The following is a 230,686-nucleotide window of genomic DNA, read 5'->3' on the forward strand; positions in this document are numbered from 1 at the left end:
TGAACCTGCGCAACGGTGATGTGAAAATCATCAAAAATGCGGGTGCTATTATTTCACAGCCCTTTGGAAGTGTAATGCGCAGTGTGCTAGTCGCCCTGTATGAGCTGGGAGCAGACGAAGTCGTCGTTGTAGGTCATTATGAGTGCGGCATGGCTGCATTAAATGCAGACCACATGGTCAATGAAATGCTCGATCGCGGAATTTCTCAGGAAGTGCTGAATACATTAGAAAATTCAGGAATTAAGCTAAATAAATGGTTAAAAGGTTTTGACAACATTGAAGAAGGGGTAAGAACTACCGTGAAGCTTATTAAAAATCACCCGCTTCTCCCTCCTAATGCCCCCGTTCACGGCATGGTTATTCATCCAGATACAGGAGCGTTAACACTTCTCGTTGATGGAAATGAACAGTAAATAGGATACGCTTCGGCAGAAGGTTACCAGGGTAGTTTAAGCTCGTACATACGAGCTTAAACTACCCTTTTTTATGAAAAAAAGCACATATACGTGGAGAATGACAAGAGTCAATTTTGGCTAACCTGTGAACGACCTGACTGAAAGTTGTCAAACCATACAGTTTCAGTGTACACTTTTCATGAAGCTGCAGAATAGCTGCCGCAGTGCTGTTACAACCGTTACTATGATGGATGAAGGAGATAAGATCTATGAATTTACTATCGTATGGTCTGTTGGGGCTTCTCGCAAGAGAGGAATCCTCCGGCTATGATCTGATGTTGCGTATCCAGCCTTTTTGGCAGGCCAAGCACAGTCAGATCTATCCGCTACTGGCCCGTATGGAGAGCAAGGAACTGCTAGCCTCCCGTTGGATTCAGCAGTCCGACAAGCCTGATAAGAAAATGTATACCATTACCGACAAGGGAATCCATATGCTTCAGCAATGGTCCCAGGAAGCGTTAGCTGCTCCGGTTACACGGGATGAATTAAGTCTTCGACTGTTCTGTCTTTGGTTAACGGACAAAAGTAGTGCCAATCGTATGCTGGAGGAACGCAAACGTCATTTTATTCAGAAAATCCAGCATCTTGAGGATATCCTGAACGATATTCCTGCAGAGAATTTACATTTTGGCAGTAAGAACTTTGGTGACTATATTTTAGTACAAAAAGGACTTTTGAATGCTAAAGCAGGTCTGGAATGGTGCCAAATGGTTCTGCGTATGCTGCTTGCCGGTGATGTCAGTGCTGACACTAATCCGTTTTCACTTAAGCCGCAAAGCTGAATGTTTTAGCCAATCCATGCATAGGATTTATGGGACGTTATTATTTATTTTTTTAAAAATTAAAATTCTTTGAAACCCTTTTCCATGCCATTCGTATTACTGGTAAGCGGTTGTTTGACCTATAAACAAATTTACTAAGGGGGATTATATTTACATGAAAAAAACATTCACTTTGAAAAATATGATGATGCTGATGATGGCTTTTACCCTACTCATTGCTATGATCGCACCATCTACAGCTGACGCAAGGCGAGGCGGCGGGTTTAAATCCGGACCTAAATCATACCAATCTACACCAAGCAAGGCGAATGACAGCAATGGAATTAATAAGTCAGATAGCGGAGCCAAGTCAGGGGCAACTGCTGGTAATACAAGCAGAACCGGTGGATTCCTTGGCGGTGGCGGCGGATTTCTGAAAGGTATGATGCTGGGCGGTTTGGCAGGTATGCTCTTCGGCGGATTGTTCGGCAACATGGGCGCATTGGGCAGCTTGCTTGGCCTTGCCGTTAACGTTCTGGCCATTTACGTCCTGATCATGATCGGAGTAGGTATCTACCGTGCTATTAAAAATCGTCGCAGACCAGATGATTCCCGTGGAGGACGTTACTAAGCTATGATTTTGAGTATGGATGAGATTGTCAACGCTATTTGCTTGCATATGGCTGAACGTAAAGGTGTCCAGCCCACGGATGTGACAGTAGAACTAAGCTGGGAAGAGGATACAGGTTATTCAGCAGAAGTCCATGTACAGGGCCGCAGTCAATATCTGGTGGAAGCCAATATGATTGAAGCCATTCTGAGATACCTATATTCCGAATACAATATTCGTGCCTATCGCGAACAAATCAGATTGGATCTGGATGAAGAAATTACTGCTATCATCCAAACTTGATTATATCGCATAGAACAGTCGTATAGAGTTATTATAAAACAAATGAACCGACCTTTGCTTGATGGCAAGGGTCGGTTTTTTATTGATCGTTTCTCTAATAGATCAAGGTGCTATAGTATTACATTTAGATGTGGACACCCCTTGTTATATGGATTCATTATCTCTATGAACAGCCTGTCTGCTAAATGATGGAACCGGAGATACCTGTACTTGCGGCACTCTTTCGAGTAAGCTACTACCGTACATTTCCCGAAACGGCTGCTCTTCCATATGAATATAGCCGATATAGCAGCCGCATTCTCTCATCCGGCACGGACGTTTGCCACTCAGACCCTCAAGACCATCCCTATATAAGTGTCCAAGCACCCGTCGATCCTGATAGCAGTGTTTTACTCTTCCGTCACCCTGGACATAAAATACATCTTCACCGGCGCGACATGCCCGTCCCTGACTGCTATAATCCTTTAAATTCCATTGAAAATAGGGGTCGATCGCAGTTAATTCAGTGACTTCAGCATCTGTATAATAATGGGGTCGATCCTTGTAGGCGTTGACCCACAAATAAACATCCCTTGGAAGTTGCGATCTTAAGGAACGAATAGCTGGGAAGGCTTGTCTTAACCCGACGGTACCGACACTATAGGAAATACCAAGTTCATATAGCTTCATAGCCTGCGATATAAAAACTTGCTCTTTCGTCTCTCCAGGGTGATATGTAGCCCACAGCGCAGCAGTCTCCGCGTTCAGTTCTTTCGTCCAATCCAGCTTCGTCGAGAGATTCGTCTGTACCGCCACTTTTTCCACATGCGCCATGTGGGAAAACTCAATCATGGTCTTGCGATACCAGGAATGAATCAAGGCTTCTCCATACGGATTAAAAAAAATAGAGAGACGATGCCCCAAAACGCCCTGTTCCCGTACCCAATCAGCAAAACGTTCCAACTGGACCCGATCCTTGTTCAACGTTTCCCGACTATCAACGTTTTTACTGAACGGGCAATAAGGGCAAGCATAGTTACACGAGGTCAACGAACCACGATAATATAAGGTCGCTCTCATGCGCCTACATATCCTTCCATACGCTCACGTACTGACGTGGAGATCATCCAGTCCCCAATCGCATCGGAATAGGCCATTCCTTCCTCTGTAAGTCGCAGCGTGCCCTCCTCGACGACAGCCATACCGGATTCCAGCAGCAACGACATTCCTGTAAAATCGTCCGACAGGGATACACCGAAGCGCTCTGCATAGGCTGATAGCTCCAAACCTTCCCGATGAAGAAGCGCCTTTAAGATAAAGCGTCGCTTACTCTCATCCACATTTAAAATAAAGCCGTAGTCAGCCAGATCATGACGTTCCGCAGCAACATAATCTGCGATAATGCTACGGGTAGCTGCTGCACTAACCCCATAACGGCTGGCATAGTGGACATTGCGTGTATAGGAGCGTGCACCACACCCCAGACCAGCCATACCTTCCTCCTGGCAACTGTAGGGCAAAAGCTCTTTGCTGGATATACCATCATTTTTTGCAAAACGGCGCATGGAGTATTGTACATATCCTGCTTGTTTGAGCCGTTCGCGCGCCACTTCATACAAGCTAAGGCGAATATCATGATCCAGCCCGGTATAGCCTGGCTTTAAAATCGTATTTTCTCGAATATATAACGGATAAAGAAATATTTCTCCTGGCGAGTAAGACAGGGCTTCCTCTAAAGAATACAGCCAGGTTTCCACCGTTTGACCAGGCAAGCCATAGATCAGATCTACGTTCAGCAAAGGAAAGTTGTATTCCACCAGCCGCTCAAGTGCTTCTCTAACAAGTTTGGGCTTCTGAGGTCGGTATATGGCGGCACTTTCTGATTCCACAAAGCTCTGAATTCCCATACTGACACGATCTGTCCCGCGGCGCTTGAGCACCTCCAACCTGTCTTCAGTCACAGTATCGGGAGAGGTCTCCACCGAAATAGAAGCTCGCTTAGGGTCCAGTCCCATAATATTTTCCGCAATGTCAAACAAGCGCTCCACCAAAGGAGCCTCCAGTAAGGTCGGTGTACCGCCGCCGATCGCAAAACGTGAAAAAGGTCGACGCCCCATAATGGGTGCCCATTGCTTGGCTTGTCTTTCTAGTGCATCCACATACTCCTTATGTACATCCAGACGCTTGTCCGGCAAAGTGAACAGGTTACAAAACCCACAGCGAGCCGCGCAAAATGGAATATGCATATACAAAAAATAGCTTTCTAACTCCTCCTTCTCCCACAACTCCTGTAATAAGAGTGGTGTATCAAACGGACGATAGGCCGTTTTATGCGGGTAAGAGTACAGATAGGAGCGGTAAGGAGCTTCACGGATTGTGCTTGCCCATTCAGCAGGAGTTTCAGGCCACTGAAACCTAGACGGTGCTAAGTTTGTGTCTATCTCCGGGGCTGGCGCATCCGCTGGATGCGAGTGATTCAGATTTATGGCTTTCATTTCTGCTCCTTCCTCACGCTGGATTGATTTCTTGATATTTTACCAGTGCAATCTATACTTCTATTTGCTCTATAAAATAAATTCGCGGTAAGGCACATTCCAGACTACCTCATGCGCCAGACGATGTCCTTCATAGCCGTCTTCCCCATAAGCTGTACCATGATCGGAAAAAACCATGCAAAACGTCTTGCCCCGATTTCGCAAAGCATCAAACAAACGTCCAAGTTCACCATCCACATACCGCAAGGCTGCCCGTTGAGACTCCACTGAATCTTTGGCTGCGCCCTTCACAAAATAATGATTAGGCCCATGGATCGCTGATACATTCAGAAATAAAAACAAGCGCTGTGACGGGTCTGCATTTTCCAACAGTTTCAGAGCATGATTCACCTGATTCTCCGTCGAACGGGGGTTGGTAACACCAAAGTTCATACGCCAGTAGCTTTCTTGGAAATATCCAGGCAGCACCTTGGCAAGCTTATTTTTCTTTGTGAAAAAAATAACGCCGCCGATACAGATGGTCCGATAACCTTCACCCTCTAGCCCGGACACAATATCCGGGGCATCGAACAGCCACGTATGTGAATGCGTACGCAATCCCGTATCCTTGGTGTGGAACAGACGAATATGTGAAGTCTTATCTGTATTCGCTGGAGTCGGCAAAAATCCGCCAAAAAAAGCATGATGTGCAGCATAGGTAAAGCTACCCGGTGTATGGCGCTTTTCCCACGACCCGGAGCCGCACAAATTCGGACAGTTCTCTTCTTCCAGCTTTGCTACGTCATAACGCAGAGTATCAAGCGTAATCATGACAATATCATGAGAGCCGACAATTTGATTCATATCAGTCATATCTGTCTTTCCTTTCCGTACCCACGCTCCTATTAGCGAGGTGCTGCATTTCCCATTCATACGGATTCCAACCCTGATGCTCAACCCGGTACAGCAAATCACCGAACGGATTAACATCCAACACATAGGGATGACCACCATGAGCCGGAACCAGCACATCCAGTCCAGCAACCATGGAGGCTGGAAAAACACTCATAGCGGCTTTCGCCGTAAGCTGGACCGATTCCACCGTATTCTGCGGTAATCCGGCTTCCTTCAGCGAGAGCCGCTCATTACGCAAATGCAAATTCGTAATAGGGCTGTGGCTCAAACGTAAAACCGCATGGCAAGCTTCTGATCCGCACACGAGTTGGCGCACATCATAAACACGCCCATTCAAGGTCGCTTTGGGAATCCAGCGCTCCACATGTACCCCTTCCAGGCATAGCCAGTTAAGGATAGCATGAATGTCCTGCTTATCCGTATAACGACGCAATCGTCCGGCATTATAATACACGCGCTGTCCGTGTATGATTTCCGTTCCAATCGTGGTCACTGCCAGTTCCGCGTGTGTGTGGGGATGTACCTGATAGGCCATGACACCAGAAGCACCGGACCCACAAAATATTTTCACAAATACGCGGTGAAACCCGCTCTCCTTCATTGCCGTGTGCAGATCGACAACATCACGAAATGCACCACCTGAAGATGCAAGCACTGGTGGAACCCTTATATCTGCCTTGCCTAAATCGGCGCTACAACGCCGTTTGTCGAACATCACGGCAACTTCCGCCGGGTCGTTCATCCAGTGTGACGAGGGCCAGAGCAGAGCCACTTCATCCCGTAGCCAGGCCAGCAGACGGCAATAGCCCCGGAACCATTGTGCCGGGTGCCAAATACGACCGTGCTGCTCCTGCAGACATCGCGCTTCTGCCGCCGATATACCTGTGCCTTGTGTCCATTCGGGCCATGGCAACAGAGAATCGTCTCCCTCACCATCCGAGGCACCCAGAGCAATCAACTCACGCTCTACCTCAAAGCTTTCGCCCGGTGCATCCAGACGAAGCAGCGGACCACTGTCCATCTGCCCCGCCAGTAACTGATCAATGCTCTCTTGCACAAAGGAACTGCCATTCACGCTATCTTGCGTAGCTCGTGCAGCTATTCGCAACATCAGCTCGCTCAGACCTTGTTTCTGCCGAATAGCTTCCAGCACATTCTTATAGGAAACCTCCAGAGCGGGCGGAAGCATTAATCTGCTTCTCGCCTCCTGCAGCCCAGTAGTTCGACGATTTCCCGGATTACCGAACAAGATAAACGGCTCGCTGACATTACAGTCTGACATCCTAACCATAGAGCCGCCTCACTTTAGATCAATTTAATTTTGAAAACAGTCCGTTTTAGAAATCCATTTGTACAAATTACTCAGTCAGTGATGGATAGCGCCAATCATCTTCCTCATCCGCTTCTTGTTGATCTTCCACGTTCACAGATAGACCTGAGCTTTTCCAACGTTGCATCATTTCACTAGACATATAATGATAGCTCAAATCCAGATGCTTCAGCCCTTTTATACTTTCACTAGCCAGTAGCGCTTCTGCACCTTTATCAGACAACGTACCTTGTGAGAGATCCAGCACTTCCAATTGTCCAATCACAGGGGCATTAGCTGCTGCAATAGCAATTTCATCCTGTATTTCACTATCTTTGAGTCCCAAGTATGTAAGTTTGGGAAAAGGATTGCTGTCTAAAAACGGCAAAACATCTTTCAGGCTACCGTCAAAGCCATAGTTCTCGACACCCAAATACAGTTCCAACTTGCGCAGTTCAGGCAGTTCAGCATTACGTATTTGCTCAAGAACGCTCACAGGCAGACCACCACAGATAATAACCAATTCTTGAAGATGGTTATGACGAAGCGGCTCCAAGCTCAGGTCCTGGCTACCTTTGATATGAAAGGACTCCAATGCTGGAAACGCTTCTAACAATGGGGACAGATTCGTCTGGTTAATCCAGGAAACCTCACACTCATCGTATTCCATATCACCAATAAACAGTTTGCGTATCTTAGGGAATTGATCTTTGAGTTTCACTAACACTGGGATAAAATCCTCTGGTGAACTTTCATAGGCGCCGCCCCAATCTCCAATGATGAGATCTGTAACTTGCGCGCTCTCCGGCTTGGCTGCCAGTTCCTCAATAGATTTAGCCATCGTTTGGCCATTCTCATAAGCTTCATAATCCACTACCAATTTCACTTCCATCTTACAATTCCTCCGATCGCTTGTCTGAGATCTCGTAAACTATCTATTTCCAATTTAGTCTATCCTATTCTACCAATGTTCGTCAAAAATAGTCCCATATCGACATTAATCCTATGTAAAATTTGCTGAATGAAATAAAAACAAGACAGCCCCCTAAGCAGGCTGTCTTTGCATATTCATAATAAACTTCTACTATTATATAGTACGTAAGTTTAGAGCCTAATTATTGGCTAATTGTAATCGGTGAGTTATCGGACAGCAATGCCAGATTATTCACGATCACATTCTCCTCATTGCTCAAGCCACTGGTAACGAGTGTTTGTGAACCTGCCGTCTGAACAGTCTTCACTTCCTTACGTTTCGCATGGTCTCCGTTTACAACATATACATATTCTTTACCTTGATCCTTTTGAACTGCCGCAGTAGGAACCACAATGCCCTCTTGTGCATTGGCAGCGACAAAGCTGATATCAGCCAACATGCCGGATTTCAGTTTCGTGTCTGGATTCGCTACTGAGATTTTTACAGGATAGCCTTTTCCACTTGCATCCAACGGGCTTACATTTTTAACTGTACCTGTTGTTACAATGTTGGAAGCTGCAACACGAACCTGTACCTTGTCACCTGCTTTTACATTGTTGATCTGTTCCGCTGGAACATAGATCAAAGTATTGACCGTACTCAGATTAGCGATGACCAGCGCAGGAGACTGAGCGGATACCATTTCGCCCACTTCTGCATTTTTCGTGCCCACAATACCATTGATCGGTGACGTTACAACAGTATCATCCAATGCGTCCTGAGCAATGTTCACATTCAGCTGAGCCTGCTTAAGAGATTGTTGGCTGGACTCGATAACCGCAGTATTTTGAGATACTTTGAGCTGATTTTGCGCATTACTGTAACCGCTATTTGCATTACTGTAGCTATTTTTTGCTGAATCATAGCTGTTGCGAGCTGTAGTTAGAGCCTTCTGCGCAGCTACCAGCTGATCTTGCGCGTTAGCCTGCGCATTTTGTGCATTATTGTAAGCCGCTTCCGCATTCACGACTGCTGTTTTGGCTTGTTCTAATTGAGCTTGAGTGCTCGCACCTGCATCAAATAGACTTTGTGTACGTGTTACATTCTTCTGTGCATCTGCCAAAGCTTGCTGCGTTTGTTTCACCGTATTGGCTGCCGAGGAGACACCATGTGTTGCTTGTTCTACGGCTGTAGTGGCTTGATTAATAGCTCCCTGTGCCTGATTGATTGCACTTTGGGATTGAATCACGCCACTCTTGGACTGCACTAAGCCCGAGTTTGCCTGAACCATCGTAGATTCGTGGGATGCTTGAGCGGTGCTTACTCCGGCTGCTGCCGCAGCTGCTGCGGCGCGGGCTTTCGCAACATTATTCCGCATGTCCTTATCATCAAGCTTGAACAGTACTTGACCCTTTTTAACCTCGGAGCCAATATCCACAGGCAGTTCAACCACTTTACCGCCCACTTTAGGCACGATGTTCACCGTCTCCGATGGTGTAACCGTTCCTGTATAAATATTCCCCTGTCCGATAATTCCCTGCTGTGCTTGGCTGATTTTAACCGGAACGACCATATCCTGAGCCGCCCCGCTATTACTGGAGCAGCCTGCCAGCACTGCGCCGCCGAGCACTAAAGCCGCTAATGTACTTTCTACTCTCAATATTTTCATGATAATTCCCTTTCTTTCTGTCCGTGGAAATAATGTAAGCCATCCAGTCGTATTTTATAATTCCTTGATTAAGCTTCCGGCTGTGTCTTTGCTTTCTTCCTCTGAATAAACAAAAAGATTAGTGGAATCGTGCAAAACAGCGGTATGGATGAAATGAGGAACGTATCCCCAATCCCTCTTGATGTGGCATCTAGTGTGATTAAACTACTTATGGATGACATCCATGAGCTGCCCAATGTCGCTTGTAGCGTATGAGCCGAGTCTGGTGTAATGGACTCCGAAATTTGCTGGGCATGAGCAGCCGAACGGCTTTGCATAATGGCGGTTAGCACTGCAATCGCCATAGATGCAGCTACAGTACGTACCAGATTGGATGCTGTAGATGCATTGGCTACCTTGCTCGGATGAACGGCATTCATACCGACCGTGGATAATGGCATCATGCAAATACCAATTCCCAGACCCCGTAATGCCATTACGGTTTCCAACCAGGCATGCGAAGTATCTGGCGTAAGCTGGTGAAGATGATAGGTCATAAAGCTGGTTAGCGTCAGGCCCACAAGCCCCAAAGGCACAATTCCGAACTTATCGAACAGCTTCCCGGCAATAGGCATCATAGCCGCCATAGCAATGGCCTGTGGAATGAGGATAATACCGGTATCAATCGGTGACACCCGCTGGATATTTTGCAAAAACAACGGTGTTAGGAACGTTCCTCCGTACATCCCCATCATGACCAGACTCGAGGCAATAACACTAATCGTATACTTTGAATTCTTGAATAATGAGATTTCAATTACAGCATTATCCTTGCCGCTTTCTACATAGATCAGAAAAACAAGTGCCCAGAAAGCAATAAACAGCAGGGATACAATTCCAAAAGAAGTCCAGCCATCACGCTGGCCGTTTGTCAATGCGTACAAGAGTGTTCCAGCACAAGTTGCGGCCAGCAAAAAGCCCGGTAGATCAAACGGCTTCGGCTCTACTTTAGGCGGCTCTTTGATTAGAAGAATAACCATTAAAATTGCAAATAAAGCAACCGGCACACTGACAATAAACAAGAACCGCCAGTTAAACCACTCAATCAAATATCCGCTAAGCGTAGGCCCTACAGCCGGCGCTGCCATTGCGGCGATCCCCCATATACCAAGGGACATACCGATTTGTTCACGCGGCATAATTTTGTAAATAATCGTCATACTCAGCGGCATAATAACACCACCGCCCAGACCAGCCAGCACCCGTGCTGCGATCAGGGAAGAATCACTCCATGCAAAAATACATATTCCCGTTCCCAGCGAAAATACGCTGAGCGCTAGAATCAAAAACTTTTTGTATCCGAGGCGCTGCTCCATATATCCGGTAATCGGTACGATTACACCAGATGCAAGCGTGTAACCTGTAATAACCCACTGAATACGTGTCGTCGTAGATCCTAAATCCGTCGTCAATCTAGGAATGGCGACATTGATCAGACTGTTGTTCAGAATGGCGACAAAGGCGCCTAAAACGATAGCGAAAAAGGCAAGCCAGCGTTCTTTGGAAGAATCTGTCGAAGGAGCAGCAGCAATTTCATTGGCAGCCACATGGACCCCTCCTTTTTAAGGTGTATGAATTTTTACTTCCACGTTCGTTCCAGGGATAAGCTTCATATCCTTCGGCTTGTTCACAGCAATCTCTACAGGCACACGCTGAGTCACCTTGTTAAAGTTACCACTTGTGTTGACTGCAGGAACGAGTGAGAACACGGCGTTGGAGGCTTCCCCCACTTTACGAACTTTACCCTGAATCACCTGGTCACCTGCTGCATCAAGCGTAATATCCACAAGCTGTCCTGGTTTAATACGGTTAATGTCAGTTTCTTCAATGTTCGTGGATACGTACAAGCTGTTCATATCCACCATAGTTGCAACAGCACTACCCGGAGATCCGATTTCATGCTCTTTCGAATAAATCTTAATGACGGTTCCATTGATCGGCGCGCGTAGTACGGACTTGCTGATCATACTCGCATCCAGCCCAGATACATCCTGCTCGGCAATCGGTTCATTACGCTGAACAACATCTCCTTCTTCCACATCAATGTGGCTTATTTCTCCGGAGATTTGCGGCATTACCTTATATTGATCTGCTTGAATGCGCGCATCGTCACTTTTAACAAAGTGTGTTGCTTGATACCAATAATAGTAGCCAATAGCTCCACCGCTCAGAACGAGCAGTACAATGAGGATTGGCAATACAGTTTTCTTACTCACTTCTTCCACCCCTGTTGTCCAAAAAATTTTTATTATTCAACGCTAATATTTTAAAATTGAAATATTAGGCCATTAAACCAAATGGAGAACGTAAATAAACACATGGCAACGTGCCATGCAAAAGACAGGACTTATTTTATGTACATAGGACAAGCTAATCCATGCTCCACAAACCGTCTTTTATATTTAAATATTTTCATATAACTATTGTACATTGAAATATTATAGATATATTTATCTATTCAGGCAACATAAATTTTCAGTTTTTTCATAATTTTTTTTCATAAAAAAGAACCTTGTTTCCAAGGCTCTTTCACGAAAAGGGATAGTTTACAATTAAAGGGTTACACAATAACGTTAAGAGAAAGGCGTAGGTACAGCTAACCGTTGTTTGCAGTTTTTCGCCTCCTGCCCTTCCTTCGTGTTCTTATTCATTCTGTTTCCCTGAGAAACTTGCTTCCCTATGCACCCTCCGCAACGGCAGCGTTCTGTCGTGCCATGTACATCCTCTTTGGAATCCCGTAATAGCCGTACGTAATCCAGAGATTGCTGTAAAGAAACAGGTCCCGGAATGAAACGGACCTTCTTGCCTTCCAGCAGGCAGTATACCTCAATAAGCTGAGGAAGAGCTCCAAATGCATAATAACAAAATACATTTGTCATATGTTGGAATGTACTAATAACGTTAGGATTATAGTCAACGATGTACTTTTGAATGAGCAGGGAATCTGTTTCTGCTGATAGTTGCCAAGCAGCCTGAACAATAAGTGAAATATTGACCTCTAACTCAGGCACGGACGTACAAAATTGTTCATACAGCATCACAGGCATCATCAAGTCATTATTTAAGCCACAAATTTTTGACAACTCACCTGACACTTTATTTTTGACATCCCAATAATGGAACAAAGATTCAAAGCTGTCTGACTGCTTGGGCCACCATTTCTCCAGCACATACTGGACAGGGACTTCCCGCCGTACCTTTACTTCCATTCCAAAGTATTCGTTGAGCGCATGCCCTACTGCATATTGAACCCGTTGCCGCCAATTCCAGCCCTCACGCCCTCTTTTCCTCTGTGATTGACGGATTGGCTGTGGAGTTCTCCACATCTCCTCCAGCTGATAGTCGTGCAGAAGAGGAAAGCCGCTTAAGCTATCGCTATTGCGCATACCTATCCCTCACTCTCTTCTCAGGACACTTCAATACCAGCCTGTGCAAATTGTCTTCCGTAAGCTCGGCAATTCTCCTTATCATCATCCAATGGATTGAATTCAATCTTCAGACTCTCTTGAATGACCGATGCGCCGCGTTCTTTGACTTTTTCCTCTACCAAGTCCACTGCACCACAGAATTGCGTATAGGATGTATCTCCACTACCAAATACTGCCGTCTTTTTACCAGACAGATCAAGTTCGTCTAGTTCCTCGTAAAAATCCAAAAATTCATCAGGAAGCTCACCATCTCCCCATGTATATACACCCAGCAGGAACCCGTCATATGCGAGCAGTTCTTGCGCGCTGCAATCATACGAAGCCTTCAACTCAGCCTCATGTCCTGCCTGACGGACGCCCTCGGCGATCAATTCCGCAATTTCCTCTGTATTACCGGTCAAACTGGCATAAGTAATCATGATTTTACCCAAGTTCATCCCTCACCTTTATTTGAAATATGGGATGCTTTCACTCCCTGTTACTCAAATAATATTTGATAATGATTCTCATTGTCAAATGTTAATTTCAAAAACTAGGTTTAATCTTGGGGAAATATACGCAAAACAGCCGCATGACATGCGGCTGCTGGCTGAAAACCTATGGATAAGCAAATTAATTAGAGGCCTGTTTAATGAAGTAGAATTTCAGCTGTGTTGATAAAAAAATATTATGTACGTACAATTCATTCCATTTTCATTATTATAATAAAAAACGGATGGTTGTACGTACAAGTGGGATTGGCTTCATTTTAATATGGAAGCGCTATAATTACAAGTATATCCGAGAAAAAATATTTTAGACCAAGTGACTACTTACTTATTTATGTAATCATTCGATTGTTGCTGTGGTTTGTTGTACAATAGACTCCATATGGGGATTTCTGTGCAGCTTGCTGCCTGAATCCTGAATTGACTGCTGAAGGATGGATTGTACATGTATGTAGCACAAGAATGGAAAGACTATGAAGTAATGGATACAGGCGGTGGTGAAAAACTAGAACGTTGGGGTGATATTGTCCTGCGTCGTCCCGATCCGCAAATCATATGGCCTTTGGCCCAGGAAACAGCCGAGTGGCGTAATGTTCATGGACATTACCACCGTAGTTCCTCCGGTGGTGGCAATTGGGACATGAAAAAACCTATCCCTGAGCGCTGGACCATTAGCTATGGACCGCTTAAATTCCACATTAAACCGACCAGCTTTAAGCATACTGGTCTTTTCCCAGAGCAAGCAGCAAACTGGAGCTGGATGATGGATAAAATCAAAGGTGCAGGCAGACCCATTTCTGTACTGAACCTGTTTGCATACACGGGAGGAGCCACTACTGCTGCTGCGTATGCTGGAGCCAGTGTGGTTCACGTGGATGCCGCCAAAGGCATGGTACAGTGGGCAAAGGAAAACGTTCAATTGTCCGGTCTGGCTGACCGTCCGGTACGTTTCATTACGGACGACGTATTCAAGTTCGTGCAACGAGAACAACGTCGGGGCAACCGTTATGATGCCATTATTATGGACCCTCCTTCTTACGGGCGCGGACCGAACGGAGAAACTTGGAAGCTTGAAGAAAGCTTATACCCGTTTCTCGAATCCTGCATGAGCATCATTTCAGATCAACCGCTGTTCATGCTCATTAACTCCTATACTACAGGTATTTCGCCTACTGTATTGCGCAACATGCTGAGCATGACAATGCAACAAAAGTACGGCGGCCAAATTAGCGCTGGTGAAATCGGATTGCCGATCACACGCTCGGGATTGAATTTGCCTTGTGGTATTCTCGGACGCTGGGAGGCTTAAATTCCTCTTATGACTCAAAATGAACTTACTTGGCATGAACATGCACAGTCGAACATCCCTGTCCTATATGAAGACAATCATGTTTTGGCGGTTGTAAAGCCTGTCAATGTTCCAACGCAAGAGGATGCCAGTGGTGATCCTGATCTGTTGTCTTTACTCAAGGAAGATTTAAAAATTAGACACAATAAGCCTGGTAACGTTTTTTTGGGTTTAGTTCACAGACTGGATCGGCCTGTAGGTGGAGCCATGATTTTTGCTAAGACGTCCAAAGCTGCTTCTCGCCTGTCAGAGTCGGTTCGAAGTCGTCATTTTCACAAACTGTATACAGCCGTTCTGAATGGCGTTCCTACGGCCCCGCAAGGCCGTCTGACCCATTACCTGCTAAAGGATAGTCGAACCAACACGGTTCAAACGGTTCGGCCTGGCACGGCTGGTGCGAAGGAAGCCATTTTGGAGTATCGCGTAATCGGACAAGCAGATGGACTCAGTCTCGTGCAGATTAAGTTGCACACCGGACGCTCACACCAAATTCGTGTGCAAATGCAGGCGATCGGCTGTCCCCTCTACGGTGACCAAAAATATGGGGGTCATCTGAGTCGGCCCGGTCAACAGCTGGCGCTTTGGTCCTTACTCGCTGGAGCACCGCATCCGGTTAGCAAGGACGATATGAGATTTCACTCGTTACCTCCTGTCCAATTTCCATGGAATGAATGGCCCAGGTCGCTTTACGAGAACATGATTACGACTGAAATTTGAACCGAAAAGCCCTGCTCCATCTGGATATCTACATCCTCAATCCCCATTTGCACAAAGAACCTGCAATGCATGTTTGTTCACATGCGTTACAGGTTCTTTTTTGTAGAAAATTAAATTAATGCGTCATCTTATCCTTTTATGACGAGGAAGCCACGGACTGCCCCTTCTTGCTGTTTACCAGCTGTTGACGGGGATGGGCGTTTTTTGCATTCGTATTTTTGATAAAAAACGCTAAAATCAGAGCGGCCACACTCAACACTGTTGCAATGATAAAAGCCGAGTTAATCCCATAAATTGTAGCTTGATTGCCTGCAGCCAGCATCCCTACTTTATCCGTCACGGTTAGTCCCTCAGATGTAACAATCGACGTCAAACGGTTGCTGCTTTGTGTGGACATCACCGTCACCAGAATTGCCGTCCCAATTGAGCCGGAAATCATACGCAGCGTGTTACTCATCGCCGTACCATGTGCATTCAATCGTTGCGGAAGCTGATTCAACCCGGCCGTTTGGATCGGCATCATCAGCAAAGACATCCCGAACATCCGCACCGTATAATTAATTAACAGTGTCATATAGGTGGTTGTTTCGGTCAACCGTGTAAATTCCCAAGTTGTTATAGCCATGATCAGCAAACCAATTACAGACAACCAACGCGCTCCGATTCGGTCAAAAATAGCCCCCGTTACAGGAGACATGAGCCCCATCAGAATCGCTCCCGGTAACATTAGCATTCCGGACTGGAGCGGTGTAAAACCCCGAATATTTTGCAAATAAATTGGAAGCAATATCATACCGGCGTACAAAGCCATCGTCACAATCACATTAATGATTGTCGTCAAGCTGTACACATCGTATTTAAAGATACGGAACTCCAGCATAGGCTCATCTGCCTTCAATTGGCGAACAATAAACAAAATAAGCGCAATTGTCCCAACGATAAGCGTAGACAGGACCGGAATACTTCCCCAACCTGATGTTCCTGCATCACTAAAGCCGTATAACAGTCCACCGAAACCGAGCGTAGACAAAATGATGCCGGGAATGTCCAGCTTTGGCTTGGACTGCTCCGTTACATTTTTTAGAAAAATAAATCCGATCACAATCGAAATTACTGAAATCGGCAGGATGATCCAGAACAATACCCGCCAGTCATAATGCTGTACTATATAACCGGATAAGGTTGGCCCAATGGCTGGAGCAAAACCCATAGCAATCCCCAGGGTTCCCATCGCCCGGCCACGACGCTCTATTGGGTAGATGTTCAAGATAACGACCATCATTAAGGGCATCATGATACCTGCCCCCGCGGCCTGAATAAGCCGACCGATCAGCAATATGCTGAAGCTCGGTGCTATAGCACATAACAGCGTGCCGATTGAAAAAATAGTCATCGCACTAATAAACAATTTACGAGTGGAGAAACGGGCAATCAAGAACGCGGTCACCGGGATTAATACCCCATTCACGAGCATAAAGCCCGTGCTAAGCCACTGAGCTATATTGGCATCTATATTCAGATCACTCATCATTTTCGGTAAAGCCACACTGATCAACGTCTGATTTAATATCGCTACTATCGCGCCAATCAACAGAGCGGCCACAATGGGTGCTCTGCGTACATTACCTGGTAGTGTCATTTGAGGACTGCTCAAGTTGATTCATTCCCTTCGGTGTTAATTTCATAATCATTTGTTTATGGATATCCAGGACCATCTCTAGATGCTCCTTCGGAATGTCCAGAATGGGCAAGACGCGCTCCATCCACATGTCGTCTACTTTTTGCATGATATCTTTCCCTTCCGGCGTAAGCGTCAGCACTAAGGATCTACGGTCATGCTCATGCCGTCCGCGAGCAATATATCCCGCCTTGGTCAAGCGGTCAACCACCCCACTCATAGAGCTGCTTCCCACATGCGCTATGCCTGCCAACTCGGATAACCCGATGTTGGGGCGTTTATTCAGAATTGCCAAAGCCATATGCTGAATGGCCGTCAGATCCAAATGCTGCTCCTCGTTCCAGAAGGCATAAAATATCGTTTTGTTAACCTCTCTTATTGATTGAATAATCCGGTACACCTCAAGTCTGTCTTCCTCTCTATCACTCACTGGAACCATCCTTCTTTCTATTACCCAATTCACAATCCATATGCATATACATAAATTAGAAACTATTTGCATGCGAAATGTTATTTATTTATAACTATTATTTTATCATCTCTTATGTAAATGTCAACATTCACCCAAATATCACCTATACTTCAACACAAAAAAGGCGCGGTATGAATACCACGATAGGTATTTACATCCGCGCACTCCTACTTACCTTAAAATGATAACCTGCTGCGTACAGCTACTTTTCATGTAGCCACCATTCTAGTTATTCTGCTCGCTCTATTGGTTCCTTTACTCCCTCATTCTCACTTGCCGATACTGAAGTCTTCGCCTTCGTTGTAATTTTCCCCAACAAATAAACCAGCAAATTTTGATTGTGCTGAGAAATTCGGTTTAGTGCAGAACCCAGAAAATCATCCCGTATTCGTATTCCACGCTCTACTTCTTCTCTCCCTTGATCCGAAATGACAATCCATACAATTCTACGGTCCTTTACATCTCTGAAACGGGTGACCAGTCGATTCCGCTCCATCCGATCCAGCAGCATCGTAACCGCGGCTGGTGTGGTGGCGAGATATGGAATTAGTTGAGACGGTTTCATACGGCCGTATTCGTTCAAAACCTCCAGCACCGTAAGTTGAGCTTCGGTTAATGATGGAGCCAGCTGCTGCTCCATATGAACCTTATAATCCTTAGCCATTCTGGACCAGATTTTCGCAAATTCGGTCGTTTGCATTTTGCCTCACTCCTTTAAATAACAGGGTCAGTAAAAGCATCAAAGTTACCGTATGGGCCACCGTCCGGATTGTATTTCATCACATTAAATTTTCGCCATTTAGCCCCGGTTTCCTGCCGTTTTTGAAGCATCAAATGAAAAGGGGAAGGAAGTCTCACCTGGGTTTTGAAGGCTGGTCAGAGTTCGACACCATGACGGCAAAAAGGTCCTCATTCGTGCCGGAATGGCACGAGAGGACCTCTCTTTTTCGAGCTAATAAGCGCTTGACTTTTCCTATTATTCTATAGACTGAGAAGCTTGCGGCTCACTACGCAGCAGCACATTCACAATTTCGTCCTTCTTCTCTACTGGAGCCAGCAGCTTGCCTGTATCCTTTCGGTCGGTCAAAGGAGCCTTTTCCGAAAGGAAGGACATCGTTTGTCCTTCTGCTGTGATTGCAAATAATTGAACAGCTTCACGGCAATAGAAGGCAGCCACGATTCGATTTCCATTCGAACGTACTCGTTTGCCTTCCTTGAACTCAAAGGTGGTGATACCTTTGCCGCCTCTTCCCTGTGTAGGATAGTCCAACAGAAGCGTACGCTTACCATAACCGGACTCGGTCAGCACCAACACTTCTCCTTCATCCTCTTCTACCCATAACGCCGCAATAATTTCATCGCCTTCCGCTAGCTGTATACCTTTGACACCAGCCGAGACGCGGCCCATCGCATTAACCTCTTGCTCCTTGAAGCGTATACTCATACCCGCGCAGGTAATCAGCATAATATCCCGGGTACCCTCGCTTAACGTTACCGATAATACCTCATCGTCCCCTGCTACTTTGCAGGCGGCTACGGCACTAGAACGTTTTGTAGCATATTCTTTCAATTCTGTACGCTTTACTTGGCCCTTCTTGGTTACAAATACCAGGCTTTTGCCGATTTCCTCAATGTTTTTGAGCGGAATAACACTTACGATACGATCTTCCTTCGATAACGGAATGACGTTGACAATTGGAGTGCCCGGCTCTTTCCACTTATACTCTGGCACCTGATGTACAGGCAATAAAAAGTATTGTCCGCGCTGAGTGAAGATGAGCAATACATCCAGCGTATTCACATCAAGTAATTGGGTAACGTAATCCCCTTCTTTAACACCGGAACTTGAACGTTCCCCGCCTGAACGAGTGAATGACAACATACTTGTACGTTTCACATAGCCATCTTTCGAGAGTGTCAGCAACACATCCTCTGCTCCTACCATGACTTCCAGGTTTACCTTAATCTCTTCTACCTCGCCCTGGATATCTGAACGACGGTCAATGCCGTACTTTTCGCGAATTTCCAACAGTTCCTTGCGAATCAGGCTGATCAGCTTACGGTCACTTTCCAGAATAGAACGATATTGCGCGATTTTTTTCTGGATGTCACCCAGTTCTTTTTCAAGCGTGGTGATTTCCAGATTGGTGAGACGGTACAACTGCAAAGTCAAAATAGAATCTGCCTGACGTTCGCTAAAACCAAACATCCATTGCAAATTATTTTGCGCGTCCTGGCGATTTTTGGAAGCTTTAATGGCTGCAATGACCTCATCCAGAATGTTCAGCGCCTTGACCAAACCTTCCAGCACATGGGCACGATCCTCTGCCTTTTCCAGTTCATACTGGATACGGTGAGTAACAACTTCGCGTTGATGAGCAATATACGCTTCCAAAATGGACTTTAGCCCAAGCTGATGTGGCGCTTTGTTCACAATGGCTACCATGTTGAAGTTATATGCCACCTGTAGATCGGTTTTTTTCAGTAAATATGCTAAAATCCCTTCCGCATCGGCTTCCTTCTTTAGCTCGACAACAATGCGCAAACCATTTCGTCCACTCTCGTCACGAACCTCGGCAATCCCTTCCACCTTTTTCTCCAAACGGATATTTTCCATGGCGGTAACGAGTCTTGATTTGACGATCTGGTATGGGATTTCGGTAATGACCAGTTGCTGCTTACCTCCGCGCAAGGACTGGATTTCCGTTTTGGAACGAATATAAATGCGTCCTTTTCCCGTGCGGTAAGCGTCCTTGATACCTTCGCCACCCATAATGAGTCCACCAGTCGGGAAATCAGGACCTTTAATAAAGGTCATAATCTCTTCCAACTCAATCTCCGGCTTTTCCATCACCGCAATGCTGGCATCAATAACTTCGCGTAAACTATGTGTAGGAATCTCTGTCGCAAATCCCGCCGAGATCCCACTGGAACCGTTCACCAATAAATTTGGATAACGAGACGGCAACACAACAGGCTCTTTGGCCGAGTTATCAAAATTGTCCTTGAACAAAACCGTACGCTTTTCAATATCGCGTAGCATTTCCATTGCGATCGGAGACAAGCGAGCCTCCGTGTAACGCATAGCTGCTGCCGGGTCATCATCCTGGGAACCCCAGTTACCGTGACCGTCCACCAGCACGTGACTCATTTTCCAGGGTTGTGCCATCCGTACCATGCCGTCGTAAATCGACGAGTCACCGTGGGGGTGGTAATTACCCATAACGTCCCCAACGGTTTTGGCCGATTTACGATATGCTTTATCCGGCGTATTGCCCGAATCGTACATTGCATAAAGAATACGACGTTGTACGGGTTTTAATCCGTCCCTTACATCGGGTATCGCCCGATCCTGAATAATATATTTGGAATATCGGCCAAAGCGGTCACCGACCACTTCCTCCAGAAAAGCTGGCAAAAACTGCTCCGATAAGCTCATGTTTACACCTCATTTGATAGCACTACTCTACGTATTCCGTGAAATCTACGTTTTCCACGATCCAGCGTTTGCGCGGGTCCACCTTATCCCCCATCAAAGTGGACACCCTACGTTCAGCCTTGGCTGCATCCTCTATCTGAACGCGTAACAAGGTGCGTGAATCAGGATTCATCGTTGTTTCCCATAACTGATCAGGGTTCATTTCCCCAAGTCCTTTATAGCGCTGAAGCTCAAAATTTCGTCCAAATTCTTTCAAATAATTATCAAGCTGCTCGTCAGTCCAAGCATAACGCACCGTTTCGAGCTTACCCGACTTTCGAGTTATTTTATACAATGGCGGTTGAGCAATAAATATGCGTCCTGCATCAATAAGCTCTTTCATGTACCGATAAAAGAACGTCAACAACAGCACTTGAATGTGCGCACCATCTGTATCTGCATCGGTCATAATGATGATTTTGGAATAATTGCTGTCTTCCAGCGAAAACTCTGTTCCTACCCCCGCACCAATAGCTGCTGTAATAGCACGGTACTCATCATTCTTCATAATATCCGCCAGTTTGGATTTCTCCGGATTCATCGGTTTACCCTTTAGCGGTAAGATGGCCTGAATTTTGGAATCCCGTCCCTGCTTGGCTGATCCTCCAGCCGAATCGCCTTCCACAATAAACAACTCATTACGTGTAAAATCCTTGGACTGCGCAGGCGACAGTTTACCATTCAAATTGGAACTTTCACTGCGCTTTTTACCGGAACGCATCTCATCCCGAGCTTTACGTGCAGCTTCACGCGCTCTGGATGCTTGAACTGCCTTCTTGATCAAAGTTTGTGCTATCTGCGGATTTTCTTCCAAAAAACGCTGCATCTGCTCAGATACGATGGCATCCACTGTACTCCGTGCCGAAGCGCTACCCAGCTGATCCTTTGTCTGACCGACAAATTCAACCTCAGCCATCTTGACACTGATTACAGCCATCATGCCCTCACGTAGATCGTTGCCCTCCAAGTTTTTATCCTTTTCTTTCAACATCACCGTTTTGCGCGCATAGTCGTTCATGACACGAGTGTAAGCGGTTTTGAATCCCGTTTCATGCGTACCTCCGCCACGTGTCGGAATGGAGTTAACGAACGAAGCAATCGTCTCTGTATAACCCGCATTGTACTGGATGGCAATCTCTACTTCAATGTCTTCTTTCTCGGCATTAAAGTGAATAACGTCATGCAGCACATCCTTGCCCTCATTCAGAAAAGCAACAAACTGACTTGCGCCACCCTCATAAAAATACTCATCTGACTTTCCGCTGCGTTCGTCTTTAAGTTGAATACGAAGGCCCGAATTTAGAAAAGCAATCTCCTGAAGGCGTTCAGCCAACGTATCGTAGTTAAAATGAATGCCTGCTTGAAAAACACGAATATCCGGTTTAAAAGTAATTTTCGAGCCCGTCTTGTTAGTATTGCCCAGCACTTCAAGGCCTGTGGTCGGTTCCCCGACATGCTCCACGCCCTTCTTGTCCTGCCAATATTCAAACCGCTGACGGTGAATCTTGCCGTCCCGGTAAATTTCTACTTCAAGCCATTCCGAAAGAGCGTTCGTTACAGATGCACCTACACCGTGCAGACCCCCGGACTTTTTATATCCCGAACCGCCAAACTTACCTCCGGCGTGCAAAATGGTGAATACAACCTGAGGCGTAGGAATTCCCGTTTTGTGCATTCCCGTAGGAATACCGCGCCCGTTGTCTGATACCGTAATGGAACCGTCCTTATGCATTGTAATATCAATGCGAGAGCAAAACTTGGCGAGATGTTCATCCACCGCGTTGTCTACAATTTCCCATACCAAATGATGCAGCCCCGAAGAACTGGTGCTCCCGATGTACATGCCCGGCCGTTTGCGAACTGCCACAAGCCCTTCGAGCACTTGAATGTCGTCCGCGCCATATTCTGAAGCTCCGCTTTGTGTGCCGGACACTCCCGCAGACAAGTCGATTTTGTCGACCATTCATGCTCCCCCTTTGTCTAATCGTAACCGTGTTTTGCCTTATTCTTGATGATTTTCACCAAAAATGCAAACAGATGTTTTCTTTTACCTTGTCCATTTTAATTCAATATATCCCGTTTCGTAAAGACGGCGAATGAAACAATCAATGCCGCAGTCCCCCAAATGCCCAGTACAGCTAAAGAAAAGGGTAAAGTCATTCCCTCAATCGGGGCGGGGCTTCCAGATAAATAATCGGTTAATTGGAGGTTAACCATAAATAAATATTTAGCACTCTGCCAAGACGAAGCCATGTTTGTCAAAATAGTGCCCGAAATGAGTGCAGCCATCATGACCACGATACTTGCCGCCGTACTTCGTACCAGGACAGATACCATAAAGGCTAACGAAGCTACCACAAGACTGACAAACCAGATTAATCCGGCTTGCAGCATCAGATAATGCCATTGTGGAATCGCATGTACAGCAGACAAATCCACCGTCGATCCAACAATTTGAAATCCGGTAAATACCGGAACATTAAAACCGCGAAAACCAAAAAACAAGCCTGATATCACATAGCTAATTACAAATACAGCCAAAATGATGAGCGAAACGAACATGTACAATGTCAGCAGCTTACTCAGCAGTATTTTCCACCGCCTGACTGGGCGGGTCAGTAACATTTTTATCGTGCCTGTCGTCCGTTCTCCTGAAACCAAGTCGGAGGCTATAGCCATAATCAACAATGGAACGAACAGATTTATGGAATTATCCATAAACTCTCTGGTAAAAGTGACACCACTCGGCTCATTCGGATTCACATCATTTTCCAAATAATATTGCATCTGCTGCACAAAGACCCGACGGTAGGTCTTCCATTCCTCGGGAACCCGGTCACTTCCCAGCGAGTTTTGATTATCGGTAATCGCCTGACGCAGTTCAAGCCGCCAATCATTGCCGAATTTTTCGCGATTGTTTTCTGCCACTTTCATCTGAGCGTACGTAAAAATCGGCACAAGCACAAGTAAAACTAGTAAAATGACATAAAATCGTTTCTTCTTGATAATTTTGAGTGTTTCATTTTGTACGAGCGGTAAAATGTTATTCAAGTATCTCACCTTCCGTCATTTTCAGGAATAGCTGCTCCAGTGTAGGGTTGATTTTGGTTACACCTTTTACGGAAATACCGGAAGCCGTCATTTGTGTCACCAGCTCCGCAATATGCTCTTCATCCATTTCTGTAAAAATTGCATCGGCTCCGCTACCTGCAACAATACTGTCATCAATTAATTCATCGGCGTTCGTAATCATTTGCACATGCGGAGAATTTTGCAATATGGCAAGACCCTGATCACGAGGCTCCAGTTGCCATACGGCCATATGTGAGTGCGTCTCAACCAGTTCTCGTACACCACCTACAGCTAGCACCTTTCCCCGACTTATAATTGCCACCCGATCACATAGCAGCTGGATTTCGCTAAGCAAATGACTGGAAACAAATACAGCCATGCCTTCTGCCGCTAGCAAACGGATAAAAGCTCTCATTTCCTTGATCCCCTTGGGGTCTAACCCGTTGGTCGGTTCATCCAAAATCAGCAATTTCGGTCTACCGAGCAAGGCTTGGGCTATACCAAGACGCTGGCGCATTCCGAGAGAATACGTACTTACTTTATCATGGATACGGCGATCGAGCCGAACCAGCTCAACGACTTCGCGGATACGCTGTTCGTCTACACCAGGCTGCATACGGGCAAAATGCTCTAAATTCTCCCAACCTGTCAGATAGCTGTACACCTCTGGATTTTCCACAATAGAACCAATATGCCGTAAAGCCTGCTCAGGGTCACGATTTACATTATGTCCACAGACAGTAATCGTCCCTTCCGTAGGCTTAATTAAATCGACCAGCATACGAATAGTCGTCGTTTTCCCAGCCCCATTAGGGCCGAGAAATCCGAAAATTTCACCCGCACGAACGTCGAATGTTACATCATGAATGATCATTTTGCGTTTGATACGTTTCTTAACGTGCTGAACAGAGAGAACTGTTTCGTTATTGCTTCTGTCTCTGCCTGTGCTGCCAACCTGATTGGCGGAATGGAAACTGGACACTGCATCCCTTGAGGTCGAATTTTCGGTTATTCCAGTCCCGTTCTTGTCAGCAGATTGGATGCTCATTAGTTGTTCCCTCCCTTTTTCACTTCAGCAGGTTGGCTGCTTGTAGACTGTTGTTCATTATCCACTTTATCGGCATCCTTCGTGTTTGCAACTGCAAACCCTTGCGCGATACGTTCAGCGATTGCCTGATAGCCCTGTCCGTTTGGATGAAAATGATCGGATGATAAATAGACGGGCAAATTTTGCTGGAATAAATCGAAAGTTGGAACCAGAGTCATATTGCTGTTTTGGTTGGTAATTGCCATGGCAGCCAGATTCCATTCTGTTACCACAAGATTACCGGGAATTTTCATTTCCTGCAGATCACTGAATGGATTATATAATCCGACATAGATAATTTTAGCATTCGGATTGATTTTCCCTACCTTTGTCAGCACTTTTTGCAGACGTTTGGCGGCATCAGGCACAGCTTTACGCAAACCACTGAGTGTAGGCGGCTCTTTGCCGGTTTGGGCAGCCTGAGCCCCCTGAAATAAATCATTTCCGCCAATCGAGACCATAATAACGTTAGCCTTTTTCAACACATAAGAAACACCAGGCTCATCCAGCTTGGTCAATAGTCCTTGAGTCGTCAGTCCATTAATCCCCAGATTATTTATGAGCTGAGCCTTATGGCCTTCCTGATTATTTAACAAGCTCACCGACCGACGCACAAAACCACTTCCGGAGTCATCCCCCGTGCCTTTGGCTAGCGAATCTCCAATGGCAGCTACCCGAAACTCTCCCGTCTGATTAGTAGCGGATGGCGCAGTTTGTGTCTGCGATGAACCGGAATGTACAGGTTGAGTGCTAACCATTGGCTCTGGAGCCGTGATACTTTGTACTGCTGTAATAAATCCGTACAATAATAGCAATGTGGCGGCAATGGAAACGGAACCGACAGACCGCCAAATCCATTTTGATGAATTCACTCGTGTTCCCTCCTGATAGCTTAGTGAAATAAACATAAAGCTTCTTATATCATTTTGCAAATAAACCGTTCGGAATAAAAGCGCAATAAATGCTTAGAGTCACATATAATTTCCCATGAACATGCAAAAAAAGGATGGCAAATGACCATCCTTATCTCTAATCAAACGAATCAAACTATTTGCTATCAGGGATGAAACTTTTGATCCATTGTCCAAAACTGCCCGGATTTCGACTTTGTATCAGTACCGTTCCTTCACCGCGAAAACGGCATACAAGCGCTTCTCCACTCGTTACGCTGGACAACCAGCCTTTCGATGCTTTTTCAATTTTATAATCCATATAATCCGGCCATGCCACCAGATGAGCATTATCAATAATACGCTCCTCTCCTGGCGCGATATAAATGGGATGAATGGCTCCATAAGAGGATAGGAATACCGTACCTCGACCACTGATTTCTACGATAAAAAAACCTTCACCGGAGAATAAACCTTTCATCAGGTTTTGCATTTTGGTGCTAACCTCAATGCCTTCTGTACAAGCTAGAAAACCGTCCTTTTGGACCATCAACCTATACGTGCCATCCAATTCCACCGCTTGTACATCACCTATACTGGCAGGGGCTAACAACACTTCAGCCGGCCCACGGGCTGCCCTCAGTTCTTGAAAAAAGAATTTTTCTCCGCTTAGCATTCTGCCTAAACCACGTAACAGTCCACCGTCTACCGTCCCCTTTATATCTACACTGGAAGACATGGAAACCATTGCTCCCATTTCCGCTTTGATCATTTCCCCGGGGTTCAACTGCACCTTGAGCATAGCAAAGGCACCTTCATGCACGATTTCGTAGCTCATTTGCTCACCTAGCTTTCCATAAATAGTCTGCTATCCATTCAACTTGCTGCTATCATACTATAAATACGTCCCTTATGTCTTTTCTGGTATAAAGCAAGGGTTATGCCTGTGGAGGAATAAGAGACACCAAAAGACCCGCTGAACGTGTCAGCGGGTCTCCAGATTAACGTCATGCCACTATCTTTTCATAACAGCGGCATGACGTTTCGAACGTATTTACTATCATCTTAGTTACGTGTGAACTCTTGTACCCAATATCCATTGTAGTAAGCCACACCGATTTGCGTATATTCTGCCTTCAAAATATTCTCACGATGTCCCTGACTGTTCATCCAAGCTTTCATTACTTCTTGTGGTGTTTGTTGTCCCATAGCAATATTCTCACCCGCATACGTATAAGTTACACCGAACTTTTTCATCATATCAAAGGGTGAACCGTAGGTCGGAGATGTATGGGAAAAGTAATTGTTCGTGCTCATGTCCTTCGCCTTGGCTAAGGCTACTTCTGTAAGCTTCGCATTAGATGTAAGGGGCTTCAGACCTTTTTGGCTGCGCTCGTTGTTTACAAGCTTTACAACCTCAGCTGCAAATTGGGACTTGCTGAGTTGTGCATCAGACCCTGCAGACTGACCCGCGCCTGAGTTTGTGTTTTGTTTTTGGGCCTGTTGCTTGTTACTAGACTGCGAAGCCTTTTGGCTACCTTGTTTGGTTGTTGTTTGCTTGCCGGATGAAGGATTTGCTGTTTTGTTTTTAGCCTTGTCCTTTTCAGATGCATCCTTAATTACGGTCTTTGTTATCGTAGTCGTCCCGTTGGACATATTGACGGTATATCCGTTATTTTGAAACCACTGTTGTAGTTGGGCAGTCAAATCGTCAGCTGGTGAAGCTGATGCCGGAACGATGAATCCTGCGGATAAAATGGCGCTTAGACTTCCCATCACAAGTGTTTTTTTCAACATATTCTTCATTTCGTCATCTCCTTGTTGTATAAATGCCTTGGTGTGAACGCGTCCGGTTACAACTTTGTAATCTTTACTCTAGCAGTATATCATGTTTTATAGCAGGATCAATGGTATAAAAGTTGGAAAAAAAATAGCCCCGCTCGGAATGAACCATGCGGAACTAAGTTAAAAGTAGTGAGGCTTTAAGTATTAAATTGTCTTGTTGTAGGCTGATTATCTAAGCTTTTTGCTGAAACGGTAGCCTTGCTTTTCAAAGCCGATTCGGTTGTAGAAAGCCCGGGCCTCTACTTGTTTGATGCGGTTATTCGCTCCAGTAATGAATAAATGATAGCATCCTTGCGCACGTCCCCACTCCTCACCACAAGCCACCAGGCGCTTGCCAATGCCCTCGCCGCGATACTCCCCGCTCACGACTAGCATGGTGATTTGTACGGCAGGATCAGGATAAGCCAAGCTTTGAGCCGTATGCATGCCGATTACTCCGACAACACGACCATCCATTTCTGCAACCATCATATTCGCTTGACTGTCCTCCCGCGTTGTTCCCATAACTTCTTTCATTACACCACAAGTCATCGGGTATCCGACTTCTCTTAGTAGTCCTGTTACGGCTTCGCAATCGCCAAGCTCTACGGAACGAATTGTCAGTACTGGAATCATCACATTGTTAGACATGATTTACCTCCACTTTCAGCATATTAGCAGCTTCTTCGGCCGTCTTCCGTGCTGTTTCCACATCTTCTGCAGCGCTAAGCGCTACAGCCATCCGGCGACCCGGCTTGGTTTCTGGCTTCCCGAACACTCGCACCTGTGTCCGGGGTAGCAATAATGCATCATGCAGACCGCTTATTACAAAATCCCGCGTAGCCACTTCTGCCTTCAAAGTAGCTGAAGCTCCTGGTGTAAGCAACGTGACAGATGGCACTGGGAATCCGAGGATGGCCCGCACGTGAAGTGCAAATTCCGACAAATCCTGCGTGATCATGGTCACCATACCTGTATCATGCGGACGAGGGGATACTTCACTGAATATGACGCCATCAGTCGTTAAAAATAGCTCTACGCCAAACAATCCGTAACCACCCAGTTCATCCGTAATCGTACGGGCAATGTCTTCCGCCTCCGAAAGTTGCTTGTCCGTCATGCCATGGGGCTGCCAGGATTCGACATAATCCCCATCTTTCTGAATATGGCCAATCGGTGGGCAAAAAGTCGTACCCGAAACCGATCTGACGGTCAATAAGGTGATTTCGCTCTCAAACGGGACAAAAGCTTCAACAATGACACGTGTAGTTTTGGCACGCGCGCCTTCCAGCGCCGTATTCCAGCAGGATTCTGCATCTTCGATTGCCCGGCATACAGACTGCCCTTTACCCGACGAACTCATCAAGGGCTTGACCACGCATGGCGTGCCCAGCTCATGAACCGCCGACCGCAACTGCTCAAAGTTATCTGCAAAACGATAGGCAGCAGTCGGAAGCTGTAATTTCTCGGCAGCCAGCCTGCGGATACCTTCCCGGTCCATCGTAAGACGGGCGGCACGGGCCGTTGGTACTACGTGAAATCCTTCTTGCTCTAATTCTTCCAAAGCACCCGTAGCAATAGCTTCGATTTCAGGTACAATTATGTCGGGCTTTTCCTCACGAATTAGTGCCTTCAACGCCTCAGCATCCTGCATATCCAGACAGTGAGAGCGATGGGCTACCTGCATTGCTGGAGCCAGTTCATAGCGATCAACAGCAATACATTCCACGCCAAGCCGCTGAGCTTCAATAATGACTTCTTTTCCCAATTCGCCGCTACCCAGCAGCAGCATCTTCTTAGCCTTGGCAGAAAAAGGAGCACCCCACATCTTGAACTCTTCCCCCTCTGACGAAAATTGCTCTGATCTCTTTTCATCTTTATTTTCAGGGTTTAGCTCCAAGAATGCAATAGTGCTCGGCATTTAAATTTACAAAAAACGCGATTTTTTGATCTTTTTTTTACAAAAATCTGAACTGTGCTTCCACCAGCCCCCGATATATTCCATGTTTTTTCATCAATTGTTCATGATTACCACTTTCTTGGATTTCCCCATGATCCAGTACAACGATATGATCAGCATTTCGAATGGTAGACAAACGGTGAGCGACCATAAAAGAAGTTCTGCCTTCCAGTAAAACCTGAAGAGCCTCCTGAATTTTCAGCTCCGTTTCTGTATCAATACTGGCTGTGGCCTCATCCAGAATAAGAATTCGCGGATTAGCCAGCAAGGCACGAGCAAAGGATAAGAGCTGTCGCTGGCCCATGGACAGCATTCCCCCCCGCTCCTCTACTTCTGTTTCATAGCCAGCTGGCAAGTGAACAATGAATTCATGAGCATTGACCGCCTTCGCAGCCGCTTCAATTTCCTCATCCGTTGCATCCAAACGGCCAAATCGGATATTATCGCGTATCGTCCCCGAAAAAATAAATGTATCCTGAAGCACGATGCTAATCTGGCTTCGCAAGCTCTCCACCGTGACATCACGCACATCTTGACCGTCAATCGTAAGCCTCCCTGACGTAATGTCATAAAAACGGCTGAGCAGATTAATAATTGTACTTTTACCTGAGCCGGTGTGACCCACAAGCGCTATAGATTGACCCGCTTCGACGGAAAGACTAATACCTTTAAGCGCCTGACGTCCCTTCTCATATTCAAAAATGACCTTTTCAAATTGGATGTCACCCCGAATGGGTGGCAAGGCTTTTGCTCCCGGTTTGTTTGCAATATTCGGCTGTTCATCCATAAACTCAAAAATTCGTTCTGACGAAGCCATCGCAACCAGTAACTGATTATACATTTGGCCCAGCCGATTAATCGGCTCCCAAAAGTTCCCAACATAGTTGGCAAACGCAACCAGCAGCCCCACTGTAAGCTGATCTGTCTGAATTAAATGCGCTCCAAACCAGAATAGCACAAGCGTACCAAATCCTCCGGTAATATCAATAAGTGGGCCAAAAACCTGATTCATGGCAGAAGCCTTATCCCACGATTTTTTGCTAGAGCTGTTCATGTCGTCGAAATAAGCCATGTTTTCCTGCTCCTGCGTATACGCTTGTGTCACACGAATCCCCTGAATAGACTCATTCAAATGAGAGTTGATACGCGAGTTCTTCATACGCACTTCTTGCCAAGCGCGACGGATGCGAACGCGCAGCTTGGTCGAGATCAAAAACATGATCGGAACGGTCACAATTACTGCCAAACCGAGCTTCCAGTTAATAAGCAGCAAAATGACAATAATTCCGATAAGCTGTACGCAGTCAATCAGGACATTCACTGCACCGTTCGTAAAAAGATCCTGTAGCGAGTTAATGTCATTCGTCACGCGCACTAATACAGAACCTGCCGGTCTCTTATCAAAAAAGTTAAAGGATAGCTTTTGAATATGCTTGAACAAATCTTCACGCAAATCGTAAATAACCCGTTGACCGATAATATTGGTGAATTTAATGCGGTACGTGCTGGCTGCCCATTGAATTAAATATAACAAGAGCACGGCACCCGTGATGAGCAGCAGTAACTTTACGCTGGGTAATGCAGGCCATGCGGGAGCAATTGCCTTATCAATGGCCAGACTGATCAAATAAGGAACCGTCAGTTTGGTAATGGTACCAAGAATCATCATGACCAGAAGGATCGGCAGAATCTGACGGGCATAGGGCTTCATGTATGCCAGCAAACGTTTGAATTCTGACCAGTTAAACGGTTTATCAATGACATCATCATCTTGATAGACAAAGCGCTCATTCGTCGGTTTTTTTAACGGTTTGGCTTTTTCTGCGGGTATATTCATGGTCTCACCTGCCCTTCGGATACACCGTCTGGAGCCTGAGCTATGTAATCGGCGTATTGAATATGATACACATCCTGATATGGACCTGGAGTAGCAATAAGCTGTTCATGTGTTCCACGCTGGACGATTCGTCCTTCCTCAAGCACCACAATTTCATTGGCATGGCGAAGCGAAGAGATTCGATGAGCGATTATAAATGTTGTTCGACCACGCATAACCTCTTGAAAACCGGTCTGTATTTCATGCTCTGTTTCCATATCGACCGCACTGGTAGCATCATCCAGTACCAGAATTTTCGGATTTTTGAGTAGTGCGCGCGCGATGGCGATCCGTTGTTTCTGCCCTCCGGACAGTCCCAATCCACGTTCTCCAACGACAGTGTCATATCCCAGCGGTAGTTCAGTTATGAATTCATGCGCCTGAGCCAGTTTGGAAACGCGTATGATGTCATCCATACTGACATGGCTTAAACCATATGAAATATTATTACGTATAGAGGACGAAAACAAAAACGTCTCCTGAAACACAGAAGAAATTTGAGCACGCAAATCACGAATCTTCAAGTGACGTATATCCTTGCCATCCAACTTGATACTTCCTGCATTCACATTATAAGCACGCATGAGTAATTGAATAATGGTAGACTTCCCTGACCCCGTTCCTCCTAAAATTCCAATGACTGATCCCGGCGGTGCGTCTAAATTGATGTCAACAACAGCAGGAAGCTTATTTCCGTAAGCAAAGGTAACATGTTCAAACGTAACATGTCCTTCCACCTGATCGGCATCGAGTGTAAGTGCTCCGGCTTCATCGGTTACATCTATGGACTGATTTAGCAGTTCCAGGACCCTTTCACCGGATGCTTTGGACTGCGTATAGTTATTGATATGAAAGCCAATGCTCCAGATGGGGCCGATAATATACCAAATTAAGCTAAAGAAAGCGACGAGCTGCCCCAAGGTCATTGACTTCTGAATGACCAGATACCCGCCCATGCCCAACAGAAGGACCACACTGACAGAAGCAATTAGTTCCATAGCAGGGAAGAACCGACTCCATAAGGAAGCAGCTTGAATTTGATTACTTTTGTATTGCTCATTACGTACTGAAAATTTCTCAACTTCATATGATTCGCGGGCAAAAGATTTGACGGTTCGCACACCTGTTATGTTTTCTTGGACTGCTGTCGTCAAGGCGCTAAGGGCAATCCGCATTTCCTGAAAGGTGGGATGAATCCGGGATTCAAACTTGAATGTGACGAAGAGTAGCAATGGCATGCTGATCATCGTAATGAGGGTGAGCTGCCAGTTAATATACAGCATCATCATAGAGCCGAATACGACCATCAATAGCACATTGAGGAGTTGGGCAAAACCAAATCCGATAAAGTTACGAATTGCCTCCAAATCACCAGTCAGTCGAGACATAAGATCTCCCGTTTTGGCCGTGTCATAATATCTAAAAGACAGAAATTGCAGCTTTTCGTAACAAGCATTGCGGAGGCGGTATGCCAGGTAGTTACCTAGCCGTCCACCAAAAAAACCATGTAAAAATTGCATGAACCCTTTGATGATGACTACTCCCAGCACAGTCAGAGCCAGCGCCGGAACTTTCCCGAAGTCACCTGGGATGATAGCGTTATCAATAAGCCTTTGGAGCAGGTTCGGATACACCAGTCCCAGAGCCGTCGCTATCGCAAGGCATAAAATAGAAAGAAACAGATAGTGTCTCCTCTCGCGAAAAAAAACTTGCAGTTGCCTGAGCACTTCCATGTCAATGTCCCTCCATTAGTTGCACGACGTTGTTATATGGCTTAGTGAAGTTTACCATTCGCATTCCAAGGCGGCAAAGAGGATAACGAGCCGTATTCAGGCAGGTTATCAATTGGTGGGTGATTAGACAAATTAAATCGCTTTCTTATTATTGAATGTGGCTATTTACTCAGTATTGCTTACTTTTTGGAGTATGCATAAAACACCGGGTTGTCCCACAACCCGGTGTCCTGATCTTTAATCATTGGTGAACATATTTATCTTTACTCCAAAGCCGCAATCTTGCCAGCAAGCTCTTCCCAAACCTGTGGCTGCTCACCGCCTATAAGGGCATGCTCCATGCCACGAGTCGTCTCCAGCATTTGCTCTCGAAGCTGAGCTTTCTGCCACAATTGTTCCTCCTGCATCAGCGTAACGTAAAAAGAAGACATTCGTTCACGTTGCTGATCCACAGCTTCCCCGATTCGCTCGCGTAATATCGGCTCCAGTTTGGTTTGTAGATTCGCTCGACCAGTTCCTTCAAAAAATAGCTTTGGATTTTTAAAGCTATTCCAATAATCCTTCCAATGAATGGACTCCTGCAGGGAAATTTCCTTCAGCTCGGGAACAGCCCATTTTCTCGATTCAGGAATTGTGCAATCTAGTCCTGGCAACTGATGGTTCATGTGTTCTACGCACTGTTGTATAGCCTTGTGCACCAAAGTTTGTCCCGTTTTTTCCAGCCGGAGTGTGGTTGCCAGTAATTCCTGAGACAGCTCCAGTTCGATTAAACGCATCAGCTCACGACCACAAGATGCAAAAGCCGAACGAAGATCACCTACTCCTTCACGCAGAACAGATGGATGAAACGCCTCTGCCATAAATTCTCCAGTCCGATAGGACAGCCTTTGACGTACATGATACAGCAGTTCATCGGTCTCGCCCGATAACACAGATGCACCGTTGCTATCAGTCAGGCCTAGGAGCGTATGCTCCAATTCCCCACGGATGCGAGTTAATCGCTCTAATCGTATCTCCCGTTCTTCCACGCTATAGCGGGCATCGGCTGCATGTTGCTCTATGCGGTTCCGCAGCCGGGCCAGTTCCTGCATAGCCGAAGCGATGGACAAACCTGCCAGCTCTTCGGCTGCAAATGCCGAGAAATCATCTTCAAATGCATCAAAACGTGAAGCTGAACGCAGCGAAGCCTCTCCCTGTTCGGTAGCTTCCAACGCCAGCATACTGGAAAGCGGATAAATACGTGGTTTTCGGATTCCATTCGCCTGTAGTTGTTCCTGTACATGCCGGGTAACAGAATGCAGTTCTTCTTCAGAAGAAGCCAGATCTGATGCATTAACAATAAAAAACGTCTGATCCAGTGCCATGGTCTCTTTAACTCGACCTAGTTGATTCAGGAACTGCCGGTCGCCTTGCGTAAACGCATGGTTATAATAGGTGACAAATACAAGAGCATCCGCATGCTTCATATAGTTGAAGGTCACGCCTGTGTGCCGTGCATTCACAGAATCCGCTCCTGGCGTATCCACTAGCACGATGCCCTGACGGGTCAGAGCACAATCATAATAAAGGTCAATATGCTCCACAAAGCATGATTTGTGCTCAGACGCGACAAAATCCCGATACTGCTCTAAATTCACCTGAAGCTGTTGTCCCAGCAAGCTTTCAGCTTCTTCCCATCCGGCTGCGGCAGCCTTTAAAAAACTATAATGAGGCCTGCCCGCAGGATGGATGCCTTCCGGAGATAAAGCATGAACGGCTTCTTGCCAGCCCGCTGCCCCTGGCTCTCCCAATCCTAATAACCGAAATGAGTATTTAAGATCTTGCCGCAACGCGTCCACTGATTTCATATGGACGTCAGCCGTGGCATGGCGCTCAGCACTTGCAGGCGCCATTATGCGGTTAATCGCCGCTGTCGTCGGATGCGGCGATACGGGCAACACAGCTTCACCCAACAAAGCGTTGGCAAAGCTGGATTTCCCAGCGCTGAACGCTCCGAACAGCGCCAGCGTAAACTGCCCGCCCTCCAGCGCAGCGGCGCGGGCATGTAAATCCCGTACCGCCGCTTGCATGGCAGGGTACGGACTTACGAGGGCAGCGGCAGCCTTCAATTGGGCCGCTGCTGCATCCAACCGCGTGCGGCGGCCTCCAGCGGCAGGCTGTGCTGCCGCCGTCCCTGCTAGCGGCTGTGCCGATGCGTTGCGCGGGCCAGCGATGCCTGGGCGCGCAACGCCCGTTGGCGCCGCAGCAGCGGCGGTATCGGACGCCGATGCAGGCGCGTCCGCACAGGGCAACCCGCTTGGCGCGGGAGCCTGCGGCAGCAAGCTGCGCAACAGGTTGGCGTACGAAGCCGAGGCCTGCACGCGAGTGCTGTAGCGGCTCGCCGCCTCCGCCTGCGCCAACAGCGCAGTGTGCTTCTCTGCGAGAGCCGCGCGGCGGGCTTTGGCTCGCACTGCTAGCTGGGCCAGCAGGCGGTCTAGCAGCGTCAGCGCCTTGCGGCGGCAATCGGCGGTCACAGCAGCGCGTAGGTCCTTGCAATAGTTTAACGTATACTCTGGCGACAACGCATTTTCCTTCACCGTCTGCTCTACCAGTTGCCGGTCTATCACAGGACGGATGCCATCCAGCTCCTGCTCCATCGCAGAGGTCCACAACCCCTGACCGTCACCCCAAGACCGCAGAAGCTCCCGTACATGAGGAAGCAATTGTCCCTCCACCTGATCAGTCAGCATTCCTGTCAGCCGTTCCAAACGGCTTTCCTTTTCTCGCTCAGTCTTTCCTCCTGCAAACCATAGTCCTGTTTTGAAGCCCGGCTTGCGGCTCTCTAAGTATTCGCCTGCGGCTTCACGTAGCTCCGCTGGCGTCAAATGTGCGTGTTCCAGTAGATGATCCAGCTCTTGACGCAGCCGTTTACGCTCCTGCTCCGGGAGCATCTTCCAGTGTTCGTCTTCTTGCTGCAAGGTTTTCTGCTCTATATCCAGCCGCAAAATGGCTTCTTCCCCACCCGCTTCTTTTAGCAGTGTGTTCAGTTCCTCTTCTTCAGCTGACTGCACAGTCTCTACATGTTGCTCTACCAAATGATGCATAGAGGACACTAAACTGTATGCCAAAAGCTCTGTTTTTCGCTCCAGCAATTTCGGAATCAGGTGCGTCAACTGTTTCCACTGGTTCCATGGATGATTCTGCTCCTTCAAGGAAGTAAAAAGGATGTCCGTATAATGAACTTGCCAGGCGTGAAAGCTAGTCTCCACCTCATTACGATAACGTGTAAATGAAAGCTCCCGCTCCCGGTGTTTATCGATTTGATTGATGATCAAATATAACGGCTTGCCCCAATCCGATAAACTTTTGGCAAAAGACAAATTATTTTCAGATTGGACATGGTTGTAATCCATTACATAAAAAACAATATCTGCCCAATGTAAAGCAGAATGTGTCGCCAGCGCATGTCCGTGGTCTGTGGAATCGACGCCGGGTGTATCCAGCAGCACTCCTCCGTTAGATAATATGGGAACATCCTCCCACACTTGAACCGATTCATAGGCTCCACCATTTTTACAATACTCAGCAAGCTCGGACAGGGAGGCTTCCATGCTTTCCGGCTCTGGATTTTCCGCTGTTTGGGCTGGATGAATGAGTGCTCTCGGACGTCCATAACGGATGGACACTACATTAGCGCTCGTAGGCACCGGTCCAGATGGCAGGACGGTTTTACCACACAGGCTGTTAATCAGGCTCGATTTACCCGCTGAAAAATGTCCACAAAAGGCAATGGTCAGCTCCTGCGCATATGCTTTTTCCAGCAGATCCCCTACCGCCTTCGCTCCCGCTTCATCCCCGGCTTTACGCAGTGTATTCTGTATCTGTTCTATCGTATCCAACCACTTTCCCGCATCCCCTGTAATCGTTTGCATCATAAGCTACGGTTCCACTCCTTATCACTTGTCTGCACCAAATAGCTATATTGTAGCATTCCTAAGCCATTGTGAGAATCATCACATCAAAAAAACTAAACAGCGCTCCCCGCCAGTACCTGGCTTTAGGGAACGCTGTTTTCGTACATGATAACAAAAAGTTCATTTTATTCTGTCCAAAACGGATCATTAGGAATAAGTATTTAGGCAACCGAATGCATTTATCAAAGCCCTCAAGGGACAACGACGAAGCAAGATATGTAAACAACGGGTGAGCCTGCTCATTACGTACATTCACCTTTTGGAACATGCGGAACGAGACACCATAATTCAGGGTACAAAATGTATGCACACTTCATTGGAAGAGGCTCTATCCACATCAGGATGGTCTGCAAGGTTCGTGTATATATGCGCCTTCGGGCTGGTTAAACCAGCCGAGCCGCCTATACCGGAACATGCAACGCATGTCGTCCGCTAATTGAACTTAATTGGCTGCAGTCTCAAGCACTGGCAGCAAAATTTCAAATACTTGACCATGCTGTAAAATCGTAATCCCACGGGATTTATCCTTCATTACGACCACTTCTGGCTTTTGTGACATACGCTCCAGATAATGCTCAGGTACATCACCGGAATGACTAACCGTGATTCCCTCAAGCTCGCGCTCTTCGTTTTCAGCAAATTCTGTTGTTACAATTTGCTCAAAAATATCAGAGAATGCTTCAAAATTGTCTGTATATACCGAAATGCACTTCATACTCTTCATCCTTTTCTACACATAAATGGTTAAACCCTCTTGTTACCTTTGTGGGTCTTTAAGCTCTACGTTCCTTATCTTTTCTGATAAGAGACGTTTTCATACGTTTCTTGCCTTCCCTGCATACATCAAGCAACGGACACACCTGACATTGAGGGTTTTGAGCTTTACAATGGTAGCGCCCGAAAAAAATGAGCCTGTGGTGGGTCAAAGACCATTCATCCCTAGGAACCCTCTTCATCAGCTTTTTTTCCACCTCAAGCACTGAATCATCCCACCCTGCAAAGCCGAGTCGTTTTGAAACGCGCTCTACATGCGTATCTACCGCAATAGCTGGTACATTAAAAGCAGTAGATACAACGACATTAGCCGTCTTGCGGCCAACACCGGGTAGCTTAACCAGTTGATCGTGCTCCGAAGGTATCTCTCCCCCGTACTGGTCTATTAAAATACGACAGAGGTTATGAATATGCTTGGCCTTGTTTCGGTACAAGCCGATTCTGCGAATATCCTGCTCCAGTTCCTCAAGAGGAACAGCTAGGTAATCCTCAGGTGACTTGTATTTTTGAAACAGGTCTGCCGTTACTTTATTGACCATCTGATCGGAGCATTGAGCAGACAATAACACGGCGATCGTTAATTCAAAAGCATTGTCATGGTTCAACTCACAATGGGCATCCGGAAACATCGTACCGATGGTGTCCAATATATGACGTGCGGTTGCTGCATTCACGGAAATCCTACCTCCTACCAAAAAAAACGTCTTGATACGGGATAGCCCGCATCAAGACGGTCACTCTAAATAATCATCCGGAAAGAAACGAATACTATTTGTGCATGACTGCCTGCATAGGCGAGAAATACACTCCTATATTATCATTATCTGTCACAGATTGCACGTGAAAAGTGTGCAAATTCCCAAGAAATTTTCATAGCGTCTGATCGGTTAGCGACTCATGGGATGATCCAAATCTACATGCCCCATTAAGGACTCTAGAGATTGACCATCTACGAGCAAATCCAGCGTTTTGACTTCCTTGAATTGGAACATCGTTTTCTTCAAGGCATCGATAGCCAATTCCTCACCGCCAGCTCCCAATCGAGCCTCGTCCGGCAGGGAAATATCAAAAGTCAATGCACCGTTATCCAATTTGATCTTATGCACGGAAATTTTCTCGGACCACAACGGGATTAGAGCAGAATCCCCACTCTTTTGCAGAGCTTCAAACGCTTTTTGCAACTTTTCCAGCTCGCTTGGATAGGTAATTTCCTTTTTCTGTTCTTTCAAGCCATTCTCTTGAGTATCCGTATAGTACACCGTAATCTGTTGTGTTTGTCGATCTCCTGAATTTTCCGTGTCCGTCTTGGTCTTTGTAGGCTCTGTTGACGGAGATGCAGGTGTTTGACTCGCCCCATTATTTTCAGCAGACTGAGCCGATGGATCAGGGGTCGTCTGTTCGGGTGTGCTATTTTGTGCATTAGAAGTTTGTGTTTCCTGAGATGGAGTCGCAGGAGCCGTTGTTTGCTTAGAGGCACACCCTGCACCTGCAATGGCAAACAGTGCCAGCAGACCTGCAATTACGATTTTCTTGTTCATATGTCCCCCTCCTTGCTTGACGTTGACAAGCGATTTGTTGAAGATTTATTTTACGTCGAGATACTCTGTGATTCCATCTGCAATCCCTTGAGCTACCCGGTTTTGAAAATCTTCATCAAACAGTGTGGCTTCCTCTTTTGCATTACTCAGATATCCTACTTCAAGCAATACGGCTGGCATAGTCGTTTCCCGAATTACATGGAAATTGCCATAACGAATGCCGCGGTCTGTTAGGCCCGTCGCAGGTGCAAAGTACTTGTGCATAACGTTGGCGAACGCTTTGCTTGCACTACGCTGGTAATACGTCTCTGTACCGTTGGAAGCTGAGCTACCGCTGCTGTTAGCATGAATGGACACGAACACGTTAGCATTAAGGTTTTCAGCTACTTTTACGCGCTGTTTAAGCTCCAAGAATGTATCATCACTGCGTGTCAGCACAACCTCAAGTTTGGGGTTCTGCTTTAATATGCTTTCTACTTTCAGAGCCATCGCTAAGTTGAAGGTCTTTTCATAGTTTTTTCTCGAAACACCAACTGCTCCAGAATCTTTTGCTCCATGACCAGCATCAATAACAACGACCTTTTTACCATTGCTGTTCGTTGGTGATGTCTGTGTGTCATCCGGCTGTGAGCCATCTGGTAACGTTGCGTCTGGCATGGTATTCACTGAATCTTTGGAAGCCAGATCGACGATAACACGATTCGAGCCATCATTATATGCGGTATAATTCATGGCATGTTTCAAATCAATAACAACGCGCACCGTTGAAGGTTCCTTTTGGAATAAAGCATAACGGATACCGGACACATCCGCTTCATTCTCAATGTCCAGCGAACCATTTAAGCTGCTATCCAGCTTTTGCTGGTCTCCGAAATTGTCAGCAAACGCAGTCGCTGGCAAATCCACCACTACCCGATCAGGGCCTGTCATCGTAAACGCTTTCGCCTTAACGGCACTGGCTGTTGTGATAGTTAAACGGTTTTGGCTGAAACTGATTCCCTGCACCTGTGTAACACCTGAGTTTGCATTATTCGTTGGTGCAGTTACACTTCCAGTACCTGTACTGTTATTTCCGGACTTGGGAGGTGTAAATTCCCCGTTTCCAGACCCGCTACTGCGGGTATATAATTTTACGGACTTGGAGCTGCTGTCCCATTTTACGTCCAGTCCCATTTGCTCGCCGATAAAACGAAGCGGTACAAGGGCATAATTGGAACGCAGCAGAGGCGAAGCATCCAGACTAATGTCGCTTCCATTGACAGTCGCCGTCTTACTTCCGATTATCATTCGGATCAAGGTACTGTCCTTCTCAATCGTTATGGTTCGCGCCTGCTGCTTCCATGTCACGTCATATCCCAAATTTTCAGAAATTACGCGTAGCGGGACCATTGTACTTCCGCCAATTACTTGTGCCTTAGCACCACTAGGGACACTTAACTGTTGATCGTCGAGATAGATTTGTGTTCCACTCGAAGCCGCATGTCCATAACCCGGAACCGCCCACATGAAGACAAATAATAACAACAAAAAACCAAATTTCTTCATTCGTCACCCTTCCATTCATAATTTTTTTGCCACATGCTCCGGTGCGGCGACCTGATATACGCGCTTATGTAATATCAGACAACCTTTTAGACGTTATCTCACACCAAAAGTTGCGAATATATTCCATCATAACAGAAATATACGTGCCAAAGAACTACTTTTGTCGAATTTTGACTAAAAATATAGATCATTTGCTTTCCGTCAAAAGTCACAGCCGAAAAAACTAAAAAAGCTACTTTTCACCCCCATGAATTTTCATTAATAAGGTGGAAAGTAGCTTTTATTGTAAACCTCACTTAGTTAAGTGGTTCCGTTGCTCCTGTGCCTGCTGTTCCGAGATACTCCTTCAACCCATCGACAATACCTTCAGCGATCTTCTCTTGTGTTTCTTCTGTGAACATGGCTGCTTCATTTGATAGATTACTAAGGTAGCCACACTCCAGCAATACTGCAGGCATTTGTGATTTTCTCGTCACCACATGGTTTGCCACTTTAATGCCGTTATCCTTGAACTCGGTTGCTGCTACAAGATGCTTGTGCATGATCGTGGCCAGGCTCAAACTTTCCTGACGTGCATAATAGGTTTCTGACCCATTAGCTTTTCCGTTATTAGAAGCTGGCATACTGTTACCATGAATGGAAACAAACACGCTAGCCTGCTGATTATTAGCGAGCTGTGGTCGTTCATCCAGCGTGGGATACGTATCTCCATTACGAGTCAATATGATTTGAATATCGGGATCATTTTGCAGAAGCTGCTCGACCTTTAACGCTACCGCCAATGCAAATTCCTTTTCATGTCGCCCAGTCACACTACCTGCCCCAGGATCCTTGCCACCATGTCCGGGATCAATTACGACGATTCGCCGTCCTTCGACATTCGTTGGTGTTACCACTGCTGAATTCACACTACGCTCACGCAATTGAAGGGTGATATCACCTAGGCCATTGGTTGAAAGATCGTAATCACGTGTCTGATTTAAAGCTATGACAATGCGTACGCCCCCATCTCGTCCATCTGCGGGAGCAAATCTAATTTCCTGCACATCCTCACTGTCACTATTCGTCAACGCCCGCGTGCCATCGGTGCGAATCGGGAACGGCTGAAGAAAATCAGTCGCCAGTGAAGTCCCGGGTAAATCTACAACAATACGATCATTCCCCGTCATTTTGGATACTTTAGGGGTAACATCTTTATTCAGAGAAATCTTTAACGTTTCACCCTCAAAAGTAATATTTTTTACAAGCAACGCATTTGCTGCGGTCCGTTCTGTATTTTGCTGCTTGGTTGGTGAAGCTGCAGCTTCAGTATGCTTATCTGCTTCAACTGGGTTTATTGTCGTCACTGTTGCTGAAGACGTTTTATTGGTGCTTGTTGTACTCCGTGTTGACGTTTGCGACGATGGTTGGGATTGTGACTGTTTATTTGCTTGTTGAGTTGCAGCCTTTTGACTGAGATTTACGGATTTACTTTTATTATTCCAATCTACTTTTAGTCCCATTTGCTCCCCAACAAAACGTAATGGAACCATGGTTGAGCTGCCCCGAAGCACAGGAGGTGCATCCAGACTAACTGTTTTTCCATTCACATCAGCCGATGTACGGCCTACATACATAGACATATCGGTACTATTTTTTTGAATTGAGATTTTATAGGATTGTGGTTCCCACTTGAATTGATATCCAAGCTGCTCCCCAACCACCCTTAGCGGTACCATGATTTTTCCATTGACCATTTCAGGCTTGGCATCTGCAGGCGCTTCCACCCTTTTGCCATCTAAAAACAAATCTGCTCCAGCCGCGTTCACATGAGGGGAGGACGGCCACAACCAAATCAAGATAGCCGCTAGTATCACCCAACCATATTTCTTCATCCTCATTCCCCTAACTTATATATGTATTTTTTGGTGTTTCTCACAGACACAGTCCTTCAACCATTTTACATTTACAATACCATGCTGAGTCGAACCGTCAACCCCTTATTTTCCAATTTATTTTTTGAGCATGATAAAAGCCCGCAGGCAAAAGGATTGCCAGTACGGGCTTTCTGTCTAACAAATGAGCAAGCTATATGGCTTCGTATTGAACCTAAACTGGGAATTATGATTATGCGCCTTGTTTCGCAGCGCGTCTTTGTTCATACGCCAGAATTTCAGATTCATGCTGGAGTGTCAGTCCAATATCGTCCAAGCCTTGCAGCAGGAACTGACGGCGATGTTCATCCAGATCGAATTCAATTTTCAGACCATAGTCGTCTGTGATTGTTTTTTCATTCAGGTCTACGTTCAGTTGGTAGTTATCATGCTGCGCCGTACGCTGGAACAATTCCTCTACTTGCTCTTCAGACAGCTTGATCGGCAATATACCGTTTTTAAAACAGTTATTATAGAAGATATCTGCATAAGACGGAGCAATTACGCAACGAAACCCATAGTCCATAATCGCCCACGGTGCATGCTCACGTGAGGAGCCACAGCCAAAGTTAGCGCGAGAGATCAGCACAGACGCCCCTGCATAACGAGGCTTGTTCGGTTCAAATTCAGGATTGATATTGCCTTCTTCATCAAACCGCCACTCGTAGAACAGAAACTGTCCAAAGCCCGTACGCTCAATTCGTTTCAAAAACTGCTTAGGAATAATAGCGTCTGTGTCCACGTTCACCCGATCCACAGGTGCTACAATTCCTTTTAATGTTGTGAAAGCTTCCATCGTAATTCCTCCCCCTGTATCCTAGCGGACTACTTCTTCCTGCTTGAATTTCCAATCCCGTACATCAACAAAATGCCCATGAATCGCCGCAGCGGCTGCCATTGCTGGAGATACCAGATGAGTCCGTCCTCCGCGTCCCTGACGACCTTCAAAGTTACGATTAGAAGTCGAAGCACAACGCTGTCCCGGTTGCAGTACGTCTGGATTCATCGCAAGACACATACTGCATCCTGCTTCACGCCACTCAAATCCTGCTTCTTTAAAAATGATGTCCAGTCCTTCTTCTTCAGCCTGAATTTTCACACGTCCCGAACCTGGTACGACGATGGCCGTTACTTTGTCAGAAACCTTGTAGCCTTTGGCAACCTCAGCGGCTGCACGCAAATCTTCAATCCGCCCATTAGTGCACGAGCCGATAAACACATAATCAATCGCAATATCCGTGATCGGAGTACCTGGCTTCAAATCCATATATTCAAGCGCTTTCTCAGCCGCTTTACGTTCGTTTTCGGTTGGCAGTTCTGCCGGAATCGGTACGGTTGAGGAAATATCTGTACCCATACCCGGGCTCGTTCCCCAGGTTACTTGAGGAATCAAAGCATCTACGTCAAACTCCAGCACAACATCAAACTCAGCGCCTTCATCTGTGACAAGCTCTTTCCACTCAGCAACCGCTTGCTCGAAAGCGTCTCCTTGTGCTACATGTTGACGTCCACGCAAGTAGTTGAAGGTGGTTTCGTCCGGTGCAATCATTCCTGCCCTGGCTCCGCCTTCTATGGACATGTTACACACAGTCATGCGCTCTTCCATGCTCAATTCGCGAATAGATTCACCTGTATACTCAATAACATAGCCTGTAGCGAAATCTGTACCGTATTTGGCGATGACACCCAAAATCATGTCTTTTGCTGTCACACCAGGTTTGCGGGTACCTACAAAGCGAACTTCCATCGTTTTGGCTTTGGCTTGCTGGAGACATTGTGTTGCCATTACGTGCTCTACCTCACTGGTTCCGATACCAAAAGCGAGTGCTCCGAACGCCCCATGTGTGGAAGTATGGCTATCACCACAAACAATCGTTTTGCCCGGATGAGTCAGACCAAGTTCAGGCCCCATAACGTGAACGACACCCTGATCCACCGTATCCAAATCATACAGTGTGACACCGAAATCACGGCAATTTTGAGTTAATGTATCAATTTGCTGCTTGGAAATCGGGTCCGTAATATTGTAACGGTCCTTAGTCGGTACGTTATGATCCATCGTTGCAAACGTAAGCTCTGGACGACGTACCTGACGGCCGCTAAGACGTAATCCCTCAAACGCCTGTGGCGATGTTACCTCATGTACGAGGTGAAGATCGATGTACAAAATACTCGGCTTACCTGCTTCCTGATAGATGACATGGTTATCCCAAATTTTCTCGAACATAGTCTTTTTACTCATCATTATTCACCCCTGTGTTTTTCGAACCTAGTGGAGAGAAGCTGAGCGGCTCTCTCTTGAATGTCAACAATATACCACGGGATGTCTGATTGGTCTAAGATATGATATCTATAGAAGTGATAGGTTAAGGCTATAAGAATAGATGAGGTGAATATAGGCGGTTCCTTGCACTGATTTCTATCAGCTCTTAATAGTAAAAACAGTCCACTTATTTCAGCCGCTCCGGCGTGGATCAGGCGTAGTTAAGGGGTTATTCCCCTACCCACTCCGGAAAAGCGGCTGAAGGTCATTCTGTTGTTTTCAAAACGTTGTTGTTTCACCAACTTCTTTAAGGTCGGGGACGGGTCGAACGGCGAACCTTATACATTCCTCAGGAGCTAATGTGGCTACTGGTGGAGCTTAAGAATCTTTATAAATGAATTAATTTCAAGATGATTACCAGCAAAATGAACAGTGCCAAGACAGCAGCTATCGACGTCCAAACTCTTCCGGTGATTCCCGCGTAGTCTCTTTTCATTTCCCCCACACGTAACGCCTCCTTTATTTTAGGGTACTATACTCCATAGGCTATGCGAGGTCTTGATTAAAGGAAGGGCTTCTTAACAAAAAATGCTTAGTCAATCCAGTACCAGCCTGTCTGCTCTCAACCAAGCGATAAAGTCATTGACCTCTTTCATGCTTAAGTCAAATTCCTTGTCCAAACCGGTAGTCATGGTCAATACCATGATTGCGCGATTACCTGAGAGTTGCTCAGGGTCAGTTTGACCTCCTCCTTGTGGAGTGACAGAGGCTCCATTATTTTACTGTATATATTTGGAAGTATATTCCTCGAAATGTGTCTAAACATAAACCTGCCAATCTATAAATACAATCTAAATATTTGCATATTTATCTAACTGATGACTTACCCAAGATCGATCCTACTCCCCTGTTATTACTTGGAATTATATTAAATCTTCTCAATACTATATTATGAGGCGTGGCGAAGTATCCACGCTGGATTGCTTATGAATTTGAAAGTCCTGTAGTTGTCAACAAATATGTGTTGGCTCCACGTAGATCTAGTTTAACCGAATCGCCAAAAGATTGGATGTTCGAAGGGTCGGACGGTGTTTCACGGGTCATTCTCGATACACAAAAAAATATTACTAACTGGAAAGAAAAAGAGAAAAAAGAATTTCATTTACCAATGAAACAAAATATAAAAAATACCGTTTGAACATCACTAGTAATACTGGTAATTCTCTATTTTCACTTGGAGCCTTCGAGATGTACAATAATTTGCCGGTAACACCAACACCAGATCCGTCTACAACACCTGGTTCGTCCGATACAGATAAGGCCTCTCAAGCAACTGGTGACCGCGCTATTCTTACTGTAACCATGGGTAATGGGTTTGATAAAGAATTCGATCTGAGTAAAAAAGAATTGAATGCTTTCACCGCTTGGTATGACGCAAAGGATACTGGTAGAGGTCCTTCATTCTTTGCCATTGATAAGCACAATAACAACAAGGGACCATTCAGCAACCGTAAAGACTACGTAATATTCAACAAAATCCTTACGTTGAAGTAAGTGAGTATTCAACTAAATAATAAACACCAAAGGACTCCATACTGGTTACATACCAGCGGAGTCCTTATTCACATCCACTCTAAATTCAAACTGATCAATGAAAAAAAGCTCTACCGAACAATTAAGGGGATTAATTCACTTGTTGGCTTGAACAAACGCATAATTAGCCCTCCTCACCAAACGGCTAGAAGGACAGTTGTATAGCTAGGATAACTTAGAGATTTCCAGGCTGTGAATCAGCTACCCCCCATGTTTCCCCATTAACTTTATAGTCGCTGCCTCTCCACTGAAGTATGTAGTCTCCAGAACGCAAACCGTCGCTGAAACCTTGGTCAGTAGATTTCCAAGTCACTGTGTCGTGAGGAGCGATTACTAATCCTTCAATATATAGTTTGTTTGAACCGCTGTGAGTTAAACTTACCTTTACTGGATGATCAGAGTGATTCTTCATACGAAGTTTAACATGACCCCATCCTTTAGGGACACTAAAGGATTCTTTTACAGTTGCGCTTCCCCCCGATCTTTGATTAATTATGGTGTTTTTGCTAGTTATACTTGGTGAAGCTGAAGCAGCACCTACCGTAGTTGCTATAGCTAAAGATAAAATCGAGAACAGAAATATTCTTTTCTTCATCCTTTTCCTCTCCTATTTTTTTGTTATGGTCTACCTTTAAGGCTACCGATTACAATTTGGTAGGTTCTTTAAGATCTACTCTAAATTCAAACTGCTTACGAAAGAAATACGACTCGTTAATCTTAATTGCATCAGGCGAAAACTTTTCCACTACTCCGCCGTAGTCAACGACCGTTATCAACTCATTGCTCAACGGCTGTACTACATATACTCTTACCTGGCCTAACGCATCTGCAAAAAGTTCTATATCCGACTTTGACACTCTATATGTATAGTTCATGCTGATCACTTCAGAAATAGTATTCGAGTAAATCGTGTGGTAATTCCTACACTGAAGAAAGCTCTGCCAACCATAAGGTTAGCAGAGCTTTTTCTTTAAAATCCTCCAATGGTAACGTTAGGCTGAATACTATGGTGGTGGTTAAAGGCTTGGTCCGGCATAGTAACAATAAACAAAAAGCTAGCCGCGATGACTAAAAGTACCATTTTTTTGAACATTGTTTTCCCACACCCTTTCAATAAAATTGAAATACTCAGCTTTAGTTTCAGGAACTGCATGGGCTTGAAAACGAACAAACAACCCCATACAGTTTATAAAGTAAGTTTCATTATTTATTATATGTGACTTTACCATTGCATTCATCAAATATTTAAAGCCATCAATGTACTTCCCTCGGTATAAATAATAAAAACCTAACTCGTAACCAAACCACGCGATATAATCCGGTATCACTTGTCGGGTATACATATCATCTGATGATGGTTGTTGTGAAAAAGTCGCAATTAGCGTTTCAAATCGTTTGAGTATATCGTCTACATCTATGCTAAACTGGTTTGCTGCGATTATAACATTCAGCAGTTTTGAAAGCTTTTCATTCTCGTTAGCGGCTGATGTTGTAGCAATATATTCAACATAATCGTTCAGCAGGCTTATTTCTCCTGACAACAGCTTATATACGTAAGTATTTCCTACCGCCCAGTGACTGAACAGGTTTACCCAGTGTTTTGTGTCCTCGTCATCCTCTTTAACCCAGTCTAAATCCGCATAGGCGTATGTATATTGTAGAGCTTGTTGATAATCGCCTTGAGCTTCACAAACACTAGCACACAACAGGTCAGCATAAGCAATGTATCCAAATAACGGCCCTCTTGTTCTCTTTTCATCATCTAGAAACTTTCGTTTTTCTTGGTGTTGTAAACTATACTGGATTTCCGCTTTAGCTCTCATTTGCCTTGCCATTTCGTCTACCTTGTCCCATTTACGTAATGACCTATATACGTTTGCCAAATCCTTCAATGCGTCAAGCTGGTCTATTTCATCCAAACGCTCGACATAAGGCTCAAACAGTATAGCTGCCTTCATATTCCGACTTTGATCATCTCCAATTTGAATCGTAAATATTCGATATTGACAGACTGCCAGACGTTCAGAATGTTGGTACTTCTCTGCTTCTGCTACGCTCTCATAGAGCAGCAGCGCCGCAGCATGGCGTCCTTGAGCGAATAGGGTTTCTGCAATGTCAAACAGTTTGGGCGAATAAAGTAGATTGTCCATGATGGCTCCTACCACTCGACGGATCGCATCCAACTTGTCCAACTCCGCACAACGATACAAAAATGGCTCGATTCGTCTCATATTCGGGGGCGTGTCGATGATGTAGTTTTCTATAAATAAGTCGTAAAAGTGGCCTTCCGGTAAACCCATCGCCTCAGTAATTAGATCAAGCTGGTTAACAGACATAGGCTTGTTTCCTGTCACAATGGCACTTAGCGCCCCCCTATTCATGCCTGCAACTTGCCCAAATTGCGATAGACTCAAACCTTCTTGTTTTAAATATCCGTCTAATTCTGCTCTAATCGTAGGTGTATGCTTCATGTCATATCCACCCTTCATACAGAAATTCCAAAACTTTTATATTATTGCATTCTATTGTTGTCCATAATTTAACAGTTGTCAATAACCTTTATTTCTTTTGCATTTTATTAAAGAACTTCGGCATAATCGGTGGCATGAAATGACGTAAAGAACACTCTCCGCAGCCTATACCCATCTTAAAAAATATTAAATATATTCATATCTGCCATAAAAAGGTTTACAATATTAGTAGATTCCTTTACGCTGGCTTTGTATTTACAAATTTTTCAAGGAGGTACTTTGTATGAAAGTAAAATTTCTTCCACAAGCTTTTCTGGCTGCAACGCTACTCATTTCTTTGGGAGTCGTCAGCCCGGCAATCTCTCATGCCGAAAAAGGAGATAAAATCCCTGACCGCATGTTAGCGGGTACCATCATCCAATATGATGAGAACAATAACATGGTTGTATTGGAAAAAGGAACTCCAGTACCTGAACAGCAAAAATCTAAAGCTGCTATTGCCCCACTTACTGCTGAACAACAGGCTGAGCTAGAAAAAGAAAAACAACAGGATAAAGAAATCGATGAAGCAACCAAATCACTGCCGGTATATCATATTGATAACCCTGACCCTCAGCCTGGTTTAAAAGTTATTTATGACGGCGAAGGTTACATCAAAGATATTATCTTGCCTGATCAAAAAGAAAATGCGATTACTACTAATAATGTTTCGCTTCAAGCATTACCACGCGGTACACGCAAACCACCTGGGGCATATACATATGGAAATCATGATAATGAAATTAAAATTAGCGGAACATCTGATGGCTATGTTCGAGGCACAGGGAGAGGAACAAACTTCACAGACACGTATGGAGAAAATTCCAATAGACTTCAAAGAGGTGACTGTGCAACAAAAGGAGCCATTGATAATCCCGAGTTTGGGACAAAAATTCGGGTAAGAAATTATGATAATGATATCGTAGCTAATTTTTATAAAGCTGATAATGGGAGTCTTCCAGATGCAGTCATTGATATTTGGAAAACGGGTGTAGAGGATCTAGGTTTAGAATGGCATTCGTACGTCTCATTTTCAGCAAGATATTCCTATGATTTTTAATATCTTTGCACCGAAAAAGGATAGGATCTCGCGTCCTATCCTTTCCCTTTTCGTTATCATATTCAGTTTGATTCATCACTTATTTCAGAAAGGATGTCTCGTTTGAGAACACGCCACTACAAATCCTTTAAGTTCTTTATACTTTTCCTGCTCGTGCCAGCTTTATTGTCATCCTGCTCCCCCTCTACTGCTCCACCCGCAGAATCTGCTGTACCCATAAAAACCCAATCAGGGGAAAAGACAGCTCTAGCCGGTCAGGGCCAATATCTATCCATGACTTATACAGAATATGTAAATGGGAAAAATGCAGATCAAGGCATGGTTATGCGTGTAATGACGTACGACTTGAGTAGTAAGAAAGTGACCAAGCTGGCCGACGTCCCCTATACCTCCCAGTACCCGCTTTCTGTGGTGTCCTTGCCTGATCACAAAATTTATTACTCTGCCGGTGTTGGTGATAAGGGAGACCAGTTATTTTCGTATGACTTGAATACCAAAAAAACGAACAGCTTACCGATAATTTGTTTGCCATCAATCGTATCGTACCAACTACTCCAGATGGCCCACTCGTTCTGGTTGCGGTCAAAAAAGGAGAACGTATACTTAAAACTATTTTCTACAATAAAACAACGCACGCCATGAAATTTATGCATGATGAAAACCAAGATAAAAACCATGAAGAACAAACTTGGTCTATAACCTATAATCCAGCCAAAAAAGCAATTTACAGTTCACATTATTCAGCTAAGGAGCAAGATGAACAAAGAGAAATCTCAAACCGAACACAGACCATTATGATCCCACCGGATAACAAGGTTACAGAAATCAATAGCGTCACTAAGCAAGAGCGTTCTGTTATTACACTAAAAAATCAAGAAATATCATCGATGTCCAGCAGTAATGATAAGCTGCTCCTCATAACCACTCGATTCATTAATGGTGGCAATCCAGAGTATAGTCTGATTGATATTGCAACAGGTAAACGCACCAAAATCAAGTTGCCTATTTTATCCCGCCAATTTGTCTATATGTCCCCCGACGGCAAGGGTGTCTACTATTTGGGTAGCGCCTCTGAGAAAAATGAGGAGGAAGGGCGCGGCGTATATTATTATGATTTCACATCGAAAATTCAAACCCCCATCTTTATACAAGAAGAGGGTTTCATCAATAACTTCATGCTGCTGAACAAGTAATTGCTCTGATTAGCAACATGCCAAAAAGCCGGAAAGAAGCAAGTTTACGCTATCTTTCGGGCTTTCCTTATCTGTTTAGTGTTTACTTTGTAACTATAGCCGTATTAGTCTTGCTCCGTAGCAGGCGCTTGTACTGATTCTGTTGGTTCTTGAATAGACTCAGTTGCTGTCTGAACCTGACCGGATGATACCTCTGCTGTAGCACGAGCCAAGAAATCATTAAGCTTTGCAGCAAGCCCCGATACAGCTTCCTTAGCTGCTGCCCGTGTTGCCTCCTCGTTTGTCTGTACGTCAGTAGCGAGTGCCACTTTTGTTTTGGCCTTATACTCCAGATATGCCTTCTCAATCGCGGATTTTAACTCTACTTGGGATACTACGATACCTTGACTGGAAAGAGTAAGTGAAGCATACTGCAAAGCCTCCTGAAGCTTACGTTCTCCTCCAGCTTCTTTAAATGCTGTTTGAGCAAAAGCAAAGCCCTCCCCAGCAATTTTATGGATTATTTCCCTCTGTGCCGCCGTAGTACGCGCTTCTAGCCACACATTAACCTTAGTTTTGAGTTTTGTTCAGACCTCCTAAAACAAACGCTGTAAGCACACCCACAGCGGCTGTGGAGATGGTATTTACGTAAGGTTGCACAGTTTCGATAATTGATTGCATGATTACTTTTCCCCTTTCGTTTTCAACGATGCGATTTTATTTTTTGAATCCCAGGACACTACTGCCCGTAAGCTTCTGCAATTGGCTTGAGTTGCACATAAGCCGTATCGTCTACAAGTTGGACAGTTTGCAGCTTGGCTCTGTTTAAATACGCTTCCTTACGGGTGTTGTCCCAGTGATAAGAAAAGCCCAATACATCTGCCAAAGACCGCAACGGTACATAAGTTCTGGAGCCATGTAGAAGTGCTCTCCCCGCTTCTTTGCCATTGACGCAGAATATGCCGGGTGTAACGGATTCTGTCTCTTGTGCAGGGACAACAGCGCTGAATCGCTTACACAGCTCGTCCGCTGTACCGTCAAACTCATTCATGTCCACGTTCCCTTTTATCCCAGCTACCTTGCCGCTGTCGCTGTATTGCCAAATATCCCAACGTTTCCATGTCACTGTGTCGCTTGGGACGCGAGTGTCACTATACCGGGCTATCCATAATGGGTAACCGCCCAATGAGGCGTTAAAATTGGCGGCAAAGGCACTACCCGTGTAAATGATTGGCTTTCGTCCTGTCAGGCGCTCCAATTCCAAAAGAAAGGCTAATGCTACAGCACTAATAAGTGTTTGGAGAGCTTGCCAGGATTGTTTTCGTAGTCCATCACCGCAGGAAGCTCCAGCGCTTTGGCACCTCCAACCTGATCCTACACATCAGCAAAATGCCGTGCATCCGCTTTCTCTGTGTCAACACTGGTGGCATCTAAAAAATGATAGGCCCCCAACAACACGCCTGCTTTCTTGGCTTTTTTTGCATTTGTAATGAATGTTGGGTCAACATAACTTGCCCCTGACTTGCTTTAATGTAGGCAAATGAAATACCGTCGGTTTAACCGCCTTCCAATCAATCTTTCCTTGATAACGGGATACGTCTATTCCTTGGGCATTACGGCTGTTTCGTCGTTGCATCCTCTTTCTCTCCTTCCTTACCACTTTTACTTTTTAAAACTTCTACGGCCTGTCGGATCACAGGCGGGATAGGAACGCCGAGTCTGCCACCATTCTCCAAAATGGACCGTAGCTCATTTTCCATATAAAAATAGGCGACCGCATCTCGGAATAGGTGCGAATCGCCTAAGACTCCATCAATTAGATGGGATACTGCTACCATTGCAAAAATAAATACCTTTCGAGCTATACCGATAAGACCAATCTTGCTTTTTAAACCTGGTCCGGTACCCTTCTTACCTTCTACGGCAGCGGCAAATAATCCGGTCACATAATCAATAATGACCAGAGCAAGTAACACCCCCAATACTCCCGACCACCCACCATAAAAATACGTCACAGCGCTGCTTCCTAAAGCAGTACAGAACTTAAAAACTCCCACTTATCCAACCTTCTTCCCCCGTCTCTCCGTTCAGGAAACTTTTCCTGAGCTATCATCATTTGCTTTTTGATTCTTTTCCTCTTGGGCCTGTATCTCTGCTAATGCATTTCCTACCGCAATATCCAAACCTATAAGAATTTCTTTCCGGCGTGCTGGCTGTGAAGCAATTACAGCAGAAATAACCTCAGTCAATTCTTGAACCGATCTGGTTAGATCCAGTTGTATATCCAATGTGGATTTTATCTTTGCCATGTATTTCGTCACCTCCTCAAGACGCAAAATAAGCCCCTGAATTATCAGAGGCTTTTCATACTTGTATCTTAAATTAATTTGCTGCTATAACGCTACGAGTTTTAAAGGGAAATATTGTTCAGTGAATATAAATTTGTAGACGGACAATACGTCATTAAGCTAACGGACAGTTTAACTTGATTGGTGATATTATGCTACTCTATAAATAAGCAAATAATTTAATCAAGAGGTGTAATAATGCGGTTTCATGAATTTTATATCGGACAAGTATTTAAAACCAAGTCTTTGAAATTAACTCAAGAGGATATTACCAGATTTGCAAGGGAGTTTGACCCGCAATATATGCATTTAGATGAAGAGAAAGCATTAAAAGGCAGGTTTAATGGAATTATCGCTTCAGGAATTCAAACATTAGCTGTTTCTTTTAAGCTTTGGGTTGAAACAGGGAGTTACGGTGATGAGGTTATTGCTGGAACTGCTATGAATAATATTAAATTTATTAAGCCAGTATATCCAGGCGACGAATTGTACACCATCGTTGAAGTGATTGGAGTAAAAGAGATGAGGAATGGAACAGGACTCGTTACTGTAATGCTGTCGACTTTCAACCACAAAGAGGAGCAAGTTTTTGAAGGCGATTTATCCGTTCTGGTTAAACAGTAAAGTTTTATAAAATCAATTATTAAAGGTTTGAAGAGGCCCATGCATTCTAGCACGGACCTCTTCTCTTTATTTATACATGGCTTGACTTGCGGCTTTATGTTCAGCCACACGTTGCAGTAATTTCTTCATTTGGCGACCTTTAAGTTGCCCTTCTACAACTGAATTTCGCATAGATTCTACATCTTGAACCCGCACTTTACCCCATGATGAAAGCGATTGTACAGTGCGATAAATTGCTTTGCTGCCACTTTATTATGGGTCTCGACTTGAAAACCAACGCTGTTCGTCGGGTGTTTGTAACAGACAATGACTTGGGCGATCTGCTTAGGATCTGTTGGTTTGTGTACAGACAACTTAGCGTTGGATTGATGATTTAGCGTACCCAGTATTCCTCTTAGCAACTAATCTTCCGGAATTCGCATAACCTGAAGATGATGTTCACGAATACCACTTCCAATCCCACACATATCATGGTAGTTGCAGAATCACGTACGATATCACCTATTTTGGATAACATATTTATATTTTCTGGTGTTCGACTAGCATTTTCGTTCAATGTAATAATGATAAATTCATCTACTGCTTTTGTATTAGAACTGTACAAGCAATGCGATAGAACGAGAAGCATCATACAAACCATAGAGGTAAAGCTGCTTCAAGAGGGGGCTAATCCATGTAAAATTTTGGTTCAGTGTAATGAATTTCACATCTTTCCGGGCCAACCTGTTCTACCATAGAAGAGTGATACGCCGTGCTGGGCAGACCACTTTGGTCGGGACGGTTACGTCTTGTTCTAAACTAGTTACACAGGCTGTCTGGCATGCGCGGCAAGTACGCCTTTATTTTGATTCGAAGCGGAGTGTCCAGATGTTGAATACCGAATTGGAATACCGTGAGCGCATCAGGAAGTTGGCCGTATGTATTGTCAAACACTACCGGGGAAAAGGACCGGACAACGTCAAGGTTTCACTGGATTCGCCGCTCCGGATTACGGTAGAAATTCGAGGTACATTGTCTAATCTGTCCGAAATCCTCGTTCATGAAGGGGCTGAGGACAAGGTCAGAGAATATTGGGACGTCCTTCGTCCCTATCTGGAAAAGGAGTTTATGAACGAAGCCGAAAAAACACTCGGCAGTCCCTTCACTTATACTTGGGAGGTCTGCCCCTCCGTCCATGGAGACGGACACATTATCATTACTCTAGAACTACAACACATACACCGGTTGGATTAGCGGGAAGGAGCCTTGTCTCCTCGCTCGCGGATAAGCCAGTACAGGATGCAGCGTAAAGCGGCATTTTTGTATTGGCTTTTTTTATGTTTCGAGTTTCATCTATTTCATATAAAAGAGGTGCTGCACTTATGGCAGACAAGGTATTGACCGTATGTCCCTACTGCGGGAGCGGTTGTCAGCTTCATTTGCTGGTGGAAAAAGGACAGGTAATTGGCGCAGAGCCGGCTGGTGGTCGTACGAATGAAGGAACGTTGTGTCTAAAAGGACACTACGGATGGGATTTTCTGAATGACCCGCAAATTCTGACTGCACGCTTGCGCAAGCCCATGATTCGCAAAAATGGAGTTATGGAGGAAGTGGAGTGGAAGGAAGCCATTCAATATACTGCCGAACGGCTGTCAGCAATTAAGGAAAAATACGGACCCGACTCCATTATGGGAACGGGCTCCGCACGTGGTCCGGGAAATGAGGCCAATTATGTCATGCAAAAGTTCATGCGGGCGGTCATTGGCACGAACAATATTGACCATTGCGCTCGTGTATGCCATGGCCCTTCTGTGGCAGGTTTGACTTACTCGCTCGGAGATGGAGCTATGTCCAACTCTATTCCTGAAATTGAACACTCTGATCTCATTTTCGTATTTGGATATAATGCACCCGAAACACATCCGATCGTCGCAAGACGCATTGTAGCTGCCAAGCAAAGAGGCGCCAAAATTATTGTATGCGATCCGCGCATGACCGAAACAGCTCGTATCTCGAATATGTGGCTACCCTTAAAGGGCGGTTCGAACATGGCTTTGGTGAACGCTTTTGGTCATGTACTTGTGCATGAAGGACTGTACGACAAACGATATGTGGAAGCAAACACAGAAGGCTTTGCCGAATATGTAGACAGCATTAAAAAATATACTCCCGAATATGCGGAAGGCATTACGGGGGTCAAGGCGGCCGATATCCGGGCGGCTATGAGGGAATATGCAAAGGCCCCTACCGCTACCATTTTGTACGGAATGGGCGTATGCCAATTTTCACAGGCCGTTGACGTAGTAAAGGGGCTCGCTTCCCTTGCACTGTTGACCGGAAATCTGGGCAAGCCGAATGTGGGTATCGGACCAGTACGGGGACAAAACAATGTACAGGGTTCCTGTGACATGGGTGCTTTACCGAATGTGTATCCTGGCTATCAGGATGTAACAGACACCACGGTTCGCAAAAAGTTTGAAAAAGCATGGGGTGTTGAGCTGCCCCGTAAAAAAGGATATCCACTTACGGAGGTACCACACCTCATCCTGAAGGAGAACAAGCTGAAAGCTTATTACATTTTCGGCGAAGACCCTGTACAAAGTGATCCGAACGCCGCCGAGTTGCGTGAAGCCCTAGACCAATTGGAATTTGTCGTGGTCCAGGATATTTTCATGAACAAAACAGCGCTGCATGCCGATGTCATCCTCCCTTCTACTGCTTGGGGCGAGCATGACGGTGTATATTCTTCGGCAGATCGGGGCTTTCAGCGCATCCGAAAGGCCGTCGAGCCACAGGGTGATGTAAAGCCAGACTGGGCTATTATTAGCGAGGTTGCTACCGCCATGGGCTACCCTATGTCCTATGCAAACACAGAGGAAATTTGGGATGAAATGCGTAGCCTCTGCCCATTATTCTCCGGTGCCAGCTACCAAAAAATGGAGCAGCAAGGCGGCGTGCAATGGCCCTGCCCTACTGAGGATCATCCAGGTACACCGTATTTGTATAAAGGAAATCAATTTTCGACACCTAGTGGCAAAGGCAGATTATTCGCCTGCGAATGGCGTCCGCCACAAGAACAACCGGATGCAAAATACCCGCTTGTCTTGTCTACAGTCCGTGAGGTAGGCCACTACTCCGTTCGTACCATGACTGGCAATTGCCGTGCGCTGCGCCAATTGTCTGATGAGCCTGGCTTTATTCAGATTAGCCCGGAAGACGGAGCAGATCTGAATATTCTGGATGGTGAAATTGTTGCCATATCCTCCCGCCGGGGACGCATCATGGCTCGGGCACAAATCAGTGACCGTGTGCAACAAGGTGCGACCTACATGACCTATCACTGGTGGGTTGGAGCATGCAACGAGCTGACCGCTGATTTTCTCGATCCGGTATCCAAAACCCCGGAATTAAAATACTGTGCCATCCGCCTGGAACGAATCGCCGACCAAGCTCAGGCCGAACGTGATGTACATGAATCGTACCAACAGATTCGCAAACAGATGAACGTCCAGGAAGCTGTTTTGGCTGATAAGGTGACAAGATGAGCGGCACAGGGAATATGATGCACCGTCCGACTGATACCCGGTCAGCTTCGATGAGTAGAATGGGAGCAGCCGGTAGAACAAGCGCTGTTGCTTCTTCTTTTGTAGTCGCAGACGCCGGGCAGTGCATCGGCTGCAAAGCCTGTGAACTGGCGTGCTTCGCCGTTCACAGTCAGGCTAACGGTATAGGAGCTTCGGTCGGAACCGTCAGCGTTCCTGTCGTACCCAAGGTGTATGTTGTTCGTACAGGGGATACGTATGTGCCGGTGCAATGCCGGCATTGCGAAAATGCCCCCTGCGCACATGCCTGTCCGGTGCAGGCCATTCGTCAGGAGGACGGAGTCGTCATGATAGATGAGGATCGATGTATCGGCTGTACTTCCTGTGTTTTGGCCTGCCCCTTCGGGGCAATTGAGGTGTCTCCGGTCTACCGGGCCGGACACCTTGTGACGCAGTCCGGCCTGACTCACCGGGCAAATCGAGTGGCCCTTCCCCGCACCGCGGCAAGCAAATGCGATCTGTGTGCGGAAACAGAGAACGGACAGCCTGCATGTGTAGATGCCTGCCCGAATCATGTCCTACGGCTGGCCAAAGGTATATCCGACTCGCCTCCAGAGCCTCGGCGGGAAGTCTTTTTCCCACGCCTGTAAGGTCAAAATCAGCCGCAGAAAGGTAGAAAAACATGTCAACCACTATAGACAAGATCTCTTCACCTCCTTGTATGAAGACGACTGATTGCACAGACCCTGTCATTCATATTGACCCGAAGCTCTGCACGGGATGCAGACGCTGTGCTGAGGTTTGTCCAGTAGATGCCATAGAGGGACTGCCTGGAGAACCGCAAACCATTAATGCAGACCGATGTGTTATTTGCGGTCAATGTGTACAAATATGCAGCGTATACGCATCTGACTGGGCAGGTTCATCTCCACAGGAAAGCGCCGCTAGACGGCTGGAGCGTATACAAGAACGCGATATGCCTGCCGACATCAGAGAGCCGCTATTCGCTGCCTATTATAGCTACAACTTGAATAAGGTAAGCGATATGATGACCAAACCTGGACAGTTTCGGATCGTCCAATGTGCTCCGGCCATTCGTGTTTCACTCGCGGAGGAATTCGGAATGCCATTCGGCACCTTGACGCCTGGGAAAATGGCTGCTGCTTTGCGCCGCCTTGGTTTCGACCGGGTATATGACACCAACTTTGGAGCTGACGTGACCATCATGGAGGAAGGCACGGAATTGATTCGTCGCGTGACCGAAGGCGGTCCTTTGCCTATGTTCACATCCTGCTGTCCAGCATGGGTCCGATTTGCCGAGATTGAATATCCCGATCTGCTAGACCATCTATCCAGCTGCAAATCTCCGATGCAAATGTTAGGAGCGCTTATCAAGTCTTATGGCGCACAACTGGACGAGGTGGAGCCTGCGAATATATACAGCGTGGCCATCATGCCATGCACCTGTAAACAATTTGAGTGCGATCGTCCTGAAATGGAATCAGACGGTTACCGTGATGTGGATGAGGTACTGACCACGCGTGAACTTGCATACTGGATCAAGCAGAGCGGAATTGATTTTGCAAACCTGCCTGATGAAGAATTCGATTCACCGTTAGGGCAATATTCCGGTGCAGGCTCCATTTTTGGAGTCACTGGAGGAGTCATGGAAGCTGCCATCCGTACAGGTTACGAGCTGCTGACGAATGAAAAACTGCCGAAGCTCCAACTCGATTTTGTACGTGGTGAGGAAGGCATTCGAGTAGCTGAGGTTCAGGTAGGCAAGCTACAGCTCAAGGTAGCGGTCGTCGCCGGGCTACAGCATGCCTATCAGCTATTGGATCGTGTCCAGGCGGGCGAATGTGATTATCATTTTATTGAGGTGATGGGCTGCCCTGCCGGATGTATCAGTGGAGGGGGACAACCCAAGATCATGTTAGAAAAGCAACGAATTGAAGCTTATCGGGCACGTAAATCCTCCATCTATGGACATGATGCTGCACGCCAGGTACGAAAATCGCATGAGAACCCTCACATCATTAAACTTTATGATGAATTTCTAGGTGAGCCGCTGGGTCATGTGTCGCATCATCTTCTGCACACGACCTTCCAACAACGGGGGCCCGGCAAGCAAAGCCGCAGTAGCACTATTTCTATCAAAGGGGATACGGATTACTCCATTCATTAATACGTTAAGTTTTTTATGCTGTATACATTATATTTGTCGTTAGTTAGAGAGGAGTCGAATTGTATGAACCGTTTTGTTTTAGCTGATCCCGACCAGTGTATCGGATGTCGTACCTGTGAAATCGCATGTGTCATCGCACATTCAGCGGAGAACCCTTTTATCTCACCAGATGATGAGTTTCATTTTCACCCTCGTCTGAAGGTTATTAAATCATTTGGAGTCACTGCACCCGTTCAGTGTCGTCACTGTGAGGATGCCCCATGCGCTAACGCTTGTCCGAACGGCTCCATTACGAACGCAGATGGCTGCATTCTCATTAACAGTGAAAGCTGCATTGGCTGTAAAACCTGCATGATCGCCTGCCCTTACGGCGCGATTACCATGGTACCCGAGTATCGAAACGGGCAGCCTGTCGTTCAAGACGGACTGTACACCAATATGTCAGGCCGTTTGCAACCCAAAGAACGCATGATTGCCAGCAAATGTGATTTGTGCGAAGGTGTGGACGGCGGCCCGGCCTGCATTGGTAAATGTCCAACACAAGCCCTCAAGCTGGTCGAGCCAGATCTGGTTCATGCTCGGGTTGAGGAAAAACGCGCTGCAAGTGCACGTCAGCTGCTGCATATGACACGCATTCCGGCAACAGGTCTATGACTGAAGGTTTCCCTCTACCTACAAATACGCGAACCGAGCGGGATGCGTTAGGAGAGATGGAAATTCCCGCAGACGCCTTTTACGGTATTCACACCGCACGCGCGATGAACAATTTTGCGGTCAGTGGCAGGCCTGTGAACCCAAACCTGATCCACGCTCTTGTGTTGGTAAAAAAAGTAGCCGCTCAAGTGAATGGAGAGCAGAAACGGCTTCCTGTCCAACGGGCCTCTGCCATTGTATATGCTTGTGATGAAATACTCGCCGGGAGACACCAACATATGTTTACCGTGGATGCTATGCAAGGCGGCGCAGGCACCAGTACCCATATGAATGTAAATGAGGTCATTGCTAATTTGGCCATCGTACAGCTAGGAGGCAGACCAGGGCAGTATGAAATTGTACATCCGCTGGATGATGTGAACTGCTGTCAGTCTACGAATGATGTCTATCCCACAGCGCTACGAATTGCAGCGATACGGCTGCTTCGGCCTTTATGTGACACAATGTCTTCGTTACAGGATGCTTTACAGCACAAAGAAACAGAATATGCCGACCTACTCAAGCTAGGCCGCACTCAGCTAATAGATGCCCTGCCCATGATGGCCGGGCAGGGCTTTGGTGCCTATGCAAAGGCTATAGCGCGCGACCGCTGGCGTCTCTATAAGGCCGAAGAGCGGCTGCGGGAAATCCCTATTGGAGGCACGGCGATTGGCACAGGTATGAACGCGCCCCGCGCTTACAGCTATCGGATGGTCGAAAAACTGGCGGATGAGACCGGCTTTGGACTGAGTCGCAGCGACCACCCGATGGATCCGATTCAAAATATGGATGTCTTTGTGGAGGTGTCCGGTCTACTCAAAGCAGCCGCCGTGAATCTGTACAAAATATCTGGCGATTTTCGCCTACTGGCCTCTGGTCCTTTCGGTGGTATTGGCGAATACACGCTGCCTCCAGTTCAGGCCGGATCCTCTATTATGCCTGGCAAGGTCAATCCGGTAATAGCTGAAATGGCAGGACTAACAGCCATGCGTGTGATAGCCGAAGATGCGGCTATCACTATGGCCGCTGCCTCGGGTCAGTTGGAGCTAAACGCATTCCTGCCGCTGATTGCCGAATCGTTGCTGGAATCGCTACATATTCTGAACAGAGCGGTTCGACTATTCGAAGAACGATGTGTGCGTGGCCTGATCGTGCGTGAAGAACGCTGTATTACAAATCTACGTAACTCAGCCGTGATGGCTTCTGCGCTGGTCGCGGAGCTTGGCTATGATGAGGCTGCCTCCATTGCATCGACGGCCATTGTGCAAGGTCGCGCACCAGAGGATATTGCAGAAGATCGCGGCCTACTGACCCGTTCGCGGATTGACCAATTATGCCATCCCTATACAGTAACCAAGCCCGGAATTCCGGGGCAGGAAGAAGGAACTCACCATGGGAATGAATGATACCCCTCGTAGCAACCGACCACATATCGTCCTGCTTGGTCGCCGTAACGCAGGCAAATCCAGCATTCTGAACACCCTGACTGGTCAGCCCGTCGCAGTGGTATCTCCTGTAGGAGGAACGACCACGGACCCCGTTTTCAAACCGATGGAGCTGCTCCCAGCGGGTCCCATTGTTTTGGTAGATACCGCCGGACTGGACGATGAGGGTGAGATCGGAGAGCTGCGCCGCAACAAAACGCTAGAAATACTTAATAGTACAGACCTGGCTCTTCTCGTTATCGACGCCACCGTTGGAGTCGGATCATTCGAGCATGAGCTACTCGAAAAGCTCCGTATCAAAAAGATTCCTGTTATTGGGGTATTGAATAAGATAGATACCCTTACAGAATCAGATAAAACGGCTACAAAACTGGCTACTGAACTGGATCTCACCCTGATTCCTTTCAGTGCATCTTTGCTCCGGGGAGACACGGAACTGAAAAAGGCTATCACGAATACACTCCCCCAAAACGAGGATCGTTTTCGTATCGTCGGTGACCTGTTGTCACCCGGCGATGTTGTTGTGCTGGTCGTTCCCATTGACAAAGCTGCACCAAAAGGCCGATTGATCCTGCCACAACAGCAAACAATCCGCGATACACTAGAGAGTGATGCCATCGCCGTAGTGACCAAAGAACATGAACTACGATTGACACTGGAGAGATTGGGACGCAAGCCTCGCTTGGTCATTACCGATTCACAGGTTTTTATGAAAGTAGCGGCTGACACGCCCAAAGATGTGCCTCTCACCTCTTTTTCCATCCTGTTTGCCCGTCATAAAGGCGATCTGGACGAACTGGTACGAGGTGCAAGAGCCATTGATCGCCTCAAAGATGGAGACCGTGTACTTATTGCCGAAGCCTGCACTCACCAATGCCAATCTGACGATATTGGTCGAGTGAAAATTCCCCGCTGGCTCCGCCAAACGATAGGCAAACGTCTCATCATCGAGCATGCATCCGGCTCCAGCTTCCCTGATGATCTGAGCGAATATGCACTGGTTATTCATTGCGGTGCATGCATGCTCAATCGGCGTACGATGCTTCATCGAATGTCGGAAACGAAAGCTGCCGGCGTGCCGATTGTGAACTATGGTGTTTTCATCGCTTATGTACAGGGGGTCTTTCCCCGTGCTATTGAATGCTTCCCATCTGCTATGCTGGCATGGGAGCAAGCTGTAGAGGCCGGCAGTTATTCCTAAAAGTCCTCATCTCGGTATTCATATTTTTTTCCAGACACACAAAAGCAGTCGCGCTGATTTCAACGCGACTGCTTTTTATTTTCAAGTTCATTATAAATCATGAGATTTCATAGCGTGAAATGATACTACGAATAATATAAATTGCTAAAAATACAAATCGCGTTCGCCTGCTTCCAGTCGTTCAAGTCTGTCAAGCGTCAAACGGCGCGTCGATTCACGTGGTATACGCTCCAGATTTTCTCGCAGAGCGGCAGCTCCCAGTTCACGTGCCTCCTCATCCCCATAATCCAGCAGATATTCTTGGAAGGTCAGCAGCGAATTCGGCTGGCATACATTATGAATTTGTCCTGATTTGGCAAGCTCCATGAAACGATCTCCAGTTCGCCCCTCACGGTAGCAAGCTGTGCAGTAGCTCGGCATATATCCGCCACGGCACAGACTTTTAATAATTTCCGATGGTGAGCGATGATCCCCCACCTCAAATTGAGGCTTATCATCAGTTTCCTGTTTTGCATATGCCCCTACGCCTGTAGCTGAACCTGCACTAATCTGCGACACGCCTAGACCAATGACGCGGTCCCTATATTCCGGCTCCTCGCGCGTGGACAGGATCATTCCAGCATAAGGGACAGCCAGTCGAAGAACGGATACAATTTTCATAAAATCCTCATCGTTGACCAGGTACGGATATCGCTCCAGATCTACATTTTCAGCCGGACGCAATCGTGGAACTGAAACCGTATGAGGGCCACAGCCAAAGGCTTCTTCCAAGTGCTCGGCATGTTTCAGCATCGCTACGGTCTCATAGCGAAAATCATACAGACCGTACAACACACCGATCCCCACATCATCTATACCCGCACGCATGGCTCTGTCCATTGCCGTAGTGTGCCAATCAAAGTCCCGCTTTGGTCCCTGCAGGTGGAATTTACGATAGCTTTCACGATGATACGTTTCCTGAAATAAAATATACGTTCCAATGCCCACCTCTGCCAGCTTCCGATAGTCCTCTTCGGTTGTGGATGCAATATTCACATTGATCCGCCGAATGCTGCCGTTATCCACCTTGACCTCATAGATCTGGCGCAGACAATCGACGATATAGTCAATGGGACAATGAACTGGGTCTTCTCCCGCTTCCAGCACGAGTCGCTTGTGTCCCAGTTCTTGAAGCACTCTAACCTCCTCCACCAATTCCTCCGGTGTCAGACGGCTACGAGTAAAGCTGTCATTGGTATGTTTATAACCACAATATTCGCAGTTATTCACGCAGTGGTTGCTTACATATAAAGGGGCGAACAACACAATCCGGTTGCCATAAATTTGCTCTTTGACTGCCCTCGAAGATTTGAACATCTCTTCCAATAATTCAGGATCATCCACATGTAAAAGAGCCGCCGCTTCACTCGCACTCAGTCCCCGGCAGGCTCTCCCCTTTTCTAAAATTTCTAAAATACGGTGTCGATCTGTTGCCTCTTGTTTCCCCTGCTCCACTGCTGCCATAATCTCTGCTTCATTAATAAAATCCGCCGATACTTTCTCCCGTACTCCACTCACGTATACCCATCTCCTTATTTATGGTTACTGCAATGTTTCCGTCATAGCCTCACAAAGTTTCCTATCTCATAAGTTGTCGTTGCACCCTCAAACTATCACCGCGCCCCATATCGACTTCAAATCCCGCTCCACGAATCCGCAGTTCCAGGCAATGACGACATTGGGCAGACTCATCTCCCAAACATATTTTATTCTCATAAATCGCATACTTAGGCCTCACCGCCAGTGGCGACAAATTGGGCATCACCACATTTGCCCCTGCCTGAAGCGCCTTCTCCCTGCCTTGGGGATGAATCGTTCCCATTGCCGTGGACGCCGGAATAAGTGCATCTGGAACAACCAGTCGGGATAACGAAATAATATCGAGAGCTTTTTCCATGCTCCCCTGACTGGCATCCCGAAGCGGCGTGTTGCTATGCGGTAAAAAAGGACCAATCCCGATCATATCTGGTGACAGGCTATGCAGATAGACCAAATCGTCTGCTAATTCACTATTTGTTTGTCCTGGTAACCCCACCATACATCCGGCCCCGATCTGAAAGCCGATTCGTTGCAAAGCCAGCAGACGGCTGCGCCTGCTTTCCATCGTCATCGTCGGATGCAGCTTGGCGTACAAACGGGGGGAAGCTGTCTCATGCCGCAGCAAAAAACGGTCCGCGCCCGCCTCGTATAATTGCTCATAAGTTTCATCATCTCGTTCACCGATGGACAGTGTGACTGCCACATCCGCGAAACGGCTTTTAATTTCTCGAATCAATTTCGTCAGCCGGGCTGCTGTAAACCAGTAATCTTCCCCACTTTGCAGCACAAAGGTCCGATAGCCGAGTTCATAGCCCTCCGCACAACAGGCCAGAATTTCTTCCGGCTGCAAACGGTAACGATCTGCCTGTTTATTCGAAGCACGCAGCCCACAGTACATGCAGTCCTGACGACATATACTGGAGAATTCAATTAATCCCCGTAAAAAAACACCTTTGCCATAGCGCTCCAATTTGGTGCGAGCTGCCAGGTGCCTCAGTTGAGCCCGTAGCGTCGGCTCATCATCCAAACGTGTCAGCAACTCCATCATTTCCGTATGCGTCCATTCCTTGCCGTCAGCCAGACGCAGTAATAATTCGTCCGTGACTCATCCCTTCTTCCCTCGTCCATCCGGACTTCGCATCATCAGCGGCTTGTACCGTACATGTATTATTCTAGCAATATCGAAGAAGATGTAACGTGACTAGTTTCACAAAAAATCCCATTTTATAAAAACCTTCTTCAACTTCCGCCTCAAAAAATACACATTTAGCTCAACACACAAAAAAGCTGTCTCTTCCTCTAATGGAAGAAACAGCCCTTGTCGATGATTCTGCATATTACTGAATCAAATCAATTGCCTGCTGGGGTACAAAATAATCAACACCGTTAAATACAACTACACCGTTGAGCGTGGTATTTTTACCATTCAGCATAGCAATATTTTTGTATACCGGAAGCTCCAGCTTGTTACTGCCTTTGGTCACTGTAATGACTTTCGTATCCGCAGTAAACTTGGCTCCTTTAGCTTCAAAAGCGGCTTTTGCAGGAACAAAAAGCTGCTTGCTGACTGTATCCAAGTCCAGTCCAAGTACACGTGTCATATACTTATTTACATCCGTATTGTCGATTACACCGGATGGACGGTCTCCGTTCGGCGCGTACGTGTACAACACGACATCGCCTCCTGTATGTCCGCCTGTAGTCCAGCCAATATTCGCACGTTTGCTAATGATCGGTCCGACAGCATAGTTCATGCTGCCTTCTTTGGCATCTTTAATGGTTTTCACTTCTTCGTCTGTCAAATCGGTGATGCCAAAATACGTGGAAAGCACCTCTTTAATATTGCTGCGATCTGCATTCAGCTTGGCTTCCAAGCCTTCACCCGTCAGCTTCGCTTTTTTCAGCGGGTCTATAAAAGCAGCTAAAGGCGTTTTGTCATAATTGCTAGTTGTATCGCTGCTACCAATCGTCAATCCACCGTTTCCGTGGTCTGTCACTGCTACGACGACAGTATTTTGGTTTTGTTTGGCGTAATCCACAGCCACTTTCACCGCATCGTCAAATGAAAGCACGTCACTAATAATTCCGGTTGGATCATTTGCATGGGCGGCCCAATCCACTTTACTGCCTTCTACCATTAAGAAGAAGCCTTTATCGTTTTTGGACAACACATCAATGGCTTTCGATGTCATTTCCGCCAGACTAGGTTCCTTGGATGCATCGCGATCCAGGTTATACGCAAGGGCTTCGGGAGAAAAGCTGCCCCAGAGCTTGCTGGAGGTCGATTTTTTCAACCCTTCAGGTGTCGTGACAAAGTCATAACCCTGGTCTTTAATTTGGGCTACCAAATCTTGGCCATCTTTACGCCCTGCTGCCTCCAAAAACTTGCCGCCTCCACCTAACACTACGTCAACCCCGTTGTAGGCTTGCTGCATGCTGAGTGCATCATAATTTTTACGATCAGGATAATGTGCGGTAAAATCAGCTGGTGTCGCATGCATAATCTCGGAAGTCGCAATAATTCCGGTCGATTTTCCTGCCAGCTTGGAAGCCTCAAGAATGGAAGCTACAGGTTTTTTGGCGTCACCCCCTGCAATGGGTTGTTGTCCAGGCATTGTCGCTTCATCAGGAAGGACACCTACATACCCAGTATGAGATTTATGTCCTGTGGCAAAAGCAGTACCCGCTGGAGCAGAATCGGCAATTGGAGCATCCGCAGAATGCGTACGCACCATGCCGCTTGCCATGCTGTCTAACGTTAAGGAGGATCCTTTGTACCATCTAGCCAGTGCAGTGGCGTCATTAGCCATACCGTCTGGAATCAAAATAATTACGTTTTTAATCGACGTGTCCTTTTCGACTGCCATCGCCGTCCCACCGCTTACTGCTAGCATCATCGTCGCTACGAGTGCAGCCACCGATTTTTTCGTATGTAGCCCCCAACATTTTAGCATTCATTTTCCTCCCAGATCTTTTTTGTACAACCAGAACTAAGATTAATTATGTTTTATCAGGAGAATGTTAAAGGAATTCATTATCTATATTAAAAGACGATATTTGTGACAAAACGCTTCATCTATATAATACTTGTGACACATGAGATTCGTCAGGACTGGGCATTTAATTTTATTATTGTATAATCAGTCTATGATGTAATAGGAAAAGTTTATAAGATAAGGAGCATGAAATTCGATGGAATTCAGACAGCTTCAGTACACCCTGCAAATTGCAGCGGAAAAAAACTTCTCACGCGCAGCAGAAAAACTGCATATTGCTCAGCCTTCTTTGAGCCAACAATTGTCCAAACTTGAAAAAGAACTTGGGGTACTTTTATTTCAACGCAACACCAGCACGGTGGAATTAACACATGCAGGAGCAAGCTTTGTAGAAAAGGCAAAAAAAATAGTTGATGCAGTCGAGCAGCTCCGGCAGGAAATGGACGATATTTCTCAGCTGCGAAAAGGGAAGGTCGTCGTTGGCAGTATGCCTATCACAGGCTCCCATTTGCTGCCGCATGTGCTGCCTGTATTCAAGAGAGCTCATCCAGACATTGAAATCGTGTTAGTCGAAGATTCATCCATGAATCTGGAGAAAAAAACGGCAAGTGGCGATACAGATCTCAGCCTGCTCTCTCTTCCCTTAGTAGAACCTACACTTTCTTATGTACCCATCGGTGAAGAATGGATTGATCTCGCTGTTCCTCCGGGTCATCCCCTAGCCCTGCGTAAAAATGGTACCCAGCCGCTGCCAGTGCATATGGAAGAACTGAAAGACGAGCCTTTTGTCGTCCTGAAAAAAGGGCAAGGCTTTCGCAAGCTGACGATGGATCTATGTCATCAAGCAGGCTTTGAACCCAATGTGGTGTTTGAAAGCACTAATATGGAGACCCTTCAATCGCTCGTAGCGACAGGTATGGGCGTGACACTCGTCCCACGTTTTATCGCACGGGCCGCCAGTAGCGAGTTTGTTCCAGCATTGCTGCCACTCGCCGAACCTACTCCCAGCCGTACCCTGGCCATTGCTTACCGGAACGGACGTTATTTGTCTAAAGCTGCCGAAGCTTTTATTGATACCTTCCGAGAAACGGTCGAGCAACTTTCTCAAAAGTAGCCTCGAACGTGAAAAGGACCGTCTTCCTCCCCAGCCCAAGCCAGAGAGGAAGACGGTCCTGGGGCTTCGCCCCTATACTTTCAATACTGCAATTAGATCACGGGTTCGATTACACTGTTGCGATGTTGCTTCCATCTGTCTTCAACGAACCACATTTCATGTTCATTTGAAATTCATGTCAGCCTCGCCTGATTACTCTACGCTTGCTCGGAAACTCCACTTTATCCATCCCGCATCACTTCTTTCCTTAAGGTCTCTAGTCTTGGTATCCAAGAATGTCCTACCTCAGTTCCAATGTGCTGTGTGATCCCAAAGTGTCTGTCCTCGCCTTGTTGTGATCAGGGTCTCCCTAGATGTGGTGGACTTTTGTCCTGATCATAGCCCATTTCATAGTTGTTTCCGACAACCTGTCTATTTAAGCCTCTCGGCCGTGACAGGCCATCCCTATTCGCCAGTTCGGATCTACTTTGATTATCCATCGTTATCAACCTCCTGGTGTCGGGATACTATTATAATACACCTATAGGCTGTATCTGAAACAGGTATCATAAAAAACTTTTTTATGATCGAGAAGAACCAAATGCTTGCTGTACCTCGGCTTCACTCACTTGTGTTTTAAAGACCAATTTCGAAGGATCTTGAGGTGAATAAATGACCTCTATAATGCTTCCTTGCTGCAGCTTGGATAGTTGGGAAGAAAAAACATCCTTTTGCGTGGTTACATTAAAGGTATCGCCGTTGCTTTTCGTTACACTCAGCGTAAATTGAAGCTTAATTTTATCGGATCCCGCTTCACCCATGGGTGTAACATCCAGCACCTTTGCATATGCCTGCTCACCGGTTTTGGCAATTTCCATCAGCTCGGGCGATACGCCCTGCTTGACCATTTGCTCATTCATTAACGCTTGCAAATCCATCTGCGACACCTGCCCTTTCAGGTCAAGTCCTACTTTCTTTTTGTCTTTCTCCGATATTACGAGTGGAATGATCGAGCCTGGCTGAAATTGAGCCATGGAAGTTAAAGGAATAATCGTCGTCAAAGCAGTATCATATTTGTCTTCTCCCTGTTTGGTTACGGTCAACCCAAGTTTTACCTGCGGCTGATTGTTTACATAAGTCCCTGTTTGCTGAACACTAGTAATGATCCCTACCCCAGGAGCACCCTTCTTGACTTTACCCCCTCCGAAAAACGCACCTATAATACCAGGTAGAAATATAAGCGCAAAGCCTGTATAAATTAACGGCCGATACCACGGAGCATCCATAATCAAAAATGGATCATTCCATAAGTAGTTAGCCAAGAATGGTGAGAAGCCTACACCAAACACTAGAAGTACCCCGATCATACTCAAAAATCCTTTCATCCTTCAAAACCCCTTTTCAATCATCTGTTTAAAATATATGTCAGCAAGATAGGGTGAAACACCTCATTCATTTTACGCTGTCACCAGACCCATATAGATCAGCTCTGATGGATTTTTCGGGTTGCTTCCCAGACCCACCGTATCTCCAGGCCGCGGGATTTGCAGCTTGGATACGAGCGTTTCCAACGTTTTTTGGTATCGATTGCCGTTAATTTCTGTCACATCTAGCACTAGCACTACGATCGGATCAAAATTCACGAGCTTCCCGGTATCTGTTACCGAAATAATAACCGCAGTCGCTGCCATCGCCAAACCACCGTTAGCCGCTGTTTGAGCTTGTCTTGCCGAATTTAGGCTTTGGTTGATCTGTTCCCGATGCTCTTTGGGTACTAGACCTTTCATAAATAAGCCTGACAGGCCTTTATTCATCAGTTGGTCTGCTTGTTCTATCGCATCCTGCTGTTTTTTCTTTTTACCGAAAAAGTTCATCATGTGATTGCACCTCGTATTTTGTATTGTCGTACCTTATGAATTCAGTATAGAAGACGGTTCCTGACATCACAATACGTTTTGGCACATACAAAAAAACCGGAAAAACAGGAGCTTCAACCTGTATTTTGTCGGTTTATTTTTGAACTTTGGCACGGTTCGCACAAAATTTTGCACACTTCCGAGTATTCTTTCGAACAATCTATCCGATAGTTTTGTGAAAAGCGAATGATTTCTGACTATTTTTTTCTTAAAAGATAGACCAGTTTACGATAATACGCAGATGATTCTTTATAACGACGACTGTCCTCGGACACCACAGCCAGCGTTTCATATAACTGTTCAAGCCGCGCTGGATGCTGAAGAGCTTCAAAATAAGGCAAGCATTGCAAGGCATGCATCCAAAAGGCGTCCTGATTTCCCTGAGCAAGCGCAAGCTGGCTTTCATAAAAATCAAGCCCCATTTGCTGATCTGTTGTCAGATTGGTTTGGCGAAGCTGATCCAAATGCTGTGAGAGAAGGCCCCAATTTTTCCGCACAAACGCAATCTCACAACGATATATCAGCGTAACGGGCAGCATCATCTGCTGCATTTCCTCCCGCTCCCGACTCACCAGCGCTTCAAAACGCCCTACTTCCTCCAATGCCTTGTCCAGCTCTCCAATCGATGTCAGCATAATAATCCGGTTGTTCAGGATGGTCGTGAGCATATCTGCCGCATTTTCCAAATAGACTAGATTGGCCTCAGCCATAGACAGCGTTAACAGTGCTTCCTGTACAGAACCCATGGCAAAACAATATCCGCTGTAAGCTACATACAGGCCCGTCAAACGGTGAAAAAGCCGATCATCATACACCCTTCGCATCGTCTGCTCGAATACCTGCTTCGCCTGATCAAATTGCTTAACCTGAATGCAGGCCTCCATCATAATGTTTTGCGCATTGAGCCAGTTTTCCGTCCCCTCTTCCACCAATCGGATTAACTGCGTAACGTTATTCAGCACATCATAATAATGATTTTTAGAGCGGAGATACTGGATTTTATAAAATAAAATTGCTTTTTTTAGCGGTGCGGGCAGCTCCACCTCATCCGAACGACCAAACTTCTCCAAATAAAAATTCAAATAGGTTTGATGTAAATATTCATAGGCCGTTGGGTCATTTAATTGCTGGTAATAAACGGCCTTCATCAAATAAGTCGTCATTTCCACTACCAGTGAATCGTTGCGATCCTCCAGCTGATCCACATAGCCTTCCGTGGCAGGATTAGCCAGCTTGGACAGCTCTGTAAAAATCTTATCCGCTGTAGCCAGCGTTTCCTCATCCTCTGCCGCTGCACGTAAGAGGTACGATGGGTTTACACCTAAACGCCCAGCAATTTGCTCAGCCAGATCCTCTGCTAACGGGTAACGGTCGGCCAGTATATTCGCAAAATGTGCAGGTGTCACCAGCCCGTCTACCAGCTCTTTACGGGACAGGTTTTTCTTTTTACACAAAAATTCAATGCGTTCCTTAAGCATGGAGTATTCCTTTCTACACTGATTATCGGTCATACAGTGAGGGACGCCGATCTTCAAACACCGGAATACGACCACGCACGTCCTGCACCAAGGCAGACTCAATCGTTCCTGTGAGAATCTCCTCCTGCTCTCCGCCCTCAGCAATGATTTCTCCCCATGGATCAATAATAAGCGAATGCCCGAAGAAATCAGTATCTCCGCTGCGACCTACCCGGTTACAAGCAATGACATACATTTGATTTTCTATAGCACGTGCGGTCAGCAAGGTGCGCCAGTGATGCAGCCGAGGATGAGGCCATTCTGCGGGTACGATCAACAAATTTGCGCCCGACAGGGCCAAACTGCGGGCTAGTTCAGGAAACCGGATATCATAGCAGATCGACGCACCTGCCTGAATCCCATCATCCAGTGCGAATAAAACCTTTTCTTCGCCAGGCTGCAAATATTTTTCTTCATCCATAAGTCGGAATAGATGAATTTTGGAATACGAAGCAACCTCTCTGCCTGTTCGGTCAAAAACGAGCATCGTATTATACACATGACCGTCGCTTTTTTTCTCTGCGATTGACCCTGCTACTACATTCACTTGATGGGTGGCGGCAAATGCTGCTATCCATGCCCGAGTCTCCGTCCCTTCTTCGTCCGCCAGCTCATGAATGCGCTCCAAGGCATAGCCTGTGTTCCACATTTCTGGCAGGACAATCAGATCCGGCTTCAGTTCGGCTTTCATCGCTTGTTCCATTAAAGCTCGGATATGACTGCGGTTTTCCGGGGGATTTCCTATCTCTATGTGAGCTTGTATGAGTGCAACACTGAACGGCTGAGCTTCCTGATACGTCAAAATCCTTCATCCTCCTTGTGTGCCGGAGCTTCTCGTGACCCATTGTCCGGTATTTTCTCCCATCATAGCCCGATCAGTCTGGATTACGCAACCATGCAAGCTTAATTCCCCCTATACAGCTCGGTAAAATCGTGATAGATTATTTCTTAAACTATTCCAAAAGGTCGTGTACATGGATGACTCATTTTTCTATTCCTTCTTCTGACGTCATGAAACAGTTACCCACTCAATTTTTTGCCACACTTGTACAAAATGTAAACCGTGAAATCGCGGCGGGGCATGATGTCATTAATCTCGGACAGGGGAACCCCGATACCCCCACTCCTTCTCATATTGTAAAAGCTTTGCAGGAATCAGCAGATAACCCGCTATATCATAAATATTCGCCATTTCGCGGTTATAGCTTTCTCAAGGAAGCCGTTGCCCAGCGCTATCAGGAGGATTACGGTGTAACGCTCAATCCTGAAAGTGAGGTCGCCATCCTGTTTGGCGGAAAAACGGGTTTGGTTCAGCTCCCACAAGTCCTACTCAATCCCGGTGATGTATGTCTCGTCCCTGATCCCGGTTATCCGGACTACTGGTCAGGTGTAGCCTTGGCTAAAGCGGAAATGTCTTTTCTGTCATTAAAGGAAGAGAATCGTTTTCTGCCCGACTATGAAGCCATTTCCGCGGAAGACCGCCGCCGCGCTAAGCTAATGTTCCTTAACTATCCGAATAATCCTACCTCGGCTACTGCTCCACTTTCCTTTTACGAGGATACGGTTGAATTCGCGCAACGTAACGGCATTGTGGTTGCCAGTGATTTTGCCTATGGCGCTATTGGATTTGATGGCGAACGTCCGGTAAGCTTCCTACAGGCTAAGGGTGCTAAAGACGTGGGGATTGAGTTCTATACCTTGTCCAAAACGTACAATATGGCGGGCTGGCGTGTTGGTTTCGCGCTCGGTAATGCCGAAATCATCTCGATGATTAACCTGCTGCAGGATCATATTTATGTAAGCTTGTTTGGCGGCATTCAGGCAGCCGCAGCAACAGCCTTGACGGCCTCGCAGAACTGCGTAAGCGAGCTGGTTGCCCGTTATGAATCGCGCCGTAACGCTTTTTATGATGCACTTGGGCAAATCGGCTGGAAGGCGACACGCCCAAGCGGCTCCTTTTTCAGTTGGTTGCCTGTGCCGCAGGGCTATACTTCTACTTCTTTTGCCGATCTGTTGTTGCGGGAAGCCAAGGTGGCTGTCGCTCCAGGGATCGGCTTCGGGAGTGGCGGCGAAGGATATGTGCGAGCGGGGCTGCTGAGCTCAGAAGCTCGACTGACCGAGGCGGCTGATCGAATTGGCAAGCTAAACCTGTTTGGTTAATCCGTATTTTCCAGCTACAACTTCTTTGCCAAACCTGGTCTTTTCGTGGTATTCTGTATCCAATATCATTTAGCGCGTTGAAGGGACTATTAAGAGAGACCCGGTCCTGTTCAGAGAGTAAATTCCGATAGGCTGCAAGAATTTACCTGGACTCTCTCCCAACTCCTATCCCCGAGCGCCCTGCGCAATCAGGCGGCCCCTGCCGTTAACAGGTTTCAAGTGGGATGATCATGAATCATCAATGAAGGTGGTACCGCGGAAGCACAAACTTTCGTCCTTTGCATACAAAGGATGGAAGTTTTTTTGCATTAAAAAGAGTAAAATTAAGGAAGTGGACGTCATGTCAACACGTATCGTCATTAAAATCGGTAGCAGCTCTCTAACTGGAGTGGAAGGTGGCTTGAATCGGGAAGCCATCGCTTATTTTGCCCGGGAAATCAGCTTGCTTCGTGCAAAAGGTTATGAAGTGCTGCTGGTTACATCAGGCGCAGTAGCCGCCGGATTCAGAGAGATTGGGTACCCGTTTCGCCCTAAGCTGCTACATGAAAAGCAGGCGGCAGCGGCTGTTGGCCAAGCTCTTCTCATGCAGGCCTATGAGCAGGCTTTTAAAGATTTTGACCTAGTGATCGCGCAGGTTCTGCTTACCCGTAGTGACTTTTTGATCCGCAAACGGATGAACAATGCCGGAATGACCGTAGAAGAATTGCTGCGCCAGCAGGTTATCCCGATCTTTAACGAAAATGACACGGTATCAATTGACGAATTGAAATTCGGCGATAACGATATGCTGTCCGCGCTGGTTGCCAATCTGGTCAAAGCTCAGCATCTGATTATCATTACGGACACCGATGGCGTATATACGGCAGATCCGCGCAAGCATCCGAATGCCGTACGTTTTGAACGTATCGAAGAAATTACAGAGGAGATTTATGCATTAGCTGGAGGTTCTGGATCGTCTGTAGGTACTGGCGGCATGCGATCCAAGATCGAAGCTGCCAAAGTCGCTACACGCGGCGGTGTGCCTGTATATGTGGGACGTGTAAGCGCGAATGGCGATCTAGACGCAGCCGTTGAAGGACACGGACCGGGAACATATTTTGACACTCACCTCTCTTCACTTCCGATGAAAAAACAATGGCTTGGATTTATGTCCACCCCTCTGGGCGCGGTGCATGTAGACGAAGGGGCCGAGGACGCGCTGGTTCACGGAGGACACAGTCTACTTCCGGTTGGCGTACGACGTGTCGAGGGCAGCTTTCATGCCGGAGATGTCGTTGAGGTGCTCGGACCGGAAAATAAAGTGTTAGGACGCGGCATCGTCAATTATGACGATGAACAGCTTCGAATGGTACAAGGATTACCGAGTGGTGAGGTTGTGGGCAAAATTGGTCCCATTCACCGGCTTGAGGTGATTCACAGGGATGAATGGATTACATTATGTATGTAGGGAGGCCGTAACATGAGTGATTTAACGACAAACACAGCTACAACCGAGGAGAATCAGTTTAGCGAAGTACGAACCAAAGCGAATCTTGCCAAAAAAAGTGCCGGGGTCATGAACCGCCTGACTACAGCACAGAAAAACGAAGCATTGCTTGCTATGGCTGAAGCTCTAGTAAATCATACTGAAGAGCTGATTGCAGCAAACCATAATGACCTGAAACATGGACGGGAATTGGGAACATCGGAATCACTGCTCGACCGCCTCACGCTGACCGAGGACCGAATCGGGGCAATTGCCGAAGGATTACGCCAAATTGTGGCACTACCTGACCCGGTCGGCGACACCCTTGAGCAAATTGAACGTCCAAACGGTCTGCGAATTGAGAAGATACGTGTGCCGCTGGGTGTCATCGGCATCATATATGAAGCGCGTCCAAATGTAACCGTGGATGCCGCGGGCCTGTGCTTGAAAACAGGTAATCCGGTTGTGCTACGCGGTGGTTCGGCCGCCCTCTTCTCCAACCGCAAGATTATCGAAGTACTCCAGCAGGCACTAGACGCAACAGCTGTGCCACGCGAGGCACTTCAACTTATTGAAGATTCAGACCGTGCCTCGGTCAACGAAATGCTCACCTTGAACGGCTTGCTGGATGTAATTATTCCACGTGGCGGGCGTTCACTCATTCAAAATGTTGTTCAGAACGCTACCGTACCTGTCATCGAAACCGGAGCAGGTGTGTGCCATACCTTTTTGGACGCTACAGCGGATGCAGCAATGGCCGAAGCGATTACACTGAATGCCAAGGTGCAAAGACCGTCCGTGTGTAACTCGATGGAAACATTGCTCGTACACTCGGATTATGCAAAAGCACACTTAACAGGATTGGCAGAACGCTTTCGTGATGCGGGGGTTGAGCTACGCGGCTGTGCACGCACACGAGAATTGGTTCCTTGGGCTGTTCCTGCCACAGAAGAGGACTATGGCACCGAGTATAATGATTACATTATGAACGTCAAGGTCGTGGACAATCTGGACGAAGTACTGGAGCACATTGCCCGTTACGGTACGATGCATTCTGAGTGTATTGTCACCGAGGACCAAGCCCATGTCGAGCGTTTTCTGCAAGAAGTGGACGCGGCAGCCGTGTACCACAATGCCTCTACCCGCTTCACGGATGGCTTTGAGTTCGGGTTTGGTGCCGAGATCGGAATCAGCACACAAAAATTACATGCCCGTGGTCCAATGGGATTGCCTGCCTTGACTTCAACCAAATATCGCGTTTACGGTACTGGACAAATCAGGGAATAATAACAAAAATCAATCCGTATCCTTGGAGGTTATGAATCTATGTGTGAATCACAAACGAAAGTTTTAATTAACGAGCAAATTACGTTTTTCGGGGCAGGATCAATGGCAGAGGCTATTATTCGTGGAATGACGGCTCGTTCTGTCGTTAAACGTAGTGGTATTACCGTTATCAACCGCAGTAATCAGGCTCGTCTTGAGGAACTCCAAAAGCAATATGGAGTCTTGTACCAAACCGAGGATGCCGCCAAAACCGAGCTTCTGCGTCGTTCTCCAGTCATTGTGCTTGCCATGAAGCCCAAGGATGCTGCACAAGCACTTGGACAGCTCGGCCCACTTCTGTCTGATGAGCAGCTGATCATATCGGTCATCGCTGGATTGTCCATTCGTACGATGCAAACCTTACTGGGTCGCAAGCAGCCGATCGCACGGACGATGCCCAATACATCCAGCTCGATTGGGCTGGGAGCTACAGGCATTAGCTTTTCCAAAGAGATCAGCGAAAACCAGCGTAAAAATGTGCTTACGATGTTCGAATCTGTAGGTACGGTGACGGTTATAGAGGAAGAGAAAATGGATGTTTTGACCGGGATATCTGGAAGCGGCCCTGCCTATGTCTACTATCTGATGGAAGCCATGATTGCCGGGGGAATTCGTGGTGGCTTGACCCCTGAGCAAGCGCACGAACTAACGGTGCAAACCGCGCTTGGAGCGGCACGCATGGTACAGCAAACCGGAGAGGAGCCTTCTGCCCTTCGCCACAAAATCATGTCTCCTAATGGCTCTACGGTAGCTGCATTGGAAATGCTGGACAAAGGTGACTTCTATGAAACGGTGATTGCGGCGGTGCAGCGGTGCGCTGAACGATCCCGCGAGATGGGAGCTGTACTCAAGGAGGGAATTGAATGAGCTATTGCTTGGCGACCTACCGGGTATACGATGACAAAGCCGATTTTAACCAAAAGGCCCAATCTATTGCCATCGGCATGACGGTGGGCAGCTGGACTGAGCTCCCGCAAGCCAAACGGGACGCGATGCAAAAGCATCTTGGCTCGGTTCATTCTGTGGATATTCACGATGGAGGTCCTGGTGAACGGTACGCCGACCTGACCATCGCTTACCCGGATGTCAACTTCAGCCGGGATATTCCCGCACTGCTGGTCACAGTCTTCGGCAAAATTTCGATGGACGGCCGAATTAAACTAACGAAGCTGGGTTTCTCGGAAGCCTTCCGCTCTGCTTTTCCCGGACCGAAATTCGGTATCAGCGGCTTGCGCGAGCAGCTCGGCGTGCATGATCGCCCTCTGCTCATGAGCATTTTCAAATCTGTGATTGGCCTCAATTTGGACGAACTTCGTGAACAGTTTACCCGGCAGGCTCTCGGCGGTGTCGATCTGATCAAGGATGACGAGATCTTGTTTGAAAATGCGCTGACACCAATTGAGAAACGAGTCGAAGCCTGCATCAAAGCTGCCGAAGCGGCTGAGCGCGAAACCGGTAAAAAGCTGCTGTATGCGGCTAATTTAACGGGGCCGACCTCGCAGCTTAAGACGCAAGCTCTCAAGGCCATCGACGCGGGTGCCAACGCGTTACTGTTTAACGTGTTGGCCTACGGTTACGATGTGCTGCATGAACTTAGCAGCGATCCCGCCGTCTCGGTGCCAATTGCTGCTCATCCTTCGTTGGCGGGAGCTGCTTATCCGTCGCCACATTATGGTATATCGGCGTCCGTTCTACTTGGTCAGCTTATGCGGCTGGCTGGCGCTGACCTCGTCCTCTTCCCTTCTCCCTACGGCTCAGTGACGATGCCGCGTGAGGAAAACATGGCGATCCGCGATGAACTGATCACCCCTGATCTACCGCTGAAGGCCAGCATGCCTGTCCCTTCCGCAGGGATTCACCCGGGCCTCGTGCCGTTAATTGTACGTGACTTTGGTACTGACGTTGTTGTCAACGCCGGGGGTGGGATTCACGGCCATCCGCTAGGTACAGAAGCCGGTGGGCGCGCCTTTGTGCAGGCGATTGAAGCCGTACAGCAGAATGTCCCGCTGGCAGAATACGCCCGTACTCACCCCGAGCTGCAATCTGCGCTTGACATATGGGGAGGTGAACGATGAGCACAGCAAAGAAGCCCGTCATTTTTTGCGATTTTGACGGGACAATTACGAACAGCGATAATATTGTCGCCATTATGAAGCATTTTCAGCCTGCAGGCTGTGAGCCCATCATGCATCAGATCGTAAATGGGCATACATCCATTCGTGAAGGCGTAGGTGCGATGTTCGCCTTGATGCCTTCGGAGCAAAAGGGCGAAATTATCTCATATGTACTTGGACAAGCTGGTATACGCGAGGGCTTTGCACGCTTTTTGGACTATGTACGGGAGCAGCAGATTGAATTTTTCGTTACCAGCGGCGGCATTGATTTTTTTATTGATCCATTGCTAAAACCATTCGATATTCCACACGACCACGTCTATTGCAACAAAGCAGATTTTTCCGAGGAGCGCATCCAGATTACGTGGCCGCATCCATGTGAGGAGCCGTGTACAAATGACTGCGGCATGTGTAAAACGACTGTGATTCGTCAATACTCTCCCGAACAATATGAACGGATTTTGATCGGCGACAGTCTGACCGATTTTGAAGGAGCTAAAATTGCCGATCTTGTGTACTCCCGTTCGCATCTGACTTTAAAGTGTCAAGAACTTGGCGTACCACATGTACCCTTTGAAACATTTGATGACATTATCGAGGATTTAAAGCAAAAACAGGAGCAAGGGGTGCTGTAAATGAGTTTTAACTTGGCAGACATTTCATTCGAGGAAAAACGCCGTTCGTTGGAAGAACTCGCTGATGTCAAGGAGCTATTCGCCTCTCGTAACTGGTTCCCAGGCACAAGCGGCAATCTGTCGATCCGAATCGGTGATTTTCATCCTGAACAATTTTATTTTGCAGTTACCGCCAGCGGCAAAGATAAAACCAAACGCACTCCTGAGGATTTTCTGTTCGTAGACCAATACGGAAAAGCAGCAGAAGCCACAAACCTCAAGCCAAGTGCAGAGACGCTCATCCATTGCGAAATTTACCGCCTGACAGGCTGTGGAGCAGTTTTTCATGTGCATACCGTGTTTAACAATCTGATTTCCGAATATTATGGTGAGCAAAGCGCTGTACCTATCCAAGGTATTGAGCTGATCAAGGCTTTTAACATTTGGGAAGAAAATGCTGCGATTGATATTCCTGTGCTGCCTAATTACGCGGATATTGCCTCGATTGCCAGGCTGGTGTCTGGTGTACTGAATGATCAGGTGCCTGGAATTTTATTGCGTAACCACGGCATTTATGCGTGGGGCCGTGATGTATTTGAGGCTAAAAAGCATTTGGAGGCGTTTGAATTTTTGTTTGAAACGACGTATCGCTCCCTGCTGCTGAAAACTTTGAAGTAAATAAACTCATAAGTCTCAAAGATGTGTATCATTATTAGTAAAAGCGGTTATTGAATATCGAGAACGGGGCCTGAGCGAAAAGCACGGTACGTTCTCTTTTTTATTAAAAAAGTTTCCTATCCTAGTGGTGACATAAAATCTTAGTTGAGGTGATATGGCTCTTCGGGTAAAAAATACGACAAATCATTGCAATTAATTTTTTTAAATGATAGAGCTCCTTTGAACTACATACCATTTATAATTACCAACTTTAAAATAAAGTTGTTGTCGTCAGATTTTGTACATACAACATACTATACTAAATCGATTGACGATGGAAATAGGTCATTAAGAAGTTCAATTTGGAAACTAAACGATGGTCAATGGCAAATGTTTTTTCATCAGGGAACTCCAACAAAATAGGGACTCATTTTAAACACTTGGCTCTCGAAACACCACAATAATATCAACATTCAGATTAAACATAGCCTTCATAAAGGAAATGTGATGAATAAGAATCCTTCCGATGTAAATTTAGGCGTGCTGTAAAAAAAGCGCCCCCCTATTGGGGACGCTCCAGCGTGAATTGCTCTCCTAGCTTCGCATAATTGTTCCCAGCCAACCGACTTACTGGACGCAACTCCTTAGCAATCACATACGTATTTTGGTACGCTTCCTCGGATAAATGATACTGCACTACGCGTCCGATTAACAGATCACAAGCAGGTGTGTCCTCCTTGCCTCCTAGCGGTATCACCTGTTCCAGAATACATTCCATGCGTATTTTCGCTTCTGTCACACCGGGAACTGCGATTTTTGTACTTTTTATCGGGGTAAGGCCTGCCAGTGTAACCTCACTCTCCTGCGGCGACAGACGGGAAGCCGTCACATTCACCGTTCCCACATTGTCCTCGTCTGTGATATGTACGACAAAAGCTTTATGCTCCATCGCATTACGTGCTGTATCTTTGGATACTCCATCGACACGTTGTACGGATACAGACAGCAGTGGCGGCTCGGAGGCAACGATGGAAAAATAACTGAACGGCGCACCATTCAGCACCCCTTCGCTGCTCAAAGTCGTTACAAAGGCTACCGGCCTTGGGATAATACTTCCGGTCAACAGCTTATAATTTTCACGCCCTGTAAGCGTATCAGGATTCAACGAAATCATTTTTCTCCCTCATTTCCGATCACAATCGCTATTCGACTGCACACCATCAAGTTTCGCCTGATAAGCAAATGCACCATTAGTTAGCGACATGGATGACATCTCAGGCTTCCTTTTCAGTATCGCGTGAATGATACAAAATGTAAAGTTGGAGCCGGAAAATCTCCCTATTTTTCAATTATATTTCCTCGGCTATCGCGCACAGTAACCGTAATTCCCTCAGGTACAGCAATCGTAACATCAAGCTGCTGCTGAGTCTGCATGAACCGTGTCGGAATTTGACCCAGTAATACATACAAGGTATCGCCGATTTGCTTGGTCTGATATAAATCTTGACCCTTTATTTCGTCCTCTTTGCCTGTGTATACATAACTTCCGAACACATGCACTTCCGGTGAGGTGGTTGCGTCAATTTTGACCGCATAAGGATCTTCTCCCTGTACAATCACTTTGTTCACTTCGGCAGGCAGTTTTTCATGCCAGTCTGGGAGAACCCTTGTTTCCTGAACCGAACTCATTATTTCTCTGACTTGCGGAGTGATCCCCAATGAACTGACCAAGGCAAATCCGATACAGCAAAAAACCAATACCGCCGTAATAAACATACTGAATACATCATAACGAATACGCTCACGCGTCCCCTTCCAAGCAGTATACATTAAAATTTCCAAACCCAGCAAAACAAAAACGACAGGCCACCAGGTCAAAGCCTGGTCCAGTATGCCCGCTCCCCAAAACTTGGAGGCAAACGTTATGCTCCCCAGCAGGACGAGGAAAAGTCCCATGGACAGCCTTCCGACTTTCCACACCCCTGCCGGAGCGTTTGACGCTTTAGAGGAATTATTTTTGTTAGATGATGTACCCAATATACCTGTGGAGCCTCCTCCATCGCTCTGAGGATGATGGGCTCCCTTAAAGGGAGCCTCACTCTTTGAAAATTCAGTATCCATTCTATTGCTTCTCCTTTACTCGTTTAGATTTGGAATTCCCGATCATCATCCAAATACCACCGCCAATTAACAATAAGGATACGATAATCGTCCGTAGATACATGTCAACCAAATTATAAATCTCTCCATTCGGAAACAGACGATCCAGAGTAGGAACTAGTACGTTGATTAAGATGTAATAGGCGCCCAGCAATAGCAACCCCAAGCCTACCCAGCGGTGATATTGTGCAAACATACCGATCACAGGCTTATCGATCAGCGGCTCCCGTCCATAACAGCTTACTTGCTGCAACGCATCAAAAAAGCTATAAAACCAGACCACCGGAATCAGGAACAAAAAAAGTGAAAGATGCAGCACGTCCAGTACATAGATGCCTCCTAAAAACAGAAGCATGAGCTGGAGTCCACGCTTTTGCATACCGATATACATATGTCCAGCACCGGGAAATACCGATAAAATGGTAGCCAGCATTTTACTCCGCCGTCCCTCGACTCTTCCATATTCCAGCTCCTCAAACAAAGTACGGTCCTGAAGCATTTCTCCCGCTTGTTTGCGATGTACATGCTGCACCGCATCAAACATGCAATACAGCCAAATGATCGGTAACACGCCCGCAAACGCCAAAAATCCGGATTCGTTTGTAATGCTGGTAATAAAAACGAGGATCGCTCCAAAGCCAAAGAAAGATAGCAGAAAAGACAAACCACGCTGCATCAGCCCCAAATGAAGGTGTCCCAATCCAGGAATGAACGACAGCAAAATCGTAAAAAAGCGTTCATTGTCCGATCCCTTTTGAAAAGCTGGTGATCCTGCCATACCATGGTGTCCTTGTTGATAATAGTTATAGCCCGGACCATATCCCATTCCTGCTCCCGGCGCATCCGTATCTGAGTGTGTTGCCTCCTCCGGTACCTCTCCTGTTAAACCAGCCTGTCCATAAGGTCCGCTTTGCGAGTAAAAACCATATGGGTTGGGTCCTGCATGAGGAGGATATGGAACAGCAACTGCACGAGGATCATAACGCAACAAGCTAATGATGATATGCAGCATACTCAGCCCCCATAAAAGGGCAGCAATAAACAAACTCACCACAAAAGGCGCTCCGTCACTTGCTATCACTGAAAAAAATATTCCTCCTGCCAGACATCCGAAAAACAAAATGGTGTATACAAACGCGTTGGCTTTTCTGGTCCAGTAATAGTGTCCCACACCGGGAATGATGTTCAATAGAAATGCCAAGAGCTTGCTTCTTTCCGTATAAGGCATCGCTACACTTCCTTTCTATTTATGGAATTTTAATGAAGTCCCCATCTGAAGGTTGTTGTTTTTGAGTTTTTTATCTCACCCTTTATCCGAAGATTTAGGGCTTTAATTTATCGAGCCAGGTCGTGGTAGCTCGCATGACCTCTTCACTGTAAGAGACGCGTTCTTTTGGAGGAATCGGCTTTCCGTCTGTTTGCGGCATCATTTTGTCAAAGGCTCCACTGGACAACAAGATCAACGTTAGGCTTGCGGCGACAACATAGTGAAACACAGGTTTTTCAAACCAGCGGCGTTTTTTGAACATAACCTGACTCGGTTCAGCTTCTAGCTCGGGAAGAACGGCCATTACCTGATCTGTGAAGCGCTCCGTATCCATCCAGGCAGAATAATCTTTCAAAGTTGACTCCATTTGTTCCAGTGCAACAAGATATAGCATCAGCGCCTGTTCGTCTTCCAGCAGGATCTTTTCCAGCCGGGCAGATTCCTCTATCGTGCAAGTTCCTGCAATGTAAGCATGCCAGTCATTCGATTTCCCTTCAATCCACGGTTTATCCTGTTGGTCAGTCATTGCCATTCCTCCTCCTTCCAGTGGTTTCGAATCCATAGTCGCGCCCGGTAGAGTCTCGACTCTACCGTTTTTAAAGCTACCTGCGTCTCTTCTGCAATTTGGTCGTAGGTTTTGCCCTGCATATAGTAGGCTTGAATAATATCCCGATGTTGCTGGGGCAACTGAGCGATTTTTTGCGATAGTTCTTTAATTTGCTCCTCGCGGATGAGACGAGCCAGCACATCCTCATCCCGGGAAGGGAGCTGTACAAGGGATTGTGCGACGTCTATTAGCTCTGCGGGGCGTCTGTCCTGTTTGCGCTTAATATCCAGCGCTTTGTGGAGCGCAATTCGGCTCAGCCACGTTTTAAAACCTTCGTTCCGGTACTGGGGGAGAGACTTGTACACCTGAACGAATGCCTCCTGCGCGGCATCTTCTGCTTCCTTGCTGTCATGCAGCACCGAATAGGCGATATGAAATACATGCTTGCTGTACAGCTCTACGATCTCACGGAACGCCTGCCGGTCACCAGACCGTATTCGTTCAATGATTCTCTCTATATCAATGACGCTCTCCCCCTTCCCAATACTATAGACGCCAGGAAATTTCCTTCCCCTGCATATTTCGAAAAAATAATTTAAAAAGGACACACCCTCCTGATGGAATGGTGTGTCCTCTATCATTAAAGCTATTTAGACCGATACATTAATTGCGTCCGCCACCACGGAATCGCTGGGCGTATTCTTTGGCATCCTGTGCATTACGGACACGGTTTCGGCTCCACTCCAGCAAAATACGGTCTATATACCGGAAATGTACCTTCCCTGCAAATACCGCTTCCTTCAAAGCCAGCAAAATAAGCTCCTCGGGATACCGATCCTGATCCACCCAGCTGGTGATCGTCTCGTATTCCATCGGTGATAATGGTCGTCCGAATTCTTTCTCGAAAATCGTGAACAAATTCCGTTCTTCTGTAAGCGGGGATTCCGATATTCCATTCAGTAAATCCGGCTTTCCGGCAAACAAAATGTCATCTTCATCAGGCTGCTCGTTACGTTCGGCGATCATACATTCTGCCAACTTACGATACAGCCCCGTCAGATTGTAACGTTCGAATTGTACGGATGAACTACGGTCTTCTACGGAATCGATTCTCAAAAATCCTTCTTTCATGAGCTTGCTGAAATAGAGCGCGATTTCGTTCGCAGTGCATCCGATACGGGCCTGCAATTGCTCCCATGTCGGAAACTCATTACGTTCCGCTTGTTTAAAGGCAAGCAACTGCATCAGTAGCAGCATTTCGCCATCTGCCAGCCGAAGTGTTCGATAATGCTTGAGCAGGGCGTAGGGAATCTGGACCATTCCGGCTTCCATAGCAAAGGCTACTCCCTCCGCCCATTCTGCCGCTGATGTCTTGTCGAATGATCCGGTCATCGGTTACGGATACAAACGATACAGCATACGTGGGAACGGAATCGTTTCACGTACATGATCGAGTCCACAAATCCATGCTACTGTACGCTCCAGGCCCAGTCCAAAACCAGAATGCGGAACGGTACCATAGGTGCGCAGATCCATATACCATTGGTAGGCTTCACGAGCCAAGTTATGCTCGTTAAAACGTTCTTCCATCAATGCTGGATCATCAATCCGTTGGGAACCCCCGATAATTTCGCCGTAGCCTTCAGGAGCGATCATATCGGCACACAGAACAACCTCTGGACGGGTCGGGTCTGGTTTCATATAGAATGCCTTAATGTGTGTCGGCCAATGTGTAATAAACACAGGCTTGTTATATCTTTCGGCAATCGCCGTTTCATGAGGAGCACCAAAGTCTTCCCCCCATGGGATATCGAAACCTTCACCTTGAAGGAAGGCAATCGCCTCATCATACGTAATACGTGGGAATTCGCCTTGAATTTGCTCCAGCTTCGAAACATCGCGTCCGATAGTTTCAAGCTCCTTCGCACAATTTTTCAGAACAGATTGCACGATATGGCTTACAAACTGCTCCTGTACGCGCAAGGATTCTTCATGATCCACAAAAGCCATCTCAGGTTCGATCATCCAGAACTCAATCAGGTGACGACGTGTTTTGGATTTTTCTGCACGGAAAGTTGGACCAAAGGAATACACTTTGCCCAGCGCCATTGCCGCGGCTTCCATATACAACTGTCCGCTTTGTGTCAAATACGCATCTTCATCAAAATATTTAATGTGGAACAACTCTGTTGTGCCTTCTGCAGAGGAAGGAGTCAAAATGGGTGGGTCCACCTTCGTAAAGCCGTTGCCGTTAAAGAATTCCTGTACAGCACGGATAATTTCCGCCCGTACGATCAGAACAGCACGTTGCTTGGCGGAACGCAACCACAAGTGACGATGATCCATCAGGAAATCTACACCGTGCTCTTTGGGTGTAATCGGGTAGTTTTCGGTCAAATGAATAATCTCAATGCCTGTAACCGTTAATTCAAAGCCCGATTGGCTACGCGGTTCTTCACGCACCACTCCAGTAACGTAAAGGGAGCTCTCTTGAGTCAAGGATTTGGCGTCATTCCAAATATCCTCGGACACTTCGCTTTTCACGATAACCCCTTGAATATACCCGCTACCATCGCGCAGTTGCAGGAACTGAATTTTACCACTAGATCGTTTATTGTTTACCCAAGCGCCGATTGTAACCGTTTCCCCTACATGGCGACCCACTTGGGCAATCGTACTTTTATTCGTCATGACCGTCTCTCTCCTCTTAACCGAAAATCAAACAGCCCTTCCCCCTGGGTCAGGCTGTTTGCTCTCGCTGTTTGGTGCATGCGGAACTCAAACAATAGTCCACATGCATAAAGTTTACACTTTCGAACCGAACTACTGAACCAGACGGAACGTGTCGCGGGCAATAACCAGTTCTTCGTTCGTTGGAATGATCAGTACTTCTACCTTTGAATTTGCAGTTGTAATCCGGCGAGGCTCGCCAGAACGAATAGCATTCAACGATTCATCCAGCTCGACACCGAGGAATGTCAATTGCTCCAACACTCTCTTACGGAGAACGATGGAGTTCTCGCCTACACCTGCTGTAAATGCAATTACGTCTACCCCGTTCATTGCGGCAGCATACGATCCAATGTATTTGCGCAGACGGTATTCATACATCTCAAATGCCAATGTAGAATTAGCTTCGCCTTTTTCCATACCTTCTGTGATTTCACGCATGTCACTGCTGATACCGGAGATAGCTAAAAGTCCACTATGCTTGTTCAGCATGGAATTGACTTCATTGACAGTCAATTCTTCTTTGTTCATGACATAAGGTACAATTGCTGGGTCCAAATCACCACTACGAGTACCCATCATAAGGCCTTCCAGTGGAGTCATCCCCATGGAAGTATCAACAGACAAACCGCCTTGAACTGCTGTTACACTACCACCATTACCGATATGACAAGTGATAATCTTCAGGTCTTCCAAAGGACGACCAAGGAATTTGGCTGCTTCCTTACTCACAAAATCATGAGAAGTACCGTGGGCACCGTAACGACGAACCTTGTACTTATTGTACAACACTCTTGGAATGGCGTACATATAAGCTTTTTCAGGCATGGTTTGATGGAACGAGGTATCGAATACTACAACCTGCGGTACATCTGGCATATTCAATTCAGCCGCTTTAATCCCCATCATGGAAGCGGGATTATGCAGTGGCGCCAGGTCAAACAAGCGGCGGATTTCACTCTTCGCTTCAGGCGTTACAACTGCTGACTGTTTGAAGATTTCGCCTCCATGAACCACACGGTGGCCCACAGCCTGAATTTCACTAGTACTGGAGATTACACCATGTTCAGCATTTGTGAGTGCGTTCAGCACTTTACGGATGGCTGTAGTATGCTCCAGAATTTCGCTAACTTCAGTGTATTCTTCTTTATTGGTTGGCTTATGCGTCAGAATGGAGGAATCCATACCGATACGCTCTACCAAACCTTTGGCCAGAACGGACTCGTCCGTCATATCATACAATTGGTATTTTAGGGAAGAACTCCCTGCATTAATTACGAGAATTTTCATATCCGGTCACCATCCTTGTCGTACTTAAAGAAGCCTTCGCCCGATTTCACGCCCAGATTACCTGCACGCACCATTTTCTTCAGTACGATGGACGGACGATATTTCAATTCGCCGAATTCACGGAACATACGCTCCAGAGCAGCCAAAACGGAATCCAGACCAAAGCGGTCAGCCATTTCCAAAGGACCGCTTTGGAAGCTGTAGCCGATTCGCATAGCGTCGTCGATATCATCAGCGGAAGCTACGCCCTCTTGCAGTACATGAGCCGCTTCGTTAATCAACAGACAGATTATCCGGCTTGTTACGAATCCAGGAGATTCGTAAATCATGACTCCTTTTTTCTCCACTATTTCTTCCACAAACATCTTAGTGTTTTCAAATGTATCGTCCGAAGTTTTCAAACCACGAATAATTTCTACAAGATCAATGCGGGATACTGGATAAATAAAGTGCATACCAATAACACGCTCAGGATACTTGGTCGAGCTGGCAAGCTCGGTCAGGCTCAGCGTGGATGTATTACTTGCAAGAATAATATTGCTTGGACACACATAGTCTAGCTCTTGGAACACTGCTTTCTTCTCGTCCAGATTCTCTGTAATCGTCTCAATGACCATATCGCAGCTGCCGAGCTCCGCCAAATGGATTACTTTTTGAATACGGGATAAGATCAATTTTTTCTCAGCTTGAGTAATTGCCCACTTTTCCAGTTGTTTGTCCAGACTCGTTTCAATCATATTGTAGGCGTAGTCTAGTTTCTCTGGTGTCTGCTCTACCAGCAGCACATCGATTCCTTTGGACGCGAGCATTTCAGAAATCCCCTGTCCCATGGTGCCGCCGCCGATGACGCCGATTTTTTTGAATTGCATGATTCTTTACTCCACCCTTTCCTGGTCACTCTCATATATTGTATCCTTCTTTGTCGAAAAATACATGTTTATGTCCCAATAGATAATAATATCTTAGCACGGACTAAAAGTAAAAAAAAATAACCAGCATAAAAAATCATGCTGGTAATAAAGCATTTTCACTAAATTGACATCTAAATTGGTCTCCAGACAAAGTTTCCTCCTTCATCAGGATGTCAAGTGAGTTGTCGAACACAGGACGATGCTTTTCCAGCAGTTCCAAAGTTCGGGTATGCAGGTCAGCCATAATCTCGCCATTTTCCCGCATGAGTTCTTCTTTCGTTACCATTTCCATGTTAATAATGCCAAGTGAAGTCAAACCGGAAGTCATCATCGTATGAACGATGTTCAGTGCTTGCTCAAAATCATTACTAGAGCCGGTACTTCGACCGCCATAGTACATTTCTTCTGCCGCAGCCCCTGCGAGCGAGATCATAATCTGCTCCTCCAGGTACTGCTTGGTGTATAAATACTGCTCTTGCTGTGGATTGTGACGCACATACCCAAGCGCTTTCCCACGTGGGCTAAGTGCTACCTGGCTTACGCTACCAGGACGAACAATTTCGGCCATAATAGCATGTCCTAGTTCATGAATCGCTACACGTTTTTTCTCTTCCAAGGTCGATTCTCGATCTGTCTTTTCACCCATCATCACTTTGTCAATTGCCATCGACAGATGTTTCTGTGCAATCATTTTCTGATCCTGTCTCATTGCATAGATTGCCGCTTCATTCATTACGCTCTCCAGCTGTGCGCCAGAAAACCCATAAGATTCCTCAGCAATTTTATCCAGATTCGCATCTTCCTGAATCGGTTTGTTTTTGGCATGAATTTTGAGAATATGAAGACGGCCCTTCTTATCAGGCAAATCCACTTGAATATGACGGTCAAAACGCCCTGGACGCGTTAAGGCGCTGTCCAGCATTTCTTTACGGTTTGTTGCCGCAATGATCAAAATCCGCGGTGTATCTACCGAATAAATACCATCCATTTCTGTCAGCAACTGATTCAAAGTCTGATCATATTCTCGTTGCTGTCCACCCTCACGTTTACCACCAATAACGTCGATTTCGTCAATAAAAATAATTGCATTTTCCTTCTTTTCCTTGGCTGCACGAGTACGTGCCTCCCGGAACAACTCACGCACACGACCTGCTCCAACACCAACGTACATTTCAACAAATTCACTACCTGAGGCTGCAACAAAAACAGAATTAGTATAGTGTGCCGCTGCCTTAGCCATCAGTGTTTTTCCTGTTCCCGGAGGACCTGTGAGCAAAACGCCTTTTAATGGACGGATACCAAACTTGGAGATTTCATCATGTCGATTCAAAAAATCCAAGGCCTCACGCAGCTCCTGCTTAGCGCTTTCTTGCCCACCGATTTCCTCAAAAGTCAGCTTGTCCGGACCATTTTTTTTACGTTTACGTTCTTGCCCAGCACCTACGGCCAAGCCCCCACGAGCATGCATGAGCATTAACAAGCCGCTGAACATCACACCAGCAACTAGAAGAGGGATAATGTTTACCCCAATAAAAACGAGAAATATAATGGTTACAGGCACAATGCCGATTAATATTTCCTTGATCCATCTAGGCATTAGGCCATACCCCCATTTGCTGAGATTGACGTGGCAAAACGATAAACTTGGTCGCTTTCCCTTCGCTGAGTCGGATATAGACATTGTTCGAATCCATGTCGGTATCAGCTTTGATACCCGTCTTTTTCTTTTTCATATGCTCAACTGTAGATGAAATTTGAGTATACTTTCTATTTTCCATCGCTTCGGCTACAGGAAACATAGCCTCAGACCACCATTGATTCAGTGCTGAATTGGAACGGTCTGCAATATCGAGCTTAATGGTGCGGCTGCCAATGATGGATTGTCCTTTTTGCTTAACTACATCGACCAATCCGGCCACATCCGCCTGCGGTTTGAGATCTAGTTTCAATACAACCCGATCCTGTTTAATATCTATTTGAGCGCTTGTCACGCCTGGATATTGAGAAACCAGTTTTTCCAGAGGACTTTGCATTGTAACCTGACGGTAAATGAACCATCCCCCAAATAGCAGCAAAGCTGCCAAAACTGCCGCCACAACGATAGGAACTGCACGCAATTTCAAACAACATCCTCCTCTCAAAATGTAAAACTCAGAAGAAACGGGACGAATGTCAACAAACAACCAAATTGCATGATCTTACAGTGATCAGCAATTCTTTTTTCTATCATTTTTGTCTATCACTTATAAAATATAGTATATCATAACGTATATCTAAAATCGAAGGCAATGTGTGGAGGAGTTGTGATGAGGCAAAATCTTTGGTTATGGTGGAGGTGGGACGCTGCGTGTAGGATTTGATCTTACGATCGCTGTTGCCCGCCATAAAGATGAATTTGCCTTAGGAGAGAAGTTGGGTAGGTAAAGATGCTTCGCTGGCTTTCAGCTCATCTTTACGGCATAGCAAGACTAAAAGACGTAAATACGAATTTCATCGCATTTACGTCTTTTTCTTGAGCTTTTAATCATTTACTAGTCATTCATTCCACATCTGCTAATCCTCAACCAGCTCAGTTATTGGGCAAAGTATACTTTACCCCCGTCGCTCCCCCATCTGAAAAACGGTAAAAGGCATAGTAATGATGGCTTCCATCATCGTAAAACAGCTGCCACACATATTCGCCATTGAACACACTCGGCTGGAGGCTTACAATTTTTACACCTGGAAGCTGCTGCTGAATTAGCGACGTCATTTTTTGCTCGTCGACTCCGTTCTTCAGCAGCTCGGTATGAACACCGCTATTATCTGCGGCAGGTACGTTAGGTTGTCCCTCCACTTTTTGAAAAGGAACCCATACCATTATATTTTCATTCTGTGCATTTTTCCCTTGAACCACCCAATATACCTGATCCCACACAGACTTCCATGTTTGAGTCGTGCTAACCAGACCACCTGATTGCTTGGCCTTAATGATAGCGGCATTTTTCTCAGCCACCTGGTCTTGAGTAACATAGGAATAATACCAGAAAATGCTGACCAGGATCAGTATCACGGCCAAAATGGCGACCGCTATCCATTTTTTCTTATTTTTCAAACCCGTGCTTCCTCTCTAAGGGGATGTGACACCTGAATTAGCGCGACAGCAGCCCTTCAAAGGCGGCTTGTGCCTCATGTTTGATACGTTCCTCGTCCATAGTCAGGCATTCGCCGTTTTTCACAACCTGACGACCGTCTACCCACACATGAGCCACGTCCTTGGCGCTTGCAGAGTATACCGCATGGGAAATAAGATCTGTACGCGGCAAGAAATGTGCCTGATTCAGATCCAACGCGATAAAGTCAGCCTTGTTGCCTGCTGCCAACGCTCCTACTTCTTTTAAACCAATCGACTTTGCACCGTATTCCGTTGCCAGACGCAGCGCTTCACTTGCAGGAACTGCCGTAGGGTCACCGGATACACCCTTGTGAATAAGTGCTGCCAGACGCATTTCCTCGAACATATCCAGGTTATTATTGCTGGCAGGACCATCCGTTCCGAGAGAAACCGTAACCCCTGCACGCAGCAATTCAGGCACTCTTGCCACACCACTTGCCAGCTTCAAGTTGCTGCCAGGATTGTGGGAAACCGCTACACCACGTTCTGCCAGTAAAGCTATTTCTTCGTCGTTCAAATGAACGCCATGGGCAACAAGCGAAGGACGGGAGAAAAAGCCAAGCTTATCCAAGTGTGCAACCGGACGCAAACCGTAGTCGCGTACGTTTTGCTCTACTTCGGCGATCGTCTCAGACATGTGCGTATGCAGTGGCAAGTCCAGATCATGCGCAGCTTGTACGAATTTTTCAATAAACGCAGGTGGACATGTATATGGCGCGTGCGGAGACATCATCGTAGTAATACGCCCGTCTGCTTTACCGTGCCAGTTACGTGCAAAAGTCACGGCCTCTGCCAGCTTGATTCGCTGTTCTTCCTCCGAACATAGTCCAATTGCTCCACGCATCAGACTTGCACGAATACCTGACTCCTCAGCCACACGAGCCACTTCATCCATATGATCGTACATATCGAGGAAGGTTGTTGTTCCACCTTTCAGCATTTCCAGCACAGACAAGGACGTACCCCAGTACACGTCTGTAGATGTAAACTTGGCTTCCATAGGCCACATTTTTTCCTGAAGCCATACTTGAAGTGCCAAATCATCTCCATGCCCACGCAGTAGAGACATCGCCGCATGACCATGAGTATTGATCAGACCAGGTAAAAACAATAGCCCTTTACCATCGATCGCTTCCGTCTCTTCCTCACCCGCAGGCAAGGTTTCGCCAATATAAGTAATACGACTATCCTCCACAATCATAAAACCATGGACTACCCCTGCTTCTGGTCCATTTACTGCAAAAGATCCGTTTTTAATCATCCATTTATTCACTGTCATATTGTGCTTCTTCCTTTCCGTCCTCCAAATAATAAGCGAGGCTAAGCAAATCAGTTGTAAAGTCTGTGGCATGAATCCGAATGTTGGCTGGTGCCTTGAGAGTAGTCGGTGCAAAGTTCAGGATCGCTCCAATTCCGCTATCAATAAGCCTATCAGCCACGTGCTGTGCTTCAAAATCAGGTACGGTAATAATCCCGATTCGAATGTTTTTTTCTTTCACAGTCGCTTCCAGTTCATCCATCGGTTGCACGACCAATGTATTGATCTTGGTTCCTACCTTATCCGGAAACGCATCAAATACCGCCACAATCTTCATATTGTCTTTTAAATAAGCGTTATAATTCGAAAGGGCTTGCCCCAGATTACCCGCTCCGACCAAGACTACATTAATTTGTTGGTCGATTTTCAGGATATGGCGTATTTTCTCAATGAGATAAGAAACATCATAACCAATACCCTTCCGACCAAAATCTCCAAAATAAGCAAGATCTTTACGGATTTGGGCCGGGTTCAAATCTAGCCTCTGTCCCAACTCTTGTGAAGAGACCGTAGCCACCTCCCGTTTGTGAAGTGCATTCAGATAACGTAAATATACGGGTAACCTCCGTACGACAGCCTCTGAAATTTTATCTGATTTCATACTTGCTCCCCCTAATTGTAACGAACATACTTATGTCCGTCCGTTATGCCTCTGTCTCCGGGGCGGATTGGAGCCATTCGGCGATGCGGGGCACCATTTGCTCCGATGGCATATGCTCCATTTTTGGTCCCGGTAACGAGTACAAAAAGTGCTTTCCGTAATAGGATTCAATCACACGCGTATCATAAACGATAACGACCCCGTGGTCGTTCGCTGTACGTACCAACCGACCAAATCCCTGTTTGAAGCGAATGACCGCTTGAGGTACAGACAGCTTCATAAATGGATTCTTCTTCTGCTGCTGGAGCAGTTCGCTTTTTGCCTCCAGCAGCGGGTGATTCGGCGGTTGAAACGGCAAGCGAACAATGGCTAGACAAGTCAGAGCCTTCCCCGGAATATCGACGCCTTCCCAGAAACTGCTGGTCCCCAGCAATACAGAAGCTTTCGCTTCCTGAAACCGGCGGGTTAGCTTGCTGCGACTTCCACTGTCCACACCTTGTCCCAGCACAGTAATTTCGCTGGATGCTAAGGCCTCTTTGAGCGGCTCATACACTTGCCGGAGCATCCGATAGGACGTAAACAGAACGAGCATTCTCCCCTGCGTCGCCTGAGCAGTCGCTCCTAGAGAGCTAACGAGCATATCTACAAAATGTGCATCTCCTACACTGCCCTTCACACTTGGGAAATCCCGTGGAATAACCAGCAACACCTGATCCCTGTAATTAAAGGGTGACGGGAGCTGCGAAGTCATCAGCCGCTCTTGATCTGCGGCCTCCTGTAAGCCGAGCTGATCGATCATGTACTGAAACGACTTATCTACCGACAAGGTAGCAGAAGTCAGAATAATGCTTCTTTTTTTGTCAAAAAACATTTCTTTCAACTGGCGGCTCACATCGACGGGTACCGCATAAAATTGCAATGATTTACTACGGAATTGCCCGCTCGCCTCGAGCCAGTATACGGTTGTTTCATCATCGAGTCGGATAAAAAAGCGCAAATTTTCTCGAATCCCCGCCAAATCCTTGAGCAGACCCGTGATATCTGTAATAAGGCTATCCGCCGCATAATCGTCATGTTCTTCCTTGACGTCCAGCATCAGCTTGTCGCCCTTGCGCAAAATTTCGCTCATCGTTACATATAGCTGATTTTCCAAAGCTCCCGCCTGATCCCACTTTGCAGGCTTGGCCGAAGGTTTGAGACGGGAAGAAAACTGTCCTGTTTCACCCGGTGTCGCATCACTTCGCTCCGGCAACATGCCAAACAGCTTGTCGCTTAGCAGGTCCCAAGTTTCCTTCACCTCTAACACGAGCGGATACAGCTGGTCGATAGTTGAGGCCCAATCTGCCGACTTCTCGTGCCCCGATTTCGCCAACTGTTGACGAAGTGAAGGCAGTTGTCCATTCTTGCTGTCTTTGAACAGTCGCGTCAGTGTATGCACGAGTGTGAAATATTTCATATGCATACCTAGGTGTTTACCAGCTACTTCCTCCAGGTGATGGGCTTCATCTATCACCAGATGTTCATAGCTCGGCAATAACTGATGACTGGCTTTGACGTCTGTGAACAACTTAGAGTGATTCGTAATAACAACATCCGCTATTCCTGCTTCATGGCGTGCACGATGATAATAACATTTGCGGAACCATGGGCAAGAACGACCAAGACAGGACTCTGAATCACTCGCCACCGTTTCCCAGAAATCCCCTCCACGGTTGCTCAGATTCAGTTCTTCATCATCACCGGTTTCTGTTAGCGTCAACCAGACGATCATCTGAGCCGCTGTAATTAAATCTTCCTTCGGTGTAGCGAAGTCTCTTCTGTTTATTTTATGTTCAAACTTACGCAGACACAAATAATGTCCCCGACCCTTGAAAATAGCAGCCCGGAACGGAAACGGAATCACCTTGGTTAGCATCGGAATGTCGCGCTCGCGTAATTGCTCCTGCAGGTTGATCGTATGTGTACTCACCATAACGCGCTGTCCCTTTTTCACACTGTGATACAGCGATGGGAGCAAATAACCCAGAGACTTCCCTGTTCCTGTACCTGCTTCAATCAGCAGATGCTTGTCTTCACTCAGTGCCTGATTCACACCCTCAATCATCTGTATCTGCGCCTCGCGCTCCTCATATTGACTCAAGGATGAACGCAAATTGTCCCGCACATCATCCATGTACTCCTCAAAGGTAACACCTGACAGTGGATTCGGGTCATCTTCTCTACGCGGAGCAGCTAGCTCCGTCCAATCTTCCACTTTTAGCGCAAGCTGACGAAAAAACTGATATCCCTCCAAATCCTGAATAGGATCAAGCTCTTTCTCTTCACGCACCCCATCAAGAAACCATCCAAGGTCACTGTCTTCCTCTGCAAACAAATCACTAAGCCGCTGTATCGTTATCAGAGGTAATGCTTGAAGCTCACCCAGACACTTTAAAAATACCTCGGCCGTAGCCAATGCGTCGCTGTCTGCTTGGTGAGGGCGATCATGTGCCAGCCCGAACTCAGAAGACACAAAACCCAACTGATACGAAGATAGTGATGGAAACATAATTTTCAGAAAATCCATTGTATCCAAGATTCTTCCGCTAAATGGCAAGTATCCGCACCGATCCAGAGCGTTTTGCAAAAAATTAAAATCAAACGCCACATTATGACCGACCAGTACAACATCGTCCAGCATAGGCACAAGCTCCATCATCATTTCTTCAAGTGCAGGTGCATCCTTCACGTCATCGTCTGTAATTCCGGTCAATCCAGTGATAAAAGGTGGAATAGATCTGCCAGGGTTCACATAAGAGCCGTAAACACGGGAAATGCTGTTATCATGATCTATAATTGCAAGTCCGACTTGAATGATGTCATCCGCGGACTGGGTGCCTGTCGTTTCAAAATCCAATACCGCAAATTTCATTCGGGCTTAATCCTTTCTTATGACACTTACAAAAATAATAACTCCGTATATTAGCATAGCAGAAGATCGCGTGTTTGGAAATTAAGACAGCCAAAAAAGACGATGCATACGCCGCCTCAGGAGGTGGGCATGCATCGTCTTACTCGGTGTCTGACAACTACATCCAGGTCATTATGGAGCTGTCGTATCGAAGCTTTTCGGTACCGGACAAACAGGCTTCCATATTGTACAGCGGCTCGGGTAACGCAGGATCTAACTGATGTGCGAGAGCAAAACATTTTTGCGCCTCCTCTACGTCAGCCTGCTTTGCCAACAGACAGCCTAGCGCATTATAGATGACCGCTTTTAGTCCTGCCTGCTCAGTCAGGTCCAGCACCTTCTGAAAATGGTATACAGCTTCTGCTGGATCATCTAGTTGAAAATAGGCCATTCCCATATACATGCGACTCTGCCAACTGTTCGGAAAATGCTGTAGTACCTGCTCAAATTGTTGGATCGCCTCAGAGTACATAAGTAATCGATAATACCCTTGCCCCCGACTAAAAGCCGGCAGCTCTTTTTCAGGCAGCTCCGTGTCAGACATATCGGTCTCCGCGGAAAAGCCGGCCGCACGCAGGCACACCATTTTTTCCTCAAAGGCCAGCCACTCATCCATAATTCCGTCACTCATTCTCCGCAGCAGACTCCAGTGCTGTAGCAGCTCCTGCCTGCGGGAGCCCTGGGCTGATGGGTAATGCTTCACGATATCATCTAACATGCTGTTCATTTCTGCGAATACATGCTGGAACATGTGCATCCCGCCCTTATGAAAGATGGATTAATACACTCACATTTTTCGCTTAAAAGACGGGTTTCATCCGCACTCCCATTCATTACATGATCGTCGCATGTACTTCTTTGTTCATCGTTTGGGCTGGTTTATTATGTTCATCAACAAATACCACTGTTGGTTTGTATGTTTTGGCCTCTTCATTTGACATGGAAGCATAGGAAATAATAATGACTGTATCACCAGGCTGCACCAAACGAGCTGCCGCACCGTTGAGACAGATCACACCGCTCCCACGCGGTCCGGGGATAACATAGGTTTCCAGTCGAGCTCCATTGTTATTGTTTACAATTTGAACCTTTTCATTCTCCAACAAATCCGATGTCTCCATGAGATCTTCATCTATAGTGATACTCCCCACATAGTTCAGGTTAGCTTCCGTAACCGTAGCGCGGTGAATTTTGGATTTCATCATAGTTCTAAACATGGGAAAGCACCTCCGCCTTCTGTATTCTTATATTGTCAATCAGTCGGGTACTGCCAAATTTCACAGCTAGCGCTACGATGATGTCTTCCTGAACATCACATAGCCGCTGCTCGGGAAGAAGGGGCTCCAGACCGGGAAAAGTTAAAATTTCAATGTAATCAATGTCTGCTAAAGGAGAGTAAGTAATGGTGGACTCCACCATTTGATGTAACTGACGAATCGTAATTGTGTTTGTTACAATATCTTCGCTCACTTCTTGCACCTTACGCAGTGACTGGGACAGCACCAATGCCTGCTCGCGCTGTTCTGCACTTAAATACACGTTACGGGAGCTGAGGGCCAAACCATCCGCCTCTCTGACGATGGGACAAGGTACGATAGTCACGTTCATATTGAGATCAGTCACCATCTGCTGGAGCACAGCAACCTGCTGTGCGTCCTTCATCCCAAAAAAGGCCAAATCAGGACCTATCATGTTAAAAAGCTTGGCTACCACCGTAGTCACACCATCAAAATGGCCGGGACGGGAAGCACCGCACAAGCGATCTGTCAAAGCGGATACACGAATTTTGGTTTGGGTTGGTTGTGGATACATTTCTGCTACAGTTGGCAAAAATACAATATCCACGCCCTCACGCCGTGCTACCTCCAAATCACGAGCTTCATCGCGGGGATAGCTTTCCAGATCTTCATTCGGTCCAAATTGGATCGGATTTACGAAAATGCTAAGCACCACCGTATCTGCCATTTCACGCGCCTTGTGCATCAAGCTCGCATGTCCTTCATGCAGGTATCCCATCGTTGGTACAAAGCCGACTTTATGTTGCAGTAAAGAGGCAGAATCGTGTACCGTTTTTGCTCCATTGGCTCCAAGTTGCCGACGTTCGGCAATAACCTTGCGTAGTTGAGCCACTTCTCTTACGATGATCATGACTGAGATTCCACCTTTTCCTTAGCTTGTTTCTGCGCTTGTCCTTTTGCCTGTCCGTACAAGGACTCCAGGGACTCCACAACACGGTCATCCGCGCTGAATACATGCTCTGCGGCCGGGAATGCCCGCCCTTTCACATCACTCACATACTGCTCAATGCTGCTACGGATCAAGCCGCCTACATCGGCATAGGTTTTAACAAAGCGTTTGCTGAAATAAGGAGATGCGTACTGAATCAGATCGTGATAAACAAGTACTTGACCGTCACATCCACGTCCTGCACCGATTCCAATGGTTGGAATGGAAAGTTCTTTAGAAATCGCCGTTGCCACTTCCTCAGTCACCAATTCCAAGACAATACCAAAGGCACCCGCCTGCTCTAATGCCTTGGCATCTGCCATCAACCGGCGTGCGTCTGCTTCGTCCTTACCTTGAATGCGATAGCCACCAATTTGATTAACTGATTGTGGAGTAAGCCCGATATGTCCCAGCACAGGTACACCTGCCTGAACAGTCGCTTTTACGACATCGGTAATTTCAGCTCCGCCCTCCAATTTAACAGCATGCGCATGTCCTTCTTGCATCAGACGGCGGATGCCTTGAAGACTTTCGGATATGCTGCCGTGATATGTCATAAAAGGCATGTCCGCTACGATAAATGTATGCTCAGCGCCTCTTGCAACTGTCCGGGAATGGTACACCATATCATCCAAGGTCACAGGGATGGTCGAATCGTAACCAAGAACTACGTTACCCAGCGAGTCCCCCACGAGAATGATGTCAATTCCCGCCTCCTCGGCTATCTTAGCCGATGGATAATCATAGGCGGTCAGCATACTGAGCGGAATGCCCTCCTGCTTCATTTTTTTCATTTTTACAATATTCAGCGCTTGTTTTCCTGCCATCGCGAATGGCTCCCTTCCATCTTTTTTTGGCACAAAAAATAACCTTTTATGAACGCCTGTACATCTGCGTCATCAAAAGGTCCGAACAGCCAAAAAAGACACTCATTTTGAGATCGTCCCTTCTGTCTCGGTCCTGTTCGGCTCAGAGCAGAATCCAACGTAACCTTCAAATGAAGTTATGATGGTCTTACAAACTTGCTAAAGTAGAGCAATGTGCCCTTGGAGTGCAGCTCGGACCGTCCGATGCCGCCTCCTGCACAGTATAACAAAAAACATCAGCTTTTTCACGTGAAGTTTCACACAGGAAACAGAAAGATTGTGGTCGTATACTCAGCTAGGGTCGCTTCTACAATTGTATATCCCCTGAAATAACCTGAATCCGCTCACCCTGGTTCGTTTCTATCACTAGTGCCCCTGAAGGGTCCAAGCCCACCGCTGTACCTTCTACCGCTATCCCTTGTCCCGTATGTGCCCGAACGCTGCGGTTCATCGTCACGGATAACGCCTCCCACAGCATGGCTATGGGCTGGAACCCCTGCTCGGCATACAACTTACTTAGCAGCTCCATTTCTTCCAGAACTGCAGCAATCAGTGCAGTACGGTCAATTTCAAGCCCTGCTTCTATTTTCAAGGATGTCCCTACATGGGATAGCTCTTCCGGGTAATCTTCTTTATTTAAATTTACGTCAATGCCGACCCCTGCAATACAGTAGCGGACCCGTTGATCCTCTGTTGCAGATTCCAACAGAATACCGGATACTTTGCGACCATGAATCAACAGATCGTTTGGCCATTTGATTCCTGCCTCCACACCCGTCAGTCGGCGAATAGCCCGGCATACCGCCACGCCTGTAAGCAGCGTTAGCTGGGGGGTAAAGGCCATGGGCTGGGTGGGGCGCAATACAATGCTCATCCATATCCCTTTGCCGCGAGGGGAATACCATTTCCGTCCCTGACGTCCCCGACCCGCCGTCTGTTCTTCTGCCAGCACTACCGTTCCCTCCGGCGCATCCTCTTCTGCTAAACGCATAGCATCCTGCTGAGTGGATACCGTCGAATCCAGCACTATGATACGCTGGCCAAACGATTGTGTAGTTAATAGATCTGCCAATTTGGATACTTCCAATCGGTCAGGCCGAGATATCAACCGATAGCCCCGGCGCGAAGAGGCATCGATATTATAACCCAGCTCACGCAGTTTGTTGATTTGCTTCCATATTGCTGTGCGACTAACGGAGAGGCGTCGGCTAATCTCCTCACCAGATACGTAATCGGATGAACCTTCCTCCAGTATGCCTAACAGTCTATCATGATTATTCACTACTCATCACCCGTTTCACTTCCTGAAGCAATGTTTCTGTTTCATTCGGGATATCTCCGCAAGCGACCGCTTGTAAAAGCCGTTCCATCATCTGCCCCAGCCAAGGTCCACCTGGTCGATTCATTGCCTGAACCAGTTCATTTCCAGTAATATTTAAATCTTTGATACGAACGACGGCAGCCTGCTGTGTCCACGAGTTTGCCAGTTCGGCAATCTTCTTCACATGCTTTTCTACCCACGGCGGTAATCCACGGAACGAAGAAGGCAGTGTCTTGTGAAGCTCCAGCCAGTCTGAAGCTGTATCCTTTCCCAGCTTAATTAACAATCGAATCCAGTTACGACGCAGTACCTCGTCGTTGATAGGGTCAGAATCTCTCGAAACAGAGTTGTCAGCTATGGCAACAGCATGGCTGATGAGCTCGGTCTCCCATTCCAATAAATGAACCAAACGCCAACGTACGGCGTTGGAGAAGGTCCAAGCTCTTAATAGCTCGTCCGCTGCCTCGGAGCTAAGTCTACAAGACATAAGGAGCAAACCCCACCGTAGCTCTGCTGGCAGCTGCACGATCTCCTTGAGCGCCTGTGCGTCACATTGTTCCCAGGGAACCGGAACCTTCGTACAGCCAAGCAATCCGCTACGTCCCAGCATCTCCAATCCACGTAATGGGTCAGGCCCCGCTAGCATCTTTTCTAACTCGACTCGTACCCGTTCCATGGCTATATATCGGAGTCCCTCTCTGCGACGGATCATACCTTTCCAGGTATTGTAGGCCACCCGGAACCGAAATACAGAGGCAAAACGGATGCAACGCAGCATTCGCAGCCCGTCCTCCTCAAAGCGTTCCTCAGCTCGTCCCACACAACGAACGAGAGCAGCTCGCAAATCGGCTTCTCCCCCAAACGGGTCCACCCGCTCTCCGTGTTCTGCCATCGCAATCGCATTCATAGTAAAATCCCGTCGCATCAGATCCTCACGGATATCCTTCACGAAGGCAACTTCCGTTGGCCGGCGGTGATCAGCATAACCGCTTTCTGTACGAAAAGTGGTCACCTCGAACGCATAGCCACCCTGCATAACCGTTACCGTCCCATGCTGGATTCCTGTCGGAATAACATGAGGGAATAGCGCTAAGACCTGTTCAGGCTCAGCCGAAGTGGTCAGATCCATATCATGAATAGCTCGTCCTAATAGCTCATCCCGCACACAGCCGCCAACCCAGTAAGCTTCGTGGCCTGCTGCTGTTAGTGTATGTATGACCTCTCTGCCATGAAGTGCCATCTCTTGGTCAGCGCATTGCCAAGTATTTGTATTCATAGGGTTTCCCCCTTTGCAAGTATTCAATATAAAAAACGGACGCGAGTCCGCCCCCTTAAACGCTGATCGGTTTAAGATCCGGCACCTCGCGTCCCAACACACGGTAATAGATTTCTTCATATTGACGGGTAATCAGCTCATCACAAAAAACGGTACGGGCGCGGGTCAGACACGCTTCACGGAAACGTTCCGCCATCGCTTCATCGGACAACAGCTCAACTGCATAATCAGCCATCGCCTCAGTATTACCAATTTCAGCAAGATACCCCGTACTTCCATGCACAACGAGTTCAGGAACTCCTCCGGCCTGAGAACCGATTGTCGGCACTCCACAGGCCATTGCTTCCAGCGCAACCAAACCAAAACTTTCTTTTTCCGAGGGAAGCAGCAGCACATCCGCCATAGAAATCACTTCTGCGATCTGATCCTGCTTACCTAAAAAGAAGACCTTGTCTTGAAGACCTAAATCCTCAATTTTGCAGCGGATTTTTGGTAGATCCGGTCCTTCCCCCACCAGCAGCAGCTTCGCAGGCACTTTTCGTTGCACTCTTTCAAATATATCCAACACATCGCCCACCCTTTTGACAGGACGGAAATTGGAAATATGCATCATTATTTTTTCATGCGGTTGGGCAAAGTCTCTTCTAAGCGCAGCGGCATCTCGTGGATAATACACCCGTTTATCTACAAAATTATAGGTTAAATCAATAGGCCGTGTAATTTCCAGCGCATCTATCGTCTCCCGAATCAAATCTTTGGAAACCGCCGTCACAGCGTCACTTTTGTTAATAGCCAGCCGAATCAGGTCCTTCAACGACTCATCCTGTGCCAACACTGTAATGTCCGTACCGTGCAGGGTGGTTACCACCTTCAGATGATCACCCACCATTTCCTTCGCCAAGTAAGCGCACACTGCATGTGGTACCGCATAATGAACATGGAGTACATCCAAATTCTTCATTTGTGCGACTTGGGCCATTTTGGTCGCCAGTGACAAATCATAGGGCGGATATCTAAACACGTAATAATCGTTAATTTCAACCTCATGATAAAAAATATTTTTCTGAAACGTCCCGCCCAATCTGAACGGAATGCTATTGGCAATAAAATGAACCTCGTGCCCTTTTTCTGCCAGCAACTTGCCTAGCTCAGTAGCCACTACGCCGGAACCACCCAGCGACGGATAACAGGTAATTCCAATTTTCAGTTTGTCATTCAAGCTAGCTGCCTCCTTCCGCTCACCAGTGATAACTTTTCTGCCGATTTATTTTAACACTCTGCAAAATGCTCAAGTATAGAATTCTTATGTGAATAGCTTAACCAGATATGGCGTTTTGGACGCAAACCCTTCTGCATACGTAATCAGTTTGCGCTGACCCAACAACGAGTCGCGAGCTTTTACGCGTTCCACATATCCCTGATTTAATGGTGTGGACACTGTATCCTTTCCAGGCGCTGCCTGAAATTGCGAAGCATAACTCAATAACGACTGTTCCTTGACTTCATAATGCTCGGTGATATCCACAATCATATCCGTTCTGCCAATATCATTGATAAAATAAAAATATAATTGCTCTACCTGTATCGCAGGATTTTCTGGCATAAAACGTCGCAACTTCGCGTTAAATACCGCTTCCTCCACCAACTTGCTACACATGACATGGTCTGGATGCCGATCCTCCCAATAAGGAGCGAATACGACTTTCGGTGCATGGCGCCTGATTTCTGCTGTAACTGCAGCTACATGTTCAGGAGTTACATATAATCCACGATCAGGCAGACCCAAATTCGTCCGCACAGCAAGCCCGAGCACTTTCGAAGCATGTTCAGCTTCTGACATACGAGTATCCACATCACCATTGGATGACATTTCAGCCCGCGTCAAATCGCACACGCCCACCTTTAAACCAGCGGCTGTATGCTTGGCAATCGTGCCTCCCATTCCTATTTCTGCATCGTCAGCATGAGCTCCGAAAATCAGGATGTCCAGCGTCATTATATATCACCCTGCTGGTCAATGCCCGGTTTATATTTATGTACCAGCTCACGCCAAGCAAAATCGCCTCGGTCCAGCGCTTTCACCAGTATTTCAGCAGTTGCAACGTTTGTTGCCAAAGGAATCCCCTGCACGTCACACAAACGTAACAAGGCACTAATGTCCGGCTCATGCGGTTGTGCCATGAGCGGATCACGCAAGAATATAATCAAGTCCATGTCATTTTGCGCAACCATGGCCCCGATTTGCTGATCTCCTCCAAGCGGCCCGGACATGAAACGGTGAATTTCAAGCTTGGTTTGCTCCATAATGCGCAGACCTGTTGTACCTGTTGAAAATAACTTGTGATCTGTAAAAACATGCTCATAGGCCGTTATGAAATTTACCATTTCATCCTTTTTTCGGTCATGCGCTATAAATGCAATCTTTAACATTCGAAGTTCCTCCTGCCTCATTCTATAATTTCATTCGTCCAATCATTCGCGTATTCTTAATCGATGTAATGCTCAAATCCATATACAAGCCCTGGCTGCTCCATGACCTTCTGAATACCGATTTTAACACCCGGCATATAGCCCGCCCGTTCATAAGAATCCTGACGAATCTTCAGAGATTGTCCAAACCCTCCGAATATCACTTCTTGCTGTGCGAACACACCGGGAAGACGGACACTGTGGACACGAAACCCTTGATAGTAACCTCCCCGTGATCCTTCTAACGTTTCTTCCTCTTCCGGGTTACCCTGTCGCAGCTCTTCACGCTGTTCGGCGATTAGCTCTGCGGTCTTAATGGCTGTGCCCGATGGCGCGTCCAATTTTTGGTCACCATGATATTCGATAATTTCCAGATGTGGGAAGTATTTCGCTGCCTGAGCCGCAAACCGCATCATCAAAATGACGCCAATTGAAAAGTTTGGCGCGATCAGACCACCAATTTGCTGCTCACGACACTGCTTGTCCAGTTCATCAATCTGTTCGGGAGTAAACCCTGTTGTTCCGATAACCGGACGAACTCCATGCTTGATAGCAAGCGCTGTATGTGCATATGCAAAACGCGGCCCCGTAAAATCGACCATGACATCCGCTCGGCTATCCAGTAATGCCTGCTCCACATCCTCCACAATAGCGATACCCGCTTCCGGTAGTCCGACGAGAAGGCCGGCATCACTGCCGGCATGTGTTCTGTTCACTGCGGCCACAAGCTGTAGTTCCTCATCTTGAAGAACCAATTTGACAACTTCACGGCCCATACGCCCTGCTGCTCCTACAACAGCCACTTTTATTGGTTCTGACATATCCCTACAACTCCTTATGCATCCATTTGTGCTAGATCTGTTCATTCATCTGCTGGCATAACTTCTTCATGAGGTTGGCAAGCTGCACATTGTGAGGAAACAGTGCAGCCGCCTCACGAGCAGCCTGCACAGCCAGCTTATACTCATTCATTTCGTCATAAATCAATGCGAGCAGCAAAAAAGCATCCCCACATAACGGATCGAGGGCTATTGCTCGTTCAAGTAACAAGATCGCATCCTGACGCACCTGCGGCGTAGCTCTGTCGACATCCAGCATTTTTCTGGCCTTCTCCGTATGCTGCCTGGCTTCCTGCGCATGTAGATGGAGAACATATTCATCCTGCTGTGGAGCGAGACGAACCGCATGCTCTGCATATGCGAGAGCCTGCTCCAAACGACCACTACGAGCATAGGTAACCGAGCACCGGAAATAATGCTCCGCATGATCAGGCTGAGCTGAAATTGCTTTTTCAAACCATTCCACGGCCTGCTCAAAATCGTTCTGCAAAATGCACTGATAAGCTTTCTGAACGTATTCCTCCGCCTTCATGACACTGCACCTCCGGGTAACCGGTTTGGTACAGCATATGTACAAAGCGCCTAATCGGTGTCCTTTTTGGTCCAACGATTCGCATCACGTGTGTTAAATTTATGCATAACCTTATCATGTGCCTCGGTCAAATTTATACCTAGCGAGTTCGCAAAGCAGATGGTGATGAACAAAATGTCCCCCAGCTCCAGCTCAATGGAATTGTCCGCCTCATCCGTTTTTTTCGGTTTCTCGCCAAAGGAGTGATTGACTTCCCTCGCCAGTTCCCCGACTTCCTCAGACATCCGGGCCAACATCGCTAAAGGGCTAAAATACCCTTCCTTAAATTGAGATATATACTGGTCTACCTCACGTTGAATTTCATCTAATGATTTTTCCATGAAACACGCAATCCCCCCATGTGCAGGTTTATTCATATGTTATCGTAAAGCACATTTTAAAACAAATTTTTTTTAATTGTGAACTTACGACCCCAACTTACTGTCATCAGTCTTTTAAAGCTACCGTAAAAAGGTATACTACATATAAGGAGCTGCGATTAGCAAAATCAGTATGAAGTCGTTCTTCCTTAAACTGCTACTGCGAGGGATTATATGAAGATATCCAAGTCCATGGAACAGCTTAAAATGATTTTACCCATTGTGCTCGGGACCGCCATCTATGCATTCGGTCTGCTTTATTTTATTATACCCAGTAAACTGATGGAAGGTGGTATTACTGGGATCACCCTGCTGCTCAATTATGCTTTTTCGATTTCACCCTCTCTCTCCACATTGCTTCTGAACATTCCTTTATTTTTAATTGGATGGAAAATGCTTGGGGGCAAGCAAATTCTATATACAGGGGTAGGTATTGGGTCGCTCACTTTTTTTCTGTGGTTGTATGAAAAAATGATTCATCTCGGATGGATGGGAACATTTCAAACTGAACACGATTTTATACTTTCTTCATTATATGCGGGGGTTACGCTTGGGGCCGGATTAGGTATTGTGTTCCGCTTTGGCGGCACCACGGGCGGCTCGGATATAATCGCTCGTATTCTAAACCGGAAGTTTGGCTGGAGTATGGGAAGGATTATGCTGGTCATTGATATCGTCATTATCGGTGCTTCACTACTTTACATACCAAAAGAAAAAATTCTATATACATTAGTCGCCGTGTTCATCGCGTCCAAGATTATTGATTTTATACAAGAAGGCGCCTATTCCGCCAGAGCCTTTATGATTATCAGCGACCACACGATGGACATTGCGGATATTATTATTAGAGACATGGATCGCGGAGTTACTATTATTCCGGCTGTAGGTGCATTTTCCAAGCAGGCCAAGCATGTTGCCTATTGTGTCGTGCCTCGTCAGGAAATACGACGTTTGCACCAAATTGTTAAATCGGTTGATCCACGGGCGTTTATTATCATACAGGATGTGCATGATGTACATGGAGAGGGGTTCAAAGAGGAATAGCCCGGAAATCCGGGCGATGGGCTAATCTATATGGATGGCTCAGCAGCCAACGACGCGAGTGTTCGAATTTGCATCGTTATCCAGAGAAACCAGCTCGATATTTACGATAACCTGCATAGACCAGCGCCAGCAGAACAATCATGCCGATTGCCAATTCTGCCCGGCGCTCACTTTCACGTGGGATAAATGGCGCCAGTGCAGTGGCGTCTTTTTCACGTCCAAACAAGGCATTAAACGTCGGATTTCCCTGATCCAACGCCCCTCTAATGGCTGAGGCATCTGCATGTTGCTGATCCCCCAATCCTTTGACGTAGGAAATCCATGAATCAGCCCGGACAACCTCACTTGTTCTGCCATGAATCAATGCTGCTGTACGGATCGTCTCATAATGGTCCTCCAGCACCGCGGCTCCAGCTTTGAAACCCTTCATGTTACCTTTAGCAAACTGGCTGTTCAAGCCGCTAACATCTTCTTTTAAAATCTTATAATACTGCTGCCATAAGGGCTGACGCGGATGTGCAAGCGCATCTGTCGCAAGTCGTAAATTGGCCGCAGCCTTCACCCACTCATCTGGTGATGCTTGGACAGACTGTGTAGCTTGCTGGACCTCAAGGATGCTGCCGGACAAAGCATGAATGGCCTCTACAGATAACGCTGCCTGCACCTGGCCGGTGCCAAACCATCGACTCACCTCGGCTACATCCGCGTGCGCTTTTTCAATGTTCCCGTCCATCACATCCCGATACAGTATCGCAGCTGCATGGTCCAGTTCCTCAATTTCTTTTGTATTTCCTATGGGTTTTGATTGATCACGCGCTTCTGCCACACCTGGAGGGACGCAGACGGACAGCAGCAGGACCATAGATAATACAACACTCGAAACAATACGTATCGTAATTTGAAACGTCTGACCCCTAATCATGGGACATCCCTCCTCACCTTACTGTATGGCAAGGTTACCGGGACTAGAACTTTCTTCAAAATCAAAACCAAAACTTTGTGTAGCTAAATGATTAAAGCTCTTTCTTATTTTATGATCATCACGGATTCCTTTCTATTTCTTCACTTCTACTCTCATTCGATTGCGCGCAAACATGGCAAGCCATGCTGCTACGATACTGGCAAGGGTTAGCATATAGGTAAACGCACGCACTTGCGGTACATTATCCATTAGCGTCTTTGGAAGATACGGATATATACCAAATGTATAATCCATCGTATCATTTAACAATGTCCAGAGTGCGGCTAGGCATAAAGCAGTCCATTTGCAGGTGAAAAAACGCACGAACAGTAACGCTTCGACCGCCATTGCCGTGTGAGATGCCACCAGCATCCAATCCTGCCATATCATATGTCCCCCCTGCGCAACTCCCCAAAAAATAATAGCTGAAGCCCATATGCCATATTTTACACTCGTGACAACAGCCAACGCCTCCATGATCTGTCGAATGACCTTCAAGCTCTTGAGACGCGGAGAATAGAGCAAAAATGCTATAGAGATCGTAAAAAACAGACTCGCCGTCGGACTATCAGGCACAAATACAATCTGCCACATCGGATGATAATTTAGAGTATATTCCAACTGCCCCCCATACCATATGTACCCATACACTGTTCCTACCAGATTACACCAGAACAGCAGCCACAAAAAAGGCCGGCTCGTCAAGAACGACCGGCTCCACAAATAAGATAACGACACGCCCTTCATCCTCCGTTCATACGACGGTTGCCTTGTACAGGCCCATCCTACAAAGACTATATCATATCCAAGCGTATCAAAAAAACCTGACCGCCGCTACAGTCAGGTTTGATGATTATGATCTCGAACTAACAATTGGTCTGAAATCCAACTTAGGGTTCCTAAGATTATTCTAACTCATTGCTTTCAGCTCATCCGTAAGATGACGAAAAGCTACTTCATCTCCGGAGGCCAGCGCCTCATCAATATCCTTGTAGAGTTTTTCACTCCGGTGTTTACGTAATGCCTCGTCCAAAACCATTTCAGCAGACAGGCCCAACATTACTTCATAAGTAACCTTCATTTTATCCATAGGATGCACCTCCAACATGAGTTTAAGAGATCCTATATTCTTTTCCTTTCGCCACATAGCTGAGTGCCGTTCGTGACATCCGCTGCAAATCTGCATCTGTCAATTCGCGCACCACTTTGGCAGGTGTACCGAGAGAAAGAGTATAGGGTGGTATTTTGGTATTTTCCGTAACGACCGACCCTGCTCCTATTAAAGCATATTCACCAAGCTCCGCTCCGTTGAGTACAATGGCCCCCATACCGATTAAAGTGCCTTTGCCTACCATACAACCGTGGATTATTGCAGCATGACCTATCGAAATGTCATCCGCCAGCAACAGGGGCTGATCCGTGTTCACATGTCCCACGACACCGTCCTGAATATTGCAGCGTTCACCGATGAAGATAGGCGCCATATCTCCGCGCAGTACGGCATTAAACCATACAGAGGAATCTTGGCCGATCGTTACTTTTCCGACAATTTTTGCTCCTTCTGCCACATAGACAGATGAATGGAGCTGTGGCATGTTTCCGTTATAGTGAATCAGCATCAACTTCACCCTCTCATTTTGGGTGAAATTCTATCAACATGTGTGTTGCTTGTCAATGGAGCCGTATACCCGAGTCGTTCCGCCCAATGCGGCACTCTCCCGCCAACTTCAGCCCCCAGGCTGTCATCTGTACAGAGGGTCCCGTCGGATGTTCACCCTGACGAAGCATACCCAAGTGAAGCATCATTCGTATAATTCTCTGATCAAAGACCGAACGGGGCGTATCATAGTAAAACGGTCGAATCAGTGGGCCGATATGTACAAAAAGCGACTCTGAGGACGTCCACGGCCTGGCACATTCTCCAATCCAGTAGACTAGAGAAAGCAAATTAGGAACGGCTCCTTTATACAGTCTTAACCAAAACCTGAATAGCTGTATCATTTCTTCCTCAATTGTATGCTCCTGATGCGCTTCTCCCTTTGCTGTCAGCACAACCTGGTCCCCTTTCTCCTCGATGTACTTGGAGTGACGGGCATAATCATACAGTAGGGCCATTCGGTCTGGATAAAACTTAAAAGAGGAACCATACCCGAAACGCCATCCTCCCTTACCCAAAAGCGGCTCCGCAATGTGCAAATGCTCCATCAGCTGCTGCTGATTGCGACGATACCAAGCCCCCTCGGGATTTAGCGGGACCTCATGCTGCCCCATGTATTGAAGGAAAAGCCGTAAATCCTCTGCCAGTAGATGCCCTTCATCCCGGTACGATGACGGTTCGCTTACCCGTGTCATTCCGCTTTGGAAGTCATGTACCATAACACGTCGAAAGCGCTCCTTCATATCCAACGGAATTTGGAACAAATACCTCGTGTTGTGCGTCGAACCGTTGAACAACCAGCCACTAGAACGCAGACGGGTCACAATATCTCTTGGCCGCTCACCAGGATTTTCGTCCTCCTCAACAGACTGTTTGGCTACTGCAATCAATTCCTCCATGCTGAAATACGGTCGGTCATCGAACAGCAGTGCGTTCAAAAACCTTACCTCTGACAACCTCAGCTCCTTGACCTGCGCCTCAAAAAAACTACTGCTGCCGAGCTTCGTCAAAATCCCCTGGATCAACTCATGCTTGGAATTAGGTTTACAGTCACAATCGTAATACACCGCGATTCTGTTCAAATGCACAATATCCGCAAATGTCAGCATATCCGCCAGATTCATTGTTCCATCGCCTCGTCACTGGACTGTCATCCGGAATTGATTCTTACCTGTTGTACCCACAGCTTTGACGGATTGTTCAAACTCTAAACCTCTTTTTTTGCAAAGGTATAATTAAAAAACAAAAAAGACCACGACTTCTACGATGAGTAGAAGCCGTGGTCTTTTACTAACTTTTTGAGTTACAGTCACTTTTCTCTTGCAAATGCTTCGTGCAATTATACAAAAGTGGTGCCCAATCCATATCCTCACGCTGAAGTATACTAAGTGACAAATTGCCGATTCGTTCCGTGAATTTTTCCTGATACAGAGCCTTATACAAATTAGCCAAAAAACCGCCGTGGGAAACGACCAGCAGATTCTTGTCCCGATTTTCCGTCCAAATGGCCTCCATAAAACCTAGCCCGCGAAGCTGAAGATCCGCATCGCTTTCCTGCCCTAGATCCAGCAGATGCCAGTCGACTCCCCACTTCTCTTCACGCTCGGCCTGTGTCATGCCCTCGACCTGACCATAAGCACGTTCTCTTAGTCGATCATCAGATTCTAGCAACGGAAGATGCAGAGCAGAAGCAATAATCTCCCCGGTCTCTTTCGCTCTGGAGAGACTACTTGTAATAAGCCCGTCCCAACGATAAGACTCTCTCTTTAATCGTTCTGCAAGCAAGCGTGCCTGCTGGCGTCCTTCCTCATTTAACGGAATATCACTGTGGCCCTGGATTTTCCCTACCGCATTCCAATCCGTCAATCCATGTCTGATCAAGCCAATAAGCATCGTGTCTTTTCCTCCGCTGTTTTGTTATTCAGGCATTGTTATGAATTCATATTGGAGTCCAGCTGTCCTGCTAACTTCTGACCCTTCTCGTCCGATGGATCCAGCCCAGAGAAAATAAAGCAAGCGCAAGTGCCAATACAGACAACAGCATCCAGTATTGCGGATAAGTAGGAACAATGCTAGCAACCAGCGGGTCCATAATGCCACTATTCACATCTTTAATGTGGTATTGATATTGTGGAGATGTACTTGTAGTTTCCAACAGGCCTGTCGGTAAAATACCCGTATCCATGACAGGAGCTGCTTGAGGGGGATTTTCCTTAGAGGAGCTTCCATTCCAGTTCAAAAACAAAAAGCTGCATAAAAATACGGCCAAGAAGCCAGCGATCCATACAGACATATACTTACGGGCTGCTGGGTTCACACGCGCACGTCGATGCTCACCCGGAACAAGCCACGGTGATTCTTCATAAATTCGATCCATGACTCTGCGATTCATGGCCTCTAGCTTATCATCTGTTATTTCAAAGGAAATATCACGAATAGCGGATCGATTTTCTTTTGACAAATCCCACTCTTTTTCTTCCGAACCATGTTCCCACCCAGCAGACGAGCTTTTGGCCCGTCTGCGCTCCGAGTCTTGTTTCGATACATTTTTGCCTGTAGCGAACAAATCCTCAGTGTCCCTGGATTTCATTGGCTGCTCATCCCTTCGTTTTCCTCATAGAGAGGCTCAAAAAAATAAGGCTCCAACTGCGTCTTCACACTGGTTCTTGCCCGGAAAAGCAACGACTTCACCGCACTGACGGTCTGTCCTAAAATAGTCGCAATCTCCTGATAATCTAATTGCTCATATTCACGCAAAATCAGCGCAGATCGCTGCTTCTCAGGCAATCTATTGATCGCTTCACGAACCATCTCTACCTTCTCACCGCGAAGGACAGCCTGCTCCGGAATTACATCCGATGGAGCTACCGGTACATAACCGCTCTCCTCCAATGGAACCTGACCGCTACGGTGCTTGCGAAGCTCACTTAGCACCGTATTGCGTGCAATTGTATATAACCAAGTGGAGAACGATGCGTCTACCTCGCGAAAAGAGTGCAGGCTCCGATACGCTTTATAAAACGTCTCCGAGCATAAGTCCTCAGCAATCATTTCCAGGTTCGAACTTTTCAGCATATGATAAACAAAAGCTAAAATTTTACGTTGGTGACGCCTCATTAATTCTGAATAAACCTCAACATTACCTTGTTTGATTTCCTGAATCATCTGGGAATCTGTCATCATCCGAGTGAGACCCTCCTCGCCCATACATGTGCTGTTTTCCCGTTCGATTCTGTTTATATATACCGAACAGGTCAAAAAAAGTTGCGCCCTCTGCGCAAATGGATGAAACAGCATCATGGAACATTTGTTATTTTCTTACCCTATGTAGTGCCAACATTAACGGTGCTATCCCCAACAATATTCAACGTCCAAAATGGACTTACCCATTGTACCACAAAATGACCGCCAGTAAAAAAGTCCAAAATCCCCACGATTTCCATCAATGCCTCCCTAACGCTGGCAACTAATTCATTTATACAGCTTTTCAATGGATTTTAAATTTTTTCAAGATTAAATGACAAACCTACTGAAAGCATGCCATCAAATAAACCAATAAGGATAATTACACAAAAAAAGAAAACGCTTTAAAAAATATTGACAAAATGAAAACGTATACATATAATAAAAGTACAGTATGGTTTCTCTCCACTCCTATCCTACTCAGCTACTTCACTAAAAGTAGCTACCACCCGGGGCTTTACCCGGGTGGTCTTTTTTTTGTTTTCCAATACTCCTCTTTACCTTACTCACCTACCCCATATGTGGGTTGATAAAATACATCAATATTTCACCAATTATTTGGTTGTCCTATTAAAACACATTATTATATAATTAATTTTTTCAATAGATAGGGGGCAGGAAATGAATAGTAAGTGGAACAAGGCTGTATATAAGATTTGGTCTCCAATTTATGATAACTTTTTCAATTCAGGTAGCTTCCTCAATTCTAGAAAGATCATATTTCAAGAAAAGTCATTTAATAGCGAGCAAAAAATACTTTTTGTAGGTGTAGGAACTGGAGCAGATTTAGAATTAATAAATCACTACGGGCTGGATATTACTGCCATAGATTATTCACCTGAAATGCTTAACAAAGCAAAAGATAAATTTGCCAAAACATCCATAAAATTCTTGGAAATGGATGCTCAACAAATGAATTTTATGGATGAGCAATTTGATATAGTAGTAGGAAGTTTAATTCTCTCAGTAGTACCTAACGCAAATAAATGCTTCGATGAGATGGTGCGGGTTTTGAAAAAAGACGGGGAAATTATTATTTTCGATAAGTTTTCTCCTAAAGGAAAAAAGCCCTCATTATTCAAAAAAACGATAAGGCCCGTTATTAAGGTGTTAGGAACCGATATAGGGTTGAATTTTGAAGAACTGTTTGAAACCCAAAAAACAAAACTGCGGATCAAAGAGGATGCACCTATAATGTTCAACGGTATGTATAGAAAGATAGTAATTACAAAATAACGCGTAGCTCCACTACCTCTTCAAGTAACAAAAAAGCGAGCGAAGAGAACCTTCACCCGCTTTAGATCTTTTCTTACTACTTCACTCCCAGAAAGTGTGGTGCTTTTAAGGCGGTCCATAGCGTAGAGGTTCATTTGAATCTGGAGAAGCGGAGCACTCGCCTTTGCCTGCGGGATTTTCCCCTTTGTACATATATTCAGAAAATCCGCAGACAACAGCGATCGTAAGATCAAATGAATCGCGGAGCGCAGTCCCTCCTTTAACGAACACTCATACTTTCTTCACCCTTTATACCACCACTTTATAGCCCATCGAATCCAGCAGTGTCTTGGCACGCTCCCAATCCTGCTCTTGACGGAAGGAAAGCCGCATGATGCCTGGGACATCCTCCCGGCTTTCGATGATTTGCATATTGCTCAGATTAATGCTGTGATTCCCCAGTTCCATAGCAATTCGCCCGATAATCCCTGGGGTATCCGGTACATCAATATACAGATCAAACGTAGAGACGATGACTCCTTTACGACGCTCTGGCAGTTCACTGCGGAAGTGCCCAGCTGTTAAAAACTCGTCAGCGATTCCCTCACCGTCTTGTATTCTCAGTAAATGGGTAAAACGCTCAATCTGTCCGTTCCATTCTTCCAACAGACCTAGTAAAACTTCACGATTGCTCAGTAAGATGTCCCGCCACACAACCGGATCACTAGAGGCTATCCGTGTAATATCACGGAACCCACCGGCAGCCAATGTACGGTACAACGGATTTTCATCATTGTGCTTTCGCACCTGATTCACCAGCGCTGCTGCAATAATGTGCGGAAGATGGCTAATCGCACCGACAATGTCATCGTGCATAGCTGGTTCGACACGCACAACATGAGCATTAGTATATTTTAATAAACGTTCCAGCGAGCAGTATGCTTCCTCAGGCACACCCTCTGCCGGGGAAAGCACATAATATGCATTTTCAAACAGCAACGCGGAAGCAGCCTTTACACCGGAACGCTCCGAACCAGCCATCGGATGACCACCGATAAAGTAAGCATTGCGCAAAGAAATTTCTGATGCTTTTTTGGCAATTGCCGATTTCGTGCTGCCTACATCGGTGATAATACAACCCGCTTTAAGCGGTAGCCTGCTTAACAGTTCGAGATAATACTCCAATAAGCCCACAGGTACGCATAAAAAAATAAAATCGGCATCCTCTGCCGCTTCTTCAACCGAAAGAGTCGCGGTGTCCACGACACCACGGCTTAACATCGGTTCCATCAGTTCAGGGAGATGGGCATGGCCGACAACCGAAATATCCGGCTTCCCTTTAAAACAAAGTGCGAGGGACCCACCTATCAGTCCCACGCCGAAAATGGCAATCTTCATCAATTATCAAATCCCATCTGCGGAAATTATAGGCGTACTTTCGCCGCTTCCGCCCCCAGGACCTGTTCCAGCGCACGAATAAACAACTCATTTTGCGGTTGTGATCCAACGGACACTCTAATATATGTCGGATATTTGTGATGACCTGCGCGAATAATCACACCTTTACGAAGCAACTCCTGGAATACCTCACCGGATGGACGACGTACGTCCAGCATTATAAAATTACCATGTGCTGGGAAAGACTCCAATCCCAGACGCTTCAGCTCATTTTGCAAATAAGCTCTGCCCTCTGCATTACGATCCCGGCATTCTTGAACAAATTCCTGATCTTCCAAAGCAGCAATGGCCGCAGCCTGTGCTACCCGTGAAGTATTAAACGGTTCACGAACCTGATTTATCAAGCGAATAATTGACTCGGTTCCCATACCATACCCGATGCGCAGCGAAGCTAGGCCATAGATTTTGGAGAAAGTGCGCAGTACAACCAGGTTTTCATACGCTGCCAACAGACGAATGCCGTCGGGATACGAGCGATCCGTCACAAACTCGGCGTAGGCTTCATCCAGCACAACCATGATATGCTTTGGTACTTGGTTCAAAAACGAAATCAGCTCCGCTTCGGGTACAATCGTGCCCGTCGGATTATTTGGATTACAGATCCAAATAATTTTTGTACGGTCATTGATGTGGGACAGCATAGCATCCAAATCATGTACACCGTCACGCAAAGGCACCTCAACTGCAACCGCTCCCTCAATTTCCACGTTACTTTTATACACGGAAAATGTCTGATCGGCCATAATGCTTTCTTCCCCAGGAAGGAGGAAAGCACGCGTAATCAACGCAATAATTTCGTCAGATCCGCAGCCATAGATAAACTGATCCTCTTTTAAACCCGTCCGTTTAGCTAATGCCTGTGTCAAAGCTACCGCACTTCCGTCAGGATATACACTAATGTTAGCAAACTCCTGTTGAATGGCCTGCAATACTTTAGGAGAGCTACCATACGGATTCTCATTCGAGGCGAGCTTGATGACTTCATCGAGTCCCAGCTCACGTTTTACGTCTTCAATCGGTTTACCGGGCTGATATACTGGCAAATGTACAATATGCGGTTTAGGTTGCATGCCCCTACCTCCTCTATCCAATCAGAACTATATTTACTACTTTATATTTTGACACCCATTATTGCTTTAATTGTGCCACAAAATTATGAATTTGCAAAAGACCTTCTTGCCTGCGTGCAGAATCATTCAGTAGCGGAATGGCCTCCTCTACCTGACGTACAATAGCACTACCAACTACAACACCATCGCAAATATTTGAGAAACGGGTTACCTGCACCTGAGTAGAGATCCCGAAGCCCACCGCTACCGGAATATCCGTATGCCGTTTGACCTGCGCGATAAAGCCCTCTATACCTTCAAAAAAGGAAGCTCTTTCCCCAGTTACACCCAGCGAGGATACACAGTATACAAATCCACGTGCCTGACGGACAATTCGCTCGATCCGCTGTTCAGACGTTGGAGCCACCAGAGGAATCAGATGCACACCCACCTCAGCTGCCCGTCCTCCCAGCTCCTCCGCTTCCTCAAGCGGAAGGTCCGGAATAATAAGACCGCTGATACCGTGCTCCTGCAAGCCTGCAAAGAAAGCATCCATCCCCATCTGTAATACAGGGTTATAATACGTGAACAGAATAAAAGGCAGGCTTGAACCTGCCGCCCTAGCCAGAGAAGCTGTCTCCATGCACGTGCGGATGGAAATTTGCCGTTTCAGTGCACGCTCAGACGCGCGCTGAATTACAGGTCCATCAGCCAGCGGGTCGGAATAGGGTACACCCAGTTCCAATATGTCAGCTCCGGCCGACTCTAACTGCCGAATGATCTCTATCGTCGTATCCACATCCGGGTCGCCTACCGTCAGAAAAGGAATTAATGCCGTTTTGCCTTCATTTTTAAGGCGATCAAACGCCTGATCAATTAAATTCATGACGGATTTCCTCCCAAATACTTGATAATGGAGTCCACATCTTTATCCCCGCGTCCAGACAAACAAATAACGATAATATCATCTGCCGTCAACGTGGGTGCCAGCTTGACAACCTGCGCAACTGCATGTGCCGACTCTAATGCAGGAAGTATTCCTTCGGTACGGCAGAGGAGCTGAAGCGCATCCAGCGCTTCCTGATCCGTGATCGGAACATATTGGGCCCGCTCAATATCTTTCAGGTATGAATGCTCCGGTCCAACACCTGGATAATCCAGTCCAGCCGAGATGGAATGCGCAGGTTGCACTTGTCCGTACTCATCCTGAAGCAGATAACTCATAGAGCCTTGGAAGACCCCTTGTGTTCCCTTGGTCATCGTAGCTGCATGGAATTCTGTTTCGACACCTTTTCCAGCGGCCTCCACGCCAATCAAAGCGACACCCTGATCCTCAATAAAAGGATAAAACATGCCGATGGCATTGCTTCCGCCACCGATCGCTGCCACGATGACATCCGGCAATCTGCCTTCCTTCTCTAGGATCTGGCGACGCGTTTCATCACCAATCACGCGTTGGAAGTCCCGCACCATCATTGGATATGGATGCGGGCCGACAGCTGAACCCAAAATATAAAACGTATCATGGACATGGCTGACCCAGTAACGCAAGGCTTCATTACCAGCATCCTTAAGTGTACGTGTACCCGATGTCACTGGAATGACCTCTGCACCCAAAAGCTGCATCCGAAAGACGTTCAACTGCTGGCGCACAGTATCCTCTTCGCCCATAAACACCTTGCATTCCAATCCGAGCAACGCAGCCACAGTTGCTGTCGCGACACCATGCTGTCCTGCGCCTGTTTCAGCAATAACCTTCTGTTTACCCATACGCTTCGCCAGCAATCCCTGAGCTAATGCATTATTGATTTTGTGGGCGCCAGTATGGTTTAAATCTTCGCGCTTCAAGTAAATTTTAGCCCCGCCCAAATGCTGGCTCAGACGTTCCGCATGATAAAGCGGGGTTTCCCGACCAGAATAGTCTTTCAGGAGCCCGTTCAACTCTGCTTTAAACTCGGGATCATCCGCGTACTTACGGTAGGATTCCTCCAATTCAATCAGTGCGTTCATCAACGTTTCCGGTACAAAACGTCCTCCAAATGTTCCAAAACGTCCGTTGTTATCAGGTAATTGTGTCATGCCTGCTTCACCCTTTCTACGAATGCTGTGATTTTTGCAATGTCCTTGACTCCGTTCGTCTCTACACCGCTGGATACATCCAGCCCTTCGGGATGATACTCATGAACCAGCTTTTCCGCATTATCAGCAGTCAGCCCGCCGGCTACAAACAAAGGAATTCCATGTTGATGGGTCCAAGCCTGATAGGCAGGAATTCGATCCCACGCAAACGTTTTTCCAGAACCGCCACCATACAGGGGATCGTATGTATCGAGCAGTAAAGCATCAATTGTTCCGACATAGGCATCCAATTCGTCCGCCGAGCGTTCTCTCTGTCCTTGACTGTCCACAGACCATGCCTTGAATACCTGTATACCAAAATACTCCCTGATTTCCCGACAGCGCTCTGGACTCTCCTGTCCATGCAGCTGTATGACATCCAAGGGTGCTTTCTCCATCACATCATTTAACAGTGCATCACCAGGGTTCACAAATACGCCCACGCTGCGCGGTCTGCTGCCTGAGGTCCATTCATCCAATACGCGAAGCAGCTCTCCAGCCTGTACGCCGTCAATCCGGCGCTTGCTGTCGGCAAACACAAAACCTATATAATCGACCGGTAAGTTTACCATAGATTTTAGCACTTCAACGCTTTGAAGTCCACAAATTTTTACGCCCGTTTTGTTCATACTTTAATCCCGTCCATCAATTCGGTTACAGCCTGTCCCACATCTTCCTTGCGCATCAGATGCTCCCCTACCAGGATGCCGTGTGCACCCACCGAATGCAGATACTTTACATCTTCCGGTCCAGCAATTCCGCTCTCACTGATGAACGTAATCCCTTTAGGAATTAGTGAGATCAGCTCCTCCGTCGTCTGGAGACGAGTCTCGAATGTTCGCAGATTTCGGTTATTTACGCCAATCAAGGTTGCTGTCCCCAGCTCCAGCACCGCTTTAAGCTCCTCACTGTCATGCACCTCTACCAATGCGTCCAGCCCAAGGTTCTTGGCGATTTGTAAAAAGGACCCTAATACACGCCGTTCCAGTATAGCGGCAATCAACAGCACCGCATCCGCTCCCAGCAAACGAGCTTCATATATTTGCCGTTCATCAATGATAAAATCCTTTCGCAACAGCGGAATCTTCACCTGATCGCGAATCTGCTGTAAATATTCAGGACTTCCCTGAAAATACGTCACATCTGTCAGTACAGAAATGCAATCCGCTCCTGCTCCCTCATATGCACGTGCAATGTCCACCGGATGGAAATCCGGTCGAATCAGCCCTTTGGATGGGGAAGCCTTCTTCACCTCAGCAATCAGTCCGAGCGGACGGTTGCGTCCGCTCGCGATCGCATTTTCGAATCCTCTCGTCGCAGGTAAATCAGCAATTAATCGTTCAGCTTTACTTATTTGAAAATGCTCCTTAAGCTGCTCCACTTCTTGTCGCTTCGTCACCACAATTTTATCAAGATACATATTGATATTCCCCCGTTGCCTGTATTAATTGGTCCAGCTTGGAAAGTGCCCGTCCAGAGTCAATGGCTTCGGCCGCTCGTGCTACTCCGTCCGTCAAGGTAGCTGCTGTGCCTGATACATAAATGCACGCTCCTGCATTCGCTAACACAACATCCCGATAAGCTCCATGCTCTCCGTTTAAAATTCGTCGTATGATATCTGCGTTAACCTGTGCGTCACCGCCCAGCACCTGATCAAGAGAATGCGTCTGCAAGCCCAAATCCGACGGATGAAGCTCGAACGTGTGAACCTTGCCGTCCCTTAGCTCGGATACTCGTGTCGCAGCTGAAATGCTAATTTCATCTAGTCCATCCAGACTACTGACAACCATGGCCCGTTTGGAGCCTAGCCGGTTCAATACCTCGGCAATGACTTCCGTTTTGCTGGCGTCATAAATGCCCAACAACTGCCGATCCGCACCAGCCGGATTCGTCAATGGACCCAGCATATTGAATACCGTCCGCACACCCAGCTCGCGGCGCGGCGCGGCGGCATGCTTCATAGACGGATGATACAGCTGTGCGAATAAAAAGCAGATGCCGATTCGGTCCAGACATGACCTAGCCTGATCACTCGTCAAATGAATGTTGACTCCCAATGCCTCCAGGACATCAGCGCTCCCGGCACGGCCACTTGCAGAACGGTTGCCATGCTTTGCTACCCGTACAGACACCGAAGCTGCGATGATTGCGGATATCGTGGAAATATTAAACTTGTGAATCCCCGAACCTCCAGTACCACATGTGTCCAGCAGACGACCGTTGCCTTCTTCAGCTTGCACTGGACTAGCGTAGCTACGCATAGCCTCGGCAAAACCAGTGATTTCATCTACCGTTTCCCCTTTGAGGCGAAGAGCCGTCAGCAGCCCGCCAATTTGCGCCTGTGTAGCACTTCCACTCATAATCTGTTCCATTACGCTACGGGCCTCCGTACGCGAAAGATGCTGTCCCTCCATGATCCGGCTTAACCCCACTTGCATCATGTCATGTCGTTCCATTGTCGTCTCCTCCTCAAAATCAGATTTTTGCGTGTTACGGAGTGTACAAATAATCCTGGTTGATGACGCTGTTATAGGGCTGTGTCGTTGCCGGGAACATCACTTCTGCCGTGCGGATTGCCTTCAGCAATGCCTTTGCTTTGTTCACCGTCTCCTGATACTCGCTTTCCGGAACTGAGTCCCACACAATTCCAGCGCCTGCCTGGACATAAGCCCGGTTCTTTTTAAACACAATTGTGCGAATCGTAATGCAAGCGTCCATATTGCCCGAGAAGCCCAAATATCCAATCGCCCCTGCATAGGGTCCACGTGCTTCCCGCTCCAACTCAGCAATAATCTCCATGGCCCGCAGCTTTGGTGCCCCTGATACGGTACCAGCTGGCAGACAAGACAGGAAAGCATCGAAGAAATCTTTGTCCTCACGTAGCTCACCTGACACATTGGATACAATGTGCATGACATGGGAATAGCGTTCAATCTCCATAAACGTATCGCATTTGACTGTGCCAAACTGTGATACACGGCCTAAATCATTTCTTCCCAAATCGACCAGCATCAGATGTTCTGCACGCTCTTTTTCATCGTTTAACAGTTCTTCAGCAAGTGCCGCATCTTCTGTCTCCGTTACCCCACGCGGTCTCGTTCCTGCAATAGGACGGGTTTCTACCCGGCCGTTTTCCACCTTGACGAGTGCCTCAGGCGAAGTGCCTACGATGATCTCGTCATCCATTTTCAAATAATACATATATGGCGACGGGTTCATCGTGCGCAGCACGCGGTATACCTGTAAAGGAGAGGCCTCTGTATCAATGTGAAAACGCTGGGATAGTACAACCTGAAAAATATCACCGGAGCGGATATACTCCTTCGCCTGCTCTACGTTTGATATAAACTGTTCCTTCGTCACATTGGATTGAATCTCACCCAGTTCCACATCATCTGGAATGGAGGCCGATCCTAATCGCTCAGGCTGAGGCTGCTTGCGCAGATACTGTGCCGTTTCCTCCAACTTGCGTTCTACATCAGCATAAGCAGCACGAATGTCCTCATCACGGAACCCTTCGCCTATATGGACATTGCCGACCAGCAAAATTTGCTGTTTCACATGATCAAAGACAATGACTTGATCGCAGAACATAAAACGAATATCATCCATATTCAAATCATCTACCGAGTGCTCTGGCAGCTTTTCATAGTATTGAAGCAGGTCATATCCAAAAAATCCGATAGCCCCGCCTGTAAATGGAGGCATTTCTTTCAGTTTCGGACTGCGGTATTTACGAAGCAATGCTTTGAGCGCTTCAATCGGCTTGTCGTTTAATATTTGTCGTTTACCGTGTTGTTCCAATATTAAACGTCCTTTTTTACCCGAGACCATTAGAAACGGGTCTGTACCGATGAATGAATGTCGCGCCCACTGTTCGCCTCCCTCTACACTCTCTAGCAGAAAGGCACGGTCCCGCTCGGCATACCGACGGAAAATCCGAATCGGCGTCTCCATATCAGCCAGCACTTTTTTGTACACAGGAATCAGGTTAAATTCACTCGCCATCGTTATCACTTGCTCCACATGCGGCGTTAACATGAGATCACTTCCTTTCCAAATTGGCGCAGAACCAAAGGAGAGAATATAAGAAAAACGTCTATCGACGTACCTTCACGGAGGCCAGACCGCGTGTAGCGGAAGTTTTTCTTGCGATTATAGAATTGTTCAGCTCCGCTGAAAATTTTATAAATTCTATAATCGTAAAAAAGCCTCTACCGGTAAGGTAGAGGCTGTCAGTTATTGAAATTATAAGAATGCTCCATATGTAAAATGACTACAGCAAATTGATAAGTATACACTCATCCCTTTGGTTTAACCGCGCAGGTTGCCTCAAATAAGCTTCTCTGTAGAAGAATATCTCTTCATAGACAAAAGCTTACCCGCTACCGCCGATCTCTGTAATCTCATATGGAATTGGCTAAGGCTGCACTCTTCTCATCTCAACTCTGTCTCTGGCTAACTCTACTCTACTCTACTTAACTCTGCTACACACACTATATCTCATGGGATGTTACTTTGGCAACCATCAACTTAAAAAACAGGCACTTATTTCCCTTGGGAAGCTAGATCCGGTCTTAAGGCCTGCGCTCCGTTCAAATATACATGTTTCATTTCCCGCTGGGATTTATCAGTGTTCACCTGTACCATCAGACGGATGCACTTGGGCAAACTACCTGCCACAGGAACTTCTAATGCACACATGAGCGGAACCATATCCCAGCCATCAAGCTGACGAATGGCCTTGGCTGGAAAGGCAGTATCCAGATCATGAGTCACCGTAATCCATACGTTACTAATATCCTCTGGCTGAATTTCATTGTAGGATACAATTTCCTCCAGTAGTTGGCTTGTTGCTTCCAAAATTTCATTTTCTTCATTATTCGCTACGGTCGTCGCGCCACGAATTCCACGATTGTACATCGTTACACCCCCTGTTTTAACTGTTCAATAACTCTTCGGATGTAAGAGACGGAAATATCCTTCACAACCTCCACGTGCCCGATGCTACGTGGGACGACAAAAGTAATGCTGCCTTCTTTGAACTTTTTGTCATGCATCATCGCGTCCAGCAACCGATCTGTATCGAGATGTGACGGAAGGGAGGTCGGTAGCCGTAGTGAAGACAACATATCCTTCGTTGCATCTACCAAAGAAGGATCTGCCCCCAGCTTCACGCCCAAAAGTGCGGAGCCGACCATTCCAATCGAAATGGCTTCCCCGTGTAAAAACTCACCATATCCCGCAATAGCTTCAATCGCATGACCAATCGTATGACCTAGGTTTAAAATAGCGCGCAAATCATTTTCTCGTTCATCGCGTGACACCACTTCGGCTTTAATGGAACATCCCTTTTCCAGACCGTACTCCAGAGCTGTCGCATCCAGTGCAAGCAAATCAGTCGCATGGTCACGGCACCACTGGGCGAAATCAGCATCCCAGATCAAGCCGTGCTTGATCATTTCAGCAAGCCCCGCAGATACCTCACGAGGAGGCAGTGTAGACAACGTATCTACGTCATACAACACAAGTTCCGGTTGATGGAAAGCTCCTATCATATTCTTCGCCAAAGGATGGTTGATGCCGACCTTACCGCCCACGCTACTGTCATGGGCCAGAATCGTAGTGGGGATCTGTACAAACTTGACACCTCTCATATAAGAAGCTGCCACAAATCCAGCCAAATCACCCACGACACCACCCCCAAGTGCAATAACGGCTGAATTGCGATCCAAGCCGCCCTCAATGGCTGCTGTTATGACCTGCTCAAATACAGCAAGCGACTTGGAGGTTTCACCTGGCTTAACGACAAAGGACACTGTCTTGTAGCCAGATGCCTGAAGATTGCTCTCCAATGTTGCCAAGTAGAATCCCGCTACATTTTCGTCAGAAACAATCAACAACGGGCTTTTTTGCGCAATTCCTCGTTCCTTCAACAACTCTCCGGCTCGATATAACAGTCCTCGTCCAATATGAATAGGATAAGAACGTTCGCCAAGCTGTACCGTCAGCGTACTCATTTTAGTACCGCCCCAATTGTTCTTCGTAGGATGCAATATTCGCACGAATCTCTTCAATCGAATCCCCGCCGAATTTTTCTAGCAAAGCTTTTGCAATCTCCCAAGCTACCACATGCTCCATAACTACGCTAGCCGCAGGTACTGCACATGCATCCGAACGCTCAACCTGTGCAGTGAACGCCTCCTTCGTATCAATGTCGACGCTTTGCAGAGGCTTGTAGAGTGTGGGGATTGGCTTCATTACGCCACGAACCACAACTGGCATTCCATTCGTCATGCCCCCCTCAAAACCACCCAAACGATTGGTACGACGGTGATATCCACGTTCCTCATCATATAGAATCTCGTCATGCACCTGTGAACCGCGCAACTCTCCTGCTTCAAAACCGATGCCGATTTCCACGCCTTTAAATGCATTAATCGACATGACGCCTTGTGCGATACGTGCATCCAGCTTCCGATCATACTGTACATGACTGCCCAGACCAATCGGAACACCTTCTACAATACATTCCACTACCCCACCGACTGAATCACCTTCTTGCTTGATCAGATCAATATATGCTTCCATTTTCTTTTCGGTTTCTGGATCGGTTACTCTCACCGAGGAAGCTTCTGTCACCGCAATCAGCTCATCAATCGGCAAATCGCGGTAAGGAGCTTCGATTTCCCCAATACGAATGACCTGACCTGCCACCTTGATTCCGAACTCAGCCAGCAATTGACGAGCCAAACCGCCGCATGCCACACGAATTGCTGTTTCACGTGCGCTGGAGCGCTCCAGCACGTTACGAAGATCCTTCAGGTTGTATTTCATTCCGCCATTCAAATCCGCATGACCCGGACGTGGCCGGTGAACCCGACGCTTTTCTTCATCACTGCCTTCAATAGGTTCAATATTCATAATGTTCTGCCAGTGCTTCCAATCGTTATTTTCCACAACCAGTGCAATCGGTGCACCCGTGGTGTATCCGTGACGTACGCCTCCAGCAATCTTCGCCGTATCTTTTTCAATCTGCATACGCCGACCCCGTCCATATCCTTTCTGACGACGGTGCAGCTGAAAATTCAATTCCTCAAAATCCAATTTTAAATTGCTCGGCATACCCTCTACAATGGCAGTTAGCTGGGGACCATGCGTTTCCCCCGCGGTTAAATAACGTAAACTCATGACGCGTTCCCCCTTTAAACTGTTAAACTGTGCATCGCTAAAATCTTTAACTGTGCTTCATTATAGTATACGCACCTTTCTTTGACAAGAAAAGCCACGTGTATGCAGATAAACAAAAACACGCCTCTTAGCCAAAGGGGCTAAAGGACGTGCTTTGCTAATAAGCCAACCATCAATTACTCAAAGATATAAATAAGTCCCTATAAAACTTTGGATGATGTATGCAGGCTTATGCTTTTTTGCGATAAAAAAAGGTTTCCGTCGATTCCAGACCATATTGGTTAGGAGAAAAGATTTGCTCTGTGCTACCGACAAACAATACTCCGCCGGGACGAAGACTGGCTGCAAACTTTTGATACAACGTATGTTTGGCCTCTTCTGTAAAATAAATCATTACATTTCGACAGATAATGAGATCATAGCCATCCTCAAACCGATCCAGCAGCAAGTTTTGCTTTTGAAATTTCACGGCTTGTTTCAAACGGTCATCAATTCGATACATCGCACCATCCGGCTTAAAATATTTGCTAGCTACCTGCTCAGGCACATCCTTGAGCGAACGCTCCAAATATTTGCCTTCCTTGGCTTTTGCCAATGCACCATCATCAATGTCGGAAGCCGTAATGGAGCAATTCCCCAAAATCCCTTTACCGTCGAGAACCATAGCCAAGCTATAAGGCTCTTCACCAGTCGAGCAGGCCGCACTCCACAGCTTAAGCTTCTGCTTCCCCACAAGCAGTTGTGGCAAGATTGTATCTCGCAGCACTTCCCACCGATTGGGATTACGCCAAAATTCCGAAACATTGATCGTCATCCGATCCAGAAATTCATAGAATAGAGGTTTTTCCTTCATCATGGCATCATAAAAAGAAACAAAACTGGGAAACCCGTTTTTGTTGCGAAGCGTAGTTAACCGCCTTTTCATCTGTGCTTCTTTGTATTGTGCAAGATCAATACCTGTGCTGTCCTTGATTTTGCGGATAAACGCTGTGTAATCGGGGTCCGTCTGACCCAGTTCCATATCCGTCATGCTACCATCCTTCTTCATACGTAATTAAACTTACACCCAGGTCGCCACACTTTTTTCATACCGAACGGATTCTTCCGGCATGAAAAAATTTGCAATCTCGCGCTCTGCGCTCTCCGGTGAATCTGAACCATGAATGAGGTTAAACGGTGTATGTGCTGCAAAGTCTCCACGAATTGTGCCCGGAAGAGCTTCGGTTACTTGTGTTTTACCAATCAACAAGCGGGAAAGCGTAACGATGTTATCCCCTTCCCATACCATAGCAAACACAGGGCCTGATGTGATAAAACCTACAAGCTCTTCAAAAAAAGGCTTGCCCACATGCTCCGCATAATGCCGTTCTGCCTGTTCTCTTGATACTTGTACAAGCTTGCCAGCCGCCATTTTAAAGCCTTTGTCTTCCAGACGACTAATGATACGTCCAATCAATCCACGTTGTACACCATCCGGTTTAACCATCAAAAAAGTACGATCCATCGGCTCACTCCCAATCCAATCTAATGTATTTATACAGTACTAAACTGTATTGTAACAGAAAGCTTGGAACTGGTTAAAGCATTTTGTCACAGCAAACCCAAAACACAACTTTAGTAGGAGCGGCGTGTTACAAAATGAGCAATATCGCGTAGCGTCTTTTTTGTTTTGACATCTGGTAGTAAGTCCAGCGCGTTTAGCGCTTTATTAATATATCGGTCGGCGAGAATTTCAGCTTTAGCGATTCCTTCACTTTTTTTGATTATATCCACCGCTTTGCGTGCGTCTCCTAGCCCATCTCCATCCTGAATGCGGCGGATTTCAGCCAGTAGATCTGCACGCAACTCAGGCTGTTCGAGCGCATAAATCACCGGAAGCGTAATATTCCCCTGTCTCATATCGCTGCCCGGCGGCTTTCCGATCTTTTTTTCTGTTCCGCACAGATCAAGCAGATCATCCTGAATTTGAAAAGCCATACCTACGTTATAGCCGTAGCTGTACAGCAGGGAATTGACACTTTCCTGTGCCTCTGCAGCCATAGCTCCCAGCTGGCAACTAACCGCAATTAATAAAGCCGTTTTGCGCCGTATGCGAAGCAAATAATTACGCACACTCTGATCCACATTAAAAAAATCACGAATTTGTTCCATTTCACCAATGGACATCTGCACCAGCGCTTTAGACAGTACCCGGTGAATGTCGGGATTCGGCAATCCAGCAGCAATAGACAGCGCACGTGCATATATGTAGTCTCCGGTGTACATAGCCACCCGATTGTCCCATTTGGACTTCACGGTGGGTTGACCGCGTCTCATTTCCGCATCGTCAATCACATCGTCGTGAACGAGAGAGGCAGAATGAATCAGTTCCAGAGGTACCGCTATACGCTTGAGCTTGTCCAGATCATATTCTCCAAACTTGCCTCCCAGCAATACAAATACGGGACGCAAACGCTTGCCCCCTGCTTTAAGCAGATGAAGCGACGTATCATTAATCAACGGCTCCGTACTATCGATACTGCGGTACAACTCTTCTTCTATAAAGTTCATATCCTTCTTTAATAAACCGAACAAATCCAATCGTTTCATTCTTTCACCCGTGTCAGCGTATTGTCACTCCAGAGAAGCGGCTTTACTCGTCGGTCAAGCAGCCCCAGTTCATGCGCATACTGAAAGTAAAGCTCTAAACCTTGTTGTTGCTTCTCTCCAAAATCATAACACAGATTAGTAAAGTAGCGCTCCCAATAATCTCGCAGACCTCCAATTTCCTCGCATGCTTCAGAAATAACAGACGTCAAGTCCGACAGACTACGCTGCTTGCTTGCGCGGAACGCACTCGCAGTTTCAGCCACCGCTGCGGGATTTTGAGCAGCAACAGCACGTCGTACTGCCCATACAGCAAAAGTCATACTGTAGCCCGTCCAGCGCTTCCACTCTTCTCCGAGGTCCGTAACATACAGACCTTCGTTTCGCCAAGATGCCTTAATCGCGTGATCTCCAATCAGTAGCCCCGCATCTGCCTGTTCCAGCATCAAGTCAAGATCCGGTTCACAGTCAAAATAGGAAGGCTGACCTTCCCATGCCTTTTGCATCAAAATTTTCAACAAATTCACGGATGTAGCAGAGGTATTTGTTAGTGCAATGGTTCCGTTTTTGATTTCGTCCAGCGGCTTGCGTGAAAATAGTAAAATGGATTGCACAGGACCATCTGCACTGACGGATAAATCCGGCAACAGTAGCATTTCCTCAGCACCGGATGCATACGCAAAGGAGGACATCGCACTGATATCCAAACTCCCATTCAACATACCTTGATTCAATTCAGCCGGAACTTTAGAAACCATCTCCGCCGAATGGAGAAGCTCAGAAGGATTAAAATAATGAAAAATAGGCCAAGCGTTTGTATATTTAATTTTTCCGATTGTGATTGTCTTGGTGTCCGGTGTCGGCATCGGAATCCCCCCATCTCGTAAACAGTTGATGTTCTATACGCAAGCTGTCCAATACTTTGCCTACGAGGAACAGCACAATATCATCCAGCGTCTTCGGATGAAAGTAAAAAGCCGGCATGGCCGGAATCATTTTGACGCCAAGTCTCGCAAGCTTAAGCATGTTTTCCAAATGAATGGCATGTAGAGGCGTCTCACGAGGTACAAGGATCAGCGGACGACCTTCCTTCATCATCACGTCCGCTGCCCTCGCCATGAGATTGTCGGACGAACCGTGTGCTACTGCTGACAACGTCCCCATCGAGCATGGCATGATAATCATCGCATCCACCAAATAAGAGCCGCTCGCAATCGAAGCTCCAATATCTGTGAACGGATGGTATACAAGAGAACCGGGACGGCCTCCGAATTGTTCATTCAAAGCCCCTTCCCGGTCAGTTACATTCCAGCCCAACTCCTCTTTCAACACCCGCCAGCCAGCATTAGACACGATCAGGTGAACTGTGTATTGCAAGTCCAGCAGAGTCTCTACCAGTCGCACACCATAAATGCTTCCGCTCGCGCCTGTAATGCCAATAATGATTCGTTTGCCTTGATGTTCGCTCACCTGATTATTCATTAGTATTAACGCACCACCAAATCAATCAGTGTAAAGGCAAATACGACAGTGCTAAGTACACCGTTCATAGTAAAGAATGCCGTCTGCAAACGACTCAAATCTTTTGGAGATACGATATAGTGCTCATAAAATAAAATAATGTACGAAATAATCATGCCCGCCAGATACCACCAGCTTAAATCTGCAATAAAGAACAGTACAATAAATCCGATCGCCGTAATGACGTGAAATGCCCGAGCGATGTTCAATGCACCTGCTACACCAAAACGGGCAGGAATAGAATAAACTCCTTCGTTTTGGTCAAAATCTATATCCTGACAAGCATAAATAACATCAAATCCAGCCGTCCAAAATGCGATCGTTAGATACAGAACGATAGCGGTCAAATCTATTTGTCCCGTTACTGCAACCCACGCGCCTAGTGGCGCCAAACCAATGGTCAGACCAAGTACAATATGGCAAAGCCAAGTGAAACGCTTGGTGTAAGAGTAAAAAACGAGCATAAAAAAGGCCAGCGGGAACAGCTTGAACGCCAGCGGACTTAACTTGAATGATGCCCAGAATAACAACACCAGACTGACGATAATGAAAATTACCACTTCGCTTGATTTAAGCAACCCTGCCGGGATAGCGCGTCCTGCTGTGCGCGGATTTTTCCCATCAATCACCCGGTCGATCATACGATTGAAGCCAAAAGCAGCGCTGCGTGCGCCAACCATAGCTAGCAGGATCCAGCCGATCTGCGGCCACGAGGGAAGGTTGCCTGTCACGACAACTGACCCCAATACAGCCCCCATGAATGCAAATGGGAGCGCAAATAACGTATGTTCAATTTTAATCATTTCCAAAAAAATAGCAATTTTCTTAAACATGCTGACTCTCCTTGATTCCAATGTGCAATGCCGCAATGCCTCCGGTGAGAGAATGAGCCTGAACATCCTTCAATCCGACTTCACGGAAGATGCCAGCCAACTCATCCCTTCCAGGAAAAAGCGCCAACGAATCAGGGAGCCATTTATACTGCTCATAACGTTTGGCGAACAATTTGCCGAGCATGGGCAAGATGTGTTGAAAATATGTGTAGTAAATTCCCTTGAACGGCTGCCAAGTAGGTTTGGACAATTCTAGACATACGACCTGCCCGCCAGGTTTGACGACTCGTTGCATCTCCTGTAACACGTGGCGCAGATCAGGTACGTTGCGCAGACCGAAACCAATCGTTGCATAATCAAATGAATTATCTTCAAAAGGCAGTTCCATCGCGTTGCCCTGAACAAGCTTAATTTGCTTTTCACGGGATTCTGATATAATTTTACGCTCGCCAACATTGAGCATGTTCTGACTAAAATCGAGTCCTACGATGTGACCACTTTCACTTGCTCGCGCCATCGCAAGCGTCCAGTCACATGTACCACAGCAAAGATCAATTGCCGTATCGCCGCGACGCATGTTCATTTTTTTCATCGTAAATTTCCGCCAAGCCTTATGTCTGCGAAAGCTCAGTATATCGTTCATCAAATCGTATTTACCTGCTATGCTTTCAAACACGCCATGAACGAATTGCTCTTTCGGCTTGGTGTCGCTTGATCCCATCACGTTCACCTAACCTTCCCTCACAACTGGGTGCGGACTATTTAGCAGCTTTAGGAAAGGCTCAAGCATGCGTTCAAATTCCTCGATCCCCGTATTTTGGTCATCTGACAGGATCTGCCGGATGTGTGTAACAGCCGTGCGAAGCTTGTCCAGTATCGCATCCTCGGCTTTGTATTTCAGAACAAGCTTACGCCATGCTTCAGTGTCAGTACCACTTTCTGAAAGCAACGCTTGCTCGTTCCGGTCTCCGTTACCATAAATATGCCAGAACACATATCCGAAACGGGACTTGCCCGGTTCTGTCCGCTTGCCCCATTCCTCCACCAAGGTATCACAGAGGGCAAATTTGTTGAGAAGCTGCTTCCAAATTTCCTGATCCTGTTCTGCTATAAGTGAAGTGAATGATAAAAAAAGCTCCTTTTTGAAACGAACCATCTGAGTTAAATACTGAGTTGCATCCAAGCGGAATTGCTTCATTCCCCAGTACAGACTCATTTTCCCTGCGTTCACTTCACATACAGCATCACTCAGCTTCGAAATGGCCGTAATGCGGCCTGCCAGTGCAAGCAGCTGATAAAAACGACTGCTAAAATAGTCCCCAGCTAACACTTTCAGCTGTCTGGAACGCATCTCCTCCGGGCTCCGTATACCGGATAAAGTATCAATCATATCATGCGTATCCAGCCCCATCTGCACAAGTGAGGTTACCAATGCGTACAGTTCGTCCTCACTGGCATGCAGCTCCTGCGCATTCCGGTTCAAAAACACAAACATCAAACGGGTACGGCTGTCAGGAAAAGCCGGCATTTCCGTATGTTGTTGAATCATGTCGTATTCCACATATTTCCTTGCTAATTGGGGTACGCGATACGGTTTCATCCTAAGCCTCCGAGACATGACTTTCTGCTATACTCAAATAATTGCAATGCCTTATATTATATCACAATTTAAAATGATTCGCGACTAAAGTACTGTAGGTCCACCGGCAGAAACATCTAATCTGTATATACACCGTTAAACCTGTTTTGCCACATGGGCGTTACTGTAATGCGGAAACGGGATTTCAAATCCTCTGGCAATTCCGCGCCTTCCCGGCTTCTCAGCTGTTCCAATGTCTCGTTCGTCCACTCGTTCCGGCGTATATCGGATGCAAGCAGCAAATGACGTTCTCCTGACCATTCGTCCTGCGTCACCACCCGAAGCAGCAATTGCCGCACATTCGTCGTTCCGTAAAAGCTAAAAGCGGCAATCTCCGCCATGTTTTGATAAATCTCTAGCGGGGCAGTTTCTTCCTTGGACAGTTTGACATCCAGGGTCAGGACTGAATGTTCCCAGCTTGCGCTTGCAATCGGTGTAGTCAACGGTAGCTCATTCAGCGTATCCACCAGATTGTCATCTGACAGCAGCACCCGTTGCTGAGGCGAAATCGTCGCCTGTGTCTCACGAACTGCTGCGGTTCCTGAGTCCAGCACTTGTAAAGACGGCAGCAACACAGCTGCTGCGATGGTTATGAGAATGGAGCCACCGAATACAATCCAAGGTTTCATCAGAGCCTCCCCTGACCTCTACCTCATAATGTGGGTTTGCTACGGTAAAGGTCCTCACTCTCATTCTACAACAAAAAAAAGCAGGCTATGCCTGCATTTTAATCCTCCGTATCTACTACCCCGTGCTTAGTCATCACAACGGCTTTGCCGCGAATTTTAATAGCAGAAGTATGATCCGTAAATTGGACAATCAGTACCTCGCCCTTGTCCAATTTTTCTGAATGATGCAAGCGTGTATCCTGGCCTCTGGTCAAACCAAATACCTGACATCCGTTGCTTTTCGCTTTAATTACGACGTACTCACTGCTACCCGTCACGTTATCTTCCATATCCTTTTCCTCCCTGAGAGCCGAAGCTATACTTTTTATGATGGAGATTCAAGCTTGTTTTGTCAACTACATGCTTCCCGTGCTCCTGCAATAATTAGCATGTCCCGAGCCATACTATCCGTGCAGTCCCATCTATTAAAGAAAGGAACGGATCTGATGAAAAACTACCTTCCCGCCAATCTCAGTCCTGCCCAAATCGAACGGCTTCAACAGCTGGAGCATGAATTTGCCGAGCTAACAGGTGAACCCCTAGTGCTGATCGCTTATGCCTCGCGAAACGGCAGGGCAGCTTCCTCTTCTCCAGTCCATAGCACCCCTACCACGAAGTAAACAGGACAAAAAGAAAAGGCCGTGAATCAAATTCACGGTCTTTTCAGCGCATTGGAAATATGTAAGAAATCTTATTTAATTCCGTCTTTAAGCGCTTTACCCGGTTTAAATGCCGGAATTTTGCTCGCAGGAATTTCGATTTCTTCTCCTGTTTGCGGGTTACGTCCTTTACGTGCGGAACGTTCACGAACCTCAAAGTTCCCGAAACCTACCAGTTGCACTTTATCTCCGCTTTGCAACGCTCCAGAGATCGCCTCAAATACTGCATCGATTGCTTTGGTTACGTCCTTCTTGGACAATTCAGTGCTTTCAGAAACCTGATTGATCAAATCCGTTTTATTCAATATATTCACCTCCCAATTCAAGTGTAGTCCAGCATTTAGGTTATCGGTGTTAATGACCGATATGAGGTCGCCTGTATAAAATAACCCGGGCGGCGTACTGCCTTCCATAATGTTATCATCTGTTTCCGTTTCGTCGTTAAATATACATAGAATATACCTAACCTCCGCAATATAGGCCGAAACTGGCGTTTTATGGCACCCTGCTTGCGTGGAACAAGGTTTATAGTAATACAGTCCACAGACAATTTCAAGTACGACGACGCTTTAACACATAAAAAGTAACGGCCAGCGCAAGTACCAGCACTACTCCTTTGACAATATCATGGGCGAAATATTGCACATTCATCATCGTTAGTCCATTAACCAACACACCGATCAAAACTGCACCAATAAATGTACCAATGACATTGGGTTTACCAGCACCAAAGACCGAAAAACCGACGAATACTGCAGCTACCGCTTCCATGAGCAAGGGGGAACCCGCGTCAATTTGGCCTGAGCCTACGCGCGAGGCATACAAAATACCGGCAATCGACGCAAATACACCTGAAGCAACATAGGCCAGAGTACGGACTTTTTTTACCCGTATACCCGACAGACGAGCAGCTTCCTTATTTCCACCCGTTACATACATTTGACGCCCATGCTTTGTATAGGTCAAGAAAACATGCACTGCCGCCACAGCCAGCAACAGTAAAATAACCGAAATCGGGATACCCAACCATTTACCTTGCCCCAGCAAAAGAAATGCAGGAGATATCTCCCCCGGCGCCTTGCTACCATCGGGAAACTGCATATGATTATATATGGTATAGCCCTGTGCGTACGTTTTGTGAATCCCGCTTACAATATACATGATTGCAAGGGTTGCGAGCAAATCAGGAATACGCAGTTTAATGATCAATAATGAATTCAACAGTCCTACCAAAGCGCCGACAATCAGAGACACAATAATGACCACCGCAACAGGCTGCTCATACCAGACCATTAAAGAAGCGGAAACGACCGTTGTCAAAGATACTGTAGCTCCCACCGACAGGTCAAAACCGTCCACGATAAGTGACAATGTCACACCAATGGCAACGAAAGTCACAATGGCAATCGAGCCAAGAATGTCCATTAAATTATCATAAGTCCAGAAATAAGGTAATGTAGATGAAAAAAACGCCAACACACCTATAATGACAACTACGGCACCGTAACGAAATGAGACGTTTAACCATTTTTCCTTCATGAATGCACCTCTTCACCCCCGCTGGCATACAACAGAAGCTGTTCCTGTTCCACTTCGCCCCGAGCAAATTCCTTTATAATTTTGCCATCATACATCACTGCAATCCGATCACCAATGCCAATCCCTTCAGCAAATTCACAGGTTAGATAAATGATCGCTTTTCCTTGCTCCGCCAACTCACCAATGATACGGAAAATATCACTTTTTGCCCCTATATCTACACCCTTGGTTGGCTCGTCAAAAACAAATACATCCGCTCCGGAATGCAGCCATTTCCCAATAGCAACTTTTTGCTGATTCCCGCCACTTAAATATTTAACATTCTGACGGAGCGATGGTGTCTTAATACCGAGAGAGGCGACAATCCCATTACCGTTATTTCGTTCTTTACGTCGACTGATGAAACCAAGGACACTCAGTTTGCCCAAAAGCGGAAGACTAAGGTTTCTTTCCACACTCTCCTCAATTAGCACCCCCTGCTTACGTCGCTCCTCGGGTATGGACACAATTCCTTGAGCTACCGCATCCGCTGGTTCCCTCAATCGAATGGAGCGACCTTTAAAGGTCAGCTCTCCCTTATCCGGCTTGTCTGCTCCTGTAAGAAGTCGTGACAGCTCTGTCTTGCCTGCACCAACCAAACCCACAATAGAGAGAATTTCACCACATCGGACCTGTACATCAATGCCGTGCACTCGTAATCCTTTGTGAAGCCCTTTCGCTTCCAATACCGTTTCACCAATCGGTACCTCTGTTTTTGGGAATTCCTCCTCAAATGTTTTCCCAAGCATATGCGTAACGATGTCACCTACACTTAAATCAGACGCAGGTCCCGTGAACACGCGCTCACCATCACGCATCACCGTAACACGGTCACTGTGTTCGATAACCTCCGGCAATCGGTGTGTGATGAGGATACATGCAACTCCCTCATCCTTGAGTGTATGGATTGTGCGGAACAAACGTCGCGTTTCTTCTTCGCTGAGCGGCGCCGTAGGCTCGTCAAAAATGATGGCATTGGCTTGCTGTGTCAGAATGCGTGATATAAGTACAAGCTGTTTTTCTGCCAACGTCAATTCAGACACATATCGTCGCACGTCAATATCTATCTCCAGACGTGCTAATGCCTCACGCGCTCGTCTGCGCATAGAAACCGGTGCAGTCCACCATCGACCATCAGGGGCTGACAAATCGTCCATTACAATATTTTCAGCAACAGTTAACTGTGGTACAAGCGCTGAATCGACCTCCTGATACACACAGTGAATTCCCGCTCTTTTGGCCTCCCACGGTGAACTAATGTTCAGTTCCTTGCCACCAACTACGATAGCTCCCTGATCGGAATGATACGCACCGGACAGAATCTTCATCAATGTACTTTTCCCTGCCCCGTTGGCGCCCAGCAGAGCGTGAATCTCGCCACCCTGCACTGTAAAATCCACGGCTCGCAGCGCATCTACACCAGCAAACTGTTTGCTAATTTTCTTCATTTCCAATGTATATACTTGTGAACTCATGGTGCCCCCTCACGCCTGCTTATGATAAAAGCGCGCCGAAGCGCGCCTTTGCGTTATGCAAACATTTTATTTGGACGTTTCATATTCCTTCATCCAATCCTTATAGCCCTGTTCGCTTTGGCCCCAGCCCTTCACATATTGGGACAGCTCGGATGTGGAAATTTGCTTATCCGGCAACGCTTCGCGTTGCACATATACAGCCTTCAGTACGACTTTCTCCTCCGGATTATCCCCATGCAGCTTCTGATATGCATAGCGCACTTGTACGCGCCCGATATCTGTTGGATCTACGGCTGCCGAGGCCACCCAAGGATTTTTCGGGTCTTGGATCATTTGCAAGTCCTCGTCGCTCATGTCAATGCCGTAGACTTTAATTTCCGTACGTCCCGCTTGTTGGATGGCACGTGCTGCGCCTTTGGCAAATTCATCCCATGCCGCCCAGACGGCTGTAATTTCGCCCTTAGGATATTGCTTTAATACAGCTTCCATTTTGGCTTGCGTATCCAACGCAGGATTCTGAGCCGAACCAAAAGTCGCAATTTCTTTAATATCCGGATTGGATTTCAAAAATGCACCATAAGCAACCTGACGACGTTCCATCGGCGCAAATCCGGCAACCCATACTTTCACAATGTTGCCTTTGCCACCGATATCCTTCTTCATTTGCTCCAGCGTTAGCTCAGCCATGCTTTGGTCATCCTGTGAGAGCACTACCGCACCCGGAACATTGACGGCAGCATCGAACACGATAACTGGAATATTGCGGGAAACTGCTTTTTTCAACCCTGTTTCCAGTAATGCATCACCGTGATCAGTCAAAATGACATCAAACTGCTGGTTAATCGCACTATCAAGCAGAGAAGCCATTTTAGCCTTATCGTTATCTGCCACAAACTTAGTCAGCGTACCGCCAAATTTTTCAACTTCCTCTTCCACACCTTGAACATACTGTTGCGAAAATGTGCCCGTGTTAAACTCCATGATCAACGCAACCCGTTTACCCTTTAGATTTAAGTTGTCCGTTTTTTCGTTTGTTGTATTCGATTCCGCAGTGCTTGTCCCTTGAGTGCCGCTCTCTGTTTTCGGCACGCCACATGCAGTGACCAGCAAAACCAGCACCAGTAGCATGATACCTCCCAGTCCTAGCTTTTTGTGTCTTTGGAACTCTTTTTGGATATCCATGATTTCATTTCCCCCTCGTTCAACCACAAAATGATTCAAATTTGATACTTAATATATCGCTTTAAACCAAGTATGTAAATAGGTTTTATTAAATATAGAAAATTTTCCGGTTTTATAGGCCAACACACAACAAACAACCGCCCCCCCGATTGAATACCGGAAAACGGTTGCTGCTTAAATTTGAAATCAAGGCGGAGCCTGGGTCGAAGATACAATCTGTCTGTTTATTTTAAATAGGAGAACGCTCACATCTAACTTATTTGGAGCACTGCTTTACCGGAAAATTTCCGATCTATCAGTTGTTGGGCTACAGCTCCAATTTCCTTCCACGATGCCTCCACTTCGATTTTTGGTACTAACTGGCCTTTTGATACAAGCTCACCTAGTAATTTTAGATCTCCCGCTGGGGAATAACGATTTATTTCCTCACCTAGAAAGAAGCAATACAAAGTTCTACCACCTAAGCCCCTAATATTAATCGTTGCGTAAGGTGAGGACGAATGTCCCATGGACACACATATCCCCTCTGGCATAAGCTGAGGTAGTAATGCAGCTAGCGTATCCCCACCTACTGAATCCACAATGAGATGATAAGGTCCGAATGTATCCAGCGAGGAAATCGCCGGATCGCCAACGATAACCTCATTAGCACCAGCCTCTTGAACAAGTAGAGCTTTTTCCTCTGTTCTGGCTACACCTACTGTAAAAGCTCCTGATTGCGCCGCTAGCTGATGTGCAAAAGTCCCAACTCCGCCAGTCGATCCAGATATCAATATTCGCTTACCGAGCAGCATTCCTCCTTTTCGAAGTGTATAGAGCGCTGACAGACCGGCTACTGGTAAAGTAGCAGCCTGGGCGAAGGTAATATCATCAGGAAATTCAGCCACTAATGAAGTAGGAGCGGCAATTTGTTCGGCCCATGCTCCCATCGGGAGAAGTCCTACGACACGGCTTCCTTGTTTCGGGCCCGTGCCATCTTTGGCTTGCTCGATGACAATCCCGGCAAAATCCCATCCTGGTCTGCTCTGTCTTCCATGATTTCTTGCATCTACAACTTCACCCCGATTCAGAGAGAAGGCCTGTACTTGAACGATCGCTTCCCAAGGCTGGGCCTGCGGGACTGAAACTTCCTTTATTGCGAAATATCCTGAAGCAAACGGATCTGTTACAATTGCACGAACCATATGATCTCCCCCATCATTCTCATTGAGAAACCCTTGTAAATAGCTCCCCTTTTTCACATTGTAGTATACTGTAGGGAACTATCTGCACCAAGTGTAGAACTACACCTCATTATGAAAAGGATTGAAAAAGGATGACCATGCACAAGGACTTCCGATATAAAACATTAAAAAACGTTTTGGGAGAGATTGAAGCTGTTCGCATGAAGCGTCAACGGGAATATACTGAGCTATCACACCCGTTATTAAAACGATTTACTCAGCAGGAGCTTAATGATGAGGCATGTCCTACGTATAAAAATCTATTGGTTGGACGGTCTCGTCGAATACCGGACCGGCAAACGATAATCCATATTGCTGAGTATCTGGAGTGTACTTCACATGAGCGCAATGACCTTCTCCTCGCCGCTGAATATCTTCCGATCCATTACGAACTCGAAGGACGTTCTCTAGAGCTGGCGCTGGAGCAAACACAGCAAATCATGAGTAATTTGCCATTTCCGGCGATGATTGTTACTCATACCTTAGATATCAAAGGGTTAAATGAACCGTTTCGCCATTTATTTGATATTCCTTCCGATTCTTTTATGAATGGCAAACTGAATAAAGTAGATTTTCATTTTAACTCCGATTTTTCCATTCGTCCCCGTTCTACCTTCGATGCTGAGTCGTTCGAACAGTGGGAGTCTCATGCTATTTTTGGGATACAAGCTTTCAAAAGATATAACATGTTGTCCCGATACGACCATTGGTATACGAAGTTAATAGACAGATTTCAAAAATACGATGATCTTAATAAATATTGGAATATGCAGCCAAAGGACTCAGCAAGTGAAATTGAGCAACCCAAAATTATTTTGGCCAGAATGGGAACCGCGGACGATTTAGTCCCTATTCGCTACAAGCAAATTCATCTTTCTGTAAGTAGCCACATGTATCCTGGAATTGAAGTATACTTACCGATTGACGATCCTGCACGCATAGTATTTCAATATTGGGGTTGTCCAGCCGAATATCAGAACTACGCTTTTAATGAATAGGAAAAATTCGCCTACAGCACTTTACGAGAAACGAAAAGCTCAATAAAAACAGAGGTAGTCTAGGACTTTATTTTCTCGTCCATGGCTACCCCTGTCTGGTTTTGGAGGTCAGTCTAATATTTTGTTTTTGCGAACCGTAGAGAGCAAATTGCTCTCCACGGTATTTCTCTTATACATTTTTTAGGTGTGGCTTACCCTTAAAGAATAATAGCAATGAGACCGCCGGAGCCTTCATTAATGATACGACCCAGCGTTTCCTGCAGCTTATAGCGTGCATTGTCCGGCATCATGGCGATTTTACCCTGAATGCCTTCCCGTACAATGGAATGCAGCGAACGTCCGAAAATGTCTGACTCCCAAATTTTGATTGGGTCATTCTCAAAATCTTGCATCAGATAGCGCATAAGCTCTTCACTTTGCTTCTCTGTTCCGATAATCGGAGCAAATTCCGATTCCACATCGACACGAATCATGTGTATAGAAGGTGCTGTCGCCTTGAGCCGCACACCAAACCTTGTACCCTGACGAATCAACTGCGGATCGTCTAGTGCCATCTCAGATAACGACGGCGCGGCAATGCCATATCCCGTTGTCTTGACCATTTCCAGCGCCTCGGCGAAGCGGTCGTACTCTCGTTTGGCATGGGCAAAATCCTGCATCATTTGCAGCAAATGATCCTTGCCACGAATCTCTACCCCGACGACTTCGACCAAAATCTGGTCATACAGCTCATCGGGAGCATACAGATCAATTTCAGCTACGCCCTGCCCCATATTCATCCCGCTCAATCCGGCCCTGTCGATGAATTCATATTCCATAAACTGGCCAACCACTCGATCTACATCACGCAGGCGTCGAATATCTTTAACCGTATCGCGAACGGAATTTTCATAATTGCTACGCAGCCAGTGCTCTTCGTTCAGTACCATGACCCAGCTCGGCAGGTTTACATTCACCTCATGCACCGGAAATTCATACAATACTTCACGAAGTACGCCTGTAACATCATCTTCCGTCATCGTCGCCGCGCTGAGTGTCATAACTGGTATATCGTACTTGGCAGCCAGCTCACCGCGAAGCTGGAGTGTTTCATCACTGCGAGGATGCGTGGAGTTGATAACCAAAACAAATGGTTTGCCAACTTCCTTCAACTCCTCAATGACGCGTTCCTCCGACTCTACATAAGAGCTGCGCGGGATTTCCGCAATCGTGCCGTCTGTAGTGACTACCACACCGAGCGTCGAATGCTCCTGAATAACCTTGCGTGTACCAATTTCTGCCGCTTCCTGAAAAGGAATGGGTTCTTCGAACCATGGTGTGGAGATCATCCTCGGACCATTTTCATCCTCGTACCCTTTTGCTCCTTCTACTGCATATCCTACACAGTCAACCAGACGTACATTCACATCCAGTCCTTCCGTTACTTTGATCTGGACGGCATTATTCGGTACGAATTTAGGCTCCGTCGTCATGATCGTCTTGCCTGCCGCACTTTGCGGCAACTCGTCTACGGCGCGGGCACGGTCCGCCTCACTTGTAATGTTTGGCAGAACAATCGTCTCCATAAACCGCTTGATAAACGTTGATTTTCCTGTTCGGACTGCGCCGACGACCCCAAGATAAATGTCTCCTCCGGTACGTTCGGCAATGTCTTTAAAAATGTCTACTTTCTCCAATGAAATCCCCTCCTAAAAAGTCTCCGAAGGAAAAATGCTTAAAGAGCATCCGCTTCGTGTTCAACCAACTGCTTGATCCCAGATGCGGCAGAACAGCCTTTAAAATGCCCGGAAGTCGTCCGCCGCCGAGATTCAGGAGACTGATGGAATCGGCGAAACGGCGTAAACTCGTACATGCATTTGGACTGATACCATCATATGTATCCCCTCCGTAAAATATGTTTAGTTTTTTGAAAAATAGATTACGACAGAGCGATCATTGCAGAAACGATATTTTACGTTTGGTTCCACTCACCTAATATATGCGGGGCAAGACTCTCCCATGACTTCGTCGCTAGATTAAATAAAAAAAGGATGTTTCTCCTGACCGTTTAGAGTCGTCGGAAACATCCTTTTTCTATTCTCCTGATATAATCGGCATTACCACAGTTCATCATCCAGCGCCTGACGCTCCAGTTGCCGTCTGATAGCCGCCTTGAGCCTATCCTCCGGTATGGTTACCTCCATATCGCCTTGGACACGTGCCTGGCAGGATAAGCGCATTCCTTCATCCAGTAAAGGCCCCAGCTTACGCTGCTCTGCATCTCTGGGTTGGTCTGCAAATTCAGCCCATTCCGGTGATATTTGTACCTTACACATCAGACAGGCTGCTTTTCCGTCACAACGAGTGGGGATATATACACCCGCTTTACGAGCAGCCTGAAGCAATGACGTACCCTGACCGACCTGTACGCGCCTACCTGACGGCCTAAACGTAATCTGCACATTCATGAATAGTCCTCCAGTTGTCTTTCTCCTAACACACACAACTTATACTTCATTGCCCATCTGGATGACGGAGTGCAACTCTGGCCAAGGCAGAAGTTCTACAAGCTTGTCCAATTGCTCCTCATTCCAAATATTACTGACTAGTAGCTGCTTCAGTACAATTATATGACGTCGCGGGTCGCGCTTCATGACTTCTGCAATCGCTTTATATCGGTCGGGTCGATTTCGCAATATATTGAATAAAAGTTCATGACTGAGCGGCATCAGACGCAGTGAAGCACTCCCCAGCTCAAGCTGAACACCAGCCGACCAAAGTAGTCGCTCGATCTCTAAGCGGTATAACGCTCCGTCACATAATACTTCAAATCCCCCCACCAACTCGACTGGAAATCCCTCCAGATCATAGTGGCTCAGTAATGAAACGTAAGAGCCGCTACGATCAACCTGCTGTCGATCTATACTTATACCCAGGGGGTGCGCATGAAGTTGCTTTGCTGCATGAATATCCGCATAAATATCAATGTCCCGAGGCAGGCGATCCAGTTCAACTTCATGTACAAGTAGTGAACAACTCCCGCCTAGCATCCACGGAACCGACACTGTTGACCAGTTCTCAGCCAAGCTACTCAGCGCAACTGCCAGATTGTGAGGAAGCCTGTCTACTAACACCGATGATATTGCCTCCTTCAACATTGTTTCCTCCTTTGCTGTCTTTCCTTCCGTTTCCTGATGGGCATCATTATAACATGTTCGACAGGGCAGTTCGATATTTTGTGTACTGTAAAAGCGGTTACCCACTCCAAAATATAAAAAAACCGCGAACCTTCCCGGTCCACGGTGAATAATACTAACTGGCGTGCGGCCAGCGGTCTATTTTTTCATCATCATTTTCATCAACGCTTCCATATTGGAAGGATTCATTCCGCTCTTTTTGACGGCACCAACAATATCCCTTACTGTATCTTCCGACACCGGAATGTTGGCCATCGCAGACACTTGCTTGATAAGCTGACGCAGTTGCGCTTCGCTTTGAAGCGTGTCCGCCTTTACCGTGCCTGCCAGCTTTTTCACTGCATTTTCGGATATGTTTTTGCCGCCTTTTTTGTTAATGGCCTTCAATGCATCTTTCGGAAAGTTTTTATTCATAATCTCCCCTCCTCCGCCATTGCTCAACTCAGTCTATGAGTGGCGGAGACAAAAGGTGATTAAGCGTACATAAGACATGCCAAACGCCTAACTAAAAAAGGCTATCTCATTATAGAAAAAATCTACCATGAGACAGCCTTTATATTATTAAAGCTCATCTGAGCCTTTAAGAATGCCATTGCTCCCAAGTCTGAAGTGGCATGACTTCCATCTCGGTCTTAGGGTCGCGACCCATCAGCGCCTCAACGGCCTTACGGACGTCACGTCCTTCAAACAGTACTCCATACAGTACCTCTGTAATAGGCATCTGAACACCTAATTTTTGAGAGATGGCGTATGCCGCTTTTGTCGTTCGAATCCCCTCTACGACCATGCCCATAGATTCCAGCACATCATCAAGCTGTTGGCCCTGTCCTAATAGTGACCCTGCACGCCAGTTGCGACTGTGACGGCTCGTTGCCGTGACCACTAGATCGCCAATACCAGCTAGGCCGGCAAAGGTTAATGGATTAGCCCCCATCTCAACTCCGGCACGGGTAATTTCAGCCAACCCACGGGTCAATAAAGCTGCTTTGGCATTATCACCGAAACCAAGCCCATCTGACATTCCCGCACCCAATGCGATAATGTTTTTTAGCGCCCCGGACAGTTCCACACCGAGCAAATCGCGGTTTGTATAGACACGGAAATAGGAGTTCATGAACAGCCCCTGAGCAGCCTGTGCAGCCTGCTCATTGGAGGAAGCTACAACGACCGTTGTAGGACATTTCCTCACCACTTCTTCCGCATGACTCGGACCAGACAGCACGGCAATATCGCCCTCCGCGACTTCCAGTTCTTCCGAGATCACCGTGGACATACGTTTAAGCGTTTCTGTTTCAAAACCTTTAATGGCATGCACTACCAGCATATCCTTGCTAAAATGAGCTTTCAGACTACGTGCTACCTGACGAGCAGCAGCAGAAGGAGATACGATTATCACTGCTTTAGCACCAGATACCGCAGTCTGCATATCAGTTGTAGCTGAAATGCGATCAGACAAAATAGAGCCCGGTAAATAATGCTCATTTGTATGCTTCTCATTGATTTCAGCTGCTTGCTGCTCGTTTCTCGTCCAGACAGAGACATCGTTGTTATTGGCCGCAAGAACGGAAGCCAGGGCTGTTCCCCAACTCCCCGCGACCAGCACAGCTATTTTCTCAGACAAGACGATCTCCTCCTTTGGAGCCAAGCTTATTCTCATTCCCCCGTACCAACTTGACTATGTTGGTACGGTGTCTCCACACAGCGAACAGACAAATGATTAGAGCCGTCCAGAATAACGGCCATGCAAAACCAAGCACGAGTAATATCCAAGGGGTCAAAATGACAAATATGAGTGATCCAAGGGATACGTAACGAGTCATTACAATTGCAAGTATCGCAATGATTCCGGCATATAGTGCGGGCAGTAAGGCAAGCGATGCCAATACACCAATAGCAGTCGCAATACCTTTTCCTCCACGAAAGTGAAAATATACCGGCCAGTTATGGCCCGCAATCGCCGCAATGCCGCACAAACCCGGTACCCAGGATGATTCCCCACCTAACCAGTGCCCTATTAGTACCGCAATAACCCCTTTAAGAACGTCCAGCAGCAGTACCAGAATAGCTGGGCCTTTTCCAAGCACACGCAGCGTATTCGTCGCACCGGCATTGCCGCTCCCATGTTGGCGAATGTCGATTCCTTTTAATTTTCCATACAGCAAACTAAAGCTGACAGAGCCAAGCAAGTAACTGAGTACGATGGCAACGATTTGTAAAATCAACCTATTCGCTCCTAACTTTCGTCAGACTTGCGCCGTGTAAAGATTCGAATTGGAGTTCCTTCAAAATTGAAGGCGGCGCGGATTTTGTTCTCCAGATAACGCTCATACGAGAAGTGCATTATTTCTGGATCGTTTACGAATACAACCATCGTAGGCGGCTTAACAGCAACCTGGGTCACATAGTTAATGCGCAGACGACGTCCCTTGTCTGTTGGTGGAGGATTGATGGCAACCGCATCGGAAATTACATCATTCAGTAAATGTGTCTGAATACGCAACACATGCTGCTGTGCCACATGCTGTACAACAGGAAGCAGCTTTTGCAGGCGTTGCTTCGTTTTTGCAGACAAGAACACAATCGGAGCATATGTCATAAACAAAAAGTGATCGCGAATTTTCGTTTCAAACTGATGCATCGTTTTGTCGTCCTTGTCCACGACATCCCATTTGTTAACGACAAACAGCGATGCTTTACCCGCTTCATAAGCATAGCCAGCAATGTGCTTATCCTGTTCAATGATGCCTTCCTCGCCGTTAATAACGACCAATACAACATCTGCACGCTCAATAGCACGCATGGCACGCATTACACTATATTTTTCGGTCGTTTCATATACCTTGCCACGTTTACGCATACCTGCCGTATCAATCAGTACATACTTTTGACCGTCTTTTTCAAAAGGTGTATCAATTGCATCACGTGTCGTACCTGCAATGTCACTAACGATAACCCGCTCTTCTCCCAGAATGGCGTTAACCAGTGAAGACTTACCTACATTCGGGCGGCCGATCAAGGCAACACGAATAACGTCTTCATCATAGTGATCTTCTTCCAGCTCAGGCAAATTGGATGTAATGGCATCTAGCAGATCGCCTATCCCTGTACCATGGCTACCAGAAACAGCGATTGGATCACCAAATCCATAAGAATAAAACTCATAAATCAGATCGGCGCGACTGAGGTTGTCCACCTTGTTGACAGCTACGATGATCGGTTTACCCGAACGATATAGCATTTGAGCAACCTCTTCATCTGACTGTGTAATTCCTGCTTTCGCATCACTCATAAATACAATTACATCTGCTTCTTCTATTGCAAGTTCGGCCTGCATACGGATGGATTTTAAAATGACATCCTCACCATCAATCTCAATGCCGCCGGTGTCAATAATACTGAAGGATTTACCATTCCACTCCGATATACCGTATATACGGTCACGAGTGATTCCGGGTTTATCTTCCACGATGGACAAACGATCCCCGATTATCCGATTAAAAATAGTGGACTTGCCCACATTCGGACGACCAACGATAGCCACAACGGGTCTTGCCATAAATTCACTCCTCCTGTCAATTCTTCCGCTATCATCATAGCAAAAAACATACCTATTGGCGATATGGTCACGTAACAACAATCGGCGAACCCTCTGGGTCCGCCGATGGTGTACGTTATGCATATTATAAAATGTATTGATTTAAACTCATTTAAATTTGTTCAGCTTATCGCCAAAACGCTCGCCGAGCGTGATGCTCAGACCGGAATTATTGAGGGAAACGTTAGGATTATTCAGTTCCTCACGAGGTGCACGAGATGCACGTGGTGCTCTTTCTGCTTTAGGAGCAGCTTCAGGAGCTTCCTCAGTTTCTTTAATGCTCAGGCTAACACGTTTTTCGGAAGGATTCATTTCAAGAATTTTAACTTTCACTTCTTGCCCTTCTTCCAGAACTTCTTGTGGAGTTCCAATGTGTTTGTGGGAAATTTGGGAAATATGAACCAAACCTTCCACGCCAGGAGCGATTTCAACGAATGCGCCGAAGTTAACCAGACGTTTTACAACACCTGTTACGATGTCATTGTTGTTGAATTGTCCAGCAGCCGATTCCCAAGGACCAGGCTGTGCAGCTTTCATGCTCAGGCTGATTTTTCCTTTTTCAGGATCTACTTTCAAGACTTTTACTTTCACTTGGTCTCCTTCAGAAACTGCATCAGAAGGCTTATCGACATGAGTCCAAGCAATTTCAGATACGTGAACAAGACCATCCACGCCGCCAACATCTACGAAAGCACCGAACTGAGTAAGACGTTGAACCGTACCTACGATTTCTTGGCCTTCTTTCAGCTCAGCCATTACTTTAAGCTTGTTGGCTTCGAATTCTGCTTCCAGAACGTCTTTTTGAGAAAGAATCACTTTGTTATTTTCACGATCCAGTTCTTTTACAACAACACGCAATGTGCGGCCTTTGTAATCACTGAAATCTTCTACGAAGTGACGTTCTACCATGGATGCAGGGATAAATCCGCGCAGACCCACGTCTACCACGATGCCGCCTTTAACGACATCATTTACAACGACTTCAAATACTTCTTTGCTTTCGAACAGTTGCTCCAACTTTTCCCAAGCATTTTCACTGTCGATTGCACGTTTGGACAGAACAAGTTTTTCCTTGCCATCGTCAATGCTGATAATTCTAGCTTCAACCTCTTGGCCTACTTGTACTGCTTCTTCTGCGTTATCCAGACCAGAAGACAACTCGCGAATTGGAATAATTCCATCGTATTTATATCCAATGCTTACTACCGCTTGGTTATCTTCCAATTTCACGATTGTACCCTTAACGGTGTCACCTTTTTTCAGGGAGACGATTTGATCGAGCTCGTCTTGATTTGCCGCTTCAGCAGCTTCTTGATTTTTAATTTCTTCCGACATGTCAATACCCTCCTCAATTCAAAAAAAACCATTTATTTAAACCTGCGCATGGCAGAGTTCAAAACATAAATAAACTTTTGTTCTAGTTTTCCGAGCTTAGACACAATTCATACAAGCCTTTCAGTTATTCGTAGGCTTACCCGTTTCCTTCATCGTGCGAATACGAGACATAATTGCTTCTGTTGCCAGTTCAAGTGGATCTCCTTCGATATCGGCACCCTTTTGGTAAGCTTCCAAATTGACAGGTTTACCGTATAACACTTTCGTTTTACGGAAAAGCTTGTAATCACCAATAATGGCGACCGGAACGGCAGCCGCTCCACTGCGTAGCGCAAAGCTTGCAGCACCCTTTTTACCGATTCCCCCAGCTCCTCTGGAACCTTCGGGAAAGATTCCCATAACCTTACCATCACGCAAAATGTTCAATGCCAACTTAATGGATTCCTTACTTACACCGCCACGTTTGACTGGAAAAGCTCCCAGTTTCCCAATTAGTGGACCCAGTACAGGAACATTAAACAGCTCGGCTTTTGCCATAAAGTGAACCTTTCTTTTCAGCAAAATACCAACTGTAGGAGGGTCAAGATTACTAATATGATTAGAACACAACAGCACTCCACCCTCAGCAGGAACATTTTCCCTGCCTACCGCCTCAAGTCTAAACAGAACGCGGTAAATGAGACGCAAAATACTGGCGCATACAGTATATATCATTGGCTGATCTCTCCATCCTTCTCCGTTAAGCAATAAGATACGATCATATCAACGACATCCTGAATGCCCATTTGGGTCGTATCGAGCACGATGGCGTCCTCACTGCAACGAAGCGGAGATACCTCCCTCTCCTCGTCAAGCTTGTCACGTGCCGCAATGTCACGTTCCAGTTGCTCCAGAGTGATATCATCAGTTTCGCTCAGTTCTTTAAAACGGCGGGAGGCACGTTCCTGAACACTTGCGGTCATGAACACCTTGACTTCCGCATCGGGAAGTACAGTTGTTCCAATATCGCGACCATCCATAACGACACCCTTGCGTGCAGCCATCTCACGCTGGTTTTCAGTCAAACGTGTCCGTAAACCAGCAACACTTGAATACTGTGACACGTTGCTAGTCACTTCCATCGAACGGATCACAGTGGTTACATCTTCCCCGTTACAATAAACCTTTTGGCCTGTGGGGTCCGGTACTAATTCAATCACCAGCTCAGGTACATGTTGAAGCACTTTTTGTACATTTTCTGCAGGAATTTCCTTACGCATCATGTACCACGTTGCTGCTCGGTACATGGCTCCAGTATCTACATATACATAAGAAAGTGTTTTCGCCACCAAGCGGGCCACTGTACTTTTCCCTGCACCAGCAGGTCCATCAATGGCTACATTTATTTTGTTAATTGAAGATACATGTTGCCTTGCCAACAGGGAATTCCTCCTAACCTAACCTCAAGAAAAAAGCAGGCATTGCCTGCGACGTGAAAATTATACCACACATTTATAGGCGATGCAAAATAAGCGACAGGTTTACTAAAAAAGAAAAATTTCGGATGATTAAGATTTCCCCCGGAATTCCAGCTGTCTTTCAAAGCAATATTTAATCAGTTTTTGACGCTCCTGATCAGCGATTTCCTCATATTTCAGCATAATGAGTTTGCGACCGTTTTCCATCTGCTGAATGCGCACAATTTCAGATTGGAACGGAACATGCTCCTGAGTACCGTTTTTATATGGAACTAAAATCCAGCAAGACAATGATTCTCCTTCTTCAAGATGATGAGTTCCCTGGGTGTGAAAAGAAACACCCCCACCTCCTACATCATGTGTCTCTGCTACAAATCTGGACTCGTTCGCACCATGCTTTACAGCAATTTCCAAGTTGGCCTTAACCCGAAGAAAGTTTCGACGCTGAATTTTGCTGATGCTGTCTGGAGCAGGTTTGTGGATACGAATCATCCGGAGGATATCCTCTTTGAAACCCGTAACGTGGGTATTAAAATAATTTTTAATCCCACCCTCGCTCAAAAAAAATATAGACAGTTCTTCCCCTAGAAACAATTTTTTCAAATGCCCACTTGTTTGTGACATAGGAATTTCAATTAAAAAGTTCTGTGACTCCTCTTCTGCAATACGAGACTTAAATTCAAAAATCTCGTCCTTATGGTCAGTACCTGCCACTTGTATGTATAACACATCATTAATTTTGGGAAACAAATGATCCACCATCCTTGTCCATTAAAAGCTCTAATTAAGGTATATAATACCACGACTTTGTGCCTATATTAAGCATAATATTTGTTTGATCTATGACTAAAGCACAAAAAACCTCCTTTATGAAGGAGGTTTAGAGTGACTATTGATTCATTTTCATGTAATTAACTAGACATTACTTGCAGTAACCTGAGGTTCATCTGAATCTTTAACCTCTTCAATCGTTTCTTCCATCCCCGTATTGGCGTTAATGTATATCCGGTAAACGGAACCATTGATTTTACCACCAAATTCATAACAGAGAACTTCATTCGAAAGTTCATTTTCAATTAAGGCTTTACGGTGGTAAGTTTCACGAAACTCAGGATTCAATTTTGCTCGTGCTGCATTCAAATTCAATTTCGCTTGCGGTATGCGGCGGAGATGACTATGCTCATACACATAATCACTGGCTTGAAAACCGATCACTTGTCCGTTATCAAGGCCTGATCTGACTGCGATTTTTTCTGGATAGATAATCACATCCCCTTGTTGGCTCACAAATGTAATGTTAGCTAAATTCCCGCTTTCATCATACGCAACGGGCTTCATGTCTTTGTAACCTTTTTGTTCAAGGTATTCACTAGCATAGCGAATCGCTTCATTACGTGTTGCTTTTTTAGGACCTACTGCCCTCATGTCATGATAAGAAATAAGCTTGCCGCCTTTTTTCGTAAAATCCATACTGGCCACAGGCTGCTTCTTATTTAGCAGGGTAGCTGTATAAGATGCCCATTCCGTTCCTTTACCGTTTTCGTTCACCCTGATCTGACTTTCCGGTTTTCCTGTAAATTCAGCAGCATTTTGTTTAATTTGTTCTGCATTTACTGGCGGGAGACTCAATTTTTTCACAGAGCGTTTATCATAGATGCTGGCTACAGACGGTCCCCAATCCAGCTCTTTATAGTTTTCCACCTTTTTGTCCACGGTTTTAAAGCCATCAATAATGGTGTTGTCCTTCGGCCCAGTTTGAGAACCTGCCGCCATATCCACATCCGTCCAGCGCAAATTTTTGCTAATGACTTTCTGCTGCACTTCCTGCATGTTTTTCGAAATTTCTTTGGAATTGTTATACAACGTTTTCAGGTTCGAAATTTCTTTCTCGTTTAAGGGCTCGTGATCCAGATCACGGACAGCGGTCTGATACGAAAATGCAGATAGATGTGACAGCAAATCTTTAGCATGATTAAAAGGCATTACATTGAGGGGCAACTGATTAACCTCATTTTGAGCCTCACTTGTAATCCTCCACACGTTCATCAAACATTTGCGGTGCATCGCGTGTGAAGTATTATGGACAGCAACCGCGTTACCGAGTTGAGAATGCAGCTGATCCATATGAAACGACAAATCGTGAAACGCACGCTGGTATTGATTTTCCGCTTTTATCGACATGCTATTTGCCTGAAGAGACACCTCTTTTCTCATCTGGCTTTGCTGATAACCCCACACAAATGCTCCTATCATCATCAGGGTAACCACCGGGAACAATACGGAACTAAGTCGCTTATACATATTGGGAGTCTCCTTTCTTCAAGTACACTACCGATAGTGTGACAAGAAGAAAGCTCTCTTATGCATGGTTTTCCATGACTTCAACAATAAACTCACAGTTATCGCAAATACAGCGTTTAAAGCCGGTCTGAATCTGTCCTTGCTCTATGCGTCCTCTCAGCACAAAGCGTTCTCCGCATCTTTTACAATGAATTCTAACTTTTATACGCAAAAAAAGACACCTCTTTCTCTAACAGGTTTGTCAGATCAGTGTGTCCCATTTTGTTACATGTTAACCTTTTCTTCCCGTTTTAACAAACGAAAAGGAGAACGGTTATTAGCCCGACTGATCTTCGCCATTCCTCCATACCATAGAAAGGCCATAAGTGGAATGATAAACCAGATCCAGTCATGCGAAAATTTCGTTAAAATCAAATCGTATACTCCGTGCCAGAACCATGGAAGCACCAATGACAGCAGCAACATGTATTTGCTCCTCAAGCCTTCTGAAAACTTGGCCTTCCCCATGTAGTAGCCCATCATTACGCCAAACATCGCATGACCGGATACCGGTAGCAATGATCTCATCAGCATCATGCTAACCGAAGCATGGCCCGCCCAGGCATATAACAGATTTTCAACCGTTGCAAATCCGAGTGAGACTGCGGCCGCATACAAAATACCATCATAAGGCTCGTCGAACTCGGTATGATTATAGATGATGTGATACAACAGAAACCATTTAAAAAACTCTTCCACTCCGGCTGAAATGCCGAACGCCTGGATTAACGTGTGATCCCCTAGCCAAAGCAGCAGCCCTCGTTGAAAAATCATGACAGGAAGAACCACCAAAAAGCCGAGCAAAAACACTTTAATAACCATGTGCAGTGGCTCCGAATCATACCTGTCCTTCAAGTAAAAATACATCAATAAGGCGAGACCCGGCGCTGTGGCTGCCGCTATAACTGAAAACAGAAGCACCGATCATCCCTCCATAAAAATGAGTCGGCTCTGCTTTCAGCGCAGAGCCGACAAATTCACTTCAATATCACTTTTGATAAAACGAATCAAGAACGGCTGTCAAAATGAGTGCAGATGACAGCAACTGCCTGTTCAGGAATGACCAGTTTGCCGTACTCTTCCAACATAGCTGGTGTAACGGATGAGCCTTCTCCAAATTCAGCAAGAACCGCGATTAAAGCGGCAAGCTTGGACTCCTCTACTTCTTCTGGTTCCAAATGCAGAATCCATTTTCCTCTATAATGATACAGCTTACCTGCTTCCGTAGTGTTGCTACGAAGCATATGAGCCGCTTCTATGAGTACTTCGAAATCGCTAAACGCATAAACGATGGAATCACTATGCTCCAACGTGACTTCCATTTCGTAGACTTCCTCTGGAAGCTCCTCATCGGGACCCGAACCATACTGTTGATGGTCGTATTTACCCCGAGTGACGATAACAACCATTCCTTGAGCAGGAAGCGCAAAGACTTCGACAGCTAACGGTCCCGTGGCGTCGAAGCCCAGCTCACTGTATGCCTGATCCATCATTTCGGTAAACAGCTCATGAACTCTAGGAATTTCTTGCCACATATCGTCTTTTTGAATACCGCGTTCGCTCAAATCGTCAAAGGTAAGGAAAATCCGTATCTTGTCCTGACTTAATCTTTCTATTTTCATACTGGACCCTCCTCCTGGCAGCCGAGTGTTATTAACAGATTATGATGCAATTATGATGCCTGTGATGAAAATGGTTCTATGTAATCATGTTATCATTTTATAATCGTAAATGCACGCAATAAAAAGATAAAAAAAAGAATCATTTGAACGGCTTTTACAAAAAAGCCGCAAAATGATTCGGAATAAAGGTTTCTGGGTTACAATCCCGGTACGGCTGTATGAGTTTCTTTCAAAATTTGCTCGACCTCACGTTTAACATCGGGACTTGTGCTGATGAAGTCTTTAATCAACTTCATATTCTCTTCTTTGTTCTTGGCAGTATGGGCGTTATAAGCGGTTTTATCTGTTTGTGAATGATGGTCTTGATCCTTATGGGTGTCTTCTTTATTGAGCGTAATCTCGCCCATCCCGGGGAATGCCGCGTCCATCATTTTAGTACGGGCTTGCTGCACTAAATTGCCGCCTTTTTTTCCACCTATGTCCATAGATAAGCCCAACATGTTGCGGTTACGGGAGATCATAGAGCTTGCGACAGCGCCCAAAACGATTCCCAGGAAAAATGAAGATGTTTTCACAATTAGAACCTCCCTTTGTGGTAGAATCAAGCATAGTGTTCGTCAGTAGTGACAAACTCATACGGTATAAAATACAGGAAGGTGAGATGAAATAATGGGTACAAAAACAGCAGCCATTTTGTTCACCGCATGTCTGCTGCTTAGTGCTTGCACTGCAACCAAGCCTGAATCTGCGGCAACAAGCAACCAGCAGGATTCGGTAGCGTCTGACTCAAGTAACAGCGCCAAAGATCAGAGCAACGTCTCTTCCCCAAAAAACAGCAGTAAGCAAGCAGGCAGTGATGAACATAACTCAGCGGATAAAACCAATGCACAAAATGATAAAACCAGCGAAAGCAACGAAACAGGAGCTGCGACATCTGCAACTATCAATAACAAAATGTATCACTTGGACAAAGCTTACAATGTAATCCCTGACCAACAAGGTACCGAAAAAAAAGTCGTGTTATTGACCTTTGATGATGGTCCTAAGGAAGCAGCCATGATTAACAAAATCATAGATGTACTGGACAAACACAAAGCGAAAGCAATTTTCTTCGTAAACGGTTACCGTGTAAAAAAGCATCCTGAGTTGCTTAAGCTTATCCATGACCGTGGACAGCCCATCGGCAACCATAGCTGGGATCACATCGTGCTGAAGAATAAATCTGAGCCCGAGGTCAAAAAACAGATTGAAACGGTACAAAAAGCTGTTAAGGACATTACAGGCCAAGCCCCCGTCTTCTTCCGCCCCCCTCATGGTGCAGGCGGGGACGTAGGTCGCAAGGTCGCTAAGGAAAACGGTCTCCTATACATGACATGGTCCGTCGGTTCTCTGGACTGGACAATGAAAAAGAATCAGCCTAATAAAACGGAGGCACTTCTCAAAAATGTAACAGAACAACTTCATCCAGGCAGCAATATCTTGATGCACGAACTGCCATGGACAGCTGAGGCGCTGGACAGTCTATTGACGCGCCTTGAGCAAAAGGGTTACCAATTTGTCGATCCGCAAGGGATTGAGGTTCCTGCTAGCTAGTAGACACTTGCGTATACTCCGGATTAACTATAGATGATGCAATAAAGGCCTCCATTCTCCGTTATTCATGTGGAGATGGAGGCTTTTTCGCCGTATCATTACGCGCCTTGACCTAAGCACAGACGTCCATAATAACTTTATATTACCAAAGCATTTCACTGATGGGTGGTGCACCCTTGACGCCCCACCACAGTAATGCTGCAGTAATCAGCACAAAAAGAGTGCTCAAAAAATTTAAAAACCACTTGCTTACCCGAATACGGCGGGACGGAAACATTTCTGCCCGCGTTCGGTACTCACTGGCAGGAGTGTCACCCTCCATCGTCACAGCAACTTCTGGTGCAGCGGCAACGTGAGCCAATTCTGGCACGGGCCGTGAAGCACGGGAGCGAACTGGTTTAGATTTTGACCTGTCCTCTTCCTTGCCTTTGCGACCATTTCGACGGCTACCATAGGTCTGCACTCTGCTAAGTTCCTGATTCATTCTTCATACCTCCGAAAACGTAACGCTAAACCAGATATAAGGTCAATCACAAAATGACAAATGATCGGTGCCCACAGACTACCGGTCTGCACATATATGTAGCCCAATCCATAACTGCTAACAAAAACCCAGCCAGTGGGAATCCAATGCCGTAAATATCGGATATGAATCACCGCAAATAAAATGCTTGTCCAATAAGGACCAATGCTGTACTGAATCGCACCTCTGAACAAGAGTTCCTCACAGATAGAAACGATAGCTGCTATACAAATAATATGCCAAACCGGACGATTTTGAAATAGCATTTGGTTAATACCACCGTCATCCATAGCATCCTCAGGCATAATCCGGGATAGCAACAGATCCACAAGTAACATAGCGGCGGCCAATCCCAATCCCCACCATAAGACGTGCAGAGTGTTCGGCAATGCAAATAGTTCTAACAAATTTCTTTTCTGAAAAAATATCCAGATTGCGCCAATCAGCAGGGTCAGCCCCTGAGTTAGATACAAATTGTAAAGCAGCAAGCGGTCGTTCAATTCATGAATTTGCGCTCTTTTCCATTTCACTTTAAGCTTTTTCATAGTTAGTTAGTCCTCTGCATAGTCTTCTTTAGCATCATAGCCAAAAAGTCGGGCGGATTCAAGAAGACTTAAATCTTAATTTTCCGCATTCTGTAGCTATATATCTAGCCTGCTATCCTCACATGTCGCATGTCCTATTGACATGCCCATGTAAGCCATGATACATTATGAAAAAATTATTAGCGACAACAACAATGATGGAGAAAAGGTATTGATTTCGTCCTCAGAGAACCGGTGCTTGGGTGGAAGCCGGTGACGAAGTAACTACTTTCAGCGCTCCTGAGTTATTGCACCGAGGTCTGGGGAATATTTCCCGGCATTAGATGCAATCGGCAGAAAACCGTTATCCTTTCGGTCATTTTATGACCGCTGAAGGCAGTCCATTGCGAAATGGCTGCGAATTAGGGTGGTACCACGATAACTCTCGTCCCTTACTATGGAGATAGTATGTGATTCGGGGGTTTTTTTGATGCCCGAAAACCGCAAAGCGTCTCCGCATAAGACTTTTGGTCGTTAGTTTGGTGCATAATGCTATTCCATCCCTTTTCTGCGTCAATGCGTTATCACACTAGTATTTCACACCGCTCTCCTGTACTTTTAGAAGCATTTCAAGTTTTTTCATGTTCTTTATGGAATGTATTTCAGTTTGAAGTGCATCCTGTCCATAAAAGAAGTTAACTTTGAGGAGGAAACCAAATGTTTAAAGTGTTAGTATCCGATCCAATCAGTGACCTGGGCATCCAGCAACTGATGGATGCAGACGATGTCACGGTGGACAAGAACACAGGTCTCAGCGAGGATGAATTGGTTCAAATTATTGGTGACTATGACGCATTACTCGTTCGAAGCCAAACTCGGGTAACCGAACGCATCATGACGGCAGGTAAGAACCTCAAGGTTGTAGGGCGAGCTGGGGTCGGAGTGGATAACATCGACCTCGAAGCAGCAACACAACGCGGGATTATCGTTATTAACGCTCCTGACGGCAACACGATTACGACATGTGAGCACACTTTTGCGATGATGATGGCTCTAGCACGTCATATTCCACAGGCATATGCCAAAACCATTGGCGGTACATGGGATCGTAAAACATTCCTCGGTGTCGAACTGCGTAACAAAACACTTGGAGTCCTCGGCATGGGACGTATCGGCAGTGAGGTGGCTAAACGTGCCAAAGCATTTGGCATGAGTATCCTCGGCTATGATCCATTTCTAACGGAAGAACGCGCTGAGAAGCTGGGCATTAAGCTTGCGAGCGTGGATGAAATTATCCGCAACGCAGATTTTATGACCGTACACACACCATTAACACCGGAAACGAAACATATGATTGCTCGTCCACAGTTTGAAGTGATGAAAAAAGGAATGCGCATTATCAACTGTGCCCGGGGCGGAGTTATCGATGAAATGGCTCTTGTTGAAGCCATTGATGAAGGTATCGTTGCCGGTGCAGCTTTTGACGTATTTGAGTCAGAGCCGCCAGCACAGGACCACCCATTCCTGAGCCACCCGAAAATTATCGTTACACCACATCTGGGTGCCTCGACTGTCGAAGCTCAGGAGAATGTAGCTATCGACGTGTCCGAGCAAGTGCTGCATATTTTGCGTGATGAGCCTTTTAAAAATGCGGTCAACATGCCTCCAGTACCATCCAACGTCATGACGCAATTGCAGCCATATTTCTCGCTTGGAGAGAAGCTGGGCAGCTTTGCCGCTCAGATCACGAATCAGGCTGTACGTGAAATTCAGGTAGATTACGCTGGCGATTTGTCCTCTGTGGATACACAGCCGCTGACACGGTATATTTTGAAAGGCGTACTTAGCCGTCATCTGGGCAGCGATGTGAACATTGTAAACTCTGTACATCTGGCCAAAACACGTGACATCCATCTTGTCGTATCTCAGGCGCCCGCCACCAAGGGTTTTACCAACCTGATTACCGTTACACTCAAAACGCAGAGCGGCGAAGAGCAACGTGTATCTGGCACCCTGCTGGCAGGCTATGGCGAACGTATTGTTAGGTTGAACCAGTTCCCAGTAGACGTGGCACCGGAAGCTCATTTCCTGCTCATCTCGCACAATGATAAACCAGGCATTATCGGTCGTGTCGGCACCTTGCTTGGGGAGAACGGCGTCAATATCGCTTCTATGCAAGTAGGGCGTAAAATTGTCGGCGGAGAAGCTATCATGATCCTGACCGTCGATAAAGCCGTGCCGAAAGACGTACTGATTCAACTCGTTGGTTTGCCAGAACTAAATACTGCCCAAGAAGTAGTGCTAGATTAGTTCCAGACCCTATTGAGAGGTCCATGGTTTTATAATAAAGAGAGGCGCCTGGCTACCCAGGCGTCTTTTTCTTATACCGAGTTATCTATCATGTGAGTAATCATTTTGAAACAGGATGTTCCACGTTGAACAAGATAAATGTTGATTTTTCAACAAAAAGCACCCTCTTCCGAGGATGCCTGCAAACCGGGGGATATCAGATTGGGCTTATAAGCCTGTTACAGACCCAGCTTAGTTTTGCTGGAGATAGGCAGCAAAATAGTAAATTCCGTCCCTTCCCCCAATACGCTGGCAGCAGAGACAGAGCCTCCGTGAGCCTCTACAATATTCTTGACAATAGCAAGCCCCAAGCCAGTCCCTTTATCCTCACCACGTACTCTGGCTTTATCTGCCTTGTAAAAGCGGTCGAAAATATAAGGTAGATCCTCGCTGGCAATGCCTACACCTTCATCCTTAATCCGAATACGGATTAACTCATGCCGTTCTCCCAAAATTCGATCCGCCGCAATAGTAACCTTTTTCCCGCCGGGTGTGTGTCTAAATGCATTATCTAGCAAATTGGTCAATACCTGTTCCAACCGGTCTTCATCTGCCTCAGGCAGCAACAAACGCTGGCCATGCTCATGGTAATCGAGTGTCAGTCCCTGTTCCTTTGATCGTACCGTAAATTTACGGTGAACACGCTCGATCAACTCGTTCACATCCACTTCCTGTCGGTGCATGTCTGTATGACCAGCCTCCATTCGGGCCAGATCAAGCAGATCCTTGACTAACCTTCCCATGCGTAATGACTCATCATGGATGACCTGCACCAGTTCATCGGATTCTTCTGGTGAACCCGCCATACCATCCAGCAACGCCTCACTGTAGCCCTGCATCATAGATAAAGGTGTACGGATTTCATGAGATACGTTGGCCACAAAATCGCTCCGCATCTTCTCTAGCTTCACTTCTTCCGTAATATCTCTAAGCACAGCTACTGCACCGCGGATTGCATTATCCGTATACAGAGGCGCCATCTGCACCGACCAGGAACCCTTCTTGACATGGATATAGTCTCCGACATCCTCTCCCCTGTCCATAACGGTATGGAACAGAGACTGCAAAGGCTCAGGTACAGAAGCTCCAAACTCCTCCAGATCACGTTCCTGCCAATCCAGCTTTTCCCAGATATTCAGCAAACTTTGTGCCGGCGGATTCGTCAAGATGATTTGTCCGCTTCTGTCGAAGGTGATTACTGCATCAGACATGCTTCGCAGTACGCTGGATAAATGGTTTTTCTCCTCATTCAGACTGCGGATCGTTGCTTCCAGTTCCGTAGACATATGATTAAAAGTTTTCGCCAGTTCTCCAATTTCATCACTGGTCACCAGCGAAAGCCGAGTATCATACCTTCCTTCACGAATGGCATTCGCCGCCTGAATCAACAGCTGCATAGGCTGTGTGATTTTAGTAAAAAGAAATAGGGCAAAAAAGGTCGTCAATAAAAATCCGACTATACATGTATAGGTGAACAAATGCTTGATTTCCGTTGATTCATATGCCGCAAAATTTCTGTTGATGTACGGCAATAAAAAAAGCCCTAGAAAAATAAGCACAGAGCCTACAAGGCAAATGATGGTGATCCACAGCTTGCCTACCAGCGATCTCCAGAAGTTCACGTTATTTTGGAACCTCCAGCTTATAACCTACGCCCCACACGGTCGTAATCATAGCGGCTGCCTCTGGCGATACCTTATTCAGCTTTTCACGAAGCCGTTTCACATGCGTATCCACAGTGCGCAGGTCACCAAAAAATTCGTAATTCCAAACGTCTTTCAGCAGTTCTTCGCGTGAGAAGACTTTATCTGGTGACACCGCCAAATAATGCAACAGCTCGTACTCTTTAGGCGTGAGACTGATTTCAATCCCACCCGCAGTTACCCGGTGCGCATCATGCTCAATGATAAGATTCGGAAAAACAATACTATTGCTGGGTACCGCTTCTTTCGTTAAAAAGGCAGTTTCCGACGAACGGCGTAAAATCGCCTTCACCCGGTAAATGACTTCTCGCGGGCTAAAGGGCTTAACCACATAATCATCAGCTCCGACTTCAAAGCCTTGTACACGGTTCACTTCCTCGCCTTTGGCAGTCAGCATAATCACAGGTGTAGCTTTGGTCTGACGCAGCCGTGTACACACCTCAATCCCATCCATCCCTGGAAGCATCACATCGAGCAAAATAATGCTGTAATCGCTTGCAGTCGCTTTTTGGAGGGCAATCTCGCCATCCTCAGCTTCGTCAATTGCATATCCTTCTTTTTCCAGATACATCCGCAGAAGGCGTCGAATGCGTTCTTCATCATCTACAATTAATATGCGGTTGCTTTGTTCTGACATATTCCCAGCCCCTTCGCTAAAAAAAGCATTCTCTCTATTTTACTATTTTCCCGTGCTTGGTCAAACTTTACTCTCATCCAACAGTCTCTTTACACCAAAAAGGCCGGGGTTATGACCCCCGTCCTGTCCGTTTCTTTTTCGTGTTGTCTGATTTGGCAAGTTGAATGAGACGGTTGATTTCGTCCTTGGTTAGGGGTCTGGTCAGACCGCGCTTCAAGTTTTGTAGCAAAAGATCTCCGAAGGCTATCCGCTTGAGTCTGATGACTGGGTGTGAAATGGCCTCAAACATCCGTCTTACTTGGCGATTTCTGCCTTCATAAATGGTAATCTGGATCACAGACTCCTTACCATTCGGATCTACATCTTTATATTCTACCTCGGCTGGTGCAGTAATGCCATCTTCCAGCACGATTCCCTTTTTCAGCTTGTCCAGCTCAGTACCATGTGGAACGCCTTTGACTGTTGCCACATATGTCTTGGGCACATGATGCTTGGGATGGGTCAGCAGATTGGCGAACTCGCCATCATTGGTGAGCAACAGCAGTCCTTCGGTGTCGTAATCGAGACGTCCCACCGGATATACGCGTTCCTTAACGCCTTTCAGATAGTCTGACACGATTTTACGGCCTTCCGGATCGGAAGCGCTCGTAATGACCCCTTTAGGTTTGTTCATCATCAAATAGATTTTTTTCTCGGTTTTGATCGGGCGTCCCTTTACCGTAATCATATCTTGATCAGGGTCTGCCTTCGTTCCCAGTTCAGTTACGACAACCCCGTTCACTTCCACGCTACCCGCCTGAATAAGCTCCTCACATTTACGTCTGGAAGCTACACCCGCTTGGGCCAATATTTTCTGCAATCTTTCCATGTTCGCTAATTCACCTCATGCTAATGATACCCATCCATGAGCAAAATCACAACCCCCGTTCAAAAAACGATGCAGAAATTAAAATACAAGCAGGCAAATCGCAATGGCTGCCACAAAACCAACCACATCTGAAAATAGTCCTACCTTCAAAGCATACCGTCCATTGCGGATACCTACCGCACCAAAATATACAGTTAGCACATATAGCGTCGTGTCTGTGCTGCCCTGAATCGTTGAAGCGATCCGACCGATCATGGAATCCGGGCCATAGGTGCGAATTAGATCCGTCGTAAACGCAAGTGAACCAGTGCCCGTCAATGGACGAAGCAAGCCTAAAGGCAATACCTCGCCCGGTACACCCCAGTGTTTAATCCAAGGGGTAACCCAAGAGATCAAATAGTCCAAGGCGCCGGATGCTCGAAAAATGCTAATCGCCACCATCATGCCTACGAGATGAGGAATAATGCTGATGGCGGTAGAAAATCCGTCTTTGGCTCCATCCACAAAAGAATCGTAGACAGGGACCTTTTTAGCATATGCATATAAAGGAATAAAAGCGAGAATAACCGGAATGGCCCAAGTCGATACGAGGTTTATAAAATTAAGCATGCCTCCCTCATCCTTTCCAAGTGGTGTCCCTGCCCTTGGCAGCCGTGATTCCCGTTCGCGGAACGGCAGGTAAAGATGCGGGCAACGTAGTTGAAGAGGCAGCAGATGTTGGTGCTGGTGGGGCGAGTGGCGCCAAGGATGACTGGGACGGCGGAATCGCCGGAGGACGGCGGCGCAATTCTCGACTACGGTACCAACGATCCGCCGCAATTGCAGCAAAGGTGGCTATTGCGGTCGCTACCAGTGTCGTACCGACGATTTCTGCCGGATGTGCGGAATGAAAATTTAGCCGTATTGCGATCAACGTCGTAGGAATAAGCGTAATACTGGCTGTATTCAGGGCGAGAAGCGTACACATGGCTGGTGTGGCGGTTTGCTTATCTGGATTGAGCGTCTGCAGCTCTTGCATCGCCTTGATTCCCATCGGTGTGGCTGCATTCCCCAGGCCCAGCAGATTGGCGCTCATATTGGACAGAATGTAACCCATAGCGGGATGATTACGCGGAACATCAGGGAAGAGAAAGGCAACTAAAGGAGAAAGAAGCTTGGATATTTTCTGTAAGAGCCCGCCATCTTCAGCCAGCCGCATCATGCCCATCCAGAACACCAGCACACTTATCAGTCCAAAGCACACTGTAACCCCCGTAGTTGCCCCGTCAAAAGCCGCTTTCGTCACCACCTCAATATTTCCCTGCGCGGCAGCAAATACAAATCCAATACAAATCAAAGCCACCCATATGAGATGAATCATGGCTGATTCCTCCTTTTCCCAATGATGTGACACGTACAGCTCTATTTCCTGGTTGCCCTATGCTCCAAACAAATTTTTAAGGATTTCGTTCCATCTGCTCGTCCAACCTCGTTGCTGAGTATTGTTCGCAGGTTCCTGTGCAGTTGGAGTCTCCTTCTGTGGCTGTACGGTATTTTGAGCAGGCAGCTTACTACCTTTTGCATACACAGGAACAGAACCGATAAGTTTACCTTCCAAAAGGAATTCAACCCGTCCTCGTAAGCCAAAAGATACGTCCGCTCTATCGGCAGAAGCGGAATTTTTATACAACACCAGTCTTTTGTGCAACTGGGTTTTCTCGCCATCATGTAAAGGATAGGCAAAGCTTGTACCTGTTAATAGTGGGTAACCATCGATAGGTTGCTGCTTGTCCGTAATCGGAATGAGCGGATAATATCGGAATCCGTAATCAAGCATACGGGCATGATCGTTCCAATCGTCCCCGTCATTCAAGGTAACAGCAGCGAGCTGACGACCGTCCCGTGTAGCCGAACTGACCAGACAGCGAAACGCTTTTTTGGTAAAGCCTGTTTTCACCCCATCAGCTCCGTCATACAGCCGCAGCATTTTGTTTTTATTGTGCCATGAGTAATCCCAAGAATCGTTGGGATTCGGTGCTTTTTTTAATTCTGTTTTTACGATACGGGCAAAAGTTGGATTATGCAGCGCATAAGCAGTAAGCCGGGCCATATCATTGGCTGAGGAATAATGTCCCTCGGCATCCAGCCCGTGCGGATTAGCAAAATGTGTATGGCTTAGCCCAAGCTGAACCGCCTTGTCGTTCATCAAATGAACAAATCCCTCTTCTGTCCCCCCCACATGCTCAGCAATGGCAGAAGCGGCATCATTACCAGAACGGAGCATTAAGCCGTACAGCATATTTTCCAATGACATTTGTTCACCCATTTGCAGAAAAAGCGAGGACCCTTCTTTGGCATACGCGGTTGGGCTCACCTTTACCCGGTCCTGCAAGCGTCCATGTTCAATAGCCACGATCGCTGTCATAATTTTGGTCAGGCTGGCAATACGTAGCTCCCGGTCACCTTCGGTAGAATAAATGATTCTTCCTGATGTGACATCAATTAAAGAAGCAGCCTGTGCATGGGTTCCTAATGCGGGCGGCGCTACTTCTGTTTTTATCGCTCCCCGAACGGACTGCGGACTTAGCAACGTAAGCGGCAATGATAAAATAAGCAGTAGTACCAGCGGCAAAACAAATGCGCGTGCCTTATTCAAGAAATGGCTGTGGTCCGCGTGAATGTGTTGCTTTTTTTTAAACATTTGGATTCCTCCGGTTTTAAACAAGTCTTGTACCATTCTATGTCCAAGCTGTTCAAAGTATGTCCACCTTTATAACAGAAAATTCCTTTACAGGACTAGCCATTAGCTGCTCCTTTTTGGCTTTCTTTCTACACAAACCAAGCAACATGCCCTCCTGAGCACATATATATTAGTTACTAAACGTTAAATATGGATCGAGGGGTTATAACATGCAGCGACTACAGTTTGAAATGATTTTAAGATCGCGGATTGTAGAGTCCGCAGAAGCATTGCATCGAAGCGGTGTATCCTTTGCCACTTTTGCTACCGCACGTTGCAACCCGCAATTTTGGAATTTAACGGAAAAAGGTGGCTTTCAGATCAAAGCAGGTGTCACACCAGCCCAAGGCATCAGAGATATCTTTTTAAACGGACATCAATACGCTTTTGAATGTGCAACAGCTATGGTTATTGTGCTGTACAAAGGAGTGCTGGATTCCATTCTGGAAAGTGAGTTTAATCGGATTTTTGCAGATATGCTGCTGTATGACTGGCACTATGACAGCGACCTCAGGCTCATACAGCAGGAAGGAAGTCATAAAGCGGCTCCTGGCGATATTCTGTATTTCAACAATCCGGATGTGTCGCCTGAAACATTAGAATGGAAAGGAGAAAATGTCGTTAAGCTGAAGGAAGACTTGTTTTATGGACATGGGATTGGCATCTTGCCGGCGAAGGGTATTATCGATTCCCTGAATCAACATCGTCGACCGGAAGCCACGGTATCTGCTTATTTGACGGATGAAGTGATCTATCCGGACTTCATCTACCTATCGCAGTTTGCTGCCGAAGGAAATCGAAAAAATGAAATCTCCTCGCTGCATACTTTGTATCAACTGGAATACTGTCACCAAATACATGCTGTCATTGGGGGAAGGCAGTTTATTCGGGGATAGGCCCAAGTACAAGCAGAAAAGAAGGTATTCCTTAGCCTATACTCGGCTTTGGGATACCTTCCTGAGAGAATGCTTTTAATTTCAATAACTTTTACAAGTAAGCCGGGCCAGAATTACTGTGATCCGTAGCAACATCTACAGGTACCTGTGGGGGGGGAGTCTGCAAGTCGCCGCCTGAATTCCGGAAGATAGACTGAACCTTATCAATCAGGTATGGCGTGGAGTCAATCAGCTTCTCAATCAGATGCGTTTGATTGTCCAATGGAACGATTTGTGCCCCCTGTTTGCCAACAACCAGAAAAGCAATGGGATGAATAGATACACCACCACCGCTACCGCCTCCAAAAGGATGCCCTTCCTTCCCGCTATGATTACCCGACGCCGAAGAAGTATGAAGTGCCTCTTCGTCTACGTTAAAATCACTTCCCCCGGCAGCGAAACCAAATCCCACCTTACTGATTGGCAAAATAACAGAACCATCGGGTGTTTCCACTGCGTCTCCTACAATCGTATTCACGTCTACCATGGCTTTGATGTTTTCCATTGCGGTTTGCATGAGCCCTTGAATCGGGTGATCTGACATGATTTATTCCTCCTCTGCTTATCTCAAGCGTAGACTGCCTTTTCTTTCGCTATTGTGCGCAGGGGTTCAAGGAAATATGTATGTCATTCGATAGTTCAGAAAGGATTGAGTCTCACCTCTCTCCACTGTTTATCATTCATTGTTAGCTTGACGATCCGCCGCATTTTTTTTGAAAAAAACCCATTTCCATGCCTCCGGTCCACCCGGAACGCGCCATATGCGGTAAGATAAGATGAGCATGGAGAACATTAAATAGCCGAGCGATACGTTTGCTTCACAGTTCAAAGTGGTGGTAAAACGCAAGCGATCCACCCAATAGGGCACAACATACAGCTTAGGGGTACAATCCATGCGTACAAAGCTTGAAGCATAACCGATCAAGGTTGTTTTTAATCCCCACAAAATACCAGTTGAGGTAGCTGTATATGCCGCGTCAGCAAGACTAATGTTGGTAGACCATTCCACTTTGGACATCGTCACATGTGCCAATGTATGTCGCAACCATTTATTAAAGGATTTCGTTCCCTTGAGCAAAACCCGTATATCATGTATAAATTGCTTGATTTTTACTGTATCAATATTACCGCTATCCACGGAAGCATCCGTTTTATGTATGTTTTTGTTGCGATCTAGCCGATAGAGAAGCCCTTTTTTCAACCCTGTTATGAGAATGGCCGGCACATCGTAATTCATTTTTATCATCCCGTATAGAAATCTGATCTCTAGATGCGCCCGATCATCATTGTCATGTTTGGCAATATTCAGCTTCAAACGAATACGAGAGAGCAGAACTGCCAGTACAAGTAATATAACGACGATGATGGCGATACTGATCCATTTCCACACTGGCGTGTCCTCCCTACCTTTTTGCTATAGAATATCATGGCAAAAATAGTATGACCGTTCGCCGGAAAATCATGCATCTTAAAATACCAACAGCCAGCCCCCAACGATATGAGGACTGGCTGTCTGTTTGAACTTTTACATAAGTGAGCCGCAAGATCCGGAGCAACTTTATTGGAATTCAAGATCTAGATCGTTGGCCGCAGGCTGGCTACTCTCCAGACGCTCGAACAATAATTGAGTCTCTTCCTCCAAATTGTCCGAATTCTCGAACAGCTCCGGTTGCGGTAGATCTGCCAGAGAGCCCAGACCGAAATAATCCAAAAATGATTTCGTCGTTCCGTACAATATCGGCCGTCCGATGGCTTCAGCTCGACCTTTCTCTTCAATGAGCTCCTTGTTGACCAGTGTATGTATGGCCCGCTCGGATTTAACCCCCCGAATCTCTTCGATTTCAACTCTTGTAATGGGCTGGCGGTAGGCCACAATGGCCAGCGTCTCCAAAGCAGCTTGAGACAGTGACGCACGTGCCGGAGAGTATGCGAGCTTTTCAAAGTAAGGTGCATGTTCGGATAAAGTTGCAAGCTGATAATGACCGGCAATACGGACAAGTTGCAGGCCTCTTCCCCCCTGCTCCATGTCCTGCTTCATATCTTCCAGGCACTGTTCAACCAGCTCTTGCTGCTGCTCTACAATGTCGGCGATCTGCTTGGTGGACAACCCTTCCTCTCCTGCTAGAAACAGCAGTCCCTCAATAATTGATTTCAGCTTCAGATAATCCATTAACCCGTAAATCCCCTCTCCACTCCATTACAATATCATCGAAAAGCTTCTCCTGATAACAGAAAATTTGCTTCATTTTCATCAGTTCAAGGATAGCCAAAAAGGTCACAACCACTTCATGCCGATACATATCCTCATGCATCAGCTTGGAGAACAGCAGCCGTCCTCCATTCCCCACCATCTCTAAAGCCCCGATAACTTGCCGGATACGGTCCTTGACTGAAATTTCGTCCCGATGAACACGGGTTACCGTCGTACGTCGTTCTGCTTTGCGCAAAGCACGCTGAAAGGCTGCGACCAAATCGCTTGCATGCAGCCCATGCACCGGATTTACGGGTTCAGTGGGCAGGAATGCACTCAGATCTTCTGGCTCTTTGCCATAAATTAGACTCCGCTCCCACTCACGTTCACTTAGATGGCGAGCAATCCCTTTATATTTACGATACTCCACCAGCTTGCGGACCAGTTCCTCACGTGGATCATAATCCTCTTCCTCATAAAAATCCAAATCGTCATATTCCATCACAGGTGGCTTGGGAAGCAACAATTTACTCTTAATGGATAAGAGCGTCGCCGCCATCACCAGAAACTCGCTCGTAATGTCCAGTTCCAGCTCCTGCATACTGTGCAAAAAAGCCATATACTGATCAGTAATATCGCTAATCGGGATATCCTGAATGTCGATTTCGGCTTTATCAATCAGATGCAACAGTAGATCCAGCGGACCCTCGAATGTTTCCAGCTTGTAGTTTACGACTGTCAATGTGCTTCCCCCTGCCTTACTCCAATCATCATTCAACAATACCTTTCCCTATAGCACTTATGCTCTGCGTTATCAATCCCTCTTTCTGTAGTATATACGTCATCGCCTTGCTTAACAATCCAATCCCTTTTTTCCCCTTGCAGTTTATACCGTTCTATTCAGCTATTCCTATCATTAAAATTGCTTGCCGAGATTGGCCATTTCAATCGCAGCCAGTGCTGAATCCCAACCTTTATTACCAGCCTTCGTACCTGCTCGTTCAATAGCCTGTTCAATGTTTTCTGTAGTCACTACCCCAAAAATAACAGGTACTCCCGTTTTTAGGCTGCTCGCTGCCACACCCTTGGCCACTTCATTGCAGACGATATCATAATGTGAAGTAGAACCACGGATGACCGTACCCAGCGTAATTACGGCATCATATTTGCCGCTTGCAGCCATTTTTTGCGCAATTAGTGAAATTTCAAATGCACCCGGAACCCAGGCTACATCAATTTCATCTTCCTGTGCACCATGTCGTTGAAGTGCGTCAATTGCACCGCTTAACAGCTTGCTCGTAATAAACTCATTAAATCTGCCCACCACAATACCATATTTTAAACCGTTCGATACAAGATTACCTTCTAGAAAACGTGCCATAATTAATCAACCTCTCTTAATTTAAATTATTTACAATGACAAACGACGACGGTAGTCCACCAAATGCTGAATACTGATCAGCTTCAATTGATGTCGCTTAGCGACCAATGCCAGATCAGGCAGGCGGGCCATTGAGCCATCTTCCTTTATAATTTCACAAATGACTCCAGCAGGCTTGAAGCCACTGAGTCGAGCCAGATCAACAGCCGCCTCCGTGTGACCAGCACGCTGCAAGACACCCCCATCGCGAGCAATCAGCGGGAACATGTGACCAGGCTTGCGGAAATCACTTCCTGTGACTGCTTCGTCTGCCAAGGCGCGTACAGTCAAGGAACGCTCGGCCGCTGAAATCCCCGTTGTTGTCTCCATATGATCTACCGATACCGTAAAGGCAGTACCGTGGAAATCTGTATTTTGCTCTACCATAGGATGCAATTCCAAGGCCTCGGCTCTTTGTCGTGTGATCGGCACACAGACCAACCCGCGACCTTCTGTAATCATGAAATTAATGACCTCAGGCGACGCTTTTTCAGCCAAAGCGATAAAATCGCCTTCATTTTCTCGCTGTTCATCATCCACTACAATGACGACCTTACCGTTTTTTAAGTCCTCCAACGCTTCTTCGATGGAATCCAAACGAATCTCTTCGTCATGTTCCAACTCGCCATGCTCTATGACGTTTGCCATTGCACTTGTTTGGCTACCTCTATCCATAACACTTTCCTCCTTATGTCTTGTGCCACGAATGCTCCTAAACAGGCTTACCATTCAATATCAGGCAAAGCCGTGTTTCGCCAAATAGTCCAAACTGAGAGGAGTTTTTTCTACTCTCTCCGCCTCCGCTGCACCTCTGTAATCTAAAAGCTGTTCTACATATTTGCCCAAAATATCGCATTCGATATTGACGGTATCCCCCTCACGTTTGGCTTGTAAGGCCGTTTCGGATAAGGTGTGGGGAATAATGGATACGGCAAAGGTATCTCCCGTACGCTGTGCGACTGTGAGGCTTATACCATCAATTGTGATTGACCCTTTGAGAAGAATATATTTAAATAATGTTTGATTTTTAGGCTCAATTTCGAACACCACTGCATTCTGGTCTGATGTCACCCCGCGAATCGTTCCCGTCCCGTCCACATGTCCTTGCACGATATGTCCTCCGAACCTTCCACTCGCCGCCATCGCTCGCTCCAGATTGACTCGGCTGCCGGATCTCAACTCTTTCAGATTAGTGCTACGAAAGGTTTCCGGCATCACATCAACCTTAAAGTCTTTCGTACCGATCTGTATCGCCGTCAGGCAAACGCCATTCACTGAGACACTGTCTCCTATTTTTAAATCGCCCAACACCACGGAACCCGAAATCCCCAGCACCATCGCTTCACCGCTTTTGGAAATGGTTTGAATACGACCCACTTCCTCGACCAATCCGGTAAACATGCCTTCACTCCTTTCCACTACATCTCAGTTTATCCCTAATTCATCAGCTATAAGCGCAAAAAAACCCCAGTTCGGATTCAATCCGTCATGGGGGTGATGAGAGTCACATTTGTAGTATACAAGCGCAGTTCATTTGCATCTTAAGACGACATGAAATCATAGGTTTGCCAATAGAAAGCATGACTGAGTATACAACCAAATACGCTCAGAACACCCATCAAAAAGAAAGCTTAAGCAAGCTATCGCCCGATGCTGTCCTACAACGAAATAAGCCGTACGCACAATTGGGTATGCTAAAAATCGGCACATGTCACGTCATGCACATGCGCTTCGTATCCTTCTCCCATCCAGACTATACTGTCGGTCCCGGATTTGCACCAGGTCCACCTTCTGCTGATCATTCAGCATCCGGGTCACGGACTAAGCCATGCTGTTTCTCACAAAAACGATCCACAAACATGTCATCACCGCCGGTGGGGAATTTCGCCCCGCCCCGAAGGATCTTGCTCTTATTTAATTGAATTAACATTAAACTTGTTACGTATATTAGCACCGACTTCTAAAAAAAGCAAGTTATCAAATAGAAGCTCCTGCTTTGGTTTTGACATATTGGCTGGAGAGTTCTTCAAACCAGGTTTTATCGTTCATATGAAGCGCCAAGTCAATCAGATCGGCCAGTTCCTCGACTCCCAGCTCTGTTGCATGATCAAAGGTAATTACGGCTGAAGCAACCGGTCCTCGCCCTTCCTCAGAACATGCTTCATAATCCAGTCGTACATCAACATGTCCGTCAATAAACTCGCATTTTAGAAAATAAATAATTTCGCACATTAAAATGGGGCGTACTTGTGTTTCTAACACGCAATCCATCACCTTGGCAGAATAATGCTGGTTCGTCAGCGTAAATTTGTGTTCTGTCGCTGCCAGCGAGGTCCGTCCAAAATCATCCGTAAACTTGAGTTCCACTGGCTTGATGTTCATAACCTTAGGGATCTGTTTCTTTATAATTTCGATTATTTCAACTGTATTCAGCTTAATCATTACCTGCACCTCATTGCATCTTAAAATTCAGAAGAAAACTTTTTAACGTGCCTCTTATAGGCCTCCACTCCTATATCGGAAATCATTACCTGTTTTTTTATGCTTCAACCCATAAACGACAAAAAAGATTCTTTGCGCAATAAGCGCAAAGAATCTTGATCGAGCCACTACAGTAACAGCGGCTAACAATGTTAATCGATGATTATGCAAAAAACAGGATTATAGCTCTGAAATTTCATGTTTCTTTTTCAGGATAGTCCAGCGACGCTCAATCTCCTGTTCAAAGGTCGCCAGCGTAGCCTCCTCCTTAATAAGATGCTTCGTTTTACCCATTAATTTCAGCCATTCAGCAGCTGGAATTCGTTTTCCTTTGTCCTCCGGATTGTACGTAATCGTCGTACTGCCTTGCTCTATTTCGTACAAAGGAAAGAAACAGGACTCGACTGCGGCGCCCACAATGCTGGTACCCAGTCTGTCTTCGGATTTCCAATTCAGCGGACAGGCGCACAGGATTTTACCATAGGCCGTACCCACGTTGTTTGCATACCATTGAGCCTTGGCTGCTTTACGCAGCATATCCTGCGGATGACTTTCAGCAGCGGTAAAAGCATACGGAATGTTACAAGCAGCCATGATTTGCACGGTATCCTTGTGATGCCCTTGCTTTCCTTTTTGCATTTTACCTACACCCGACGTACTGGTCATGTGACCGAGCGGAGTGGAGTAAGATTGCTGTGAACCTGTATTCATGTACCCCTCGTTATCATATTCCAGCATGATTAGCTTATGATTACGCAGAGCCGCACCAATCGCAGAACCCATACCAATATCCATCCCACCGTCACCACTAATCATGATAAAGGTCGGATCGTCCGACATCTCAATTTCATTACGCCGTTTCATTTCCATGTAAGCTTCTAGCGCTCCTGAAAGGGTAGCGGCCCCGTTTTGAAAAAGATTGTGGATCATCGGTTGTTTGTGTGATGTATATGGATACCCTGTCGTCGTCACATATACGCAGCCTGTCTGGAACAGCACGACAATATCCCCTTCAATACCTTTGAAAAACAGTTCCAGCGCAGACAATGCCCCACATCCTGGACAAGCTCCGTGGCCTGGTGAAAGACGCCGTGGTTTGGTTGTCAACGACCGCAAAGGGGGTACCTTGACCTTGAGCTTCCCGGTCTCCTCGTCCGGCGTAACCTGAATCAGACCCGTACGGTAATCATTACCACGTGGCGGCTGCATAACTTGCGGCATCACCTTGTCCGGTGAACCCGAATTAATTCCGTAGTAATCAAAGGGCTTCTCTACTCGTCCGGCCTCTGCCGCCTCGATTGCAAGCTGGAAGAACGCCTCTGCATCTTCTGCATAAAAATCTTTGCCGCCCAAGCCAAAGATACGGCTCAACACGAGTGTCCGATTCAGCGGGTCCTCCTGCAAGGCCGCTTTAATTTCATGCGTTAAATTACCGCCGTCTGCCCCATACGAGTCTGCACGCTCACCTACCAGCAACGCCTTGACATTGCGTAATGCTTCCCGCAGTTGTGCGGCTGGGAACGGTCGGATGATGTTCGGACGTATCACACCAGCTTTAATTCCGCGCGCGCGGAGTTGATCCGCCACATCCTTGGCCGATTCAGCCGCCGAATTCAACAGAAATACCGCAACCTCAGCATCCTCCATTTGATACAGATCTAAAATCGGGTATTCCCGACCGGATAAAGCGGCATATTCTGCTGCTACCTGCTCATATACTCCTTCTGACAGCTTCAGTGCTTCGGACAGCTGAACATGATTATTCGTCAAGTCATCGCCGTTCATATGCGCGCCCACAGTAACAGGATGATCAAAATCCGTAATATTCGGATAATTTAAGTTCGGGTTAGGACCTACAAAACCACGCACGGTCTCAGCATCGGCAAAATATTGCACTTTACGTTTTTGATGGGACGTATAAAAACCGTCATATGCGACCATTACAGGCAGCCGAACATCGCTGTGCTCTGCAATTTTTAGTGCCATAATGTTCATATCATACACAGCCTGTGGTGTACTTGCCGTCAAAATGACCCAGCCTGTATTCAAACCATAGTACAGATCCGAATGATCTCCGCGAATATCTAGGGGACCACTGACAGCTCGTGTCACCAGATTCATAACCATAGGAAAACGGGTACCTGACTGAACAGGTAACTGCTCCAGCATGTACAGGAAACCTTGCGAACTAGTGGCGTTCACCACCCTCGCTCCCGCTGCGGCAGCTCCATAACAAATCCCTGCCGATCCGTGTTCTCCGTCTGCTGCAACCAGCTTAATATTATGCTGACCTCTCGTTCTCATCTGATCTAGATACTGCGCTACCTCGGTAGATGGAGTAATCGGGAAATATCCCATCATATGATAATTAATCTGCGCAGCCGCCGTTGCTGCCATTTCATTACCGGATTCGAACGTTGTCACTTGCGCGGCGCCTGTCTGTTTGAGTTCTTCCTCCAGTTTTGCCATTACGCACGCCCTCCTTCATATACCGGAAATTGGTGGGCAACTCGATTCTGTTCAGCCCATCCCCATTGCTCGCGACGCGAGCTTAGTGCCCCCGATGGGCAAATATCTACACATTTCAGACATCCTTTGCAATACTGGTAATCAATCCCTTGCAAAAATGGCATCATTCTTCCGCGTTTGTCTGCTTGCTCTTCCCATACAAAACAGTAATCCGGGCAAATCGAATCACACTTGGCACAATGGGTACATTTATCAACTTCATATTCAGGCACATACCCCTGACGTGAACCACTAACATCTCTCGTTATGCTGTTTCCCTGAGTTGCAATAACGCCCCCCAGTAATTGCGTTTCGTATCCCAGCAATGGCTGCGGACGTTCAAAAACCCGATCCTGCGCGTCATCAGTAACCGGATATACGTGCAGTTCCATTTCATCATAACCACGGTTAAACGTACGCAGATTAGGTTCCACTAACAGTGGATTTTTCTTTTCAAAGGTACTGCGTATAACCGATCTCATCGCTTCCGGGTCCAGGAAGTCACAGACACGGAACAAGGCACCGAGCATGGACGTATTTAGTTTGGTTCGCTCTTCCAGTGCGATGCCCATCGCATCCACCACCGCTAATGTTCCGGATACCAGTCCCAAATCAGCCCGTATTTCTTCTGCTGGACGCGTGGAATTAACCACTACAATCCCATCCGCTGGCAGTCCGCTGATTACATTTACCGTTTTGTATAACGTTTCATGGAAAATGCCTACCACATGCGGTTGCTCAATCGGACTGTGATCCCGAATATCGACTTCTGGCTCACAGAAACGGACGAAACTTTTAACCGGAGTTCCCTTTTTTTCCGAACCGTAGGACGAAAAATTTGAAGCATTCAGCCCCAAACCAAGCACCCCGGTTTCGGCCAACATTTTGCCAGCCAGATTAGCGCCGAGTCCACCAATGGATTCCAGCCGGATTTCAAAAAATCCGAGTCGATTTGTGCTCGTTAAAATAGACAATGTGATAAGCCCCCTTCTTTTCCAATCCTTAACGAGTTTGAATACTCATATAAAAAAAATTGGAAATTGCATTCTTATGAAAAGGCTATCACAACACTTACTTTTCGAATGTGATCTTACGCACTGTAATGCCTACGTGATTGCGAAAATCAATAAACCGTCAAACAAAAGACAACAAAAGCCGCCCTGTCCAAAGACAGAACGGCTTAGGTGCAACGCTATTAAAAAAAGATCATGTAATTAACGGTAAAATTACACGTCAAATACTTTAACCTCTTTCATTTTGTCGCCTTGCTTTACAGCATCAATGAATTCCATACCTTTGGTTACTTTACCAAATACAGTATGTACTCCATCTAAATGTGGTTGTGGAGCGTAGCAGATAAAGAATTGGCTGCCACCTGTGTTGCGACCTGCATGAGCCATGGACAGAACGCCTTTGGCATGCTTTGTTGTATTCGTAGCTGTTTCACAGTCAATCGTGTAACCAGGACCGCCTGTACCGTTACCGATCGGACAACCACCTTGAGCAACAAAGCCAGGAATGACACGGTGGAAGCTCAAACCGTTGTAGTAACCGCTGTTTGCCAGCTTTTCAAAGTTAGCAACGGTGTTTGGAGCTTCTTCTGGGAAAAAGTCAATTTCGACGATACCGCCGTTTTCAAGATCTATTCTACCTTTTTTCATTGTTTGTATCTCCTTTTCAACCTGTTTTGAGAACTAAATAACATCAAGTTCCAGTTTACTATGAATTGCCGCGCTTAGCAAAGTCTTGTCCAAAAAAAAAGGGCCATTGACCCCGGTATATGATTACCGACTCAATGGCCTGCTTGATCTTACAATGTTAAAATCAGGACGAAACCGTAATCTTGGCGTTGGGCTGAACCGCCGGACTGGCTTGATCACGAACCAAGCGCTGTGGCACAACATCGTTGCGTACGATATCTTCGTAGGTTTCCCGACGCACCACCAACTCGGCCTCACCGTTGTTGACAAATACAACTGCAGGTCGACGTATTCGGTTATAATTACTCGCCATCGAGTAATTGTAGGCTCCGGTTGAGGCAACAGCGAGCAAGTCGCCGCTATTTATACGAGGCAGCTCTACATCCCAAATCAGCATATCGCCGCTTTCGCAGCATTTGCCCGCAATGGACACCGTCTCTTCGTTCGTATCCTGCGCTCGATTAGCCAGCATCGCTTCATACTTGGCCTGATACAGTGCAGGGCGTGGATTATCTGTCATCCCACCATCTACCGAAACATATTTACGTACTTGCGGAATATCCTTGATGCTTCCTACCGTATATAAGGTCGTGCCTGAATCGCCTACAATACTGCGTCCCGGCTCAATCCAAATTTCTGGAAGTTCATCGTAAAGTCCTGAAAAATAAGTTTTCACCGCTTCGCCGATAGCCTGCACATAGGTGGAAACTTTCAGCGGTGTGTCCTCCTCTGTGTAGCGAATGCCAAATCCCCCACCCAGATTAATCACTTTGAAAGAAAACTGAAGCTGTTCCTTAATTTCTCTGGAAAAAGCTGCAACCCGTTCAGCAGCCATTTGGAAGCCATTCACTTCGAATATTTGCGAACCGATATGAGAATGTACCCCCAGCAGGTTAAGATGATCTAGCTTGATAGCCTGTTCCACTGCTTGGCGTGCTGTACCGTTCCCAATGTCAAAGCCAAATTTCGAATCTTCTTGACCTGTGGCCATATATTCATGCGTGTGCGCCTCAACCCCTGGTGTAACCCGCAGTAAGATATTCACCTGCTGTTCCTTCTCAGAGGCAAGGGCCTGCAACAAATGCAACTCCATTTCGCTATCGACGACGAAGCAACCAATTTGCGCATCTAACGCCATTTCAATTTCTTCCGGTGTTTTGTTATTGCCGTGAAAATGGATTCGTTCTGCCGGGAACCCTGCTTGTAGCGCAGTAAATAATTCTCCACTGGAAACAACGTCAAGCGACATCCCTTCTTCAGCAGCTAAAGCGCACATCGCCATAACACAAAACGCTTTGCTTGCATAAGCAACTTGAAACTTCAATCCAGTTTCACGAAAAGCTTCTATGAATTCCCGGCAACGCCGGCGGACTAACTGTTCGTCAACAATATATAGCGGCGTGCCAAAACGCTCTTTCAAAAGCGTTGTATCACAACCGCCGATCTCCAAATGTCCATTGCTGTTAATTTTACTGCTTCCATGCAAATACATGTTCTGGCGCCTCTCTTTCTGGAACAAGCTAGTCATATTCCATCGAATGTTTACACCAGTATAGCAAAAAAAACATCAAGAACAATGGATTTTTATGCAGATCATTTATATTAATGCTCCTGTCCATTGCCTGAGTTCGAATCTGTGTCGGCATCCGTATGGGGCATACGCGTATTGTCCCTCGTTTTGTTAGATGACGGGCGGTTAGCCGCATCTAGTACAGGCATACGGAACAAGATGGAAGCTAACGCTTTGGCATTAAAAGGAATGAACGGCCACAAATACGAAGAATTATATGACCGATGCAGCGTCAGCATCAAAATGATCAGTGTCGTACCCACGACAAAGCCCGGTACGTGAAAAATCGCAACAGCAACCAGCAGGAATAGTCGAATCAGTCTATTTGCCAGCCCCAGCTCGTAGCTCGGTGTTGCGAACATTCCTATGGCAGCGACAGCCATATACAGCACGACCTCATTCACGAAAAGTCCCGTCTTAACCGCTATATCACCGACCAGAATGGCTGCGATCAAGCCCATAGCGGAAGCCAGTGGTGTCGGAGTATGCACAGCCGCCATTCGCATGAGATCGACCCCTAGTTCCACGATGATAAACTGTGCAATCAGCGGAAGATGTGCTTCCTTTTGAGGACCAATAAAATCAAGAAAAGCTGGTTTTAATTCGGGATTGATGACCATTAGCAGCCACATCGGAAGCAGAAACATTGAGGCGAATATGCCTAAAAAACGTACCCACCGCAAATAACTTCCCATAAAAGCGGTTTGCCGATTTTCTTCTGCATGCTGACACAAGTCAAAAAAAGTGGTAGGCAAGATCATCACGCTGGGTGAGGTATCTACGAAAATAACGAGTCTCCCTTCCATAATATGCGATGCCACGACATCTGGTCGCTCCGAATATCGTACTAATGGATATGGATTCCAACCTTTATTGATAATCGTCTCCTCTAATTGCTTATCGGCCAGCGGAATACCATCCAAATTAACATTTTTAATTTTGTCTCGTACAGTATCCACCATCACCTTATCTACAATATCGTCAATATAGCCCAAGCATACGTCCGTTCGAGTTCGGCGTCCGACCTGCATAGCCTCAAATTTAAGTCCTGGGTCCCGCAAACGCCGGCGTACCAGACCTACATTTGTAAGCATTGTTTCAGTAAACCCGTCGCGGGCACCGCGCACAACCCGCTCCAAAGAGGGTTCCTCTGGACTACGCACCGGATAATTACGGGTATCCAGAATAAGGGAAAAACGTTCACCTTCCATGAAAAAGGCACTCATCCCCGTCAGTACCTTGTTAATGACGACTGACATCTTATCTGTCTTCTCCACCTGAATATGTGGAATAAAGTTTTCGAAATACGCTTGTAGTCCATCGGAAGAGAGATTATCCGGCGTCAGATAGGTGAGCCGCTTTAGCACTTCAAGCATAATTTGATCCTTCGCAAAGGTATTCAGGAACAGATATCCAGTATGACGCCCTCCCAGTGTCATTTCCCTGAATACGACATCAAAGGTCTCCCCCAAACCTAATACTGTTTCAAGTGTATTCTTGTTATCCTTCATCCTCGGCGATATATTATCTTCGGCCTGCCAGTAGCGAACGGACTCCTCTACGTTATCAGATCGCTCACTCTCTTTTTTGTGTTTAAAACGTGCAGATTCCTGCGCCTGCTTTTCCTGCCATGGACTCAACTTTTCTTCGCCAGTATGATATTCCCTTCCGATTACCCCGTCTTCTTGATGCTGCTCCCGATGCTCTTGATCCGCTCTGTGATCCATATTCCTTGTCCCCTTCGCTTTCGTTGTTAACGGTTGTATACAAACCAGTCAAATAAGGAACCCGTCACCTTACCAAGCACCATTGCCATTAGCAGACCGAGCATATACACGGTCATGTGGAGTCGCTTGGCGAGTATAGGCAGGAGATTTAATACCTCCGTTAAAGCCGCGGCGAGCAAACCAATAAACACTCCGCAAAATAGCCCAGGTATCCATGTAAATATGCCCGGTAGTGGCAAGCAAATGTTCCAAAAATCGACCACAGTCCCCAGCACTGAACCTATAATCATTGCTTTTTCGTATGCACGTGATTTTTTATACGTACGGGTGAGTTGAGCTAATCGCGGCATGATATCCAGCACAATAAAAAAAGCAATTACACCGCTACCCACCGCAAGGCCCCCAGCAATACCTAAAATAATCTGAAGTGCAGCCTGTACAAATATCATGGTTTCTTAGCCTTTGTCTGCAGACGGGCCATCTTTTCATATTCCTCTGCCACAACATACTGATCCACATTTTCCTGGTACAGATACATTTCCACCTCCAGCGGTGTCGGCTCCTCGTTCCAATTTTTCTTGAACAAGTGATTAAAAAAAACGATCATGCCAAAGCCGATGCCGATTGAGTAAGCAATTTGAAACAGGTACGGATGCTCATCCTTATGTCCCGTAATCATCTCCACAATCCGAACCTGTACTTCCATCATGCTAACGTCGGCATGAAAATTCATAATTGTCAGCGCAGAGCCAAAAAACAGAAGCACCCATACCAAAACAAACAGTATTTTGGACGGCTTACGGGGTTTCTCCACGAGTTCGACAAGTACATGCGGCTTCCCAAGAGATTCAACTACGACCCCCGGAATATGATCTCTAATTTTTGCTATGATCTGCAGCATATCTATCAGTATCAGATTACCGTCCTGGTGCTGCGGCCGCTTGAGAACAAGCTCAAGCAGTTCCTTTTCCCATTCAGGATTAGTCAGCAAATTGGCTACATCACCCAAATGTAAATCCTGTCCTTGTATCATGCGGACACGGCTGCGGAGCCGCAAGTAGACAATAGGAGCTACTGTAGGAGCCGGAGTATGAGTCATCCGATCCCCTCCTTATCCTCGTAATTATCAGTTAGTATGGAACGAAGCAAGGAAACCTATTCTGTGTATTGTCTTTTATCCCACGCAAAAAAGAGTACCCCTGACCATTAAAATGGCTTTGGAATACCCTTTAAAGATACGTAAGCATAAGGATTTCACTAAGATCCTGACTGTTATTATTGGGCAATCTGATCGCGGATCAGTTGTAAAATCTTTTTTTCCAGCCGTGATACCTGCACCTGAGAAATACCAAGCCGACTTGCAACCTCTGATTGCGTCTGATCCCGGTAATAGCGCAGGTACACAATCAACCGCTCCCGCTCAGATAGTCCGCCAATGGCCTCATTGAGTGCCAGCTTGTCAAACCATCTTTCCTGGGATTCGTCAGCAATCTGATCCATAAGTGTAATCGGATCACCGTCATTTTCGAACACCGTTTCGTGAATTGAAGTAGGCGGCTTATTGGCCTCCTGCGCAAAAACAACGTCCTCTGGCGTCACTCCCAGCTCATCAGCAACTTCCTTGACTGTAGGCAGGCGGTTGAGCCGTTTGGATAGCTCGTCCTTCATTTTGCGGACCTTATTGGCCGTTTCCTTCAAGGAACGGCTAACCTTGAGTGTACCGTCATCACGCAAGAACCGTTGAATCTCACCGATAATCATCGGTACTGCATATGTTGAAAATTTGACTTCGTAGCTGAGATCGAATTTATCCACCGATTTTAACAAGCCAATGCAACCAATTTGAAAAAGATCGTCAGGTTCATACCCCCGGTTCATAAAGCGCTGCACGACAGACCAGACGAGCCGGATATTACTATTGACCAGTGTCTCACGAGCCTCATTATCACCGGATTGACTCAATGCAATAAGCCGCTTGACTTCCGCATCCTCTAAATAGCTGTGCGAAGTTTTTTTTCCTCCTGCTTCCATAGGATCAACTCCTAATTATATAAAGCTTTCTTGGATTCAATCCTTTTCTTCATCCGGACCGACGTGCCTCCGCCCGGCTCACTGACTGCTTCAAACTCATCCATGAAATTTTCCATAATTGTAAAGCCCATGCCGGAGCGTTCCAATTCAGGTTTGGACGTATATAAAGGCTGCTTGGCGAGTTCTAGATCCTCAATTCCTCGGCCTGCGTCCTCAACAACCAACGTGATCACGTCCGCTTCAATCCCGACTCTAATCGTTACGACACCTGACGGGTCGCTGTCATAGCCGTGAATGATACTGTTTGTCACCGCTTCAGACACCACGGTTTTCAAATCACTTAGCTCATCCATTGTGGGATCAAGCCTGGAAATAAAGGCCGCGACAGCCACACGAGCAAATGCTTCATTCTCGGATTTTGCAGCAAACTGCAAGCTCATGAAATTGTTACCCGTGCCTTCTCTCATGACACTACCTCCAGTTCCGTGAGCGCATTTCCCTCGTTGTCATAAATGGGCATGATTTTGAACAGCCCTGACATATCCAGCAGTCGGTGTACCGGCGGATTGACATCACAGACTGCCATTTTTCCGCCCTTTTGCTTGATCAGTTTGTACCGTCCCAAGATAACGCCAAGGCCGGAGCTATCCATAAACTGAAGATTCTTCAGGCTGAGCACAATATGCTCGCATTGCCGGCGCTGAATCGCCTCATCCATTTGCATACGGACCATGTCCGACGTATGGTGATCAAGCTCACCAGACAGCCTTACAATCAGTACCCCCCGGTGATGCTCCATTTCAATTTGCAGGTTCATGCTTGCTCACTCTCCTCCCGGTCTTGGACAAGGATTTCTACGTAGCCGCAGACGATTCCTGCCCTCCGACAAAACTAGAAGAAAACCCCGTAAAATCTACAAAGAAAATAGGTTCGACATGGTACGTTTAAACAATTTCCACCATCCGGCCTTCTCGATAGCCACAGGCGAAGTGATATTAAACTCCTTAAGCCGTTGTCCATCCTGATAGACGACCAGCTTACCAACTGGATCACCAGCCCGGACAGGAGCTTTGAGGCTTGGGGCCAGTTGCAATTCATGACGCAACGTTTGTTTGTTGCCACCTTTTTTCACCAGCACACTGTAAGAACGATCAGCCTGAATTTTCAGCTCTGGCAACACGCCTTTTTCAACTTTTACGCTGCCCAGCAATTCACCCGGCTTGTATATGGATTTCATTGTATATTGAGAAAATGCATAGTCGAACATGGAAGACACTTCATTGTTGCGTATCTTCGTATTTGGCTCCCCGAGCACGACAGCCACGACACGCAAGCCATCACGCTTCGCGGTAGCGGAAAGACAGAACTTTGCTTCTGCCGTATAGCCTGTTTTCAGCCCGTCTGCTCCAGTATAGAAACGGACAAGTTTATTCGTATTCACCAGCCAAAAGGGCTTGACTGAGGACTTACGCAAATAGTCCTGATAGGCTCCCGTATATTTCGTAATTTGCGGGTATTTCAACAACTCCCGACTCATAACCGCAATATCATGCGCAGAAGAATAGTGATTCTCTACGGGTAAACCGTTGCAATTGGCAAAATGCGTATCCTTGAGCCCGAGTTGCTGCACCTTGGCGTTCATCATCTCAACAAATGCCTGCTCAGACCCTGCAAGTTTCTCAGCCATCGCCACAGAGGCGTCGTTGCCTGAAGCCATCGCAATTCCCTTCAGCATCTCATCGACCGTCATTTCTTCTCCCGGCTCCAAGAAAATTTGCGAGCCCCCCATTGAAGATGCATATTCGCTGGCACGAACTTTATCGGTCAGCTTAAGCTTGCCATCCTGAATGGCCTCCATTGTTAGCAACATCGTCATAATCTTGGTGATGCTCGCTGGAGGAAGCTTTTCACGACTGTTTTTTTCATAGATGACTGTGCCCGTATCTGCATCCATCAGGATCGCCGAGAGAGCCTGGGGAGCTAGCTCAGCCGCTGATCCCTCTTTGGTTTTGCTATCAGGTATGCTTTCTTCGGCCCAACCGCCGACAGGGACGGCAGTCAAGGCTACCAGGCAAGCCAGGATGAACGCCACCACTTTTTTCTTCACAATCGGTTCCCTCCTCAACATATTGGCGTAAACCACCGGAGCCTATTTACTTACTCCTCCGGCCTATTCGCTGTGCTGCTAACCATTGTCGTCAGAATGAAAGAAAAATATTCCATATGACTAAAAACATCAAATAGCACCAAGCTGAGTCAGCATGGTGCGCATTTTCCAATATCTAAAATGACAGAACATCTATCGTCTGTGAAATAATTGTTTAAATTCGGCTTACGGTGAGATATGTGATACCTCCACCTGGTAGAATATCCATTGCATTTTGACTGAACACCCGTATATCAATAAAAGAATTCGCTTCCAGTCTAAGTTCCATTGCTCCACTCAATGCACTATAGTTCAGTCCGCCAATTATCCTGTCATCGAGATAAGCATAGGCGGAACTCCCGGCAAGCTGCTCATCATTCAAGTGAAGTGCTAACCGTGTACGGTTTCCATCAACTTGGGGATCGGTCGAAATGTAGACTTGTATTCTGTATTTCCCAGCTCGCTTGGCTCGCCATCGACTATTCACCGCATCGAATTCGATCAGCTCATCCTGGTTGATTTGATTGAACTTCACCTTCTGCCAACTACCTGCCGGAAGATTTTGTCTCGCTCCCAGGTAGGCTTTAACAAAGGTTTCGTCCAAATGCTCAATTCCGTTGTTCGAGTATTTCTCGACCAGCAGCAAAGCCTGCCCTGTCCCATTATTCTCGTCATAACGATTATTGTTATAGTTAAAATCCAAATGTGAGCGAAGTGTCACCTGCTGTGTGGAAGAACTACCAGAGAAAGAAATAAGCTTTTTTAGATTACGGGGATACCCTCCCACCTCGTCCACCAAAACTTTTTTGCCAATGACCACATCTACAAAATAGTTACATACGGATTGGGTATCATTGAATTTATCCGCTATCGCTAAAATGGAGTCACGCAATGCCACATTTTTGGTTTCTTTAGTAGCACCAATTTGAATAAAAGAAGGTACTGTCATCTTATGCTCTCTGCTTAGTCCCTCAAACCAGCAGCCTATAAATTCAGCGTTCATAAAATCATTAATGAGAATGGGAATATCATTGGAACTTCCATCCTTAATGTGCTGGCTAGCCAAAAATCTAGCCCCGTTGGAGCTATTCAGATCCAATGCCGTATCGTTCCCCAATGTAAAAAGCGCTATGCTAGTAAACTGTGAACTTCTATTCTGCAAGTGAATCCCTGTTTTATTGTAATTAATCTCTGTGCATTTAAATAAATTGACATCACTTTCGTAGCCCCAAAAAGCCGTTTCGAAATGCTCAATTAGGACATTATCCAGGGCAACTCCGCCGCCCTTCCAATCCTGAATACCCAAAGTACCTTTACCATAATATCCACGCTTCACCGACTGCGAAAACGGATTATTTAATGTGGCTCTGTCAGCCCCCTCGTACCGGATCGATAAGTCATGAAACTGCACATTTTGAAATCCGCTAAACGTTGGTAGACTTTCATCTCCAATTTGAAAACAAGGGCCCGTACCATAATATTCAATCGACGTAACCCCTTTGCCTTGTCGGTATCTGCCCTTATGAATGCCAAAAATGCGTACACCCTGCTTGCGAATCTGTAGGGTAGAGGTTATTTTGTATCGTCCACTGGGAATGTGAAGAATAGAATAATCGGGGGTCTTATTAATCAATTCCTGCAAAGCTGCCGTATCATCCTGAATACCATCACCAGCAGTTCCAAACCAGCTTACGTTTACACTGCGTTCAATGAATTCTTTTTCAATGGTTTTAAAATTTTCATTTAATTGCTGCGGCGTTAACTCTTTGCCCGTACCACTCAAATTCAACTTCAAACGGTCTGTAAAAAAATGATCCGCCACCCGAACACCCCCATGTTTAAAAACGTAAAAAGTTCCTCTTTGACCAGCCGAAGAATCCTTCATTTTCTTAGCATGGACTGAGTATATGCACAAGAGGGCTTGCTCTAGGCGTGGGAAAAATGAAAATAAATATTTTATTATTATTGTACAAGAAGATACGTTTTGTATATTATAGATACATAACGTATCTAGGCGGTGGAACCGTGAAACATATACTTACAGTAGCTGGTTTACTGGCTTTTTCGATTCCCTATGCTTGTCAGGGTTTGTCTCCCAGAGTTATCACGATTTCCCTGCTCATCTTGCTGTTTAGCTATATCATGCTACTACCTTCACTCAGATCATTGATCGCAACCTTAGCCGACAATCCGTTGCTGACTTTACTCATGCTGTACATCGCTGCCTCCTGTTTGTGGGCTGAACAAGAGCAGACCTCTTCCTTGCTGATGGTTCTCAAATTTCTTGCCTTCTCTACCTTTGGGCTCTATTTGGCCACCCATTATACAATACAGGGCTGCATTCGTCTCTTAGTCGTTACGTTAAGTATTTTGAGCATACTCAATTTACTCGCCGTTTTGCTCGTTCCCTCCTTTGCTATTCATGGTGGCGTGGAACATACTGGGCTATGGAAGGGCATCTCTGGTCATAAAAATACACTCGGAACTCTCTCTCTGTTAGGTTTTGTTTCACATGTCATTTACTTTTTCAGGGGTAAACATAAAGTTTTGCATATTGGCTTCATCTTACTCAATGCCTTATTGCTCATCAAGTGCCAATCTACCACCTCTTTGATGCTGACATCTTCGTTCTTCGTATTTATATTGTTTATATTGCTATTCAAGAGAATCCGAAGCATTGCGTTGCGTGGTTTCTTCATTAGCTGTTCCTGCTTGCTCGTTCTTTTGGGTTTGGTGTTCACTTTTACTTATGGAGATGCGATTGCGTCGGAATTCGGAAAGACAACGACCTTAACTGGAAGAACGGAAATCTGGCAGGGGATTGCTGGTGCGATTCAGAGCCATTACTGGTTCGGACATGGTTATGGCTCCTACTGGGCAGCCCGGCCCAGTATCTATGCGAATGGAATTCGTTTTGATCTGACAAGCAGCCATAGCGGTTTCCGAGATCTGTGGATCGATGTGGGCCTTACAGGACTACTGGCAACCATTACACTCGCCATAACCACTTTATTTAAATTTAGAATTGGCAAAGCAGATATGTATACATGGCTGACGGCAGCTGTTTTTTTCCTGTTTATCATATTGAACAATATAACGGACAGCCGTTTCCTGAACTCGCTATCCATTTACTGGATTATTTTTATGGTTATTGTGATCAAGGTGCAAGAACGACATACACTGGCTGTAGCAGAAAAAGCGAATTCAACTGCATTGAGCACACAGCCTCTCCATTAGGAGATGTTACTCAAATCAACCGCTGTATGTAAAAAAGAACCCCATACCCACGCCATCAAAAGGCGTTTGGATATGGGGCTCTTGGGATATATGTCCACCACTTCGGTTGAACATGATCCCCAATCTACATTTGTGGAATAATCGCTAGCACAAGTTTTAAAAATTGCTCACGTACCTTCTCTGCCGTCTCCATCACTTCACCATGGGACAAAGGCTGATCCAGAATGCCTGCGGCCATATTTGTGATACAAGAGAAGCCCAGTACCTCAATTCCTGCATGACGGGCTACAATAACCTCAGATACGGTCGACATACCCACTGCATCTGCACCCAGTGTACGCAGCATGACGATTTCAGCAGGCGTTTCATAGTTAGGTCCCAGCAATCCAGCATATACACCTTCCTGCAGGCTGAAGCCCTGTTGGTTAGCCGTTTGCTTGGCAATTTCACGCAAACGGCGGCTGTACGCCTCCGACATATCTGGAAAACGAACGCCCAGACCGGCATCGTTTGGTCCAATCAGCGGATTTTGTCCTGTCAGATTAAGATGATCCGAGATGACCATCAGATCGCCTGCTTCGTAGGAAGTATTTACACCACCTGCTGCATTCGTCACCAGCAGACTTTGAATCCCCAATTGCTTCATCACCCGAACTGGGAAAGCCGTCAGCTGCGGGCCATAGCCCTCATACATATGGAAGCGCCCTTTCATCATGACGACAGCGCGACCTTCAATCGTGCCTAACAGTAATTCACCCTCATGACCTTCTACCGTCGATACAGGAAAATGGGGAATATCCTGATAAGGAATACTAATTCCATCCTGAATTAAATCGGCCAGAATACCGAGACCCGATCCCAGAATAAGGCCAATCTCTGGACGTATTCCGCTCTTGGCGCGGATATAATCTGCTGCTTCCTGAATTGTAGCTTGGTTGGCTGTTGACATTAATATCTCTCCTGACTTGTACAATCGTAAAGTTATAGTCATTATCACATTTTCTATGAAACCAAAGTATCGTTATGTTCGATCTTTGCTTTCATGAGAAGTGCGGTTGCCGCCGTGCGGGTGATGCTTTTCATATACTTCCTTCATATTCCGTCTGGCCGTCTGCGCATATACCTGCGTCGTTGACAGATCAGCATGACCCAGCATTTCCTGTACAGAGCGTAAGTCCGCTCCGCCCTCCAGCATATGTACCGCAAAGGAATGCCGCAGCGTGTGGGGCGTGATATCCTCGCTTATGCCTGCTTCCTGGCCGTACTTCTTAATCATTTTCCAGAAGCCCTGTCTACTGAGACGCTGTCCAGATACGTTCAGGAACATGGCATCCTGCTCTACCTGAGCTTCTTCACCCTGCCCGGATCTCAGCAATAATAGACGCTGCTCGTCCATATAGGCTTGTGCCCACTGTGATGCCTCACGGCTGATCGGTACAACACGCTCCTTGCCTGCCTCGCCGCCACAGTGCACAAAGCGCAGATCGGTGCGCACGTCACGCACGTTTAAGGCAATCAGCTCTGATACGCGAATGCCCGTCGCATACAGCAACTCCAGCATCGCCTTGTCTCGCACCCCTTGCGGGGCAGTCACATCTGGCGCGGCCAGCAAACGCTCTATCTCATCCTGCGTTAGCACCGAGGGCTTCTTTTTAGTCGCTTTGGGCAGCTCCAGCAGAACAGACGGATCATGGATCGTAATTCCCTCCCGAATAAGAAAATGAAAAAAGGAGCGAATGGAGGCGACGCTACGTGATATTGTCGCCGCAGCCTTTCCCTGTTCCTTCAAATGGCCCAAATACAGTACCAGATGTGACCGTTGGACATTATCCGGCTGTTCAATACCACAGCTTTCTGCGAACTCGACAAACTGCTGTACGTCTCGTTGATACGCTTCCAAAGTGCTGCGCGACAAACCCTTTTCCTCTTCCATAAATTGAACGAAAGGTTGAATGTACATTTTCATGAGTTCCAAAAGTCTCCTTGTTCTGCATACAGCGGTTCAGTCTCAGCGCCTGCTTCTTCGTGTGCTACCTTCATCATTTCATAAGCTCATCAAGACCGATTACTTAGACTATTCACCATACCAGTAAAAGAAACGTAAACGTTCTAACACTGCTATTCGATGCTCGGACCCTTCATTTACTTTTTGTCCGCCAAATACCTTCACTGCATGTCCTTCCGGTATTCGGTAATGATCTACAGGTGTTATCCAATCTGTAAACAGCCTGAGGCTAAAAAAGAACATACATGCCAGCGCACCGAACAAGATTACCAAACGCAGCCATTTTAGTCCTCTCCGCAACGATAGTACCATGTGGATCAGCCGCCTTTTCCCCATAATATGGTCCTAATTAGGACTCTCTATGGAAGGGTATGACAAGCTATTCCTTTTTATACCGCTTAATCCCGAACAACAGGCTCCGAACCAAAAAAGCTCTCCCGAACGCATCTTCGTCGGTGAGAGCTTGGGTAGTCAGCTTTTAGTCCTGAGATTTGTTTTTTCTGGATTTGCCCAAAGATTTCTGAGCGGTCGTATCGTTCTTCGCCTTACAACGATAACAAATACCGTGGAAGTCCAAACGATGGTCCACTACGGTAAAGTTATATTCCCGTTCCAAGCGCTCCTCCAATGGTCCAAGCCAATCTTCCAGTATTTCATCTACACTGCCACACTGCACACATATCAAATGGTGATGGTGATGTTTGGTTGTATCGCCGCGCAAATCATAACGCGCAACGCCATCACCAAAATTAATTTTCTCCACGACATGCAGTTCACTTAGCAGTTCTAGGGTACGGTATACGGTTGCCAGACCGATTTCGGGAGCTTTCTCTTTGACGAGCATAAATACATCTTCCGCACTCAGATGATCATCTTCGTTCTCAAGTAAAACTCTGACGGTGGCTTCCCGCTGAGGCGTTAGTTTGTAGCCCTGGGATTGCAGCTGCTGCTTAATTTTTTCGATCCGTGCTTCCATGTGTCTCCCTCCCCCTGCAAAGCTACTGCCTACTGCACTTTTTTCACTCCTATTATTATAGGGGGTCTATACAAATAAAGTCAAACATTTTGAAACGGATCAAGATGACACGGAAGCTGTCAGCATAGGAGTGACCCATTGCATCATAACCGGGGTGATCCAAGTTTCAAAGGACGCGCTACCAATAAGAAGCACGATCATCACAGCAGTCAACCCTGCGTAAGACAGCAACGGACGCAGCATTCCGTCTGACGGCCGGGTAGCGAGTATTTTGGTTTTGATCATATGGATGGAAAAAGTCATCGCAGCCACGCTGCAGACGAGCAGTACCGGAATCACGAGCAGGTTATGGGGAGCAACTGAAACCAAAGAAAATAGCAGTCCTTTCCACGAATATTGCCCCACCAGATAACCTACTGAAAATCCGATTAGCACACCCTTGAGGAAATTCAATACAAGAATACCCGGTAGACCAATAACCGAAAGGCCACACACCCAAATTAGGCCGACCCATTTCAGATGTAAAGATACGCTATCCCAAAAGGTCGAAGCCGCCTGCGAATCAGCGAATCCCTGTTCGTTTTGATTGACCGTTACAAAAAAATCCTTCAGGTAACGGGACAAATCCTGTAACTGCTCCAGCGAGAGTGCGTTTACCATAAGTGCGCCAAAGACGACTCCCACCAGAAACAGCACAGCCAAGAACACATAATATGGCGTCTGATCCTTTAACGTATGACGAAACCATTGCATCGGCGTCCTGCCCCTTTCATCTGCTTGTTTGTCCAAAAAACAACCGTAATCCGACGGCTGATGGCTAGAAATGGGGCAGCTTTCGCTGCGGATCAAACATCACGAATGATGTGCCAAGCCAGCGGCATAGATAATTTATGGTTATGAACAAGCAGACGCTGATATGCCTTTAGAGGGACAAGACTTTACTAGGACTTAGCTATTTTGCCGTATGTTCCACCACCACCGGATACAAGCGACAGTCGCCCCTCGCGTGAAAGCACAATTTGCTCTGCCAGCACTTTTCCGACGACTGCTGCTAACTCCTCCTGTGTAACCTCATGTAAAATATTCATTTCTGTTCCAAATGCAGCCAATAGCTGGTTCAGCTTGGCTTTGCCCAGACCTGGAATAAATTCCAGTGGAATCTGGTAAATGTACGGCGGACGATGGGAGGGAATCATGGGTTGCTCACGGTCGGCAATGCTCCATATTCGATCCAGCACTCCTCGCACCAGCTTGGTATGACCACAGTCAGGACAGCGTTCATCCGCCATCTGTTGCTCGTCAATAATCGTACCGCAGCTTTGACAGTAAGAGCGATGGTATTTGCCCAGTTTTGGATTTAATCCGTAGTTGGCACGCACCCGTCGTCCTTCCCGCCGCTCCAAAGCCATTCTGAATTCATCAAAACACGGCTTCGCCAGTGATAATTTATTGTATTCTCGTCCGATTTTCCCGAGTGAATGGGCATCTGAATTCGTGAGAAAGCTGAAGCGATCCAGTTCCGAAATTAAACCGGCCATAGACGAATCTGCGCTCAGTCCCAGCTCCACCCCACTAATGAGCTCCATATCCAGCAGTTCCTCCATACGGGCCGCTGAACTGCCGTATATGCCCTTATGAGGAGTAAACACGTGCGCTGGCACCATAATGCCTCCACGTCCGTAAATTTGCTGCTGCAACTCGCGTGGCGGTGCATAGATTCGTTGTGAGCTGAGATTAACATTTTTCATATGCCGGGCCAGCCATTGGGTAAAATCCTCCATCGCCGCCAGATCTGGAAAGTAGGCCAGTACGTGCGCCTCAGGGCGACCTTCAGCACGTATTTCCAGCTCCGTGCCAAGGAGAATAACCGTATCCTGGTATGCGATACCGCCGCCGCTGATTTCCTTCATTTCACCCGTATGTAAATAGGTACGAATATCCTCCTGTACATTAGGTGCATGGCAGTCAATGATACCGATCAGCCCAATTCCTTTGCGACCGGAGGCTTCCTTAGCTATGTTGGCAAAGGTCAGATCGCGACTGCCACTAATTTTGACCGGATTTCCCTTCTCTGTCCTGCCAATATGAATATGCAAGTCTGCAAAGTAGTCGTTAAGTTCTACTATATTTTCATCCATACGCTTAGAAGCTCCCTGTAAGTTGGCGGAGTTGCCATGCATAGACGGCCAGAATCGTTTTGGCATCACTAATCCGTCCTTCACGAATGAGCGTCTGTGCTTCTTCCAGCGTCACCTCAAACAGCTCCAGAAATTCATCCTCATCCGGTTCCATCTCACCTAACTCCAGCTCTTCGGCCACATACAGATGAATGATTTCATCCGCAAACCCAGGAGAGGTATAAAAGGAGTGCAGCAGCTTCAACGACTTGGCAGTATAACCTGTCTCTTCTCTCAGCTCACGTCCCGCTGCTTCCATCGGGTCTTCACCCCGCTCCAGCTTACCTGCAGGAATTTCCACCTCACAGCGCCCCATCGCCTGTCTGTACTGGTCCACGACCAGCATTTTCCCTTCATGTAGAGCCAAAACAGCCACCGCACCTGGATGCTTTACGATCTCACGCTTTCCAGTGGAGCCGTCGGGAAGCTCTACCGTGTCCACCTGTAATGTAATAACCTTTCCCTCAAAGATAGGCTGTGTGGACACGGTCTTTTCGTCTAGCGCAGGATTCGAATAAGGCTTGCGAGGTGCATCGTTTGTTGAATTGTTCAATTGTCCATTCGTTTGCTCGTTCATCAGTAAGTTTCCTCCTTCATATCTATCTTTCTTTATTAATTATCACCAAAGTTAGTCTAACTTGTCCACTTTGTACATAAGCTGGTGGTAGAATAACAAACTTCCTGTCATGAGGAGATGCAGAAATGAAAAGCTACCGTACTGAAAGCACCCTCCATATCGTTGGTAAAGCTTGGCAGATTCAAGCACTCTTGCGCCAATGGCAAAAGGAACACGGACCTACAGCCACTATCGCTTCGCTAGTTGTTCCAAAAAAGGTTCAGGTCTAAAGACGAAGGAACACTGTTCCTGTCTTTAACCTGAACCTTTTTTCAATATATTGCAAGTGTATGATACAAGTTTATTTTGTGGTTTCTTGAATCAGAGCTACGACAACTTCAGCAACCTTCACCAGGTCATCGGCCTTGATCTTTTCCTCTGTTGTATGGATGTTCTGATAGCCCACAGCCAAATTCACCGTCGGAATTCCAAGCCCGTTGAACACATTTGCATCTGAGCCACCACCGGAATGAAAGGTTGGCGTTGCCAGTCCCAGTCCTTGAATTGCACGTTGTGCAACCTGTACAACTTCATCATGCTCCGTAAAGCTGAATGCCGGATAGATGACTTCACTGCGGAACTCTCCCTGTGCACCAAATTCGCGTGCGGTGGTTTCCAGCGCTTCACGCATATGCTGAATTTGATGATTAACCTTTTCCTGCACAATACTACGTGCCTCTGCACGGATCAACACAAAATCGCATACCACATTCGTCGCGCCGCCGCCCTCAAAACTGCCGATGTTAGCGGTCGTTTCCTTATCAATCCGTCCTAGTTTCATTTTAGAAATTGCTTTAGAAGCGACCTGAATGGCACTAATGCCATCTTCGGGATTTACCCCCGCATGAGCGGACTTCCCAGTAATCTTCATTTCAATACGTGCCTGCGTGGGGGCAGCTATACAAATAGAGCCGACCTCACCATTCGAATCCAAAGCATATCCGAAATCAGAATCTAGCACGTCTGGCTTCATCGCACGTGCCCCCATCAAACCAGATTCCTCGCCAGCCGTAATCACGAACTGGATTTGACCATGGGGAATATTCTGTTCACGCACGACACGAATCGCCTCGAACAAAGCAGCAATTCCCGCCTTGTCGTCAGACCCCAGAATCGTTGAACCGTCACTACGAATCCAGCCATCCTCACCCAACTGCGGCTTAATGCCTTTACCCGGAGTAACGGTATCCATGTGGCAGGTAAAAAATAATTTGGGTGCTTGCTCTACACCTTCCGCTTTCCAGGTGACGATCAGATTGCCTGAACCATGTCCAGTTCTTTCACGAGAATCGTCTTCCATTACTTCCAGCCCGAGAGCATTAAACTTTTCTTTTAGGACGCGTGATATTTCCTGCTCATTTCTCGTTTCGCTATCCACCTGTACGAGTTCCATAAATTCCTGTACGATTCGGTCTTTTACTACTTTTACTGTCATTAAACTTTCCTCTCTTTCCCGATTACGCTACAATACGGATAGATGTTCTTATCTATGACTTAAACCTATCCTAAAGGAGTTACACATGTCGAACAAAAAATGGGTTCGTTTTTTCGTCTACATTATGCTCGCAGCTATGATTGGTTCTACACTGTTCATGGTAATTGAGCCGTTTATTATGCCACTATAATAACTATACCGCTCAAGGTATCCGGCTGCTCTAAGGCATTATGAAGCCTTGAGTGGACGAGCTGTTACGTAAAGCAAACAGGCGGGCTCCCGTGTAAATACACAATAGCCCGCCTTACCTTTATTGGAAAGAATGCGTTTGCCATTGCGCAGCAAATGAAAATTGCTGTTCAAAGTACGGTACAATTTCCTTCGCAATCTGCTCCACCGACGTAGGCTTCTGTATGCAGTCCTCCAATGATGTCACACCGTATTCCTGAATTCCGCACGGGACAATGCCCTCAAAGCCCTCATGCTGTATCCCTGATTTGATGTTAAAGGCAAAGCCATGGCTGGTTACGAAGCCCCGGCGGTGCTTACACTTGTTGAATTTGACACCAATGGCCGCAATTTTAAGATTCCCGATCCATACCCCCGTATATTCAGGCTTACGACTTCCCTCAACCCCATAAGATGCCAACAACCGAATGATCACTTCCTCCAGACTTCGAAGGTATCCATGCAGATTCAGCGCCTCCCGGTTGCCGAGCATAAGTAGAGGATATCCGACAAGCTGCCCCGGCCCATGATATGTAATGTCTCCCCCACGGTCAATCTGAAAGACGCTGATTCCCTGCTCCTTCAGTTGCTCTGGTGTGAGGAGCAAATGCTCAGGATGCCGCTGAGAGCCAATCGTGTAGGTCGGTGGATGCTGGAGAAGCATAAGCGTTTCTCTTGTCTCTCCCGCATCCAGCTTTCCCACAATCTCCTTCTGGACATCCCATGCATGGGCATATTCCATCCTATTCGTATAGGTTACATCAAGCGGTCGTCTGTTCACGGCCTGTCACTTCCTCTCCGTACATTTCCTCAACTGTTCGGATGATTAGTACAGCTTCGTATCCAAAGTGTAGCCTTCAAGATTTTCTTTAACCCGTTGCAAGAATCGTCCACAGATCACTCCATCCAAAATACGATGATCCAGCGACAAGCACAAATTAGCCATTGAGCGAACTGCAATCATATCATCGATAACCACGGGTCTTTTGACAATGGATTCAAAGGTAAGAATTGCAGCCTGCGGATAGTTAATCACCGGATAAGATAAAATGGAACCAAAGGAGCCTGTGTTGTTTACAGTGAACGTTCCGCCTTGCATGTCGTCCAATTTGAGCGTGCCTTCCCGGGTTTTACGTGCCAAATCGTCAATTTCACGAGCTAATCCAGCAATATTTTTCTGATCCGCTTTTTTAATAACAGGGGTAAGAACGGAGTCCTCTGTACCCACGGCTAGCGAAATATTGATGTCTCTTTTGACGATAATTTTATCCACTGCCCAGACCGAATTCATAATCGGATATTCCTTGATTGCATTCACGACTGCTTTCATGAGGAAAGCCAGATACGTAATATTAATTCCTTCTTTTTGCTTAAATTCGTTTTTAATCTTGTTGCGGAGCATCACCAGATTGGTCACATCCACCTCAATCGTCGTCCATGCATGTGGAATTTCCGAAACGCTTTGTCGCATATTGCGAGCAATTGCACTGCGAATGGGTGTAACATCAATAAAATACTCGGATCTGTTATTGTTGCCACCCTCAACTTCGATCACAGGAGCTTTTGGAGCCTCCGTCAAATGAATCCCACTGTTACGAACCGGAATAGCAGGGTCCATATTTTGAATCGGTGTACTGTACTGAGGGGCAGACTGCTGTCTTCCTGCAAAAGGAGAGCCTTGTCCTGTTGCCGTCACAGTCGGCTGTCCAGATGCTCCAGTGGCAGCGGAACTGCCCCGCTGCACATAATTCAGCACGTCTTTGCGGGTAATTCGTCCCCCCATGCCCGTGCCTGGTACTTGGCTTAAGTCCACATTATGCTCAGCAGCCAGGGTTTGCACCGCTGGGGAAAACCGTCCTCTCATGGACTGATCCGATCCAACACTCTGCTGAGTTTGTGTTTGTACGGTGCTTTGAGATGCTGGTGCAACAGGTGTCGCCCCTGATGCCACTGCAGGTGCAGCCGACTTCGTCTGAATACGGCAAATTAACTCACCTACCGCTACTGTCTGACCTTCCTCTGCCAACAGATCACCCATAATGCCGTCCAATGTGGATGGAATTTCTGCATTCACTTTATCTGTAATAACCTCGCAAATCGGCTCGAATTGCTCTACCGTTTCCCCAGGTTGTTTGAGCCATTTGGCAATTGTCGCCGATACGAGCGATTCTGCCAATTGTGGCATGGTCACGTCGTTCCATTGTGTTTGGTCTGACATTTTTTCAACTCCTTAACATCATAGAAGGGCGCGTTTTACCGCTACCCCACTACACTTTTGGAATGCTTTCGTCCAATCTTCCCTATATTAATACATTGCAAGACGGCGCATGGCTTCCTTCACTTTATCCTTGTTTAACATATAAAACTTCTCCATCGGTGGGCTAATCGGCATGGCTGGCACATCAGGAGCACATAGGCGCTCAATCGGTGCATCCAGCTCGAACAGACATTCCTCATTAATAATAGCCGATACCTCGGCACCGATGCCGCCCGTTTTGTTGTCCTCATGCACGATTAATACCTTACCCGTATGTCGTGCAGCCTCAACAATGGCTTCGCGGTCCAGCGGTTGGAGTGTGCGCAAATCCACAACCTGTGCAGTAATGCCCTCTTCCTTCTCCAATTCCTCAGCAGCCTGCATGACAAAATGCAAAGGCTGGCTATAACCGATGACCGTAATATCGTCACCCTCACGTAATAGATTAGCCTTGCCAATCGGAACGATATAATCATCCTCAGGCACTTCACCCTTGATCAGCTTGTAGGATTTTTTATTTTCAAAAAATAGCACTGGATCAGGGTCACGAATGGCTGCTTTCAGCAATCCTTTTGCGTCATAAGGTGTAAATGGAGCAACAATTTTCAAACCCGGCGTACCAAAAAAGATAGATTCTGGACACTGAGAGTGATACAAACCGCCAAAGATCCCTCCACCGATTGGTGCGCGAATTACAACAGGACAGTTCCAATCGTTGTTAGAGCGGTAGCGGATTTTAGCTGCTTCACTAATAATCTGGTTCGTCGCCGGAAGCATGAAGTCCGAATATTGCATTTCAGCAATCGGCTTCATTCCGTACATGGCTGCACCAATCGCTACCCCGGCAATAGCCGACTCAGCCAATGGCGTATCCATGACACGTTGCTCACCGAATTGGTCCATCAGTCCCTTTGTCGTTGTAAAGACACCGCCCTTCACCCCAACATCCTCACCTAATACAAAAACTGTTTCATCCTGCTCCATCTCTTCTTTCATCGCAAGACGAATCGCATCAATATATTCCATAATCGCCATCGTTACAGGCCCTCCCCATCGCTATCTGCATACACATGCAGCAGCGTATCTTCGGGCTTTGGAAAAGGCGCATTATCTGCATATTCAATCGCTTCCTTGATTTCGAGCAGCAGCTCAGCCGACAGATCCGCATCCTTGGCCTCATCCCAAATGCCGCATTCAATCAAGTAGCTTTTCATACGGGCTACGCCATCCTTGGCCCAATTCTCATCCACTTCCTCCTTGGTTCGGTAAGCCAGATCATTATCCGAGGTGGAGTGAGGAGACAGACGGTACATCATGGCTTCGATCAACGTAGGACCTTCACCACGGACAGCACGTTCCCGTGCTTCTTTCACCGCCGCATATACGGCCAACGCATCATTACCATCGACTCGAATCCCTGGGAATCCATATCCCAATGCACGGTCGCTTACCTTGCCTGCCAACTGTTTATGAATCGGAACCGATATCGCATATTGATTGTTCTCGCACATAATGATGACTGGCAGCTTCTGTACACCAGCAAAGTTACAGCCCTCGTGAAAATCTCCCTGATTGCTGGAGCCTTCCCCAAACGTAACAAATGATACAAAATCCTTTTTCTGCATTTTGGCAGCCAAAGCTACACCCACTGCATGCGGAACCTGTGTCGTTACTGGGCTGGAGCCTGTCACAATACGTAGCCGTTTACTACCAAAATGACCTGGCATCTGGCGACCACCGCTATTGGGATCATCTGCCTTAGCAAATGCCGACAGCATCAGTTCGCGCGGCGTCATTCCTACCGCAAGCACGAATCCATAATCCCGATAATAGGGAAGAAAATAGTCCTTTTCCCGGTCAAGGCCGAAAGCTGCACCTACTTGTGCCGCCTCCTGTCCAATGCCAGAAACGTGGAAATTAATTTTCCCTGCCCGTTGCAGGAGCATGTTGCGCTCGTCAAATCTTCTTGCGAGCAACATATATCTGTACATATCAATAACTTGTCCGTGAGTAAGTCCCAGCTGCTCATGTCTGAAGCCAGCGTCTACAGCGCCTTTAGAACTCATTGAGGCACCTCCTTAAGTGTCAAACATCCTACTTCCAGTACCTAGTACCATCTTGTCTTAAAACCTGGTACTAAACTCTGGCTAACCCCATTATAATCCTTTTCTGCCCAAAAAGAAAAGCACCGATTTATTTGAAAGGTCTATATGCCAATCGCCTGTCCATCAACGGCCAACATCGCTTCTCCCAAAATCTCCGACAACGTCGGATGCGGGTGAATAAGCTGTCCGACTTCCCACGGCGTAGCATCCAGCAGTTGCGCAAGAGCGGCCTCGCTGATCAGATCCGTCACATGCGTACCGATCATATGTACACCGAGAATATCATGGGTCTTCTCGTCGGCCACTACTTTGACGAAGCCGTCCCGACTGCCGTATACTAGCGATTTTCCGATAGCTTGAAAAGGAAATTTCCCTGTCTTCACCTGATGTCCACGCTCACGGGCTTCTTGCTCCGTTAAGCCGACACTCGCGGCTTCAGGCCGTGTATAAATACACCGCGGAATCAGATGGTTAGGTACACTGTGAAACTCTTCGCCCGCCAGATGATGAACCGCCTGCAAACCTTCATGGCTTGCCGCATGCGCCAGTTGTAAGCCGCCGATACAATCTCCAATGGCGTAAATATGTGGTTCATTCGTCTGCAAATGCTCATTAACCGAGATAAAGCCATGCTCTACGCGGATATCCGTATTTTCCAGCCCGATATTTTCCACATTGGCCTGACGCCCTACAGAAATGAGCAATTTGGAAGCGCTGAGGGTTTCGGTTTCTTCCCCTTTTTGCACGTCAATCTGTACACCTTCCTCATCTTTGCCGTATGTTTTAGCCAGCACTTGTGAACCCGTCAGCACCTTGACACCACGCTTGGTTAACAAGCGCTGCATTTCACGCGAAACGTCTTCGTCTTCCGTGGGGATGAGCCGATTCGCGGCTTCAACCACCGTAACCTCTACGCCAAAATCATTTAGCATGGAAGCCCACTCCACGCCAATCACACCACCGCCCACGATAATCAGGGATGCGGGTAGCTCCTCCATCGATAACGCTTCGTCACTACTCAGAATAAATTCGCCATCTGGCTCTAGCCCGGACAGCACACGCGGGCGTGATCCCGTTGCAATAATGAGATGTGCAGGAACAATCGTCTCCATCTCGCCATCTTCTAATTCCACAGCAACTGCCCCGCTTTTTGGAGAAAATATAGACGGCCCAATCACGCGTCCCTTACCGCTCAGCACCGTAATTTTATTTTTACGCATCAAAAATTGAACGCCCTGATGCAGCTGCTCCACAACGGCTTCCTTACGCTCCTGAACCTTGGGAAATACAAGCTGTGCTCCCGATGTCTCAATACCGTATTGTGCACTTTCCTTAATTGTCGCATATACTTCCGCACTGCGTAGCAAGGCCTTACTCGGAATGCAACCACGGTGCAGACAGGTTCCGCCAAGCTTGTCCTTTTCGATGATAACCACTTCTTTGCCAAGCTGGGCGGCACGAATAGCTGCTACATACCCCCCGGTTCCTCCACCCAAAATAGCGACATCACAATGTATAGTCATGTTTCTCCTCCATTAACAATTGATTATATATAGCTTATTGTACTCTCTTTATTTCACTGTACAAAATATAGCGTTTAGGCATAGGCTACAAAAAAGTTAACCATTTAATCCAGATCTCTTTCCATATCATTCATACAGCGCATCTCGTAATTTGGTAGACATCCTTGAACTTTGTGCTGATTTGGCTCGCAGCGCCTTGCGAAATGATTCATTTTGCTTGCGCAGAAAGTTCAGCTCTGTCTCCAGCTCAGTGATGAGTTCTATAGCTTGCGGGCTGATCAGTCCTTGCTCCAGTAATGCTCCTTTTTTGGCACTATAATCCGTATTTTTTTCGTCCATGCCTTTCACTCTTCCCTTCATTCCACTACGCTTCACCATATCATGCCCGCGGCGGCAGAGCAATGACGACCACATTTACGTTTTAGGAATGGACATACAAAAACATGTCGAAAATCAATATATTTTCTCTAGTCTGTATACGGCTGGTTATGGTAATCTATAATGGCGTTTTCTTTCGGAGAAGAAGATTAACAGTGTTATGTACATGTTAGAGAGAGGGGAATTCGCTTTGCCTACAGGACGAATTACGATTATTACAGGCCCCATGTTCAGTGAAAAATCCGGCGAATTGATTCGCCGCTGTCAAAAACTAATCCAATACGGGCATCGTAAAGTGGTCGCTTACAAACCCGCTGAAGATAATCGTTATGCCGAGGACGAAATAGTAAGCCGGATCGGATATCGGCTGCCCGCTATCTCTATCCCCAGAAAACTCACAGATGAGCTCGTTCAGCGTATTTTGCAAGAAACACAAGATGCCGACGTGGTTGCCTTTGACGAAGTCCAGTTTTTCAGTCGTCATATTATGTCGCTCGTACAAGAGCTAGCTTATTGCGGCAAGCATGTCATTGCCGATGGGCTGAATCTGGATTACCGAGGCAAGGAATTCGGCTATGTCGGTGGTCTGCTCGCCATGGCGGATGACATCGAGAAGCTGACTTCCTTTTGCGCTGTATGTGGCAGCTCGGAAGCAGTATTTACGCAACGTATGGTAAATGGTAAACCTTCCACTGTGGGACCTATTGTGATGATCGGCGACTCTGAGGCTTATGAGCCTCGTTGTCGAAATTGCTTTATACCTCCTCATAAAGTGAACTGCGATTAGTAGACAGATAGATCGACAAACTGCAATATGCCTACGTGAGTACCAGTGACTTTTTTCTTGCATTTTTTTGGAACGATTCGAATCATTCCCCCGTATATCCGGTTAAGCTGTACAAGTTTTTAGTCTTCGTTTGTATATCATGACCATGAGATTATATGGGGGGAAGGAATAATGAGTTTCTTTAACAAAATCTTAGCAAGCGCAGGAATCGGTTCAGCTAAAGTCGATACGCTGGTGGATCAAGCCGTATATGTGCCTGGGGAAGAACTTAGTGGCGTCATGCGCATCAAAGGCGGCAAAATTGATCAGGAAATCGGCAAAATTGACATCGAGCTCAAGACTGAATATATCGTGGAGCACGATGATAAAAAAACTACCACCACCTGCTGCATTGCACGAATTAAGGTATCTGACGGCTTTCATCTAGAGCAAGGACAAGAGCTTGAAATTCCTTTTTCCTTCAGATTGCCGTTGGAAACTCCTGTTACTCACGCCAAACAGCCCGTCTGGCTGGAAACAGCATTAGATATTGGCATGGCTTTGGACCCGACCGATCGTGATTCACTCAAAATTGAGCCACATCCCTATATGAATACAGTGTTTGAGGCGGTTCACCTGTTGGGTTTCCGATTCCGCTCCTCCTCATGCGAACGTCACCCCAAGCTTGGACGCAGTGTTCCATTCGTGCAGGAGTTTGAATTTACGCCCGGCTCGGAATATGCACGGGATATCGAGGAACTAGAGTTGGTTATGCAGTTGGAACCCGAGGGTGTGCATGTGCTTGTAGAAGTAGACCGCAGGGGCAGAGGGTTGTCTGGTTGGCTGGAGAGTGCCTTTGATATGGATGAGCGTCATGCCTGGTTGAGCTTAAGCCGGGAAGAGCTATCCTATGGACCAGATCACATAGCAGATGCGCTTGAGGAATTAATTGACAGGCAACTTAGATAACAATGTAGAACATAGGCAAAAAACTCCTAACCAATTACTACATGGGTTGGGAGTTTTTATTAGTTTAAGAATTCTCTTAATGATGGTCCTCAACAGTCTGTATAGACTAAAGTGGCAACATATCTTGTCTTTCCGCCTTATGCTTACACTCTTTGCAGACCCCATACAGCGATCCATTGTCATCCGCATAGAAGGTTAATTTCTCTTCTTTTTTACAAAAGGAACATTTTTGCTTGCCAGTGCCCTGGATTGAGTCAGACAGTCCAAATCCAGTTTGGGCCTGAATACCTGCTGCTTTTGTATTCACGCGTGAACCGGAAGACCCTTTAGACTTAGATTCATTTCCAGTTCGGGATTGTCGAGCAGACTTACGAGGACGAAATTCAACGACATTACTGCCCCGCTGTTCATTCACTTGTTTGTTGCTGCTGCGATTACGCCTTGCTTTAACAATCCAACCCAATGCCACCAACAACACGCCGAAGAACACCCAAGTCAGACTATTCCACATGCTCTCATCCCCGCCTTTGCTTTAGAATCAATTGGGTTAATACCACTAGCCCGTTCAATGCGATGACTTAGCCTATAGTTTTATTCATTAAAATATACCCGTGTGTACAGCCTCTGTGCTGTTCATCCAATGCCTACCCACATAAAAACCGTACCCTCTAATGCAACATTGACTCGCCTCTTAGCAAGAAATTGAGCATGTTAGGTAAATCATCTTCTCCTGAGGAGTACATTGACCGTTTTACAAATTGTACATCATCCTTTTAAAAAACGATAATATCTACTCTAGGGAAATCGTTCTCCTTATCAAAATGCTTATCTACTGCTCAATGGTGAGAACAAGAACAAAAATGCCTCAGATGGCTACATTACTCCCCTTGATAATAAAAATCAATGAATCTTTTCGTCAACGGATTAAACTTATCAAAGCGTTTGCGATGCGGTAAAAAACCTGACTTATGTACTTGTTCTGCTAGTGTTTCTACATGTTCAAATCGCTTGAAAAAAGGCAACGCGAAAGTGTAGATATCTTCAATAATCTCTTGGATCACGCGCTCTCTTTCTGCTTCTGTGGACACAAGGTAATCCCTGTTTCCCGTATATTTCTTAGTCAGAGCAATCAACTCACTCTGAAAACAAGCCCCCGTACTATACTTCTTTTTTATTTTTTTGGATTCCACGATAATATAAACTTTTAATGCACCATATTTAGTCGCACCAAAATAAATTTCAAATATAAATTCCTTGGTGTCTTTTTTCAAAACTTTTCTGCTTTTCAGATACTTAAAATCATTCAAAAATGGTGTGGCTATGATTTTATCTATCGCTAACTGACGTAGGTCACTTGCTTTAAGTTCAGTCTTATTGTCCATGATGTCACTCCAACCCAAAGAATTTCCCACCATTATATCATATCGTTCCAATTACAGGCTCTTCTTATCTCCACTCTTTAATTGCAATGTATTAATAAAAAACAGAAAAAAGCCGCTCACAATAGAGCAGCTATTCCTCTGAGACATAAAAAGCAGTATATGAATTATACTTTGAATTTACCAATTTGTCCTTGCAGATCTTCTGCCATTTTGGACAGGTTTCTTGCAGAGGAAGCAATTTCCTCCATCGATGCCAGTTGTTCTTGAGTCGCAGCAGACACGTGCTGTGTCCCGGCTGCAGCCTCTTCAGCAATTGCTGAAATTTGTCTGACAAAACCAACAATCTCATCAGTACTTGCAGACATTTGTTCTGATCCGGCAGAAACCTCTTCAATTTCACTGGCCACTTTATTTACGGTTTCCTGAATGAGTTCAAAGGATGCGCCTGCATTTTGTACAACTTCACGACCTGTCATGACATCCTTCCCGTTGGACGCTACCGCCTCAATAGCATGGGTAGTATCCTTTTGAATCAATCCCACAAGCTCCGTAATTTGTTGAGCAGAATGAGCCGATTGTTCAGCCAACTTGCGAACTTCGCCTGCAACTACAGCAAATCCGCGACCATGTTCTCCTGCACGTGCCGCTTCAATCGCAGCATTCAAGGCAAGAAGGTTGGTCTGACTAGAAATATTGGTGATAACATCAATGATCTTGCCAATTTCGTCTGAGCGCTCTCCCAATCCAGCCATGAGATCTGCCAATCCATTCATAGAATCATTCACGGCATTCATCTGCGTAACTGCCTGCTGAATCATCTGGTTACCTTCAGCCGATTTATGGGCCGCATCTTGCGCAGATGCGAATACATTTTGCGCGCGGATGGCGATTTGTTCAACACCGATAGACATTTCCTCAATAGCTTGCGACGATTTCGTCACCATATCTACCTGGTCTCCTGTTCCAGTAGCTACTTCTTGCACCGTTTCGGTTATTTGTGCAGAAGCTTGGCTATTTTGCTCTGCGCTGGCCGTCAATTCTTCTGAGGAAGTGGTTACCAGCTCAGTCGTCTTACTCACAGATTGAATCAGTTCACGAAGGTTCTCAACCATGACATTAAAGGAATGTGCCAACGTACTGATCTCATCCTTGCCCTTCACAATGATAGCTTCACTTGTAAGATCACCCGATGCGATACTTTCAGCAGCACGACTGATTCGCAAGATGGGTTTAGTAATAATTTGGGCGATGATGATTGCCATAATCAGTGCCAATACAATGGCTGCAATGCTCAATATGACGACCATTTGTCTACCTGAAATATAGTTGTCAACAGCTTCTTTTGTAGTCTGTTTTGATCCATCTGCATTCAGCTTAATAAGCTGAAGGATCATATCGTTTGCATTAGACCATAGCGCATAGGATTCTTTGTGCAGAATGCTGGATTGAACATAATCGTTCGCCTTCCCTGCTGCAATCACCCCAGGCAACTTATTCAGATACTCTGTATATTTTTTGGAGAAGTCCTCATACATTTCACGTTCTTTAGGGGTGGCAATTAATTTTTCATATGTTTTCAGTTCGCTATCCATCTTTTTCAAAACATTATCGTACTCCGCCTGAACCTTCTCTACTTCTGCCGGATCGCGTTCTACAATAATATTCAAGGAAAGCCGTTCTACATCAGATATATCGCCATTTAGCATTCCAAGGATAGTCACACTGGGCATCCAGTGGCTATCGATTGCCATCGAAGTGTCACCTAATTTTTTCATTCTGGAGATAGATGTTGTACTAATGACAATCAATAATATTATTACCGCAAGAAAACCCAATATCAATTTTGTTCGAATGTTAAATTTCATATATTCGCTCCTCAGTTCTCTTTATATTAGATACTATATCGACAAGAAACGACACATAGTTTATATCAAAATTAAAGAGAATTTCAGAACTGTCTACAAAAGGAAAATTTTTCTTTGTGATGGTTAGCGGAACTAATTCAGGTTTATATTATATACCTCTTGTAGAGTATTATGTTTTATAATTCCCAACAATTGTACCGTCATATATAGCAAGAGAGATGCTGCAAATCTTTATTCACTTATTGCATCAAACTTCTAAGTTTTAAAAAAAGATACCCAAAACGGGTATCTCTTTATGTTTTACTTCCTAGCAATCACCATAAATCGTTCTGAATTTGTCCTTATTCCTATTTCGGTTTGGTTTTCCAAAATAAATTGTTGGAGTATTTGAAAATCAATTTCTTTTTCTCCGAAGTTAGGAACTATTGGAGTGTATTTCAAGAGAAATATTAAGTCTGCAGGAGTCTGATAATATTCGGTTGCATTGAATTCAAATGACTGTATGTCGTTAAAGCCCGCATCACTTAATTCCGTAATATATTTAGCTTTTAACGAGTCTTTCTTAGCACCCCATGCCTGTCCTCTTCCAAACGCTTCTTTAATATTTAATTTGTCGTTTTCGCTTACTTGCTGTGTCAGGAACATACCACCCTTTACTAACACCTTTTCTATTTCTTTTGCATAAAAACATGAGTGTCGAGAAGAGATTACATTAAAGAAGTTCTCAGGAAAATTTAGATTTTCAGCACCCATCTGGAGAAAACGAACATTTGCTATGTCTGATTCAGCAGAATTCTTGGTTGCTGTTTCAATCATTCCGGTGGAATAGTCAACCCCAACTAGAAGTAATGCAGAATCTGCTATTGATAAAATGGCTTCCCCGCCGCCAGTACCGATGTCAAGCAATATGTCCGACTTCTTGCATGTCTTCGCTACTTCATTGTAGAAGTCCCATTTTACGCCTTTGGAGATACATTTCACGTTACTGAAATCCCATCCGTTGATTTTTCCAATCTTATCATAAAACTCTTTATACTCTATTGAATTCATTTACTTTTCACCTTCCAAATAAGGATAAAAGCTACGGGCTAGCAGACCGATATTCAAAATTTTAGTTTGTTTAGTCAAAAGGATAGACTCCCCCCTTGACGGCTGGTACGCGTTTTTTCCAACCCGGAAACTAAATACTTCGAACAGTACGGAAAGACATCCGATTCACCTCATTTGAAAGATTGTTTTAATTATAAAAAATACCGCTCCTTTACTGGTGTCTGGAAGAACCAATAAAAAGGCGGTATTAGTTGTCCACTATTCAGAAGTATATCGGTATCGGGACGGCTGTTGTGGAGATTCGTAGCCGTCCGTACAATTATCATTGATAAACGTCAAAACCCAAGAATTCCTTGCTTCATCAATCATTCTGGCCCTTTCAGGACACCTTGTTCTCAATTCTCAGCTTATCTGCCACCATCGCTATGAACTCTGAATTGGTTGGTTTGGACTTACTGATATTAATGGTGTAACCGAACAGGTGTGAAATGCTGTCGATATTTCCGCGGGTCCATGCTACCTCGATAGCATGACGAATGGCGCGTTCTACGCGAGATGCCGTCGTTTTGAACTTTTCGGCAATTGCCGGATATAATGTTTTGGTGATGGCTCCTAAAATTTCGATATTATTGTACACCATCGTAATGGCTTCACGTAAATATTGATAGCCCTTGATGTGAGCTGGTACACCAATTTCATGTATGATGGCCGTGATACTGGCATCCAGGTTTTTCGTCTTACCCATAGGTACAACGTTGGACCGCATGGATGAAATGGTCACTGGACTGCTGCTAACTAACTGCGGTCCCACCAATTGGCGAACACGGTTAGCCAGCACTTCCATGTCAAACGGCTTCAAAATATAATAAGATGCCCCGAGCTGTACGGCCCTCTGTGTAATATTTTCTTGACCGAATGCAGTCAGCATAATGATTTTCGGCTGTGGAGTCAGGTTCATTTCTCTCAAACGCTCCAATACACCCAGACCATCCAGATGAGGCATAATAATATCCAAAATAAGTACATCAGGTATGTTGCGGGATTCTGCGATGCGTTGGAGCACTTCTTCGCCGTTATAGGCGATTCCTGTAACTTCCATATCCTCCTGATCGGAAATATATTCAGCAAGCAAATTCGTAAATTCCCGGTTGTCATCAGCCAACAATACCTCAATTTTTTGCAATGTACTTCCTCCTCATTGAGTGATATTCCATTGTGATATCTGTTTACAGTATATAAATATTTCTTGTCGGAGTATATGATTTCGACATCGAATTATGAATTCCTTCTGTCGAAAATTATTTTTATTTATTTTTTTTATAGTTTCTATTATAATTGATTCTTTATCTTGCAATTATGAGCTATTCCCCTGCTTTTCGACAAAAAAATCTTAAGGCCACTAGCTCGCCTTAAGATTAGAAGATGATTTTAAGCTTACGTTATTCTGCATGATTCCTGCATCGCGCAGCATCCATTCGATAAAACAACCGTAACCTGATTTAGGATCATTCACAAATACATGTGTTACAGCCCCGATAAGCTTACCATTTTGGATGATCGGACTACCGCTCATTCCTTGCACGATTCCCCCGGTCTTATCCAACAGCTTTGGATCTACAATACGAATCACAAGTCCTTTGGTTGCCGGTTTGTCCTGCTGAGAAATGTGTACAATTTCCGCCTGAAACCGCTGAATTTGTTGACCTTCCAGTACAGTCAAAATTTCTGCAGGTCCTTCCTTTACTTCATTCGCAAGAGCCACCGGAATAGGAGTCGAATACAATCCATATTGCGGCTCATCTGACATTTTCCCAAAGATTCCGAAATTCGTATTTCGTTCAATATTTCCTAATACCCGATGATCTTTGAGAAAATGAGCGCGTTTTTCTCCTGGTTCCCCACTTTGGCTTTTCGCAATTGATGTCACATTGGACTGCACAATCTCTCCGCTTCCCACGACAATAGGGGTTTGGGTATTCATATCGGTAATTACGTGGCCCAAGGCCCCGTATACACCTTGGTCTGGTGCGTAAAACGTTAATGTACCTACACCTGCAGCCGAGTCCCTAATATACAACCCAAGCCGCCATGCTTTATCATCCTGATCATATGCTGGTGTTAACTTGGTGGAAATGGTCTGCTCACCTCGACAAAGCGTAATGTCGAGCGCCTTTTTATTCTTACCTGCTTCGTCTACTACTTCAGCAACCCTTGCCAGGCTATTGAGTGGTTTGCCGTTCATGTGTGTAATCCGATCCCCTAGGCGAATCCCCGCTGTTTCACCAGGTGATACCTTACGATCATTACTTTCCTGAATGATATGGTGACCGACGACAAGCACTCCTGAAGATTTTACTTTAACCCCAATCGTCTGCCCTCCCGGGTATACTTTTAAATCGGGAATTACACTTTCTTGGGTTGTCCTCACGCTTTTAGAACCGAACAAATCCAAAGAAGCTTGTGGAGGCAGCGCTGCTTGCACATGCTGAGCGTTACCGATAGAACACATAAGAAAAACAAGCAAAAGACCGAGCAATTTGATCCTGGAGTAAAAATTCAATGGCTGTCACGCTCCCTTTGCTTCTTTCGCTTGACGAGTAAAGGTGGTCGCCAATTGCGTACCTATAAGGTAACCTTGCCCCCAGGCTTTTATAACTGTTAAACATTACGCCGGCCGCTCTTTTCAGGCTTTCTTTCCTTCCGCCAAATTCAGCATTTCCTGTGCGTGATGCAATGTTTTTTCGGTAATTTCCACACCGCCCAGCATCCGTGCCAATTCTTTGACACGCCCGTCCTCCGTAAGTCCCTCAATTTGAGTCATGGTCCGTCCGTCATGAACATTTTTCTCAATAAGGTACTGATGATCTGCCATACATGCCACCTGTGGCAAATGAGTAATGGAGAACACCTGACAAACGGAAGATAAGCGATATAGCTTCTCGGCAATGGATTGAGCTGCACGTCCACTCACCCCAGTATCCACCTCGTCAAAAATGAGTACTGGAATTTGATCATGACGCGCAAAAATACTTTTCATCGCCAACATGATACGTGATAGCTCACCGCCTGAAGCGATCTTACCAAGTGGACGTAATGGCTCACCTGGATTAGGGGAAATAAGAAATTCAGCATTATCAATGCCCTGCTTGGTAGGTCTCACCTTTAGACCTTTGTACTCATATCCGCGTGGATCTTCAATTGGATCAATGCGCACCTTGAGTGACGTTCTTTCCATCTGTAGGTCTTTTAACTCCTGCTCCACTTGCTCTGCAAGCTCTTCAGCGCAAATTTCACGTGCTTCTGTAAGCTCTTCCGAAATCTCAAGCAAATCGGACAGCAACTCGTCCCGTTTTGCAATGAGTTGCTCCAGCCGCTCATCTTTATTTTCCAGCAGATCGGTTTCCTGCTCAATACGGCTATAGTATTCCAAAATCTGCTCTATACTATCACCATATTTTCGCTGTAATCCGGTAATTTGATTCAAACGTTGTTCCACTTCATGCAGCTTGCCTGGATTAAATTCAATATCCTCACGATAAGAACGTAATTGGAATGCTGCGTCCTCCAACTGGTAAAAAGCAGACTGAATCTGCTCTGCAATGGGCTGAAGGCTTTTGCTGTCATAGTTTTGGACATCGTTCAATCTGGACAACACGTTATTGATCGTATCCAGTCCACCTCTGCCGCTTAAGAGTTCGTATGCTCCTGATATCCCATCCATCATTTTCTCACTATGGGATAGCTTGACCCGTTCTTCTGCCAATAATTCATCTTCTCCCAATTTCAACTCCGCCGCAGCGATCTCTTCTAGTTGAAATCGGTACATATCCAAAAGCTGATAAGCCTTTTGACTGGAGCTTTGCAGTTCTCTTACTTCTTTTTCCGCTTTGACAAAAGCATTGTAACGCTCCCGATAAAGCGTTTTGACCGGACCGATCACCGAATCACCGAACGTATCCAGCAGCGCCAGATGGCGATCTGCACGTAGCAGGCTTTGATGCTCATGCTGCCCGTGTATATTGACGAGTTGTTCACCTACCTCACGCAGCATCGTTAAATTAACCATCTGGCCGTTAATTCGAGAAGAGCTTTTTCCCTGAACCGTAAGTTCACGACGAATTAGCAAATGCTCCTCCGCATTAGCCTTAATCCCTTGTTCCTCAAGTGTATTCCAAACGGGATGTTTTACTGGCAGTTCAAACAAGGCTTCCATCTCTGCTTTATCACAACCGTAACGTACTAAATCAGCAGAGCCCCTACCGCCTGCAATTAGCCCAAGCGCATCGATAATAATGGATTTACCAGCACCTGTTTCCCCGCTCAACACATGAAACCCTTTATAAAAATGAACATCGACGGCCTCTACGACCGCCAAATTCCGTATAGACAAAGTGACCAGCATCGTTCTTTCACCTCTATGATGTACAAATTAAAACGCCTAATATGCGTAGCCATTATAATTAGGAAATGTAGCCCATAAGACGATTCACGATAGCTTCGCTGTTTTCTTCCGATCGGCAAATAATCAAAATGGTGTCATCTCCGCTAATCGTACCCATAATTTCGGACCATTCAATATTGTCCAATAAAGCAGCAATCGAGTTGGCTGTTCCCGGCAGACACTTCATCACAATCAGATTGGTTGTGTAGTCAATATGCAAAAAGTTATCAACCAACGTACGTTTCAGTTTCTGGGCTGGATTGTAGCGCTGATCTGAAGGCATCGAATATTTATATCTGCCATCGTCCATTGGGACCTTGATGAGCAGTAGCTCCTTGATATCACGCGATACGGTCGCCTGCGTGACCTGAAAACCAGCCTTACGCAATGCTTCAACCAGATCATCCTGCGTCTCAATCTCATGTTGTGAAATAATTTCCCTAATTTTAATATGTCGTTGACCCTTCATATAATCCTCCTATGGATTAACCTTCATATTCCTCTTCTTCGAGGTCTTCCACTAATGTAATAAGGCGAATATTTCGCTCGTCCGTATCAACGTACAATACACCCGCGCAACCCGGATAGAGCAATAAATACGGCATGAGCCTGTCCCTTAAATCAGGACCACTCCACTCCATTGGTTTCTTGCGGCGTGACGTTTTGACCATATATGTCGAACCGTTTCGTACAGCCACGTAGTCTATAAACAAACGGCTATACACGGTATGTCCATTCACTTTAAAAGCAAGCGGTATTTTCATCTTCCCGCCCACTACTTCATATCCTTCTTCTTCGAGTAGGTCTGTGGCAAGTCCTTCGTCCAAGTCCTCGTTAATCGGTATCGTCTTTAGCACAAGCGGCTCTGGCTCCTTCAACCAGGCACGTAGGCTATACAAAGCCCATATTCCTAATATCACCCCGATCACAGCGATGATAACCGTATCATATCTTGTGTCCATGGACCGATCACCTCATGGACATATTCTAGGACAAGATGTAAAATCCCTTTTCCTTTGTACATCTCATTATAGGCGAACGTGAGTTCTATAATCAATCCCTCACACCAAAAAGAGGTTCCCTTAAGTTCACAGAACTCATGGAGAACCCCTGAATGTTACTTACGCGATGGACCATTATTAAAAGTCTGACCTGCTTCCTGAACGGTACGTTCAATCAGTGGTCTGAAATCCATCTTCTCCAACTGCGATTCTGCAGCAGGAAACCCATCCAAACGCCAATGCGCTAAAAATTCAATATTGCCTTCTCCACCTGTAATAGGCGAATAAGCCAAACCTTGCAGCGTAAGTCCAAGCTCATGTGCAAACATCAGAATGGTCTGCAACACTTCTTTATGCGTAGCAGGATCACGGACCACACCGGATTTTCCGACCTTTTCGCGTCCAGCTTCGAATTGCGGCTTGATTAGAGCTACAATATCAGCAGGTTGATGCAACAAGGCAAGCAACGGGGGCAAAATAATACGTAATGAAATAAAGGAAACGTCAATACTAGCAAAATTCGGCACGGAACCATTCAAATCCGCGGGTGTCATATATCTGAAATTCGTTTTCTCCATTACGCATACTCGTTCATCATTACGAAGCGACCAATCCAGCTGGTTATAACCCACATCAATGGCGTATACGTATTCAGCTCCATGCTGAAGCGCACAATCCGTAAAACCTCCAGTGGACGAGCCAATATCCAGCATTGTCCTGCCCTTCATATCCAGCTCAAATTGACGGATGGCCTTCTCCAGCTTCAATCCTCCACGGCTTACATACGGATGCACCGAACCCTTAACTTTAAGCTCGCTGGCGCGTGGTACCTTCATCCCCGCCTTCTCGATCCGTTCGCTGTCCGCCAGCACTAGCCCAGCCATAATCGCAGCTTTAGCTTTTTCACGGCTTTCAAAAAAGCCTTGTTCTACAAGTAATACATCAATGCGTTCCTTCGGAACAGACATGTTAATCTCCCTTTAGGCAGCCAGGCTGCTCTTGTCATACTTTTTATAAACGTCATGGTCTTCACTTCAAGTTACCCTATACAGATTGTCCCATGCCATATGCTGGCTCAGCAGCCCATTTACGCAACTTTAAGCATACATCTTCAATGGTGAGACCTACTTCAGCACGCTGCTCTTTGATGGAGCCATGCTCCACGAACAGATCGGGAATCCCCATTAGGCGCACCTGTGCCTCTTGTATTTCGGCTTTAGCGTAAAATTCCAGTACAGCGCTACCCAAGCTTCCTGCTTCAGAAGCTTCTTCCAATACGATCAGCTTCGTATGCTGACGAGCCAGCTCACGCAACATATCCTCGTCCAAAGGTTTCAGGAAACGAGCATTCACGACGCCCACTTGCAAACCTTCCCGTTTCATCGCCTCCGCAGCCTCTGTCGCCACCTGGAGCATCGGTCCTGATGCAATTACAGCAAAGCCCTCACCCTTACGCAGGAGCTCCCAACTGCCGATGGGAATAGCCTGTAATTCTTTATCCAACGGCACGCCAACCACATTAACACGTGGGTAACGATAAGCAATTGGACCATCTTCATAGTCGAGCGCTGTTTTCATCATATGACGTAGCTCGTTCTCATCCTTTGGCATCATAAGCACAAGATTGGGGATATGACGTAAGAATGCCACATCAAACACGCCATGATGAGTTTCCCCGTCAGCCCCCACAAAACCTGCACGGTCAATCGCGAACATCACATTCGCATTATGACGACAGATATCATGCACAATTTGGTCATAAGCACGCTGCATAAAAGTGGAATACACCGCAAACACCGGCTTCATCCCTTCCATTGCCAACGCAGCACACATGGTAGCTGCATGCTGTTCAGCAATACCGACGTCAATCATACGGCTAGGAAACTCTTTACTAAACGGTACCAGTCCTGATCCACCAGGCATAGCAGGTGTGACCGCAACGATGCGCTCATCCTGCTCAGCCAACTCAATCAGCGTTCGGCCGAAAATTTCCGTATACATCGGATTACCCACAGCTTTGAGTACCTGGCCCGATTCAATTTTGTAGGGACTGATTCCATGCCATTTGTGTGAATCTGCTTCCGCAGGTTTATAGCCCTTGCCCTTGGTGGTTACGACATGCACCAATACAGGGCCAGTGACATTATCAGCCTGCTGGAAGGTTTCGATTAGCTTCGGCAAATCATGTCCGTCCACTGGACCGAGATACGTAAGTCCCAGCTCTTCAAACAGTACACCAGGCACCATCATATATTTAAGACTGTCCTTGACACGGCCAGCCGATTTGGCAAGTTTACCGCCGATCGCGGGTATTTTTTTCAGCAAAACTTCCAGCTCATCTTTTGCCCGCAAATAATGGCGGTCCGAGCGGATTTTACTCAAATAATTATGCATGGCACCTACATTAGGTGCTATGGACATTTCGTTGTCATTCAGAATGACCATTAAATTTTTGCGCTCATGTCCGATATGATTCAACGCTTCGAAGGCCATCCCCCCAGTCAGCGCGCCGTCTCCGATCATTGCAATGACTTTATTGTCCTCGCCCTTCAAATCTCGAGCCAAAGCCATTCCCATTGCGGCCGACAGAGAAGTGCTGCTATGACCGGCTTCCCAAACATCATGCTCGCTCTCACTTCTTTTTACAAAACCACAAAGTCCATCACGCTGACGAAGTGTATCAAAACGGTCCATTCGCCCTGTCAATATTTTGTGTACGTAGGCTTGGTGCCCAACGTCATAAATCATCTTGTCCTTCGGACTGTTATAGCAATAATGCAGGGCGATCGTGAGCTCAACCACTCCCAGATTCGATGCCAGATGCCCCCCAGTCACGGACAGCTTCTCAATCAAAAAGCTCCTGATTTCCTCGGCTAGAGAAGCCAACTCCTCAACCGACAGTGATTTCAGATCGCCTGGTTGCTTTATGTGTGGAAGCAGCACGCATATCTCCCCGCTTTCCTTCAAGTTTGTGAGTAAAGTTAACAAGTATTATATCACACTTTTTGACTGTGCTTAAACGCAGACAAGTCAAAACAGCTCTAACGCAACTAATGATCACGCTTCATCAGGTAATCGGCTATCTCCAGCAAACGAGAAGAATCGGGAATACCACTCTCTATTATCACTCTTTTAGCAGATGCGGTGAGTTCCTCTACCTGCTGCAAAGATGCGTCCATACCAATGAAATACGGATAGGTGACCTTCTCTTGTTCAACATCACTTTGCGTTTTCTTACCCATTTTACTCTCATCGCCTATGAGGTCCAGTATATCGTCCTGTATCTGAAAAGCCAGCCCCAAGTCTCGTCCAAAGCGGCGAAGCGCCTCTAATTGACCCTTGTCCGCCCCACCAATCCGTCCACCTGCCAAGAGCGAGAAAATAATCAAATCAGCAGTTTTATGAAGATGGATATATTCCAGTTCCTCGATCCCCGTCATTCCTTGCTCGCCTGACATATCGGCGACCTGTCCGCCTACCATGCCCCGCGCGCCACTCATTTCGGACAAATCCTCAACTATGGACAATAGCGAATCAGACGAAACACCGTGACGCCGTCCTGCTTGCACAATACTGTAAAAGGCATGGGTCAACAAAGCATCACCCGCAAGGACGGCAACCGCCTCGCCGTATACCTTATGATTCGTCAGCTTACCTCGCCGATAGTCATCATCATCCATGGCTGGCAAGTCGTCATGAATGAGGGAGTACGTATGTACCATTTCTACCGCACATGCCACTGGCAGCGCAGCTTCCCTGCTTCCACCGAATGCTTCAGCAGCAGCGATCACAAGCAGAGGCCGCAGCCGTTTTCCGCCTGCGGTGAGTGAATAATTCATGGATTCTCGAAGAACATCGGGAATGTCCCAATCGGCCGGGAATTGCTCGGTCAGTGCGGACGAAACCGCATCCGTCGTCCCGGTCAAATATTCCTTGAACGACGGTCTATTCAAGTCCTTCACCGCCGTTTTCATCCAGTCCCCCACCAAAAGGCTTCTTGCGCAAATCTCCATCCTCTTCCACGATCATTTCAATTTTACGTTCAACCTGCTCCAGCTTCTGACTGCAAAGTTGAGACAACTTCATCCCCCGCTGGAACAAATCAATGGCTTGCTCCAGAGGAACGTCTCCATGCTCCAGTTGTCCGACAATTTCTTCAAGAGCAGCCATAGCCGCTTCAAAATTCAATTCCGTTTCATTCGCCACCGTGCTTCGCGTCCTCCTTCATTCCCCATACTTGGCAGTCCAACTGCCCATCACTCACTTTAATCTTGATGGAATCTCCCGGCTGTACGTCTTTGAGCGACTTAATCAGCCGTTTTTCCTGCTCATCGTATACCAAGCTATAGCCTCGGGCCATGACTTTGAGTGGGCTCAGCGCATCCAGTTGACGAATTCCCGTGTGCAACTGCTGCCGTCCCGTTTTCGTAATAGCACGCATCGCAGACTCCAGCTGACGTTGCGCCATATCCGTCTGCTTGCGTGCTGAACGAATTTGTTCACGCGGATTAAACCGTTCTAGTACCTGACGCATACGTGCGTTCTTTTCTGCGTTCAAACGAGAACGGTTACGCGCTGCGCGGATTAGACGCTGATGCAGCATGTCCATTCGCTCTGCATGCTGTAGCATATAGCGGCGTGGGTGCAGCAGGACTGGTGAACGCTGAAGCCTCGCCAAGCGTACACGGCTGGTTTCCAGCCGCTGCCGGAGGGCGTTACGCAACCGTTGCTCCCGCTGGAGCAGCTGATCCCGTAGCTCTGCCTGATTAGGCACGGCCAACTCGGCTGCTGCGGTTGGCGTTGCCGCACGTAAGTCAGCCACAAAATCGGCAATGGTAAAATCCGTTTCGTGTCCAACTGCCGAAATAACCGGAATGACCGATGCGTAAATGGCGCGCGCAACCGCTTCCTCATTAAACGCCCACAGTTCTTCCAACGAGCCACCTCCCCGTCCGACAATCATCACCTGAACCTCTTGCATACGATTCATAGTTTCAATTGCCTTGACGATCGAGGGGGCGGCACCTTTTCCTTGTACAAGCACAGGATACAACACAATTCCAGCCTGCGGGTATCGCCGTTGAAGTGTCGTAATAATATCACGCACAGCCGCTCCAGTCGGTGACGTAATCACGCCAATGGTTACTGGATGGGCAGGGAGGTTACGCTTACGAGCAGTATCAAACAGTCCCTCTGCATCCAGCTTTTGCTTGAGCTGCTCGTAAGCTAAATAAAGGCTTCCTATACCATCAGGCTGCATTTGAGTCGCATAAAACTGATATTGTCCATCTCGTTCGTACACGGATACGTTTCCCCGGGCAATAACACGCGTACCTTCTTTCGGTACGAAAGGGAGCCGCTGATTATGGGTTGCAAACATAATCGAACGTATGCGGCTCCCCTCATCCTTGAGCGTAAAGTACATGTGACCACTTGAATGATGCGTAAAATTAGAAATTTCCCCGCGTATCCATACATCAGACAGCACCTGATCCGACTCCAATTTCATCCGGATATAACGATTCAGGTCCTTTATAGAGTAAATACGTTGTTCAGCCACAGGCAGCTGTCCTTATGCCAAACCGTGCGACCGCTTGGCCGCTACGAGCGTATTTTGCATCAGCATCGTAATTGTCATCGGCCCTACTCCGCCGGGAACAGGCGTAATCGGACCAGACACTTGCTTCACGCTCTCAAAATCAACGTCCCCCGCCAGCTTTCCGTTTTCCAGACGGTTCATCCCTACATCTATCACTACCGCTCCGGGCTTCACGAACGAAGCATCAATAAAGTTGGCTTTGCCGATCGCAACGACTAAGATATCTGCTTGTCGACTTAGGTCCGCAATATTCGCTGTACGGGAGTGGCACATCGTAACCGTAGCATTTTCACGCTGCAACAATAAAGACACTGGCTTGCCCACGATATTACTGCGACCAATAACTACCGCATGTTTACCGGCTATCTCCACTCCAGCACGCTTAATTAACTCAATGACTCCAGCAGGAGTACAAGGCAATAGACTATCGTCACCGATGACCAAATTCCCTACGTTCACCGGATGGAATCCATCCACATCCTTCTCCACTGCAATCGCGTCAATGACAGCTTTTTCATGAATATGCTTTGGCAACGGCAGTTGCACCAAAATTCCATGGATGGTACTTTGATGGTTCAGCTTGTTTACCAGTTCCAGTAATGCTTCCTGCGAAGTATCTGCTGCCAACCGATGAACCTCGGAGTAATAGCCGAGATCATGGCATGCCTTTTCCTTGTTTTTAACATACACTTGCGAAGCGGGATCTTCGCCTACCAATACAACAGCCAGTCCGGGTTGAAAGCTGTGCTCTTTCAGACGAATGACCTCTTGCTGAATGCTTGCGCGAATATCCTGAGAGATTTGTTTACCATCAATGATCGGTGCTGACATGTTTTACCACTCTCCAACCTGATTCAGTAGTCTCTACTTAAAAACGTGCTTTCAATTGCTCCAGTTCTTGTATCACTCGTCCCAGTACACCATTAACAAATTTACCGGATTCCTCGGTACCAAAGTGCTTCGACAACTCAATCGCTTCATTAACAGCTACCTTGGCTGGAACATCCTCACGGAAAATCATCTCATATGCCGCAAGCCTTAAAATTTGACGATCTACACGTGAAAGTCTGCTGATCTGCCAGCCTTTAAGATAATCCACCAGCAGCCCATCAATGGCTTCCTTGTGCTCCCACGTACCCCGCACATGCTCCAAGACATACGCTCTTAACACTGCTGCATTTTTAACGACAACTTCCGCTTCGTTTTCCTCAGCGGCTTCCTGAAGCAACATGTCCACGGCTGCTGCCGCATCCACTTCATTCATTTCCATATGGTACATACTCTGTACCGCTAATTCCCTCGCCAGACGTCTTTTCATGCCCTGCCTCCTACGCTTGCCTATATCTATTTTTCATTCTAACCAATTTCCACAAAAAAACCTGTGAACGCATCCTCCAAAACGTTGGGCGCAAAGAAGCTACAGCTCTATTTTGGAGAACACGTATCACAGGGTTCATTTAAAAGGACGCCAACGTTGCGACAACCAATCGCCCCATTCCTTCCAAGGGAGGAATGAACCGAGCGCTGAATCGCTACGTCTTCCTAGCGTATATCCGATGAACACCATCAATGCAAAGAACAACATATTCCAAAAGCCTGCCCACAAATAAATAAAACCGAAAAAAATACCAGCCGTGATCCCCATGATCCGGCCCTTGTAACTTCCCCATATTTCTTTCCAGGGCATCAGGGAAAATCACCTCTATTCCACACGACTCTTAAAGCTGGGTGACTGAGAAACATTAGCGATGTACACCGATACATTGGACACAGGAATTCCTGTAATTTCTTCCACATGATCGTGTACCCCCTTTTGTACCTCGGAGGTTAACACCGGAATGGAGCTTTCCCCGTCTACAACCGCCCGAATCGTAATATCAAGTCCCGAATCCAACACACGAACGCGTGCTTTCAAATCCTGCATCCCGCGAAATCGGGAAGCTGCTTTGAGGCACAGATTTTCAATGGTATCCACTGAAATCTGAATGTCACCGTATTCCGTTCGTTGATCAATAGAATGCTGTACGGTTTGGTTCCGTCGAATAGAGATATAAAAAAAACGAAGACTCAATAACAACAGAACCCCTGCAATAATCAGGCTGGTAAACCACACTACTCGCTCATCCTCAATACTTAAAACATACGGAATGGCCCCGCTCAGGAGGAGGATGGCGAGAATGGAAATAATTCCGATACTTAAGCTGTACAAGAACAGCAGAAGTCTGTCCATAACTTTAGCCACGAAACGCACAGCCTCCTTAAATTAGAGTAAACCCTCGACCCATAAGGGTCGGGGGTTTGTACAAAGTATCGCTCTATTTAACCCGTCCGGCGCCCAGCACTTCCGGCTCTTCTACTTTATCGGCATTTTTGAATTGAACATCATGAATTTGCACGTTCACTTCAACAACGTTAAGACCTGTCATGTTCTCAATCGAACGCTTAACATTATGCTGAATAGCAGCAGCCACCTCAGGCAGACGGTTACCGTACTCAATAATGACGGAGACGTCTACAGCAGCTTCACGCTGTCCGACTTCCACTTTTACACCTTTAGATAAATTTTTGCGGCCTAGCAGTTCGGCAAACCCACCAGCAAATCCGCCACTCATTCCCGCAACGCCCGGTACCTCAACGGTAGCCAGTCCGGCAATGACTTCAATAACTTCTGGGGCAATTTGAATCTCCCCAATTTCTGTACGTTCGAATTCGGTTGGCACTGTGCTCATACCTTCAACACCTTTCGGTCAAAATAAGTTTCATTCCAGCTTTGGATTTCAAAGCAGACATGCTCACTTATTATCCATACTATATCATTTGGCGTTCATTATGACAAACGGAGGAAATATACCGATTAAACTTCGTTTTCCTCCAAAAATTTAATATCAAAATCGCCTTTAATAAAGGTCGGATGCTCTAGCAAGCGCTGATGAAAAGAAATCGTTGTGGGTATGCCCTCAATAGCAAACTCAGTCAAAGCCCGCTTCATTTTGGCAATTGCATCCTGCCGTGTAGGTGCCCACACAATCAGCTTGGCGATCATAGAGTCATAATAAGGAGGAATGCTATAACCTGGATATACTGCACTGTCTACCCGTACCCCAGGACCGCCTGGAGGCAGATAAAATCCGATTTTACCCGGTGCAGGCATAAAATTACGATCCGGATCCTCAGCGTTAATACGGCACTCTATCGCCCAACCATTGATGGTGACTTCTTCCTGCGTAAAGGAAAGCGGATGCCCTTCAGCGACAGAAATCATTTCCTTAATCAGGTCTACACCGGTAATCATTTCTGTTACGGGATGTTCTACCTGAATACGTGTATTCATTTCCATGAAATAGAAATTGTTGTCCGGGCCGAGCAAAAATTCGAGAGTACCTGCACCAGAGTATTGAACGGCCAAAGCTGCACGAACAGCTGCCTGACCCATTTCTTCACGGACATCCTGTGAAAGTACAGGACATGGTGCTTCCTCCAACAACTTCTGACGACGACGCTGCACAGAGCAGTCCCGTTCGCCCAAATGGGCAACATTACCATGCTTGTCCGCTATGATTTGTATTTCCACATGTTTCATACCGGTCAAATATTTTTCTAGGTACACACCCGCATTGCCAAATGCCTTTTGCGCCTCCTGCTGAGCAGTAGTGATTTGCTGAATGAGGTTATCCTCATCTTCGGCGATACGAATACCTTTACCTCCGCCACCTGCTGTGGCCTTGATAATTACCGGATATCCGATATCACGTGCGATGCCGATCGCATCCTGCAAATCCTCAACCAGCCCGTCTGAACCCGGGATAACCGGAACTCCGGCATCCTTCATGGTCTGCTTGGCAACGGCTTTATCTCCCATTTTGTTAATGGCTTCAGGAGAAGGACCAATAAACGTAATATTACACGATTCGCAAATTTCAGCGAAGTCTGCGTTTTCCGCCAAAAATCCGTAACCTGGATGAATGGCATCACATTCAGTCAATGTAGCAACGCTCATCAGATTCGTAAAATTAAGGTAGCTGTCCTTAGATAGCGTCGGTCCGATACAGTAAGCCTCATCTGCGAGACGCACATGTAACGAATCCTTGTCAGCTTCCGAATATACAGCAACTGTCGAAATATTCATTTCGCGGCAAGCGCGAATGATACGAACCGCAATTTCTCCACGATTCGCAATCAATACTTTTTGAAATGTCATGACTTTATCCTCCCTGGGAGCAGTCTTGCCGAACCCTCAAAAGAGGGTGCAAACAAGCTTTTTACTCCGGTTTCACAAGGAACAATGGCTGGCCATACTCGACCAACTGTCCGTTTTCGGCCAAAATTTCCACAATTTCGCCCTTCACTTCAGCTTCCAGCTCGTTCATCAGCTTCATCGCTTCAATGATACATACCGTTGTTTTTTCGCCCACTTTGCTGCCGATACTCACATACGGAGCCGTATCCGGTGATGAAGAACTATAGAAAGTGCCTACCATCGGAGATACGATTTTATGTAGATTGCTTGCATATTCCCTCGGTTCTCCAGCAGTTGTAGATCCAACATCGGACTGTACTTGTGGATTTGGAATAACAGCTTGTGGTGCCACTGCATAAGCAGGTGTTGCCACAGGAGCCTGTACTGTAACGATTTCGCTTTTGCCCGGTTTACGGATCAACAGGCGAGTTCCTTCATTTTCAATTTCAAGCTCATGCACAGACGTTTCATCCACCAGCTTGATCAATTCCTTAATCTCGCTTAATTTAAACATCTCTATTAATCACTCCTTCAGCATTTTGCCGGTTGCTGATAACATTGTTGAAACAGCTTTATGTATTATATCACAATCATTAAAAATAGAAAGAGCCCGGAATAATGCACAAATCCGGGCTTTTTCGCGTTTTTTGTCTTATTGTGTAACATATTGGACACTGATCTTATCCTGCGTTACGTTCAGTTCCTTCATGACTTTGTCGACAATTGTTACCGCTTGCTTAGCATCCAATTTTTCACTCAGAACCACTACTTTGTATTTATCAGCGTCTTCCTCACGGACGACCGCATTGGCGAACTGTTGCTGAAGCTCTTCTTCAATTCCAGTAATTTTAGCCTGCTTATCTTCAAGTACATGTAATTCCTTTTGAGCCTCCGCAGCTTTCTTTGGTGTGCTGTCGTTCATTGCGGTAGTCAGTTCATCATTTTTCTTCTGATTTTCCACGTCCCGTTCCAGCAAATAGTTGTCAATCACAGCTGCTGCTGTAGGTTGGGCAGCTTGATCAGTTGCCACTTGATCCAGTACCTGCTGGTCGGTTTTGGCTGTAGAGGCTGCTTTGTCGTCACTTTGTGCTGTCGCGTCCGTCTTAGTCGCTGTTGTGTTTTGATTGGATGTCGCCGGTTCAGTAGTAGGGGTAGCTGCCGTACCTTTGTCGCCTTTTGAGTTTTCTGTTGCTGGGTCAGTTGTAGAAGCCGTATCCGACTTTGTGGAATTTGCTGATGCTCCATCAGTTACTTCTCCATTCGTCACTACTTCGTTTACCTTCAGTTCGTTCAATTGTTCCTCTGCCTTCGTCGTTGCTTCCTGTGCGGCATCCTGCTTAACCTTGCTCACTTGTTCACTATCGGCTACTGGTGGATTTGCAGGGCTTGAGTCCTCCGTAAACAAATAATACGCAGACAGCACGACCATTAAACTCAGCATGGACACCAGCCAAACGGTTTGTCTTTTATTATTCATGTTCCGTCCTCCATATTCATTAATGGTTTAAAATATAAACTTCTTTGTTCCTGAATTCCAAATTATCCCTGCTTGCGCGGTACGACTGAAATTTTGTAGGAAGGTACATTTAGCCCCTTCTGTACAGCATCGACAATTAGCTGCTTCACTGTAGGGTTTTCTGCCCCCATAGCCACAACAAGCACTCCCCTCACCTGCGGTTTTACTTTTTTTGTCACAATCGGGGTGTGCTGACCACCAGATGATTCATAGGTGACAATTTCGCCATCACGTGTATATTGAGTAGTGTGCCGTTGTCCACCATTGGCGTCCGTCTCATTGTTCTCTTCCTGCATGTCCTTTACATTGCGTTGAACGATAACTTCTTCGGTGGAGTCTACCGTAACCATGACATCAACGGTTCCTACGCCAACAATCTGCTCCAGCATCTGTTTCATATTGTCCTCAAAAACCTTCTCAATCCCGGCAAAAGAACTTTCTTCACCTGTTGTTGTCTCTAACGTAGGCTCATTTTTCATCACGCCAGGCGGCTCACGCCCTACGTTTTCTGGATCAACCTTTTTTACATTAACGAATGAATTAAAGAGCATAATCGCTACACCGATAAGGCCAAGAATAAGCAACCAACGAAATGAATTGAACCTTTTCGCCCCATCCGCCCCTCCACCCAGCCATTGCTCCAGCTTTTTCAGCCATTTGCTCATTTCTGCTCACCTCCTGTTACCATTCATGTGTTCCATCCTGCGAAGAAAGCACCTGAACATTTTTGCTATCTATCCCCCATTTTTCACGTAAAAGTCCTGTAATTAAGCCAAATGCTTTCGTATCTGTTGGCTTTCCGTCCTCAACAGTTTTGTCAGGATTACGATCATCTTCTCGCGTTCCTTCATTAAAATCTGAAGTTTTTGCATGTGTTGGCTCTACACGAATATTCACTGTCTTTTCGGCTACAGGCTCCACCATAATCGGCTTGACATCTGCACCAGGCGAGACGTCTGTGTTTTTCTTTTCTTTTTCTGGCTGCTGTTCTGCCAATTGGACCACTACCGACTGGACACCCGTTCCTGCCTCCAGCCCTGATTCCTCCTGTTGAATCTTTGCAAGGGTAACCTGGACCGACTGAATTGCTAACCCAGTATACTGTTCCAACTGTCCTTTCATTTCCTTAGCTACCTCTTTGCCAGCCCATTGCATGGAGCTTTGTTCTTGCTGTAGCTTTAACTGGCTGCCTTTTGCTAGAATCTCCTCCAATGTCGGTTCCCTCTTGCCTGTCTCAGCCTGACGTTGAAGATCCAATGCTCGCCCTAGAACCTCGGAAGGACTGGTGCTCAGTAAGCGCACGACCGGAGACAGCAACGTCAGCAGAATAAGCAGGCTGAGAACGAGTTTGACATATCTCTCCATAGATCGGCTCGGTAAGATCATATCGACAAAAGAAGCCAGCAACACGATTAGCACCAGTTCCTTGAGCCAGCCTGCCAGCCAGGTCACGTCACTCTCCTCCCCCCTTGTTGGTTTACGTGCATTGGTTCACCTCATCATGACTGTCATATTGCCTGCTGCGAGCATGACTGTAATTGCAAGGAAGGACATCAATCCCACTGCTGCCAGCGCCGCGAAAACATAAATCATGCTCTTGCCGATCGCATCCAGACATGCCACGATAGGCGTATCACCCAAAGGCTGCATGATCGCTGCTGTCACTTTATAAATGAGCGCCAGCGTCAGAATCTTGAGGGCGGGAAAGGCGCATAGGAACAAAATAATAATGACTCCTACCAGACCAATGGCATTTTTAACGAGCAGCGAAGCCGAAATAACTGTATCTGTCGCATCTGCCAACGCCTTGCCGACCACCGGAACAAAGCTACCTGTAATATATTTGGCTGTACGGATCGTTAATCCGTCAGTAACGGACGATGTCAAGCCTTGTACCGAAATGACTCCTAGAAAAATGGTCAGCAGCACTCCCAGCACTGCTACTCCAGCGTTCCGCAACAGATCGGCTAGCTGGGTCAGCTTGTATTTGCCCGTCAGCGAGTTGACCAAGTACAGCACAGCCGAGAAGAACAGCAGCGGGAAAACCAGCGTATGAATGACTGTTCCGACTGTGTTGATCATAAATACAATCAGCGGGTGGGTCACCGAAACTGTTACGACGTTCCCCATCGAGGCTAGCATAGTAAACAGCAAAGGCAACATTGCCATCATGAAGTGAATCATGCTATCAATCGCTTCTTTGGCATAACCAATCGCTACACTAAAGCTATTAATCGCCAAAATGATAATGACCATGTATACGATAGCGTAGGCCACTTTGCTGACCTGTTTGCTTTCAAAAGCGCTTTGTAGCGTTTCCAGCACCATACTCATAATGCTGAGCATGACGATGGTGACGAGCAACTTGGCATTTACTCGGATTTCATGGATGAAAAAATCAGCTATAGCGCTCAATACACCCTTTATGCTGAACCCTTCACCGCCTGGAAGCAGCATGTCCATGAAGGAAGGCGTTTTCTGATCAGGGAAAAATCCGCCGTATTGCTGCATGAGCCCGTCCCAATAATGTTCTACTTCATCTTTGGGCATTTGCTCCGCCTGCTGTCTGATCCATTCATTAGTCGGTGTATCTGCAAAGAGGACCGCAGCTGAGGCACACCAGAGACATAGCAGCAACATTGCAATTACTTTGAGATTCGGCATGCCCCGTAGCCTTTTCATGGCATCACCCCCTCAGGCGGGCATCAGCTTCAGAATGGTATCAATAATAATGCTGATAATTGGGATTGCGAGCACCATAATGAGTACCTTTCCGGTAAGCTCAATTTTGGAAGCAATCCCGTCTTGTCCTGCATCCCGAACGATTTGCGCTCCAAATTCAGCAATATAAGCGATACCGATTATTTTCAAGACGGTTTTAAAATAGATCATATCCATGCCTGAAGACCGGGCCAGTCGCTCCAGTACAGCAACCACAGATCCGATCTTGCCAATCAGCAGCAAAAAAATGACGATTCCCGCAGCTGTTGCAATCAAAAAGGCAAACATCGGCTTCTGTTCCTTAATGACTAAAATAAGGACTGTGGCAATGAGGGCGAAGCCCACCACCTGAATAATTTCCATGTGTCCACCTACTGAAAAAGAAAGATAGATTTGATCTCTTGCAGAAGGTTATCCAGCATTCGCACCACCATGAACAGGACCACGACGAAGCCGATGACCGTTACCCAGTGCGCCATGTCTTCTTTGCCCATTTGCTTTAATACGGTATGAATCATAGCGATAATAATGCCAATTCCGGCAATTTGGAAAATTGCGTTCACTTCTAAATTCATTCGAGCACCCCGCTAATAGATCAAAATGACGATCAATGCTCCGATCAGCAGTCCCAGGCTCCTGCTCATACGCTCGTACCTCACCTGATCTGCCTGCGCCTGCGCTTCCTCATGGGATAACTGCTGGATGGTCAACGCAATGTGCTTGATCTGGTCTTCACGGTCGCTGGTTCCAAGACTGTAAGCAAGCTGCCGCATCGCTTCCTTCTCGGCTTGCTTCATAGAGGAACGGCTCCACGAGTCTTCAATGGCTTTATGCAAGCTTTCTCTGGCAGTCAGGCCAAAAGAGGGGTGCATCCAGCGTGAGGCTTGCTGAAACAGAGTGCGTAAGGGCTCTCGCAAGGGCTCTCCTGTCTTGGCGAAAGCATCTGGTAGCGGAGACACCCCGTAGGAAACCTCGGTGGTCAATCTTTGCAGCGCAAGAATCAACTCCCTGATTTGCCGCGGCCTCATTGCAAACTGCCTTGCCCGTTGCCAACCTGCCAGCGTAGCGGCCAGTATAACCAAGGCTGCCCCCAGTAGCTTAAGCATAGGAGATGCCCCCATTCTGCCCTTCTCCAGACAGTGTAATCCTGCGTTGCTTGGCATCTGCCAGTCGGAATGAGACGCCCCGGCTCGTCCGCTCCAGCATGACGTAGAGTTGAAACAGCTCTTGTCCTGTAGTTAATCCAGCAAAAGCAGACCGGGTCGCCATTTCAGCCACATCGCGACCATGTGCGGAAGCAATGACTGCAATGCCTGCATGAAGCGCTTCGCGCACCGCCTCCGCATCTTCCGGTCGTCCGATTTCATCAACAATGAGGACATCCGGTGACATCGAGCGGATCATCATCATCATGCCTTCTGCTTTCGGACATCCGTCCAATACATCGGTGCGAGGCCCGACATCAAAACCAGGGATACCTTTGTGACTACCAGCGATCTCAGAGCGTTCGTCTATAATGCCTACCTTGAGTCCATTCCGTCGCCCCCCATGGCTTTCCATCCCTCCGTAACTGAGTTGCCGAGCCAAGTCCCTAAGCAGTGTCGTTTTGCCATGCTGAGGAGGGGACAAAATGAGGGTATGCCGGATTTTCCCGGACATTCGATCTGCTACATAAGGCAATATCCGATCAGCTATGCCGGGAATTGCACGCGCAATTCTTACATTAAAGCTGCTTATATCCCTCAAATGCTCCACTCGTCCTCGGTTGAGCACGGTTCTCCCTGCCAAGCCAATACGATGACCGCCAGGGATCGTAATAAACCCTTTACGAAGCTCCTCTTCCATCGTATAGAGGGAATGATTGCTGATAAAATCCAGCAGTCGGTGGGCATCCTCACGGTCAGGCTTATAGGCTTCCACATGGTTCAAAGTCAGCTGACCAGCAGACGTTACAAAATGATGTTCACCGTTTGCATTAATTTCCAACGGCCTTCCTTCCCTGACCCGGATTTCTTCCAGTTGCTCAAATACCGTTTCTGGAAGCCTTCCGAGTATACCGTGCAACGGTTCGGGAAATAACTCCAGCCATTCCATACCGATGCAGCCCCCTCACAGTTGTCCTTTTTCTTTAAGACAAGTCTATGGTTGACTCTCGCTTTTTATGCCGAAAATATATTGAAAACCTAGGCAAACTTTTGCTAACTCCTATCAACGCTCAACAGACCTTTCTCCCGCTTGTTTAAGCACCATTCTCTAATTTGCACAAATAAAAAAGGGCCTCTCAAAGCCTTGTCGGCTAAGGGAAACCCTTGGGTAGAAAAGATAGATTCAGAAAAAAAGAGGCTGCCCCTCAGTTTAACTCTCACTGATGGAACAACCTCTTAACCTACTGCTGTATTCTATGATTTATCAAACTATAAATAGAAGGCATATAATGTATCAACCTTTACCTGTCATAAGCATCGTTCACATTAGCCATATTCAGTGTCTAGATCACGTTGCAGTTATTAACGACGGTCTTTCGGTCCACCCACAAACGCTTGCTCCTCGGTGTCCAGGTTATAAGCTGTATGCAACGCCTGAATAACCTCATGAAGCTTACCCGCTTCAATTACACACGATA

At 46.4% G+C, this 230,686-nt stretch carries 230 protein-coding genes, 4 pseudogenes, 1 riboswitch and 1 other annotated feature (2 of these 236 only partly in view); of the genes and pseudogenes, 39 read left to right on the top strand and 195 right to left on the bottom strand.

What is annotated here, in order from left to right:
• From G9G53_RS08290 to G9G53_RS08305, 4 genes are all read left to right on the top strand, one after another.
• Window positions 1–413 carry the 3' portion of a beta-class carbonic anhydrase gene (locus G9G53_RS08290; protein ID WP_029518130.1) on the top strand. The gene continues 151 nt to the left of window position 1, outside the view, so only the last 413 of its 564 coding nucleotides appear in the window; its start codon lies beyond the left edge, outside the window; its stop codon occupies window positions 411–413.
• Between the two features lie 251 nt (window positions 414–664).
• Window positions 665–1,237 carry a PadR family transcriptional regulator gene (locus G9G53_RS08295; protein ID WP_013310597.1) on the top strand — a complete coding sequence of 191 codons (573 nt, stop codon included), beginning with the start codon at window positions 665–667 and terminating at the stop codon, window positions 1,235–1,237.
• Between the two features lie 154 nt (window positions 1,238–1,391).
• Window positions 1,392–1,847, top strand: a complete 456-nt coding sequence (locus G9G53_RS08300) for a hypothetical protein (RefSeq protein ID WP_069010626.1) — start codon at window positions 1,392–1,394, stop codon at window positions 1,845–1,847.
• Between the two features lie 3 nt (window positions 1,848–1,850).
• Window positions 1,851–2,129 (top strand): YxcD family protein, encoded by a 279-nt coding sequence (locus G9G53_RS08305; RefSeq protein WP_039271218.1) that lies wholly within the window; start codon window positions 1,851–1,853, stop codon window positions 2,127–2,129.
• A gap of 144 nt (window positions 2,130–2,273) precedes the next feature.
• Here the strand turns inward: G9G53_RS08305 and G9G53_RS08310 are convergent, their stop codons facing one another.
• The 10 genes from G9G53_RS08310 to G9G53_RS08355 form a co-directional block, all read right to left on the bottom strand.
• Window positions 2,274–3,188: an STM4011 family radical SAM protein gene (locus G9G53_RS08310; RefSeq protein WP_165146809.1), complete on the bottom strand. Its 915-nt coding sequence runs from the start codon at window positions 3,186–3,188 to the stop codon at window positions 2,274–2,276.
• The gene (locus G9G53_RS08315) at window positions 3,185–4,603 is read right to left on the bottom strand and encodes an STM4012 family radical SAM protein (protein ID WP_165146812.1); all 1,419 of its coding nucleotides are present in this window, start codon (window positions 4,601–4,603) and stop codon (window positions 3,185–3,187) included. The genes G9G53_RS08310 and G9G53_RS08315 overlap by 4 nt, the downstream gene beginning before the upstream one ends.
• 69 nt (window positions 4,604–4,672) lie before the next feature.
• Window positions 4,673–5,455: an STM4013/SEN3800 family hydrolase gene (locus tag G9G53_RS08320; RefSeq protein WP_069010631.1), complete on the bottom strand. Its 783-nt coding sequence runs from the start codon at window positions 5,453–5,455 to the stop codon at window positions 4,673–4,675.
• Window positions 5,448–6,788, bottom strand: coding sequence for an STM4014 family protein (locus G9G53_RS08325; protein WP_165146815.1), 1,341 nt, complete (start codon window positions 6,786–6,788; stop codon window positions 5,448–5,450). The genes G9G53_RS08320 and G9G53_RS08325 overlap by 8 nt, the downstream gene beginning before the upstream one ends.
• A 67-nt stretch (window positions 6,789–6,855) precedes the next feature.
• The gene (locus tag G9G53_RS08330) at window positions 6,856–7,698 is read right to left on the bottom strand and encodes an STM4015 family protein (protein WP_039271210.1); all 843 of its coding nucleotides are present in this window, start codon (window positions 7,696–7,698) and stop codon (window positions 6,856–6,858) included.
• A gap of 223 nt (window positions 7,699–7,921) precedes the next feature.
• The gene (locus tag G9G53_RS08335; protein ID WP_039271208.1) at window positions 7,922–9,388 is read right to left on the bottom strand and encodes an efflux RND transporter periplasmic adaptor subunit; all 1,467 of its coding nucleotides are present in this window, start codon (window positions 9,386–9,388) and stop codon (window positions 7,922–7,924) included.
• A gap of 68 nt (window positions 9,389–9,456) precedes the next feature.
• Window positions 9,457–10,974, bottom strand: a complete 1,518-nt coding sequence (locus G9G53_RS08340; protein WP_039271206.1) for a DHA2 family efflux MFS transporter permease subunit — start codon at window positions 10,972–10,974, stop codon at window positions 9,457–9,459.
• Between the two features lie 15 nt (window positions 10,975–10,989).
• Window positions 10,990–11,643 (bottom strand): HlyD family secretion protein, encoded by a 654-nt coding sequence (locus tag G9G53_RS08345; RefSeq protein WP_029518141.1) that lies wholly within the window; start codon window positions 11,641–11,643, stop codon window positions 10,990–10,992.
• Window positions 11,644–12,000: 357 nt separating this feature from the next.
• Window positions 12,001–12,813, bottom strand: coding sequence for a hypothetical protein (locus G9G53_RS08350; protein WP_039271204.1), 813 nt, complete (start codon window positions 12,811–12,813; stop codon window positions 12,001–12,003).
• A gap of 20 nt (window positions 12,814–12,833) precedes the next feature.
• Window positions 12,834–13,292, bottom strand: a complete 459-nt coding sequence (locus tag G9G53_RS08355) for a flavodoxin (protein WP_039271202.1) — start codon at window positions 13,290–13,292, stop codon at window positions 12,834–12,836.
• Window positions 13,293–13,788: 496 nt separating this feature from the next.
• On the opposite strand from G9G53_RS08355, the gene G9G53_RS08360 reads away from it, so the two are divergent.
• Window positions 13,789–14,652 carry a class I SAM-dependent methyltransferase gene (locus tag G9G53_RS08360; RefSeq protein ID WP_028540694.1) on the top strand — a complete coding sequence of 288 codons (864 nt, stop codon included), beginning with the start codon at window positions 13,789–13,791 and terminating at the stop codon, window positions 14,650–14,652.
• 9 nt (window positions 14,653–14,661) lie between these two features.
• Window positions 14,662–15,408 carry an RluA family pseudouridine synthase gene (locus tag G9G53_RS08365; RefSeq protein WP_069010639.1) on the top strand — a complete coding sequence of 249 codons (747 nt, stop codon included), beginning with the start codon at window positions 14,662–14,664 and terminating at the stop codon, window positions 15,406–15,408.
• A gap of 136 nt (window positions 15,409–15,544) precedes the next feature.
• On the opposite strand, the gene G9G53_RS08370 is transcribed toward G9G53_RS08365, so the two are convergent.
• The 23 genes and pseudogenes from G9G53_RS08370 to G9G53_RS08485 all read right to left on the bottom strand — a co-directional run.
• The gene (locus G9G53_RS08370; RefSeq protein ID WP_069010641.1) at window positions 15,545–17,047 is read right to left on the bottom strand and encodes a DHA2 family efflux MFS transporter permease subunit; all 1,503 of its coding nucleotides are present in this window, start codon (window positions 17,045–17,047) and stop codon (window positions 15,545–15,547) included.
• Entirely contained in the window at window positions 17,031–17,516 is a 486-nt protein-coding gene (locus G9G53_RS08375) for a MarR family winged helix-turn-helix transcriptional regulator (protein ID WP_165146818.1), read from the bottom strand. The genes G9G53_RS08370 and G9G53_RS08375 overlap by 17 nt, the downstream gene beginning before the upstream one ends.
• 271 nt (window positions 17,517–17,787) lie before the next feature.
• Window positions 17,788–18,258, bottom strand: coding sequence for a MarR family winged helix-turn-helix transcriptional regulator (locus tag G9G53_RS08380; protein WP_165146821.1), 471 nt, complete (start codon window positions 18,256–18,258; stop codon window positions 17,788–17,790).
• Window positions 18,259–18,534: 276 nt separating this feature from the next.
• Window positions 18,535–20,997, bottom strand: coding sequence for a DNA gyrase subunit A (gene gyrA / locus G9G53_RS08385; RefSeq protein WP_165146824.1), 2,463 nt, complete (start codon window positions 20,995–20,997; stop codon window positions 18,535–18,537).
• Window positions 20,998–21,019: 22 nt separating this feature from the next.
• Window positions 21,020–22,999 carry a DNA topoisomerase IV subunit B gene (parE, locus tag G9G53_RS08390; RefSeq protein WP_013310617.1) on the bottom strand — a complete coding sequence of 660 codons (1,980 nt, stop codon included), beginning with the start codon at window positions 22,997–22,999 and terminating at the stop codon, window positions 21,020–21,022.
• Between the two features lie 98 nt (window positions 23,000–23,097).
• Window positions 23,098–24,087 (bottom strand): ABC transporter permease, encoded by a 990-nt coding sequence (locus tag G9G53_RS08395; protein ID WP_165146826.1) that lies wholly within the window; start codon window positions 24,085–24,087, stop codon window positions 23,098–23,100.
• Window positions 24,080–25,156: an ABC transporter ATP-binding protein gene (locus tag G9G53_RS08400; RefSeq protein ID WP_029518152.1), complete on the bottom strand. Its 1,077-nt coding sequence runs from the start codon at window positions 25,154–25,156 to the stop codon at window positions 24,080–24,082. The genes G9G53_RS08395 and G9G53_RS08400 overlap by 8 nt, the downstream gene beginning before the upstream one ends.
• Complete coding sequence (locus G9G53_RS08405; protein ID WP_039271184.1) at window positions 25,156–26,103, bottom strand: GDSL-type esterase/lipase family protein; 948 nt, start codon at window positions 26,101–26,103, stop codon at window positions 25,156–25,158. The genes G9G53_RS08400 and G9G53_RS08405 overlap by 1 nt, the downstream gene beginning before the upstream one ends.
• A 139-nt stretch (window positions 26,104–26,242) precedes the next feature.
• On the bottom strand, window positions 26,243–26,923 hold the full coding sequence (locus tag G9G53_RS08410; RefSeq protein ID WP_029518154.1) for a TIGR00266 family protein: 681 nt from the start codon (window positions 26,921–26,923) through the stop codon (window positions 26,243–26,245).
• Between the two features lie 227 nt (window positions 26,924–27,150).
• Window positions 27,151–27,891 carry a CAP domain-containing protein gene (locus G9G53_RS08415; RefSeq protein WP_029518155.1) on the bottom strand — a complete coding sequence of 247 codons (741 nt, stop codon included), beginning with the start codon at window positions 27,889–27,891 and terminating at the stop codon, window positions 27,151–27,153.
• Window positions 27,892–28,098: 207 nt separating this feature from the next.
• A complete protein-coding gene (locus G9G53_RS08420) occupies window positions 28,099–28,560 on the bottom strand; it encodes a GNAT family N-acetyltransferase (RefSeq protein WP_013310623.1) in 462 nt (153 codons plus the stop codon).
• Window positions 28,553–29,737 carry a formate-dependent phosphoribosylglycinamide formyltransferase gene (gene purT, locus G9G53_RS08425; RefSeq protein WP_029518156.1) on the bottom strand — a complete coding sequence of 395 codons (1,185 nt, stop codon included), beginning with the start codon at window positions 29,735–29,737 and terminating at the stop codon, window positions 28,553–28,555. The genes G9G53_RS08420 and purT overlap by 8 nt, the downstream gene beginning before the upstream one ends.
• A gap of 130 nt (window positions 29,738–29,867) precedes the next feature.
• Window positions 29,868–31,706, bottom strand: a complete 1,839-nt coding sequence (locus G9G53_RS08430) for an ABC transporter ATP-binding protein (protein ID WP_029518157.1) — start codon at window positions 31,704–31,706, stop codon at window positions 29,868–29,870.
• Window positions 31,703–33,478, bottom strand: coding sequence for an ABC transporter ATP-binding protein (locus G9G53_RS08435; RefSeq protein ID WP_029518158.1), 1,776 nt, complete (start codon window positions 33,476–33,478; stop codon window positions 31,703–31,705). The genes G9G53_RS08430 and G9G53_RS08435 overlap by 4 nt, the downstream gene beginning before the upstream one ends.
• Window positions 33,479–33,741: 263 nt before the next feature.
• On the bottom strand, window positions 33,742–37,392 hold the full coding sequence (locus G9G53_RS08440) for a dynamin family protein (protein WP_165146829.1): 3,651 nt from the start codon (window positions 37,390–37,392) through the stop codon (window positions 33,742–33,744).
• Window positions 37,393–37,873: 481 nt separating this feature from the next.
• Entirely contained in the window at window positions 37,874–38,146 is a 273-nt protein-coding gene (locus tag G9G53_RS08450; RefSeq protein ID WP_013310628.1) for a hypothetical protein, read from the bottom strand.
• A gap of 58 nt (window positions 38,147–38,204) precedes the next feature.
• Complete coding sequence (gene nth, locus G9G53_RS08455; RefSeq protein WP_029514969.1) at window positions 38,205–38,879, bottom strand: endonuclease III; 675 nt, start codon at window positions 38,877–38,879, stop codon at window positions 38,205–38,207.
• Window positions 38,880–39,092: 213 nt separating this feature from the next.
• A complete protein-coding gene (locus tag G9G53_RS08460; RefSeq protein ID WP_029514971.1) occupies window positions 39,093–39,743 on the bottom strand; it encodes a GerMN domain-containing protein in 651 nt (216 codons plus the stop codon).
• A 45-nt stretch (window positions 39,744–39,788) separates the two neighbouring features.
• On the bottom strand, window positions 39,789–41,288 hold the full coding sequence (locus G9G53_RS08465; protein ID WP_165146832.1) for an N-acetylmuramoyl-L-alanine amidase family protein: 1,500 nt from the start codon (window positions 41,286–41,288) through the stop codon (window positions 39,789–39,791).
• Between the two features lie 296 nt (window positions 41,289–41,584).
• Window positions 41,585–43,162 (bottom strand): N-acetylmuramoyl-L-alanine amidase, encoded by a 1,578-nt coding sequence (locus tag G9G53_RS08470; protein WP_165146835.1) that lies wholly within the window; start codon window positions 43,160–43,162, stop codon window positions 41,585–41,587.
• Window positions 43,163–43,394: 232 nt separating this feature from the next.
• On the bottom strand, window positions 43,395–43,997 hold the full coding sequence (gene leuD, locus G9G53_RS08475; RefSeq protein WP_165146838.1) for a 3-isopropylmalate dehydratase small subunit: 603 nt from the start codon (window positions 43,995–43,997) through the stop codon (window positions 43,395–43,397).
• A gap of 21 nt (window positions 43,998–44,018) precedes the next feature.
• Window positions 44,019–45,443: a 3-isopropylmalate dehydratase large subunit gene (leuC, locus tag G9G53_RS08480; protein WP_029514977.1), complete on the bottom strand. Its 1,425-nt coding sequence runs from the start codon at window positions 45,441–45,443 to the stop codon at window positions 44,019–44,021.
• 621 nt (window positions 45,444–46,064) lie between these two features.
• Window positions 46,065–46,243: pseudogene (locus G9G53_RS08485) on the bottom strand (fibronectin type III domain-containing protein); the annotation flags it as partial.
• 179 nt (window positions 46,244–46,422) lie between these two features.
• On the opposite strand from G9G53_RS08485, the gene G9G53_RS08490 reads away from it, so the two are divergent.
• Window positions 46,423–46,662 (top strand): hypothetical protein, encoded by a 240-nt coding sequence (locus tag G9G53_RS08490; RefSeq protein ID WP_029514978.1) that lies wholly within the window; start codon window positions 46,423–46,425, stop codon window positions 46,660–46,662.
• Between the two features lie 77 nt (window positions 46,663–46,739).
• Window positions 46,740–47,038 (top strand): annotated as a pseudogene (locus G9G53_RS26410) (SPRY domain-containing protein); the annotation flags it as partial.
• 194 nt (window positions 47,039–47,232) lie between these two features.
• Here G9G53_RS26410 and G9G53_RS08500 read toward each other — a convergent pair.
• A complete protein-coding gene (locus G9G53_RS08500) occupies window positions 47,233–47,652 on the bottom strand; it encodes a hypothetical protein (RefSeq protein ID WP_069010667.1) in 420 nt (139 codons plus the stop codon).
• Window positions 47,653–48,112: 460 nt separating this feature from the next.
• Window positions 48,113–49,528: a helix-turn-helix transcriptional regulator gene (locus G9G53_RS08505; protein WP_039271170.1), complete on the bottom strand. Its 1,416-nt coding sequence runs from the start codon at window positions 49,526–49,528 to the stop codon at window positions 48,113–48,115.
• A gap of 283 nt (window positions 49,529–49,811) precedes the next feature.
• On the opposite strand from G9G53_RS08505, the gene G9G53_RS26420 reads away from it, so the two are divergent.
• Window positions 49,812–50,627, top strand: a complete 816-nt coding sequence (locus G9G53_RS26420; RefSeq protein WP_238437744.1) for a hypothetical protein — start codon at window positions 49,812–49,814, stop codon at window positions 50,625–50,627.
• A 521-nt stretch (window positions 50,628–51,148) separates the two neighbouring features.
• Entirely contained in the window at window positions 51,149–51,820 is a 672-nt protein-coding gene (locus G9G53_RS08515; RefSeq protein ID WP_165146406.1) for a hypothetical protein, read from the top strand.
• 104 nt (window positions 51,821–51,924) lie between these two features.
• Here G9G53_RS08515 and G9G53_RS08520 read toward each other — a convergent pair whose 3' ends face one another.
• The 4 genes and pseudogenes from G9G53_RS08520 to G9G53_RS08535 form a co-directional block, all read right to left on the bottom strand.
• Entirely contained in the window at window positions 51,925–52,362 is a 438-nt protein-coding gene (locus G9G53_RS08520; RefSeq protein WP_238794825.1) for a phage holin, LLH family, read from the bottom strand.
• A gap of 440 nt (window positions 52,363–52,802) precedes the next feature.
• Window positions 52,803–53,435 (bottom strand): annotated as a pseudogene (locus G9G53_RS08525) (glycoside hydrolase family 25 protein); the annotation flags it as partial.
• On the bottom strand, window positions 53,413–53,814 hold the full coding sequence (locus G9G53_RS08530; protein WP_238794824.1) for a phage holin family protein: 402 nt from the start codon (window positions 53,812–53,814) through the stop codon (window positions 53,413–53,415). The gene G9G53_RS08530 and the pseudogene G9G53_RS08525, both read right to left, overlap by 23 nt.
• Before the next feature lie 72 nt (window positions 53,815–53,886).
• Window positions 53,887–54,108, bottom strand: coding sequence for a hypothetical protein (locus tag G9G53_RS08535; RefSeq protein WP_165146841.1), 222 nt, complete (start codon window positions 54,106–54,108; stop codon window positions 53,887–53,889).
• Between the two features lie 237 nt (window positions 54,109–54,345).
• On the opposite strand from G9G53_RS08535, the gene G9G53_RS08540 reads away from it, so the two are divergent.
• The 8 genes from G9G53_RS08540 (at window position 54,346) to hydF (ending at window position 63,819) form a co-directional block, all read left to right on the top strand.
• The gene (locus G9G53_RS08540) at window positions 54,346–54,771 is read left to right on the top strand and encodes a MaoC family dehydratase (RefSeq protein WP_029517401.1); all 426 of its coding nucleotides are present in this window, start codon (window positions 54,346–54,348) and stop codon (window positions 54,769–54,771) included.
• A gap of 867 nt (window positions 54,772–55,638) precedes the next feature.
• The gene (locus G9G53_RS08550) at window positions 55,639–56,004 is read left to right on the top strand and encodes a hypothetical protein (protein ID WP_013310644.1); all 366 of its coding nucleotides are present in this window, start codon (window positions 55,639–55,641) and stop codon (window positions 56,002–56,004) included.
• Between the two features lie 128 nt (window positions 56,005–56,132).
• On the top strand, window positions 56,133–58,295 hold the full coding sequence (fdhF, locus tag G9G53_RS08555) for a formate dehydrogenase subunit alpha (protein WP_029517400.1): 2,163 nt from the start codon (window positions 56,133–56,135) through the stop codon (window positions 58,293–58,295).
• Window positions 58,292–58,942 carry a 4Fe-4S dicluster domain-containing protein gene (locus G9G53_RS08560; RefSeq protein WP_029517399.1) on the top strand — a complete coding sequence of 217 codons (651 nt, stop codon included), beginning with the start codon at window positions 58,292–58,294 and terminating at the stop codon, window positions 58,940–58,942. The genes fdhF and G9G53_RS08560 overlap by 4 nt, the downstream gene beginning before the upstream one ends.
• 32 nt (window positions 58,943–58,974) lie before the next feature.
• A complete protein-coding gene (locus G9G53_RS08565) occupies window positions 58,975–60,480 on the top strand; it encodes a [FeFe] hydrogenase, group A (protein ID WP_238437745.1) in 1,506 nt (501 codons plus the stop codon).
• 63 nt (window positions 60,481–60,543) lie between these two features.
• Window positions 60,544–61,134 carry a 4Fe-4S dicluster domain-containing protein gene (locus tag G9G53_RS08570; RefSeq protein WP_013310648.1) on the top strand — a complete coding sequence of 197 codons (591 nt, stop codon included), beginning with the start codon at window positions 60,544–60,546 and terminating at the stop codon, window positions 61,132–61,134.
• Window positions 61,131–62,579, top strand: coding sequence for an aspartate ammonia-lyase (locus G9G53_RS08575; protein ID WP_165146847.1), 1,449 nt, complete (start codon window positions 61,131–61,133; stop codon window positions 62,577–62,579). The genes G9G53_RS08570 and G9G53_RS08575 overlap by 4 nt, the downstream gene beginning before the upstream one ends.
• Window positions 62,566–63,819, top strand: a complete 1,254-nt coding sequence (gene hydF, locus G9G53_RS08580) for a [FeFe] hydrogenase H-cluster maturation GTPase HydF (RefSeq protein ID WP_165146850.1) — start codon at window positions 62,566–62,568, stop codon at window positions 63,817–63,819. The genes G9G53_RS08575 and hydF overlap by 14 nt, the downstream gene beginning before the upstream one ends.
• A 144-nt stretch (window positions 63,820–63,963) precedes the next feature.
• On the opposite strand, the gene hydG is transcribed toward hydF, so the two are convergent.
• The 3 genes from hydG to G9G53_RS08595 form a co-directional block, all read right to left on the bottom strand.
• Window positions 63,964–65,376, bottom strand: a complete 1,413-nt coding sequence (gene hydG / locus G9G53_RS08585; protein ID WP_013310651.1) for a [FeFe] hydrogenase H-cluster radical SAM maturase HydG — start codon at window positions 65,374–65,376, stop codon at window positions 63,964–63,966.
• A gap of 61 nt (window positions 65,377–65,437) precedes the next feature.
• Window positions 65,438–66,478 carry a [FeFe] hydrogenase H-cluster radical SAM maturase HydE gene (gene hydE, locus G9G53_RS08590; RefSeq protein WP_274385934.1) on the bottom strand — a complete coding sequence of 347 codons (1,041 nt, stop codon included), beginning with the start codon at window positions 66,476–66,478 and terminating at the stop codon, window positions 65,438–65,440.
• A 256-nt stretch (window positions 66,479–66,734) separates the two neighbouring features.
• Window positions 66,735–68,351 (bottom strand): alkaline phosphatase, encoded by a 1,617-nt coding sequence (locus tag G9G53_RS08595; RefSeq protein ID WP_165146853.1) that lies wholly within the window; start codon window positions 68,349–68,351, stop codon window positions 66,735–66,737.
• A gap of 238 nt (window positions 68,352–68,589) precedes the next feature.
• Here G9G53_RS08595 and G9G53_RS08600 point away from each other — a divergent pair, with 238 nt between their 5' ends.
• On the top strand, window positions 68,590–69,507 hold the full coding sequence (locus G9G53_RS08600; RefSeq protein WP_029517394.1) for a LysR family transcriptional regulator: 918 nt from the start codon (window positions 68,590–68,592) through the stop codon (window positions 69,505–69,507).
• Between the two features lie 338 nt (window positions 69,508–69,845).
• On the opposite strand, the gene G9G53_RS08605 is transcribed toward G9G53_RS08600, so the two are convergent.
• From G9G53_RS08605 to G9G53_RS08625, 5 genes are all read right to left on the bottom strand, one after another.
• Window positions 69,846–69,986: a hypothetical protein gene (locus tag G9G53_RS08605; protein ID WP_165082404.1), complete on the bottom strand. Its 141-nt coding sequence runs from the start codon at window positions 69,984–69,986 to the stop codon at window positions 69,846–69,848.
• A gap of 81 nt (window positions 69,987–70,067) precedes the next feature.
• Window positions 70,068–70,871, bottom strand: coding sequence for a hypothetical protein (locus tag G9G53_RS08610; protein WP_165146856.1), 804 nt, complete (start codon window positions 70,869–70,871; stop codon window positions 70,068–70,070).
• Window positions 70,872–70,943: 72 nt separating this feature from the next.
• Window positions 70,944–71,363 (bottom strand): hypothetical protein, encoded by a 420-nt coding sequence (locus G9G53_RS08615; RefSeq protein ID WP_029517392.1) that lies wholly within the window; start codon window positions 71,361–71,363, stop codon window positions 70,944–70,946.
• A 236-nt stretch (window positions 71,364–71,599) separates the two neighbouring features.
• A complete protein-coding gene (locus G9G53_RS08620; protein WP_029517391.1) occupies window positions 71,600–72,880 on the bottom strand; it encodes a helix-turn-helix domain-containing protein in 1,281 nt (426 codons plus the stop codon).
• 22 nt (window positions 72,881–72,902) lie between these two features.
• Window positions 72,903–73,721, bottom strand: a complete 819-nt coding sequence (locus G9G53_RS08625; RefSeq protein WP_165146859.1) for a carbon-nitrogen family hydrolase — start codon at window positions 73,719–73,721, stop codon at window positions 72,903–72,905.
• A gap of 176 nt (window positions 73,722–73,897) precedes the next feature.
• On the opposite strand from G9G53_RS08625, the gene G9G53_RS08630 reads away from it, so the two are divergent.
• The 8 genes and pseudogenes from G9G53_RS08630 to G9G53_RS26815 all read left to right on the top strand — a co-directional run.
• Complete coding sequence (locus G9G53_RS08630) at window positions 73,898–75,079, top strand: pyridoxal phosphate-dependent aminotransferase (RefSeq protein ID WP_165146862.1); 1,182 nt, start codon at window positions 73,898–73,900, stop codon at window positions 75,077–75,079.
• A 241-nt stretch (window positions 75,080–75,320) separates the two neighbouring features.
• Window positions 75,321–76,526, top strand: a complete 1,206-nt coding sequence (gene proB, locus G9G53_RS08635) for a glutamate 5-kinase (protein ID WP_069011518.1) — start codon at window positions 75,321–75,323, stop codon at window positions 76,524–76,526.
• A gap of 12 nt (window positions 76,527–76,538) precedes the next feature.
• A complete protein-coding gene (locus tag G9G53_RS08640) occupies window positions 76,539–77,831 on the top strand; it encodes a glutamate-5-semialdehyde dehydrogenase (protein ID WP_165146865.1) in 1,293 nt (430 codons plus the stop codon).
• 39 nt (window positions 77,832–77,870) lie between these two features.
• The gene (gene proC, locus G9G53_RS08645) at window positions 77,871–78,737 is read left to right on the top strand and encodes a pyrroline-5-carboxylate reductase (protein ID WP_029517386.1); all 867 of its coding nucleotides are present in this window, start codon (window positions 77,871–77,873) and stop codon (window positions 78,735–78,737) included.
• Window positions 78,734–79,945: a 2,3-diketo-5-methylthiopentyl-1-phosphate enolase gene (locus G9G53_RS08650; protein ID WP_165146885.1), complete on the top strand. Its 1,212-nt coding sequence runs from the start codon at window positions 78,734–78,736 to the stop codon at window positions 79,943–79,945. Before proC ends, G9G53_RS08650 begins: the two co-directional genes overlap by 4 nt.
• A complete protein-coding gene (locus G9G53_RS08655; protein WP_029517384.1) occupies window positions 79,942–80,619 on the top strand; it encodes a 2-hydroxy-3-keto-5-methylthiopentenyl-1-phosphate phosphatase in 678 nt (225 codons plus the stop codon). The genes G9G53_RS08650 and G9G53_RS08655 overlap by 4 nt, the downstream gene beginning before the upstream one ends.
• On the top strand, window positions 80,620–81,276 hold the full coding sequence (locus G9G53_RS08660; protein WP_165146907.1) for a methylthioribulose 1-phosphate dehydratase: 657 nt from the start codon (window positions 80,620–80,622) through the stop codon (window positions 81,274–81,276).
• Between the two features lie 168 nt (window positions 81,277–81,444).
• Window positions 81,445–81,678, top strand: a pseudogene (locus G9G53_RS26815) (DUF4440 domain-containing protein); the annotation flags it as partial.
• A gap of 139 nt (window positions 81,679–81,817) precedes the next feature.
• On the opposite strand, the gene G9G53_RS08665 reads toward G9G53_RS26815, so the two are convergent.
• The 27 genes from G9G53_RS08665 to G9G53_RS08795 form a co-directional block, all read right to left on the bottom strand.
• Window positions 81,818–82,429, bottom strand: coding sequence for a flavin reductase family protein (locus G9G53_RS08665; RefSeq protein WP_165146910.1), 612 nt, complete (start codon window positions 82,427–82,429; stop codon window positions 81,818–81,820).
• A gap of 164 nt (window positions 82,430–82,593) precedes the next feature.
• Window positions 82,594–83,376 (bottom strand): hypothetical protein, encoded by a 783-nt coding sequence (locus tag G9G53_RS08670; RefSeq protein WP_165146913.1) that lies wholly within the window; start codon window positions 83,374–83,376, stop codon window positions 82,594–82,596.
• Window position 83,377: 1 nt separating this feature from the next.
• Window positions 83,378–84,643: a multi-tm2 domain protein gene (locus G9G53_RS08675; protein ID WP_165146916.1), complete on the bottom strand. Its 1,266-nt coding sequence runs from the start codon at window positions 84,641–84,643 to the stop codon at window positions 83,378–83,380.
• A gap of 94 nt (window positions 84,644–84,737) precedes the next feature.
• Complete coding sequence (locus tag G9G53_RS08680; protein WP_165146919.1) at window positions 84,738–85,208, bottom strand: hypothetical protein; 471 nt, start codon at window positions 85,206–85,208, stop codon at window positions 84,738–84,740.
• Window positions 85,205–85,837, bottom strand: coding sequence for an RNA polymerase sigma factor (locus G9G53_RS08685; RefSeq protein WP_274597660.1), 633 nt, complete (start codon window positions 85,835–85,837; stop codon window positions 85,205–85,207). The genes G9G53_RS08680 and G9G53_RS08685 overlap by 4 nt, the downstream gene beginning before the upstream one ends.
• Window positions 85,838–85,892: 55 nt before the next feature.
• A complete protein-coding gene (locus tag G9G53_RS08690) occupies window positions 85,893–86,621 on the bottom strand; it encodes a DnaD domain-containing protein (protein WP_039271126.1) in 729 nt (242 codons plus the stop codon).
• Between the two features lie 3 nt (window positions 86,622–86,624).
• Window positions 86,625–87,920: an asparagine--tRNA ligase gene (asnS, locus tag G9G53_RS08695; RefSeq protein ID WP_013310674.1), complete on the bottom strand. Its 1,296-nt coding sequence runs from the start codon at window positions 87,918–87,920 to the stop codon at window positions 86,625–86,627.
• A gap of 132 nt (window positions 87,921–88,052) precedes the next feature.
• Window positions 88,053–89,249: an acetate/propionate family kinase gene (locus G9G53_RS08700; RefSeq protein ID WP_165146925.1), complete on the bottom strand. Its 1,197-nt coding sequence runs from the start codon at window positions 89,247–89,249 to the stop codon at window positions 88,053–88,055.
• The gene (locus G9G53_RS08705) at window positions 89,246–90,118 is read right to left on the bottom strand and encodes a 3-hydroxyacyl-CoA dehydrogenase family protein (RefSeq protein ID WP_165146928.1); all 873 of its coding nucleotides are present in this window, start codon (window positions 90,116–90,118) and stop codon (window positions 89,246–89,248) included. The genes G9G53_RS08700 and G9G53_RS08705 overlap by 4 nt, the downstream gene beginning before the upstream one ends.
• Window positions 90,119–90,254: 136 nt before the next feature.
• On the bottom strand, window positions 90,255–91,757 hold the full coding sequence (locus G9G53_RS08710) for an AAA family ATPase (protein ID WP_165146932.1): 1,503 nt from the start codon (window positions 91,755–91,757) through the stop codon (window positions 90,255–90,257).
• Window positions 91,750–92,283: a hypothetical protein gene (locus G9G53_RS08715; RefSeq protein WP_165146935.1), complete on the bottom strand. Its 534-nt coding sequence runs from the start codon at window positions 92,281–92,283 to the stop codon at window positions 91,750–91,752. Before G9G53_RS08715 ends, G9G53_RS08710 begins: the two co-directional genes overlap by 8 nt.
• Before the next feature lie 446 nt (window positions 92,284–92,729).
• On the bottom strand, window positions 92,730–93,254 hold the full coding sequence (locus G9G53_RS08720) for a cell wall elongation regulator TseB-like domain-containing protein (RefSeq protein WP_039271118.1): 525 nt from the start codon (window positions 93,252–93,254) through the stop codon (window positions 92,730–92,732).
• A 37-nt stretch (window positions 93,255–93,291) separates the two neighbouring features.
• Window positions 93,292–94,593 carry an amidohydrolase gene (locus G9G53_RS08725; RefSeq protein WP_069011508.1) on the bottom strand — a complete coding sequence of 434 codons (1,302 nt, stop codon included), beginning with the start codon at window positions 94,591–94,593 and terminating at the stop codon, window positions 93,292–93,294.
• Window positions 94,580–95,233, bottom strand: a complete 654-nt coding sequence (locus G9G53_RS08730; protein ID WP_029517369.1) for a redox-sensing transcriptional repressor Rex — start codon at window positions 95,231–95,233, stop codon at window positions 94,580–94,582. The genes G9G53_RS08725 and G9G53_RS08730 overlap by 14 nt, the downstream gene beginning before the upstream one ends.
• A gap of 43 nt (window positions 95,234–95,276) precedes the next feature.
• Window positions 95,277–98,144, bottom strand: a complete 2,868-nt coding sequence (gene dinG / locus G9G53_RS08735; protein WP_029517368.1) for an ATP-dependent DNA helicase DinG — start codon at window positions 98,142–98,144, stop codon at window positions 95,277–95,279.
• Window positions 98,145–98,301: 157 nt separating this feature from the next.
• Window positions 98,302–98,934 (bottom strand): tetratricopeptide repeat protein, encoded by a 633-nt coding sequence (locus G9G53_RS08740; protein ID WP_165146938.1) that lies wholly within the window; start codon window positions 98,932–98,934, stop codon window positions 98,302–98,304.
• A gap of 82 nt (window positions 98,935–99,016) precedes the next feature.
• Window positions 99,017–99,400 (bottom strand): aspartate 1-decarboxylase, encoded by a 384-nt coding sequence (gene panD, locus G9G53_RS08745; RefSeq protein ID WP_013371641.1) that lies wholly within the window; start codon window positions 99,398–99,400, stop codon window positions 99,017–99,019.
• Window positions 99,393–100,331 (bottom strand): pantoate--beta-alanine ligase, encoded by a 939-nt coding sequence (gene panC, locus G9G53_RS08750; protein ID WP_165146941.1) that lies wholly within the window; start codon window positions 100,329–100,331, stop codon window positions 99,393–99,395. Before panC ends, panD begins: the two co-directional genes overlap by 8 nt.
• Window positions 100,328–101,236, bottom strand: a complete 909-nt coding sequence (gene panB, locus G9G53_RS08755) for a 3-methyl-2-oxobutanoate hydroxymethyltransferase (RefSeq protein ID WP_165146943.1) — start codon at window positions 101,234–101,236, stop codon at window positions 100,328–100,330. Before panB ends, panC begins: the two co-directional genes overlap by 4 nt.
• 346 nt (window positions 101,237–101,582) lie before the next feature.
• Window positions 101,583–102,557 carry a biotin--[acetyl-CoA-carboxylase] ligase gene (locus G9G53_RS08760; RefSeq protein ID WP_165146946.1) on the bottom strand — a complete coding sequence of 325 codons (975 nt, stop codon included), beginning with the start codon at window positions 102,555–102,557 and terminating at the stop codon, window positions 101,583–101,585.
• Window positions 102,550–103,872: a CCA tRNA nucleotidyltransferase gene (locus G9G53_RS08765; RefSeq protein ID WP_165146949.1), complete on the bottom strand. Its 1,323-nt coding sequence runs from the start codon at window positions 103,870–103,872 to the stop codon at window positions 102,550–102,552. Before G9G53_RS08765 ends, G9G53_RS08760 begins: the two co-directional genes overlap by 8 nt.
• Before the next feature lie 55 nt (window positions 103,873–103,927).
• The gene (gene bshA / locus G9G53_RS08770; RefSeq protein WP_029517362.1) at window positions 103,928–105,091 is read right to left on the bottom strand and encodes an N-acetyl-alpha-D-glucosaminyl L-malate synthase BshA; all 1,164 of its coding nucleotides are present in this window, start codon (window positions 105,089–105,091) and stop codon (window positions 103,928–103,930) included.
• Between the two features lie 84 nt (window positions 105,092–105,175).
• The gene (bshB1, locus tag G9G53_RS08775; RefSeq protein ID WP_165146952.1) at window positions 105,176–105,868 is read right to left on the bottom strand and encodes a bacillithiol biosynthesis deacetylase BshB1; all 693 of its coding nucleotides are present in this window, start codon (window positions 105,866–105,868) and stop codon (window positions 105,176–105,178) included.
• Window positions 105,868–106,302 (bottom strand): methylglyoxal synthase, encoded by a 435-nt coding sequence (gene mgsA, locus G9G53_RS08780; protein WP_029517360.1) that lies wholly within the window; start codon window positions 106,300–106,302, stop codon window positions 105,868–105,870. Before mgsA ends, bshB1 begins: the two co-directional genes overlap by 1 nt.
• A 56-nt stretch (window positions 106,303–106,358) precedes the next feature.
• Entirely contained in the window at window positions 106,359–107,162 is an 804-nt protein-coding gene (dapB, locus tag G9G53_RS08785; RefSeq protein ID WP_039271105.1) for a 4-hydroxy-tetrahydrodipicolinate reductase, read from the bottom strand.
• Window positions 107,163–107,193: 31 nt separating this feature from the next.
• Complete coding sequence (locus G9G53_RS08790; protein ID WP_029517358.1) at window positions 107,194–107,712, bottom strand: tetratricopeptide repeat protein; 519 nt, start codon at window positions 107,710–107,712, stop codon at window positions 107,194–107,196.
• Between the two features lie 50 nt (window positions 107,713–107,762).
• Window positions 107,763–108,092, bottom strand: a complete 330-nt coding sequence (locus G9G53_RS08795) for a nucleotide pyrophosphohydrolase (RefSeq protein WP_029517357.1) — start codon at window positions 108,090–108,092, stop codon at window positions 107,763–107,765.
• A gap of 213 nt (window positions 108,093–108,305) precedes the next feature.
• Here G9G53_RS08795 and G9G53_RS08800 point away from each other — a divergent pair, with 213 nt between their 5' ends.
• Window positions 108,306–109,175: a YitT family protein gene (locus tag G9G53_RS08800; RefSeq protein ID WP_029517356.1), complete on the top strand. Its 870-nt coding sequence runs from the start codon at window positions 108,306–108,308 to the stop codon at window positions 109,173–109,175.
• Window positions 109,176–109,251: 76 nt separating this feature from the next.
• Here G9G53_RS08800 and G9G53_RS08805 read toward each other — a convergent pair whose 3' ends face one another.
• The 8 genes from G9G53_RS08805 to G9G53_RS08840 all read right to left on the bottom strand — a co-directional run bounded on the left by G9G53_RS08805 (window position 109,252) and on the right by G9G53_RS08840 (window position 114,976).
• Window positions 109,252–110,097 carry a sporulation protein YpjB gene (locus tag G9G53_RS08805; RefSeq protein ID WP_165146955.1) on the bottom strand — a complete coding sequence of 282 codons (846 nt, stop codon included), beginning with the start codon at window positions 110,095–110,097 and terminating at the stop codon, window positions 109,252–109,254.
• 132 nt (window positions 110,098–110,229) lie between these two features.
• Window positions 110,230–110,874: a DUF1405 domain-containing protein gene (locus G9G53_RS08810; RefSeq protein ID WP_165146958.1), complete on the bottom strand. Its 645-nt coding sequence runs from the start codon at window positions 110,872–110,874 to the stop codon at window positions 110,230–110,232.
• Window positions 110,875–111,046: 172 nt separating this feature from the next.
• The gene (locus tag G9G53_RS08815) at window positions 111,047–111,226 is read right to left on the bottom strand and encodes an IDEAL domain-containing protein (protein WP_013371655.1); all 180 of its coding nucleotides are present in this window, start codon (window positions 111,224–111,226) and stop codon (window positions 111,047–111,049) included.
• A 22-nt stretch (window positions 111,227–111,248) separates the two neighbouring features.
• The gene (locus G9G53_RS08820; RefSeq protein ID WP_069012436.1) at window positions 111,249–111,755 is read right to left on the bottom strand and encodes a gamma carbonic anhydrase family protein; all 507 of its coding nucleotides are present in this window, start codon (window positions 111,753–111,755) and stop codon (window positions 111,249–111,251) included.
• A 52-nt stretch (window positions 111,756–111,807) separates the two neighbouring features.
• Complete coding sequence (locus G9G53_RS08825; protein ID WP_165146961.1) at window positions 111,808–112,917, bottom strand: hypothetical protein; 1,110 nt, start codon at window positions 112,915–112,917, stop codon at window positions 111,808–111,810.
• Window positions 112,918–113,083: 166 nt separating this feature from the next.
• Window positions 113,084–113,686 (bottom strand): histidine phosphatase family protein, encoded by a 603-nt coding sequence (locus G9G53_RS08830; protein ID WP_165146964.1) that lies wholly within the window; start codon window positions 113,684–113,686, stop codon window positions 113,084–113,086.
• Window positions 113,687–113,756: 70 nt separating this feature from the next.
• Window positions 113,757–114,383 (bottom strand): hypothetical protein, encoded by a 627-nt coding sequence (locus tag G9G53_RS08835; RefSeq protein ID WP_029517350.1) that lies wholly within the window; start codon window positions 114,381–114,383, stop codon window positions 113,757–113,759.
• Window positions 114,380–114,976 (bottom strand): RNA polymerase sigma factor, encoded by a 597-nt coding sequence (locus tag G9G53_RS08840; protein ID WP_013310707.1) that lies wholly within the window; start codon window positions 114,974–114,976, stop codon window positions 114,380–114,382. Before G9G53_RS08840 ends, G9G53_RS08835 begins: the two co-directional genes overlap by 4 nt.
• Window positions 114,977–115,657: 681 nt before the next feature.
• Between G9G53_RS08840 and G9G53_RS08845 the strand changes: the two genes are divergently transcribed.
• Window positions 115,658–116,272 carry a class I SAM-dependent methyltransferase gene (locus tag G9G53_RS08845; RefSeq protein ID WP_165146967.1) on the top strand — a complete coding sequence of 205 codons (615 nt, stop codon included), beginning with the start codon at window positions 115,658–115,660 and terminating at the stop codon, window positions 116,270–116,272.
• A gap of 288 nt (window positions 116,273–116,560) precedes the next feature.
• On the opposite strand, the gene G9G53_RS08850 is transcribed toward G9G53_RS08845, so the two are convergent.
• From G9G53_RS08850 to mtrB, 21 genes are all read right to left on the bottom strand, one after another.
• Window positions 116,561–117,649, bottom strand: a complete 1,089-nt coding sequence (locus G9G53_RS08850) for a prephenate dehydrogenase (protein WP_069012433.1) — start codon at window positions 117,647–117,649, stop codon at window positions 116,561–116,563.
• 26 nt (window positions 117,650–117,675) lie between these two features.
• Window positions 117,676–118,779, bottom strand: coding sequence for a histidinol-phosphate transaminase (hisC, locus tag G9G53_RS08855; protein ID WP_165146970.1), 1,104 nt, complete (start codon window positions 118,777–118,779; stop codon window positions 117,676–117,678).
• Between the two features lie 58 nt (window positions 118,780–118,837).
• Complete coding sequence (gene trpA / locus G9G53_RS08860) at window positions 118,838–119,644, bottom strand: tryptophan synthase subunit alpha (RefSeq protein WP_165146973.1); 807 nt, start codon at window positions 119,642–119,644, stop codon at window positions 118,838–118,840.
• Window positions 119,641–120,837 (bottom strand): tryptophan synthase subunit beta, encoded by a 1,197-nt coding sequence (gene trpB, locus G9G53_RS08865; RefSeq protein ID WP_029517344.1) that lies wholly within the window; start codon window positions 120,835–120,837, stop codon window positions 119,641–119,643. The genes trpA and trpB overlap by 4 nt, the downstream gene beginning before the upstream one ends.
• Window positions 120,834–121,505, bottom strand: coding sequence for a phosphoribosylanthranilate isomerase (locus tag G9G53_RS08870; RefSeq protein WP_165146976.1), 672 nt, complete (start codon window positions 121,503–121,505; stop codon window positions 120,834–120,836). Before G9G53_RS08870 ends, trpB begins: the two co-directional genes overlap by 4 nt.
• Window positions 121,502–122,296 carry an indole-3-glycerol phosphate synthase TrpC gene (trpC, locus tag G9G53_RS08875; RefSeq protein ID WP_165146979.1) on the bottom strand — a complete coding sequence of 265 codons (795 nt, stop codon included), beginning with the start codon at window positions 122,294–122,296 and terminating at the stop codon, window positions 121,502–121,504. The genes G9G53_RS08870 and trpC overlap by 4 nt, the downstream gene beginning before the upstream one ends.
• Window positions 122,286–123,332 (bottom strand): anthranilate phosphoribosyltransferase, encoded by a 1,047-nt coding sequence (trpD, locus tag G9G53_RS08880; protein ID WP_165146982.1) that lies wholly within the window; start codon window positions 123,330–123,332, stop codon window positions 122,286–122,288. The genes trpC and trpD overlap by 11 nt, the downstream gene beginning before the upstream one ends.
• A 34-nt stretch (window positions 123,333–123,366) precedes the next feature.
• Entirely contained in the window at window positions 123,367–124,917 is a 1,551-nt protein-coding gene (gene trpE, locus G9G53_RS08885; protein WP_165146985.1) for an anthranilate synthase component I, read from the bottom strand.
• 507 nt (window positions 124,918–125,424) lie between these two features.
• Window positions 125,425–125,799, bottom strand: a complete 375-nt coding sequence (gene aroH / locus G9G53_RS08890) for a chorismate mutase (protein ID WP_069012693.1) — start codon at window positions 125,797–125,799, stop codon at window positions 125,425–125,427.
• A gap of 2 nt (window positions 125,800–125,801) precedes the next feature.
• Entirely contained in the window at window positions 125,802–126,896 is a 1,095-nt protein-coding gene (aroB, locus tag G9G53_RS08895) for a 3-dehydroquinate synthase (protein ID WP_165146988.1), read from the bottom strand.
• A 1-nt stretch (window position 126,897) separates the two neighbouring features.
• On the bottom strand, window positions 126,898–128,067 hold the full coding sequence (gene aroC, locus G9G53_RS08900) for a chorismate synthase (protein ID WP_013310720.1): 1,170 nt from the start codon (window positions 128,065–128,067) through the stop codon (window positions 126,898–126,900).
• 229 nt (window positions 128,068–128,296) lie between these two features.
• A complete protein-coding gene (locus tag G9G53_RS08905) occupies window positions 128,297–129,097 on the bottom strand; it encodes a CheR family methyltransferase (protein ID WP_023989169.1) in 801 nt (266 codons plus the stop codon).
• 30 nt (window positions 129,098–129,127) lie between these two features.
• Window positions 129,128–129,571, bottom strand: a complete 444-nt coding sequence (ndk, locus tag G9G53_RS08910; RefSeq protein ID WP_029517337.1) for a nucleoside-diphosphate kinase — start codon at window positions 129,569–129,571, stop codon at window positions 129,128–129,130.
• A gap of 110 nt (window positions 129,572–129,681) precedes the next feature.
• Window positions 129,682–130,656, bottom strand: coding sequence for a polyprenyl synthetase family protein (locus G9G53_RS08915; RefSeq protein ID WP_029517336.1), 975 nt, complete (start codon window positions 130,654–130,656; stop codon window positions 129,682–129,684).
• Window positions 130,653–131,519: a menaquinone biosynthetic enzyme MqnA/MqnD family protein gene (locus G9G53_RS08920; RefSeq protein WP_029517335.1), complete on the bottom strand. Its 867-nt coding sequence runs from the start codon at window positions 131,517–131,519 to the stop codon at window positions 130,653–130,655. Before G9G53_RS08920 ends, G9G53_RS08915 begins: the two co-directional genes overlap by 4 nt.
• On the bottom strand, window positions 131,476–132,135 hold the full coding sequence (locus G9G53_RS08925) for a UbiX family flavin prenyltransferase (RefSeq protein WP_039271063.1): 660 nt from the start codon (window positions 132,133–132,135) through the stop codon (window positions 131,476–131,478). The genes G9G53_RS08920 and G9G53_RS08925 overlap by 44 nt, the downstream gene beginning before the upstream one ends.
• 5 nt (window positions 132,136–132,140) lie before the next feature.
• A complete protein-coding gene (locus G9G53_RS08930; RefSeq protein ID WP_029517333.1) occupies window positions 132,141–133,007 on the bottom strand; it encodes a UbiA-like polyprenyltransferase in 867 nt (288 codons plus the stop codon).
• Window positions 133,000–133,728, bottom strand: coding sequence for a demethylmenaquinone methyltransferase (locus tag G9G53_RS08935; protein ID WP_039271329.1), 729 nt, complete (start codon window positions 133,726–133,728; stop codon window positions 133,000–133,002). Before G9G53_RS08935 ends, G9G53_RS08930 begins: the two co-directional genes overlap by 8 nt.
• Window positions 133,729–133,737: 9 nt before the next feature.
• On the bottom strand, window positions 133,738–134,607 hold the full coding sequence (locus G9G53_RS08940; RefSeq protein ID WP_039271060.1) for a heptaprenyl diphosphate synthase component 1: 870 nt from the start codon (window positions 134,605–134,607) through the stop codon (window positions 133,738–133,740).
• A gap of 116 nt (window positions 134,608–134,723) precedes the next feature.
• Window positions 134,724–135,275 (bottom strand): hypothetical protein, encoded by a 552-nt coding sequence (locus G9G53_RS08945; RefSeq protein WP_165146991.1) that lies wholly within the window; start codon window positions 135,273–135,275, stop codon window positions 134,724–134,726.
• Between the two features lie 98 nt (window positions 135,276–135,373).
• Window positions 135,374–135,604: a trp RNA-binding attenuation protein MtrB gene (mtrB, locus tag G9G53_RS08950; RefSeq protein WP_013310730.1), complete on the bottom strand. Its 231-nt coding sequence runs from the start codon at window positions 135,602–135,604 to the stop codon at window positions 135,374–135,376.
• A 156-nt stretch (window positions 135,605–135,760) separates the two neighbouring features.
• Between mtrB and G9G53_RS08955 the strand changes: the two genes are divergently transcribed.
• Window positions 135,761–135,934, top strand: a complete 174-nt coding sequence (locus G9G53_RS08955) for a hypothetical protein (RefSeq protein WP_165146994.1) — start codon at window positions 135,761–135,763, stop codon at window positions 135,932–135,934.
• Window positions 135,935–136,005: 71 nt separating this feature from the next.
• On the opposite strand, the gene G9G53_RS08960 is transcribed toward G9G53_RS08955, so the two are convergent.
• The 5 genes from G9G53_RS08960 to G9G53_RS08980 form a co-directional block, all read right to left on the bottom strand.
• Window positions 136,006–136,278 (bottom strand): HU family DNA-binding protein, encoded by a 273-nt coding sequence (locus tag G9G53_RS08960; protein WP_013310732.1) that lies wholly within the window; start codon window positions 136,276–136,278, stop codon window positions 136,006–136,008.
• Window positions 136,279–136,525: 247 nt separating this feature from the next.
• Window positions 136,526–137,512 (bottom strand): ABC transporter permease, encoded by a 987-nt coding sequence (locus G9G53_RS08965; RefSeq protein ID WP_165146997.1) that lies wholly within the window; start codon window positions 137,510–137,512, stop codon window positions 136,526–136,528.
• Entirely contained in the window at window positions 137,509–139,026 is a 1,518-nt protein-coding gene (locus G9G53_RS08970; protein ID WP_165147000.1) for a sugar ABC transporter ATP-binding protein, read from the bottom strand. The genes G9G53_RS08965 and G9G53_RS08970 overlap by 4 nt, the downstream gene beginning before the upstream one ends.
• Before the next feature lie 66 nt (window positions 139,027–139,092).
• Window positions 139,093–140,208, bottom strand: a complete 1,116-nt coding sequence (locus tag G9G53_RS08975) for a sugar ABC transporter substrate-binding protein (protein ID WP_165147003.1) — start codon at window positions 140,206–140,208, stop codon at window positions 139,093–139,095.
• Window positions 140,209–140,459: 251 nt separating this feature from the next.
• Window positions 140,460–141,392: a zinc-binding dehydrogenase gene (locus G9G53_RS08980; protein ID WP_069012699.1), complete on the bottom strand. Its 933-nt coding sequence runs from the start codon at window positions 141,390–141,392 to the stop codon at window positions 140,460–140,462.
• 131 nt (window positions 141,393–141,523) lie between these two features.
• On the opposite strand from G9G53_RS08980, the gene G9G53_RS08985 reads away from it, so the two are divergent.
• Window positions 141,524–142,429: an MmyB family transcriptional regulator gene (locus G9G53_RS08985; RefSeq protein WP_069012700.1), complete on the top strand. Its 906-nt coding sequence runs from the start codon at window positions 141,524–141,526 to the stop codon at window positions 142,427–142,429.
• A 197-nt stretch (window positions 142,430–142,626) separates the two neighbouring features.
• Here the strand turns inward: G9G53_RS08985 and spoIVA are convergent, their stop codons facing one another.
• The 15 genes from spoIVA to G9G53_RS09060 all read right to left on the bottom strand — a co-directional run bounded on the left by spoIVA (window position 142,627) and on the right by G9G53_RS09060 (window position 156,529).
• Window positions 142,627–144,105 carry a stage IV sporulation protein A gene (gene spoIVA, locus G9G53_RS08990; RefSeq protein WP_029517326.1) on the bottom strand — a complete coding sequence of 493 codons (1,479 nt, stop codon included), beginning with the start codon at window positions 144,103–144,105 and terminating at the stop codon, window positions 142,627–142,629.
• 420 nt (window positions 144,106–144,525) lie between these two features.
• A complete protein-coding gene (locus G9G53_RS08995; RefSeq protein ID WP_029517325.1) occupies window positions 144,526–144,876 on the bottom strand; it encodes a 2Fe-2S iron-sulfur cluster-binding protein in 351 nt (116 codons plus the stop codon).
• Window positions 144,877–144,915: 39 nt separating this feature from the next.
• A complete protein-coding gene (locus G9G53_RS09000; RefSeq protein ID WP_023989184.1) occupies window positions 144,916–145,566 on the bottom strand; it encodes a hypothetical protein in 651 nt (216 codons plus the stop codon).
• 177 nt (window positions 145,567–145,743) lie between these two features.
• On the bottom strand, window positions 145,744–146,019 hold the full coding sequence (locus G9G53_RS09005; RefSeq protein WP_013310741.1) for a stage VI sporulation protein F: 276 nt from the start codon (window positions 146,017–146,019) through the stop codon (window positions 145,744–145,746).
• A gap of 166 nt (window positions 146,020–146,185) precedes the next feature.
• A complete protein-coding gene (locus tag G9G53_RS09010) occupies window positions 146,186–147,226 on the bottom strand; it encodes an NAD(P)H-dependent glycerol-3-phosphate dehydrogenase (RefSeq protein WP_029517324.1) in 1,041 nt (346 codons plus the stop codon).
• Window positions 147,219–147,827: a glycerol-3-phosphate 1-O-acyltransferase PlsY gene (gene plsY / locus G9G53_RS09015; RefSeq protein ID WP_029517323.1), complete on the bottom strand. Its 609-nt coding sequence runs from the start codon at window positions 147,825–147,827 to the stop codon at window positions 147,219–147,221. Before plsY ends, G9G53_RS09010 begins: the two co-directional genes overlap by 8 nt.
• An 11-nt stretch (window positions 147,828–147,838) precedes the next feature.
• Window positions 147,839–149,161 (bottom strand): ribosome biogenesis GTPase Der, encoded by a 1,323-nt coding sequence (gene der, locus G9G53_RS09020; protein WP_013310744.1) that lies wholly within the window; start codon window positions 149,159–149,161, stop codon window positions 147,839–147,841.
• A gap of 147 nt (window positions 149,162–149,308) precedes the next feature.
• Window positions 149,309–150,535: a 30S ribosomal protein S1 gene (gene rpsA, locus G9G53_RS09025; RefSeq protein ID WP_029517322.1), complete on the bottom strand. Its 1,227-nt coding sequence runs from the start codon at window positions 150,533–150,535 to the stop codon at window positions 149,309–149,311.
• Between the two features lie 120 nt (window positions 150,536–150,655).
• Window positions 150,656–151,249 carry a lysophospholipid acyltransferase family protein gene (locus tag G9G53_RS09030; protein WP_029517321.1) on the bottom strand — a complete coding sequence of 198 codons (594 nt, stop codon included), beginning with the start codon at window positions 151,247–151,249 and terminating at the stop codon, window positions 150,656–150,658.
• Window positions 151,246–151,953 carry a (d)CMP kinase gene (gene cmk / locus G9G53_RS09035; protein WP_165147006.1) on the bottom strand — a complete coding sequence of 236 codons (708 nt, stop codon included), beginning with the start codon at window positions 151,951–151,953 and terminating at the stop codon, window positions 151,246–151,248. The genes G9G53_RS09030 and cmk overlap by 4 nt, the downstream gene beginning before the upstream one ends.
• 129 nt (window positions 151,954–152,082) lie before the next feature.
• Window positions 152,083–152,742 carry a flagellar brake protein gene (locus G9G53_RS09040; RefSeq protein WP_029517319.1) on the bottom strand — a complete coding sequence of 220 codons (660 nt, stop codon included), beginning with the start codon at window positions 152,740–152,742 and terminating at the stop codon, window positions 152,083–152,085.
• A 165-nt stretch (window positions 152,743–152,907) separates the two neighbouring features.
• A complete protein-coding gene (gene ypeB / locus G9G53_RS09045; RefSeq protein ID WP_029517318.1) occupies window positions 152,908–154,293 on the bottom strand; it encodes a germination protein YpeB in 1,386 nt (461 codons plus the stop codon).
• Between the two features lie 264 nt (window positions 154,294–154,557).
• Window positions 154,558–155,253: a glutamic-type intramembrane protease PrsW gene (gene prsW, locus G9G53_RS09050; protein WP_165147009.1), complete on the bottom strand. Its 696-nt coding sequence runs from the start codon at window positions 155,251–155,253 to the stop codon at window positions 154,558–154,560.
• Window positions 155,254–155,339: 86 nt separating this feature from the next.
• A complete protein-coding gene (locus G9G53_RS09055) occupies window positions 155,340–155,954 on the bottom strand; it encodes a genetic competence negative regulator (protein WP_013310751.1) in 615 nt (204 codons plus the stop codon).
• Window positions 155,955–156,151: 197 nt separating this feature from the next.
• On the bottom strand, window positions 156,152–156,529 hold the full coding sequence (locus G9G53_RS09060; protein WP_029517316.1) for a hypothetical protein: 378 nt from the start codon (window positions 156,527–156,529) through the stop codon (window positions 156,152–156,154).
• A gap of 94 nt (window positions 156,530–156,623) precedes the next feature.
• Here G9G53_RS09060 and G9G53_RS09065 point away from each other — a divergent pair, with 94 nt between their 5' ends.
• On the top strand, window positions 156,624–157,547 hold the full coding sequence (locus tag G9G53_RS09065) for a polysaccharide deacetylase family protein (RefSeq protein ID WP_029517315.1): 924 nt from the start codon (window positions 156,624–156,626) through the stop codon (window positions 157,545–157,547).
• A 142-nt stretch (window positions 157,548–157,689) separates the two neighbouring features.
• Here G9G53_RS09065 and G9G53_RS09070 read toward each other — a convergent pair whose 3' ends face one another.
• Together G9G53_RS09070 and G9G53_RS09075 are read right to left on the bottom strand one after the other, a co-directional pair.
• Complete coding sequence (locus G9G53_RS09070; RefSeq protein WP_029517314.1) at window positions 157,690–158,031, bottom strand: hypothetical protein; 342 nt, start codon at window positions 158,029–158,031, stop codon at window positions 157,690–157,692.
• The gene (locus G9G53_RS09075; RefSeq protein WP_165147012.1) at window positions 158,028–158,615 is read right to left on the bottom strand and encodes a type II CAAX endopeptidase family protein; all 588 of its coding nucleotides are present in this window, start codon (window positions 158,613–158,615) and stop codon (window positions 158,028–158,030) included. The genes G9G53_RS09070 and G9G53_RS09075 overlap by 4 nt, the downstream gene beginning before the upstream one ends.
• Before the next feature lie 185 nt (window positions 158,616–158,800).
• Window positions 158,801–159,050: a binding site (T-box leader), on the top strand.
• A gap of 261 nt (window positions 159,051–159,311) precedes the next feature.
• Between G9G53_RS09075 and serA the strand changes: the two genes are divergently transcribed.
• The gene (gene serA / locus G9G53_RS09080; RefSeq protein ID WP_013310756.1) at window positions 159,312–160,904 is read left to right on the top strand and encodes a phosphoglycerate dehydrogenase; all 1,593 of its coding nucleotides are present in this window, start codon (window positions 159,312–159,314) and stop codon (window positions 160,902–160,904) included.
• Between the two features lie 218 nt (window positions 160,905–161,122).
• Here the strand turns inward: serA and G9G53_RS09085 are convergent, their stop codons facing one another.
• From G9G53_RS09085 to G9G53_RS09110, 6 genes are all read right to left on the bottom strand, one after another.
• On the bottom strand, window positions 161,123–162,565 hold the full coding sequence (locus G9G53_RS09085; RefSeq protein ID WP_165147015.1) for an ATP-binding protein: 1,443 nt from the start codon (window positions 162,563–162,565) through the stop codon (window positions 161,123–161,125).
• Between the two features lies 1 nt (window position 162,566).
• The gene (locus G9G53_RS09090) at window positions 162,567–163,283 is read right to left on the bottom strand and encodes a response regulator transcription factor (protein ID WP_029517311.1); all 717 of its coding nucleotides are present in this window, start codon (window positions 163,281–163,283) and stop codon (window positions 162,567–162,569) included.
• Window positions 163,284–163,392: 109 nt separating this feature from the next.
• Window positions 163,393–164,151, bottom strand: coding sequence for a pseudouridine synthase (locus tag G9G53_RS09095; protein WP_023989197.1), 759 nt, complete (start codon window positions 164,149–164,151; stop codon window positions 163,393–163,395).
• 78 nt (window positions 164,152–164,229) lie between these two features.
• Entirely contained in the window at window positions 164,230–164,760 is a 531-nt protein-coding gene (locus G9G53_RS09100; RefSeq protein ID WP_013310760.1) for a spore maturation protein, read from the bottom strand.
• 7 nt (window positions 164,761–164,767) lie between these two features.
• The gene (locus G9G53_RS09105) at window positions 164,768–165,511 is read right to left on the bottom strand and encodes a nucleoside recognition domain-containing protein (RefSeq protein ID WP_029517310.1); all 744 of its coding nucleotides are present in this window, start codon (window positions 165,509–165,511) and stop codon (window positions 164,768–164,770) included.
• A gap of 57 nt (window positions 165,512–165,568) precedes the next feature.
• Window positions 165,569–166,831 carry a D-alanyl-D-alanine carboxypeptidase family protein gene (locus G9G53_RS09110; protein ID WP_165147018.1) on the bottom strand — a complete coding sequence of 421 codons (1,263 nt, stop codon included), beginning with the start codon at window positions 166,829–166,831 and terminating at the stop codon, window positions 165,569–165,571.
• A gap of 209 nt (window positions 166,832–167,040) precedes the next feature.
• On the opposite strand from G9G53_RS09110, the gene G9G53_RS09115 reads away from it, so the two are divergent.
• A complete protein-coding gene (locus tag G9G53_RS09115) occupies window positions 167,041–167,766 on the top strand; it encodes a protein-glutamine gamma-glutamyltransferase (protein ID WP_165147021.1) in 726 nt (241 codons plus the stop codon).
• A gap of 91 nt (window positions 167,767–167,857) precedes the next feature.
• On the opposite strand, the gene ytfJ is transcribed toward G9G53_RS09115, so the two are convergent.
• The 20 genes from ytfJ to G9G53_RS09215 all read right to left on the bottom strand — a co-directional run bounded on the left by ytfJ (window position 167,858) and on the right by G9G53_RS09215 (window position 187,401).
• A complete protein-coding gene (gene ytfJ / locus G9G53_RS09120; protein WP_029517307.1) occupies window positions 167,858–168,349 on the bottom strand; it encodes a GerW family sporulation protein in 492 nt (163 codons plus the stop codon).
• 132 nt (window positions 168,350–168,481) lie between these two features.
• On the bottom strand, window positions 168,482–169,195 hold the full coding sequence (locus tag G9G53_RS09125; protein WP_165147024.1) for a DUF2953 domain-containing protein: 714 nt from the start codon (window positions 169,193–169,195) through the stop codon (window positions 168,482–168,484).
• A gap of 168 nt (window positions 169,196–169,363) precedes the next feature.
• Window positions 169,364–169,975, bottom strand: a complete 612-nt coding sequence (scpB, locus tag G9G53_RS09130) for an SMC-Scp complex subunit ScpB (protein WP_165147027.1) — start codon at window positions 169,973–169,975, stop codon at window positions 169,364–169,366.
• Window positions 169,944–170,738: a segregation and condensation protein A gene (locus G9G53_RS09135; RefSeq protein WP_029517304.1), complete on the bottom strand. Its 795-nt coding sequence runs from the start codon at window positions 170,736–170,738 to the stop codon at window positions 169,944–169,946. The genes scpB and G9G53_RS09135 overlap by 32 nt, the downstream gene beginning before the upstream one ends.
• A 174-nt stretch (window positions 170,739–170,912) precedes the next feature.
• The gene (gene ribH, locus G9G53_RS09140) at window positions 170,913–171,377 is read right to left on the bottom strand and encodes a 6,7-dimethyl-8-ribityllumazine synthase (RefSeq protein ID WP_023989205.1); all 465 of its coding nucleotides are present in this window, start codon (window positions 171,375–171,377) and stop codon (window positions 170,913–170,915) included.
• Between the two features lie 30 nt (window positions 171,378–171,407).
• Complete coding sequence (gene ribB, locus G9G53_RS09145) at window positions 171,408–172,091, bottom strand: 3,4-dihydroxy-2-butanone-4-phosphate synthase (RefSeq protein ID WP_165147030.1); 684 nt, start codon at window positions 172,089–172,091, stop codon at window positions 171,408–171,410.
• Between the two features lie 60 nt (window positions 172,092–172,151).
• On the bottom strand, window positions 172,152–172,817 hold the full coding sequence (ribE, locus tag G9G53_RS09150; protein ID WP_165147033.1) for a riboflavin synthase: 666 nt from the start codon (window positions 172,815–172,817) through the stop codon (window positions 172,152–172,154).
• Between the two features lie 331 nt (window positions 172,818–173,148).
• Window positions 173,149–173,322, bottom strand: a riboswitch (FMN riboswitch).
• A gap of 71 nt (window positions 173,323–173,393) precedes the next feature.
• Window positions 173,394–173,858, bottom strand: a complete 465-nt coding sequence (locus tag G9G53_RS09155) for an IDEAL domain-containing protein (RefSeq protein WP_029517301.1) — start codon at window positions 173,856–173,858, stop codon at window positions 173,394–173,396.
• Between the two features lie 219 nt (window positions 173,859–174,077).
• Complete coding sequence (locus tag G9G53_RS09160) at window positions 174,078–176,366, bottom strand: thiamine pyrophosphate-dependent enzyme (RefSeq protein WP_165147036.1); 2,289 nt, start codon at window positions 176,364–176,366, stop codon at window positions 174,078–174,080.
• The gene (locus G9G53_RS09165) at window positions 176,366–177,379 is read right to left on the bottom strand and encodes a 2-oxoacid:acceptor oxidoreductase family protein (protein ID WP_029517299.1); all 1,014 of its coding nucleotides are present in this window, start codon (window positions 177,377–177,379) and stop codon (window positions 176,366–176,368) included. The genes G9G53_RS09160 and G9G53_RS09165 overlap by 1 nt, the downstream gene beginning before the upstream one ends.
• Window positions 177,380–177,631: 252 nt before the next feature.
• Window positions 177,632–178,066 carry a peptidylprolyl isomerase gene (locus G9G53_RS09170; RefSeq protein WP_013310775.1) on the bottom strand — a complete coding sequence of 145 codons (435 nt, stop codon included), beginning with the start codon at window positions 178,064–178,066 and terminating at the stop codon, window positions 177,632–177,634.
• Window positions 178,067–178,229: 163 nt separating this feature from the next.
• The gene (lysA, locus tag G9G53_RS09175) at window positions 178,230–179,597 is read right to left on the bottom strand and encodes a diaminopimelate decarboxylase (protein ID WP_069012713.1); all 1,368 of its coding nucleotides are present in this window, start codon (window positions 179,595–179,597) and stop codon (window positions 178,230–178,232) included.
• A 110-nt stretch (window positions 179,598–179,707) separates the two neighbouring features.
• On the bottom strand, window positions 179,708–181,402 hold the full coding sequence (locus G9G53_RS09180) for a spore germination protein (protein ID WP_029517297.1): 1,695 nt from the start codon (window positions 181,400–181,402) through the stop codon (window positions 179,708–179,710).
• A gap of 26 nt (window positions 181,403–181,428) precedes the next feature.
• Window positions 181,429–181,851, bottom strand: a complete 423-nt coding sequence (locus G9G53_RS09185; protein WP_029517296.1) for a stage V sporulation protein AB — start codon at window positions 181,849–181,851, stop codon at window positions 181,429–181,431.
• Window positions 181,848–182,501: a stage V sporulation protein AA gene (locus tag G9G53_RS09190; RefSeq protein WP_029517295.1), complete on the bottom strand. Its 654-nt coding sequence runs from the start codon at window positions 182,499–182,501 to the stop codon at window positions 181,848–181,850. Before G9G53_RS09190 ends, G9G53_RS09185 begins: the two co-directional genes overlap by 4 nt.
• Before the next feature lie 176 nt (window positions 182,502–182,677).
• Window positions 182,678–183,433, bottom strand: a complete 756-nt coding sequence (gene sigF / locus G9G53_RS09195) for an RNA polymerase sporulation sigma factor SigF (protein ID WP_023989213.1) — start codon at window positions 183,431–183,433, stop codon at window positions 182,678–182,680.
• Between the two features lie 11 nt (window positions 183,434–183,444).
• Window positions 183,445–183,900 (bottom strand): anti-sigma F factor, encoded by a 456-nt coding sequence (spoIIAB, locus tag G9G53_RS09200; RefSeq protein ID WP_029517294.1) that lies wholly within the window; start codon window positions 183,898–183,900, stop codon window positions 183,445–183,447.
• The gene (spoIIAA, locus tag G9G53_RS09205; RefSeq protein ID WP_013310782.1) at window positions 183,897–184,250 is read right to left on the bottom strand and encodes an anti-sigma F factor antagonist; all 354 of its coding nucleotides are present in this window, start codon (window positions 184,248–184,250) and stop codon (window positions 183,897–183,899) included. The genes spoIIAB and spoIIAA overlap by 4 nt, the downstream gene beginning before the upstream one ends.
• A 96-nt stretch (window positions 184,251–184,346) precedes the next feature.
• Window positions 184,347–185,540: a D-alanyl-D-alanine carboxypeptidase family protein gene (locus G9G53_RS09210; RefSeq protein WP_029517293.1), complete on the bottom strand. Its 1,194-nt coding sequence runs from the start codon at window positions 185,538–185,540 to the stop codon at window positions 184,347–184,349.
• Window positions 185,541–185,754: 214 nt separating this feature from the next.
• On the bottom strand, window positions 185,755–187,401 hold the full coding sequence (locus G9G53_RS09215; RefSeq protein ID WP_029517292.1) for a glycosyl hydrolase family 28-related protein: 1,647 nt from the start codon (window positions 187,399–187,401) through the stop codon (window positions 185,755–185,757).
• 203 nt (window positions 187,402–187,604) lie between these two features.
• Between G9G53_RS09215 and G9G53_RS09220 the strand changes: the two genes are divergently transcribed.
• Window positions 187,605–188,816: an O-antigen ligase family protein gene (locus G9G53_RS09220; RefSeq protein ID WP_029517291.1), complete on the top strand. Its 1,212-nt coding sequence runs from the start codon at window positions 187,605–187,607 to the stop codon at window positions 188,814–188,816.
• Between the two features lie 124 nt (window positions 188,817–188,940).
• Here the strand turns inward: G9G53_RS09220 and G9G53_RS09225 are convergent, their stop codons facing one another.
• From G9G53_RS09225 to G9G53_RS09255, 7 genes are all read right to left on the bottom strand, one after another.
• Window positions 188,941–189,765 carry a purine-nucleoside phosphorylase gene (locus tag G9G53_RS09225; RefSeq protein WP_013310786.1) on the bottom strand — a complete coding sequence of 275 codons (825 nt, stop codon included), beginning with the start codon at window positions 189,763–189,765 and terminating at the stop codon, window positions 188,941–188,943.
• Between the two features lie 72 nt (window positions 189,766–189,837).
• A complete protein-coding gene (gene xerD / locus G9G53_RS09230) occupies window positions 189,838–190,782 on the bottom strand; it encodes a site-specific tyrosine recombinase XerD (protein WP_029517290.1) in 945 nt (314 codons plus the stop codon).
• Between the two features lie 108 nt (window positions 190,783–190,890).
• Complete coding sequence (locus G9G53_RS09235) at window positions 190,891–191,133, bottom strand: YqzK family protein (protein WP_029517289.1); 243 nt, start codon at window positions 191,131–191,133, stop codon at window positions 190,891–190,893.
• Window positions 191,134–191,299: 166 nt separating this feature from the next.
• A complete protein-coding gene (gene fur / locus G9G53_RS09240) occupies window positions 191,300–191,797 on the bottom strand; it encodes a ferric iron uptake transcriptional regulator (RefSeq protein WP_013310789.1) in 498 nt (165 codons plus the stop codon).
• Window positions 191,798–191,896: 99 nt separating this feature from the next.
• A complete protein-coding gene (spoIIM, locus tag G9G53_RS09245) occupies window positions 191,897–192,550 on the bottom strand; it encodes a stage II sporulation protein M (RefSeq protein WP_029517288.1) in 654 nt (217 codons plus the stop codon).
• Window positions 192,551–192,738: 188 nt separating this feature from the next.
• Window positions 192,739–193,935, bottom strand: coding sequence for an endonuclease Q family protein (locus G9G53_RS09250; RefSeq protein WP_029517287.1), 1,197 nt, complete (start codon window positions 193,933–193,935; stop codon window positions 192,739–192,741).
• A 4-nt stretch (window positions 193,936–193,939) separates the two neighbouring features.
• Window positions 193,940–194,551 (bottom strand): NUDIX domain-containing protein, encoded by a 612-nt coding sequence (locus G9G53_RS09255; RefSeq protein WP_029517286.1) that lies wholly within the window; start codon window positions 194,549–194,551, stop codon window positions 193,940–193,942.
• 125 nt (window positions 194,552–194,676) lie between these two features.
• On the opposite strand from G9G53_RS09255, the gene mciZ reads away from it, so the two are divergent.
• Window positions 194,677–194,820, top strand: coding sequence for a Z-ring formation inhibitor MciZ (gene mciZ / locus G9G53_RS09260; protein WP_080658620.1), 144 nt, complete (start codon window positions 194,677–194,679; stop codon window positions 194,818–194,820).
• A gap of 71 nt (window positions 194,821–194,891) precedes the next feature.
• Here the strand turns inward: mciZ and G9G53_RS09265 are convergent, their stop codons facing one another.
• Window positions 194,892–196,025 carry a tripeptidase T gene (locus G9G53_RS09265; RefSeq protein ID WP_029517285.1) on the bottom strand — a complete coding sequence of 378 codons (1,134 nt, stop codon included), beginning with the start codon at window positions 196,023–196,025 and terminating at the stop codon, window positions 194,892–194,894.
• 85 nt (window positions 196,026–196,110) lie between these two features.
• Here G9G53_RS09265 and prli42 point away from each other — a divergent pair, with 85 nt between their 5' ends.
• Window positions 196,111–196,215 (top strand): stressosome-associated protein Prli42, encoded by a 105-nt coding sequence (gene prli42 / locus G9G53_RS09270; protein ID WP_023989226.1) that lies wholly within the window; start codon window positions 196,111–196,113, stop codon window positions 196,213–196,215.
• A 120-nt stretch (window positions 196,216–196,335) separates the two neighbouring features.
• On the opposite strand, the gene lipB is transcribed toward prli42, so the two are convergent.
• The 6 genes from lipB to G9G53_RS09300 form a co-directional block, all read right to left on the bottom strand.
• Window positions 196,336–197,034: a lipoyl(octanoyl) transferase LipB gene (gene lipB, locus G9G53_RS09275; RefSeq protein WP_165147039.1), complete on the bottom strand. Its 699-nt coding sequence runs from the start codon at window positions 197,032–197,034 to the stop codon at window positions 196,336–196,338.
• 45 nt (window positions 197,035–197,079) lie between these two features.
• The gene (locus G9G53_RS09280) at window positions 197,080–198,471 is read right to left on the bottom strand and encodes a dihydrolipoamide acetyltransferase family protein (RefSeq protein ID WP_029517283.1); all 1,392 of its coding nucleotides are present in this window, start codon (window positions 198,469–198,471) and stop codon (window positions 197,080–197,082) included.
• Between the two features lie 87 nt (window positions 198,472–198,558).
• Window positions 198,559–199,545, bottom strand: coding sequence for an alpha-ketoacid dehydrogenase subunit beta (locus G9G53_RS09285; RefSeq protein WP_029517282.1), 987 nt, complete (start codon window positions 199,543–199,545; stop codon window positions 198,559–198,561).
• Between the two features lie 2 nt (window positions 199,546–199,547).
• A complete protein-coding gene (locus tag G9G53_RS09290; protein ID WP_029517281.1) occupies window positions 199,548–200,576 on the bottom strand; it encodes a thiamine pyrophosphate-dependent dehydrogenase E1 component subunit alpha in 1,029 nt (342 codons plus the stop codon).
• Window positions 200,577–200,716: 140 nt separating this feature from the next.
• On the bottom strand, window positions 200,717–202,138 hold the full coding sequence (gene lpdA, locus G9G53_RS09295; protein WP_165147042.1) for a dihydrolipoyl dehydrogenase: 1,422 nt from the start codon (window positions 202,136–202,138) through the stop codon (window positions 200,717–200,719).
• 126 nt (window positions 202,139–202,264) lie between these two features.
• Window positions 202,265–202,498, bottom strand: coding sequence for a hypothetical protein (locus G9G53_RS09300; protein WP_165147045.1), 234 nt, complete (start codon window positions 202,496–202,498; stop codon window positions 202,265–202,267).
• A gap of 208 nt (window positions 202,499–202,706) precedes the next feature.
• Between G9G53_RS09300 and G9G53_RS09305 the strand changes: the two genes are divergently transcribed.
• Entirely contained in the window at window positions 202,707–203,303 is a 597-nt protein-coding gene (locus tag G9G53_RS09305) for a thymidine kinase (RefSeq protein WP_029517279.1), read from the top strand.
• A 171-nt stretch (window positions 203,304–203,474) separates the two neighbouring features.
• The gene (locus tag G9G53_RS09310) at window positions 203,475–204,251 is read left to right on the top strand and encodes a sporulation protein (protein ID WP_029517278.1); all 777 of its coding nucleotides are present in this window, start codon (window positions 203,475–203,477) and stop codon (window positions 204,249–204,251) included.
• Between the two features lie 106 nt (window positions 204,252–204,357).
• Here the strand turns inward: G9G53_RS09310 and G9G53_RS09315 are convergent, their stop codons facing one another.
• From G9G53_RS09315 to G9G53_RS09460, 30 genes are all read right to left on the bottom strand, one after another.
• Window positions 204,358–204,762 carry a hypothetical protein gene (locus G9G53_RS09315; RefSeq protein WP_069012721.1) on the bottom strand — a complete coding sequence of 135 codons (405 nt, stop codon included), beginning with the start codon at window positions 204,760–204,762 and terminating at the stop codon, window positions 204,358–204,360.
• Between the two features lie 367 nt (window positions 204,763–205,129).
• Window positions 205,130–205,633 carry a hypothetical protein gene (locus tag G9G53_RS09320; protein ID WP_029517276.1) on the bottom strand — a complete coding sequence of 168 codons (504 nt, stop codon included), beginning with the start codon at window positions 205,631–205,633 and terminating at the stop codon, window positions 205,130–205,132.
• A gap of 164 nt (window positions 205,634–205,797) precedes the next feature.
• On the bottom strand, window positions 205,798–207,498 hold the full coding sequence (locus tag G9G53_RS09325) for a methyl-accepting chemotaxis protein (protein WP_165147048.1): 1,701 nt from the start codon (window positions 207,496–207,498) through the stop codon (window positions 205,798–205,800).
• 300 nt (window positions 207,499–207,798) lie between these two features.
• Window positions 207,799–208,548 carry a class I SAM-dependent methyltransferase gene (locus tag G9G53_RS09330; protein WP_165147051.1) on the bottom strand — a complete coding sequence of 250 codons (750 nt, stop codon included), beginning with the start codon at window positions 208,546–208,548 and terminating at the stop codon, window positions 207,799–207,801.
• 379 nt (window positions 208,549–208,927) lie between these two features.
• Window positions 208,928–209,731, bottom strand: a complete 804-nt coding sequence (gene spo0A, locus G9G53_RS09335) for a sporulation transcription factor Spo0A (RefSeq protein ID WP_023989239.1) — start codon at window positions 209,729–209,731, stop codon at window positions 208,928–208,930.
• A 216-nt stretch (window positions 209,732–209,947) separates the two neighbouring features.
• Complete coding sequence (spoIVB, locus tag G9G53_RS09340; protein WP_069012724.1) at window positions 209,948–211,108, bottom strand: SpoIVB peptidase; 1,161 nt, start codon at window positions 211,106–211,108, stop codon at window positions 209,948–209,950.
• Between the two features lie 123 nt (window positions 211,109–211,231).
• Entirely contained in the window at window positions 211,232–212,950 is a 1,719-nt protein-coding gene (recN, locus tag G9G53_RS09345; RefSeq protein WP_029517269.1) for a DNA repair protein RecN, read from the bottom strand.
• Between the two features lie 58 nt (window positions 212,951–213,008).
• Window positions 213,009–213,458, bottom strand: coding sequence for a transcriptional regulator AhrC/ArgR (gene ahrC / locus G9G53_RS09350; RefSeq protein WP_013310809.1), 450 nt, complete (start codon window positions 213,456–213,458; stop codon window positions 213,009–213,011).
• A 16-nt stretch (window positions 213,459–213,474) separates the two neighbouring features.
• Complete coding sequence (locus tag G9G53_RS09355) at window positions 213,475–213,951, bottom strand: hypothetical protein (RefSeq protein WP_165147054.1); 477 nt, start codon at window positions 213,949–213,951, stop codon at window positions 213,475–213,477.
• Window positions 213,952–214,106: 155 nt separating this feature from the next.
• Entirely contained in the window at window positions 214,107–214,958 is an 852-nt protein-coding gene (locus tag G9G53_RS09360; protein WP_029517267.1) for a TlyA family RNA methyltransferase, read from the bottom strand.
• A 76-nt stretch (window positions 214,959–215,034) separates the two neighbouring features.
• On the bottom strand, window positions 215,035–216,933 hold the full coding sequence (gene dxs, locus G9G53_RS09365; RefSeq protein WP_029517266.1) for a 1-deoxy-D-xylulose-5-phosphate synthase: 1,899 nt from the start codon (window positions 216,931–216,933) through the stop codon (window positions 215,035–215,037).
• 107 nt (window positions 216,934–217,040) lie between these two features.
• Window positions 217,041–217,964, bottom strand: a complete 924-nt coding sequence (locus tag G9G53_RS09370) for a polyprenyl synthetase family protein (RefSeq protein ID WP_069012726.1) — start codon at window positions 217,962–217,964, stop codon at window positions 217,041–217,043.
• Window positions 217,936–218,196: an exodeoxyribonuclease VII small subunit gene (xseB, locus tag G9G53_RS09375; RefSeq protein WP_013310814.1), complete on the bottom strand. Its 261-nt coding sequence runs from the start codon at window positions 218,194–218,196 to the stop codon at window positions 217,936–217,938. The genes G9G53_RS09370 and xseB overlap by 29 nt, the downstream gene beginning before the upstream one ends.
• Window positions 218,186–219,550 carry an exodeoxyribonuclease VII large subunit gene (xseA, locus tag G9G53_RS09380; protein ID WP_165147057.1) on the bottom strand — a complete coding sequence of 455 codons (1,365 nt, stop codon included), beginning with the start codon at window positions 219,548–219,550 and terminating at the stop codon, window positions 218,186–218,188. The genes xseB and xseA overlap by 11 nt, the downstream gene beginning before the upstream one ends.
• A gap of 12 nt (window positions 219,551–219,562) precedes the next feature.
• On the bottom strand, window positions 219,563–220,420 hold the full coding sequence (gene folD, locus G9G53_RS09385; protein WP_029517261.1) for a bifunctional methylenetetrahydrofolate dehydrogenase/methenyltetrahydrofolate cyclohydrolase FolD: 858 nt from the start codon (window positions 220,418–220,420) through the stop codon (window positions 219,563–219,565).
• Window positions 220,421–220,457: 37 nt separating this feature from the next.
• Window positions 220,458–220,907: a transcription antitermination factor NusB gene (gene nusB / locus G9G53_RS09390; RefSeq protein WP_013310817.1), complete on the bottom strand. Its 450-nt coding sequence runs from the start codon at window positions 220,905–220,907 to the stop codon at window positions 220,458–220,460.
• A 135-nt stretch (window positions 220,908–221,042) separates the two neighbouring features.
• The gene (locus tag G9G53_RS09395; RefSeq protein ID WP_023989248.1) at window positions 221,043–221,276 is read right to left on the bottom strand and encodes a DUF2273 domain-containing protein; all 234 of its coding nucleotides are present in this window, start codon (window positions 221,274–221,276) and stop codon (window positions 221,043–221,045) included.
• A gap of 15 nt (window positions 221,277–221,291) precedes the next feature.
• On the bottom strand, window positions 221,292–221,831 hold the full coding sequence (gene amaP / locus G9G53_RS09400; RefSeq protein ID WP_029517260.1) for an alkaline shock response membrane anchor protein AmaP: 540 nt from the start codon (window positions 221,829–221,831) through the stop codon (window positions 221,292–221,294).
• A gap of 73 nt (window positions 221,832–221,904) precedes the next feature.
• Entirely contained in the window at window positions 221,905–222,318 is a 414-nt protein-coding gene (locus G9G53_RS09405) for an Asp23/Gls24 family envelope stress response protein (RefSeq protein ID WP_029517259.1), read from the bottom strand.
• A gap of 125 nt (window positions 222,319–222,443) precedes the next feature.
• A complete protein-coding gene (accC, locus tag G9G53_RS09410) occupies window positions 222,444–223,787 on the bottom strand; it encodes an acetyl-CoA carboxylase biotin carboxylase subunit (protein ID WP_029517258.1) in 1,344 nt (447 codons plus the stop codon).
• Between the two features lie 61 nt (window positions 223,788–223,848).
• Window positions 223,849–224,340 carry an acetyl-CoA carboxylase biotin carboxyl carrier protein gene (gene accB / locus G9G53_RS09415; protein WP_029517257.1) on the bottom strand — a complete coding sequence of 164 codons (492 nt, stop codon included), beginning with the start codon at window positions 224,338–224,340 and terminating at the stop codon, window positions 223,849–223,851.
• Window positions 224,341–224,478: 138 nt separating this feature from the next.
• Window positions 224,479–225,303, bottom strand: a complete 825-nt coding sequence (locus G9G53_RS09420) for a SpoIIIAH-like family protein (RefSeq protein WP_165147060.1) — start codon at window positions 225,301–225,303, stop codon at window positions 224,479–224,481.
• 62 nt (window positions 225,304–225,365) lie between these two features.
• On the bottom strand, window positions 225,366–226,007 hold the full coding sequence (gene spoIIIAG, locus G9G53_RS09425) for a stage III sporulation protein AG (protein ID WP_029517255.1): 642 nt from the start codon (window positions 226,005–226,007) through the stop codon (window positions 225,366–225,368).
• A 16-nt stretch (window positions 226,008–226,023) separates the two neighbouring features.
• Window positions 226,024–226,794, bottom strand: a complete 771-nt coding sequence (spoIIIAF, locus tag G9G53_RS09430) for a stage III sporulation protein AF (RefSeq protein WP_165147063.1) — start codon at window positions 226,792–226,794, stop codon at window positions 226,024–226,026.
• 39 nt (window positions 226,795–226,833) lie between these two features.
• Window positions 226,834–228,024 (bottom strand): stage III sporulation protein AE, encoded by a 1,191-nt coding sequence (gene spoIIIAE, locus G9G53_RS09435; protein WP_165147066.1) that lies wholly within the window; start codon window positions 228,022–228,024, stop codon window positions 226,834–226,836.
• 12 nt (window positions 228,025–228,036) lie between these two features.
• A complete protein-coding gene (gene spoIIIAD, locus G9G53_RS09440) occupies window positions 228,037–228,426 on the bottom strand; it encodes a stage III sporulation protein AD (protein ID WP_013310826.1) in 390 nt (129 codons plus the stop codon).
• An 8-nt stretch (window positions 228,427–228,434) separates the two neighbouring features.
• On the bottom strand, window positions 228,435–228,638 hold the full coding sequence (spoIIIAC, locus tag G9G53_RS09445; protein ID WP_010345636.1) for a stage III sporulation protein AC: 204 nt from the start codon (window positions 228,636–228,638) through the stop codon (window positions 228,435–228,437).
• A 12-nt stretch (window positions 228,639–228,650) separates the two neighbouring features.
• A complete protein-coding gene (gene spoIIIAB, locus G9G53_RS09450; protein ID WP_029517252.1) occupies window positions 228,651–229,169 on the bottom strand; it encodes a stage III sporulation protein SpoIIIAB in 519 nt (172 codons plus the stop codon).
• A complete protein-coding gene (gene spoIIIAA, locus G9G53_RS09455; protein WP_069012729.1) occupies window positions 229,162–230,157 on the bottom strand; it encodes a stage III sporulation protein AA in 996 nt (331 codons plus the stop codon). The genes spoIIIAB and spoIIIAA overlap by 8 nt, the downstream gene beginning before the upstream one ends.
• A 413-nt stretch (window positions 230,158–230,570) precedes the next feature.
• A protein-coding gene (locus G9G53_RS09460) for an aspartate kinase (protein ID WP_165147069.1) crosses the window boundary here: on the bottom strand, window positions 230,571–230,686 show its 3' end. The gene runs 1,138 nt beyond the window's last position; the window shows 116 of its 1,254 coding nt (coding positions 1,139–1,254); the start codon falls outside the window, past its right edge; the stop codon is at window positions 230,571–230,573.

The sequence above is a fragment of the Paenibacillus sp. EKM206P genome (assembly GCF_011066155.1).
Lineage (GTDB): Bacteria > Bacillota > Bacilli > Paenibacillales > Paenibacillaceae > Paenibacillus > Paenibacillus polymyxa_D.

Excerpts from the sequence above, each read along its gene's own strand:
- G9G53_RS08295 (WP_013310597.1), top strand. The coding sequence starts at position 665 with ATGAATTTACTATCGTATGGTCTGTTGGGGCTTCTCGCAAGAGAGGAA.
- G9G53_RS08300 (WP_069010626.1), top strand. The coding sequence starts at position 1,392 with ATGAAAAAAACATTCACTTTGAAAAATATGATGATGCTGATGATGGCT.
- G9G53_RS08305 (WP_039271218.1), top strand. The coding sequence starts at position 1,851 with ATGATTTTGAGTATGGATGAGATTGTCAACGCTATTTGCTTGCATATG.
- G9G53_RS08310 (WP_165146809.1), bottom strand. The coding sequence starts at position 3,188 with ATGAGAGCGACCTTATATTATCGTGGTTCGTTGACCTCGTGTAACTAT.
- G9G53_RS08315 (WP_165146812.1), bottom strand. The coding sequence starts at position 4,603 with ATGAAAGCCATAAATCTGAATCACTCGCATCCAGCGGATGCGCCAGCC.
- G9G53_RS08320 (WP_069010631.1), bottom strand. The coding sequence starts at position 5,455 with ATGACTGATATGAATCAAATTGTCGGCTCTCATGATATTGTCATGATT.
- G9G53_RS08325 (WP_165146815.1), bottom strand. The coding sequence starts at position 6,788 with ATGGTTAGGATGTCAGACTGTAATGTCAGCGAGCCGTTTATCTTGTTC.
- G9G53_RS08330 (WP_039271210.1), bottom strand. The coding sequence starts at position 7,698 with ATGGAAGTGAAATTGGTAGTGGATTATGAAGCTTATGAGAATGGCCAA.
- G9G53_RS08335 (WP_039271208.1), bottom strand. The coding sequence starts at position 9,388 with ATGAAAATATTGAGAGTAGAAAGTACATTAGCGGCTTTAGTGCTCGGC.
- G9G53_RS08350 (WP_039271204.1), bottom strand. The coding sequence starts at position 12,813 with ATGCGCAATAGCGATAGCTTAAGCGGCTTTCCTCTTCTGCACGACTAT.
- G9G53_RS08355 (WP_039271202.1), bottom strand. The coding sequence starts at position 13,292 with ATGAACTTGGGTAAAATCATGATTACTTATGCCAGTTTGACCGGTAAT.
- G9G53_RS08360 (WP_028540694.1), top strand. The coding sequence starts at position 13,789 with ATGTATGTAGCACAAGAATGGAAAGACTATGAAGTAATGGATACAGGC.
- G9G53_RS08365 (WP_069010639.1), top strand. The coding sequence starts at position 14,662 with ATGACTCAAAATGAACTTACTTGGCATGAACATGCACAGTCGAACATC.
- G9G53_RS08370 (WP_069010641.1), bottom strand. The coding sequence starts at position 17,047 with ATGACACTACCAGGTAATGTACGCAGAGCACCCATTGTGGCCGCTCTG.
- G9G53_RS08380 (WP_165146821.1), bottom strand. The coding sequence starts at position 18,258 with ATGCAAACGACCGAATTTGCGAAAATCTGGTCCAGAATGGCTAAGGAT.
- gyrA (WP_165146824.1), bottom strand. The coding sequence starts at position 20,997 with ATGAGCTTATCGGAGCAGTTTTTGCCAGCTTTTCTGGAGGAAGTGGTC.
- parE (WP_013310617.1), bottom strand. The coding sequence starts at position 22,999 with ATGGTCGACAAAATCGACTTGTCTGCGGGAGTGTCCGGCACACAAAGC.
- G9G53_RS08400 (WP_029518152.1), bottom strand. The coding sequence starts at position 25,156 with ATGAGCATCCAATCTGCTGACAAGAACGGGACTGGAATAACCGAAAAT.
- G9G53_RS08405 (WP_039271184.1), bottom strand. The coding sequence starts at position 26,103 with ATGTTTATTTCACTAAGCTATCAGGAGGGAACACGAGTGAATTCATCA.
- G9G53_RS08410 (WP_029518154.1), bottom strand. The coding sequence starts at position 26,923 with ATGAGCTACGAAATCGTGCATGAAGGTGCCTTTGCTATGCTCAAGGTG.
- G9G53_RS08415 (WP_029518155.1), bottom strand. The coding sequence starts at position 27,891 with ATGAAGAATATGTTGAAAAAAACACTTGTGATGGGAAGTCTAAGCGCC.
- G9G53_RS08420 (WP_013310623.1), bottom strand. The coding sequence starts at position 28,560 with ATGTCTAACAATGTGATGATTCCAGTACTGACAATTCGTTCCGTAGAG.
- purT (WP_029518156.1), bottom strand. The coding sequence starts at position 29,737 with ATGTGGGGTGCTCCTTTTTCTGCCAAGGCTAAGAAGATGCTGCTGCTG.
- G9G53_RS08430 (WP_029518157.1), bottom strand. The coding sequence starts at position 31,706 with ATGAATATACCCGCAGAAAAAGCCAAACCGTTAAAAAAACCGACGAAT.
- G9G53_RS08435 (WP_029518158.1), bottom strand. The coding sequence starts at position 33,478 with ATGGAAGTGCTCAGGCAACTGCAAGTTTTTTTTCGCGAGAGGAGACAC.
- G9G53_RS08440 (WP_165146829.1), bottom strand. The coding sequence starts at position 37,392 with ATGATGCAAACGATTACAGGGGATGCGGGAAAGTGGTTGGATACGATA.
- G9G53_RS08450 (WP_013310628.1), bottom strand. The coding sequence starts at position 38,146 with ATGAAGTGCATTTCGGTATATACAGACAATTTTGAAGCATTCTCTGAT.
- G9G53_RS08460 (WP_029514971.1), bottom strand. The coding sequence starts at position 39,743 with ATGAACAAGAAAATCGTAATTGCAGGTCTGCTGGCACTGTTTGCCATT.
- G9G53_RS08465 (WP_165146832.1), bottom strand. The coding sequence starts at position 41,288 with ATGAAGAAATTTGGTTTTTTGTTGTTATTATTTGTCTTCATGTGGGCG.
- G9G53_RS08470 (WP_165146835.1), bottom strand. The coding sequence starts at position 43,162 with ATGAAGAAATATGGTTGGGTGATACTAGCGGCTATCTTGATTTGGTTG.
- leuD (WP_165146838.1), bottom strand. The coding sequence starts at position 43,997 with ATGGAAGCTTTCACAACATTAAAAGGAATTGTAGCACCTGTGGATCGG.
- leuC (WP_029514977.1), bottom strand. The coding sequence starts at position 45,443 with ATGAGTAAAAAGACTATGTTCGAGAAAATTTGGGATAACCATGTCATC.
- G9G53_RS08500 (WP_069010667.1), bottom strand. The coding sequence starts at position 47,652 with ATGAAGAAAAGAATATTTCTGTTCTCGATTTTATCTTTAGCTATAGCA.
- G9G53_RS08505 (WP_039271170.1), bottom strand. The coding sequence starts at position 49,528 with ATGAAGCATACACCTACGATTAGAGCAGAATTAGACGGATATTTAAAA.
- G9G53_RS26420 (WP_238437744.1), top strand. The coding sequence starts at position 49,812 with ATGAAAGTAAAATTTCTTCCACAAGCTTTTCTGGCTGCAACGCTACTC.
- G9G53_RS08535 (WP_165146841.1), bottom strand. The coding sequence starts at position 54,108 with ATGGCAAAGATAAAATCCACATTGGATATACAACTGGATCTAACCAGA.
- G9G53_RS08540 (WP_029517401.1), top strand. The coding sequence starts at position 54,346 with ATGCGGTTTCATGAATTTTATATCGGACAAGTATTTAAAACCAAGTCT.
- G9G53_RS08550 (WP_013310644.1), top strand. The coding sequence starts at position 55,639 with ATGTTGAATACCGAATTGGAATACCGTGAGCGCATCAGGAAGTTGGCC.
- fdhF (WP_029517400.1), top strand. The coding sequence starts at position 56,133 with ATGGCAGACAAGGTATTGACCGTATGTCCCTACTGCGGGAGCGGTTGT.
- G9G53_RS08560 (WP_029517399.1), top strand. The coding sequence starts at position 58,292 with ATGAGCGGCACAGGGAATATGATGCACCGTCCGACTGATACCCGGTCA.
- G9G53_RS08565 (WP_238437745.1), top strand. The coding sequence starts at position 58,975 with ATGTCAACCACTATAGACAAGATCTCTTCACCTCCTTGTATGAAGACG.
- G9G53_RS08570 (WP_013310648.1), top strand. The coding sequence starts at position 60,544 with ATGAACCGTTTTGTTTTAGCTGATCCCGACCAGTGTATCGGATGTCGT.
- G9G53_RS08575 (WP_165146847.1), top strand. The coding sequence starts at position 61,131 with ATGACTGAAGGTTTCCCTCTACCTACAAATACGCGAACCGAGCGGGAT.
- hydF (WP_165146850.1), top strand. The coding sequence starts at position 62,566 with ATGGGAATGAATGATACCCCTCGTAGCAACCGACCACATATCGTCCTG.
- G9G53_RS08595 (WP_165146853.1), bottom strand. The coding sequence starts at position 68,351 with ATGCTAAAATGTTGGGGGCTACATACGAAAAAATCGGTGGCTGCACTC.
- G9G53_RS08600 (WP_029517394.1), top strand. The coding sequence starts at position 68,590 with ATGGAATTCAGACAGCTTCAGTACACCCTGCAAATTGCAGCGGAAAAA.
- G9G53_RS08605 (WP_165082404.1), bottom strand. The coding sequence starts at position 69,986 with ATGGATAATCAAAGTAGATCCGAACTGGCGAATAGGGATGGCCTGTCA.
- G9G53_RS08610 (WP_165146856.1), bottom strand. The coding sequence starts at position 70,871 with ATGAAAGGATTTTTGAGTATGATCGGGGTACTTCTAGTGTTTGGTGTA.
- G9G53_RS08615 (WP_029517392.1), bottom strand. The coding sequence starts at position 71,363 with ATGATGAACTTTTTCGGTAAAAAGAAAAAACAGCAGGATGCGATAGAA.
- G9G53_RS08620 (WP_029517391.1), bottom strand. The coding sequence starts at position 72,880 with ATGCTTAAGGAACGCATTGAATTTTTGTGTAAAAAGAAAAACCTGTCC.
- G9G53_RS08630 (WP_165146862.1), top strand. The coding sequence starts at position 73,898 with ATGACTCATTTTTCTATTCCTTCTTCTGACGTCATGAAACAGTTACCC.
- proB (WP_069011518.1), top strand. The coding sequence starts at position 75,321 with ATGAAGGTGGTACCGCGGAAGCACAAACTTTCGTCCTTTGCATACAAA.
- G9G53_RS08640 (WP_165146865.1), top strand. The coding sequence starts at position 76,539 with ATGAGTGATTTAACGACAAACACAGCTACAACCGAGGAGAATCAGTTT.
- proC (WP_029517386.1), top strand. The coding sequence starts at position 77,871 with ATGTGTGAATCACAAACGAAAGTTTTAATTAACGAGCAAATTACGTTT.
- G9G53_RS08650 (WP_165146885.1), top strand. The coding sequence starts at position 78,734 with ATGAGCTATTGCTTGGCGACCTACCGGGTATACGATGACAAAGCCGAT.
- G9G53_RS08655 (WP_029517384.1), top strand. The coding sequence starts at position 79,942 with ATGAGCACAGCAAAGAAGCCCGTCATTTTTTGCGATTTTGACGGGACA.
- G9G53_RS08660 (WP_165146907.1), top strand. The coding sequence starts at position 80,620 with ATGAGTTTTAACTTGGCAGACATTTCATTCGAGGAAAAACGCCGTTCG.
- G9G53_RS08665 (WP_165146910.1), bottom strand. The coding sequence starts at position 82,429 with ATGATTTCGTTGAATCCTGATACGCTTACAGGGCGTGAAAATTATAAG.
- G9G53_RS08670 (WP_165146913.1), bottom strand. The coding sequence starts at position 83,376 with ATGGATACTGAATTTTCAAAGAGTGAGGCTCCCTTTAAGGGAGCCCAT.
- G9G53_RS08675 (WP_165146916.1), bottom strand. The coding sequence starts at position 84,643 with ATGCCTTATACGGAAAGAAGCAAGCTCTTGGCATTTCTATTGAACATC.
- G9G53_RS08680 (WP_165146919.1), bottom strand. The coding sequence starts at position 85,208 with ATGACTGACCAACAGGATAAACCGTGGATTGAAGGGAAATCGAATGAC.
- G9G53_RS08690 (WP_039271126.1), bottom strand. The coding sequence starts at position 86,621 with ATGACCGGATCATTCGACAAGACATCAGCGGCAGAATGGGCGGAGGGA.
- asnS (WP_013310674.1), bottom strand. The coding sequence starts at position 87,920 with ATGACGAATAAAAGTACGATTGCCCAAGTGGGTCGCCATGTAGGGGAA.
- G9G53_RS08700 (WP_165146925.1), bottom strand. The coding sequence starts at position 89,249 with ATGAAAATTCTCGTAATTAATGCAGGGAGTTCTTCCCTAAAATACCAA.
- G9G53_RS08705 (WP_165146928.1), bottom strand. The coding sequence starts at position 90,118 with ATGCAATTCAAAAAAATCGGCGTCATCGGCGGCGGCACCATGGGACAG.
- G9G53_RS08710 (WP_165146932.1), bottom strand. The coding sequence starts at position 91,757 with ATGCCTAGATGGATCAAGGAAATATTAATCGGCATTGTGCCTGTAACC.
- G9G53_RS08725 (WP_069011508.1), bottom strand. The coding sequence starts at position 94,593 with ATGACAGTGAATAAATGGATGATTAAAAACGGATCTTTTGCAGTAAAT.
- G9G53_RS08730 (WP_029517369.1), bottom strand. The coding sequence starts at position 95,233 with ATGAAATCAGATAAAATTTCAGAGGCTGTCGTACGGAGGTTACCCGTA.
- dinG (WP_029517368.1), bottom strand. The coding sequence starts at position 98,144 with ATGAAATTTGCGGTATTGGATTTTGAAACGACAGGCACCCAGTCCGCG.
- G9G53_RS08740 (WP_165146938.1), bottom strand. The coding sequence starts at position 98,934 with ATGTTCCAGCATGTATTCGCAGAAATGAACAGCATGTTAGATGATATC.
- panD (WP_013371641.1), bottom strand. The coding sequence starts at position 99,400 with ATGTTTAGAACTATGATGAAATCCAAAATTCACCGCGCTACGGTTACG.
- panC (WP_165146941.1), bottom strand. The coding sequence starts at position 100,331 with ATGATCATCGTAAGAGAAGTGGCTCAACTACGCAAGGTTATTGCCGAA.
- panB (WP_165146943.1), bottom strand. The coding sequence starts at position 101,236 with ATGGCAGGAAAACAAGCGCTGAATATTGTAAAAATGAAAAAAATGAAG.
- G9G53_RS08765 (WP_165146949.1), bottom strand. The coding sequence starts at position 103,872 with ATGAATACAAATACTTGGCAATGCGCTGACCAAGAGATGGCACTTCAT.
- bshB1 (WP_165146952.1), bottom strand. The coding sequence starts at position 105,868 with ATGACGCTGGACATCCTGATTTTCGGAGCTCATGCTGACGATGCAGAA.
- mgsA (WP_029517360.1), bottom strand. The coding sequence starts at position 106,302 with ATGTTAAAGATTGCATTTATAGCGCATGACCGAAAAAAGGATGAAATG.
- dapB (WP_039271105.1), bottom strand. The coding sequence starts at position 107,162 with ATGTCAGAACCAATAAAAGTGGCTGTTGTAGGAGCAGCAGGGCGTATG.
- G9G53_RS08790 (WP_029517358.1), bottom strand. The coding sequence starts at position 107,712 with ATGAAGGCGGAGGAATACGTTCAGAAAGCTTATCAGTGCATTTTGCAG.
- G9G53_RS08795 (WP_029517357.1), bottom strand. The coding sequence starts at position 108,092 with ATGGAAAAATCATTAGATGAAATTCAACGTGAGGTAGACCAGTATATA.
- G9G53_RS08800 (WP_029517356.1), top strand. The coding sequence starts at position 108,306 with ATGAAGATATCCAAGTCCATGGAACAGCTTAAAATGATTTTACCCATT.
- G9G53_RS08805 (WP_165146955.1), bottom strand. The coding sequence starts at position 110,097 with ATGATTAGGGGTCAGACGTTTCAAATTACGATACGTATTGTTTCGAGT.
- G9G53_RS08815 (WP_013371655.1), bottom strand. The coding sequence starts at position 111,226 with ATGGATAAAATGAAGGTTACTTATGAAGTAATGTTGGGCCTGTCTGCT.
- G9G53_RS08820 (WP_069012436.1), bottom strand. The coding sequence starts at position 111,755 with ATGCTGATTCACTATAACGGAAACATGCCACAGCTCCATTCATCTGTC.
- G9G53_RS08825 (WP_165146961.1), bottom strand. The coding sequence starts at position 112,917 with ATGAATCTGGCGGATATGCTGACATTTGCGGATATTGTGCATTTGAAC.
- G9G53_RS08830 (WP_165146964.1), bottom strand. The coding sequence starts at position 113,686 with ATGCTTATTGGCTTGATCAGACATGGATTGACGGATTGGAATGCGGTA.
- G9G53_RS08835 (WP_029517350.1), bottom strand. The coding sequence starts at position 114,383 with ATGAAATCCAGGGACACTGAGGATTTGTTCGCTACAGGCAAAAATGTA.
- G9G53_RS08840 (WP_013310707.1), bottom strand. The coding sequence starts at position 114,976 with ATGATGACAGATTCCCAGATGATTCAGGAAATCAAACAAGGTAATGTT.
- G9G53_RS08845 (WP_165146967.1), top strand. The coding sequence starts at position 115,658 with ATGAATAGTAAGTGGAACAAGGCTGTATATAAGATTTGGTCTCCAATT.
- G9G53_RS08850 (WP_069012433.1), bottom strand. The coding sequence starts at position 117,649 with ATGAAGATTGCCATTTTCGGCGTGGGACTGATAGGTGGGTCCCTCGCA.
- hisC (WP_165146970.1), bottom strand. The coding sequence starts at position 118,779 with ATGCAACCTAAACCGCATATTGTACATTTGCCAGTATATCAGCCCGGT.
- trpA (WP_165146973.1), bottom strand. The coding sequence starts at position 119,644 with ATGAATTTAATTGATCAGGCGTTTGATCGCCTTAAAAATGAAGGCAAA.
- trpB (WP_029517344.1), bottom strand. The coding sequence starts at position 120,837 with ATGACACAATTACCTGATAACAACGGACGTTTTGGAACATTTGGAGGA.
- G9G53_RS08870 (WP_165146976.1), bottom strand. The coding sequence starts at position 121,505 with ATGAACAAAACGGGCGTAAAAATTTGTGGACTTCAAAGCGTTGAAGTG.
- trpC (WP_165146979.1), bottom strand. The coding sequence starts at position 122,296 with ATGTATCTTGATAAAATTGTGGTGACGAAGCGACAAGAAGTGGAGCAG.
- trpD (WP_165146982.1), bottom strand. The coding sequence starts at position 123,332 with ATGGAACGACATGACATGATGCAAGTGGGGTTAAGCCGGATCATGGAG.
- trpE (WP_165146985.1), bottom strand. The coding sequence starts at position 124,917 with ATGTTAACGCCGCATGTGGAGCAAGTGATAACGATGGCGAGTGAATTT.
- aroH (WP_069012693.1), bottom strand. The coding sequence starts at position 125,799 with ATGTACAATCGTGGAATTCGTGGCGCGACGACCGTAGCGAATAATGAA.
- aroB (WP_165146988.1), bottom strand. The coding sequence starts at position 126,896 with ATGAGTACGCTGACGGTACAGCTTGGCGAACGTTCTTATCCTATTCAT.
- aroC (WP_013310720.1), bottom strand. The coding sequence starts at position 128,067 with ATGAGTTTACGTTATTTAACCGCGGGGGAAACGCATGGTCCCCAGCTA.
- G9G53_RS08905 (WP_023989169.1), bottom strand. The coding sequence starts at position 129,097 with ATGACGGATATGGAACTGGGTCAGACGGACCCCGATTACACAGCGTTT.
- ndk (WP_029517337.1), bottom strand. The coding sequence starts at position 129,571 with ATGGATCGTACTTTTTTGATGGTTAAACCGGATGGTGTACAACGTGGA.
- G9G53_RS08915 (WP_029517336.1), bottom strand. The coding sequence starts at position 130,656 with ATGAAACGATTGGATTTGTTCGGTTTATTAAAGAAGGATATGAACTTT.
- G9G53_RS08920 (WP_029517335.1), bottom strand. The coding sequence starts at position 131,519 with ATGCCGACACCGGACACCAAGACAATCACAATCGGAAAAATTAAATAT.
- G9G53_RS08925 (WP_039271063.1), bottom strand. The coding sequence starts at position 132,135 with ATGAATAATCAGGTGAGCGAACATCAAGGCAAACGAATCATTATTGGC.
- G9G53_RS08930 (WP_029517333.1), bottom strand. The coding sequence starts at position 133,007 with ATGTTTAAGAAAATTGCTATTTTTTTGGAAATGATTAAAATTGAACAT.
- G9G53_RS08935 (WP_039271329.1), bottom strand. The coding sequence starts at position 133,728 with ATGGGATCAAGCGACACCAAGCCGAAAGAGCAATTCGTTCATGGCGTG.
- G9G53_RS08940 (WP_039271060.1), bottom strand. The coding sequence starts at position 134,607 with ATGAAACCGTATCGCGTACCCCAATTAGCAAGGAAATATGTGGAATAC.
- G9G53_RS08945 (WP_165146991.1), bottom strand. The coding sequence starts at position 135,275 with ATGAAACCTTGGATTGTATTCGGTGGCTCCATTCTCATAACCATCGCA.
- mtrB (WP_013310730.1), bottom strand. The coding sequence starts at position 135,604 with ATGGAAGATAACGTGACGGGTAGCAGTGAGTACGTCGTAATTAAAGCG.
- G9G53_RS08955 (WP_165146994.1), top strand. The coding sequence starts at position 135,761 with ATGAAAAACTACCTTCCCGCCAATCTCAGTCCTGCCCAAATCGAACGG.
- G9G53_RS08965 (WP_165146997.1), bottom strand. The coding sequence starts at position 137,512 with ATGAAGGAAAAATGGTTAAACGTCTCATTTCGTTACGGTGCCGTAGTT.
- G9G53_RS08970 (WP_165147000.1), bottom strand. The coding sequence starts at position 139,026 with ATGAGTTCACAAGTATATACATTGGAAATGAAGAAAATTAGCAAACAG.
- G9G53_RS08975 (WP_165147003.1), bottom strand. The coding sequence starts at position 140,208 with ATGGATATCCAAAAAGAGTTCCAAAGACACAAAAAGCTAGGACTGGGA.
- G9G53_RS08980 (WP_069012699.1), bottom strand. The coding sequence starts at position 141,392 with ATGGTTCGTGCAATTGTAACAGATCCGTTTGCTTCAGGATATTTCGCA.
- G9G53_RS08985 (WP_069012700.1), top strand. The coding sequence starts at position 141,524 with ATGACCATGCACAAGGACTTCCGATATAAAACATTAAAAAACGTTTTG.
- G9G53_RS08995 (WP_029517325.1), bottom strand. The coding sequence starts at position 144,876 with ATGAATGTGCAGATTACGTTTAGGCCGTCAGGTAGGCGCGTACAGGTC.
- G9G53_RS09000 (WP_023989184.1), bottom strand. The coding sequence starts at position 145,566 with ATGTTGAAGGAGGCAATATCATCGGTGTTAGTAGACAGGCTTCCTCAC.
- G9G53_RS09005 (WP_013310741.1), bottom strand. The coding sequence starts at position 146,019 with ATGAATAAAAACTTTCCGAAAGATGCATTGAAGGCCATTAACAAAAAA.
- der (WP_013310744.1), bottom strand. The coding sequence starts at position 149,161 with ATGGCAAGACCCGTTGTGGCTATCGTTGGTCGTCCGAATGTGGGCAAG.
- rpsA (WP_029517322.1), bottom strand. The coding sequence starts at position 150,535 with ATGTCGGAAGAAATTAAAAATCAAGAAGCTGCTGAAGCGGCAAATCAA.
- G9G53_RS09030 (WP_029517321.1), bottom strand. The coding sequence starts at position 151,249 with ATGATATATACTGTATGCGCCAGTATTTTGCGTCTCATTTACCGCGTT.
- ypeB (WP_029517318.1), bottom strand. The coding sequence starts at position 154,293 with ATGTATAAGCGACTTAGTTCCGTATTGTTCCCGGTGGTTACCCTGATG.
- G9G53_RS09055 (WP_013310751.1), bottom strand. The coding sequence starts at position 155,954 with ATGAAAATAGAAAGATTAAGTCAGGACAAGATACGGATTTTCCTTACC.
- G9G53_RS09065 (WP_029517315.1), top strand. The coding sequence starts at position 156,624 with ATGGGTACAAAAACAGCAGCCATTTTGTTCACCGCATGTCTGCTGCTT.
- G9G53_RS09070 (WP_029517314.1), bottom strand. The coding sequence starts at position 158,031 with ATGAATCAGGAACTTAGCAGAGTGCAGACCTATGGTAGCCGTCGAAAT.
- G9G53_RS09075 (WP_165147012.1), bottom strand. The coding sequence starts at position 158,615 with ATGAAAAAGCTTAAAGTGAAATGGAAAAGAGCGCAAATTCATGAATTG.
- serA (WP_013310756.1), top strand. The coding sequence starts at position 159,312 with ATGTTTAAAGTGTTAGTATCCGATCCAATCAGTGACCTGGGCATCCAG.
- G9G53_RS09090 (WP_029517311.1), bottom strand. The coding sequence starts at position 163,283 with ATGTCAGAACAAAGCAACCGCATATTAATTGTAGATGATGAAGAACGC.
- G9G53_RS09095 (WP_023989197.1), bottom strand. The coding sequence starts at position 164,151 with ATGGAAAGATTGCAGAAAATATTGGCCCAAGCGGGTGTAGCTTCCAGA.
- G9G53_RS09100 (WP_013310760.1), bottom strand. The coding sequence starts at position 164,760 with ATGCTTAATTTTATAAACCTCGTATCGACTTGGGCCATTCCGGTTATT.
- G9G53_RS09105 (WP_029517310.1), bottom strand. The coding sequence starts at position 165,511 with ATGATTCATCTCATATGGGTGGCTTTGATTTGTATTGGATTTGTATTT.
- G9G53_RS09110 (WP_165147018.1), bottom strand. The coding sequence starts at position 166,831 with ATGTTTAAAAAAAAGCAACACATTCACGCGGACCACAGCCATTTCTTG.
- G9G53_RS09115 (WP_165147021.1), top strand. The coding sequence starts at position 167,041 with ATGCAGCGACTACAGTTTGAAATGATTTTAAGATCGCGGATTGTAGAG.
- ytfJ (WP_029517307.1), bottom strand. The coding sequence starts at position 168,349 with ATGTCAGATCACCCGATTCAAGGGCTCATGCAAACCGCAATGGAAAAC.
- scpB (WP_165147027.1), bottom strand. The coding sequence starts at position 169,975 with ATGGATTATCTGAAGCTGAAATCAATTATTGAGGGACTGCTGTTTCTA.
- ribH (WP_023989205.1), bottom strand. The coding sequence starts at position 171,377 with ATGGCACGTTTTCTAGAAGGTAATCTTGTATCGAACGGTTTAAAATAT.
- ribB (WP_165147030.1), bottom strand. The coding sequence starts at position 172,091 with ATGGATAGAGGTAGCCAAACAAGTGCAATGGCAAACGTCATAGAGCAT.
- ribE (WP_165147033.1), bottom strand. The coding sequence starts at position 172,817 with ATGTTTACCGGATTGGTCGAGGAAGTGGGTCGTATTCAAACCATTTCC.
- G9G53_RS09155 (WP_029517301.1), bottom strand. The coding sequence starts at position 173,858 with ATGATTAAGCTGAATACAGTTGAAATAATCGAAATTATAAAGAAACAG.
- G9G53_RS09160 (WP_165147036.1), bottom strand. The coding sequence starts at position 176,366 with ATGGCAAAACTGGAGGAAGAACTCAAACAGACAGGCGCCGCGCAAGTG.
- G9G53_RS09170 (WP_013310775.1), bottom strand. The coding sequence starts at position 178,066 with ATGAAAAAAGGTAGAATAGATCTTGAAAACGGCGGTATCGTCGAAATT.
- lysA (WP_069012713.1), bottom strand. The coding sequence starts at position 179,597 with ATGTATTTGCATGGAAGCAGTAAAATTAACAGCAATGGACATTTGGAG.
- G9G53_RS09180 (WP_029517297.1), bottom strand. The coding sequence starts at position 181,402 with ATGGATCACAGAGCGGATCAAGAGCATCGGGAGCAGCATCAAGAAGAC.
- G9G53_RS09185 (WP_029517296.1), bottom strand. The coding sequence starts at position 181,851 with ATGATATTTGTACAGGCTGCACTTCAGATTATTTTAGGTATTGCTGGG.
- G9G53_RS09190 (WP_029517295.1), bottom strand. The coding sequence starts at position 182,501 with ATGACTCATACTCCGGCTCCTACAGTAGCTCCTATTGTCTACTTGCGG.
- sigF (WP_023989213.1), bottom strand. The coding sequence starts at position 183,433 with ATGGAAGCAGGAGGAAAAAAAACTTCGCACAGCTATTTAGAGGATGCG.
- spoIIAB (WP_029517294.1), bottom strand. The coding sequence starts at position 183,900 with ATGAGAGAAGGCACGGGTAACAATTTCATGAGCTTGCAGTTTGCTGCA.
- spoIIAA (WP_013310782.1), bottom strand. The coding sequence starts at position 184,250 with ATGAACCTGCAAATTGAAATGGAGCATCACCGGGGGGTACTGATTGTA.
- G9G53_RS09225 (WP_013310786.1), bottom strand. The coding sequence starts at position 189,765 with ATGTCAACAGCCAACCAAGCTACAATTCAGGAAGCAGCAGATTATATC.
- xerD (WP_029517290.1), bottom strand. The coding sequence starts at position 190,782 with ATGAAAATGTACATTCAACCTTTCGTTCAATTTATGGAAGAGGAAAAG.
- G9G53_RS09235 (WP_029517289.1), bottom strand. The coding sequence starts at position 191,133 with ATGGTACTATCGTTGCGGAGAGGACTAAAATGGCTGCGTTTGGTAATC.
- fur (WP_013310789.1), bottom strand. The coding sequence starts at position 191,797 with ATGGAAGCACGGATCGAAAAAATTAAGCAGCAGCTGCAATCCCAGGGC.
- spoIIM (WP_029517288.1), bottom strand. The coding sequence starts at position 192,550 with ATGCAATGGTTTCGTCATACGTTAAAGGATCAGACGCCATATTATGTG.
- G9G53_RS09250 (WP_029517287.1), bottom strand. The coding sequence starts at position 193,935 with ATGGATGAAAATATAGTAGAACTTAACGACTACTTTGCAGACTTGCAT.
- G9G53_RS09255 (WP_029517286.1), bottom strand. The coding sequence starts at position 194,551 with ATGAACGAGCAAACGAATGGACAATTGAACAATTCAACAAACGATGCA.
- mciZ (WP_080658620.1), top strand. The coding sequence starts at position 194,677 with ATGAAAAGCTACCGTACTGAAAGCACCCTCCATATCGTTGGTAAAGCT.
- G9G53_RS09265 (WP_029517285.1), bottom strand. The coding sequence starts at position 196,025 with ATGACAGTAAAAGTAGTAAAAGACCGAATCGTACAGGAATTTATGGAA.
- prli42 (WP_023989226.1), top strand. The coding sequence starts at position 196,111 with ATGTCGAACAAAAAATGGGTTCGTTTTTTCGTCTACATTATGCTCGCA.
- G9G53_RS09280 (WP_029517283.1), bottom strand. The coding sequence starts at position 198,471 with ATGTCAGACCAAACACAATGGAACGACGTGACCATGCCACAATTGGCA.
- G9G53_RS09285 (WP_029517282.1), bottom strand. The coding sequence starts at position 199,545 with ATGGCGATTATGGAATATATTGATGCGATTCGTCTTGCGATGAAAGAA.
- G9G53_RS09290 (WP_029517281.1), bottom strand. The coding sequence starts at position 200,576 with ATGAGTTCTAAAGGCGCTGTAGACGCTGGCTTCAGACATGAGCAGCTG.
- lpdA (WP_165147042.1), bottom strand. The coding sequence starts at position 202,138 with ATGACTATACATTGTGATGTCGCTATTTTGGGTGGAGGAACCGGGGGG.
- G9G53_RS09300 (WP_165147045.1), bottom strand. The coding sequence starts at position 202,498 with ATGAAGGGAAGAGTGAAAGGCATGGACGAAAAAAATACGGATTATAGT.
- G9G53_RS09310 (WP_029517278.1), top strand. The coding sequence starts at position 203,475 with ATGAGTTTCTTTAACAAAATCTTAGCAAGCGCAGGAATCGGTTCAGCT.
- G9G53_RS09315 (WP_069012721.1), bottom strand. The coding sequence starts at position 204,762 with ATGTGGAATAGTCTGACTTGGGTGTTCTTCGGCGTGTTGTTGGTGGCA.
- G9G53_RS09320 (WP_029517276.1), bottom strand. The coding sequence starts at position 205,633 with ATGGACAATAAGACTGAACTTAAAGCAAGTGACCTACGTCAGTTAGCG.
- G9G53_RS09325 (WP_165147048.1), bottom strand. The coding sequence starts at position 207,498 with ATGAAATTTAACATTCGAACAAAATTGATATTGGGTTTTCTTGCGGTA.
- G9G53_RS09330 (WP_165147051.1), bottom strand. The coding sequence starts at position 208,548 with ATGAATTCAATAGAGTATAAAGAGTTTTATGATAAGATTGGAAAAATC.
- recN (WP_029517269.1), bottom strand. The coding sequence starts at position 212,950 with ATGCTGGTCACTTTGTCTATACGGAATTTGGCGGTCGTAGAGGCCGTC.
- ahrC (WP_013310809.1), bottom strand. The coding sequence starts at position 213,458 with ATGAAGGGTCAACGACATATTAAAATTAGGGAAATTATTTCACAACAT.
- G9G53_RS09355 (WP_165147054.1), bottom strand. The coding sequence starts at position 213,951 with ATGGACACAAGATATGATACGGTTATCATCGCTGTGATCGGGGTGATA.
- G9G53_RS09360 (WP_029517267.1), bottom strand. The coding sequence starts at position 214,958 with ATGTCTGTTCCGAAGGAACGCATTGATGTATTACTTGTAGAACAAGGC.
- G9G53_RS09370 (WP_069012726.1), bottom strand. The coding sequence starts at position 217,964 with ATGAAAACGGCGGTGAAGGACTTGAATAGACCGTCGTTCAAGGAATAT.
- folD (WP_029517261.1), bottom strand. The coding sequence starts at position 220,420 with ATGTCAGCACCGATCATTGATGGTAAACAAATCTCTCAGGATATTCGC.
- nusB (WP_013310817.1), bottom strand. The coding sequence starts at position 220,907 with ATGAAAAGACGTCTGGCGAGGGAATTAGCGGTACAGAGTATGTACCAT.
- G9G53_RS09395 (WP_023989248.1), bottom strand. The coding sequence starts at position 221,276 with ATGCCCTGGAAAGAAATATGGGGAAGTTACAAGGGCCGGATCATGGGG.
- G9G53_RS09405 (WP_029517259.1), bottom strand. The coding sequence starts at position 222,318 with ATGAGCACAGTGCCAACCGAATTCGAACGTACAGAAATTGGGGAGATT.
- accC (WP_029517258.1), bottom strand. The coding sequence starts at position 223,787 with ATGACATTTCAAAAAGTATTGATTGCGAATCGTGGAGAAATTGCGGTT.
- accB (WP_029517257.1), bottom strand. The coding sequence starts at position 224,340 with ATGTTTAAATTAAGCGAGATTAAGGAATTGATCAAGCTGGTGGATGAA.
- G9G53_RS09420 (WP_165147060.1), bottom strand. The coding sequence starts at position 225,303 with ATGAATAATAAAAGACAAACCGTTTGGCTGGTGTCCATGCTGAGTTTA.
- spoIIIAG (WP_029517255.1), bottom strand. The coding sequence starts at position 226,007 with ATGAGCAAATGGCTGAAAAAGCTGGAGCAATGGCTGGGTGGAGGGGCG.
- spoIIIAE (WP_165147066.1), bottom strand. The coding sequence starts at position 228,024 with ATGAAAAGGCTACGGGGCATGCCGAATCTCAAAGTAATTGCAATGTTG.
- spoIIIAD (WP_013310826.1), bottom strand. The coding sequence starts at position 228,426 with ATGGAAATTATTCAGGTGGTGGGCTTCGCCCTCATTGCCACAGTCCTT.
- spoIIIAC (WP_010345636.1), bottom strand. The coding sequence starts at position 228,638 with ATGAATTTAGAAGTGAACGCAATTTTCCAAATTGCCGGAATTGGCATT.
- spoIIIAB (WP_029517252.1), bottom strand. The coding sequence starts at position 229,169 with ATGCTTAAGCTACTGGGGGCAGCCTTGGTTATACTGGCCGCTACGCTG.
- spoIIIAA (WP_069012729.1), bottom strand. The coding sequence starts at position 230,157 with ATGGAATGGCTGGAGTTATTTCCCGAACCGTTGCACGGTATACTCGGA.